Below are 224,374 nucleotides of genomic sequence, written 5' to 3'. Positions count from 1 at the left end.
TGCAGACTAGGAAGGGTCAAACCAACATACGGCTATCGAACCATAAGAATATCCTTTCCCCCGCAAAAGGACGACACGTCACATGGCATGGATAGACTCCAACGGGGCGATCTACAAGACGATGGCCGAAGAAGAGCAACTGGGGTGGATAGACTCCAACGGGGCGATCTACAAGACGATGGCCGAAGAAGAGCAACTGGGGTGGATAGACTCCAACGGGGCGATCTACAGATCGATGTTCAAAGAAGAACAATTGGGGTGGATAGACTCCAACGGAAAGATCTACAAAACGATGGCCGAAGAAACCCCGCTCCAATCCTTCGAGTGACAGACCAACTCAATCGCTCCAAACCAAAGACCGCTCAAACTCGAACGCTGAGACCTACTATCCCCTGTGTCGTAACCGGCTTGATGTGACACTGGCCAAGGGAGTACGCAAGCAATTTAATCGATAACCGTTCCTCAGAAAAGTCACCAGTCTTCGCCCCCTATATAGGGCAGCGAGACACGGTTAAAGATGGATCTTCACGATGCAATGTATACCAGTCTGCAAGAAGGGAAGGATCTCAGAACTGCGGGTCTCAGAAGCCCGAATTGTCAGCGAGGCGAGTCTCAGTCGGAAGCACCGGAACCATTCCATCGGGCGAATCACGACCCAGAGGCCAGGAAACTCCGAGATGGACGGTATCAACGCCACCGCAGCCGAGTTTTCCCCAGCCGATTCGAGCGGCGGCGTTCAATGTGGCAACCCCGATTGTCCCAGGGAGGTAATGTAGATGCATCCAGCACCACCAGGTGACAAAGAACACTGGATCCGAGGTGAGGACGACATATTACACATTCCAGACGCGACCGAAGACCCCTTGTGCGGCCACGAGACCCACAAATCTCCCTTCCACTACACGCAGATCGGGCTGGATGTCGATAGCGTAGAAGACTGGCGACTACAGTACGTTTGTGACGAATGCACGGGCCAGTTAGACGCCTGAGGTCGACGACCGGTCGTTAGACAGTCAGGATGACAGAATACAGTATCGGAACGAACCCCAATAGGTCGAACTATCGACCCACCCTAACGTTGTCGCTGGCCGGAATGGAGATTAAGTACCAACTTCTACATATCGCAGTCGCTCGAATCGCATATCCAAACCGTCGGAAACGAGCGGGTCGCGGTTACGCGGTCGCCGCCTCGATGGCGGCCTCCAGGTCCGCGACGATGTCCGCGGGATCCTCGATGCCGACCGAGAGGCGAACCATGTCGTCGGTGACGCCCGCGGCCTCCTTCTCTTCGTCCGTCAGCTGCTGGTGGGTCGTCGACGCGGGGTGGATGACGAGCGTCTTCGAGTCGCCGACGTTCGCGACCAGCGAGGCGAGGTCCGCCTCCTCGACGGTCGCCCGCGCGGCCTCGTAGCCGGCCTCCAGCCCGAAGGTGAGCATGCCGCCGTAGCCGCCTTCTAAGTACTCGCTCGCCTCCTCGTGGGTCTCGTGGTCCTCGAGGCCGGGGTAGTTCACCCACGCGACCTCGTCGTGGTCTTCGAGGTACTCGGCGACGACGCCCGCGTTCTCGCAGTGGCGGTCCATCCGCAGCGGGAGCGACTCCGTCTGCTGGAGCGTGTTCCACGCGTCGAACGGCGACTGCTGGTCACCGAGGTCGCGGAGCCCGCGGGTGATCGCCGCGAAGGTGAAGGCGGCGTCGCCGAACCGCTCGGCGAAGTTGATCCCGTGGTACGCGGGGTTGTCCTGCGCGATCTCCGGGTACTTCTCGGCGTGGTCGGCCCACGGGAACGAGCCGCCGTCGACGACGACGCCGCCGACCGTGGTGCCGTTGCCGGTGAGCCACTTCGTCGTCGACTCCCAGACGAGGTCGGCGCCGTGTTCGAGCGGGCGACAGAGGTACGGCGTCGCGAACGTGTTGTCGACGAACAGCGGGACGCCGTGGTCGTGCGCGATGTCGGCGATCCGCTGGATGTCGGGCGTGACGAGGGCGGGGTTGCCGATCGTCTCGAGGTGGACGTAGGCGGTGTCCTCGTCGATGGCCTCGGCGTACCCCTCGTAGTCGAGCGGGTCGACGAACCGCGTCGAGACGCCGCGGCGCTCCACGGAGTGGGTGAGGTAGGTGTAGGTGCCGCCGTACAGCGCTGACGACGAGACGATGTTGTCGCCCGCGGACGCGAGCAGGAACGTCGTCACGTCGAGCGCGGCCATGCCCGAGGCGGTCGCGACCGCGCCGACGCCGCCCTCCAGCGAGGCGATCCGCTCTTCGAGGGCGGCGTTGGTCGGGTTCATCAGCCGGGAGTAGACGTTGCCGGCCTCCTCTAAGGCGAAGAGGTCCGCGGCGTGGTCGGCGTCGTCGAACTGGTAGGCGGTCGTCTGGTAGATTGGCGTCGCGCGGGCGCCCGTCGTCGGGTCCGGGTCCTCCCCGGCGTGAACGCTTCGCGTGCTGAACTTCGGGGCGTCGTCTCCTTCGTCGGATGGCATAGATCCTCGTTCCGCAGCTGCGTAGTTAAATCCGGCCGGCCCGTGCCGACGTTTCCGGTATCTCGGAGACCGGCGCTGCGGATGACGAATCGGCCGGCGGGGCGCGGGTCGACCCGTAAACTCGTGCCAACCGTTAACAGCGTCGGGCCGTAACTTCACCTATGGGAACACAAGGTCCGCGCGGCGAGTCCGCCGAGCTGGAGGAGGTGCTGGGAGAGATCCCGGACGGGGTCTGGCAGTACCTCGCGCTCGGCGTCGCCCTCCTCGTCGGCGTCGCCCTCCTCGGACAGAGCCTCGTCTTCGGCGTCGCGGCGCTCGCGGTGCTTTTGGCGGCCGTCACGGTCGTCAGCGCCGTGGAGATCGTCGACGCCTACGACAAGGAGGCGCTCACCGTCTTCGGGGAGTACCGGAAGCTGCTCGAACCGGGCGTCCACGTCATCCCGCCGTTCGTCTCGCGGACGTACGCGTTCGACATGCGGACGCAGACGATCGACGTGCCGAGCCAGTCGGCGATCACGCGGGACAACTCTCCCGTGACGGCCGACGCGGTCGTCTACATCAAGGTGATGGACGCCAAGAAGGCGTTCCTAGAGGTCGACGACTACAAGAACGCCGTCTCCAACCTCGCGCAGACGACCCTCCGCGCCGTCATCGGCGACATGGAGCTCGACGACACGCTCTCCCAGCGGGAGCTGATCAACGACCGGATCAACGAGGAGCTCGACGAGCCCACCGACGAGTGGGGGATCCGCGTCGAGGCCGTCGAGGTCCGCGAGGTGAGCCCCTCACAGGAGGTCCAGCGCGCGATGGAGCAGCAGACCGGCGCGGAGCGCCGCCGCCGCGCGATGATCCTCGAAGCGCAGGGGGAACGCCGCTCCGCCGTCGAGCAGGCCGAGGGTGACAAGCAGTCCAACATCATCCGCGCACAGGGGGAAAAGCAGAGCCAGATCCTCGAAGCGCAGGGGGACGCGATTTCGACCGTGCTGCGGGCACGGTCCGCCGAGTCGATGGGCGAGCGCGCCATCATCGAGCGCGGCATGGAGACCTTAGAAGAGATCGGCAAAGGCGAGTCGACGACGTTCGTCCTCCCGCAGGAGCTCACCAGCCTCATCGGCCGCTACGGGAAGGCGCTCTCCGGCTCCGACGTCCAGCAGATGGAAGGACTGGATAGCAAGGAGTTCGACGAGGAGACGGAGAAGCTGCTCGGCTTGGAGGACATCGAGAGCGCGCTCGAACAGCTCGACACCGTGGCCGACAGCGACCTCCGGACCGACGAGACGCGGGACGCGGACACGGCCCGCGACGTCGACCTCGGCAAGCAGGAGGCGGCGACCCGCGAGGCCGACCGCGACATCGAGCTAGAGAGCGAAAGCGAGCGGCCGGGGACGTGAGCCCGACTACGGGTTAGCGGTCAGCTCTCACAGGCCCGACACTCGAGAATATCTCGACTGAATTTCTGTGCGGCGTTCACGCTGTGCTGGTAGTAGAGGCTCTTGACTCCTTTCTTCCAGGCTTCTATGTAGAGCTGATTGATCTCCTTGACGCTCACTTCGCTCGGGTCGATGGAGACGTTCACGCTCTGTGCCTGGTCGATGTGTTTCTGTCGCTGTGCCGCCTGGTTGATGATCGCCATCTGCGGTATCTCGGCGAACGTCTTGAACACCTCCTTCTCTTTGTCCGTCAGACAGTCGAGGTGTTGGACGCTCCCGTCCTTATTCGCGATGCTGTCCCAGACCTCGCGGGTGTCTTTACCCCGCTCCGCCAGCAGCGCCTGTAGGAATCTGTTCTTCTGCGTCGACTTCAGCTTCGCACCGTCGCGCACGAAGTAGTTCGACTTCAGCGGCTCGATGCTCGGACTGACCTGCCCCAGAATGACGCTGCTCGATTTCGTCGGCGCCACGCTCATCGTCGTCGTGTTCCGCCTGCCGTACCCCTCGAGAACCGCCGGCTCCCCGAACTCGTCGGCGAGCGCCTCGCTCGCCTCGTAGCTCCGCTCTCTGATCGTCCGGAATATCTCCTCGTTCTTCTCCATCGCCTCCATGCTGTCGAAGGGGATCATGTTACTCTGGAGGTAGCTGTGCCACCCGAGGACGCCGATCCCGATCGCCCTGTGTCGCTTCGCGAACCGCACGGCCCGCTCCATGAACCGGACTCCCTCCGTGCGCTGGATGAACTCCTCCATCACCGCGTCGAGGAACCGGGTCAGCGTCTCCACCGCGTCGGTGTCCTTCCACTCGTCGTAGTGGAGCGCGTTCATGCTCGAGAGACAGCAGACGAAGCTCTCGTCGGCGGTGGCCGGCAGCGCGATCTCGGTACAGAGGTTGGACGCGTTTATCTGGTAGTCCTTGTCCTTGTACACCTGCGGCTTCCCCTCGTTCATGTTCCCCCGGAAGATGATGTACGGAACGCCGACGTTGATCCGGGTCTCGATGATGTCCGCCCAGGTCTCCCGCTTCTCCTCGTCGCCGTCGATCATCGCCCGAAACCAGTCGTCGCCGACGATGACGCCGTAGTAGATGTCCTGTACCGGGTCCCCCTCGGTTTTGATGTTGAGCCACTCCTCCAGGTCGTCGTGTTCGACGTCGATGTAGCCGGCGAACTGCCCGCGCCGGGTTTCGCCCTGGCTGATGACGTTAATGATCGTGTCGAACAGCTCCGTGAAGCTGTAACTCCCGTTGCTCTTGCCGTTGTTCGTTATCTGACTGCCCCGCGGCCGCAGCTCGCCGAAGTACCCGCTCGTGCCGCCGCCCTGCTTGGTCATCTCACCCACCTCGGCTTGGGTGTAGAGGATACTCTCGATGTTGTCCTCCATGTAGCTGCCGAAACAGCTGATAGGGAGGCCTCTGTCCAGTCCGAAGTTGGCCCACACCGGGCTGGCGAGGCTGTAGAAGCCGCGGCTCATGTACTCGTAGAACCTGTCCGCGAAGCCCTCCTCGCCGAGGATCTCTTCGGCGCGCTCCGCTATCTGTCTGACTCGCTCTTCCGCTTCGACACCCTCGATCAGGTATCCCTCTCTGAGGAACTCCCTGCTGTCCTCGTTCAGCCAGTAAAACGGTTCATTATGCTGTTCCGCAACGCCGTCGAGTGCTGTTTGTGCCATCGTTAGAACATGTCCTCCGCGGTAACGCTCTGCGTGTGTTTGTTGTACGTGGTCGACCGCTTGCTGAAGAAGTCGTTATCCTTCGTCATCATGATGTCCTCGTCGAACCAGCGCGTCTCCTCGAGCAGGTCGTCGTCCGTCTCGAATATCGGTTCCACGCCGACGTTTGCGAGGCTCTGATTGAACCGGTCTCGCAGGAACACGTCGACGTGCGCCCGGGGGAGGAACTCCAGTTCGCCGTCGGCGAATATCCAGTCCAGAATCTCCGTCTCCGCCTCGTAGGCCTGCCGACAGGCCTCCTGGACGTCCTCCTCGAAGTCGTCGTCGAAGAGGTCCGGGTTCTCCGCTCTGATCGTCTCCACCAGCTCGACCCCGAACAGCCCGTGAATCTGCTCCTCCTTGCTGGTCGCTTCGACGGCGTTCGCTATCCCCGTGAACTTCTTTTCGTGCTTGTCGAAGCTCGTCATGATGAGAAACTGGCTGAACAGCGACACGTGCTCGACGAACGCGCTGAACAGCAGGATGCTCATCACGTACTCCCGCTCGTCGTCGCTCTCGCTCTTCTCCAGATACTGGTCGAGGTACTCGATCCGCTCTTTGATCGCCGGCTCCTCGGTCACCTGCTCGAAGTCGTCCGTGATCCCTAAGACGTCCAGTAGGTGACTGTACGCGTCCATGTGCCGCACCTCGCTTTCCGCGAAGGTCATGCCCACGTTCCCGACCTCGGCTTTGGGCATCTCCTCGTAGATGTCCGACCAGAACGTCTTCACCTGCACCTCGATCTGCGCGATAGCCAACATCGTCCGCTTGATAACCGTCTGCTCGGCGGGCGTCGTGTTGACCTTGAAATCCTGGACGTCCCCGTCGAAGTTGAACTCCGTGTGCACCCAGTAGCTGTTCCGGATCGCCTCGACGTAGTCGAGGAACTCGCCGTACTCGTAGGGCTTCAGCTGTGTTCGCTCCGAGAAGATGTCCGTCTCTCTCTCTGTGTCTGTACTCGCGTCGGTGTTCGCGTTGGTGTTCGCGTTTTCGCTTTCACTCATTTGGCCGTCTCGAACGTGACCGATCGCGTTGAATTGCCGCTGCCACTGTCTGTCGTCAGTCCGGTGGGTCCGACCGCAGTCGTGTCGCTCGGGAGACGGTCTCACAGCGTACCGTGTGTGTAGCCGTGTGAACCGTATCGGACCACACAGACTCCACTGGGATAAGTATTACCAACAGAGTTGTAATATAACAATCTAACTTTCATAACGGGAGATCGAGGTCGGTCCCCCGATCCGCGAACGGGCGGTGCCGAGACGGGGACTGCGCGGTGATCTCCGGAGACGGGCGATCGCGACAGCACCCAACTGGCGGCGTCGAACCCCCGCGCTGGTCCGATTGCGAGGGCTCCGACGAGCGGTTCGGCGAGAAGCGCGAACTCAGAGCCAGCCGCGAGCGAGCGGCCGGGAAGCTGATCGGCGGCGAGCGAGCGGGGCCGGCAATCAGGGCCGCCGGCGCTCAGGGCCGCCAGCGCTCGGGGTCGACCGCCCAGAGGAGGGCGACGGCGACGGCGCCGCCGACGCCGCCGGCGACCAGCGAGAGGGGGTCGGACGCGCCCGCCGCGATCGCCACCAGTAACAGGACCGCGCCGGCGAGGAGCGCGCCGGTGTCCTCCGTGATCGTCGCCTGAACCACCGGCGCTAGGGCCGCACCGACGACGGCGCCGGCGGCGATCCCGCTGCCCCGCCCGATGAGGGCCGCGTGCGCCGCCGGATTTGTCGCCGTCTCGGGGACCGACGCGGGGGCGAGTACGAGACCGACGCCGAACGCGAACGCGGCGGCGGCGCCGAGCGCGGGCGCGACCAGCGCGGCGCGCGCGGAGCGCTCGGTGCCGCCCGCGGCGGCCGCGCCGCCGACGAGCAGGACCGACCCGGCCGCGAGGAGTGCGGGGGCGGCGAGGAACGAGACGGGCGAAGGGGTGACGAAGGCGATTCCCTCTGCCGACGACGGCGAGGGGACGAAGCCGGGCGCGACCGTTCCGGCCAGCCCGAGCGCGGCGGCGGCGGCGACGAGGAGGGCCGATCCGAGGAGCCGACTGCGGAGTGACATGGAGGGTCGGACGCGTTCCGATCACAAAACGATCGCGGGACCGAGTCGAGGAAGGGGCGCCTCGGGCCGAGCGCACTCACACCGTGATTCCGGCGCGCCCGTCACCGATGGCAACGATCACGCGCTCCGGCGGCCCGCGCTCGTCGGTGAGCCGCAACAGGAGCGTCTTCACGACCGGCTCGTCGGTCTCGATCTCGCCGCGGACGCCGCTCCGGTCGACGGCGATCCGGAGCGAGCGGTCGCCCGTGCGGCTGATCCCGCCGAGTCGGAGTTTGACCTCCGGCGCCGTGAGCCGCTGAGCGATCACGAGGACCGCGTCGCCGCCGTCGTCGACGAAGTCGGTGCGCTCGACGAACTCGCGGGACTCGGTCGCGTCGGGCTTGAGCGCGCCCCGGGCCGCGTCGGCGGAGCGGAAGGAGGCCGCGTGCGTCACCAGCTCCTCGGGCCGGGCGAGGACGCTGCGTTCGTCGACCATCGGGTTGCCGTCGACGTAGCGGCTCCGCACGCCGAGGTCGCCGGGCGTCGAGGCGGCGACGTCGTGGAGGCGATCGACGCACCCGCCGGTGGCGACGGCGAGCGCGCCGGCGACGACCGCGCGACGGTACACGTGCCCGACTGCGACGCAGCGAGGTAAAAACCCCGTCGTCACGGTGACGCGGACTGAGAATCGGAGCGGCGGGGGCGGCGCGGGCGCCGTCGACGGTCGCGGCGGGGACGACGGCGCCGGGAGGCAACGCGCGCCGACGGCGACCGTTACTCGTCCATGGCCGGCGCGGGGACGCCCTCGTCGCCCGCGTCGAGCTCGAAGGCGCGCCGCAGCTCCGCGATCCGGTCGCGGATGTCGGCCGCCAGCTCGAACTCCAGGTTGCTCGCGGCCTCGTCCATCCGGTCTTCGAGCGCCTCGATCTGCGCTTTCGCCTCGTCTTCGCTCTCCACGTCGCCGACGCTGACCGACGAGGTGTCCGTCTTCGAGCCGGGGAGGTTCGTCTCGCTCACCGGCTTGTCGATGGTGGTCGCCTCGTAGCCGTGTTCGGCGTTGTACTCCAGCTGGATCTCGCGGCGGCGCTGGGTCTCCTCGATGGCTTCCTCCATCGAGTCGGTCACCTCGTCGGCGTAGAGGACGACCTCGCCGTTGACGTTGCGGGCGGCCCGCCCCATCGTCTGGACGAGGGTGGTGGTGGAGCGTAAGAATCCCTCCTGGTCGGCGTCGAGGATGGCGACGAGGCTCACCTCCGGGATGTCGAGCCCCTCGCGGAGCAGGTTGATGCCGACGAGCACGTCGATGTTTCCGAGGCGGAGGTCGCGGATGATCTCGTGGCGTTCGAGGGTGTCCGTCTCGTCGTGCATGTACGCCACGTCGACGCCGGCCTCTTCCAGGTACTCCGTGAGGTCCTCCGCCATCCGCTTGGTGAGCGTGGTGACGAGCACGCGCTCGTCGCGCTCGATCCGCTCGTCGACGCGTTCGAGGAGGTCGTCGACCTGCCCCGTCGCCTCCGTCACCTCCACCTTCGGGTCGACGAGGTGGGTCGGGCGGACGATCTGCTCGACGATCCGGTCGGAGGTCTCGCGCTCGTAGTCGCCGGGCGTCGCCGACACGTAGAGCGTGCGGTCCGTCTTCTCCTCGAACTCCTCGAAGGTGAGGGGTCGGTTGTCGTAGGCGGTCGGGAGCCGGAACCCGTTCTCGACGAGCGAGTCTTTGCGGGATTTATCGCCCTCGTACTGGCCTTTGATCTGGGGGATCGTCTGGTGGGACTCGTCGACGACGGTGAGGAAGTCGTCGGGGAAGTAGTCCAGCAGGGTGTAGGGGGCGTCGCCCGACTCGCGGTCGTCCATGTGGACGGAGTAGTTCTCGATTCCGGAGCAGTAGCCCGCCTCGCGGAGCATCTCCAGGTCGAAGGTGGTGCGTTCCTCGATGCGCTGGGCCGCCACGAGGTCCCCCTGCCGCTCGAAGTAGCTGACGCGTTTCTCCATCAGATCCTCGATCTCCGCGATCGCCTGTTCGAGCTTGTCGTCGGGGATCGAGTAGTGCTCCGCCGGGTGGAGCATGACGGCGGGCTCCTCGCTCACGACCTCACCGTGCATCGGATCGACCTTGATCATGCGGTCGATCTCGTCGCCCCACAGCTCGACGCGAACCGCGTACCGGCCGTACATCGGGTAGATCTCGACGGTGTCGCCCCGGACGCGGAAGGTGCCCTGCGTGAAGTCCACGTCGTTGCGCTCGTAGTTCAGGTCGACGAGGTCGGCGAGCAGCTCCTCGCGGCCGATCTGCTCGCCGACTTCGAGGCGCAGCGCCATGTCCCGGTAGTTCTGCGGGTCGCCGAGGCCGTAGATGGCAGAGACCGAGGCGACGACGATCACGTCGTCTCTGGTGAGGAGGGAGCGCGTCGCCGAGTGGCGCAGGCGGTCGATCTCCTCGTTTATCGACATCTCCTTGTCGATGAACGTGTCCGTCTGCTCGACGTACGCCTCCGGCTGGTAGTAGTCGTAGTACGAGACGAAGTACTCGACCGCGTTGTCCGGGAACAGCTCGCGGAACTCCTCGTACAGCTGGGCCGCCAGCGTCTTGTTGTGTGCTAACACGAGGGTGGGTTGATCGAGTTCCTCGGCGACCCACGAGACGGTGTTCGTCTTCCCGGACCCGGTCACGCCGAGGAGGGTCTGCTTGTCGGCGCCCGACTCGAACCCCTCGACCAACCCTTCGATCGCCTCCGGCTGGTCGCCCGCGGGCTCGAACGGGGCGTCGACGCGGAGGGGGCGGTCGACGGTCGGGCGGTCCTCGGAGAGGGGGGAGTCGGCGTCGCTCACGATACGCGTCGTTGGGCGGCGAGACACTTGAGCGGCGCGGCTACGTCGGTGACTGCGACGAAACCGGTCTCGCGCGGACGTTTCCGCGTGGGGGAAGACCGATTACCGATCGGGCTGAACGCACATCCGTGTCCCTCCTCACACCGGCCGCCGCGTTCGGCGCGGCTCTCGTCCTGTTCGTCTGGCTCGCGTCCGGCGTCTGGGTCAACTTTGACGCCCACGCTCGCGGGAGCGACTATCCGGCCGTTTGGGGGGTTCTCGCACCGCTTTCGGGCGTCGTGTTGTTCTACTACCTGCTGTGGTGGCGTCGCAGTCGGTCTCGGGAGTGGTCGCCGTCCCAACTGGAGCGAGCCACCGCCACCGTTGTTATCGCCGGTCTCGGTGGATTGATCGTCGGGAGTCTCGTGTCGCCGCCCGATCCGACCTCGCAGTTGACCACGTGGCCGATCGCGTTCGCCGGCTGTCTCCCAGTCGCGTACTGGCTGGTCAGAAGGAGATTCGACACGACCGGCGGCTCGCTTATAAATAGTTGAGAATAGATCGGCGACGAACACCGGCAAAGCCCCAGCCGCGAGGACTCGCGCGGCTTGCTGTGCTCCTCGCTCAGTCGCTTGCGCTCCTTCGCTGCGGTGCTTACTGCGCCGTGCTTCGTCCTCGCGGCTGCCCCTTTGAGTCCCGCCCCGCACCGCAACCGCACCTCACGCCTCCCCAGCCTCGTCGCTGACGGCGTCAGCCGCCAGCGACTCCCTCGCACGCGCTCCTCGCGCCCTGTGGTCGCTCGGAGGCGCGCGCCACCGCAATCGATTTCTCCGTCCTACACGTCTCAATTGTCGGCCGCACGCGACGCGAACACCCATGTCCAATCCTCACTCACTGTCCTCGTCTCGGTCGATCATCTCCGTAACCTCCTCCCGCGAGACGAGCTCGGAACTCTCGGTCCGGAGCTCGTGCTCGCTCGTCGCGATCTGTCGCCATCCCTCCCGCGAGAAGTCGGGGTGTTTGACGGCGTCTCGGACGGCGTACCGGAGGAACTCGCTCCGGGAGTTGAACCCCTGCTCCTTCCACGTCGCGTCGATGTCGTCGAGGAACGGCTTCCCGAGACGGAGGTTGATCTGCACCGTCTCCGGGCCGCCGTCGTCGGACCCCGTATCGGCGTTTGACATATATGCTTGCTTTACGCACGTATAGACATAGCTGTTTTGCCGAAGAGGCCGCGCAATCGGACGAAAACGTTTCCCCCTGTCCCCGCGACGCGTTCCGTATGCGCATCGCCGTCCCCAACAAGGGTCGCCTGCACGAGCCGACGCTCTCGCTGTTGGAGCGCGCGGGGCTCCACGTCGAGGAGACCGCCGACCGCCAGCTGTACGCCGACACCGTCGACGAGGACGTGACGGTGCTTTTCGCGCGGGCGGCCGACATCCCCGAGTACGTCCGCGACGGCGCCGCGGATCTCGGCGTCACCGGCCTCGACCAAGCGGCCGAGTCGGGCGGCGTCGCAGAGTCCGCAGACGAGGCGGGCGACGACGACCTCGTCGACCTGCTCGATTTAGGCTACGGCTCCTGTAAGCTCGTCCTCGCGGCACCGGAGGACGGCGACGTGGCGGCCGTCGAGGATCTGGCCGGCAAGACCGTCGCCACCGAGTTCCCGAACGTCACCCGCGACTACCTCGACCGCGTGGCCGTCGACGCCGACGTGGTCACCGTGACGGGCGCGACGGAACTGACCCCGCACGTCGACATGGCCGACGCCATCGTCGACATCACCTCGACGGGGACGACGCTGAAGGTGAATCGGCTGGCGGTGATCGACGACGTGCTCGACTCCTCGGTGCGGCTGTTCGCCCGCCCGGACGTGGTCGACGACCCGAAGGTCGAGCAGGTGGTGACCGCCTTCGAGTCCGTCCTCGCGGCGGACGGCCGCCGCTACCTGATGATGAACGCTCCGAAGGCGCGACTCGACGAGGTGAAAGAGGTGATCCCCGGGCTCGGCGGCCCGACCGTGATGGACGTCGAGGCCGACGAGAACGGGAACGGGATGGTGGCGGTCCACGCCGTCGTCGACGAGCGCGACGTGTTCGAGACCATCTCGGAGCTGCGCTCCGTCGGCGCGACGGGCATCCTCGTCACCGAGATCGAGCGGCTGGTGGAGTGAGAACGGGGCTCAGGCCCCGTTAGCGCTCTCCTCGCCGGGCTCGCCGATCAGCCGCACCTTCTCGGCGCGCGACAGCGACTTGATCGCGTGCTCTCGCGACATCGCCGCCGACTTCGAGTCGAACGACTCGACGTGGCGCAGGGTGACTGGGGTCCGCCCGCGCGTGTACTTGGCGCCCTCCCCGGCGTCGTGTTCGGCGACGCGGCGCTCGACGTCCGTCGTGTACCCGGTGTAGAGGGTACCGTCGGCGCACTCGATCACGTACACGTGGTGGTCGGCCACGGCCGGTCGTCCGGGCGCGAGCGCAAAATGGGTGCGGATATGCCCGAGTCGGATTGAGGGAGTGACCGGGTCGGATCGGGGGGTGCCCGAACCGAGGACGAGACGGAGCCGCCGCTCTCCGTGCGCTCGGTCTCCGATCGGCGTTTCGCCGGTCAGTCCCCGGTTCGCGTCCGCTCGCGAGACACCTCGGCGATGCCCGCGTTCGCGGAGCACTTCGGGCACGCGTTCAGGTCGCCGCGCTCGTCCGCGAAGACGCGCGCGAAGCGGTCCGAGACGTGCGACCCGCAGTGGTCACAGCGTGGCATGTGATGCCGACGTACGTCGGCAGTTACCGTACGGACTCGACGAACAAATACCCTTTCTCGGGCCCGCCGACTGCCGGTATTCGCCCGTTTAATCCCACCCGGAACGCGCCGAGACTCGCGGGAGTCCGCGAGGGGTGATCGCGGCGGTCGCGTCGGCGGTCGGCCGGTGCGGACGGGACCGCTCACTCGGCCCGCGCCGCGTCGACCGCGCGGGCGATCAGGCCGGCCTGCGCGCCGGCGACGAAGCCGGCGTCGACGTTGACGGTCGTGAGCACGGAACACGACTGGAGCGCGCCCGAAAGCGCCGCGATCCCCTCGCCGCCGACGCCGTAGCCGGTCGAGACGGGAAGCGCGATCACGGGGGCGTCGACGAGGCCGGCGACGACGGTCGGCAGGGCGCCCTCGCGGCCGGCCGCGACGACGACGACGTCGGCCTCGCGGATCCGGTCGACCTGGTCTAAGATTCGGTCGAGGTTGGCGACGCCGACGTCGTCGACCCGGTCGACCGCGGCCCCGACCTCGCGGGCGACGACCGCCGCCTCGCCGGCGACGGGCGCGTCCGCGGTCCCGGCGGCCACGACCGCGACCGCGGCGTCGAGCGACGGGGGCTCGAAGTCGGCGGCGTGCGCGACGACGGTCCCGGTCCGGTCGTCGCGGTCGACCGTCGCGCCCGGGTCGCCGTCGCCGACAGCCGACGCGACCGCCGCCGCCGTCGCCTCGTCCGCGCGCGTCACCAGCGCCCGCCCCGTCGTTTCGACCGCCGTCGTTGCCAGCGCGGCGACCTCCGCGGGCGTCTTCCCCTCCGCGAGGATCGCCTCGGGGATCCCGCGCCGCCGCTCGCGGGCGGCGTCGAACCGCCCCGCGTCCGTGGTCGCGTAGCCCGCGAGCCGCGACTCCGCCTCCTCGACGCCGATCTCGCCCGCTTCGAGCGCCGCAAGCGTCTCTCGCATGCCGGACCGTCGGCGGGGGAGCCGGTCGAACCTGTCGGTTCGCCGCGGGAGAGCGCCGCGCGCGAAGCGATCAGGGGTCGAAACGCACTCGCGAGCGTCACGCGACGGGGATCCGGCCCGGTCGAGGCGAGTCCGAGGCGGTGTCGAGAGGGGTTCGGAGCGCGTTCGAGCCGGAACGGAGACGAGAATCTCACAAGATTTATAAGTGACTGTGTTCGCAGCCCCCCGCGAACCGGCTTCACGGCGCCCCTCGCGGGCGAATTCAGGAACTCTTATTAACCATCACCGGGAAGGACCGATCGCATGGCAGACCTCATTGTCAAAGCGGCCGTCAAGGAAGCCCTGGACGACAAGAACGTCGCTTCGGACTTCTACGACGCGCTGGACGACGAAGTGGACGAGCTGCTCGAAGACGCCGCGCGCCGCGCCGAGGCCAACGACCGGAAGACGGTCCAGCCGCGCGACCTCTAAGACGGAACTCGTTTCCGTTCCATTTTATTTGAACGCTACGTGACGAGCGGCCGCGCTGTCGGCCGTGGCGCCGTGATTCGCCGGTTTCAGAGCTCGTCGACCCGGACGCCCGACTCCGTCCCGACGTGGACCTCGTCCGCGAACCCGACGAAGAGGCCGTGTTCGACGACGCCCGGAGTCGACGACAGCGTCGCGGACAGGGCGGCCGGATCGGCGATCTCGCCGAACGCGCAGTCGGCCACGAGGTTCCCGTTATCGGTCACCACGGGGCCGTCCTTCCGCTCCGCGCACCGCAGCGTCGGCTCGCCGCCCGCCTCCCGGACCGCCGCGGCGACCGCGGTCCGCCCCGCGGGGAGCACCTCGACCGGGACCGATCGGTCCAGCCGCGGCGACTCCTTCGAAGGGTCGGCGACGACGAGAAAGTGGTCGGCCGCGGCGTCGACGAGCTTCTCGCGGGCGTGCGCCGCGCCGCCGCCCTTTATTAGCGCGCCGCCGGGGACGGGGTCGTCGCCGTCCGCCTCGCCTCCGGCGTCGGCCCCCTCCCCGGTTCCCGTCGCCACCTGGTCCGCCCCGTCGATGGCGACGTCGATCCCAGGTCCCTTCGGACCGACCGCCTCCGGGAGGTCGAGGCAGGGAATCTCCTCCTCGCCCGCGAGTTCGCGGCTCGCGAAGGAGGTGGGAACGCCCCGAATGTCGAGGCCCGCGTCGACCCGGTCGCCGAGCCGTCGGATCGCGTGGGCCGCCGTCGACCCCGTTCCGAGGCCGACCACGTCGCCGTCGGTCACCCTCTCGGCCGCCGACTCGCCGGCGCGTCGCTTCATCGCGTCGCTCCCGCCGCTCGTCTTCATGGCGTCGACTGCGTTCGGGGGCGTTGAAAAGGCGTCGGGGCTGAAAGCGGTCGGTCCTGTTGAAATCGTTAGCGGTTGATACTTTATGTGTTCAATCGCTCAGTACAGACGTAGCGACGAGCGATTTCGGGAGTGAGTATCGCAGATCGGCGGTAGCAGGAGCATATTTAAAAGGCGATGAGCGATGGCGACGATCGCTTATAAAAGAACACCGCGATGCGGTGGCGCGCCTGCGAGCGGCCGCCACCGGCGGCCGCGAGCCAGCCCGCGAGGGAGTCAGTCGCCGGAGCGAAGCGGAGGCGACTGACGAGGTTGGGGAGGCGTGAGGTGCTGTGCGGTTGCGGCTGGGTGGGACTCAAAGGGGCAGTCGTGAGGACGGCGCAGGCGACGCAAGCACCGCAGGGAGCGAGCATCGCGAGCGACTGAGGAGCGCAGCGAGCGTGCGCCGTCCTTACGGCTGGGGCTTTGAGAGTGTCCACCGTAGCACCGCCCTACGCTTATAAACAACCGATACCGACACCGTGATCCGATTTATAAACGACTGACCAACTGTATCGATACACGTACTTCCGCTACCGATCGAGAAGCACTCTTCAGTGACCGGCGGTTACGAACAAAATATATTTAAAAATGATATTCAACAGAGCAAGCGGCCGACTTCGCCGTCACTCCAGCCGGTCCAGCACCGCCTCGGCGTCGTACGCGAGCGAGAGCTCCCGCGAGCGGCCGCGGCCGTCGACGTCGGCGTACTCCGCGTCGATGACGCCGAGCTGGTCGAGCTTGTTGATGATCTCCGAATAGCGGGTGTAGCCGAGGTCGGTCTCGTCGTTGAAGGCGTCGTACACCGCGCCGGCGCGCTCGCCGTCGTGTTCGGCGAGGACGCGGACGAGGTCGCGCTCGGACTCCGAGAGCCCGCGGAGCGACCGCGAGAGGTGGACGTGCTTCGACTTGTCGTAGGCGTCTTCGACGTCCTCCTCGGAGATCGTCTTCGACGCGCGCATCTCGGCGTTGAGCCCGGCGCGGCGCAGCAGGTCGATCCCGACCCGGAGGTCCCCGCTGTCGGCGGTGAGGTCCGCGACCCGCTCTAACTCGGCGTCGCCGATGACCCCCTCGTGGAAGCCGCGCTTGGCGCGCTCGGCGAGGATGTCGTAGATCTCGGTCGCGTCGTAGACGGGGAAGTACACCTCCTCGGGGCGGAAGACGGACTGGACCCGAGTGTCGAGGTCGTCGATCACGTCGAGACCGAGGTCCGAGGAGACGACGATGACGCCGATCTTCGCGCCGGAGTGGGCCTCGTGGGCGCGCAGGAGGGAGTACAGCGTGTCTGACGCCTCGTTCTCGTAGAAGAGGTAGTTCACGTCGTCGAGGGCGACCACCAGGACCTCGTCCTCCTCGACGAGCCGGTCGGTGATCTGCCCGAACAGCTTCTTGAAGGAGATGCCGGAGGAGGGGGGTTCGTACTCGAAGATGCCCTCGAACAGCCGGGAGAACACCGCGTAGCGCGTGGAGTCGACCTGGCAGTTGACGCGCACCGTCCGCACCTCGGTCCGGGCGCCGAGCTCGCCGAACAGCTTCTGGACCGCGGTGGTCTTCCCCGTCCCCGGCGGCCCGCGGACCATCGTGTTGAGCGGGCGGGAGCCGCGGACGGCGGGGCGGAGCGCGTACTTGAGGTTCTCCAGCTGGCTCTCCCGGTGGCGGAACGTCTCGGGGACGTGGTCGATCTCGAACACCGACTCGTCGCGGAACACGGACTCGTCCCACGAGAGCATGTCCCCGGCGTCCCCGGTCATGCGAGTACCACGAGAGGCCGCGCACTTAACCGTTGCCCGGCGCCGGAGCGAAACTGAAACTTGTCGCGCGAGCCCCGAAGGGAAGCGATTCCGCCGATCGGTCGTTCACTCTCGGTCCGCCGAGAGACCGGCCGCGACCCCTCCGCTCCCCGCCGCGTCGCCGCGACGCAACACAAGCACGTGACGCGTCAGCGACCGGTGGACGCGGCGCTCGAACGCCGCGTCGACGGTCCACCCGGCGTCGCGGGCGGGGGCGCGCCAGTCGCGGTCGGCGACCAGCACCGCGCGGGGCGCGACCCGAGCGGCCTCGTCGAGCGCGCCCGCGACGAGATCGGCGAGCTCGTGGCGCGCGATCTTCGACTGCCGACCGTACGGGGCGTCGAACGCGACGCCGTCGACGGCGTCGTCAGAGAGGGGCAGCGCGGTCGCGTCGCCGCGCGCGACGTGCCACTCCGGGAATCCGTCAGTGTCGGGAGTACCGAGGTACTCGCGGAAGTTCTCTCGCGCGCCGCGGACCATCTTCGCCTGCGCGTCGCAGGCGACGGCGTCGGCGCCCACGAGCCCGGCCTCCAGCGGGAGCCCGCCGGTGCCGCACATCGGATCGAGCAGGGTCCGCCCGGGTGCGGCGCCCGCGAGGTTGGCGTAGGCGCGGGCGTCCGCGGGGGCCATGCTCCCCGGCTGGAAGAAGGGGCGGTCGGTGGGGTTCGGGGCGAAGTCGCGGGCCGCCTCGGCCGCGACCCAGCCGAGCGCGCAGCAGTCCGCGTCGCCGCCGTCGGCGCCGGCCACCGCGTCGTGTTCGGCGCGCGGGCCGGCCGAAAAGAGCGCGCGGAGGACGTGGTCGGGGTCGTCGAGGTCGACATCGAACCCGCGGTCGACGAGGACGCCGCCGAGCGCGCGCTCGGCCGCCTCGGTGGAGACCTCGGACGTGCCCCGGACGTTCCGGGCGCGGACCGCGACGCTCCCGGATCGGTCGAGCGACGCGGCCCGGAGCGCGGCGGCCGCGGCGTCGACGTCGGCGTCGGTCCGCGCGACCGCCTCGTGGGCGGCGCGGGTGTACGCGAGCCGGCGGACGCGGACGCGGTCGATCCCGCCGGCCCGCGCGATCCCCGGCGCGAGGAGGTCGACGCCGGCCGCGGCGGTCGCGGCCTCGCGGGCCGCGAACGCGTCGGTCTCGCCGGCGAGTTCGAGCCAGTACACGCCGCCTGCTCCGCGCGGCGGCGCCAATAGCGTGGCGGTTCCGACCAGCCACCTTTTTACGGCGTTCGGGCGAGAGTGGAGGTAATGACGGCCGACCCGAAGGAGACGATCACCGTAGAGAACGTCGTCGCTTCCACGGGGATCGGACAGGAGCTCGATCTCCAGAGCGTCGCGATGGACCTCGAGGGGGCCGACTACGACCCCGAGCAGTTCCCCGGGCTCGTCTACCGCACCACGGACCCGAAGTCGGCCGCCCTGATCTTCCGCTCCGGGAAGATCGTCTGCACCGGCGCGAACTCGATCGAGGCGGTCCACGAGAGCCTCGACATCGTCTTCGAGGAGCTCCGGGCGCTCCAGATCCCGATCGAGGACCCGGAGGTCACGGTCCAGAACATCGTCACCTCGGCCGACCTCGGCGAGAGCCTGAACCTGAACGCCATCGCGATCGGCCTCGGCTTGGAACACATCGAGTACGAGCCGGAGCAGTTCCCCGGCCTCGTCTACCGCCTCGACGAGCCGGAGGTCGTCGCGCTGCTGTTCGGGAGCGGCAAGGTGGTCGTCACCGGCGGGACGACCCCCGACGACGCCGCGGCCGCCGTCGACGTGATCGTCGAGGAGCTGAACGGCCTCGGACTGCTGGAGTGACGACGCGGACCGAAGCGGCCGGCGGCGGACGGGGGAGCGCCGCGCCCGCGACGCGGATGCGACGGCGCCGACCCGTTCCGCGGCCACTTTTACCCCTCGTCCCGTAGCCCGACCATGCTCTTACAGACGGTGACGCCGGTCTCCGTGCTCGGGACGACCGTCCTGCTGGCGCTGTTCCTCTCCGTCACCGCGCACATCGCGGCCCGGAACGTCCTCGGCGACGTCGACCCGCGACGCGCCCTTTACATCGGCCCGCTGCCCGCGGTGATAAGCGTCGTCGGGAACGCGTTCGAACTCTCCGGGGCGCTCATTCTCCTCGCCGCGCTCCTCGTCGACGGGACGATGTTCCGGTGGAGCTACGAACAGCCGCGGCGGGCGGTGGTCGTGATGACGCTGATCCACGCCGTGGTCACGACGCTGCTCAGCGGGCTCCTGCTCGTGGCCTCGATCCTGCTCGCGTCGATGCCGGGGTGATCGGCAGAGACGCCCGCCGCGCGCGACCGCCTCACGGCGACGGCGGCGGCCCGTCGTACGCGTCGTGATCCTGATAGAAGTTCAGCATCGCGAACTTCAGCTTCTCGGGGTCGACGTCGAGCAGTTCCTCGCGCTCCTCGGGCGGGAAGGCGGAGCGGACCGAGTACTTCCCCATGTCGGCGGTCGTGTAGCGGCGGTCGGCGAGGATCCGGACGCCGAAGTCGTCGGGGCCGCGGATCACCCGGCCGAGCGCCTGCCGCGTCTTGCGGATCGTCGGGATCTCGACGGCGTAGGTCCACCCCGGGTCGCGGGAGCGGTCGCGGTCCGCGAAGGCGCGGTCGTAGGCGTCCTGAACCGCCTCGGTGCGGTCCGAGAGGTGCGGGTACGGGACGCCGACCACGACGACCGTGCGGGCGTCGTCGCCGTCGAAGCTCACCCCCTCCCCGAGCGTCCCCCACAGTGAGGTGAACAGCGCGGCGCCGTCGCTCTCGACGAACTCGCTGCGGAGCGCCTCCTCGTCGACGCCCGGACCGTCGAGGTGGATCGGGCCGAGGTCGGCGGCGGCGGTCTCAGGGGAGCCGTCCGTGAGCCGCTCGTGGTACCGTTCGGCCTCGGCGTACGAGGGGAAAAAGGCGAGCGTGTTGCCGGGCGTGAACCGGATCGCGTCGCGGAGCAGCGACGACACCGCCGCCTGCGTCTCCGGGTCGTTTCGGTCGGAGGCGAAGAGCGGCGGCACGTCGGCGGCGAACGTCCGGCGGTTCGCCTCGGGGTAGCCCATCTCGTAGGCCATCGACGCGACGTCTTCCAGCCCCAGCACGTCCTCGGTCACGTCGAACGGGCGCAGCGTCGCGCTCATCAGGACGGAGGCGGCCACCTCGTCGAACAGCTCGCTGGTGACGTTCCGCGGGATACAGGTGTACAGCTCCGCCCGCCCGTACACCTCGTCGGTGCCCGCGTCGCGCCGGACGGAGACCACCGGGTACTGGCCGAACTCGACCCCCTCGTCCATCCACGTCGCGACGAACCGGGCGGCCGCGAGCGTCTGCGACTCCGACCGAGTCGTCGCCTCCCCGTCGCGGTAGCGGCGCTCGTACTCCTCGTCTATCGCCTGTCCGAGCTGCACGGCGAGCTCGGCCTCGGTGTCTATCCCCCGGCCCTCGTAATTGCGGAGGAACGCCAGCGTGAGGTCGTCGCGACGGTCGTCGTTGGCGATCGAAACGTCCTCCCAGCTCTCGTCGACCCCGCCGAACCCGAGCGCGTCCTCGTACGTCTCGACGAGGGCCTCGCGGAAGGCGCGGAGGACGTTCTCGGCGGGTTCCGCGCGGGAGTCGTCGCTGTCGGCCAGCTCGTCGAGCGCGGCGTCTAAGGTGTTCTCGGTCAGCGTCCGCGTGGCGTGGTCGCGGGCGGCGTCCTCGATGTTGTGCGCCTCGTCGAAGACGGTGATTATCTCGCTCGGGTCGCGGTCGATCCAGCGGAAGAACTGCTCGCGGATGTTCGGGTCGAGCAGGTGGTGGTAGTTACAGACGACGAGGTCGACCCCCTCCATCCCCTCCTTTAACAGCTCGTAGCCGCACAGCTCGCGCTCGTCGGCGTACTCGTACACGTCGTCGGGGGTCCGGACGTCATCGAAGAGCCACGAGAAGAACTCGTCGGTGTCGCGGGTGAGGTTGTTGCGGTAGTGTTCGCAGACGTTGGCGGTCTCGTACTCGTCGACTTCGGCCTCCAGCTCGTCGAGCTCCTCCATGATCGCCTCGCGAGCCTCCGCGGCGCCCGCGTCGCCCTCGCGGCTCTCGGCCAGCAGCTCGCGCTGGCGCGACTCCAGCTCGCGCACCTCGCTCTCCGTCTCCACCATCTCGCGGGTGGTGTCCCGGAGGGTCTGACACTCTTGGTAGTCGACGTCGATGTGGCACATCGACGACTTTCCTTTAAATACGACCGCGCGAATGGGCTCCTCGCGGGTGATCGCGCGGGCGTCCTCGACGAACTGCCGCATCTGCTGGTGGACGTTGGTCGTGATGACGACCGTGCGGTCGTGCTCGCGGGCGTGTTCGAGCGCGGGAACGAGCGCGGAGAGGGTCTTCCCCGTCCCGGGCGCGCCCTCGAACAGCACGTCCTGCCCGCGGTCCAGCGCGTTGGCGACCCTGTCCATCGCCTCGCGCTGGTTCGGGTAGGGTTCCTCGTACGGGAAGAACCGCAGGTGCGGCGACTCTGACACGGGGTGGGGTTCGGCGCCACCGGCCAAAAGGAGTCGGGTGCCGGAGCGGAAGTGGTCCGGCGCCGAGGGGGTTCTCCGGTCGGATCTCTGAATTTCGTTTCAGGAATCATATATAACTACCGGGCGAGTGCGTCGCGACCGCATTATTCCGGCATATTTTACCGCTTCTGACGCCGTCGACCGAACGACATGGCGACCGAAACGGCGACGACGGACGTGGTATCGACCGAATCCGGGAACTGGAAGGCGGGCGTGGCCGGCGGCCTCGCCGGCAGCGCCGTCTTCGGACTGCTGATGACGTACATGATCCGCGCCCCGCTGTTGGAGGTGGTGATCCCGTCGATGTACGGGCTCGCACCGCCGGCGGCGCCGTTCACGGGGTGGGTGATCCACATGGCCCACGGCGCCGTCCTCGGCGTCGGGTTCGCCGCGCTCGTCGGGCTCGCACCCTCGCTCGGCGGGAGCGTCGGGCGGTCGGTCGGCGCCGGCGCGGTCTACGGAATCGCTGTCTGGGTCGCGCTCGCGGTGATCGTGATGCCGATCTGGCTCTCCGCGGTCGGCTCGCCGGCGAACCCGCCGCTGCCCAACGTCAGCGCCATGAGCGCGGTCGGTCACCTCGCGTACGGGGCCGTGCTCGGCGGGGCGTACGCGGGCCTGTCAGGTTGATCGCGGGGCGGGACCGCCCGCGCGTCGGCGGCCGCGACGCACCCTGATTTATCACGCCGCGCCGACACCACCCCTAGTAACGAATGTTCGACGAGATCCTCGAGAAGTTCGAGGGGTCACCCAGCCAGCAGGCCGTCATTCGACTGTTCTTGGAGCGCGGCTTCTCCGTCAACGAGGAGGGGCGGGTCGTCTCCGGCGGAATCGAGATCCCGTACACCGGCATCGCGCGCGAGCTCGACGTCGACCGCCGCGTCGTGGACTCGACGACGGACGCGATCCTGGCCGACCCCGAGCTGAAGCGCATCTTCACCAACATCTCGTCGGTCCCGAGCCTGATGGACCTCGCGCCGGTCTTGGACCTCACGGTGCTCACAATCGAGGTCGCGGCCGCCGACGAGGCCGGGATCGTCGCCGAGGTCACCTCCATCCTCGCCGACCGCGGCGTCTCGATCCGGCAGGTGCTGAGCGAGGACCCGGAGTTCACCGACGACCCGAAGCTCTACGTGATCACCGACGCCGACCTGTCCGGCGACCTGCTCGTGGAGATCCGCGACCTCGACTACGTCCGCCGCGTCGGCTTCTGAGGGACTGAAATCCGGAGTTTTCCGGACCGCCGGACCAGTTTCACCGCCCGGTCCGACGGGCAATTCCGGCGAGGCGTTACGAGAGATGACGAGCCACGACCGAGCGACGCCGCCGCGCGCATTTCACTTTCACTAGGGTGTAAACCAGTCTTTATACCCGATGGCGAACAAGGGTCGTGTACATGCCTGAAGACGAACTCGAGGACCTCCCCGGCGTCGGCCCGGCGACCGCGGACAAGCTCGTTGACAACGGATTCGAGAGCTACCAGTCGATCGCGGTCGCGAGCCCCGGCGAGATGTCCAACACCGCCGACATCGGCGAGTCGTCCGCCAGCGACATCATCAACGCCGCCCGCGAGGCCGCCGACGTCGGCGGCTTCGAGACGGGCGCGACCGTACTCGAACGCCGCCAGGAGATCGGCAAGCTCTCCTGGCAGATCGACGAGGTCGACGACCTGCTCGGCGGCGGCATCGAGACCCAGTCGATCACGGAAGTGTACGGCGAGTTCGGCTCCGGGAAGTCGCAGGTCACCCACCAGATGGCCGTCAACGTCCAGCTCTCGAAGGAGAACGGCGGGCTTGAGGGCGGCTGCATCTTCGTCGACTCCGAGGACACGTTTCGGCCGGAGCGGATCGACGACATGGTCCGCGGGCTCGACGACGAGATCCTCGCCGACGAGATGGAGCGCCGCGAGATTGAGGGCACCCCGAGCGACGAGGAGGCGCTGGAGGACCTGGTCGACGCGTTCTTAGACCAGATCCACGTCGCGAAGGCGTTCAACTCCAACCACCAGATCCTCCTCGCCGAGAAGGCGAAGGAGCTGGCGGGCGAACACGAGGAGACGGAGTGGCCGATCCGGATCGTCTGCGTCGACTCGCTCACCGCGCACTTCCGCGCGGAGTACGTCGGTCGGGGCGAGCTCGCCGAGCGGCAGCAGAAGCTCAACAAACACCTCCACGACCTGATGCGGCTCGGCGACCTGTACAACACCGCCATCCTCGTCACCAACCAGGTCGCGTCGAACCCGGACTCCTACTTCGGCGACCCGACCCAGGCGATCGGCGGCAACATCCTCGGCCACGCCTCCACCTTCCGGATCTACCTCCGGAAGTCGAAGGGCGACAAGCGGATCGTCCGCCTCGTCGACGCGCCGAACCTGGCCGACGGCGAGGCCGTGATGCGCGTCCAGAACGAGGGACTGAAGCCGGAGTAAGCGAGGTTTCGACGCTGTCAGCCGCTCGGCGATCACGTCGAACCGCCACCGATCGGTCGAATCGGCCGTCGAATTCGAGATCCGGTTGACGAACGTCAATTTTCATTGAGAGGCCTCTAGCCGTTCGAATTCGCGGATGAGGGCCCGTACGACGGCGAATCGCGAGACAGCGGCGTGGCAATACTCGCCAGAACCGGCCGCGTACGGGCACAGAGCGGCCCTCGACGGCGGATCGGGGCGGAATAGATAGAAATATTACACAACGTCCGTCCGCTTCGAGCGCAACGATTGCCGCGAAATCACCGAGGAAACGCCCTTATATTCCATAGACATCTCCTTATATCGGACGACCGCCGTATTATCAACCCTCTTTTTTGTGAAACTCAACTCTAACGTTTATGTGTAGCCGTTCCCGGGAGTCGAAACGTGATTCAGCACATGAACACGAGCGAAACGAAGCGTGAACCGGACAGTCGTTCAGTAGAGGTGGTTGAGTCGTGACGGCGAACGTTCTCGCCACGATCGATCCGAGCACGTTCGCGTCCGCGATGAACGGGACGTGGATCCTCGTCGTGACGTTCCTCATCTTCTTCATGCACGCCGGCTTCGCGATGCTCGAGGCCGGGCAGGTGCGGTCGAAGAACGTCGCCAACCAGCTGACGAAGAACCTCCTGACGTGGAGCGTCGGCGTGACGGTGTTCTTCCTGATCGGCACGGCGTTCACGAGCCTCGTGAACGGGTCGCCGGGGATCGCCTCCGCGGCGGGCTCGCTGTTCTCCGGCGGTGAACTGGCCGTCGAGGAGGGCGTCATCGGCCCGTACGTCAACTGGCTCTACGGCGCGGTGTTCGCGATGACCGCCGCGACGATCGTCTCCGGCGCGGTCGCCGGTCGCGCGAAGCTCCGCGCGTACGTCACGTACACGTTCCTCCTCGCCGCGGTGATCTACCCGATGGTCATCGCGTTCACCTGGTCGGCCTCGGGCGACGGGCTCGTCGCGCAGCTGACCGGAACCGCGTTCCACGACTTCGCGGGCGGCATGATCGTCCACGGCATGGGCGGGATCGCTGGCCTCACGGCCGCCGCGGTCCTCGGCCCGCGGATGGACCGCTACGCGGAGGACGGCTCGACGAACGTCATCCCCGGCCACTCGCTGACGTTCGCCGTGCTGGGGACGCTCGTCCTCGCGTTCGGCTGGTACGGCTTCAACGTCGGCACGGCCTCCGTCGTCAGCGGCGGCGTGTTCAACACGCTGACGCTCAACCTCGTCGCGATGGGGACGACGATCGCGATGGCGGCCGGCGGGATCGGCGCCGCGACCGTCGTGTGGCTCCGCACCGGGAAGGTCGACACGCTCTACGTCGCAAACGGGCTGCTCGCGGGGCTCGTCGGCATCACCGCCATTCCCGACACCACGGCGTGGTGGGGCGCGCTGGTCGTCGGCCTCCTCGCCGGCGGACAGCTCCCGCTCGTCTTCGAGTTCGTCTCGGACACGCTCAAGATCGACGACGTCTGCGCGGTGTTCCCGGTCCACGGGAGCGCCGGCGTCCTCGGCACGCTCCTCTTCCCCTTCGTCGCCGCGCCGGGCGAGCTCAGCGCGGGCATCGGTGCCCACTTCGTCGCCCAGCTGACCGGCGTCGTCATCATCGGCGGCTGGACGCTCACCGCGACCGCCGCCGTCTGGTACGTCCTCAAGGTGAGCGGCGAGGCGCGCGTCACCGCGGAACACGAGCAGGAGGGCCTCGACATCTCCGAACACGGCGTCGAGACCTACCCCGAGTTCGGCGGCGACCGCGTCGCGACCGACGGCGGTCCGTCGGTGGTCGACACGACCGAGTCCGACAGCGAGTCCCCCCGCGCCGACGGCGGCGCGGAGGCGGGCACGCAGATCAAGATGGTCACCGCGGTGGTCCGCCCCGACAAGCTCGGGGCGATCAAGCAGTCGCTCGCGGAGATCAACGCGCCCTCGCTGACGGTGACGAACGTCTCCGGCCGCGGCAGCCAGCCCGCGAAGAAGGGCCAGTGGCGCGGCGAGGAGTTCACCGTCGACCTCCACCAGAAGGTGAAGGTCGACGTCGTCGTCGCCGACATCCCGGCCGACGAGGTCGCGGAGGCGATCGCCGACGCCGCCGAGACCGGCGAGCCCGGCGACGGCAAGGTGTTCATCATGCCCGTCGAGGACGCGCTCCAGGTCCGCACGGGCGCGACCGGACCGGAGGCGGTGTAGGCGGCGCGCCGACACCGGCTCCGTAGCGGCACCGCACTTCCGACGAACCCTTTTGTTTTCTGCGCCGCGACGTGAAGCATGACGACCGAGACGCGGCTGTACGGCGCGGCGATCGCGTTCGCCTCGGGCGGTTACTCTCTCGCGAGCGCCGCGGGCGCGGCGCGGATGACCGCGAGCGCGTGGCTCATGCTGGGCCTCGGCCTCGTCGTCGTCGCGCACGGCGGCGCGCTGCTCGCCTCGGTCGACTTCCTCTCCGGACGGGCGAGCGGGGGACTGATGGTCGCGTACGCCGTCGTCATGCTCGCCAATCAGACGGCCCTGCTGACCGGTGCGATGGGCGATGGCGCGATGGGCGCTAGCGCGATGGACGGCGGAATGACGGGTACGGACGGCACGGGGATGGCGGGCGGTGACGCGGCGATGACCGCGGCGATGTCGTGGGACCTCGGAATGGTGACGCTCGCGCTCCTCATGTTCGTCAGCGGCGCGATCATGCTGCGAGACGACGGGATGTAGGCCGCGACGGCCGACTCAACAAGGTCTTTCCACGGGGCGTTCGAACCGATGCGTATGAACCACGAGCGCTCGCGCGGGCTGTACGACCGCGCGCTGTCGGTGACGCCGGGCGGGGTCAACTCCTCGGTCCGGGCGACGATGCCGCACCCGTTCTTCGTCGAGCGCGGCGACGGCGGCCACGTGATCGACGCCGACGGCAACCGGTACGTCGACTGGGTGATGGGGTACGGCCCGCTCCTCTACGGCCACGACCTGCCCGACCCGGTCGAGGCCGCGGTCCAGTCGCACGTCGCGGAGGGGCCGATGTACGGCGCGCCGACGGAGATCGAGGTCGAACACGCCGAGTTCGTCGCCCGCCACGTCCCGAGCGTGGAGTCGATCCGGTTCGTCAACTCCGGCACGGAGGCGACCGTCTCGGCGGTGCGGCTGGCGCGGGGCCACACCGATCGCGACAAGATCGTCGTGATGCGGGGCGGCTATCACGGCGCGCAGGAGTCGACGCTCGTCGAGGGGTCGCCGGGGGACGCCCATCCCTCGACGAAGGGGATCCCCGAGGAGTTCGCCGAACACACCCTGCCGATCCCGTTCAACGACGAGGCGGCCGCGAAGGAGGTGTTCGCGGAGCACGGCGACGAGATCGCGGCGGTCCTCGTCGAGCCGATCCTCGCCAACAAGGGGATCGTCATGCCGATAGAGGGATACCACGAGACCCTGCGGGACCTCTGTGACGACCACGGCTCGCTCCTCGTCTTCGACGAGGTGATCACCGGGTTCCGGGTCGGCGGCCTCGGCTGCGCGCAGTCGAAGTTCGGCGTCACCCCCGACGTGACGACGTTCGGCAAGATCATCGGCGGCGGCTTCCCGGTCGGCGCGATCGGCGGGCGGGCGGATATCATCGAGGGGTTCACCCCCGCGGGCGAGGTGTTCCAGTCCGGTACCTTCTCCGGGCACCCGGTGACGATGGCCGCCGGGAAGGCCGGGCTGGAGTACGCGGCCGAGAACGACGTGTACGAGCACGTCAACCGCCTCGGCCGGCAGCTCCGCGAGGGGATCGCCGAGATCTGCGCCGAGCGCGCGCCCGAGTACACCGTCGTCGGCACCGACTCGATGTTCAAGACGATCTTCACCCGCGAGGCGCCCGACGACGTCGACGCCTGCTGTCCGGGCGGCTGCCGGCAGGACCCCGACTGCGCCCGCTACGACAGCTGTCCGAAGACGGGCGCCGACGTCGCCGCGGCCGCGACGGACCGCTGGGAGCGCGTGTTCTGGCAGGAGATGAAAGACCGGGGGGTGTTCCTCACCGCGAACCAGTTCGAGTGCCAGTTCACCTCCTACGCGCACACCGAGGAGGACGTCGAGCGGACCCTCGAAGCGTACCGGGAAGCGATCTGACGCCGGCGAGAGCCGTTATTTGAGGCTGCTGTCGTCGCGGCGGTTTTTAAATAAATGAAGTCGTAGCGACGATTACTCATAAAAGCGGTGCGGTGGCGCGTGCCTGCGAGCGGCCGCCCTCGGCGGCCGCGAGGAGCACCGCGCGAGGGACGCGGTGAGCGCTCGAAGAGCGCGAACCGCGAGGCTGGGGAGGTGTGAGGCCGTGCGGTGCTGTGCGGGGTGGGACTCAAAGGGGCAGCCGCGAGGCCGGCGCAGACGACGTAAGCACCGGAACGAGTGAGCGGAGCGAACGAGTGAGGAGCGCAGCGAGTGTGCGCCGGCCTCGCGGCTGGGGCTTTGGTGGCGTTCTCCATCGATCCGCCATGAGCCATTTATAAGCAAGCGGCTGGGGCTTTGGAGGTGTTCGCCGTCGATTCGCACTCAACCATTTATAAGCAAGCGGCTGGGGCTTCAGCGGTGTTCACCGCCGATCCGTCAGCAACTATTTATAAGCGAGCGGCTGCGGCTTCGGAGGAGTCCGTCGCCGATCCGCTGTCAGTCACGGATTGCGGAACAGTTTTATATCGGAGATCGGTACGTACACCCGATGACCGCAGCGGCTCGTCTCGACGCCGCCCTTCTCCGAGGCCGACGAGCCCTGCGACCGCGACGAGACGTCCGACCGCCGCGACCGGATTCCGGCGCGGCGCGACGACGAGGCCCCTCGGGCCGATAACTTTCACCTCTCGTCGCGTTCGCGCCGTTCCGTTCCGAAGAGTCTCGACTCCGCGTTCCGCGAGCGACCGCTCTCCGATTTTCTTACAAAATTAAAACCGCTGAATTTAAAGGTGTAGGCCGGGTGTACTCTGGTAATGACGAGCGTTGCACTCGCGTTCAGCGGGGGACTCGACACGACAGTGTGCGTACCGCTACTGAAAGAGGAGTACGGCTACGACGAGGTCATCGGCGTCAACGTCGACGTCGGCCAGCCCACAGAGGAGTTCGACGAGGCGGAGGAGACCGCGGAGGCGTTGGGGCTCGACATCCACGTCGTCGACGCGAAAGAAGAGTTCGCGGACCTCTGTTTCGACGCCGTGAAATCCAACGCCAGCTATCAGGGCTACCCGCTCGGCACCGCCCTCGCGCGCCCGGTCATCGCCGAGGCCATTCTGGGCGTCGCCGAGGAGCAGGGCTGTGACGCCATCGCGCACGGCTGTACGGGGAAGGGCAACGACCAGCTCCGGTTCGAGGCCGTCTGGCGCGGCTCCGACCTCGAAGTGATCGCCCCCGTGCGCGAGCTCGGCCTCACCCGGGAGTGGGAGATCGACTACGCCGCGGAGAAGGACCTGCCCGTCGAGGCCGGCGACGGCGGCGTCTGGTCCATCGACGAGAACATCTGGTCGCGCGCGGTCGAGGGCGGCAAGCTGGAGAACCCGGACTACGAGCCGCCGGAGGACATCTACGAGTGGACCGCCGAGCCCGAGGGCGAGACCACCATCGAGATCGCCTTCGAGGAGGGCGTCCCGGTCGCCGTCGACGGCGAGGCGATGGATCCGGTCCCCCTCATCCAGCACCTCAACGAGTACGCCGGCGGCTACGGCGTCGGCCGCACCGACGTGATGGAGGACCGCATGCTCGGGCTGAAGGTGCGCGAGAACTACGAGCACCCGGCCGCGACCGTCCTGCTCACCGCCCACCAAGCCCTAGAGGATCTCGTCCTCACCAAGAACGAGCGCTCGTTCAAGAAGGGGATCGAGCAGGAGTGGTCCGAGAAGGCGTACGAGGGGCTCGTGTTCGCTCCCGTCGTCGACGCGCTGAACGCGTTCATCGACGAGACGCAGGACGTGGTGACCGGCACGGCGACGGTGAAGGTGTCCGGCGGCGACTGCCGCGTCGTCGCGCGCGACTCCGAGTACGCCGTCTACTCCGAGGAGATGGCCTCGTTCAACACCGAGGACGTGGCGGGCATCGCCCAGTCGGACGCCACCGGCGTCGCGAAGTACCACGGGCTCCAGGAGCGCCTCGCGAACGACGTGAAGGCGAGCGTCTCGAAGCCGGAACTCGCGACGGACGGAAGCGGTGAGACGGCCGAAACCGACGAGACTGAGAACTGAATGACCGACGACGATCCCGACGCCGCGACGGACGCCGACGCTCGAGAGAGCGGCGCCGACGAGGGCGGCGCCGACGAGGGCGGCGACACCGCCGTCCGCCGCGACCGCTTCAGCGGCGGCCCCGCCCGCGAGTTCTTATCGAGCCTCGCGGCCGACGAGGCCATCTTCGAGGCCGACCTCGCGGTCGACCGCGCGCACGTCGTGATGCTCGCGGAGCAGGGGATCGTCGACGAGGCGGTCGCCGGCGAGATCCTCGGGGCGCTCGGCGACGTCGAGGCCGCCGGCCACGCCGAACTGCCGGACGGCGAGGACGTCCACGAGGCGATAGAGACCGCCGTCATCGACCGGATCGGCCCCGACGGCGGGCGGATGCACACCGCCCGCTCGCGCAACGACGAGGTGGCGACGTGCATCCGCTACCGCCTGCGCGAGGACCTGCTGGCGGCGGTCGAGGCGACCCTCACTGCCCGCGGGGCGCTCGTCGAGGTCGCGGGCGAGCACGCGGAGACGGTGATGCCGGGGTACACCCACCTCCAGCCGGCCCAGCCGACGACGGTCGGCCACTACCTGCTGTCGTACGAGGGCGGGCTCGCGCGCGACACCGAGCGGCTGCTCGACGCGTACGGCCGGACCAACCGCTCGCCGCTCGGCGCGGCCGCGTTCACGGGGACGCCGTTCGACGTCGATCGCGACCGCACCGCCGAGCTGCTCGGCTTCGGCGGGACCGTCCGCAACTCGATGGACGCGGCCTCGACGCGCGATTTCCTCGCAGAGGCGGCGAGCGCGCTCGCGACGCTCGCGACGACGCTGTCGGGGCTCGCGGAGGACCTGATCGGCTTCTCGAAGGACGGGGTCGTCGAGCTGACGGACGCGTACTCGTCGACCTCCTCGATCATGCCCCAGAAGAAGAACCCCGACACGCTGGAGCTGACCCGCGGCGTCGCGGGCGACGCGATCGGCGAGGCGACCGGCACGCTGAGCCTGCTCAAGGGGCTCCCGCGCGCCTACAACCGCGACCTCCAGCGCGCCCACGCGAGCGTGTTCGAGATCGCCGGCGACGTGCGGGAGGCGACCGAGGTTGCCGCGGGCGCGGTCGCGACCGCCGACTGGGACGAGGCCGCGCTCGCGGCGGCCGCGGGCGAGGGGTTCTCGACGGCGACGGGCGTCGCCGACCTGCTCGCGATGGGGGGGATGCCGTTCCGGACGGCCCACGAGATCGTCGCGGCGGCCGCGGAGGCGGTCGCGGACGGCGACTCGCCGGAGGCGGCGGCCGCAAAAGTTGACGAGGCCGCGCGAAAGGTGACCGGCGAGCCCCTCTCCGCGTACGTGAGCCGCGAGGACGTGGAGTCGGCGCTCGATCCGGCCGAAAGCGTCGCGAGCCGCGACTCCGCCGGCGGACCGGCCCCCGAGGCGGTCGCCGACGAACTCGCCGCCGCCGAGGCGGGGATCGACGCGGACGACGAGGCGCTGACGGCCGAGCGCGACGCGCTCGCCGCCGCGAGCGAGGCGCTGGACGCGGAGGTCGATCGCTATGTCTGAGCCGCGACCGCGCGGCGGTCGCCCGCGCGGCCGACACCGGGCGAGCCGCCGGCGGCCCGGGCGGGGCCGACCCGATCGACGCCGACGACCGTCCCCGTAGGGGGACATATTTACTACCGAGATCTGACATCCGATCTCGATACGGCGCTATTTCGTCGAACTGGTTCCGTTAGCGACCGATCTGTTTTATGTAAAGTATCCAATAAGTTCGAAGCCTTTATGCCTATTCGAGGACGAGTGTCTGCCACGATGACGAGCGACACCGACACGCTGACCGCGGAGGACCCGATCACAGGCGAGGAGATCGAGATCCCGGCCGACGTCGAGGTCGGCGAGATCATCGACAGTCCGGTCACCGGGACCGAGCTGGAGGTCATCTCGCTCGACCCGGTCGTCTTAGAGGAGGCGCCCGAGCTCGAGGAGGACTGGGGCGAGTAGATGGCGACGACCGCCACGGCCGCGACACGCGAGTGGTCGACATGCGCATGAGCGCCGACGCGAACGGAGGGGGGTCGACGTGCGCGTAGGGATCCTCTACTCCCGGATCCGGAAGGACGAGAAGCTGCTGCTCAACGAGCTCCGCGAGCGGGGCCACGAGGTCGAGAAGATCGACGTCCGCAAGGAGCGGTTCGGGCTGGAGTCGACGACGGCGAACGTCGCCGACCTCGACATCGCCGTCGACCGCTGCCTCTCCACGAGCCGGTCGCTGTACGCGACGCGGTTCCTCGACAGCTACGGCGTTCCCGTGGTGAACTCACCCGAGACGGGCGACGTCTGCGCCGACAAGGCGAAGAACTCGCTCGCGCTCGCCGAGGCCGACGTGCCGACCCCGGCGACGGAGGTCGCGTTCACGAAGGACGCCGCCTTGGAGGCGATCGAGTCGTTCGGCTACCCGTGCGTCCTCAAGCCGGTCACCGGCTCGTGGGGGCGGCTGATGGCGAAGATCGACTCGCGAAACGCCGCCGAGGCCATCCTCGAACACAAGGAGACGCTCGGCCACTACGAACACAAGGTGTTCTACGTCCAGGAGTTCGTCGACAAGCCCGGCCGCGACGTCCGCGTCCTCGCGGTTGACGGCGAGCCGATTGCGGCGATGACGCGGTCGTCCGACCACTGGCTCACCAACGCCGCGAAGGGCGGCGAGACGAAGTCGTTCGACCTCGACGAGCGCGCGACCGAGCTGGTCGAGCGCGCCTCCGAGGCGGTCGGCGGCGGCATGCTCGGCGTCGACCTGATGGAGGTGGGAGTCGACCCGGACGCCGACCCCGCCGAGGGCGGCGTCGATGCGGAAGGCGACGGCGCGGCCGACGACTACACCGTCCACGAGGTGAACCACACCGTCGAGTTCAAGGCGCTCGACTCGGCCACCGACGTCGACGTCCCCGCGCGGGTCGTCGACTGGCTGGAGGCGAAGGCGGCCGAGCTGGCGGACGAAGAGACCGAGGAGGCGAGCGCATGAGCGCCGACACCGAGGCCGACGGGGTGACCGCCGACACCTACACCGCGAGCGTCGTCGGCGGCACCGGCTTCACCGGCGGCGAACTGCTGCGGATCCTCGCCGGCCACCCGAGCTTCGAGGTCGTTCAGGCCACCTCGCGGTCGGCCGACAACATGACCGTCGGGCGCTCGCACCCGAACCTGCGCGGGCTCGACCTGCGCTTCTCCGACCCCGACGACCTCGAATCGGTCGACGTGCTGTTCGCGGCGACCCCGCACGGCGTCTCGATGGAGCGGATCGACGAGTTCTTCGAGGCCGCGGACACCGTCGTCGACCTCTCGGCGGACTTCCGGCTCCCCGAGGCCGACGCCTACGACGAGTGGTACGACGGCCACGAGTCGCCGGAGTACCTCGAACGCGCCGAGTACGCGCTCCCGGAGCTGAACCGCGAGAACCTCCCCGGCGCCGACCTGATCGCGGGCGGCGGCTGTAACGCGACCGCGACGATCCTCGGCCTCAAACCGCTCGTGGACGCCGGAGCGCTCGGTCCCGAGACCGGCGAGGTCGTCGTCGACGTGAAGGTGGGCTCCTCGGAGGGGGGCGCCGGCGGCGGCGCGGCCTCCTCGCACCCGGAGCGCTCGGGCGTCGTGCGCCCGTACGCGCCGACCGGCCACCGCCACGAGGCGGAGATCGAGGCGTACCTCGGGCTCTCCGTCTCCTTCACCGTCCACGCGGTCGACATGGTCCGCGGCGCGAGCGCGACCTGCCACGCCTTCCCCGACGAGCCGGTCTCGAAGGGGGACCTGTGGGGCGCGTACCGCGACGCCTACGCCGACGAGCCGTTCGTGCGGATCGTCTCCGGCGGGGGCGGCGTCTACCGCTACCCCGAGCCGAAGTCGGTCGCGGGGACGAACCACGGCGAGGTCGGCTTCGAGCTCGACCCCGGGAACCGGCGCGTCGTCGTCTTCTCGGCCATCGACAACATGACCAAGGGCTCGGCGGGGCAGGCGGTCCACGCGGCGAACGTCGCGCTCGGGCTCCCCGAGACCGCCGGCCTCGAGTTCGACGGGCTCCACCCGGTGGGATCGCCATGAGCGGTGAGGAAAAGGGAACGGCCGCCGAGCCCCCGGTCGTCGTCAAGGTCGGCGGCGCGAAGGCGGTCGACCCGGCCGGCGCGGTCGGCGACGTCGCGCACCTGACGGCCAACGGGCGCGCGGTCGTCGTCGTCCACGGCGGCTCGACGGTCGTCGACGAGACGCTCGAACGGCTCGGTATCGAGCCCGAGTACGTCGAGTCCGCCTCCGGCGTCACCGGCCGCTTCACCGACGCGGAGACGATGGAGGCGTTCGCGATGGCGATGGCGGGCAAGCTCAACACCGAGCTGACGGTGGAGTTCCGCTCGGCCGGCGTCGACGCGGTCGGCCTCTCGGGCGTCGACGGCGGGCTCCTCGCGGGCCCGCGCAAGTCGGCGGTCCGCGTCGTCGAGGACGGGAAGCGGAAGATCCGCCGCGGCGACCACTCGGGGAAGATCGAGTCGGTGAACGCCGACCTCCTCGACGACCTCCTCGACGACGGCTACACGCCGGTCGTCTCGCCCCCGATGGCTGGCGACGAGGGGGACGGCGAGGTCACCCCGGTCAACGCGGACGCCGACCGCGCCGCGGCCGCGATAGCGGGCGCGCTCGGCGCCGACCTCGTCCTCCTGACCGACGTCTCCGGCGTGTACGCCGACCCGGACGACCCCGAGACGCGCATCGACGCGGCCGCGACGCCCGACGGGCTAGCGGCCGTCGAGGACGCCGCCGAGGGGTTCATGGGCAAGAAGGTGATGGCCGCGAAAGAGGCGCTCGAAGGCGGGTCCGGCCGCGTCGTGATCGCGGACGCCAACGTCCGCGACCCGGTCGTCGCCGCGCTCGGCGGCGAGGGAACGACGGTCGAGCGGTCGGCGCTCGGGGACGGGTCCGAGGACGCGGATGAACCGGAAGGGGTCGAGACCGACGGGGGTGAGACCGCGTGAGCGGCTTCGTCTTCTCGGAGAAGCCGATCGAGATCGCCTCGGGCGACGGAGTCCACGTGACCGACACGAACGGTACCGAGTACCTCGACTTCGGCGCCAGCTACGCGTGTACGCCCGTCGGCCACTGCCACCCCGAAGTCGTCGACGCGGCGACGGGCCAGCTGGAGGAGCTGCTGTACGTCCAGGCGTCGTACCCGCACGCGGCGCGGACGGCGTTATACGAGCGGCTGGCCGAGGTCGCGCCCGGCGACGTCGACAACGTCTGGCTCTGTAACTCCGGCACGGAGGCGAACGAGGCCGCGCTGAAGTTCGCCCGCCACGCGACCGGCCGCGAGAAGATCGTCGCGACGACGCAGGGGTTCCACGGCCGGACGATGGGGACGCTCGCGACCACGTGGAAGGAGAAGTACAAGGAGGGGTTCGGCCCGCTCGCCGGCGGCGTCGAGTTCGTCGAGTACGGCGACGCGGCGGCGATGCGCGAGGCGGTCGACGAGGACACCGCGGCGGTCATCTTAGAACCGCTCCAAGGCGAGGGCGGGATCAACCCGGTCTCGACCGAGTACCTCCAGGCCGTCCGGGTCGCGACCGCGACGAACGGGGCCGCGATGATCCTCGACGAGATCCAGACCGGGCTCGGCCGGACGGGGTCGATGTGGGCGGCCGAGGAGCACGACGTGGTGCCCGACGTCCTCACGACCGCGAAGGGGCTCGGCAGCGGGCTCCCGATCGGCGCGACGCTGTGCCGCGACTGGGTCGCCGCGGACGCAGGCGACCACGGCTCGACGTTCTCCGGCGGGCCGGTCGTCTCGGCGGCCGCGGGCGCCACCCTCGACGTGATCGAGCGCGAGGGGTTGGCCGAGCACGCCGAGGAGATCGGCGCGTACCTCCGCGGCGAACTCCGCGACCGCCTCGGCGACGACGTGCGCGACGTGCGCGGCGACGGGCTGATGGTCGGGATCGAGGTCCGCCGCGGGTCGAACCGCCTGCTGCGCGACCTCGCGATCGAGCATCAGATCCTCGCGCTCCCGGCGGGGCGGACGGTGCTGCGCCTGCTCCCGCCGCTGACGATCGAACGCGAGCACGCCGACGCCGTCGTCGACGCGATCGAGGAGGTGGTCGGCTGATGGCGACCGGGCAGGAGCGGGACGCGGAACGCGACGGGGAAGAGAGCGAGGGCTCCGAGGACGGGTCCGCGGCCGGCACCGACGTCGTCGCCGGCGGCGGCTACCCCGCGGCCTGCGACACGCCCGCCCGGAAGCTGCTGTACGACATGGTCTCGATCCCCTCGCCGTCGGGCGAGGAGGAGCGGGCGGCCGAGCGCCTCGTCGACTTCTTCGAGGCGAACGGTCGCGAGGCGTGGATCGACGAGGTCGGGAACGTCCGCGCGCCGGCGGACGACGCCGTCCTCCTCACCTCCCACGTCGACACCGTTCCCGGCGACATCCCGGTCGAGGTGCGGCCGGCGCCGCCCGAGGGCGAGCTGCCCGAGCCCTCGGACGTCCGCGTCGGCGAGCCCGGCGACCCGGTGCTGTGGGGGCGCGGCGCGGTCGACGCGACCGGCCCGCTCGTCGCGATGGCGGTCGCGGCGGTGAAGACGGGGGTCTCGTTCGCCGGCGTCGTCCGCGAGGAGGTCGACTCCGCCGGCGCGCGCGCCCTCATCGACGACCGCGACGCGCCCGAGGCGGTGGTGAACGGCGAGCCGTCGGGCTGGCGGGGGATCACCCTCGGCTACCGCGGCCTGCTGGAGGGCACCTACGTGAACACGAGCGAGTCGGGCCACTCCTCGCGGCCGGAGCCGAACGCGATCCAACACGCGATCGACTGGTGGCACGGCGTCGAGGAGGCGTTCACGCCGGACGACGCCGAGACCGCCGTCTTCGATCAGGTGACGACCAAGCCCATCTCGGTCGACGGCGGGCTGAGCGACGACGGGCTCGCCGTGGAGGCGACGATGGACGTCCAGCTCCGGATCCCGCCGTCGCGCCCGGTCGACGAGGTCCACGAGCTGGCGGAGGCGGAGCTGACCACCGGCTCCGTCCACTGGGGCGAGCCGATGCCGCCGGTGATGGAGAGCCCGCGGACGGAGCTGGCGCGGGCGTTCCGCGTCGCGATCCGGGGCGCCGGCGGCGACGTGCGCCTGCTCCGGAAGACCGGCACGAGCGACATGAACCTCTTCGCGGCCGCGTGGGACTGCCCGATGGTCACCTACGGCCCCGGGAACTCCGATCTCGACCACGCACCCGACGAGCGGCTGCCGCTGCCGGACCTCGACCGCGCCGTGGACGTGCTGACCGACGTCTGCCGGAAGCGACCCTAACGCGCCTCGTCGCCCTCGCCGACGCTCGTTTTTAAACGACACCACGACACACACTCACACTACACACGATGCCACTCGCCACCGACGACTTCCTCGACATCGACGACGTGACGCCCGCCGAACTGGACGCCCTGCTCGACCGCGCCGCCGCGATGAAGGCGGGCGAGACGGACCCCCGACTGGCGGACGCGACGCTCGGGATGATCTTCGAGAAGCCCTCGACGCGCACCCGCGTCTCCTTCGAGACGGGGATGACGCGGCTGGGCGGCCACGCGATGTTCCTCGGGCCCGACGACATCCAGCTCGGGCACGGCGAGCCGCTGCGCGACACCGCGCGCGTCCTCGGCCGGTACGTGGACGGCGTGATGGCCCGGCTGTTCGACCACGCGGACGTCGAGACCCTCGCCGAGTACGCCGACTGCCCCGTGATCAACGGGCTCACCGACGAGGCGCACCCCTGCCAGACGCTCGCGGACCTGCTCACGATCCGGGAGACGGTCGGCGAGGACGCCACCGTCGCGTGGGTCGGCGACGGCAACAACGTCGGGCAGTCGTTCGTCGTCGGCGCGGCGATGGCCGGCCTCGACGTCGAGGTCGCCACGCCCGCCGACTACGGGATGAACCCCGCCGTCTTCGACCGCGCCGCGGAGTTCGGGCTGGACGTGGCGCCGACGACCGACCCCACGGCGGCGGTTGAGGGCGCGGACGTGGTGTACACCGACGTGTGGATCTCGATGGGACAGGAGGACCAGCGCGAGGAGAAGCTCGCCGCCTTCGACGGGTTCCAGGTGAATCAGGAGCTGCTCGCCGGCACCGACGCGACGGTGATGCACTGCCTCCCCGCGCACCGCGGCGAGGAGATCACCGACGACGTGCTCGAATCCGACCGCGCCCTCGTCTGGGACCAGGCGGAGAACCGGATGCACGCGCAGAACGCGCTGCTCGTCGAACTGCTCGGCGGGGAGTGACGGGCGACGTGCCGCAGGCGTCGTCACCTCACTGACGCCGCGGCGGGTCGCGGTCGTCCATGAGGAAGACGCTGTCCTGATTCGGGTCGAAGTAAACCTCCAGCGCGCGGAGGGCGCCCACGTACGCCGCGATCGCGGCGAACACGAACGAGACGGCGGCCGGAACGACGAGACCGAGGACCATACTGAGCCGTTCGCTCCGCAGCGAACAAATGCGTATCGACGGAGCGGCGGCGCGTGCCGGCGAGCGTCCGACGGACGCGAGCCGCACGCGCGAGGGAGTCGGCGGTCCGGAGCGAAGCGGAGGACCGCCGACGAGGCTGGGGAGGTATGAGGTGCTGTGCGGGGTGGGGCTCAAAGGGGCAGCCGAGAGGCGGGCGCAGGCGACGTAAGCACTGGAAGGAGCGAACGAAGTGAGCGACTGAAGCGCGTGGTTCGAGAGAGCGGAGCTCTCTCGTCATCACGAAAGGCGCTCCGCGCCTTTCGAACGACAGCGAGCGTGCGCCCGCCTCTCGGCTGGGGCTTTGGAGGGATCCGTCGTGGAGTTACTAGCACCAGTTTATAAACGAGCAGCTGGGGCTTTGGAAGCGTTCACCGGTAATCCACGAGCGCTCACTTAGAAACAACCGACAACGACCGGATCTAGTTTCCGGTCCAGCGCAGTATCGCGAGCGTCCCCTCGAAGAGGGCGATCATCGTGAGCGTCACGATGATCGGCGCCATCCCGGTCGGGTCGGGGCTGAACAGGAACGCGATCCCGAGGAACGACCCCCAGAAGATCAGCCGCTTCGCCTCCAGCCACTGCCGGGTGACGAGGTTCATCATGATCGCGAGCATGATGAAAAGCGGGATCTGGAAGACGATCGCCATGAACGCGAGCATGATGACGATCAGGTTGAACGTCTCCGCGAGCCCGAAGGCGATCGTCGCGGCGTCGGCGGTGTAGGTGGTGAAGTACGAGAAGATCGCGGGCAACACGAGGAAGTGCGCGAACGCGATCCCGATCCCGCCTAAGATGAGGCTGGTCGGGACCGCCGCGAGGTAGTAGCGCCGCTCGGTCTGGTAGAGCCCCGGTTTCATGAACCGGTAGGTCTCGTAGACGAACGCCGGGAGCCCGACCACGACGCCCGCGAGGCCGGCGACCTTCAGTCGGGTGAGCGGGAGTTCCAGCGGCCCGTACAGCCGCGGCCGGTTCTCCATCGGCGCCGGGATGTGGTAGCTCCAGAAGTAGTTGATGAGCTCCGTCGACTCGGTGACGACGACGAGCGTCGCGAGCCCGCCGAAGAGGAACACGACCGCCAGCCGGCGCATCATCTCCTCGATGTGGGCCGCCAGCGGCATCTCCTCGTCCGTCTCGGGGCCCTCGATCCCGTCGAACGGCTCGTCGTCCTCGGTCGCCGGCACGCCGGCGGTCGCGGGGTCCGCGGCGTCGGCGGTCGTTGCCGGGGTACCGCCGTCGCCGGCGGCCTCGGTGTCCGCGGTCGCGGCGTCTTCGTCCGCCGAAGCGTCATCGCCCGCCGAAGCGTCATCGCCCGCCGAAGTCTCACCGTCTCCCGGATCCCCGTCGGCCTCGCCCCCGTCGTCGAGCGCGGCCGACCGACCGGCGTCCTCGGCCTCGACCACCTCGTCCGGGTCCGAGAACGTGTCCGGCGACCCGTCTTCGGCCCCGTCCGCGTCCCCCTCGGCCGAACCGACCTCGGGCTCGACCTCGGCGGTCACCTCGGACTCGACGCCCTCGGAGGCGTCCGAGTCGGCGGACTCGTCGGCCTCGGACCCCTCGTCGACGGCGCCGTCGCTCGCGGGTTCGCCCTCGTCGGTCGACCCGTCAGCGGCGGCCGAGTCGTCGTCGCGCGACCGGTCCGAGTCGTCCATTCAGTTTCCCTACGCGACCGGGCGGTTATCAACCTTTTCGGATAGCGGCGCCGCGCGGGGTCGATCGGTCCCGTTCGCCGGCGCGTCAAGGAGCGTCGTCGGCCGGACCGACGTGGAGCGTCGCCGGCGGGAGCGCCCGCGGTCGAAAAGGTTGATAACGGCGACGGCCTTCGCCCTCCGTATGGCGAGCGCCCTCGACGAGGACACCCAACAGTCGATCGCGGAGGGCCAGGAGACGGTGAAGGCGTTCCTTCGGTCGATCCAGAAGGACCTCCAGAAGGTGTTCGTCGTCTTCCTGATCGGCTTCCTCGCGACGTTCTGGGCGCTCCGCACGTACATCTGGGACCGGCTCCGGGAGGTCACGGAGTCGAACATGAGCGCCGCGGTCGCCGAGGAGACGGACATCATCGCGACGACCCCGTTCGAGGTGATCCTCCTCCAGGCGAAGATCGGGCTGGTCGTCGGCGCGATCGTCGCGATCCCGCCGCTGATCTACGTCACCCGCGACGAGCTCCGCGCCCGAGGGATGTGGCCGCGATCCCCGATCGCTCGGTGGAAGCTCGCGCTGCTCGGGCTGCTCGCCGCCGGCCTCTTCTCCGCCGGGGTCGCCTACGGCGTGTTGGCCTTCTTCCCGCTGATGTTCGGCTTCCTCGCGGAGTTCGGCCTGGAGGCCGACATCCAGCCCACCTACGGGATCGTGATGTGGACGGAGTTCATCGTCTTCCTCTCGCTTTCCTTCGGGCTCGCCGGGCAGATGCCGATGGTGATCACCGGCCTCTCGTACGCCGAGATCGTCCCGTACGAGACGTTCCGCGACAAGTGGCGCCACGCGGTCGTCCTCATCTTCGTGTTCGGCGCCGTCTTCTCCCCGCCGGACCCGTTCACCCAGCTGCTGTGGGCGTTCCCGCTGGTCGCGCTGTACGGCTTCAGCCTCTACCTCGCGAAGCTCGTCGTCACGGCGAAGCGGAGCTCCGACCGGATCGACGTGCTCGGCGCTGTCCGGAACCACTGGAACGTCGTCGGGGGCGCGACCGTCCTCGGCGGCGCGCTCGTGTACGGCTTCTACGAGTACGGCGGCCGGACCGCGGTCAACGACCTCCTGCGGCTCGCGGGGAGCACCCGACGCTTCCTCGAACCGGGCGCCGGCCTCGGACTCGACCCCGCGACGGCCCTCGGGGTCTACGCCGCCGTCTGGGCGCTGGCGTTCACCGCGGTCGCGACGCTGTGGGCGGTGTACACCGACCTCGACACGACGAGCGCGGGCCGCCAGTACGGCGACCCGACCGCCATCGACGTGAGCGAGCTCGACGCCGCGGGCGTCCGGGCGGCCCCCGCGGACGCGTTCGCCCAGATGGAAGAAGAGGAGTCGCTCGCGCTCGCGCAGGCCGCGATCGACGACGACGATCCGGAGAAGGCGCAGGCGATCCTCGACCGCTACGACGAGGTGAACGAGGGGAGCGACGGCGAGGGCGGTGACGCGGACGGCGACGCGAGCGACGGCGGGGACGCGGGCGATTCCGGAAGCGGCGGCGTCGACGCCGGCGGGGACGGGCTGGTCGGCTCCGTCCAGAACCGGACCTCGCGCGCGAGCTCGACGTTCCTCGCCGAGCTCACGGACGGCGAGGAGGAAGCGGCCGAAGACGACATCGGCGGCTACTACAAGGACCTCAAGTTCATCTTCGACTCGCTGCGCACGCGGTCGTTCCGGATCGTCGCCGTCTTCGGGATCGTGATGGCGGCCGCGTTCACGTGGCTGTACCTCGGCGGGCTCGGCACGGTGCGGCGCGACCTCGAACGCCGCGTGCCCGCGGAGATCGAAGGCGGGATCAACATCATCACGCTCCACCCGGTCGAGGCGCTGATCTTCATGGTGAAGTTCTCGGTGATGCTCGGGATCCTCGCGGCGTTTCCCGTGGTGCTCTACTACGCGTGGCCCGCGCTCCGCGAGCGTGGCTTCGTCGCCGGGCGCATCTATCAGGTGTACCTGTGGACGGGCGCGTTGGCCGCCGGGATGATCGGCGGGTTCGCGCTGGGTTACGCGTACATCGCGCCCGCGCTCATCGGCTGGCTCGTCACCGACGCCCGGCTCGCGGACATGATCATCACCTACCAGGTGAGCGACTTCTTCTGGCTCGTCATCTACACCACGATCGGGATCGGCTTCCTCGCGGACATCCCGATCGCGATGATCTTGCTGAACAACTCGGGCGTCCCCTACCGCGTGTTCCGCGAGCGCTGGCGCGAGGTGACGATCGGGATCATGCTCGTCGCGGCCGTGTTCACCCCCGCCGACGTGATCACGATGTTCCTCGCGACGGTCCCGCTAATGCTAGCGTACGGGATCGGCGTCGGCGTCCTCTTCCTCGTCACCTTCGGCGGACGCCGCGACCTCTCGCCGCCCGCGGAGTTCATCGCGGAGTGAGTTCCGGGCTCGGCGCGGAGTGAGTTCCGGGCTCGGCGGGGTCGGCGGCGGAAACGACCGCCGGCGGTCCCCGCGACCGACGACTATTCCCGCGCGCGCCCGCAACGGAGGAGTGAAATGAGCAAGGAGTACATCGAGGTCCGCGGCGCCGAGGAACACAACCTCAAGGACCTCGACGTCCGGATCCCGCGGGAGGAGTTCACCGTCGTCACCGGGCTCTCCGGCTCGGGGAAGTCGTCGCTCGCGTTCGACACCGTCTACGCCGAGGGGCAGCGCCGCTACATCGAGTCGCTGTCCGCGTACGCCCGCAACTTCCTCGGGCAGATGGACAAGCCGCAGGTGGAGTCGGTCGAGGGGCTCTCGCCGGCGATCTCCATCGACCAGAAGAACGCCGCGAACAACCCCCGCTCCACCGTGGGGACCGTCACGGAGCTCCACGACTACCTCCGCCTGCTGTACGCCCGGATCGGCACCCAGTACGACCCCGTCACCGGCGAGGAGGTCGGCGAGCAGTCCGCACAGGACATGGTGAACCAGATCCTCGACCTCCCCGAGGACACCCGCGCGAAGGTCGCGGCGCCCGTCGTCCGCGATCAGAAGGGCGCCTTCGAGGAGCTGTTCGAGGAGCTGGTCTCGGACGGGTACAGCCGCGTCGAGGTCGACGGCGAGCCGGTCGATCTCACCCTCGATTCCCCCGACCTCGACGAGAACTACGACCACACGATCGACGTGATCGTCGACCGCGTGACCGTCTCGCCGGACGCGCGCTCGCGGATCACCGACTCCGTCGAGACCGCGCTGGAGGAGGCCGACGGCGCCCTCAAGCTGATCGTCCCCGACCCGCCCGAAGACGTCCCGTTCGCGTCGAACGCGCGCTCGACGGGGTCGCTCGCGGCCGACGCCGACGGCGACGACCGCCTCGTCGTGGAGTTCTCCGAGGAGCTCGGCAACCCCAACTCCGACGTCCAGTTCTCCGAGATCGAGACGCGCTCGTTCTCCTTCAACAGCCCGTACGGCGCCTGCCCCGAGTGCGAGGGGATCGGCTCGACGAAGGAGGTCGACGAGGACCTCGTGATCGAGGACCCCTCGAAGCCGCTGAAGCACGTGTTCGAGCCGTGGAGCTACGACCGCACCTACTACTCCAGGCAGCTCGACAACGTCGCGGAGCACTTCGGCGTCGACCTCGACGCGCCCTTCGAGGAGCTCGACGAGGAGATTCAGCGGCAGTTCCTCTACGGCACCGACGACGTCGTCCACTTCGAGTGGACCACGAAGAACGGCACCCGCGAGAAGACGGAGCGGTTCGAGGGCGTGATTCCCAACCTGGAGCGGCGCCACGTCGAGACCGACTCCGAGCGCGCCCGCGACCACATCGAGGAGTACATGGCCGTGACGACCTGTCCCGAGTGCGAGGGGACGCGCCTGAAGGAGCAGTCGCGGCACGTCCTCGTCGCGGACACCGCGATCACCGAGGTGAACGAGCTGTCGATCGCCGAGGCGCGCGAGCACTTCGAGGGGCTGGAGGACGAGCTGAACGAGCGCGAGACGACGATCGCCGAGGAGATCTTAAAGGAGATCCGCGCGCGGCTCGGGTTCATGGAGGAGGTCGGTTTAGAGTACCTCACGCTCGACCGCGAGGCCTCGACGCTGTCGGGCGGCGAGAGCCAACGCATCCGGCTCGCGACGCAGGTCGGCTCCGGGCTGGTGGGCGTGCTGTACGTCCTCGACGAGCCCTCCATCGGGCTCCACCAGCGCGACAACGACCGCCTGCTCGACACGCTGGAGGGGCTCCGCGACCTCGGTAACACCCTCCTCGTCGTCGAGCACGACGAGGAGACGATGCGGCGCGCCGACGAAATCATCGACATGGGGCCCGGCCCCGGCAAGCGCGGCGGCGAGGTCGTCGCGCAGGGCGACTTCGAGGAGGTGGTCGCGACCGACGAGTCGGTGACGGCCGACTACCTCGCGGGCCGGAAGTCGATTCCGGTGCCCGAGGAGCGCCGCGAGCCCAACGGCGAGCTCGTCGTGCGCGGCGCCCGCCAGCACAACCTGAAGGACCTCGACGTGCCGATCCCGCTCGGCACGCTGACGACCGTCACCGGCGTCTCCGGCTCCGGGAAGTCGACGCTCGTCAACGACATCCTCTACAAGGGGCTCGCCCGCGAGATGAACGACAACACCTCCGTCGACCCCGGCGAGCACGACGCGATCGAGGGGCTCGACGAGGTGGAGACGGTCCGGCTCATCGACCAGTCGCCGATCGGGCGGACGCCGCGCTCGAACCCCGCCACGTACACGGACGTGTTCGACCACGTCCGCGAGCTGTTCGCGGAGACGAAGCTCTCGAAGCGTCGGGGCTACGAGAAGGGCCGCTTCTCGTTCAACGTGAAGGGCGGGCGCTGCGAGGAGTGCGGCGGGCAGGGGACCGTCAAGATCGAGATGAACTTCCTCTCGGACGTGTACGTCCCCTGCGAGGAGTGCGGCGGCGCCCGCTACAACGACGAGACGCTCGACGTGGAGTACAAGGGGAAGACCATCGCCGACGTGCTCGACATGAGCGTCGCGGAGGCGCACGAGTTCTTCGAGAGCCACCGCGGGTTGGAGCGCCGCCTCAAGCTCCTGAAGGACGTGGGGCTCGGTTACATGGAGCTGGGCCAGCCCTCGACGACGCTCTCGGGCGGCGAGGCCCAGCGCGTGAAGCTCGCCGAGGAGCTCGGCAAGCGCGCGACCGGCGACACCCTCTATCTCCTCGACGAGCCGACGACGGGGCTCCACAAGGAGGACGAGCGCAAGCTGATCGACGTGCTCCACCGGCTCGTCGACGCCGGCAACACCGTGGTCGTCATCGAACACGAGCTCGACCTCGTGAAGAACGCCGACCGCGTGATCGACCTCGGCCCCGAGGGCGGCGACGGCGGCGGCGAACTCGTCGCGAGCGGCACCCCCGAGGAGATCGCCCGGGAGGACGCCTCCCACACCGGGCGCTACCTCCGAGATATGCTCCCGAAGGTCGACCTCGAAGGGCCCCGCGACGACCGCCGGAAGCCCGCGGTGGCGGACGACGACTGAGGCAGGAGCGCTTCGGCGGGGTTCCGCGCCTCGGATCGAACGGAGACACAACTGATATTTCCGGTCGTCGAGCGATAGCGAGAGGAAGTATCGCGGATCGGCGGCCGCAATGTAGTATTTAAATAGCCGTGAGCGACGGCGACGAGCGCTTATAAAAAGAAAGTGCGGTGGCGCGCCTGCGAGCGGCCGCCACCGGCGGCCGCGAGCCAGCCCGCGAGGGACGCCGCGAACGCGAGCGGCGCAGCCGCGAAGCGTGAGCGGCGAGGCTGGGGAGGAGTGAGGTGCGGAGCGGTGCGGGTGGGACTCAAAGGGGCAGCCGCGAGGCCGACATAGGCGACGCAAGTACCGCAGGGAGGGAGCGGCAGCGACCGACGAGGACCGCAGCGACCGCACCGAGCCCTCGCGGCTGGGGCTTTGGAGGCGTCGTCCGTGGGCTTGCTAGCAGCTATTTATAAACGAGCGACTGGGCTTTGGATATCGGCACCCTAGCAGCGTCGGTCGTTTATAAATAGCCGACAGCGACACCACGGTCTACCTTATAAAGGTCACCCCGCAGTCGGGCGACGACCGGACGATCCGATGACGCTCGCAACGACGAGGAGCGCGACCAGATCGACGGCGACCGTCGCGATGACGCCGAAGCGGAACAGGACCAGCAGTCCGAGCACCGCCACGGCGAGCCCGACCGCGGCGCGACGAGCGCGGCCGGTGGTCGAAAGCGAGCGAGACACCTGAGCGCCGACGCCGACCTGCGCCGCGAAGAGGAGGACGCCGAACGGGGACACGGCTGGCATACGGCTCGATTCCGACCGAGCCTGTATGAATATGTCGGCGGGGCGAAGAGCGTCCGGAGCGGTCGGGGTGACCCCCGCGACCCGCATCTTGATACCGCGGCGCGTCGTCCTCCGAGCAATGCGAGAAATCACGACGGACGACGTGCCGGAGGCCCTCGGTCCGTACTCGCAGGGGATCGTCTCCGGCGACACGGTCCGCGTCTCGGGGAAGACGGGCGTGGACCCCGACACCGGCGAGGCCCCCGAGTCGGTCGCCGAACAGACGACGCAGACGCTCGAAAACGTCGCCGCGATCCTGGAGGCGGCCGGGACGACCCCGGACGCGATCGTGTCGGCGACCGTCTACCTCACGGACATGGACGACTACGACGCGGTCAACGAGGCGTACCGGGCGTTCCTCTCGGAGCCGTACCCGGCGAGAACCTGCGTCGAGGTGTCTCGGCTCCCCGCGCCGCTCGACGTCGAGATCACGGTCACCGCGGAGCTCGACGGCGACTGAGCCGACCGATCCGAGGGCGACTGAGCCGACCGAACCGACGACGACGGCGAGTAGGGTCGGCGCCGACGAGCCACCCCTCAGAACTTCTCCAACAGGTCGCCGTAGAACTCGCCGCCGCGGTCGTCCGCGAGCTTCTCGACGATGAGTTCCGGCGTCGACCGCGCGAGGTGCCCTTTCTTCGGCGAGCGGTTCACCCGGAGCTCGCCGTCGACGAGCCCCGCGGCCTCGATCCCGTCGACCGCGACCGCGAAGTCCGCGGCGTCACGGATCTCGCGGGCCAAATGGGAGACGAAGACGGCGGTGGCGTCCTGGTCGTCGAGCGCCTCCAGGATGCCCGCGATGATCTTCGCGGAGGCGCCCGGCTCGGTGATCGACTCCAGCTCGTCGACGAGGACGAGCCGGCCGTCCGCGCCGTCGACGAGGTCGCCGAAGTCCCGGAGCGTCGCCTCGAACGCGCCCGCGTCGAGGGTCCCCTGCGACTTCGCGTAGTAGTGGACCTCCTCGAACCGCTCGACGGTCGCCGACTCGGCGGGCACGGGCATGCCCATCTGCGCGAGGACGACGACCAGGGCGACCAGGTCGAGCGTGGAGGTCTTGCCGCCGGAGTTGACCCCCGACAGCAGCGTCGCGCCCGAGACGGCGTAGTCGACCGGCTCGACGGCCGCGAAGTCGACGTCGAGCAGCGGGGAGCGGCCGCCCTCGATGCGGAAGCCCGCGACCGCGTCGCCGCCGGCCTCGGCGTCGGCCTCCTCCGGCCCGACCACCTCGGGCATGACGCAGTCGAAGTCGCGTGCGAACCGCGAAATCGCGAGTTCGACGTCGAGTTCGAGCGCGTCGCGCACGAGGTCCTCGACCGGCTCGCGGAGGTCGCCGAGGTCGCTCGCGAGGTCGGCCTTCAGCTTCGCCGCGCGGCGGTCGCGGGCCGCGGAGAGCTCGGTGCGGAGCCGGGAGACGGCGCTCTCGTCGTGGTCGACCGGGAAGGAGGGGTCGCCGCCGAAGACGCGCTCGGCCAGCTCCGCCTCCTCGGGCTTCAAGCGGAGCGCGTCGGCGAGGTGTTCGCGGGCGGCGTCGATCGCCTCGTCGTACTCGTCGGCCAGCTCGCGGTCCAAGAGGGAGTCGACGCGAGCGCCCTGCTCGACGAGGGAGAGGAAGTCGGTCCCCTCGATGGTGACGTCGCGCTCGCGGATCGCCTCGCGCAGGCGGTCGTCGGCGACCGAGGCCGCCGTCGACACCGCGGCGTCGAGGTCGTCGACCGCGGCCGTCAGCCGGTCGAGCTCCGCGTCGCCCGCGATGGTGCCGTCGTCGTCGAGCCGCGAGAGCGCGTCGCGGAGCCGGTCGAGGTCGACCGGGGGGGCGGGGTCAGAGCCCCCGCCCGAGACCGGGTCGCCGGCCGCCGCGGCCGCCTCGTGGACCGCCGCGGCCGCCTCCAGCCGCTCGCGGTTCTCGGCGAAGAACGCGAGCAGCCGTTCGGGGACGGTTTCGGCGGGATTTTCGAGCGCGTCCGGCCGCACGCTCACGTCGCCCTCGACGTCGAGCCCGGCGAACGACTCGTCTAAGACGATGACGGAGGCGTACGACCGGCCGAGCTCGGAGACGTCGCGCGCGTCCTCGACGGTCTCGACGGAGAGTTCGGGCACCTCGGCCTCGGCGCGCGCGAGCGTCTCGGCGTCGGCGGTCGCGAGGCAGCGGTCGCGGACGCGGACGGTCGGGGGGTCCGACAGGGGCGCGCAGTCCGCGAGCGCCTCGCGGACGGCCGGGTCGGGGTCGCGCGCCGTCGCGTCGGCCGCGAACGCCTGCGCCTCCTCGATCCGCGAGGCGGACGCGCTCGGGTAGAACGTCTCCAGCCGCTTCGCCGCGTAGTCGGTGACCGTGCGCTCGCGCAGCAGGTCGATCGCCTCGCGGTACAGCTCGCGGGCGCGGTCGGTGGCCAGCACGCGCCCGTCGTCGTCGTGGCGGCGGCGGATCGCCCCGCGCGCGATGCGGGCCGCGCGTGCCTCGTTGACGCCCGGCGCGCGGGCGATGGCGGCCACGTCGCCGGACTCGACGGTCGCGGCCGGGTCGTCGAGCTCGCGTAAGGCCGCGGCCGTCTTGGCGCCGACGCCGGGGATCGCCTCCAGCTCCATCTACCCGCCGGTATCGCGGCAACGGTCTAAAGCGTGCGGGTCGATGGCGCGGGACGGGGGTGACGGTCCGAGGGCGGGCCGAGACCGGTTCCGCGTGCGACGGGCTTTTTCGCGCTCGCCGCGAACGCCGGCCATGAGCCGGAACGCGCGAGCGGCCGACGACGGGTCGCTCGCACCCGAGACGGCGGCGAAGGCGGCGAGCGCCCGCGACGCGCTCGGCGAGCGCGACGGGGTTCTCGTCGCGTTCTCGGGCGGCGTCGACTCCGCGGTGGTGGCCGCGCTGGCGCGGGACGCGCTCGGCGACGACGCCGTGGCGTGCACCGCCCGCAGCGAGACGCTCCCCGCGGCGGAGCTCGACGACGCGAAGCGCGTCGCCGACGAGATCGGAATCGACCACGAGACGGTGACGTTCTCCGAGCTGGACGACCCGAACTTCGTCGCCAACGACGGCGACCGCTGTTACCACTGCCGGACGATGCGGCTCGGAGAGATGTACGAGACGGCCACGGAGCTCGGCATCGACACCGTCTGCGACGGGACGAACGCGGACGACCCGGGCGAGGGACACCGGCCCGGGCTCCGCGCGGTCGAGGAGCTCGACGTGTTCTCGCCGCTGCTCGACGCCGGGATCTCGAAGGAGGAGGTCCGCGCGATCGCCGACTCGTACGACCTCTCCGTGGCCGACAAGCCCTCGATGGCGTGTCTCTCCTCACGGATCCCGACCGGCCTGGAGGTGACCGAGGAGCGGTTGACCCGCGTCGAGAAGGCCGAACGGGTGCTCCGCGAGTGGGGATTCGAGGGGTTCCGCGTGCGCGACCACGACGGCCTCGCCCGCGTCGAGATCGCGCCGGACGAGTTAGAGCGCGCGCTCGACCCCGACTTCGCCGACGCCGTCCACGAGCACCTCACCGACCTCGGCTTCGAGTACGTCACCCTCGACATGGCGGGCTACCGGACCGGGAGCGTGAGCCCGGGCGGCGGCGAGGAAGGCGGCTCCGACGGGACGGGCGGCGGCGAGGAAGGCGGCTCCGACGAGGCGGACGACGACGTCGACGGCGCGGACGACGACGATTCCGGCGGCGTCGACCTCGGCCGGAGCTATCCGCGCTGAAACGGGGCCGGACGGATTCGGCCGGCGCTCGCGGCGTTATCACCGGAGAGAACCCGGCGGGAACGCTTATAAACCGTGTTACTGAAGCGACACCTATGCGCGAGGCACAGACCCTGGCGGTGATCGCCGGCGGCGTCGGCGGGGCCGTCGGGGCGTTCGTCGGCGTCGCGATCGGCGGGTCCGCGGTCTCGGTGACGCTGACCACCCTCGGAGTCGCGACCGTCGTCGGGGTCGGGGTCATCGCGAGCGCGGTGATCGCCGGCGACGTGGAGTTCCTCGCCGACGCGGACGGCGAGTGACGGAAGCGGCGTGAGAAAGGGTCGCAACGGGGGAGAGCGGGCCGATTCGGGAGAAACGTTCAAATACGAGTTTCTCGTGATCGCACGTGATGGCCGCCGCGGCGTCGTTCTGGGAGGAGTGTGACCGCTACCACGAGCTCGCGGAGCGGTTCCAGCGCGGTATCGAGATCACCCACCCCGACCGGCTCACCGGGCGGAGCGGCTACTATAGCGAGTGCGGCTGTTCCTGGTGTGCCGAGGAAGTCACCTACTTCGAGTACCGCGGCGAGCGGCTGTAAGCGGGGGCGTCCGGTCGGCAGTAGCGCTCGCGGTCGACCGCGCGCTTCAAGGCCCCGCCGCGACGAACGGACGCCATGAGCCTCATCGCGTTCGACTTCGACGGGACGCTCTCCGACTCCGAGATGACGGTGCTGCTCGCGGAGCGGGCCGGCGTCACCGACGAGGTCGCCGAGATCACCGAGCGGGCGATGAACGACGAGATCGGCTACGCCGAGAGCCTCTACCGGCGCGCGGCGCTGCTAGAGGAGCTCGGGGCGACGGAAGTCGAGGACGCGTTCGACGCGGTCCGGATCCGGCCCGGCGCCGCGCGCCTCATCGAGCGCCTGCGGGAGGAGGGCCACCACGTCGCCGTGCTCACCGGCGGGTTCGAGCGCGGCGTCGAGGCGGCGCTCGCCCGCGAGGGGGTCTCGGTCGACACGATCGTCGCGAACCGGCTGCCGACCGACGCGGACGGCGCGCTCACCGGCGAGGCCGAGGGGCCGCTCATCGAGGGGACGAAGGACGACGCGCTGGCCGACCTCGCGGCCGAGGTGGGCGTGCCGATGGCGGAGACGGTGGCGGTCGGCGACGGCGCGAACGACCTGCCGATGCTGGAGGTCGCGGGGCTCGCCGTCGGGTTCGTCCCCAAGTCCGCGGTGCGGCCGGTCTGCGACTCGGTCGTCGCCTCCATGTACCGGCTCGGGAAGGTGTTGGAGTCGCACGGCGTGCTCGCGGCCGAAGCGTGACCCCCGAACCGGTTCGGGCCGGGGATACCTGACCACGTTCGGCTGAAGGGTTAAACAGAAATAGGGAGTACACATGGGCATGAGCGTCCTCGTTGGGGTGGTCCGATGCTACCGACGCTGACGTATCTCCAGTTTCATCTCGTCTTCAGTCTCCCCGTCCTGGCGCTGCTGTGGTACGTCGCCCCGCGGTACGAGCCGAAGCGCCAGCGCCGGGCGGTCGGCGGGATCGCGATCCTCGTCGCTATCGCGTACGCCTACACCACGCCGTGGATCAGCTACATGATCCGACGGGGGGCGTGGGGGTACGCCGACGGCGCCGTCGTCGCGCGGGCGCTGTCGATCCCGCTGGGGGAGTACCTCTTTTTCACGGTACAGACGGTCGTCGTCGCGCTCGCGCTCCACCGGATCGGCTTCGACCCGACGTTCCGGGAGGGAGACTTCGACCGCGCGCCGCGGGCCGCCGGGGTCCTCGTCGGCCTCGCGATGGTGCCGGTCGGGCTGGGACTCGTTCGGCTCGACCCCTCGTTCCTGTACCTCGGCGGGCTGATCGCGTGGGTCGGGCCGGTCCTCGCGCTCCAGTGGAGCGTGGGCGGGGGGTACCTCGCGCGCACGCCTCGGCTGTGGGTCACGGCGACGCTGGTCCCGGCAGCGTACTTCTGGGTCGCCGACCGGATCGCGATCGGGATGGGGACCTGGTACCTGTCGCCGGAGCTGACGAGCGGGATCACGGTCCTCGGACTTCCGATAGAGGAGATGCTGTTCTTCGTCGCCGCGGGAGTGATGACGATCAACGGCCTCGTCTTGTTCGAGTGGGTGCTCGACTGGAACGACCGCCGGGGGTCGGTCGCTGGGCCGTCGCCGTCGGGCGGGACCGAGCGCGACGTCCCCGGCCCGGAGCCGCCGGCCGACCCGGACCCAGACGTGGTCGATGACTGAGGCGTCATCGGCGTCGACGGGCGCGGCCGACGCCCCTCCGGCCGAGGCTCGCGAGCGCGACGCCGGGGTGACGTCACCGAGCGAGCGAGCCGGGACCGGAACCGACGCCGCGGCCGAGCGCGTCGACCGCTGGTTCGCGCGGCGCCCGGCGTTGGCGCTGGCCGCGCTACTGCCGGTGGGCGCCGTGACCCCCCTGTTTCCGGTCGAACTCGGCGTCGCGACGTTCGCGCTCGGCACCCTCGCCGTCGGGATGGCCCACGGCGCGGTGGACCATCTCGTTCCCCTCCGGGGCGCGCCGGGCGTGTCGCTCCGGCGGTCGATCGCGGTCGTCTCGGTCGTCTACGCGGTCCTCGGCGGCGCGGTCGCCGCCGCGTTCTTCGCCGCGCCCGTCGCCGCGTTCGTCGGGTTCATCGCGCTCACGTGGCTCCACTGGGGACAGGGCGACGTGGCGACGCTCGCGATCGCCGGCGTCGACCACCTGCCAACCTCCGGGGAGCGGTGGCTGGCGCTCGTCGTCCGCGGCGGCCTCCCGATGGGCGTTCCCCTCCTCGCGCACCCCGAGGAGTACCGGCTGGTCGCCGAGTGGGTCGTCGGGCTGTTCCTCGTCGACGCCGGCGCGGCCGCGACCGCGGTCGACCCCCTGTTCGCGCCTTCGGTCCGGATCGGCGTCGGCGTCGGGATGGCGACGGCGACGCTGGCGTCGGTCGTCTTGGGCTACCGCCGGGTCCGGGACGGGCGCGACGCGGACGGCTCGCGGCGTGACCCGGGCGGCTGGCGCCGCGACGTCGGCGAGCTCGCGGTGCTGTGGGCGTGGTTCCTGCTCGCGGCGCCGGTGTTCGCGATCGGCGTGTACTTCGCGCTGTGGCACGCGCTCCGGCACGTCGGGCGGCTCGTCCTCGTCGACCCCGAGGCCGCGAGCGCGGCGTCGGCCGGCGACGCCGTCGGGGCGCTCGCCCGCTTCGGCCGCGACGCCGCGCCGCTCACGCTCGGCGGGTTCCTCGTGGTGGGCGCGGTCGGCCTCTCGGTGCCCGCCGGCGTGGCGGCGCCGGGCGACCTGCTCGCCGTGTCGCTGGTCGCCATCGCTGCCATGACGCTCCCGCACGTCGTCGTTGTCGCGTGGCTCGACCGGCGGCAAGGGGTCTGGCGGCCGGGCGTCCGGCGGCCGCGCGGCGGGAACTAGGGGGCGAGAGGCTCACTCCCCCCAACCCGGCGTGCCGGGCGCGCCCGCGTCGTCTTCGAGGTCGCGGACGAGTCGGTCGCGGGCGTCGGCGTCGAGCGCGACGCGGTCACCGTTCTCGCCGGCGCGCTCGGTCCACGCCGCGATCGCTTCGCCGACCCACGAGTCGGCCTCGCGGGCGCGTTCTCGGGCTTCGGCCATGCGCTCGCGGGTCACCGACAGCGACCCCGGGCGAGAGCCGACGGCGGCGCCGGCGAAGCGCGCGCGGTCGTCGGCGGTCCCCTCCCCGTCGCGGAGTCGGGCGACGACGCCGTCGAGGTCGTCCGGGTCCGGGTAGGCGAACACGGTCGCGCCGAGCGCCTGCGGGCCGAACGGCGGCGCCGGGAGGTCGTCCGGCGGCTCGTCGTCGAGGAGGCGGTCGCCGCCGCCGGCGGCCTCGACGCGCTCGCACTCCGTCTCGGCGCCGAGGTCGAGGTTGTGCCCCGGGTACGTCGAGCAGGTGCGCGGGTAGCGGTCGGCCCCGTGGATCCGGCACTGGAGCGTCGTCGGGTCGAGGAAGGCGCAGGCGTCGAGCCAGCGCGGCTCGTCGGTCCCGATCGGCGCGACCGGCTTCGGCGGTTTCCGGAGGCCGACGACGAAGACGGGCCGGCCGTCGACCGCGGCGAGGTCGGTCCCGTCGATCCGGACGCTGTCGTCGCGCTCGGCGGGCTCGAAGAGGCGGGGGACCAAGGCGTCGCCGAGGCCGTCGTCGACGAACCGGGCGACCTCGTCGCGGGTGAGGGGAACGAGGTCGTAGGCGTCGTCGAGCGGGGGGCGCGGGCCGGTGCGGTCCGAGCCCGCCGCGGCCGGATCGAGCGGGCGCCAGTCGACACAGCAGCCGGCGCAGCCCTCGCAGTCGAGTTCCATACGAGCGTGCGAACGGTTCGCAGTGGGATAAGTGGTCGGCGGAGCCCGGGGTGCGAGCGGGCCCGGACCGTTTTGCCGGGGGCGGCCGAACGGCGTCACGAGATGGACTCGGAGACGGAGGAACTCAGGCGGCTTGCCGTCCGGATCGTCGAGGAACACGAGGCCGCGGCGGTGACGCCGGGGGTCGTCGTCCAGCGGCTCGCGGTCGAGTACGACCGCGACCGGGAGTACAGCGAGGTGTTCGACCTCCTCCACGCGCTGGAAGACGAGGGCGAACTCGTCTACCACCACGGGGAGTACAACGAGTTCGCCGCGCCCGAGTGACGGGACGGGGAGAGCGCGCACCGCGGGCGCGGCCGTCGCCTCAGAGCTCCCCCTTCGTGCTGGGCGTGTCGCTGCGGCGCTCGTCGAGGCGGGTGGCGTCGTCGAGCGCGCGGGCCAGGGCCTTGAACAGCGCCTCGACCTCGTGGTGGGCGTTGTCGCCCGTCTCGACGGTCGCGTGGAGCGTCAGCCCGGCGTTGTGCGCCAGCGAGAGCGCGAAGTGGTCGGCCATGGCGCTGGTGAACTCCCCGACCGACTCCTGCGAGAACTCGCCGGAGAAGTCGTAGTACGGGCGCCCGGCGACGTCGACGACGACGCTCGCGACCGCCTCGTCGAGCGGGACGCGCCGGTCGGCGTACCGCCGAATTCCGCGCTTGTCGCCGAGCGCCTCGTCGAACGCCTCGCCGAGGCAGATCGCAACGTCCTCGACCGTGTGGTGGTCGTCGATCGCGAGGTCGCCGTCACAGCGGACCGTCAGGTCGAAGAGGCCGTGCTTGGCGAACGATTCGAGCATGTGGTCGTAGAAGCCGATCCCCGTCGAGACCTCGCTCTCCCCGTCGCCGTCGACCGCGAGGGTGAGTTCGATCGTCGTCTCGCTCGTCTCGCGGGTGACGGCCGCGGTCCGGTCGTGCTCGCTCATACGGGCCCGTCGCGGGGGATTCGTAAGTCGGTTGCGGGTGGGGCGGGGTTCGGTTCCGCAAGAGAGGAGCAGTCGTGATTGGGGAGTCGAGAGAATGCTTATAAATGGAGTGCGGTGGCGCGTGCCTGCGAGGCCGCTTTGCGGCCGAGCAGCACCGCGCGAGGGACGCCGCGAGCGACGCGGGCGACCGAAGGGAGCCCCGAGCGAGCGGCGAGGCTGGGGAGGCGTGAGGTGCGGTTGCGGTGCGGGGTGGGACTCAAAGGGGCAGCCGGGAGGGCGCCGCAGGCGACGCAAGCACCGCAACGAGGGAGCGAACGCAGTGAGCGACCGAGTGAGGAGCGCAGCGAGCGTGCGGCGCCCTCCCGGCTGGGGCTTTGGAGGTGTTCGCCGGCGATCCACAGTCAGTCATTTATTAACAAGCGACTGGAGTTTTGGAGGTGTTCTCCGGCGATCCGAGTGTCACTTATAAATAAGCAGCAACAGATCCGGAGTTCAGTATTTAAATCTCATCGGCCGCGTTCTGCGCCTCTCGGAGCGTGAACTCGCCCTCGTACAGCGCGGTGCCGACGACGACCGCGGCCGCGCCGGCCTCTTTTAAATCGACAACGTCCTCGACGCTCGCCACGCCGCCGGAGGCGATGACGGGTATGTCCACGGCCTCGACGACGCTCGCGACCGCCTCGCGGTCGATCCCCTCTAACTGCCCTTCCACGTCGACGTTCGTAAAGAGGATCGCGCCGGCGCCCAGCTCTTCGTAGCGCGCCGCGGCCTCGGCCGGGTCGAGCCCGGTCCCCTCGGTCCACCCCGACACCACGACCTCGCCGTCCTTCGCGTCGAGGCTGACGACGACGCTCCCGGGGTGCGTCTCGTCGATCTCGGCGACGATCTCGGGCGTCTCGACCGCCGCGGTACCGAGGATGACGCGGTCGAGGCCCAACTCGAGGAGGTCGCGCGCGCCCTCTGCCGTGCGGATGCCGCCCCCCAGTTGGAGGCCGACCGCGTCCGGAACGCTCTCGACGACCGACTCGATCGCCGCCGCGTTGACGCGCTCGCCCTCGAACGCGCCGTCGAGGTCGACGAGGTGGAGCGTGCCGGCGCCCGCCTCGATCCACCGCTCGGCGGCCGCGACCGGGTCGCCGTAGCGCTTGCCCGTCCCGCGCTCGCCGCCGACCAACTGGACGACCTCGCCGTCCTGCACGTCGACGGCGGGGATCACCTCGAACTCGGGGAAGTCGCTCATACGGAACGAGAGTCGGGGACGCCGATTAAACAGGTCGGTTCGAGACGAAACGGAGGGTTGCGCGGCGAACGTCTCCGAAGGCTCAGTCGCTCGTTTATAAATAGCTGAGACTTGATCGACGGCGACCACCGCCAAAGCCCCATCGCTCGGCTGTACGTGGGTGGCCGCTGATCAACGGCGACCACCGCCAAAGCCCCAGTCGCGAGGACGCCGTACGCTCGCTGCGCTCCTCGCTCAGTCGCTACCGCTCCTTCGCTGCGGTGCTTACGTCGCCTACGGCGTCCTCGCGACTGCCCCTTTGAGTCCCACCCGACCGCGACCGCACCGCCGGAAGACGGTCCTGCTCGCTCGCTTCGCTCGCTGCGCGGGCTGCGACCTCCGTGCTCCCGCTCGCTCCCTCCGGTCGCTCGCGGGACCGCAGCCTCACGCCTCCCCAGCCTCGTCGGCCTCCCTCCGGTCGGCCGACTCCCTCGCGCGTGCTCCTCGCGGCCGCCTTCGGCGGCCACTCGGAGGCACGCGCCACCACACCGTATTTATAAATGATAGAGTTTCGACGGAACTCGGTGATTCCGGAGCCTCGACCCGCTTACTCCACCGATATGAGCAGCTGCGAGACGTCCTCGTCGTAGACGGCGGGGTCGGTCGCGAGCGCCTCGGCGGTCTCGGCGTCGGCGAGCCGCGTCACCGCGCTCTCGGCGTCGATCGAGTCGGGTAGCGCGTCGTCGAAGACCTCGAGGAGCGGCTCGGTCGGGTACGCGCCGCCGGCGACGATGACGTCGGTCCCGTCGTGCCAGACGCCGAGCCGGGCCTCGATCTCGAGCGGGCGGTCGATCTCCGCGGTCGACCCGGTCGGGAGCGGAATCTCACCGTCGAGCGCGTACTCGCCCGTCAGTCGCCACGCGGTCGCGGTGTGGCCGGAGCGCACGGTAGTGGTCATCTCCTCGGCGACCTCGACGTTCTCGATGCCGGCGTTCCGGAGCTGCGCGCGGAAGGCGTCGACCGCCGCCGTCTCCACCTCGCTCATCACCCGATCCCGGCCGACGCCGGCCGGGAGCCCGTCGATCGCGGGCCGGAGGTCGATCCGCGTCGCGAAGAAGACGACGGGCGACCCCGACGCGTCGACCGTCTCGGCGAGCGCGTCCGCGACGGGCGCGTACTCGAAGATCCGCGTGCGTTCGAGCGCCCGAACCGTGACGGGGCCGTACGACCGCTCGAACACGGTACCCTCGGACTCGTCGGTCTGCCGCCAGTCCTCGATCCGGTCGCTCGTCACCTCGGGGGCCGGCACCGGCCCGTCGCGCCCGCCGAGACAGCCCGCGAGGCCGACGACCCCGACCGCCGCGCCGCCGGCGAGCAGCCGCCGCCGCGTCGTCCGCGTCGACCGCGCTCCGGTGTGCTCGTCCATGGATCGGGGTGGTCGCCTCCGGATAAATGGATGTCGCCGGTCCGAGCGGCGACGCCCCTCGTCCCCGCCGCCCGGAGGTGAAGCGGACGGCGCGGACGGATCCCTTATGTAACCACCGGGTACAACAACCGAGTGATGACTACCGACGAGAGCGAGACGCGGCGGCGACGCGCCCGGTCACGCACCCGACGACGGTTCCTGACGGCGGCCGGGGCGGCGGGGGCCGCCGCGCTCGCCGGCTGTAGCGCCGAGCGCGTCGGCGACGGGGGCGACGGCTCCGGGAGCGACGGCTCCGAGAGCGAGGGGGACGGTGCGGCCGACGGAAACGACACCGACGACGGTGAGGACGGAAGCGACGGCGAGACGCCGACGCTGACGGTCGCGACGTACACGAGCTTCATCGACGCGCCCTCCGTGAGCCCCGGCGAGTGGCTCAAAGAGGAGTTCGAGAGCCGCGTCGACGCCGAGCTGGAGTGGGCGACCCCGAGCAACGAGGTGAACTACTACATCGAGCGCGCCGCGTCCGGCGCGTCGATCGACGCCGACCTCTACGTGGGGCTCACCACGGAGGACCTCGTGCGCGTCGACGACGAGCTCGACGGCGACCTCTTCGTCGAGGCGGGCGACGTCGACGGGCGCGACGCGGTGAAGGAGGGGCTCCGGTTCGACCCGTTCGACCGCGCGGTCCCGTACGACACCGGGTACATCAGCCTCGTGTACGACGGCACCGCGACGGAGGCCCCGGAGACGTTCGAGGGGCTGCTCGACGAGGAGCACAGGGGCGCGCTCATCGCGCAGAACCCCGGCGCCTCCTCGACCGGGCGCGCGTTCCTCCTCCACACGGTCAACCGCTTCGGCGACGGCGGCGTCGCGAGCGACGGCGACGGCGAGGCGATCGCGGGCGAGGACGGCGACCCCGACTACGACTACCTCGACTACTGGGCGGACCTCCAGGAGAACGAGGTGCGCGTCCTCGGCTCGTGGGACGACGCGTACGCGGCGTGGAGCGAGGGAGAGGCGCCGATGGTCGTCTCCTACTCCACCGACCAGGTGTTCGCCGACATGGAGGGGCAGGACCTCGACAAACACCAGATCCGCTTCCTGAACGACCAGGCGTACGCGAACCCCGAGGGGATGGCGGTCTTCGCCGAGGCGGACGAACCCGACCTCGCCCGGGAGTTCATGTCGTTCATGCTGGAGCCGGCGGTTCAGGGCCAGATCGCCCGGCGCAACGTCGCGTTCCCGGCGACGAACGGCGCCGAGCTGCCGAGCGACTACGCCGAGCTGGCGAAGGAGCCGGCCGACCCGGTGACGTTCACCTACGACGAGCTTCAGGGCTCGGTCGACGCGTGGGTCGAGGCCTGGGAGCGGCAGTTCGCCGGGAACTAACCGCGTGGCCGACGAGGAACCGAGCGCGTGACGGGAGTCGACGGCGGGCGTGCGACCGGTGACGACGACCGGGCGACCGACGACGGCCGGCGTGCGGACCGGCTGACCCGCCTCCGCGAGGGCGTCGAGTCGCACGCGCTGACCGCGCTCGCGGTCCTCACCAGCGCCGCGCTCGTCGTCGCCTTCTACTACCCGACCGCGACCGTCCTGATCGAGGCGGTCGTCGTCGACGGCGCCGTCACCCTCGCGGTCTTCGCCGAGGTCCTCACCGACCCGTTCTACTTCGGCGAACTCGCGCGGCTGCTGTCGGGCGAATCGCCGGCCGCGGTCGCGCGCTCGCTGCTCTCTCCGGACCGCCGGCTGGGGATCGTCGGCTTCACCGCGTACCAGGCGGTCCTCTCGACGCTCGCGAGCGTCGCCCTCGGGCTCCCCGCCGCCTACCTGCTCGCGCGCTTCGAGTTCCCCGGCCGGCGGACGCTGCGTTCGCTCACCATCGTCCCGTTCGTCCTCCCGTCGATCATGGTCGCGGTCGGGTTCGTCGCCACGTTCGGCGACAACGGCACCCTGAACGCCGCGCTGACCGCGATCGGGCTCCCGCCGGTCGACCTGCTCTTCACCCTCGAAGCGGTGGTGATCGCCCACGCGTTCTACAACGCGCCGCTCGTGGCGCGCGTGACGGCCGCGGCGTGGGAGTCGGTGGACGCGAGCGCGGTCGAGACGGCCCGGAGCCTCGGCGCCGGCCCGGTCCGCGCGTTCGTCGACGTGGTCGCGCCGCAGGTGTACCCCGCGGTGCTGACGGGCGCGGCCCTCACCTTCGTGTTCACCTTCGGCACGTTCCCCATCGTCTTAGCGCTCGGCGGGTTCCAGCTCGCGACCGTGGAGGTGTTCATTTATCGGCTGGTGCGCGACCTGAGCTACGCCGAGGCCGCCGCGCTGGCGATCGTCGAGCTCGCGATCTCGCTCGGGGTCCTCCTCGCGTACCTCCGGTACGAGGCCCGCAGCTCGACGAACACGCGGGGCGCGCGCCCGCTGCCGCGGCGACCGCTGTTCCCGCCGGCCCCCACCCTCCGAGAGCTGCTGCCGCGGGCGGGGCTCGCCGCCTACGTCGCCGTCGCGGGGATCATCTTCCTCGCGCCGATCGCGTCGATGGTCCTCGCGAGCGTCACGGGCGGTGACGGCGCGCTCACGCTCGACCACTACCGGTTCCTCGTCGAGCGCCAGCAGACGGGGGCGGCGTTCCAGGTGCGGCCGTGGCCCGCCATCCGGAACTCGCTGGTCTTCGCGACGGGGGCGACCCTGCTCGCGCTGCCGATGGGCGTCGTCGTCGCGGTGCTGACCACGCGGCGGTACCGCGGGCGGACGCTGGTCGACGCGGCCGTGATGGCGCCGCTGGCGGTGTCCGGGATCATCGTCGGCCTCGGCCTGCTTCGGGGGCTCGTCTTCGGCGTCGAGATCGCGGGGTGGCGGATCGCCGCGAGCGGCGCGGTCGCGATCGTCGTCGCGCACGCGGTCTCGGGCTACCCGTTCGTCGTGCGCACCGTGTCGCCCGGGCTCGCCGGGCTGGACCGCTCGCTCGTCGAGTCCGCGCGGGCGCTCGGCGCCTCGCGGGCGCGGGTGGTCCGCGACGTGGAGCTCCCCCTCGTCTGGCCCGCCGTCGTCGCGGGCGCGGCGTTCGCGTTCGCGGTGTCGATCGGCGAGTTCACCTCGACCGTCGTGCTGGCGACCGGCGCCGACGCGTACACGATGCCCGTCGCGATCGAACGCTTCATCGGGCGGCGGCTCGGACCGGCGACCGCCATGGGCGTCGTCCTGCTGGTCGTCACCGGCCTCAGCTTCGTCGTCATCGAGCGGCTGGGAGGTGAGCACCGTGGGCTCTGAGCGGGCTACGGGTTCGGAAAACGGCCACTCAGTCGCCGTCGAACTCGACGGCGTGACGAAGCGCTACGGCGAGACGGCCGCCGTCGACGACGTGACGCTCCGGGTGCGCGAGGGGGAGTTCTTCACGCTCGTCGGGCCCTCGGGCTGCGGGAAGACGACCACGCTCCGGCTGATCGCGGGGTTCGAGGAGCCGACGAGCGGGGCGGTCCGGTTCGGCGGCGAGTCGATGGCCGGCGTCCCGCCCGAGGACCGCGACGTGGGCGTCGTCTTCCAGAGCTACGCGCTGTTCCCGCATATGACCGTCGGCGAGAACGTCGCGTACGGGCTCAACTTCGCCGAGCCGCCCGAGGGGACGACGCGCGACGAGCGCGTCGCGGAGCTGCTCGAACTGGTCGACCTCCCCGACGCGGCCGACCGCGACCCCGAGAGCCTCTCGGGCGGGCAACAGCAGCGGATCGCGATGGCGCGGGCGCTCGCGCCCGGGCCCGACGTGCTCCTCTTGGACGAGCCGATGAGCGCGCTCGACGCGCGGCTCCGCGAGCGGCTTCGCGCGCAGGTGAAGGAGATCCAGTCGGAACTCGGGATCACCACGATATACGTCACCCACGACCAGGAGGAGGCGCTGGCCGTCTCCGACCGCGTCGCGGTGATGAACGACGGGACGCCCGAGCAGGTGGCGCCCCCACGAACCGTCTACCGCGAGCCCGCGACCCGGTTCGTCGCCGAGTTCGTCGGCGACAACAACGTGTTCACCGGGGAGGTGGTCGACGCCACCGCCGACGGGGAGCTCGCGGTCGATGTCGACGGCGGGGACGCGACCCTGCGCGTGGGGGTCGGCGACGGGCGCGACGTCGACTCGCCGACCGCCGGCGACCGGATCGCGTTCTGCGTCCGGCCGGAGAACCTCCGCGTCGCGGGCGCGGACGGGAATTCAGGGGACGCCGCGCCCTCCGCGCGCGGGAACGCGCTGCGCGCGACCGTCGCCAGCGCGGAGTTCCTCGGCGAGACGACGCGCGTCACGCTGGACTGGGAGGACCGCGACCTCGTCGTCCGCGTCGTCGACCCGATCGACGGCGCGGTCGCGGTCGGGTTCGACCCCGAAGACGCGCACGTGATCGAAGTAGAATCACGGTGACCGACGAACGCTTATAAATAGATCCGCGGTGGCGCGTGCCTGCGAGCGGCCGCCATCGGCGGCCGCGAGGAGCACGCGCGAGGGACGCCGCGAGCGACGCGGGCGACCGAAGGGAGCCCCGAGCGAGCGGCGAGGCTGGGGAGGCGTGAGGTGCGGTATCGGAGCTGTCGGGCGGGACTCAAAGTGGCAGCCGGCGAGGCGGGCGCAGGCGACGTAAGCACCGAACGAGGGAGCGATAGCGACCGAGTGAGGCGCACAGCGAGCGTGCGCCCGCCTCGCCGGCTGGGGCTTTGGAGGTATCGTCCGTCGATCTATAGACAGTCATTTATAAGCGAACGATTGGGACTTTGGCGGCGTTCACCGAGGGACGACGGACGTACCAGTAAACGTATCGAGGCGACACGCCTTACCCCGCGGACCCAGTAGGACGCACATATGGCCTCCGAGGCGTGCGACGTCTGCGAGCGGTCCGTCCGGATCGCCGGCGGGATCGGCGACCTGTGGAACTTCGCGTTCGAGTCGACGCAGGGACTCACGCTCGAACTCACCGACGGCTCGGAGTTCTTCCTCTGTTTCGACTGCATGGAGAAGCTGCCCGACGACCACGAGCCGACCGCCGAGGACGTGGCCGACCTCCGGGAGCGAACCGATCCGGTCGAGGACGACGGGAACCACTTCTGGCACTGGGACTAGCGCGGAACGGTTCGGCCGGCTTCCGCGCCGCTGCGCTCCCGACCGTTTAAAAAGAGCGCCGCCGCGTCAGTCGGACTTCGGCGCTTCGCCAGCGCTCGACTCCGAACTCTCGTCGATTTCGGGCGTCGACGGCTCCGGCTCGACGCCGGTGTCGGCGGGCGTCTCGGTCGTATCGGTGACGTCGTTCGACCGCGCGCCGCTGCCGAACAAGCGGTCGAGGAGGCCGCGGTCGCTCTTCGGCTCGGCGAGCAGCACGGAGCACTCCACCTCGCCCAGCACGTCCAACACGAGCGAGCCGCGGACCAGCCGCGAGAGCAGGCCCTTCTGCGTCGCGCCGATGATGAGCATCGTCGCGTCGCGGGCGGCGCGCTCGATGCTGGCCTCGACGTCTCCGGTCTCGATCCGCAGCGTGGCGTCCGAGAGGTCGTGGTCCGCGGCCCACTCGGAGAGGAACGCGCGGCCCGCCTCCTCGCCGTCCTCGGCGACGTGGAGCAGGGTCACCTCGCCGTCGAACTCCGCCTGGAGCATCTTCGCGACGGCGCCGGAGAGGTCCGATGCCGGACCGCCCGCGGTCGGCACGAGAATCCGCGAGGCGTCGAAGCCGCGGTCGCGGAACACGAGGAAATCGGAGGGGAGCGAGTACGCCAGCTCGTCGACGGCGGACTCGGCGCGCCCGGGCGCTCCGTGGGAGTCCTCGCCCCAGCCCATCACGGTCATGTCGGCGCCGTAGGTGCGCGCGGCGTCGAACACCTCCTCGAACACGCGGTGCGACAAGACGACGTGCGTCTCCACGTCGACGCCGAACGTCTCGGCGTCCTCGCGGGCCTGATCGAGGAGGCCGTGGGCCGCCTCGTGGGCGCCGCGGTCGCGCGCCGCTTCAAGCGAGGTCTGGTCGGGGACGTTCGCGATGTTGACCGCGACGACGGTCCCGTCCCGCTGCTTGGCGATGGCCGAGGCGAGCGTGATCAGGTGCTCCTCGGTCTTGGGGTTCGCGAGCGGCACCATCACCCGGTAGTCGTCGCCGCTCGGCTGGACGGCGGTCGCCGCCGAGACGGCCGGCTCGGGCAGGTCCTCGGAGCGGTCGAGGATCCACGTCCCGAGCACGCCGCGCGCCTCAACCTTCCCGCGGGCGTACAGCAGGTACCAGAGCAGCGCGAAGACGACGAGCCCGGCGGACAGCAGGATGATCGTCGGGTCGATGTAGTAGATCAGCGCGAACGACGACACGGTGCCGATGATCGGGACGGCCGGGTAGAACGGCACCTCGAAGTCCGGGTCGTACCCCTCGACCTCCGACTCGCGCATCACGATGAGCGCGAGGTTGAGGAGGCCGTACACCACCAGGTGTAACACCGAGCCCATCGTCGACAGCGACTCGACGCTCCCGGCGAGGAGGAACACGACGATGAGCGCGCCGGTGAGCGCGATCGACTTGTACGGCGTGCCGAACCGCTCGTGGATCTGGTTGAGCGACGGGGTGACGATCTTCTCGCGGCCCATCGCGAAGTTGATCCGCGACGAGGAGAGGATCGACGCGTTCGCGGAGGAGGCGGTCGCGAGCAGTCCGCCGATCAGGAGCATGCCGGCGCCGACGGCGCCCAGCGAGTAGCCGAACACCTCGTACTGCCCGAACAGGAGCCTGGCGGCGTCGACGACCGCGGTCTCGTTGTTCGCGACGAGGTCGTTCGGCACGGCGGCGAGGAGGACGAGGAGGAACAGCGCGTACACGACCGTGACGATGATCACCGAGCCGAGCACCGCGAGCGGGAGGTTCCGCCCGGGGTCTTTGATCTCCTCGGCGACGGAGGTGATCTGGACGAACCCGAGATACGAGACGAAGATGATCCCCGTCACCGGCAGCACCTGACTCGTCGTGCCCGGCGGCGCGAGCGGGCGCAGCGACGACATCTCGGCGTTCAGCAGGCCGACGACGGTGAAGACGGCGAGGATGCCCAGAAGCGACATCACGATGACGATCTGGAGCCCCCCCGTCTCCTTGGCGCCGAAGTAGTTGACCGCGATAAAGAGGAGCGCGCCCGCGAGGCCGATCACCTGTGCGGCCTCCAGCGTCACCGGACCGAGCCCGACCGGGCCGAGCCCGACGAGCGCGTTCACGTACTCGCCGAAGCCGTACATGTAGAAGGCGGACGCGAACGCGAGTCCGAGCCAGTTCGCCCAGCCCGCGACGGAGCCGAACATGGGGCCGAGCGCGCGGTTGACGTAGAAGTACGCCCCGCCGGACTTCGGCATCGCCGTCCCGAGCTCGGAGGCCGACAGCGCCGTGAACAGGGCGATCACGCCGCCGAGGACGAACGTGAACGCCGCGAGCGGGCCGGCGCGGGCGACCGCGGTGCCGGGGAGGACGAAGATGCCCGCGCCGATCATCGTCCCGATCCCGATGGTGAGGGCCGCGAGCGGGCCGAGGTCCTTCGCCAGCTCCTCGTCGCCGCTCACGGCGGCCCACCTCGGACGGTTGTAACTCTTCGGACGTGTATCATACGTCCTTTCGCGCCTCCGTTCGTATAAACCCGGTTGATCCGGCCGAGGGCGCCGTTTCCGACGGGCGAAAGCGGTCGCGCGCCGCGCCCTCCGAACGGAACGCGATCGCGCCTTTTGAACGGAACACAAGGTCCATACCCTCACGCGTCCCGGTACGATCCAACAGGTGGATCCCGTGACGAAGAAACGCGAATACCGCGACGACTACGACGACAAGACGCTGTACATCCCCGGGCCGACCGAGGTCCGCGACGACGTCATCGAGGCGATGACGGAGTCGACGTTCGGTCACCGGATGGACCGGATGACCGACCTGTACACCACCATCGTCGAGGACACGAAGGAGTTCCTCGGCACCGACAACGAGGTCGTAATCTTAACCGGCTCCGGCACCGAGTTCTGGGAGGCGACGACGCTCAACCTCGTCGACGAGCGCGTCCTCGTCCCGACCTGCGGCGCGTTCAGCGAGCGCTACGCCAACGTCGCCGAGCGCCTCGGCAAGGACGTCGACCGCCTGGAGTACGAGTGGGGCGAGGCGGTCAAGCCCGAGGACGTCCGCGAGGCGGTCGAGGCCGCCGACGCCGAGTACGACATGGTCGCGGGCGTGATGAACGAGTCCTCGACCGGCGTCCGCAACCCGATCGAGGAGATCGGCGACGTGTTGAAGGAGTACCCGGACACCTACTTCGCCGTCGACGCCGTCTCCTCGCTCGGCGGCGACTACGTCGACATCGACGCCCACGGGATCGACGCGATCTTCGCGTCCACCCAGAAGGCGTTCGCGATGCCGCCCGGGCTCGCCGTCTGCGTCGTCAGCGACGACGCCTACGACCGCGAGGTCGAGAAGGGCGACTCCTCGTGGTACGGCGGCTTCCGCCGCACCATCGACTACTACGACCGGAAGGGACAGACCCACTCGACGCCCGCCATTCCGATCATGTTAGCGTACCGCAAGCAGATGAAACACATGCTGGAGGAGGGCCACCGCGCCCGCGACGAGCGCCACCGCGAGATGATGACGTACGTCCACGACTGGGCCGACGAGCACTTCGCGATGTTCCCCGAGGCGGGGTACGAGTCGCAGACCGTCGCCTGTATCGAGAACACGCGGGGGATCGACGTTGCCGCGACCATCGAGGAAGTGAACGAGACGTACGACATGGCCTTCTCGAACGGCTACGGCGACCTCGGCGAGGAGACGTTCCGGATCGGCCACATGGGCGAACACACCGTCGAGAGCGTGACGGAGCTCACCGACGCCATCGAGGACGTCGCGGGCCTGTAATCCGGCCCTCCACCGACCGAATTCGAGCCGCTTCAGCCCTCGTCGCGGTCGGCGACGAGTTCGATCCGATAGATCCGGCCGCCGCTCTCCGTCCGGTCGGCGCCGACGACGACGAAGGCGTGGTCGCCGACGTCGACGATGTCGCCCGTGTCGAGCGGTCCGGCCGGCTCGTCTGTTTCCCCCTCCCCTCCGCCCCCGACCGCGTCCGCGCCGACGGCGAGCGCGGCCGCTCCCCGGTCGATCGCGCGCCGCCAGAAGGCGTCCGAGGGCGGCCGCGGCCCCACCCGCGACGCCAGTTCGCTCCGCGTGAGTCGTCTCATCGGATTCGCCTCGTCGCGCGCGCCCTTAGCCGGTTCGGAATCCGGCGAAATCGGAGGCGCCGCCGCGACGGGCTCACAGCCAGAGCAGCTGCGCGTGCCGCGTCCCCTCGAACTCCAAAACGGTCTCCTCGTCGACGAGTCCCGCCTCGACGGCGACGCCGACCGCCTCGGTGCCGACGATGTTCGCGACCTGCGCGCGCTGGAGCCCCGCGACCACCTCCTCGGCGGTCGCCTCGACGGCGTCGTCGCCGCCGTAGAACTCCTCGCTCACGGTGAGCGTCGCGCGCCCGTTGTCGTACGTCTCGCCGAGGCAGTCGGGGTCGCAGACGGAGACGAGCCGGCCCTCGGCGGTCTCTCGCTCGCGCAGCAGCATTCAGAAGCCCTCGGGCCCCTCGCCCTGAAGCTCCCGCTCCGGGCCCTCCGCCTCGCCGTCCTGCCCGGTGCGGCCGCCCTGCCCGCCGCGACCGCCGGGCTGGCCGCCGGGGCCGCCGCCCTGCCCACCGCGACCGCCGCCCTGCCCACCGCGACCGCCCTGCGGAGCCTGTCCGCCGGGACCGGGGGCCTGTCCGGTCTGCTCTTCGACCATCTGCTCTTCCGCCTCGCGGCGGAGCTCCTCGGCGCGGTCGGCGACCTCCTCGGCCTGCTCGTGGTCGCCCGCCTCTTCGAGGGCCCGCGCCTTCTCCTCTAAGACGCCCGCGTCGCGGTAGCCGAGGCGGATCGCGTTGTCGAAGCACTTGACCGCGTCCTCGGCGAGCCCGCGCTCGACCAGGAGGAACCCCCGGTTGTACCACGCCTCGGCGAAGCGCGGGTCGGTCTCGACGGCGCGCTCGGCGTGTTCGAGCGCCTGCTCGCCCTGACCGGACTCCCAGAGCGCGTACGCGAGGTTGGTCTCGGCGGTCGCGGCGTGCTCGGACTCCTCGTCGATGCGCAGCGCCTCCTGGTACGCGCCGATCGCCTGGTCGAACTCCTCCAGTTGCGCGTGGGCGGCCCCCTTGTTCACCCACGCCTCTTGGGCCTCCAGCGAGTCCTCCTCGGCGAAGTTGGCGGCGCGCTCGAACGTCTCCGTCGCCTCCTCGAAGCGGTTGATCCCCATGTACGAGAGGCCGACGTCGATCAGCTGCTCGACGTCGACATCCTCGCTGCCGATGTTCCGGCGGTCCAGCTCCTCGGTCAACACGCGGGAGTCGACGGGGTCGACGCGGCTCGGGTCCTCGCCCAGCTCGGGCGGGTCCAGCGTGAACGCGTCGTAGTCGGCGTCGACGCCCTGCCCCGAGGAGAACTCGTGGCCGTCGTCGTCGCGTTCGTCGGTCATGCGCCGTGATTGGCGGTCACGACGCGTAAGGGTTGCGTCGCACCGCGTCCCGCGGGGGAGACTCCCACGGGTGAACCTTTTCCTCGCTGCGGACCGTGTTCCCGCCCGCATGCCCTCCGAACTCCGACTCTCAACGCGGCTCCGGTTCGGCGTCGCGGCCCTCCTCGTCGCCGTCGGCGCCGCGGCCAGCCTCGCGGTCGCACCGGACCTCCCCGAGCGGATGGTGACGCGCTGGAACGGCGCCGGCGAGCCGACCGGCACGCTCTCCCGCGCGCTCGGGATGTGGCTCGTCCCCGGGCTCGCGGCCGGGCTGATCGGCCTGTTCGCGCTGCTCCCGCGGATCGACCCCCTCGGAGAAAATATCGCCGCGTTCCGCGTCCACTACGACCGGTTCGTCGTCGTGTTCACGGCGTTCCTCGTCGCCGTCCACCTCGCCGTGCTCGCCGTCAACCTCGGCTACGCGGTCGACGTGACGACGCTCGCGGTCGCGGGCGGCGCCGCGCTGTTCTACTACCTCGGGACGCTGTTACCCCACGTCGAGCCGAACTGGTTCGTCGGGATCCGGACGCCGTGGACGCTCAGCGACGACGCGGTGTGGGAGAAGACCCACGCGCTCGGCGCCCGCCTGTTCAAGCTCTCGGCGCTGATCGCGGTCGCCGGCCTCTTCGCCGGCGAGTACGCGGTGTACTTCCTCGTCGGGCCGGCGCTCGCGACCGCCGCGGTCACCGTCGCGTACTCGTACCTCCGCTACGCGCGAGGGACGGACGAGGGAGACGACGGCGACGCGGCGCCCCGGACCGCGAGGTAGGAGAGAGCGCCGACGGCCGGCGAGGCGCCGATGGTCGGCGAGGCACGAACGGCCGGCGAGGAGCGTCCGTCGCTCGGGCGAATTCCGCCCCGGTGCCCGGCGTTTATATCCGCGGCCCCGAAGAGGAGTGTATGACCGAGGAGTCACGCGCCGACCGAGAGTCCCCAGTCGGCGAGCCGGTGGTCCGGGCGGACCCGGCGGTGACGGGCGACCGGGCCGCGGACGCGGTGGGGTTCGACCCGAACGACCCCGACAGCGTCGCCGAGGCCGCGGAGACGGTGGGCCGGTTCGCGGCCGGCGACGTCGGCGACGGCGACAACGTCCTGATGCTGCGCGGCGCCGCCGCCTGCGCCGCGCTCGTCCGCGGTGTCGGGTCGTACAAGGAAGCGGCCGAGCGGGCGGGAGAGGACGTGTCCGTCGCGTTCATCCGCAAGTGGGCGCGGGTCCACGACCTCCCGCAGGCGATCCGCAGGCAGGTCGCCAACGGGCGGATCGCGCCGAGCGCCGCCAAACACGTCGCGCGGCTCGGCGGGCGGGACCGCTACCTGCTCGCGTGGGCGGCGATCGACGGCGAGCTCACCGTGCGGGAGGTGCGAGCGATCGCCTCCGCCGTCAACGACGGGGAGGACATCGAGGCCGCCGTCCGCGAGGCGGGCGTCGAGCTCGGTCGGCTTCAGCTCCGGCTCCCGGCCGACACCTACGTGGAACTGCGCCGCCGGGCCTCGATGGAGAACGTCGAGCCGGGCGAGATCGTCGCCGACGCGGTCGACGAGTACCTCGACGACGACGGAGAGGACTGAGCGCCGCCGACCGGCTACGCCGCGTAGTCGCGCGCGAACCGCGCCGCGGCGGCCGCGATCGCCTCTCTCGCCCGGACGACCTGCCTCCACGCGATCGTCTCGTCGGGGTAGTGCGCCTCGTCGATGGTACCCGGACCGAACAGCACCGCCGGGATCCCGGCCGCGACGAAGTGTCGCGAGTCCGCGCCGTACGTCGCGCCCCGCGGCTCGACGTCCGGGAGCCCGGTCGCGGCGAGACCGGCACGGACCGCCTCGACGACCGGCTCGTCGACGGCGATCTCCGCGGGCTCGAACTGGACCGAGAACCGCTCGAACCGGGGCGGGTGCTCGCGCAGCCAGGGGTCCTCGGCCGCGACCCGCTCCAGCCGCTCGCGGAACGCCGCTTCCACCTCGGCGACGGTCTCGCCGGGCGCGACGCCGATCCGGAACTCCGCGTCGAGCGTCGCCGGGACCGTCGACGCCCACGAGCCGGCCTCGACCCGGCCGCAGACGACGGGCCAGGGGACCGAGAACCGCTCGTACAGGGGATGGTCGACCGCCTCGCCGCGCTCCGCCTCCAGCTCCATGAACGCCTCCCGGATCGCCTCGAACCGCGGGAGCACGTCCTCGCCGCGCCACCGGGTGGCAGCGTGCGCGCTCCGCCCGCCGATCTCCAGCCGGGCCATGAGCGACCCCTCGCAGGCGACGACCGGGCGCAGCTCGGTGGGCTCGGCGACGATCGCCGCGTCGCGCTCGAAGGGGTAGGGACTCGCGAGCGCGGCGGTCGCCGCGCCGTAGCCGCCGTCCTCCTCGCCCGCGACGGCCTCGACGACGAGTCGGAGGCCGGACGGCGGGAGGTCGATCGACCCGTCAGCGACCCCCTCGCGGACGTCTACCGCGGCGCCGACGCAGGCCGCGAGCCCGCACTTCATGTCGGCCGCGCCGCGGGCGGTGAGCGTCTCGCCGGACGCGTCGCCGTCGGCTCCCGTTCTCCCGTCCGAACCTCCGCCCCCGGCGTCGCGCCAGACCGGCTCGAAGGGGTCGCTCGACCACTCGGACGGCTCGGCCGGGACGACGTCGAGGTGGCCGTTCAGGACGAGGGTGGGGACCGGATCGTCGTCGTCTTCGCCGACCGCGCCGCCCGCGTCGTCACTGTCGCCTGCGTCGGCCGCGTCGGCCGCGTCGCCCGCGTCGCCCAGTTCGAGGACGCCGGCGACGCTGCGCCGCCCCTCGACGGCCGCCGCGTCGAGGTCGTCCGGGAAGGAGGGGTGGTCGGCGAGGACGGCGGGGTCGGCGTCCCAGGCGTACGTCTCGAAGCCGAGGTCGGCGAGGCGCTCCGCGACGAACGCCGCCGCGGCCGCCTCCTCGCCGGCGGTCGAGCGGTGCCGGCAGCAGTCGGCGGCGAACGCGCGCATGTCGAACTCCATGCTCGCGGCGACGGCGGGGGCCGGGAAACCGTTTCGGGTGCCGACCCCGACCCCTGCCGCGGTTCTAAACGTTTATCCCTCGGCTGACCCTATCCGGAGTCGTCTGGGCCGGTAGCTCAGTTAGGGAGAGCGTCCGGCTTTTAACCGGACGGTCGGGGGTTCGAATCCCTCCCGGCCCGCTGTACCGCCGCGAGCAATATCGCGAGCGGCGGTGCTGTGCTGAGGGAGGGTTCGAACCCCGCCAGAGGCAGCCCGCGCAGCGGAGCGAGCAGGAACCTCTGGCTTTGGTTCGAATCCCTCCCGGCCCGTACTCCTCGCGGCGAGCACTCCGCGAGCCGCGAGGCCGTCGAAAAGGGAGGGATTCGAAGAGGCCAGTCGCGCGCAGTGAGCGAAGCGAACGAGCACGTCTGGGCGTGGTTCGAATCTCGTCGCACCCGACGGGTGCGACTGACCCACGCTCGCTTCGCTCGCGTGGATCCCTCCCGGCCCGCTGTCACCGGCGAGCGGCGTCGCTATATGATGAGCAGTTAAACGACGGTCACTCCTCCCGACCGACCCACTCCAGCGCCGCCGCCCGACGGTCGAGCAGCGTTCCGAGGTGGTCGGCCTCGGCGGTCTCCAGCGTTCCGTCGACCGCGTCAACGAGCGTCCGGGCGGGCGAAAGCGGCGTGTTCTCGTCGCTCGTCCCGTGCCAGACGCGAACCGGGACACTGACCGAATCGGTGTCGAGCGACCCGCTCGCGAACGCTCGGTTCTCGCGTTCGACCGCCCGGGCGCCGGGGGCGAGGGCCTCGTGGAAGTCGGCCGCCACCGCCTCGGCGACCGGGTCGGAGACGGACCGGTCCGTGTACTGCGAGACGACCGCGCTCGGGCCGGAGACCGACGCGACCACGTTCGAGATTCGGAACAGCGCGCGCAGCGCGAACGGGACCGACGCGAGCGTCGCGAGGGCGTTCTCGGCCGGGGGAACGACGCTGCTCACCAGCCCGACCCGAGCCACCCGGTCGTCGCTCGCGGCGGCGAGCGCGAACGGGCCGCCGCCGGAGAAGCCGAGGGGGCCGGCCCGGTCGACGGACTCCGCGTCGAGGAGTTCGCCGAGGTCGGCCGGCCAGTCCTCCCACGACCAGTCACCCGGGGGCGGCGAGGAACGGCCGTATCCCGGGCGGTCGGGAACGAGGAGCCGAACGCCAGCCTCGCTCGCGGGGTCCGACAGCAGCGCTCCGAACAGCCGCGATCCGGGCGTGCCGTGCTGGACGACGACCGGGACCCCGTCCGGGTCGCCGCCGGTCGCGTACGAGAGGGTGCGTCCGTCGGGGAGGGTACACGCGTCCGTCGAGAGATCCGCTGGGTCGGGCGTCATGGTGGGACCTACGCGGCGGTTCTCGGAGGACCGGAAAACGGATTTCGGTATCGCGGTCCCGGAACCGCGAGCGGCGTCGCTCGCGATCGTCGGAAGGGGGAAGAAAGTGTGTGAAGCGTCGACGTGTGACACGTCATGTGTGACGCGTCTGCGCGTGATGCGAACCGCTCAGTAGCCGAGCTGCTCGCGCACGAGGACGACCGTCGTCCGGCCCTCCTCGGTCTCGCGCCGGTAGATCAGCTGCTTCGCGATCGCGGACTCGACGCCGTACGCCTCCTGCGCGCGCTCGTTCTCCAGCGGGTACGCGACCGACTCCAGCCGGTCGAGGGCGTCGTCGAGCGTCGGGACGATCTTGTTGATCCCGGTGACGATGACGACGTTGCCCGCGGCGAACGGGTACGCGCCGATGCGGCTGCCGGAGAGGTCGGCGGCGACGAGCTCGCCCGTCTGCGCGACCGCGTTGATCCCGCCGAGGAAGTAGTCCGCCGTCTGCGACTCGCGGCGCGCGGCCTGTCGCTCCGCGTCGTCGTCGATGCCCCAGATCTGGTCGGGGAGGCTCTCCCACTCGTGGTCGCCCCCGCTCAGGAACTCGTCGAACCCGATCTCTTCGAGCGTCGTCGAGTGCCCGTTCATCACCGAGACCCCCGCGGGGATCTGGGACTTCACGGCCTCCAGCGCCTCGTCGGCGTCGTCGACGACGACGGCGTCGAAGCCGCGCTCCTCCAGGCTCGCGACGGTCTCCTCCACGGTCTCGTCGTCAGGGAGTTCGTCCAGTTCCGCGTCGATCTCCGTCTCGTCTGCGTAGTCGGCTTTCTGCTGTGGCATAGTGAACGTGAGAACCTCGTCGACGGATCGGAGGGTCGGGAGTCACTTAACCGCTCGCGGACGCCGTTGTCCGGTGGTTACGCCGGTGTTACCCTCGTGTCGTCGCCGATGAATATGCGGCTCGGTACCGATAAACGCGGCCGGTCGACGAGCCCGAGGCTCAGCGGTCACGCCGTCGATAAAAGTTGCGTGTCGTCGAGGCCCGAAGGGGCTCGCGACGGTCGGTCTGCGGACGGTTCGGCGAAGGGGCTGTGGTCGGCGTGGGTGGTGTAGTTGTCCTATCGGACGCTTACATCGCGCCGCCCATACCGCCCATGCCGCCCATGCCGCCGCCCATGCCGCCGGGCGCGCCGCCGGGGCCGCCGTCGTCGCCGCCGTCGTCCGTGCCGCCGCCCTTGAGGTCGCCGGCCGCGATGACGTCGTCGATGCGGAGGATCATGACGGCCGCCTCGGTGGCGGACTCGATGGCCTGGGTCTTGACGCGGAGCGGCTCCACGACGCCCTCGGCCTCCATGTCGATCACGTCGCCCGTGTAGGCGTCGAGACCGGCGCCGAACTCGCCGCCGTCGTGGCGGGAGCGGAGGTCGACCAGCGAGTCGATGGGGTCGAGACCCGCGTTCTCGGCGAGGGTGCGCGGGACGACTTCCAGCGCGTCGGCGAACGCCTCGACGGCGAGCTGCTCGCGGCCGCCGACGGAGTCGGCGAAGTCGCGGAGCTGCAGGGCCAGCTCGGCCTCGGGGGCGCCGCCGCCGGGCAGGACCTGGCCGTCGAGCAGCGTCGTGCGGACGACGCCGAGCGAGTCGTCGATGGCGCGCTCGACCTCGTCGACGACGTGCTCGGTGCCGCCGCGGAGGATGAGGGTGACGGACTTCGCCTCCTCGACGTCCTCGACGAAGATGCGCTCGTCGCCGCCGATGTCCTTCTGGGCGACGGAGCCGGCGAAGCCGAGGTCGTCCGTCTCGATGTCGTCGAGGTTGGAGACGACGCGGCCGCCGGTCGCGCGGGCGAGGCGTTTGAGGTCGCCGGACTTCGCGCGGCGGACGGCGAGGATGCCCTCCTGCGCGAGGTAGTGCTGCGCCATGTCGTCGATGCCGTCACCGACGAAGACGACGTCGGCGCCGATGTCGGTGAGGTGGTCGACCATCTCGCGGAGCTGCTCCTCCTCCTGGTCGAGGAACTGCTGGAGCTGGTCGGGGTCCGTGACGTTGACCTCGGCGTCGATCTCCGTCTCCTTCACTTCGATGGCGCCGTCGAACAGCGCGACGTCGGCGTCCTCGACCGCGAAGGGCATGTTCTCGTCGACGCGCTCCTTGTCGACGATGACGCCCTCGACGAGCTCGGACTGGTCGATCGAGCTGCCGACGACCTTCTCGACGGAGACGTTCTCCGTGTCGATGCCGTCGTCGTCCTGGACCGCGAGGACGGCGTCGACGACGAGCTCGGCGAGGAGGTCCTTGGAGTTCTCCGCGCCCTTGCCCGTCATCGCCGTCTCGGCGATTTCGACGAGCGTGTCGCGGTCGTCCGCGGAGACGTCGATGGCCTCCTCGTCGAGGATCTCCTTGGCCTTCTCGGCGGCCTGTCGGTACCCCTGCGCGAGGGTCGTCGCGTGGATGTCCTGGTCGAGGAGCTCCTCGGCCTGATCGAGGAGCTCACCGGCGACCACGACCGCGGAGGTGGTGCCGTCGCCGACCTCCTCCTCCTGCGTCTCGGAGACCTCGACGATCATGTTGGCCGCCGGGTGGTCGATGTCCATCTCCTTCAGGATGGTGACGCCGTCGTTCGTGACGACGACGGACCCGCCGGAGTCGACGAGCATCTTGTCCATCCCTTTCGGGCCGAGCGTGGTGCGGACGGACTCCGCGACCGCCTTCCCGGCCGTGATGTTCATGTTCTGCGCGTCCTTTCCGGAGGTACGCTGCGACTCTTCAGAAAGTACGATCATGGGCTGATTGCCCATCCGCTGACGCTGTGACATTACAGCCATTGATTGATTGTGATTCTATATAAACCCTTTGCTCGGGTCGTGCGAAACCGCAACACGGTGCGGGAGTATCGGCCGGTATGCGGTGCGTTCACACGGGCCTTTATATAGAACTCTAGATCAACTGCTGGACGCAAATCGCTTATAAACGGACCGCGGCGGCGCGTACCGGTGAGCGCCGCAACGCGGCGCGAACCGCACCGCGCGAGGGAGTCGCTGGCTCCCGGAGCGAAGCGGAGGGTGCCAGCGACGAGGCTGGGGAGGCGTGAGGTGCTGTGCGGGGTGGGACTCAAAGGGGCAGCCGTGAGGCAGGCGCACGCTCGCTGCGTTCCTCGGTCGCTCACTTCGTTCGCTCCCTGCGGTACTTGCGTCGCCTGCGCCTGCCTCACGGCTGGGGCTTTGGAGGTGTTCACCGTCAATCAGGGGGTGTCAGCGTATAGCCGAGCGGCTGGGGCTTTGGAGATGTTTGCCGTCGATCTGTGGTCAGTTGTTTATAAGCAAACGGCTGGAGATGTAACAGTAGTCACGACACCGCTAGTAACAACGATTTATAAACGAACGACAGCGGCGACGCCAGCACAGAACTCCACTTATTGCGGCGCGTTGAAGCTCACGTCGTCGTCGAGCTCGTTGGACATGCGCTCCAAGTAGGAGTACACCGCGCCGTGGGGCGCCCCGTCGAGCAACATTCCGACCGCCCGCCGGACCACTTCGAGCTCCTCGGGCTGGCCCACGGCGCCCACGGTCGAGCCGTAGACGACGACGTTGGCGCCCGACAGCTCCTCGATGAGTTCGCGCGTGCGGCCGTTCTCGCCGATGATCCGGCCCTTCTTGCGCTGGAGGTCGTTGTCGTTGCGGGTGTGCTCCGACAGGTCGATTAAATCGAGCGTCCGGAGGTCGTGGTCGAGGATCGACAGCGCCGTCTCCGGCTTGAAGCCCCGCCCGATCGCCTTGATGATGTCCGGGGCCACCATCGCCGCCACGGGGTCGTCGCGCTCCTCGATGGCGACGCTCCCCGACTCCGAGTCGATGTCGAGCCGCACGTTCGCCCGCTCTTCGATCTCCCGCATCGTCTCGCCGCCGGCGCCGATGACGACGCCGATACGGTCCTGCGGAACCGTCACGTGTTGCATATCACGGAGTACCCGGCGGAGCCTTTTAAGCGTGTTCCGCCGCGGACGGTGTGTGGCCGCGTGACGGTGTCCTCCGGCCGCTTTCGGGCGACGCGGCTCCGATCTACTCGTCAGACGGCCCGTCAGATTCGCGCTCCGGCTCGCCCGACTTCCCCTCCGGCTCCCCCGTCGGGTCCGGCTCCGGCTCCGTCACGTACGCGCGGAGGTCGTCGGGGTCGACGTCGATCCCCTGCCGGGTGAAAAAGGCCGACACGTTCTCGCAGTCGCGCTTCAGGAACTCGCCCGCGTTCGGGTGGTGGACCGTCACGGCCTGCCCGAGGTCGATGACAACCAGTTCGCCCTCGTGGATGATCATGTTGTACTCCGAGAGGTCGCCGTGGATCAGCCCGGCGCGGTAGAGCCGGCGCATGTACTCGCGGACGACCTCGTAGGCGGTCTCGGGGTTCTCCACGTCGACCTCGCTCAGCCGCCGGGCGCGGTCCTCGGCGTGCCCGACCAGCTCCATCACGAGGACGTTGCGCTGGACCGCGATCGGTTCGGGCACCCGGACGCCGGCCTTCCGCGCGCGTTCGAGGTTCGCGAACTCCTTGCGGGTCCACGCCAGCACGACCGCCTTCTTGTCGCTCGCGATCCCCTCGAACCGCGGGTCGCCCTCCAGGTAATCGCGCATCTGCCGGAAGTTCGAGGAGTTGATCCGGTACACCTTCACCGCGACCTCGCGCTCGGGCGTGACGCCCTCGGGGCCGCCGCGGGCCGCCTCCGACCCCGGCTCCGGCCGCTCGCCCGCCTGCCCGCCGAGCGCCTCGAAGACGCTCGCCTCCTTGCCCGTCGACACCGGCCCGCCGAAGGCGTCGACGTAGCCGTCCTGGACCAGCTTGTAGACGGCCGCGAGCGTGGCGTCGTCGAACACCGACTCCTGGAGCTTGAACTGCTCGGTGTCCTTGATCCGCTTGCGGAACTCGTCGAACTCCCGGTCCTGCCGCCGGGCGATCCGGTCGGCCTCGGTGTCGGAGACGTCGAGCTGCTCCCACTCGTCGCCCGGCTGGTCCGCGGGTTCGAGCAGGCCGAAGTCCTCGCTCATTCGTCGGGTCGTTCGCCGCCGCGAGGGATAAGCGAGGGGGTCGGCGGCGACGAGCCCGTCGCGCGGGCGGAGCGAGAGCGCGTGTGGACCCCGCTACAGCACGTCGAGCGCGTCCTCGACCGGCATGTGGCCGTCGCGGACGGCCTCTAAGATCGTCCGTCGTTCCTCGGTTTCCGGGTCGATCCCGTCCGCGTCGTCACCGGTTCCGTCGCCCTCGCCGACCTCCGCGAGCGTCACCTTCTCCGTCTCGCCGACGAACTCCGGGAAGTCGGTGCCGTCCGCGAGGGCCTTCTCCTTTTTAACGCGGTAGGAGCCCGCGTCGGTGGTGTAGAGGTCGCCCGGGTGGAAGAAGAACCAGTCCTCGCGGTCGAACCGCACCGCGATCCGGGCCTTCGCGCCGAAGTTCCGCGCGAAGAAGAGGAGGGCCTCCACCTCCTCGCCGGTGAGGTAGATGGGGTCGCCCGCGCTCGACTTCGCCTCGATGGCGTAGAACGTCTCGCCGTCGCCCGCGAGCACGTCGGGCAGCTCCCGCTCCGTCGCGGAGCCGCTGGCCGGCGCGCGCATCACGGCGAACCCCGCCTCGTCGAGGGCGTTCACCAGCTCGCGCTCGCGGCGGTCCCCCTTCCGGTTAGCGGACACGGTCGTCGTCACCCGGTTCGGTCATGGGGGCCGTAGACGGGAGCCGGGCAAAAGCCCGGCGGGTTTCGGTTTCCGGATGACGCGACCGCACGCGGTCACCCTCGCAGCCGCCACCACAGCGACCGGAGCTTGTAGCCGAGCGACCCGCGCTCGTACCCGTTCCAGCCGCTCATTCCGCCGGCGAGCGTCGACGCCTCGTATCCCGCCTCGTCGAGCACCCGCGTCGCGCGCTTGGCGACGATCCCCATCTTGCAGACGGTGACGACCTCGCGGTCGTCGGGGACCTCGTCGAGACGGCGGCGGAGCGCGGCGTCGTCGCCGCTCCGGAGGTCGTCGTACACCGGCACGTTCCGGCTCCCGTCGATCGCGCCGCTCACGTAGTCCGACTCGGGCCGGATGTCCAGCAGGAACGGCTCGCCGTCGGTCCCGAGGCGCTCGTCCAACTCGTCCGGACGGATTCGACTCATCGGCGGAACGTCGGGCCCGCGGCGGAAACCCCTGCCGCCTGCGGCGCGTCGCGGGCGGCAGTCACGCGTCCGTCGCCGGTCGTCACGCGTCCGTCGCCGGTCGTCCCCGCATCCGCTCGGCGTGTTCGAGGACGACTCGCCCGAGTCGCTCGGTGCGCCGGCGGAGGTCCTCGTCGGTGATCCGCGGCTCGCCGTCGGGACTGGCCGCGCCCGTCTCGATCTTCGAGGAGGCGCCCTGGATCCCGACCTCGTGAGGCACGGTCCACGCGTGGACGTTCCGGAACGTCGACCGGAGGTGTTCTAAGGTTCCGCCGTAGGAGCCGCCGCCCGCGGTCGCGAGCAGGCCCACGGCCGTGTTCGCGTACTCGTCGGAGCCGCAGAAGTCGTGGAAGTTCTTGAACGTCGACGAGTAGGAGCCGCGGTAGACGGGCGTGCCCGCGAGGACGCCGTCGGCCTCGCGGACGCGGCGCTTCAGCGCCTCGCTGTCGCCCTGCGCGCCCTGGTCGGGGTGGTACAGCGGGAGGTCGACGGCGGCCAGATCGATCAGATCGGTCTCCGCGCCGGCGTCGGCCGCGGCGTCGAGCGCGACGCGGAGCGCGGCCCGCGTGGTGCTGTCCGCGCTCCGACTGCCGGAGATCGCGACGATTCGGGTCATACGCCGGGTTCGGGAGCGAATAATAAAAACGGAGGCGATCGGAACGGTCCGGAGACGAAATGACGGTTGCCGACGGCTCGTCAACGGCCCTGGGGAGCGTTTCGGTCTTTTAAATCCCAGCTGATCGTTTATAAGTAACCGACCACGGACCCGCGGCGAACACCTCCAAAGCCCCAGCCGGGAGGCTGTACGTGGTCCACTGTGGATCGACCGCGAACACCTCCAAAGCCCCAGCCGGGAGGCGGGCGCACGCTCGCTGTGCTCCTCGCTCAGTCGCTACCGCTCCTTCGCTGCGGTGCTTGCGTCGCCTGCGCCCGCCTCCCGGCTGCCCCTTTGAGTCCCGCCCCACAGCACCGCAACCGCACCTCTCACCTCCCCAGCCTCGTCGGCCTCCCTGCGGTCGGCCGACTCCCTCGCGCGTGCGGTTCGCGGCCTGCCGGCCGCTCACCGGCACGCGCCACCGCGGTTCGTTTATAAATGTCCGCTGTCGGCTTGCCCGCGCAAACCTCGCGACCGGCACGGGGCATTATTGTCCCGGCCGGTGACGTGGTCGACATGGATCAGATTGCCTTCGGCACGGACGGCTGGCGTGCGACGCTCGACACGTTCACCGACGAGCGGGTGCGAATCGTCGGGCAGGCGGTCGCGGACCACCTCAACGCGGCGGGCCGCGACGGGACGGTCGCGGTCGGCTACGACGCCCGCGAGACCTCGAAGGGGTTCGCCGAGAGCCTCGCCGAGGTGCTCTCGGGGAACGGTTTCGACGTGATCCTCCCCGAGCGCGACGCGCCGACGCCGGTGATCGCCCACGCCATCGTCTCCCGCGGGCTGGCCGGTGCCTGTATGGTCACCGCCTCCCACAACCCGCCCGAGTACAACGGCGTGAAGTTCATCCCGCACGACGGCGCCCCCGCGCTCCCCGAGGTGACCGAGGACATCGAGGACCGCCTCGCGGAGCCGGACCTCCTGCCCGAGGCCGAGCGCGGCACGGTCGAACGGGTCGACCTCGTGCGCGACCACGCCGACGCGGCCCGCGACCTCGTGGGGCGCGTCGCCGCCCCCGGTACCGGCGACGCGGTCGACCTCTCCGGGCTCACGGTCGCGTACGACGCGATGCACGGGAGCGGGCGCGGCGTCACCGACGCGCTCCTCGAGTCGGCCGGCGCGGAGGTCGTCCGCCTGCGCTGCGAGCGCGACGTGACCTTCGGCGGCGGCTCCCCGGAGCCGTCCGCGGAGCACCTCGAAGCGCTGGCGGAGCGCGTCACCGACCCCGACAGCGACGTCGACCTCGGGGTCGCCAACGACGGCGACGCCGACCGGATCGCCGTCGTCACCCCCGAGCGCGGCGTCCTCGACGCCAACCTCTTCTATTCCGCCTGTTACGACCGGCTCCTAGAGACCGACTCGGGGCCCGCGGTCCGCACCGTCTCGACGACGTTCCTCGTCGACCGCATCGCGGAGGCGCACGGCGAGGACGTGTACGAGACGCCGGTCGGGTTCAAGTGGGTCGCCGAGGCGATGGGCGAGCACGACGCGCTGTTCGGCGGCGAGGAGTCGGGCGGGTTCACCCTCCGCGGCCACGTTCGCGAGAAGGACGGCGTGCTGATGGCGCTGCTCGCGGCCGCGACCCACGCCGCCGAGCCGTTCGACGCGCGCGTCGACCGCCTGCTCGACGAACACGGGCGCATCGCGGCCGGGAAGGTGTCCCTCGACTGCCCGGACGACCGGAAGGAAGGCGTCCTCAACGAGCTCGAAGACCACATCCCGGAGTCCGTCTGCGGCTCCCCCGTCGCGAAGGTCGTCACCCTCGACGGATTCAAGCTCCTCTTGGAGAACGGCTCGTGGCTGCTCGTCCGCCCCTCTGGCACCGAGCCGAAGCTGCGCGTGTACGCCGAGGCCGACTCCGAGGGCGCCGTCGACGACCTGCTCGCCGAGGGGCGCGACCTCGTCGAACCGCTCATCTGAGGCCGGACCCGAACGGCGGGCGGTGACCGGTCGGGAGCGTCCGCCCGGACGAGTTTCAGTTTCGCCTTGCGTTCGGCTCGTTTATTTATAAATTAACCTCGTATCGTCGCGTACGGCCTACCCCGGCCGAGAGCCCACATGATCGACGAGCCACTGCCAGCGACCGAGGGCATCGACGCGGAATCGAACTCAGCCGACGAGACCGCGAGCGGTGACGCGGGCGGTCACGACGCGACCGATCGAAAGGAACCCGACCGCGACGCGTCCCACCGGTCCCGCGAGCCGGCGACGCCCGACCGGGACCCGCGGGAGGAACCGGACCGAGCCACCGACCCGCCGCCCGACCGGCTCGACGGCGACGCGACCTGCGAACGCGACCGCGGACCGGACGGCGAGGGAGACGAGACGGACGAATCCGACGCGCGCGAATACCGGCTCGAACGGCTCCGACTGTGGCGGACCGTCGTCACGCTCGCGGTCGTCGTCGCCCGGCTCCTCCGGTCGCTGTGAGCGGCCGGTCGCCGCTCCGATCGGGTGCCTTTTTAGGTGATACCGCCCAAGCTGAACGTATATGTTCAAGGCCATCGTGGGCGCGTCGACGTTTCAGGACGCGCTCGATTCGGTGAGCGTGTTGGTCGACGAGTGTAAGATCCGCCTCAACGAGGAGGAGCTCTCCATCCGGGCCGTCGACCCCGCCAACGTCGGCATGGTCGACCTCACCCTCGAAGCCGCCGCGTTCGAGTCCTACGACGCCGACGGCGGCGTCATCGGCGTCAACCTCGCCCGCTTAGAGGACATCGCCGGCATGGCCAACTCCGGCGACCTGATCCACCTCGAACTCGACGAGGAGACCCGCAAGCTCCACATCGAGATCGACGGCCTGTCCTACACCCTCGCGCTCATCGACCCCGACTCGATCCGCCAGGAGCCGGACATCCCGGACCTCGACCTCGCCTCCGAGATCGTCGTCGAGGGCGCCCAGCTCGACCGCGGGATCAAGGCCGCCGACATGGTCTCCGACCACATCCGCCTCCGCGTCGACGAGACCGACGAGGCGTTCTTCATCGAGGCCGAGGGCGACACCGACGACGTGAACCTCAAGCTCGACCGCGAGGACCTCATCGCGCTCACCGCCGGCCCCGCCGACTCGCTGTTCAGCCTCGACTACCTGAAGGACATGAACAAGGCGATCCCCTCCGACGCAGAGGTCACCGTCGAGCTCGGCGAGGAGTTCCCCGTCAAGCTCCACTACGGGTTCGCGGAGGGGCTCGGACAGGCAACGTATATGCTTGCACCGAGGATTCAGAGCGAGTAAATTGCCCAGGGAAACGTGTCCAGGATGCGGAAAATCGTTCAAGCGGGTCGGTAGTCACTGGGCACGCGGAAGCTGTTACTACCCCGAAATACCCACGTACCTTCGCGAGATTCTCATCGGCTGTTTCATGGGTGACGGGTCCGTCCCAAAGACGAACGACGGGGCTCACGGCCTGTTCCGTCTCCCTATGGTTAACAAGCAATTCTTGGAGTGGTTCGACCACGAGATGGGTATATTGAGTACCGGTGTCTCGCTTAAAAAGACGGCAGCGGAGCTGGCACGCAATAACCGTGAATCGGGGTTCAGTCCAAATGCGAGGGCTGAGAACTATCACGATATGTATACCGTCATATCGCGATCCCACCCGTTCATGCGGTCACTTCGCCGATGGTACCAGTCGGGTGAGAAGCGGTTCCCAGAGAGCCTATCGCTAACCCCACGGATCGCAAAGATGTGGTACGTCTGTGACGGGTATCTCGATGTTCAGGAGTACGGCGAACCGAGAGCAGCAATACGGATACGACACCGAGACGACCGTCAGGAGTTCCTTTTAAATCTATTCGAGGAGGTCGGCCTCTCACCGTCGTACGGCCGCGAAACGATCCGCTTCGGGGTCGAAGAGACTCGCTCGTTCCTCGACTGGATGAGCACCCCACCGCCCGGGTTCGAGTACAAGTGGGTGCTCGACTCGCGAGAGCGCTACAAGCGCCTGAAGGCACAGGCGTACGGCGAGGCACACGCCTTATAAATCGTCCACGACCGGAATCGACACCGTCACCCGCGTCCCTCGCGGCTCCCGGTCGGCGTACTCGACGTCCGCGCCGACCGCGGCGGCGCCCCACGCGACGACCCACAGCCCCAGCCCCGACCCGTGTTCGAGGGCCGTCTCGCGGCCCGACTCGACCGCCTCGACCTCGTGGTCCGGGATTCCGGGGCCGTCGTCCTCGACCGAGAGGCGGAAGCGGTCGCCGCCGTCGCCGCGTCCGGATTCCTCTCCGTCCCGATTAGCTTCTCTGCGGAGCGAGACCCGCACCCACGCCCCGCCCTCCTCGCGCTCGGTCCCCTCACCGTCGTGGTGGTCGATCGCGTTCTCCACGGTGTTCTCGACGACCGCGCGGAGCGCGTCGGGCCTGACGCGCGTGGTCCAGTTGGCGTCGTCGGCGCCGTCGACGGCCGTCTCGACGACGGCGTCCGGGTCGCGCTCGCGGGCGTCCGCGGCGACCGAATCGAGGAGCTCGCGGACGTCCGTCGCCTCGGGGTCGGTCTCGGCGAGGAGGCGCTCGACGGTGCCGGCCTTCTCGCCGAGCGCGGCCAGCGCGCCCGCGCGGCGCTCGATGGCGTCGGCCATTCGGACGAGCTCCGGGTCCTCCAGGCGGTCGCGGAGGATCTCGCCGTAGCCGTGGACGACGCCGGCGTCGTTGCGGAGGTTGTGGCGGAGGATGCGGTTGAGCACCTCCAGCTGCTGGCGGCGGCGCTCGCGCTCGGTGACGTCCGAGAGGACGACCGTGTAGCCGACATGGGTCCCGTTCGGGTCGGTCAGCCGGGAAACGGACACCGCGTACGTGCGGCGGCCGGCGCCGTCGGCGGCGTCGATCCGGACCGTCTCCCGGGAGATGCTCTGGTCAGGGTCGGCTGTGTCGTGGGAGTCGGCGTCGGCGGACTGGCCGCCGTCAGGCTCCGCCGTATCTTCCTCCCCGAGTCCGACGGGCAGGTCGAGAAAGTCGGCGAGCGGGCGGTCGCGGGCGGTCTCGGCGTCGACGCCCAACACCGCCTCGGCGGCGGGGTTGAGCCGGACGACCCGCCGGTCGAGCGCGAGCGCGACGATGGGGTCCCGGAGGTCGTCGATCGCGGTGCGCTCGGCGGCGCGGCTGGTGGTCGGGTTCCGGTCGAACATCTCCGCGCGGTCGAACGCGTACGCGTCGAGCAGGACGTGCGGGACGAACATGAGCGGCGCGAGCTGTAGCTGCGGGACCGGCCCGATCTGGAGCGCCCACGCGACCAAGGCGAACCCGGGCGGCAGCGAACTCAGCGCGACCGCAGCGCTCTCCCGGCGGTAGAGGGGGCCGTAGCTGAGCAGCGTGTCGACGAGGAGGAAGACGGCGCTGGCGACGAGGACCGTCTCCGCGGCGACGGTGAGGTACGCCCACGGGCCGAACGCGTAGGAGACGGTCTCGACGCCGAATGCGGGGTCGACGCCGAAGTCGGTCCAGAAGGCGCCGTGGAGCGGGTTCGTGGCGACGAGCGCGGACGAGAGGAGGCCGAACCCGACGATCGACCCGAACAGGCGGCTCCGGACCACGTCGCTCCGACCCGTGTACTCCAGGGCGAAGCCGAGGAAGGCGATCCCGGTCCAGATCACGCCGAGCCACATCGTCGCCTCCAGCGCGGCCCGGAACGTCGGGTCCGAGACGAGCAGTCCGACCCCGTACGAGAGACACCACGTCGCCTGCGCGGCGAACACCCCGAGGAACCAGTCGACGCCGGGCCGGCCGCGGTGTTCCCGGATCGCCCACGCGAGCGCGAGCGCCCCCGCCCCGCCCGCGAGCGAGCCGACGGCGGGCCACGCCGGGACGAGGTCGAGTGCCATGTGCGAGATACGACGGCGACGGAGGGCGTAAAACTGTCGTGCGGGGACGGGGCGGCCGCTCGCCGCCGACTCGGCGGGACGTCACCCGGTCCGGCGTCCGAACGCGACCGCCACGGGGACGAGGAGCAGCGCGCCGATCAGGAACGGCGACGCGACGGCGACGGTGTACAGCACCGCCATCAGCGGCGGGCCGACGGTCCGGCCGAGGCTCGACGCGCCCTGCGTCACGCCGAAGGCGGCCCCCTGGTCGGCGTCGTCGGCCGACGCGGAGACGAGCGTCGCCAGCGAGACGTTGACGAGGGCGTTGCCGAGCGAGAGCGCGGCGAGCGCGGCGAGCAGCGCGACCAGCGGGAGCGTGAACCACCCCGGACCGCCGAGGGCGGCGTCGCCGGCGACGCGGTCGACGAGCCCGGTGGCAGGGATCGCCGCGAGCGCGACCCCGAGGACGACCGACCCGGCGGCGACGAGCGTCCGGGAGGAGACGACCCGGGAGAGCCGCCCGACGAGGACGCCCTGGTTGATCGCGCCGAGCACGCCGACGTACGTGAGTAAAAAGGCCGCGGCCGTCGCGTCGTAGCCGAACGCGTCCGCGACGTACGGGATGAACATCACCTGGACGCCCGCGAACGCGACGGCGACGACGAAGTACGCGACCGTCAGCGGCCGGAGCGACGCGGAGGCGAGCGCGTCGCGGAACTGGCCGATCGCGGTGGTGCGGCCGCCGCGAATCCCCTCGGTCTCCGCCGCCGGGCGCGTCCGCGTCGGCTCTTCGAGGAGGGCGAACCCGACGAGGACCGCGAGGAAGCTCATCCCCGCCGCCGCGAAGCTCGGGAGGGAGTAGGCGGTGGCGGGGACGAACGCCGGGAGGAGCGCGTCGGCGCGGGCGACGACGGCGTCGGCGGCGAGGAGGCCGCCGATCGCCGGCCCGAAGACGAACCCGAGCGCGAACGAGGCGCCGACGAGGCCGAGCGCGCCCGCCCGCCGGTCGCGGGGCGTGATGTCGGCGACGTACGCCTGCGCGGCGGCGATGTTCCCGCCCATCGCGCCCGCGAGCGTCCGGGAGGCGAACAGCGTCGCCAGCGCCGCCACGGGCCCGAACCGCGTCCCCGCGGCCCCGGCGTAGCCGAACGTCGTCCACGCGACGCCGGCGGCCGCGAGCGACGCCAGCAGGACGGGGCGGCGCCCGATCCGGTCGGAGAGCCGGCCGAGCGTCGGCGCCGCGAGGAACTGCGCGAGCGAGTACGACGCCGCCAGCAGCCCGATGAAGGCGTCGCTGACGCCGAAGGACCTGACGTAGAAGGGGAGGATGGGGATCACGATCCCGAAGCCGACGAGGTCGATGAACACGACGCCGATCACCACCGCGAGCGCCCGGCGCGGGTTGGCGACGGCCGGGGTCCGGTCGCGGTCCCCCTCGGTTCCGGGGGTGTCGGCACCCGCGGGATCGGCGTCCGCGGCGTCGGCGACCTCGTCGGGGCCGTCTCCAGTCGACGCCGCGCCGGCTTCCGGGTGTGTCACGGTGGCGAGAGGTCGCGCTGGAACTTAAGCGGGCGGCCGCGAGGAGCCCTCAGATATGGCGTTCGATGACCCGCTTGGCGGCCTGTCCCTTCTCCTTCCAGCCGTACCCCTCGTCGTACACGTGACGCTTGGCGTCGACGAGCTCCTCGGGCGTCGACTCCTCGAAGCCGCCGCGGTCCCACGCGCCCGACTGATGGAGCCACTCGATCACGTTCTCGCGCGTCTCGGGCCACGAGAGGCCGACCATCTCGTACCACGCGACCATCGCGAAGACGGCGTTGTCGTGGCAGCCGGGGACGGAGCCGTGCTCGTAGACGGTGCGCATCGGCTCGCGGGTCGGCTCGGAGACGCGCTCCTTGAACTCCGCGGCGGTGAGCAGCCGGAGTCGGTCGCCGTCCTCGACGACGCGCTGATCGCGTTGGAGCGCGCCCAGCGCCGCCTTGTGGAGCCCGCCCCACTCCGCCGGAATCGCGTCCCGAAGCGCCGACTCCGAGAGGCCGTCGGGCTCGGCGGACAGCACCGAGAGGAGGTCCGTGTACGCCTTCTCGACGGTCGGCCAGCTCACGCCCTCGAACTCGCAGTCGGCGTCGTGAAGGCTGTTGGTCGTCCGGCAGCCGGGACACGGGTAGCGGAACGTCGGCACGAGGCGACGCTTCGACGCCGCGGGAGTTAGGGGTTTCGCGACGCGACCGTCACGAACGTTACTGCGGTTCCGAAACGTTTACTCGCCGTCCGGTCGCGGGTACAGACGGTATGACAAAGGTCAGCGTTATCGGTGCGGCGGGGACCGTCGGGGCCGCGGCCGGCTACAACCTCGCGTTACGCGACGTGGTCGACGAGCTCGTCTTCGTCGACATCCCGGACCAGCGCGAGACGACGATCGGGCAGGCGGCCGACGCGAACCACGGCGTCGCCTACGACTCGAACACGACCGTCCGGCAGGGCGAGTACGCGGACACCGCCGGCTCGGACGTCGTCGTCATCACGGCGGGCATCCCGCGCAAGGAGGGCCAGACCCGCATCGATCTGGCCGGCGACAACGCCCCCATCATGGAGGACATCGGCTCGTCGCTCGCCGAGCACAACGACGATTTCGTCACGGTCACCACTTCCAACCCGGTCGACCTGCTCAACCGCCACCTCTACGAGGCGGGCGACCGCGACCGGCACAAGGTGGTCGGCTTCGGCGGGCGGCTCGACTCCGCGCGCTTCCGCTACGTCCTCTCCGAACGCTTCGACGCGCCCGTGAAGAACGTCGAGGCGACGATCCTCGGCGAGCACGGCGACGCGCAGGCGCCCGTCTTCTCGAAGGTGCGCGTGAACGGCCGCGACCCGTCGTTCGACGCCGACGAGAAAGAGGAGATCCTCGCGGACCTCCAGGAGTCCGCGATGGACGTGATCAGCCGGAAGGGCGCCACGCAGTGGGGGCCCGCCACGGGCGTCGCCCACACCGTCGAGGCGATCCTCAACGACACCGGCGAGGTGCTCCCCTGTTCGGTCGTGCTCGACGGCGAGTACGGCTACGACGACACCGCGCTCGGCGTGCCCGCGAAGCTGGGCTCGGACGGCGTCGAGGAGGTCGTCGAGTGGGACCTCGACGAGTACGAGTCGGAGCTGCTCGACGAGGCCGCCGAGAAGCTCTCCGAGCAGTACGAGAAGATCGCGTAGGTCGCCACGGAGTGGGCCGACCGCTCGGACTCGGTCGCCGCCAGTCACCGGATTTTTACCGCTGCCGCGCGCTCTCTGGAGCATGAACCGCGCCGAGATCGACACCGACGACCTCCTGAAGGTCGTGCTGCTGCTCGTCGTCGTGTGGCTTCTCCTGGAGATCGTCGGGGCCGTCCTCGAGGTCGCCTCCTGGCTGTTCGACGCCCTCGCGCCGCTGATCGGGCTCGCGCTCGTCGTCGTGATCGCCTTACACCTCACGGATCGGATCTGAGACGAACGGCGACGTGTTCAGCCTCAACGTCCCGCTGCCGTCCGCGGTCGAGCGGCTCGCGAGCGATCTCCACCCGAAACTAACGGGGTTCGACCGCGTGCGCGACCGGCGCACCCTCGTCTGTAAGCGGTTCGGCGTCGACGACGTGCGGGACGAGGAGGGCGGGCGAGCGGAGGGGCCAGAGGTACCGGGCAAAGAGGCCGCCCTCGACCGCCTCCGTGAGCGCCTCCGCCGGCCGCTCGCTGGGGTCGATCCCTTCGAGGTCGCCGTCACCGGCGTCGACGTCTTCGACGCGCCGCGGTCGGGGTCGCGGCCGGTGGTATACCTGACTGTCGAGAGCGAGGGGCTGGTTGGGGTTCACCGCCGGCTCTGTGACGCGTTCGGCGCGGTCGAGGGCATCGAGGGCGACGAGTACGTACCCCACATCACGCTGGCTCGCGGCGGGAATCCCGAGCCGGGCGCGGTCGCCGGCCTCGTCGACAGCGAGTTCGACCCGGTCCGGTGGCGGGTCCACGCGCTCGACGTGTGGGACCCGGAGTTCCGAGAGGTCGCAGCGAGCGTCGAATTATAACTGATCGATTGCGGGGTGTCGGTGACCACCTCCAAAGCCCCAGTCGCGAGGACAGCACACGCTCGCTGCGCTCCTCAGTCGTTCGCTCCGCTCACTCCTTGCGGTGTCGCCGGCGGCTCCGCCGCCGGCTTTCCGTGGCGCGTCGCGCCACGCTACTTACGTCGCCTGCGCCCGCCTCCCGGCTGCCCCTTTGAGTCCCACCCGACCGCGACCGCACCGCCGGAAGACGGTCCTGCTCGCTCGCTTCGCTCGCTGCGCGGGCTGCGACTTCCGTGCTCCCGCTCGCTCCCACCGGTCGCTCGCGGGACCGCAGCCTCACACCTCCCCAGCCTCGTCGGCCTCCCTCCGGTCGGCCGACTCCCTCGCGCGTGCTCCTCGCGCCCGCTGAGCGCTCGGAGGCACGCGCCGACCGCAGGAGCACTTATTTATAAATGAAGGACACCGCGGCTGACGGTCGAGACCGCCTACGCGTCGTCGACCGCGTTCGGCTCCTCGACCGCGTGGTGCGGCCCCACCGGCCCGTGGGTCGGGCAGACGCCGGCGATGGGGGTCCCGTTGAGACAACACGCGCGCTGTTCGCTCGCGACGAGGCCCCGCGAGAGGGGTTCGCCGCAGCGGGCGCAGTACGACGCCGTCTCGTCACCGGGCATCCCTCAGCGCTCGCGGATCCGCATCGGCACCGGGTGGTTCGGGTGCATCGTCAGCGAGCCGCGCAGGGCGAGGCTCGGCCCCTCGTAGTCGAGGTCGAACCGCGAGCAGACGGTCGCGAGGATGATCTTCGCCTCCAACAGCGAGAACGCCTTCCCGATGCAGTGGCGCGGGCCGCCGCCGAACGGGAAGAAGGCGAATCGGGGGCGTTGACTGCGGCGCTCTGGCGTCCAGCGGTCCGGGTCGAACGCCTCGGGGTCGTCGTACCAGCGCTCGGACCGGTGGATCACCCACTGGGAGACCATCAGCGCGGACCCCTCGGGGATCCGGTAGCCCCCCAGTTTCACGTCGAGCTTCGGCTCGCGGAACAGCGTGTAGACGGGCGGGTAGAGCCGCATCGACTCGTTGAGCACGTTCTCGGTGTACGCCATCTCGCGGACCGCGTCCGCGGTCAGGGGGCCGCTACTCACGGCCTCCCGGGCCTCGCTCGCGACCCGGTCGCGGGCATCCGGGTGGTTCGAGAGGAGGTAGAACGCGTAGGTGAGCGCGAGCGCGGTGGTGTCGTGGCCGGCCAAGAGCATCGTCACCAGCTCGTCGCGGAGGTTCTCGTCGGTCTGCTCGCCGCGGTCGCGGGCGCGGAGCAGGACGGAGAGGAGGTCCATCGGGAGGTCCGCGTCGGGGTCGCCGGGCGGCCCGCGGACCCCGGTCCCGTCGGGGCCGGCCGGGTCGACGCTCGGGTCGCGCTCCGTGCCGCGGCGGCGGGCGACGATGTCGTCGATGACGGATTCGAGCGTGTCGATCGCGGCGTCGAACTCGCGGTTCTCGCGGGTCGGCAGCCAGTCCGGGATCAGGTACCGGCGGGGGTCGGGCTCGAAGCGCGCGCCGAGGGGTTCGAGGTTCTCCTGGACCGTCTTCACCTCCTCGTCGCTGATGTCGGCGCCGAACATCGCCGTGACGATGATCTTGACCGTGAGCCGCGCCAGCTCCAGCTGGATGTCGACGACGTCGCCGTCGTCCCAGTCGGCGACGTGCGACTCGGCGTGGTCGGCCATCACGCCCGCGAGGGCGCCGATACGGCGGTTGTGGAAGGCGGGGTTCGCCAGCTTCCGCTGGCGCTGCCACGTCTCCCCTTCGCTCATCAGGAGGCCGTCGCCGAGCAGCGTGTCCATCGCGTCGTCGAACTGCGGCTTGCGGTAGCGTTCGGCGTCCGCGACGAGCACGCGCTCCACGTCGGCGGGGTTCGTGAGCAGGTACGTCTCGCGGGGGCCGAGGTTCAGCCGCACCACGTCGCCGTAGCTGTCGGCGCAGGCGCGCAGGAAGCCGAACGGGTCGTCCGCGAACTGGCGACCGTTGCCGAACAGGGGGTCGCCCAGCGGTCCGGGCGGCGTAACGGACATACGATTTCTGGGGGTTGAGCGGGGTTAAACGTTCGGCGGGACGAGAGCTGGGGGAGAAAACCGAAGGGGCGCTAGCGGAGTCGGAGCGTTACCGCGCGTCGAGCTGCTCGACGCGAGCGATCAGCTCGTCGACGGCCGCCTCCTGGTCGTCGGTGGCGTCGACGATGCGCTCGGTCGCGTCCTCCGTGCGGTCGGAGCGCTCGCGAACCGCCTCCAGCGACGAGGTCAGCTCCTCGACGGTCGCGGCCTGGTCGTCGGTAGTGCGGGCGACCTCCGCGACGCCCGCGGCCGCCTCGTCGACCGCGTCGGCGATCTCCTCTAAGGAGTCGAGTACCGTCTCGATCTCGGTGCCCGCGTCCTCGATGCGCTCGTGGGAGCGCTCGACCGCGGTGGTGGTCTCCGCGGACTGCGCCTGCAGCTTGTCGAGGCTCTCCGTGATCTCCTCGGTGTAGCCGCGGGTCTCGTCGGCGAGCTTCTTCACCTCCTCGGCGACGACCGCGAAGCCGTCGCCGCCCTCGCCGGCGCGGGCGGCCTCGATGTTGGCGTTGAGCGCGAGCAGGTTCGTCTGCTCGGCCACGTCGGAGATCACCTCGATGACCTCCTCGATGTCGTCCATGCGCTCGGAGAGCGCGCCGACGCTCTCGACGAGCTCGTCGCCGATCTCGACGACGTCCTCGGTCGCCTCGCGGGCGTCCTCGCTGGCGTCGAGCCCCTCGTCGGCGGCGTCGGCCGCCGCGACCGCGGCGGAGTCGACCTGGTCGGCCGTCGCCGCGACCTCCTCCATCCCCGCGGAAAAGGACTGCATCTCGGAGACGCTCTCTTCGAGGAGCTCGTTCTGCTCGTCGACGTTCTCGGCGATGTCGGCGGCCGCGGCGCTCGCCTCCTCGACCGTCTCGTCGAGGTCGCGCGCCTTCTCGTGGACGCCCGAGGAGAGCTGGTCTAAGTTCTCGGCCATCTGGTTGACGACGTCGACGACGCGGACCAGGTCGGCGCCGAGGTGATCGAACGAGTCGCGGCGGCTCGCGCGGGCGTCGAGGTTCCCCTCGCCGATCGCCTCCGCGGTCTCCCGGACCTCGGCGACCAGCTCGCCCGTGGCGTCGCGCTCGTTGACGTTCTCGGTCCGGTCGATGACGACCTCGGTCACACCCACGAGCTCGGCGGTTTCGTCGTCGTACATCGGCGTCGCGGTGAACTCGATGTGCTTCTCGTCGCCGTGGCGGTCGACCATCGTGCTCGTGTCGCGGTAGCGGGTCCGGGCGCTTCCGCATCGCTCGAGGTCGTACACCTCGTCGGCGTTTTCGGGCGCTTCGAGCACCTTGTCCGCGAGCGTGTCCGCGCGCCGGCCGTCGGGGTAGAACAGCTCCGAGGCGTAGCCGTGGCCGAGGGCGTCTCCGCGGTCGACGCCCGTGAGCGCCGCGAGCGACTCGTTCCACTCGGCGACGTTCCCCTCCTCGTCGAGGATGAACGTCGGGACCCCCGTGGCGTTGAACACCTCGGCGAAGCCGGCGCCGGCCAGGGCTCCGGCCCGGTCCGCGCCGTCCGTCTCCGCGACGCTGTACGCTCCGCCGTCCGGGTCGCCGGACTCGTCGACCGCGGCCGTGTCGGCGTCGGCCCCCGGCGCGTCCTCGACGACGACGCCCCCGTCGGGGACCGATCGGGAGTCGCCGCCTCGCCCGAAGACGTTCCGCAGGCGCTCGCGAAGTCCAGTCATGTCTACGTCACCGTCTCCCAACCGCCATGATAAACCGCACGTTCCGGTGTTCATTTTTGATAACCGGCGGGTGACGAACGAGAGGGTCGCCCGCGGGCCCGCAGCGTTCAATGGCGTCGGGCGGCTACGGCGATCCGAGACCGATGGACGCCGACGCGGTGCGCGAGCGGGCCCGCGACCTCCCGACGGAGCCGGGGGTCTACCAGTTCCGCGCGGGCGAGACGACGCTGTACGTCGGGAAGGCGCTCGACCTGCGCGACCGGGTGCGGTCGTACGCGGACCCGCGTTCGGGCCGCATCCGCGGGATGGTCGAGCGCGCCGACCGGATCGAGTTCGCGGTCACCGACACGGAGACGCAGGCGCTCCTCTTGGAGGCGAACCTCATCAAGCGGCTCCGGCCGCGGTACAACGTCCGGCTGAAGGACGACAAGTCGTACCCCTTGGTCGCCTTCTCCGACCACGAGGTCCCCCGGATCGAGGTGACGCGCGACCCCGAGGCGGGCGCGGCCGCGTACGGCCCGTTCACCGACGTGGGGCGCGTCGAGACCGTGGTGAAGGCGGTGCGGGAGGTGTACGGCCTCCGCGGCTGCTCGGACCACAAGTACGAGGGGCGCGACCGGCCCTGCCTCGACTACGAGATGGGCATCTGCTCGGCGCCGTGTACCGGCGAGATCTCGCCGGAAGAGTACGCCGAGGACGTGGCCGCCGCGCGGCGCTTCTTCGAGGGCGAGACCGGCGTCCTCGCGGACCCCCTCCGCCGCCGGATGGAGGCCGCCGCCGAGGCGAACGAGTTCGAGCGCGCCGCGAACCTCCGCGACCGGCTCGAAGCGGTCGAGGCGTTCCACGGCGAGGGCGGCGAAGCCGTCAGCGACCGGAGCGACGACCGCACCGTCGACGTGCTGGCGGCCGCGGTCGAGGGCGACACCGCCCGCGTGGCCCGACTCCACAGCGAGCGGGGCCAGCTCGTCGACCGGAGCCGGCACCGACTGGACGCGGCGGCGGTGGAGGAAGGGTCGACGGGCGACGGAGATGCGGGCGACACGGGAGACGCCGACGCCAACACCCCCGCCGCCGTCCTCGCGGCGTTCCTCGCGCAGTACTACGCCGAGCGGGAGTTCCCGGACGCGGTCCTCCTCGCCGAGCGCCCCGCCGACCCGGACGTGGTCGACTGGCTGGAGGGCGAGGGGGTCGCGGTCCGGGTCCCCGGCGCCGGCCGCGAGGCGAAGCTCGTCGAACTCGCGCTGAAGAACGCCCGGAAGCGCGGCGGCCGCGACGACCCCGTCGGCGCGCTCGGCGACCGGCTCGGAATCTCACGCCCCGACCGGATCGAGGGGTTCGACGTGAGCCACGCGCAGGGGACCGCCGTCGTCGGCTCCGACGTGTGCTTCGTCGACGGGAGCGCCGAGACGGCCGACTACCGCCGGAAGAATCTCACCGACCGCAACGACGACTACGCGAACATGCGCGAACTGATCCGCTGGCGCGCCGAGCGCGCGGTCGAGGGCCGCGACGACCGCCCCGACCCCGACCTCCTCCTGATCGACGGCGGCGAGGGCCAGCTCGGGGCCGCCCGCGACGCGCTCGCGGAGACGGGGTGGGACGTGCCCGTCGTCGCGCTCGCGAAGGCCGAGGAGCTGGTCGTCACCCCGACGGGTACCCGGCGGTGGGACGACGACGCCCCGGAGCTCCACCTCCTCCAGCGCGTGCGCGACGAGGCGCACCGCTTCGCCGTCTCCTACCACCAGACCGTCCGCGACGAGGTGAAGACCGTCCTCGACGACGTGCCCGGCGTCGGCCCCGAGACGCGCCGCCGACTCCTGCGCAGATTCGGCTCGGTCGAAAACGTCCGCGACGCCTCCCGCGCGGACCTCACCGACGTCGACGGCGTCGGCGACGCGACGGCCGACACGATCCGGGAGCGTTTATAAACGGAACTGTGGACGGCAACGATATCTTATAAATGGACGCGGCGGTGGCGGTCGGCGCGTGCCCGTGAGCGGCCGCCCCGGCGGCCGCGAACGGCACCGCGCGAGGGAGTCGCCCGGCCGGAGCGAAGCGGAGGCCGGGCGACGAGGCTGGGGAGGGGTGAGGTTTCGGTGCCGTGCGGTGCGGGGCGGGACTCAAAGGGGCAGCCGTGAGGCCGGCGGAGGCGATGTAAGCACCGCAGGGAGCGAACGGAGTGAGCGACCGAGGAGCACAGCGAGCGTCCGCCGGCCTCACGGCTGGGGCTTTGGAGGCGTTCTCTGTAGGTCTATTATCAGGCGTATATAGCCGGACGGCTGGGACTTTGGAGGTGTCCGTCTCGCTGAGAGTAGTTTATAAATCAACGAGCGACACTACGCCAGACACTTATAAACAAACTCGATCAAAAACTCACACGTAATGCGAGCGTTCTTCGCCGTCGACCTCCCCGACTCCCTCGCGCCTGCCATCGCAGACGCGCAGGCCCCATTCGCGGACGCACCCGGCGTCAACCCCGTCGACCCCGAACAGGCGCACGTGACGATGAAGTTTCTCGGCGAGGTCGACGAGAACGACGACGGGACCGAACCCTCCCTCAGCGACGTCATCGAGGCCGGCGAGCGCGCGGTCGACCGCGCCACCGTCGTCCCATTTAAATGCGCAGTCGCCGGCCTCGGCGTCTTCCCGAACCGCGAGTACGTCTCGGTCGTTTGGGCGGGGATCGACCGCGGCGGCGACGACCTCGCCGCGCTCCACGAGGCCCTCGAAGTCGAGACGACCGCGCTCGGCGTCGACCCGGCCGACCACGACTTCACGCCGCACGTGACGCTGGGCCGCGTCGAGAACGCGACCGGCGCCGAGGCGGTCCGGGACGCGCTCGACGCGACGGACCCGGAGGTCGGATCGTTCTCGGTCGACGAGATCCGGCTGGTCGAGTCGACGCTGACCGCGTCGGGACCGGAGTACGACACCGTCCGAGAGTTCGGGCTCGGACCGTGAGGTCCCGCTCGCCGACCGGCGTCGATTCTCACCGGTGATAGCCGCGGGCGTACGTTTAACGTACCGGATCGGTGAGGGGTTCACAGATGGACGACAGGCCGCGATCGGAGGGCGCCACGGGATCGGCGGAGAGCGGCGGCGCCGGGCGGAGCGGCCGACCGACCGACGGTGACCCCCCGGCGCTGGCGCGGCTCGACCGGCGGTTCGACGCGTCGGCGCGGCGCGAGGCGGCCGAGGCGCTCGGCAACCCCTCCAGCTCGATGAGCGCCGCCGCCGAGCGGATCGTCGAGGCGCTGTTCGAGACCGCGCTCGACGACCCCGACGAGGCCGTCCGCGCGGCGGCGATCGAGTCGCTGTACTTCCACGGCGACGACCACGTCGACCGGCTGGCGCGGCGGATCGCGAAGCGGCGGGGCGACGGCGAAGACGGGGCGAACGGCGCGGGCAGCGGATCCCGGGCGGCGGGACGCGATGCCGCGGAGACGTTCGCCCGGTGGCTGGAACACGATCGGGCCGCGTATCGGATGGTCGCGGCGACCGGGCTGGCGGCGGTCGGCGGGAGGGGTGCCGCACCCCGGCTCCGCGAGGCGTTCGACGACGACGACGCCCGAGTCCGCGCCCGGGCCGTCAGGGGATACGCGCGGGTCGGCGGCGAGGCGGTCGAGGCGGTCCGACCGCTGGTGAACGCGCCGAACGACCTCGTGCGCGGCGCCGCGGCCGACGCGCTCGTCGCGATGGACAGCGACGACGCGGTCGAACTGCTCGCGCTCGCGGCGCGGCGCGGGAACGAGCGGCTCCGCCTCGTCGTCGTCGAACGACTGGGAGCGCTCGACCGACGGGACGCGACCGGGGTGCTGATCGGGTCGCTACGGGACCCCTCCGAGGCGGTCCGCCGGGCGGCCGCGAGGTCCGTCGCCGCGGTGGTCGCCGGGGCGGACGCGGTCCCCGCGGGCGACGTTCGCGACCGCCTCCTCACCGAGCGACCGTTCGAGACCGACGGCCCGCTCGCGGTGTTCCGGGCGGTCGCCGCGGAGCGAACCGCGGCCGACCGGGCGGGAGAAAGCGGGAGCGCGGTCTCCGGATCGCGAGAGCGCGTCGACGCCGAGACCAAGCGGTACGCGGCGTGGCTGTACTGTGAGCTCCTCGAAGCGGCGGACCCGGCCGCCGCCGACCGGTCGACCGCGGTCGAGTGGCTGATCGACGCGCTCGACCACCGGGACCGACTGGTTGCGGACCTCGCCGCCGCGTACCTGCCGCGGATAGCCTCGGCGGACGGGTCCGCGGAGGGGCCGGACCGCGGGAGCGAACCGCCGCTCGGCGTCGACGTCGAGCGAAAGCTCCGGGCGCTCGCGAGCGACGGGACCGCCTCCGAGGCGGCGCGGGAGCGCGCCAGAGCGGTGTTGCGACGGTTCAAGCGGGCGGTCGTCGAGGCGGCCGCGGACCGGCACGTGGAGTACGTCTACGTCCGCTGGCCCGCGGACTACACGGAGAGCTACGAGGGCTAGACGGGCGAAGAGTCGGAGAGACGGCGCCTACGGCCGGCGAACGAACCGGCCGTCGTCGACCGCGACCGTCAGGTCGATCGTCTCGTCGAGGAAGTTCAGGACGGTGGCGACGTTTCGGTCCGCGTCGGCGTCCACGTACAGCTGTAACACTCCCTCTGCGTCCGCGAGGCGGGCAGCGAGCATGCGAACGAACGCGACCGCGCGCTCGACGTCGAAGGCGGCGACGATCTGGCCGAAGACGCTCACCTCCAGCGAGACGCGCTCGCCGGACTCGTGGTTGGCGTCGAGGATCCGCGAGACGGTCTCGCCGACCTCGTCGGGGGAGAGGCGCGGGTCGAGCTCGACGAGCTCGACGTCGAGCCCCTCGAAGTCGACGTCGGGGGTCGCCTCGAAGTCGTACTCGCCGGTGGTGACGAGCACCGTCCGGCGGGGCCACGACGCGAGGCGCTCGTCGAGCGTGCGGACCAGTCGCTCCGGCGTCGGCGTCACGGCGACGACGAGCCCCGCGGCGCCGTGAAAGTGCGTCCGGAGCGCGTCGGCCTCGCCGCCGGTGGGCGAGGCGTCGACGCGGACGACGCCGTCCCATCCCAGCCGGTCGGCCACGTGGACCCCGTCGGCGATCCGGTCGACCACGTGGTCGTGGAGGTGCGCCTTGAACTCGGCGACCGCGCCGTCCGTGTCGTAGGCGGTCTTGGCGGTGGCGCAGTACGGGCAGTCCCAGCTCACGCGGAAGTCCGACTTCGAGAGCGCGTCCGAGTGGTGGGCGAGCAGGTGCGACCCCGTCACGTCGGCCATCTCCGAGCGGTCCCGCGTCCACGCGACGAACCCGCACCGGTCACACGCCCAGCGGCTCACCATGATCGAGAACGTGTGTTCCGGGACCCGCCGGACGCAGATGTATGTTGTGTTATGTGTGTGGCGCCGCGGGGGCGACGGCGACGGTCACGCGGAGCCCGCCGGCTCGTCGCCGCTCCCGCGAGCCGCGGCGAACCCGTTCTCGTCGGCGTGTTCGACCCGGACGCGGGTGACCCGCGTCGTGGTCGCGCCGGTGACGGCGAGCGTGACGTCGCCGACCGCGACGCGGTCGCCCTCCCGGGGCAGTCGGCCGAGCTGTCGGGTTATCAGGCCCGCGACCGTCTCGGCGCCCGCGCCCGCGGGCAGCGAGAGCCCGAGCGTCTCGTTGAGGTGCGTCACGGTCGTCCAGCCGCGGACGACGGCGGCGTCGGGCGCGACCACGTCGACGGCGTCCGTCTCCCAGCGCCCGACCAGCTCGCCGACGACCTCCTCGAAGAGGTCCTCCAAGGTCGCGATCCCGACGACCGCGCCGTGCTCGTCGACGACGATCACCATCCGCGCCTCGCTCGCGCGCATCTCGGCGAACAGCTCGTCGAGCGGCTTCGTCTCGGGGACGAACGCCGGCTCGCTGAGCGCGCTCGCGAGGTCGGCGCCCGACTCGTCCGCGCGGATCGCGTCCCGGACGTCGACGATCCCGACCACGTCGTCGCGGTTCTCGCCGTAGACGGGCATCCGGGTGACGCCCTCGCTCGCCGCCCGCGAGAGCGCGTCCGCCGGCGTCGCGGTGTCGGGGAGCGCGACGACGTCGGTCCGCGGGACCATCACCGCGGCGACGGTCGTGGTCTCCAAGTCGAGAACGCCGCGGATCATCGCGCCCTCGTCGGGGTCGAGCGCGCCCGCGGCCTCGCCCGACCGGACGAGCGTCGCGATCTCCTCGCGGGAGAGGTACGACTCGATGTCGGACTCCCCGCCGGTGAAGCGGTTGACGACGCCCGACAGCGCCTCGAACACGTACAGGACGGGGCGGAGGACGCGCTGGATCGCGACGACGACCCGCGAGACGCGGAGCGCGTGCTTCTCGGCGTTCGCGACCGCGTACGACTTCGGCGCGATCTCGCCGAAGACGATGACGAAGAGCGAGGTGACGAGCGTCGACCCCGTGGCCGCCTCGCCGCCGGAGAACCCGAAGCGGACGAACACCGCGGTCGCGACCGAGGCGGCGGCGATGTTGGCGACGTTGTTGCTCACTAAGGCCGTGACGAGGAAGCGGTGCGAGTCGTCGCGCAGCGCCGACAGCGCCCGGGCGCCCGGGGCGTCGGTCGCGACGAGCGAGTCGATCCGGTGGGTCGGCACGGAGAACACCGCGAGTTCCGAGCTGGAGAAGAAGGCGCTCACGGCGGTCAGCGCGAGGATGGCGCCGACGCCGACGAACGCGATCGTGAGGTCCATACGACCACATGCGCCCGGGTATAAAAGGGAGTACCGACGGCGAGGATACCCACGAACGCGCATTCTCCACCGGAAACGGAGGGGTCGATACCCACGAGCGCGGATCCGTCCGGGCGGCAAAACGGCGCGATTCGGAAAGCGTTAACCCCGCGCCGCGGGTGCGTTTCGGCATGAAGGTACTCGTGACCGACCCCATCGCGGACGCGGGGTTGGACCGACTCCGAGACGCCGGCCACGAGGTCGTCACCGACTACGAGAGCGAGGGCGACGCGCTGCTCGACGCCGTCGCCGACGCGAACGCGCTGATCGTTCGGTCCGGGACCGACGTGAACGAGGCCGTCTTCGAGGCCGCGACCGACCTCGTCATCGTCGGCCGCGCCGGCATCGGCGTCGACAACATCGACATCGAGGCCGCCACCGACCACGGCGTCATCGTCGCCAACGCGCCCGAGGGCAACGTCCGCGCCGCCGCCGAACACACGGTCGCGATGACGTTCGCCGTCGCGCGCTCGATCCCGCAGGCGCACGGGCGCCTCGTCGGCGGCGAGTGGGCGAAAGGCGAGTTCCTCGGCACCGAGGTGAACAACAAGACGCTCACCATCGTCGGCCTCGGCCGCGTCGGCCAGGAGGTCGCCAAGCGGCTCGACTCGCTCGGGATGGACCTCGTCGTCTACGACCCGTACATCTCCGAGGAGCGCGCCGAGCGGATGGGCGCCGAGCTCGTCGAGGACCTCCACGACGCGCTCGCCGCGGGCGACTTCGCGACGATCCACACCCCGCTCCTCCCCGAGACGGAGGGGATGATCGGCGAGGCCGAGCTGGCCCAGCTGGAGGGCGGCTACCTCATCAACTGCGCCCGCGGCGGCATCGTCGACGAGGACGCGCTCGCCGAGGCGGTCGACGACGGCGTCCTCGCGGGCGCCGCGCTCGACTCCTTCGCCGAGGAGCCGCTCCCCGCGGACTCGCCGCTGCTCGACGTCGAGGATATCGTCCTCACGCCGCACCTCGGCGCCTCGACCGAGGCCGCACAGGAGAACGTCGCGGTCGACACCGCGGAGGCCGTCCTCGCGGCGTTCGACGACGAGCCGGTCTTGACCGCGCTCAACGCGCCCTCGGTCGACGAGAGCGCCTTCCCGCGGATCGAGCCGTACATCGACGTGGCCGAGACCGCCGGGAAGGTCGCCGCCCAGCTGCTCGACGGCCGGATCACCGAGGTGGAGGCGACCTACGAGGGCGACATCGCCGCCGAGGAGGTCGACCTCGTCACCGCGAGCGCCCTGAAGGGCGTCTTCGAGCCGCTGGAGTGGCAGGTGAACGCGGTGAACGCGCCCCGGCTCGCCGAGGAGCGCGGCATCGAGGTGACGGAGTCGAAGACCCGGCAGACCGACGACTTCCAGAGCCTCGTCCGCGTCACCGTGCGCAACGGCGACGACGAGATCGCGGTCGAGGGGACGCTGTTCGCGGGCGAGGACGCCCGCATCGTCCGGATCGACGGGTTCCGCGTCGACGCGGTCCCGTACGGTCACATGCTCGTCGCGCGCAACACCGACGAGCCGGGCGTCATCGGGCTCATCGGCACCGTCCTCGGCGACCACGACGTGAACATCGCCGGGATGTTCAACGGCCGCGAGACGCAGGGCGGCGAGGCGCTCACCGTCTACAACCTCGACTCGGCCGTCCCCGACGCCGCGATCGATGAGCTGCTCGCGGACGACCGGATCGTCGAGATCACCGAGATCACGCTGGACGGCGCCGACGGGCGCGCCGACGAGTAGGCGTCTCGCACCCTCTCGAACGCAACCGGCAGTTTCCGGGCGGGTTTCCTAGTGGGCGTTTCGATTTATAAGCGAAAGTGTCGAATGTCCGAATAGTCCGGTCACTCATCGTCCGACTCGTCGCCTCGGTCGGGTTCGGTCTGATCGAGTAACCGTTTGAGAACCGCGTCAACGGGCTCCTCCCCCAGCTTCCGCCGATGGAGCCGATCGTACGTCTCCTCGCTGATCTCGATCCGTTCGCTGGTCACGCCGTTGGCTGTTTGTGAGACGAACAATTAAAATTCGATGCTGACGCCCCTCTGGTCGATTTTACTCGTGTAGGTGCTCGACGACCGCGTCCACGTCGTTCGGGACCGGTTCGGGGTCGCCGCCGGCCTCGTAGGCGGCGTCGGGGTCCTTGAGGAGGTGGCCGGTCGTCAGGCAGACCACTTGCTCGTCGTCCGCGACGACGCCCTCGCGGCGGAGCTTCCTCAGGCCCGCGAGGCTCGCGGCGGAGGCGGGCTCGACGCCGACCCCCTCCTCGGCGAGGTCGCGCTGGGCGTCGGTGATCGCCTCGTCGCTCACGGCGACCGCGGTGCCGCCGGTGTTGCGGATTCCGGGGATCGCCTTCGGCGCGTTGACGGGGTTGCCGATGCGGATCGCGGTCGCGCGCGTCTCGACCTCCTCCCAGCGCCGGATCTCGTCGTTCCCCTCTTCGATCGCCTCGACCATCGGGGCGGCCCCCTCGGCCTGGACGCCGGTGAGCTTGGGGACCTCGTCGACGGCGAGCGCGCCCGACTGGACGAGCTCGCGGAATCCCTTATAAAGCGCCGAGGTGTTGCCCGCGTTGCCGACGGGGAGGACGATCCGGTCCGGGAACGCGCCATAATCGGCGTAGAACGCCTCTAAGATCTCGAAGCCGATCGTCTTCTGCCCCTCTAAGCGGAACGGGTTCAGCGAGTTGAGCAGGTACGCCTCGCCCCGGGCGGCCAGCTCCTGAACGATGTCGAGGCAGGCGTCGAAGTTGCCGTCGACCTCCAGGATTCGGGCGCCGTGGAGGCTCGCCTGCGCGACCTTCCCGGCGGCGACCTTCCCCTGGGGGAGCAACACGAGCGTCTCCATGTCGCCGCGGCCGCCGTAGGCGGCGAGCGCGGCAGAGGTGTTGCCCGTCGAGGCGCACGCGAGCGCGCCGACGCCCAGCTCCTGCGCGACGCGGACGCCGACGGTCATCCCGCGGTCCTTGAACGAGCCGGTGGGGTTCATCCCCTCGTGTTTGATCCGGAGCGCGTCGACGCCCACCGACTCCTCGATGCGCGGGACGCGGTGGAGCGGGGTGTCGCCCTCGGGGAGGGTGACCCCGAGGTCGAAGGGGAGCGCCTCGCGGTAGCGCCAGACGCCGCGGTCGGGGCCGTCGGAGGGCGCGCCCGCGCCGAACTCGTCGAACGTCGGCGGGTCGGCGTACCGGACTTCCAGCAGGCCGCCGCAGTCGTCGCAGGTGTACCGGACGTCGTCGAACGGGGCGAACGTCTCGTCGCACTCGATACACGCGAGCCACGTCCCGTCGGCGGCGCAGTCGGGCGCCGCCGGGGCCGGGGCGTCGATGGCGAGATCCATTACGTCAAGGTCCGTTCCGCCGCGGCTTAAGACGGGCGGTCGGAACGGACGTTGCCGGCCGGAACGAAGGTGTTCGGTCGTCGGCCGGAACGAAAGTGTTTGGTCTCAGTCGACGATGATCTCGGAGGTGTCGTCGCCCTCATCGCCGCCGGAGCCGAGGCGGTCTTGGTAGCGCTGGATCCAGTCGGCGAAGCAGTCGGGGCAGAGCCGCTGGGTGTCGATGTTCGCCCGGTCGACGCTCAGCCGGACGGTGCGCGAGAGCGCATCCGTCGTCGGCTCGCCGCAGGCGTCGCAGGGCTCGGTCGTCGGCGCGTCGCTCATGTCGTACCGGTCGCGGCGGCGGCTCTTAAAAGTACGTCGACGGGTCGGGGACGGCGACGAGGGGACGGGGGACGGCGCCGGGAACGCCGGAGGATGGCACCGGAACTGTCGGACTGAGCCTCACACCGTCCGGAACGCGCGGTCGCCGGCGTCGCCGAGGCCGGGGACGATGAACCCGTCGTCGTCGAGGCGGTCGTCGATGGCGACCGTCAGCAGGTCCGCCTCAGGGACGGCCTCGCTCACGCGGACGAGGCCGGCCGGTGCGGAGACCGCGGAGAGCACGAACAGGTCCTCGAAGTCGTCGGCCTCGTCGAGGACGTGGTCGAGGACGGCGACCATCGTCGATCCCGTCGCGAGCATCGGGTCCGCGACGATGACGGTGTCCTCCGGGCGGATCTCGGGGAGCTTCACGTAGTCGATGGTGATCGGGAACTCGCCGTCCGCGGTCATCCCGGCCTCCTCGTCGCGGCCGGCGGAGATGACGCCCTGCTTCGCGCGCGGGAACGCTTTTAAAAGCCCCTCGACGAACGGCGTCGCGGCGCGGAGGACGTTGATGATCACCACGTCGTCGAGCCCCTTCACGCGCTCGCCGGTCGTCTCCGCGAGGGGGGTCTCGACGGGGACGTACTCCGTCTCCATCGCGCCGTCGATGATCTCGTAGCCGCAGATGCGGCCGAGCTTCACCAGCCCCTTTCGGAACGCGACCTGCTCCGTCTCGACGTCGCGCAGCCGCGAGAGGGTGTCCGTCGCCAGCGCGTGCGTGATGAGGTGTGCGTCGTCTCGGTCTTCGATCGTCATTGTCGGGAGAGGGGCCGCGTCCGGCTTAAAATATGGCGGACCGGGCGTGACGGCGCCGCTCGGCCGCGCCTCGGCGGCGGACCCGACGCGTCCGGCCGGCTCGGAAAACGCAGCCGGCTCCTCGAACCCCGCCGACTCACCGCAACACCGCGAGGTACGTGATCCCGAAGATGAGCAGCGAGAGCCCGACGACGTTCACCGCGTTCAGCTCGGTCACGCCGAGGCGGTCGAGCCCCCAGACGACGGTCCAGCCGAACCAGGCGGACAGCACCGCGTTCAAAAGCAGGATCAGCCGCAGGTCCCCCTTCGACTCCTCGACGCCGTCGCGGATCCCCTTCGGCTCCTCGCTCATACGAACTCCCGCGGGAGACCGACACTTAGCTCTTTGTCCGTGCGGCCCGTAGAACACCCATGAGCGGCCACGTGCGCGTACGCAACCGGCACGGCGATCGGATCGACCCGGTCCCGTTCCTCGTCACCGTCGGGATCGCGTTCACGTTCGCGCTCTCGTTCGGGCCGATCTACGGGCTGTCGTACGGGCTCACGCTTCAGGCGTCGCTGACGCTGTCGACGCTGGCGTTCGCCGTCGCGACCGCCGTCGCGTACCGACAGCTCGTCCGCCACGCGCCGCCGATCGACGCCGGCCCGCTCCCGCCGGGACCGCGGGTCGAGCGCCTGCTGTACGCCGGCATGGGCCTCGGCGTCCTGATCGTCGCGCTCACCGTTCCGCTGTTGTGACCGTTCGACTCCCCTCGACTCCCGCCGGAGCCGCGCCTGTGCGTCACGTTCACACATCACCGGAGAAATAAGGTGGCGGATTTCGTACGATCGTTCATGGGAATCTTCGACACGGTGACGGACGTGATGGAGGGGTCGACGCAGCGCGCGCCCGGCAACGCCGGCGACGACGGCTCGGAGGGCTCGTACTGGTGCGACGACTGCGGGGTCCGGGTCCGAGACGTCGACGTCGAGGAAGAGGGGCTCGACCGCGACGGCGACGGGACGCCCGCATGTCCCGACTGCGGCGAGTCGATGCGGTTCGAGCGCGCGAGCGGGACCGGCTGCGCCTGCTGAGATCGGCTCCCGCGGCGCGGCGGCCGACGCTCTTTTTCACGGCTCGCGGAGCGCCAGCTCCTCGCCCTGCTCCGTCGGGAAGGGGAGCTCCCCGCCGATCTCGTCGTCGTCCGCCTCGGCCGCCGCCCACTCCTCGTCCGTGACGAGCGCGTCGTCGAGGCGCTCGCGGATCGCCGCCTCGTCGATGTCGGTGCCGATGACGACGTACTCCGTCAGTCGGTCGCCGTGTTCGTCGTCCCAGTCGAGGTTCGGCCGGTTCGAGCGCAGCATGTCGCGCTCGACCGACGGGAGGCTCGCGATCCAGGGGCCGAGCGCCTCGACCCGCACCGACGCGCCGGCCTGCCCGACCTGCTGGCGCTGGTCGGTGCCCGCGATCCACAGCGTCCCCTTCGAGCGGACGACCTCGGGGGGGAGGTCCCGGAGGACGGCGGCGATCCGCTCCGGCTGGAACGGTCGGCGGCGGCGGTACGTGAACGAGGAAACCCCGTACACCTCGTCGGGGTGGCGGTGGCCGTGGTCGTCGCTCTCCCCGTGGCCGTCGCCCTCCCCGTGGCCGTCGCCCTCCCCGTGGCCGTCTTCCTCTCCGTGCCCGTGAGCCCCGCCCTCGGCCAGCGCGCGCTTCCACCCCGGCAGGTCCCCGAGCTCGCTCGCGTCGAACAGGCCCACGTCGAGGATCCGGTCAGGGTCGACCGCGGAGAACTCCGCGACGACCGTCTCAGCGTCGGGCTGGAGCGCGCCCACGAGTTCGATCGCCTCGTCCATCTCCGCGTCGGTACAGAGGTCGGCCTTGTTACACACCACCAGGTTCGACACCTCGACCTGCTCGACGAGGAGGTCAGAGAGGGGACGCTCGGCGTCGCCGTCGCCCGCGCCGGCCTCCGCGTCGGGGTCGACGCGCCGCTCCGGCGCCTGCTCGCCCGCGAAGGCGTCGAGGAACTGCCGCGTGTCGATCACGGTCACCAGCGCGTCGACCCGGTACCGGGCCGCCGCGCGCGACTCGGTCGTGAACAGCCGGGCGACCGGCGCGGGCTCGGAGATCCCCGACGACTCGACGACCAGGGCGTCGAAGGAGCGCTCGTTCGCGAGCCGCACCACGGCGGTCTCTAAGTCGTCCTGAAGCTCGCAGCAGATACAGCCGTTCGACAGCTCCGTGACGCCCTCGACGCCGACCTCCGACTCCTCGGCGATCAGCTCGGCGTCGACGTTCACGTCGCCCATGTCGTTGACCAGCACCGCGAGGTCGCGGTCGCCGGCGTTCCGCAGCAGGTGGTTCAGAAGGGTCGTCTTACCGGCGCCGAGGCTCCCCGAGAGCACGGTCACCGGGATGCGGTCGTCCATACGGTCGGATCGGCCACGACGCTCTTGAACCCCCGGGCGGCGCGCGGGAGCGGTCGGACGCGGGCCCCCGCCGCAGGCCGATCCGAGCCGATACGTTGATAGGCTGCGGTCGTCGAACTCGGGACATGGTTCTGTCCGCCGCCACCGTGTCGCTGGTCAGCGTCGCGGTGACAGTGCTGATGGTCGCCGCGATGCTGTACCTCGTCTGGGGAGCGCTCGGCAGCGATATCCACACCCCGAGCCCCGGTAACGAGGATCAACCGGAACTGGACGACGACGACGCCGACTCCGACGAGGCGTCGGGCGAACTCGCAGAAGGGAACACCGCCTGACGCCTCGCGCTCCGAGGGCGATCCGCACCGGAGACCGCGATCGCGGCGCCCCGGCCGCGACAGGTTTTAACGCCGGAAGAGTATCATGAGAGATGATGACAGTAGCCGACCGGATCGAAACGTTCCGAGCCGCGCTGGAGGAGTGGCTCCGCGGCCTGTATCACGGGATGTTCACCCATCCGGCCTACGAGAAGATTGAGAAGGAGGCCGAGGACGTAGAAGACGAGTTCATGCTCGCGTGCTTCCCGGACGCGTTCGGGGTCCCGTCGCCGGTGTCGTACTACACCGCCGAGCTGCTCCCCTACCTCGAAGACGAGTTCGAGGCGTGGGAGCGGCGGCTGTGGGACCGGGAGAGCCTCATGGAGCGCAAGGGCCAGCAGTACCACTTCTGATGGAGCAGTTCGTCTTCTTCGGCGGGAAGGGCGGGGTCGGCAAGACGACCGTCTCCTGCGCCTACGCGTACCGTTGCGCCGACGCCGGGCTGCGCACGCTGGTCGTCTCGACCGACCCCGCGCACTCCGTGTCCGACGTGTTCGACCAGGGGTTCGGCGACGAGCCGGAGTCCGTCGACGGCGTCGGCGGCCTCGACGCATTGGAGCTCGATCCCGAAGACGAGATGCAGCGACACCTCCAAGAGATCCGCGAGGCGCTCTCCGAGCAGGTGTCGGCGGCGATGGTCTCGGAGATCAACCGGCAGCTGGAGATGTCCCACGGCACGCCCGGCGCGTACGAGTCCGCCCTCTTCGACGCGTTCGTGGACGTGATGCGCGAGGAGAGCGAGCCGTACGACCGCGTCGTCTTCGACACCGCGCCGACCGGGTCGACGCTGCGGCTGCTCGGGCTCCCGGAGTTCCTCGGCGACTGGATCGACCGCCTGCTGTACAAGCGCAAGCAGTCGATCGACCTGTTCGAGAAGGCCGCGATCGGCGATATGGAGCCGCGGCGACTGATGGACGGCGACCCCGTCTTAGAGCGCCTCCAGCGCCGCAAGGAGTTCTTCGAGTTCGCCGGCGACACGATGCGGAACGACGCCGCCTTCTTCCTCGTGTTGAACCCCGACCAGCTGTCCGTCAACGAGACGGGCCGGGCGATCGAGGAGTTCACCGAGCGCGACCTGCGGGTCCGCGGGCTCGTCGCGAACAAGCTCACGCCGTCGCCCGAGGAACACGAGGAGGGGCGCGGCGCCACCTACCTCCGCGACAAGGTCGCGACCGAACGGGAGCGGCTCGACCAGGTCCGCGAGGAGTTCGACCCGCCGCTGGTCGCCGAGATCGAGTCGCGGACGCGGGAGGTCCGCGGCGACGTGCTCTCGGAGGTCGCGGCCGCGCTCGACGTCGAAACGGGAGAGCCGGCCGCCGCTCGCGAGTAGCCCTCTTCCCCTCTTCGAGGGGGCGCGCGCGAATAAGGACTGGCAGTTTAAATACAAAATTAATTTTCACAGAGCCGGAACGAATTGCGGTGCGGCCTCTGACCCAGTCATTCGATCGGATCTGGCGAAAACTATCACGGTCGAAGCCAATATTTAATACGTTCTTTCCAAACCGAGTTCGTGAGGCAGGGGAACTCATGACAAACGTAATATGGATAATGGTCGCGGTTCTCGGAACGTTCACCGTCGGATACATGGGGTACTCGCGGTACCTCTCCCGCTTCGTCGACCTCGACGACGAACGAGAGACGCCGGCGCACAAGTACGAGGACGGACAGGAGTACGTACCGTCGAAGAAGCCGGTACTACTGGGGCATCACTTCTCGAGCATCGCGGGGGGCGCACCGATCGTCGGCCCGATCACTGCGGGCGCCATCTGGGGATGGGTTCCCGCGATGCTGTGGATCGCGCTCGGTAACCCGCTGATGGGCGCGGTCCACGACTTCATCTCGCTGTCGAGCTCGATCCGCCACGAGGGGCGCTCGATCGGGTATATCGTGGGGCAGTACGTCGGGGAACGAGGGAAGAACCTGCTGCTGTGGTTCGCGTTCCTCACGATCATCCTCGTCGTCGCGGTGTTCGCCCTCGTCGTCGGGATCGTGTTCAACGCGTTCCCGCAGGTGACCACCGCGAGTACGGTGTACGTGGTCTTAGCGCTCGCGTTCGGCGTCTACCTCTACCAGCTCAACGGTCCGTTCGTCCCGGGGACGATCCTGTTCGTCGCCGGCGTCTTCGCCGGCGTCTGGGTCGGCATCCAGTACCCGTTCGCGCTGTTCGCGCTCGCCGAGGGGAGCCACCCCGCGGGGACGTTCGTCCTGTTCAGCGGGAGTACCGGAAGTTGGGTTCCCGGCGCGGCGGCGCTCGGCGGGAACACCGCCGCCTGGATCCCGGTCGTGATGGTGTACGCCGGCGTCGCGAGCGCGCTCCCAGTGTGGGTGCTGCTCCAGCCGCGCGACTACCTCTCGTCGTTCCTGCTGTACACCGGCGTCGGCGGGGGCGTGCTGGCGATCATCGTCGGCACGCTCATCACGACCCCGGCACAGCCGCTCGTCATCGACTCCTCGATCGGCGTCTTCGAGGGGTTCTGGGGGATCGAGGCGGCGGGGCTGTTCCCGCTGTTCCCGTTGCTGTTCATCACCATCGCCTGCGGGACGATCAGCGGATTCCACTCGCTCGTCTCCTCGGGGACCACTTCGAAGCAGCTCAACAAGGAGAGCGACGCCCGCCTGATCGGCTACGGCGGGATGCTCGGCGAGGGGCTGCTCGGCGCCCTCGCGCTGTCGACGCTCGCGGTCGCCGGCTTCGCCGGTGACGCCGCCGCCGGCGGTATCGGCGGCGCGCTACCGAACTTCGCGACCGGCGGCGGGATCATCCTCACCAGCTTCGGGATCCCGCAGGCCATCGGGAGCGTGTTCATGGCGCTCGTCTTAGTGAGCTTCCTGCTCACCTCCACCGACACCGCGGTCCGCCTGGGTCGGTACATGATGGAAGAGATCGTCGGCATGGACGACGGGATGACCGTCTCCGGGCTCTCCGGCGGCATCGGGGCCGCAGCCCGCGGCCGATACACGAACCCGGCCATCCAGATCGGCATCGCGTACGTGCTCGTCATCTCGGGCCAGTGGCAGACGCTCTGGGGGCTGTTCGGCGGCGCGAACCAGCTGCTTGCGGCGCTCGCGCTGCTGACGGCGACGGTGTGGCTCGCCAACTGGGACGAGTCCAAGCAGCTCGTCTCCACCGGCGTTCCGATGGCGATCATGGTGACGATCACCGTCCTCGGACTGACGTGGGTCGCGCTGTACAACAACCTCTACATCAACCTCATCCAAGGGGGCGCCGGGACCCTCGGCGCGCAGCTCTCGTCCGTGGCGCAGATGGTCCTCGGGCTGGTGCTGATCTACATCGCCCTGTCGCTCGTCCGGATCGGGATCGGAAATCTCAGAACGGTCCGCGGCGGCGACGCGCCCGCGGCCGAACCGAGCGACGACTGACGGCGTCGCCGCTCCGCGACACGAATTCTATTTTAAAGCCGCTCTCGTGACGCCCTAGCGCCAGAACCGCTTCGCGAACTTCGAGAAGATCCCGTCGTCCGGCTTCTCGACCCGTTCCCACAGCCGGAGCGCCTCGGCGCTGCTCGCGGCCTCGCTGGCGACGAGTCGCTCCTCGTCGGGCGCGACCACGACGAGGTTCACCTCGTAGTGGCCGTAGTAGCCGAACTTCAGGAGCGTCCGGTCGCGGAACCCGTCGACGAACTCGTCGACCGCGTCGGGGATTCGGTCGGCGACGAGCACGACCGTGACGTCGGTCCCGTAGTGCTGTTCGTTCCCGTCGACCCGCTCGTCGGCGACGCCGTGAGCGAACTCCACGAGTCGCTCTAACTCGCCGACAGACGGGGTCGCGACGCGACGAGCGAACAGGTGTTCCATCACGTCGTGGTCCGCGTAGCTCAGCGCGGGGTGGAGGAACTGCTTCTGGTTTCGCATCCGCATCTCCGCGGTCAGCTCGAACCGCTCGCCGTCGACGACCACGTCGCGGTCGAGGTCGTAGCTGTACATCAGCCGGTCGGAGACCCGGTCGAGGTACTCGTCGTCGTAGTCGGGAACGGCCTCGCGGATCTCGGCCGGCAGCTCCTCGGGATCGCGGCGCCCGTCTCCCTCCGCCGGGGTCGCCGCGTCGTCGCGAGTCTCGTCGTCGCTCCCCTCGGCCGCGTCACTCATCGTCCGGGTCGTAAGCGACCGCGTCGCCGTCGGCCGGCGGCGCGCCGATCGCCAGCACGGTCACGGAACCGTCGGCGTCCGCCGGGTTATACGCGCGCTGCGGGCTCTCGGGGTCGACGACGAACAGGTCGTCCGCGGGCACCTCGTAGGTCCGCTCGGGCGTCTCCACCGAGAGCGTCCCGTCGAGCACGTAGAACGCCTCCTGTTGGGTCTCGTGGTAGTGGTACGCGAGCGGGAGCTGCTCGCCCGGCTCGGCGCGGAAGCGGTTGATCGCCGCGGCATCGAGACCGCCCGGCTCGGAGAGCTTCCGGCACTCGCAGGGTCGGTCGGGCTTCGGCTCCACCGAGTCCGTGTCGACGACGCGGTATCCCATGGGAACCAATTCCACGGAGCGATTGAAAAGGTCATCGGGCCGGCGGTCGAGTCGGCACCGATGCCTGCATCAAGTCGGCGCCGATGCCGACGTCGAGCCGGCGGCGATACCGACGTCGAGCCGGCGTTAACCGGTCCCGATTTTAAACGCGGTGGCGGAGAAGCCGCCGTAGCGACGCCGCCGACGGGTTTTAAGTCCGTCAAACACGATCGTTCGGTAGAGATACCCATGTCCGACGAAGAGATCCAAGCGGAGGCGTGCGGACGGTGTTCGATGTCGACCGTCGTGGGCGCCGTGAGCGGGGACCAGGACTCGGAGGAGCTCGCCGAGCGCGACCCGTTCGCCGGCGAGCGAATCGAGGTCGACGAGTCGTCGTTCCGGCAGGTCTCGCCGGGCGGGTTCCTCAGCGACCTCAAGGACCGGGTCGACGAGTTCGGCCGCCGGCTCTCCTACGGCAAGTAGCTCACACGGACTCGCGAATATCCCGTTCTCGTTCGCTCGACCGACGCTCGCGCTCACGCGCGGTCGGGGAGACTTATACGCGTTCGTGTCGTAACGGGGGCAAGCGATGGAAGAGAGCATCTCCGGCTTCAAGGTGCGCGGCGACTGGGGCGACGTCGTCGAACACGGCGAGCGGATCGCCCTCGCGCTCCGGGAGGTCGGCGTCGACGGCGACGCCTACTACGAGTTCGACGAGTGGCGTCCCAAGACCCACGAGCGCATCGACGAGGACGTCTCGGAGAAGACCGCGGCGCAGGCCTCCGTCGACGAGGGGAAAGGCGAGCGCGCGGGGAAGTCGCCGGGAGACGACCTCCAGACGGCCGGGGAGAAGCTCACGGAGTCCTACGAGAAGGTCGAGGAGAACGACACGGAGAGCGCCCGCGAGAGCTGGGGGGAGTCGATCGAACACGTCGCCCGCGCGGCCGACTCGGCCAGCCGGAAGGCGCTCCGGAAGGTGGAAGACGCCGTCTACCGGAACGTGATGACCCAGATGGCGCCGTACTACTTCGACAACGAGCTCGTCAGCGCGAACATCCAGGAGGTCGCCCGCGCCGAGGACGGCGAGACGTTCGTCTTCGAGGTGAACGTCAACGACGACGAGCTGAAAGGCGAGGTGTCCGAGGTCCTCGGCGAGTACGAGTCCGAGATCGACCGCTGGCACGTCGAGACCGAGAAGCGGACCGACGACGTCGCGGCCGCCGAGGGCGTCGAGCCGCCCGCCGAGGAGGGGGGCCCGGACTCGACGACGACGTGAGAGCGGTTAGCGACTCGGTCCCAAAAACGCCGAGACGCATCGGTCGCTTTTAACTCGCCGACCGCCGAATCACACCCATGAGCGAGGTACTCCGAGTCGAGGCGGGCGAGCTGTCCGCGGACGAACTCATCGACGCGCTCAACGACGGCCGGCGGATCCTCGTCGACGTCGAGGTCGCCGGGGCCAGCCACGAGGTCGCCCTCCGCTACGACGGGGAGACGTACCACTGCGACACGCCGACGAACCTCCATCGGCACGCGGACGAGTCGGGGATGCGGGGCTGCATCGACCAGATGGGGTACGCCGCCGAGGAGTGACGCCGTCGACCAGAAACCGACATTTAACCTCGCCGCGCGCGAACCGGGTCGCATGAGCGATCCCGAGATCGAGGACCTCGTCGGCGACACCTCCCCTTCCTTCGAGCACGTCCTCTCCTGCGTCTTCGGCGTGCGCGACCACGAGAGCCGCGCGTACCTCGAACTGCTCGAGTACCCGGGCAGCACCGTCTCGGAGCTGGCCGACGCGCTCGACCGGGACCGGTCGAACGTGAACCGGTCGCTGTCGACGCTCCGCGAGAAGGGGCTCGTCGAGCGCCGGCGGCGGCTGCTCGACTCCGGCGGCTACGTCTACCAGTACACCGCGATTCCGGTCCCGGAGGCCAAGCGCCGGCTCCACGACGCCCTCGACGAGTGGGTCGGCGACGTCCACGACGCCATCGACGGGTTCGACCCGGACGAGCGCTGAGTTCGCTTTCCCCTACTCTTCCGCCTCCTCTCCGTCCGCGCCCGCGGTCAGCCCGTCGTCGTCGGGGCGGTCGAGCGCGCGCTCGGCGTCGTGGTGGTCGGAGTAGCCGTCGAACCAGCGGGCGATGCGCTCGATGCGGTCGACGACGTGCCCGGGCTCGCCAGACCGAGAGAGTTCGTGGCCCTCGCGGGGGTACCTGACGAACCGCGTGTCGACGCCGTTCTTCCGGAGGATCCGGTGGTACAGCTCCGCCGTACAGATCGGCGTCCGCGTGTCGTCCTCGGAGTGGACGAGGAGCGTGGGCGTGTCGACCGCGTCGGCGTGGCCGGTCGGCGACTGCTCCCAGAGCCACCCGGGCTCCTCGGAGGGGACCGTGTCGAAGTCGCCCTCGACGAGCTTGTAGGCGGCGTCGGTCGAGCCGTAGAAGCCGGTGAGGTCGTAGACGCCGCGCTGGGCGACCGCCGCCCGGAAGTAGTCGGTCTGCCCGACCGCCCACGAGGCCATGAACCCGCCGAAGGAGCCCCCGGTGACGAAGGCGTTGTCGGCGTCGACCTCCGGGCGGTCGGCGACGGTCTCGACGCCCGCCATCACGTCGTCGAGGGTGACCGCGCCCCAGTCGCGCTCGATGGCCTGCGTGAACGCCTCGCCGTAGCCGGTCGAGCCGCGGGGGTTCGACCAGAAGACCGCGTAGCCGCGGGCCGCGAGCGTCTGGAACTCGTGCCACATCGTCCCCGCAGTCGACCACATCGCGTGCGGGCCGCCGTGGATCTCGACCGCGAGCGGGTACGGCTCGTCGGCGCCGTCGCCGGCGGCCGCGTCCCCGTCGCCCGAACCTGCCGGCGGCGTCAACAGCCACCCCTGGATCTCCACCCCGTCCGACTCGAACCGGAGTTCCTCGGGCTCGCCGACCGCCCGCTCGGCGAGGTAGTCGGCGTTCAGCTCGGTCAGGCGGGTCGTCTCGTCGGCCGCGGCGTCGTAGGCGAACGCGTCGCCCGGGTGGTCCCACTCGCTCGCGGCGTACGCGACGGTGACCGACTCGGGGCCGGCGCCGGCCTCGCCGCCGACGGTCGCGCCCGAGACGGTTCCGGGTCGGAGCAGGCGCTCCGGATCTCGGCTCCCGTCGGCGGGGACGTGCCACAGCGCCGTCTTCCCCTCGTCGGGCGTCGCGAAGTAGATCGTCTCCTCGTCGGGCCCCCACCCCGGCGTCACGTCGCGGCCGAGCCCGCGGTCGATGCCGCCGGTGAGGTCGGTGACCGCGCCCGAGTCGGCGTCGAGGACGCGGAGGTCCGTCGGCTGCATCGACACCTGCTCCGGCTCCGCGTGCGTGAACGCGACCCGGCCGTCCGCGGTCGCCGCGAGGTCCGCGCCCCAGCCGGTCGTGGTGTGGACGCGCTCGGCCTCGTCGGCCGCCAAGTCGTGGGCCCAGATCGCGATCTCCACGGAGTCGTCGGGGTCGTCGCCGACCGCCTCGGTGTAGTACAGCGTGTCGGCGTCGCCCCACGACGGGCCGGCGAAGTCGGCGTCGCGGTCGGTGACGCGCTCGACCGCCCCCGACTCGGCCGGGTCAGGGTCGGTGACGCCGCCGACGCTCGCGTCCGCGTCGACGACGTACACGCCGGGGCGCCGGCCGTCGAAGTACCGCTCGGCGGAGCGGTAGACGGTTCGGTCGACGACGCGCGGGTCGGGGTGCTCCTCGGGCTCGTAGTCGTCCGGGACGGCGAGGTCGCGGTCGGCCTCGCGGTCGTCCGCGGTCACGGACTGGACGAACGCGATCCGTTCGCCGTCCGGAGACCACGCGATCCGCGAGACGCCGCCGACGACGTCGGTGACGCGGCGGGCCTCGCCGCCGGCGACCGGGAGGACCCACAGCTGCTGACGGTCGTCGGCCGCGCCGCGGGTGGAGGTGAACGCGAGCCGGTCGCCGGAGGGGCTCCAGCGCGGCTCGGCGTCGGACCCCTCCGGGATGGTGAGTCGGCGCGGGTCGCCCTCACCGTCGGCGTCGACGAGGTAGACGGTCGTCTCGTACTCCTCGTCGTCGGTCGGCTGTCGGCGCACGAAGGCGACGCGGTCGCCGTCCGGCGAGATCCGGGGGTCGGACGGGACCGCGATGTCGTGGTAGTCGGCGGCGGTGATCGGTTCCATAGGACTCACTCGGACGGGGGAGGCAAAAGGCGTCGGGAGCCGGAAAGGCGGGGGGCGGTCCCGCCTCCGCGGTCGCCGAGTCGGACCGGTCGCCCGCGGGAGCGCGGCCGGTCAGTCGTCGCCGTTGTCGAACGCCAGCGAGACGCCGCCGTCGTCGACGGTCGCGCCCGCGGCGCAGACCGGGTGTTCGAGGTCGGCGCCGAGCAGTTCCGTCGCGACCGACGGTGCGTCGGTCGCCGTCAGGTCGTACGGCTCGGGCGCGTCCGTCTCGTAGGTGGCGACGACGGTTGGCTCGTCGACGGTCCTGACGAGCAGCGCGTCGCGGCGGACGGTGCCGATCGCCGCCGCGTCGACGCCGACGACGCCGGCGACGCGGGGCGTGTCGTAGTCGTCCTTCTCGAAGTCGAGCGCGAGTAGCGCCGACGCGAGCGCGTCGCGGGCGGGGTAGCCGCGCTCCAGCTTCTCCGCGATCGGGTCGACGTGCGAGCCGTTGCCGAGGGCCGCCAGCGGCTCCTCGGTCGGCGTCTCGACCGCCCGCGCGCAGTTGTAGGAGACGTAGGGGTTGTCGGTCCCGGGCGCGTCCGGCGTCGGGCCGACGGTGAGCGTCTCGCCGCGGTCGCGGACGCGGCGGTTCGGGAACGAGCGCGAGGAGACGCGGTAGCCGCCGATCCCGGGCGCGACGACGACGAATCGTCCGACGTACATACAGCTTCGTGCGGATTGGGTCGTGTAAAACGCGTCGATATACCCACGAACGCGATCCGCAGGCGGCGCGAGGCGAACGGCGACCCCGCGACGGGGAGACCGTCGCACGCGGGAGCGTCAACCGATCGCACGGCGGCCGCAACGCGCAACGCTTACAAAGACGTACTGGCTACCGATAAGTGCGCAGTCCATTGGGGTAGTGGCCAATCCTGTTGCCTTCTGGGGGCAACGACCCTGGTTCGAATCCAGGATGGACTACTTCTCTCGTTTTCGCTTCGCTTGGAACCGAGCGGCGACCCCGTCTCGCGGTCTCCAGTCGAAACGAAGGGGTGGCAGACATCGGTCCCGAACCCGCGGTCACTTCTCGACGTCGAGCAGCGCGACGCGCTCGCGGACGACGTCGATGAGGTCGCCGTTCGTGGCGGCGAGTTCGCGGTCGGTGACGCCGTAGAACTCCCGGACGCGGTCCTCGTCGAACGCGGTCCCGAGGTCGGCTCCGTCGGTGATTTCGGTCGAGCCGGCGGCGAGTTCCCGAACCGCCTCGACCGCGCCGTCGAGGTCCGCGGTCGGTCGGTCGGCGCCGGGGACCTCGCCGAAGTCCGCGACGAGGACGACCGCGGCGCGCTCGCCCTCCGAGACGCCGAGTTCGAGCGCCCGGTCGATCTGGCGGCGACCGGCGGCGTACAGGAGGACCTCGACGCCGGGGTCGCGCGCGACCGCCTCGCCGCGGGCGATCGACCGCGCGGCGAGCCGCGCCGCCTCGCGGAGCTGCGTCGCGGAGACGACGAGGCCGGCGTCGAACGCCTGGACGATCGCGCCGGTCTCCACGGCGATTTCGTCGAGATCGGCGAGGAACGCGTCGAGGTCGGCGATCGCGAACGTTCCGTCGACGAGGCGGACCGCGGGGTCGGGCGCCGGCTCGCCGTCGGCGCCGACAGCCGGGTCAGTCATCCGAAATCACCCAGACTCGCCTGCCCGTCGCCGTCGCCGTCGGCGTCAGCGCCCGCGGTCGCCGCCGCGCTCGCCGAGCGGTCCGGATCGACGCCGTCGAGCGACGGGTCCTCGCGGCCGGCGTTCTCCAAGATGCGCTCGGCGGTGCGCTCGCGGCCGCGGAGCGCGCCCAGCACCACCGCCTTGTCCGCCTCCCGGAGGTCGGCGCGGCTCTCGATGCCGGCCTCGAAGAGGCGGCGGGCGCGTTTGCGGCCGACGTTGCGGACGCCGGCGAGGTCGAGCAGCTCCTCGCGGACGCCGTACTCCAGCCGCTTGCGAGCCTCGCGGACCTGAACGACGACGTCGCCGTCGATCCCCTCGACGTCGCGGGCGAGCGTCTCGGCGGCGCGGAGGAGCCACTCGGCGGTGTCGACCTTCCCGCGGATGTCGCCCGGTCCGACGCCGTAGCGCTCCGCGATCCGGTCTTCGTCGACCTCGTTCGCCCAGTCCTCCAAGAGGCGGCCCGTCTTCAGCGCGGCGAGCCAGTCCTCGAAGCGCACGTCCTCGTACTCGGAGGGCACGTCGCCGAGGAACTCCGCCTCGCGCTCGTAGCAGACCTCGGTGTACTCCTCGCGGTCGCCGGACTTCAGGTACAGCTCGTAGGTGTCGGGGGTCCGGCTGACGAGGTGATAGAGGCCGAGCGGGGTGACCGCGGGGGCGTCGGCGCCGTCGTTCGAAGCCGCCGTCTCGGCGTCCGCGTTGCCGTCCGCCTCGTCGTCCGCCCGCGTGTACGTCGTGAACCCGGCTTCGTCGGCGCCCGCGTCGGGGTCGGCGTCCGCGCCGGCGCCGTCGGCGGGGACGAAGTCGCCGGCGGCGTCCTCGTCGTCGCCGTCCGCCACGGTCCGCAGGCCGTCGAGGATCTCGGCCGCGCTCATCGGGTCGAGGTAGAGCCGCGAGACGGTGTGGCCGATGCCGGTCGCGGCGAGGCCCTCGCTCCCGCCGTCGCGGTCGCGGTCGACGAAGCCGTTGACTTCGAGGTAGTCGAGGACGGTGTCGGTGACCGCGGCGAGGCGCCCCTCGTCGTCGGTCTGGGTCGCGTAGAGGGTGTTATCGAGGAAGGAGAGCAGCCCGTCTCGGGTGGCCGCGAACCCCGAGGCGACCGTCGCGAGGACGTGCGTCCGGAGCGCGGGCTCGGCCGCCAGCTTCGAGCGGACCGGCTCGGGGTCGGCCCAGACGTACCGGTCGAACAGCTCCTCGCGGGTGTCGGCGCTGTTCGCGAGCAGCACCGCCTCGCCGTAGGGGTCGAGCCCGGGGCGGCCCGCGCGCCCGCACATCTGGTGGACTTCGAGGACGTCGAGGGGTTGCATCCCGCCGAACTCGCCGTCGTAGCGGCGCCAGTCGCGGACGATCACCCGGCGGGCGGGGGTGTTGACGCCGGCCGCGAGCGTCGGCGTCGCGGAGACGCACTTGATCAGGCGGTCGCGGAACGCGTCCTCGATCAGGCTCCGGTGTTCGCTCGCGAGGCCGGCGTGGTGGAACGCCGACCCCTGCTCGACGGCGTCCGCGAGGTCCTCCGAGGTGTCGGTGTCGGAGACGCCGCGGATCTCCTCGGCCAGCTCGCGGAGGCGGTCGCGCTCGTCGCCGGTGAGGCGGGGCGCCGTGACCTCGCCCAGCTTGCGGGCCGACGACTCCGCGTTGCGCCGGGAGTTGACGAAGACGAGCGAGGAGCCGCCCTGCCCGTCCTCCTCGGTGTCGAGGGCGTCCGCGACGAGCCGCGCGGTCTGGTCCTCGCCGCGTTCGACGGGCACCTCGCGCCGGCTCCCGTCGTCGAACTCGATCGCGTTGCCGAAGTGGACGCCCGTCCGGAGCTCGATGGGGCGCCAGTCGGACTCGACGAGCTCGGCGTCGAGCCAGTCGGCGATGACGTCCGCGTTGCCGACGGTCGCGGAGAGCGCGACCGTCTGGAGGCCGGGGTTCACCTTCCGGAGCTTCGCGAGGGTGACTTCGAGGGTGGGCCCGCGGTGGGAGTCGTCGACGAGGTGGACCTCGTCGCTGACGACGCAGGTGAGGTCGTCGATCCACGGCGCGCCGTTGCGGATCAGCGAGTCCACCTTCTCCGAGGTGGCGACGATGATATCGCGGCTCGCGAGCCACTCGCCGTCGGAGTCGTAGTTGCCCGTCGAGACGCCGACCGTGACGCCGAACTCCTCCCAGCGCTCGAACTCGGCCTTCTTCTCGCTGGCGAGCGCGCGCAGCGGAACGATATATAAGGCCTTCCCGCCGCGCTCGATCGAGGAGAGCATCGCCAGCTCCGCGATCAGCGTCTTCCCCGACGCGGTCGGCACGGCCGCGACGATGCTCTCGCCGTCGACGACGCCAGCCTCGACCGCCGCCTGCTGGGGCGGGTACAGCTCCGCGACGCCCTCCGCTTCGAGCGCCTCGCCGACGCCCGCGGGGAGCCCGGAGAGCGAACTCGGTTCCATTACCGGAGTCTGGACCCCCACGCGATTTAAACCGTCGGAACCGCGCGATGATGGGCGACGGGAGGCACGACCGCGACCGCCGACGGCGACGCTTATTTATAAATAGATCCGCGGTGGCGCGTGCCTGCGAGGCCGCCCCGCGGCCGAGCAGCACCGCGCGAGGGAGTCAGTCGCCGGAGCGAAGCGGAGGCGACTGACGAGGCTGGGGAGGCGTGAGGTGCTGTGCGGAGCGGTGGAGGTGGGACTCAAAGGGGCAGTCACCGGCGGCTTCGCCGCCGGTTGCCCGTGGCGCGTAGCGCCACGCTGCCGTGAGGAGGGCGCAGGCGACGTAAGCACTGGAAGGAGCGAACGAAGTGAGCGACTGAAGCGCGCAACGAGCGTGCGCCCTCCTCACGGCTGGGGCTTTGGAGGCACTCTCCAGCGATCCGCGGTCAACTATTTATAAGTAAACGGCCGGGGCTTTGGAGGTGATCGCCGCCGAACTGCGATCGGCTATTTATAAATAGACTACGCAGTTTTTGGAGGCAATTACCGCGCCGCCGCCGCCCATTTATAAACCCGGATCAAGGTGCCACGCCGACCGTCAACAGCGTCCCCCACGTGCGGTAGCGGTCGACCATCGCCTCGCGCGTCTCGTACCCCTCGGTCGGAAACTCCGAAGCCTCCGGAATCTCGGTCTCGCGGTCCGGGATCGCGTCCTGCTCGGCGACGTACAGCCCGGCCTCGCGGAACGCCTCGCGGTACTCGTCGCGCGACCACAGCGTCATCTCGACCGAGATGTTCTCCTGCCACGCGTGGGACGTCTCGCTCTCCTCGAAGTAGTTGACGGCGCAGTAGAACGTCCCGCCCGGCTTCAGCACCCGACGAACCTCTTCGAGCGTGTGGACAGGATCGCTCGCATAATAAAAGGCCTCCATCGAGAAGACGTGGTCGAGGGCGTCGTCGGCGAAGGGAAGTTCGTCGAAGTCGCCGACCAGGAACCCGACCGCGCCGTCGTCAGTGTACCCGCGGGCGTTGTTCGCCATCTCGGGCGCGCCGTCGAGGCCGTAGCCGCGGCCGATGCCGCGCTCGCGGAGCGCGCGGAGCGCGTAGCCCGAGCCGGTGCCTAAATCGAGGACCGCGTCGCCGTCCTCGACCGGCATCCGCGCCAAGACGTGTTTCGCGGTGTGCCAGTGTCGGTCCTCCATCCCGCGGTCCTTCCCGCTCGCCGCCCACTCGTCGAACTCCTCGCGAACGCTCATACCGGCCGAACGGGGAGAGCGGTGAAAAGCGGCGGTGTTTTACCGGCTCCCGTTCCGCTAGGGGGTATGAAGCGACCGCGAGCGCTCCGCCGCCCGAATTTCCGGGTGGCCGACATGGCCCAGCAGTCGGTCGGCGGCTTCCTGCTCGCGGGCCCGTTCGTCGTCACCGCGGAGGTGTGGGAGCTCGCCGCGGGGATGAACTGGATCCAGGCCGCCGTGACCGCCGGGCTCGTGGCGCTGATCGGGTACGCCGCGCTGTACCGGGCCGACACCGGCCGCGACGTCGACGAGGAGCCGGACCTCGTCGGGATCCCGACGCGGTTCGTCTCGCTGATGACGGTCGCGTTCGGCTCCGTACTCCTGCTCGCGCTGATCTTCGACGCGCCCCACACGTTCCTCGTCGAGGGCGGGATCGGCGACGGCGAAGTCGTGGCGACGACCGCGAAGGCCGTCGCCGTCGGCGCGGTGTTCAGCGTCGTCGGCGCCGCGACCGCCGACAGCGTGTTCTGATCGGCCCGCGGTTCGACCGGGACCCGACTCACAGCACGACCGAGACCACCGCGAAGAGGATCAACACCCCGGCGACGTCACAGAGGTTCGTCACCACGGGGATCGTCGTGTCGTCGGGGTTGAGCCCGACGCGGTAGGAGACCTCGACGGCGGCGACGCTGGCGACGACGACGAGGACCGCGAGCGCCAGCCCGGAGGCCAGCGAGATCAGCAGCACTCGGCCGAGTGCGAGCGACCCGCCGAGCGCGAGCCCGATCGCCCACGCGGCGACGCCGACGGCGCCGAAGACGGTCGCGGCGAGCGCGAACACCGCGCCCGCGTTCGCCCGGAGCGCGGGGTTCGACGGGCTGAGCTCGTAGGTCCCGAGGTACAGCTGGGTCGTGAGCCGCGAGCAGGTGATCGACGCGAGGTTGCCGGCCGTCCCGATCTGGACCGGCACGAGGACCAGGAGGGCTGGATACCGCAGCAGGACCGCCTCGTAGGTCTCTAACACGGTGCCGGAGACGAGCTGGAGCACCGACAGCGCGGCCAAGAGCGGGATCATCGTCCGGACGATCCGCCGTATCGACCACTCGTCGACGGGGGTCGACCGGGGCTCGGTCACGAGACGGCCCCCACGACGGCCACTCCGACGAGGAGGAAGAACACCCCGAACACGTCGCCGAGGGTCGTGACGACCGGCCCGATGACGTTATCGGGGTCGAGCCCGCGGCGGTAGCCGACGAAGATGACCGAGATGAGCACGGAGATCATCAGCACCGCCGAGAGGAAGCCGGCGACGACCATCACGCCGACCAGCTGGAAGAGGCTCCCGCCGTCGCCGAAGAGGACGAGCGTGAGGTAGGTGACGACCGCGATGAACACGGAGACGGTCATCCCGTTGAGGAAGGAGGCGACGACCGCGTTCGTGAGCCGGCGGTCCGGGCGGAACCGCGGCTCGATGAGCCCCTGGTGGAGCCCGGTCGAGAGCCGGGCGCCGAGCGAGCCGTACACCCCGCCGCGGGTGGCGAGGAACGCGGGCAGCAGCAGGAGGAGGCCGGGGACCTCCGCGATGTTCGCGCGCATCGTCTCGGAGGCGAGTATCGTCCCCGCGAACAGCCCGGCGATCAGGCTGACGGCGATAACCGGGAGCGCCTGCCGATAGACGTCGCGCGCGGTGTCGTGCCCGGGCATCGAACGCACCGACGGCGGGCGGGGCAAAAAAACCGACCGCCGCGTCGGAGCCGGCGTCGAGGGAGCGGTCCCGTGCGTGTCGGAATCTCCAAACGAAACGGTGGGGTGTGAGTGGCTGGCGCACACGACACCGGCCGACCGCGACGCGGGCGGCCCGGCCGCGTCCGACGGTCTCGGACGGCTCCGGCCCGCACCGTTAAGTCGGTCCGGCGAGTTCCGATCCCATGGACTACTCCCTCGCCGTCGAGAACGGGCCGGAGACGATACCGGGCGGGACCGGACTCCTCCTCGTCCACCCGAGCATCGGCGAGACGGACCGGATCGACACCGACTTCTTAAAAACCGACACCGACGCCTTCCTCGTCGTCTCGACGCGGACCACCGCGCGCGAGGTCGAGCAGAAGCTGGAGTACTACGACGTCGACGAGACGAAGGCGACCATCCTCGACACGCTCTCCGTCGAGCGCGGCTACTCGCGGCGCACGTCCGACGAGGTCTACTACGTCTCCGCGCCGGACGACCTCGACGGCGTCGTCGACCGCGTGGAGCGGTTCCTCACCGAGAACGAGGGGAAGCGCCGCGTCTCCGTCGACTCGCTCACCGAGATGGCGTACTACGCCGACGACGACGCGGTGTACGAGGCCGCCGCCGAGATCCTCGACCTCCTCGACGAGCACGACGCGGTCGGGATCTTCCACCTCTCCGAGGAGGTCCACGAGGTCGCGACGCTCGACCGGTTCCGCGAGCTGTTCGACGGCGTCATCGACCTCGACGGCGAAGGCAACGTCGTCGTCGACGTCTGAGCGGCGGCTTCGCCGCGGGCGCCCCGCTTTCGCTCCGGGGGGCTCGTCACTCCTCCTCGTCGACGAGCGCCGCGAACGTCTTCTCCGCCCACGCCACCGCGTAGTCCGCCCCGCGCTCCCGGTAGGCGGTCGTGTCGAGCGCGCCGTACGGCGCCGGGAGGTCGAGGTCGTGTTTCACCGCCGAGCAGGCGTACTCCGTCGCGCTCGGGAAGTCGGTCCCTCCGCGCGCGACCTCGCCCGAGAGGTCGCCCAGCCGGCCGGAGAGCCGCTCGCCGGCGTCGACCCACGCGTCGTAGAGGCGGGGGTACTCCCCCTCCCACGAGGTGAACTCGTCGCGCGTGTGGAGCCCGACCCACGCGTCGAACAGCGCGTTCGCGACCTGGAAGACGTCGGTCGGGCCGAACCCGGTGGTCGACTCGCCCGTCTCCGGGTCGGGACGGCGGATCGCGGCGTCGAGGTCGCGGTAGCGCTCGCCGAAGAAGGGGAGGAACGACTCGGGGAGGTCGGAAGAATTACTGCCGTTGACGGCCCCCGAAGCCGGCTCGCAGTCGATCTGGACCAGCCGCTCGGCGATCAGGAACGCGAGGAAGTCGTCGGGGGTCCCCTCCGCGCGCCGCTTGACGAGGACGGCCTGGGGGTCGGTCTGGGTCGTCCGGACGACCGTCCCGTCGCCGGGGAGCCCGACGGTGAACGGCGTCCCGGCGTGCTTCCGGAGCAGGTCGGGTACCGCTTCGGGAAGCCAGTCGGCGGGGTACGACGCGGGGTCGAGCGCGTCGACGAAGAGGCCGAGGTCCTCCGCGGCGGCCGGCGGGAGCGTCTCGAAGTCGGACTCGACGTCGAGGACGGGCGACCCCGGCGCGTAGCGGTCGCGGACCGCCGCGAGGTCGTCGTCGAGCGACCGGGACGAGAACATCAGGCGAGGACGTACGAGAGGACGATGAGCACCGAGAGGACGGCCGAGACGCCGACCGTTCCGACCACGATCTTCGTTGATTTGGACATGCGCGTTCCTGCGTCCGCCGGTCGTTAAAATCATCCGGTCGCGGCGAGCGTGCGGCGATTTTATGTCGCCCGGCGAGAGTGCGGAGGTATGCGAGTTCGTGACGCGGTCGAGGCCGACGCCGCGGCCCTGGGATCGATGACCGGCCGACCCGAAGGCGTCGTCCGGAACATGATCCACGACCGGTCGGTCCGGGTCGCGGTGACGGCCGAGTCGACCGGGCGCGACCCCGCGGGCGACGGGGCGAAACCGGCTGGTCGGAGCGCCGACGACGAGGCCGACACCCCGGTCGACGCGGTCGCGGGGTTCGTCGCGTTCGACGTGCGCGACGGGACCGTCCACGTGACGAACGTCGAGGGCGACCCCGACGCGGTCGAGCGCCTGTTCGAGGAGCCGGTGCGGTTCGCGACCCGGGAGGGGATGACGGTCGAGGCCGTCCTCCCGACCGACGGGACCGCGATCGACGCGGCCGAGGCCGTCGGGTTCGCGGGGGTCGGCTCGGGACCGCGGATCGAGGGCGCGCCGACGACGCGGTACCGGTTCGACCCCGAAGAAGGCGGCTGAGGGCCGGAGACGGATAAAATCCGGATTCAAGGGTCTGCTGAATAGAGCGCGTGAGTCTCGCACGGAACCGCGTAAGGATTCAACTGTTCCGGATCGGTCAACACAGAGAGTGTATACAACACTTTCGTGGTTATATAAAAAGAAAGTTGTGGAGAGTGGATGTGGAAGGAATATCTAACCGCGCTCAGAAGTATAAAGTATTGGACCATTCATAGAAATAACATTATCTCAAAGCCAATTTACCACCCAGATTTATATATGTGGAAGGGCCAGAATCAAAGGAAACATCTTAGAAAGGCAGTTTCAAAGAGAATGATTGAATGAATCAGAACGTGACAAAACAGTACTGCGTCGTGCTCGCGGATGTAGTAGATTCACAGAAAATAGAGGACAGAGAAGCGTTCAGAGAGAGGTTGGATACCGCAATTTCAGAGGCTAATCAGAGATATCAAGACAGTATGCGGGCCGAGTTTGACGTACTCAAAGGAATTGATGAGTTTGGAGCTGTTCTCAACTCGGTCAAACCAATTGCGGATATCCAGAAGATCTTCTCAAGAACTCTCTATCCAGAACAGTTCAGAATGGCGGCGGTCACTGATAAAATCGATGTGAACAAAGGAGCATCGGACATTTCTCAGATGGACGGGCCAGCCTTTGCAAGAGCCGATATAGTTCTTTTTGAGCTTGAAAATAATGAATTAAAGTTTCAATTAAGCGGAAACTCAGAATATATTGACACTCTGGTGTCTGACCAAATAAACCTACTTGAAATCATACGTTCTGAATGGGGAGATACGACGATGGATGTTGTCCGTCAATACGATAAATCGAAGAGTCAGTCGGAAATAGCAGAGGAAGCCAACATTTCGGCACAAACAGTATCTTACCATTTGAATAAATCAAATGTTGAACAGGTTTTGGGTGTAGAACGTAGACTCTCAAAAATCTTGGAAAATTATGACCAGATAAATTGATAATGCCTTTCCAGAAAATAATACTATGAACAGTTCGATATCATTCCAGGAGGCCGGCAACGGTGGTTCAATACTCATCCATGCTCTGAATCACCAAATTTCACTTATAATATTTATACTATTATGGTATATTTTATTACATTTTTCTAGCACTTGGGTAGTAAACTACGTATTCCGGTACGCGGGTGTTGAAATAGATGATGATCAGAAGGATACTGGAACTGCAATTGGCAAACTTGAGAATATTCTTATCCTCACACTCATGCTAATACAAGCATATACAGCTCTAGGAGTGATATTTGCGGCTAAATCAATTGTCAGGGCTGATGATATTGATACTGGGGACACCAGTTATTATTTAACAGGAACTATTGCAAACTTCACCTACTCAATTGTTATGGGCGTTTTGTTACATATATTGCTGTTGTATCTCACAAAGACAGATATAGCATCTTTCATCCCAACTTAAGAATAGTGGGGACACTGTCATAATACATTCACACGCGTATTCTATCGGCTGATTCAAGATCAAAATAGAGTAAATAACCTAGTTCCCGCGATGACTACACCCGCTGTATTCGGCAGCCGTTTCCTATCTGGTATGAAGGATTTCGACAGAGTCGAACTCGGCCGTCTAAGCGTCGAACAGGGACGTTTGACTCAGTCGAACCGGTCTTGGACGATTTCGAGCGCCTCCTCGCGGTCGTCCCAGTCGACGAACACCGCGACGGAGGTCGCGCTCGTGATCAGGTCGATGATGTTGATGCCGGCGTCCGCGATGGGGGCGATGATGTCCTGGATGACGCCGGACTGGTTGGGGAGCTCGCCGCCCGTGACGCGGATCACGGCGATGGGGTCGGCGACGGTGACCGAGGAGAGCGCCTCGTCGGTGACGACCGCCTCGTGGAGCAGCGCCTCCGCGGTCTCGGCGACGTCGACGTCGACGTAGAAGGTGACCGAGTCCATCCCGGAGGCGACCGCGTCGATGTTGATCTCCTCGGCGCGCAGCGCGTTCGCCAGCTCGGAGAGGATCCCCGGCCGGTTGCGGATCGCCCGGCCCGCGATGGTGAGACACGCCAGCGGCTCCTCGCGCATGTCGATCAGGCTCTCGAACTCGCCCTCGATCCGGGTGCCGCCGCGGAGCAGGTCCCCGTGCTGGTAGTGGACGACGCGGACGTCGAGGTCCTCGTCCTTGTACGAGAGCGCGGAGGGCGCGACCACCTCGGCGCCGCGGAAGGAGAGGTTGCGGAGCTCGTCGACGGTGATCTGGCCGACGTTGCGCGCGCCCTCGACCACCCGCGGGTCGCCGGTCATCACGCCCTCCACGTCGGTGACGATGACGACCTCGTCGGCGTCCATGTAGTTGCCGAGCATGACCGCGGTCGTGTCCGACCCGCCGCGACCGAGCGTGGTGACGTTGCCGTCGTGGTCCTCCGCGAGGAACCCGGTGATGATCGGGACGACGCCGTCCATTTCGGCGGCGATCTGCCGCGCGCGCTTCTTCGTCTCCGCGACGTCGACCTCGCCGCGCTCGTCCGTGATCACCGGCCAGTCGGGGTGCCCGGGTTCGAGGAAGACGGCCTCGACGTCGCGGACCGACAGCGCGGCCTTCAGCATGCGGACGCTGGTGCGCTCGCCCATCGAGACGATCTCGGCGCGGTCGGCGTCGTCCGTCTCGAAGGTGATGTCGTCGAGGAGGTCGTCCGTGGTCGACCCCATCGCGCTCGCGACGACCGCTATCTCGTGGCCGGCCGCGACCGCGCTCGCCACGGAGTCGGCCGCGCGCTCGATCCGGTCGCCGCTCCCGAGGCTCGTGCCGCCGAACTTGGCGATTACGCGCATGCGGCTACCTCGTCCGGAGTCCGAGACGCTCGGCGTCCGGGGTGCGGTCGGCGGCGGGCGAGCGGGACGGCGCGGCCCGGACCGCGGCCGGAGTCCCGGCCCGGTCGGCGGAATCGATCGGTAAACATGCGACTCCGTAGCGGAGGAAGCCGGATAACAGTATCCTCTTCGACAAGGGTCGCCCGAATCGACGGATCGACCGGATCGACGCCGCACAGACGGGAGAAACGAAACGCGCGATCAACGAGGCCGGTGTCGGGAACGAGTGGACGCGGGGCGTCGAGCCAGGAGGTGTCGGTCGGTCGTCACTCGTCCTGAATGCCCCACGCGTCGGGCATCTCGATGACGTAGCGGCCGTCCTCCTGGAGGGAGATGATGTACTCCTGTCTGTCGTACAGCTCCATCAGGTTGAGCTCGTACTGGCCGGGGCTGACGATGCGGATGCTCTCGAACTGGTCGTTGAGCTCGTCGCGGAGCGCGTCGATGCCCGGCTCCGGCCCCTCCTCGGCCGGCGGGGTCTCGGCGGGCTCGACGTCGCGGCTCGCTCGGTCGAGCTCGTCCGGCGACACCACCTCGGAGCGGGCGCTCGCCTGCGCGGTGTCCTCGTCGCTCCGGTCCGCGATCTGCTCCGTGCCGTCGGATTCGGCCGGGGCGTCGGCGCTCGCGGCGGCGTCGCTCGGCGTCGCGTCCGAGGGGTCGCTCGGCGTCGGATCGGCGGCGCCGTCGTCCGGCGTCGGCGCCGGCCGGTCCTCGGGAGTCGGCGGGGAGGGGTCGGCCGCGTCGGCGGGGGACCCGGACGCCCGGCCGCCCTCGTCGGCTCCGGCCTCCCCCGTCGCGCCCGCGGGCTTGAACTGGAACTTGTTCCCGCCGCAGTCGGGACAGCCCGACAGCATCTCCTTGGAGCCGTCGGGGAACGTCCGGCCGCAGGAGGTACACTGGTGGGGCATCTACTTGCGGGAGACGAGCGTGCTGATGAGGTTCTCGTCCTTGTGGAGGGTCTCGATGCGGTTCGCCGGGCCGATGACGGTGAGCTTCTGGGTCGACTCGCGGCCCATCAGCTTGTCGAGGAAGCTCTGATCGCCCGCCTCGGCCTTCGGGTACGTCTCGATCTCGATGCCCGTGAAGTCGTCGGGACTGATCTCGGTCATCGTCACCTCGATGAGCTTCGACTCCTCGTCCGGGGAGAGCCCCTCTTCGAGAATGACGATGTTGCCGTCGCGGACGCCGTCGAGGATGAGCCGGATCTTCTCCATGCTCGTGAGCCCCTCCATCCGCGCGCCGCTTATCATGTCGATCCGGACGCCGTCACCGGAGTCGTCGCCGTCGTCGGGGTCGTCCGCGGCGTCGACGTTGGCTTTCGGGCCGGCCATTAGCCGAAGTACTCCGCGATCTTGGTGTACACTTCGTCCATGTTGTCGCCCTCCAGCGCCGACAGCGGGATCGTCTCGTGCTGCGGGAAGGCGTTCGCGATCTGCTGGACGTCCGACCCCTCTAAGTCCGTCTTGTTCGCGAGGATGAGCGCCGGAAGGTCCTGCGACTCGATGATCCCGATCAGCATCGTGTTCACCTGCGTGAACGGGTCGGTGGTGGAGTCGAGCACGTAGATGACGCCGTCGACGTCCTCGCGGAGCCAGTGCATCGCCTCCGCGACGCCCTCGGTCGCCTCGCGCGACCGGCGGACGGCGTCGTCCTTCTCCATGTCGTGGTCGAGGAACTCCTTGTAGTCGACCTTCGTCGTCACCCCGGGGGTGTCGACGATGTCGATGGTGACCGTCCGCCCGTTGCGTTCGATCTCCACGTTCTCCTTCCGGCGGGCCCGGCGAGTCTCGTGGGGGATGTGGCTCTCTGGGCCGACGGCGTCACCCGTCCAGTCGCGTGCGATCCGGTTGGCGAGGGTCGTTTTACCGGCGTTCGGCGGTCCGTAGATCCCGATCCGCTTGGGCTCGTCGGCCGCGAACAGGCCGTCCGTGACCCGCGATATGCTGTCTCTGAGATTCGTGAGCAGTCCCATCCTGACCTCCAGTCCGTGTGGGTTACCCGAACACCGCGTTCGTTTCCGCGACGCCGTTCGATCCGACGCTCGACGCCCGTTCGGGGAATTACGGTAGGCTCCACGCCCCTCTCACTTAAGAACTGCGTCAGACATCCCGATCCGGGGGCTCGGCGGCGGACGAGGTCGAAATCGACGGAGGACGAAGGAAGTTACACAAATATTAAACGAAACCGCGGGCGGCCCGCGCCCGAGCGTTCCGGGACGTCGAGGCCGCGCTACTCCTCGTTGTCCTCGCTCGCGGCGTCGAGGAAGACGAGGGCGCCGCCGAGCAGCGCGAGGTTCTTCAGGAAGTTGATCTTGTTTCCGTGTCGCTCCTTCCCCTCCATCGTCCAGAAGTCGTGGATCGCGGGCGTCGTCCCGAGGAAGAAGACGACGAGCGCGCCCGCGGCCGCCCGCGGGAGCCGCCAGAGGACGATCCCGAGGTTGGCGACCAGCAGCATTCCGGTGACGAACGGGACGAGCACGTCGGGCATCGGGACGCCCTTCTCCTCGGCGACGGCGACCCGTTTGTCGTTGTTCCTGAACCCGTCGACGGCCATGTACGCGAGGACGCCGCCGTACAGCGAGCGGCCGAGCAGCGACGGCGCGTCGCGACCCCGGTCCGCATCCGACTCGTCGGGAGAACCGGTCTCGTCCGCCATTCAGACCACCTCGATCCGGCTGACGTTCGCGTCGACGCGGCCGACCGTCTCGTAGGTCGGGCCCTCGTCCCCCTCGCCGGGGAGGCGGCGCATGATCCGGCCCGTCACGTCGTCGCGCTCGTCGGGCACGTCGAAGAGGCCGGAGCCGCAGACCGCGTCGCCGTCGTGGACAGCCCACGTCTCGATTATCTCGTGGGGCTCGCCGGGGAACTCGACGCGCTCGAAGTCGCGCCCGAAGTTCGTCGACTCGAATAAGGCCACCTCGTGGTCGTCGTTCACCCACGCCGGGGGCGCCTCCTCGCCGCCGCAGAAGATCACCCGGCCGTCGTGGACGAACACCCGGCGGATGTACGAGAAGTCGTTGCCGACGTCGAGCCGCTCGAACGACTCGCCGGCGTCGGTCGTCCGCCACAGGCCGCCTTCGCCGACCGCGTGGCCGAGTCCGAGGTTCTCCAGATTGTGGTCGAGGTAGCCGGTGGTGACCAGCCAGACGTCCTCCGAGATGGGGAGGATCTGGTGGACGTCGTCGACGATGGCGTCCCGGTGGTCGGACCACGTGCGGCCGCCGTCGCGGCTGACGTGGATCCCGCCGGCCTCGACGCCCGCGATGAGGTGGTCGGGTCGACCGGGGACCGCTTCGAGCGCTCGCAATCGGGCGTAGTGGGGGTCGATCGGCGACTCCCAGTGGCCGCGGGAAGGCAGCTCGCGGAACCCCTTCTGCTCGGTCCACGTCTCGCCGCCGTCGACCGAGCGGAAGACGTAGGGGTCGTTCGTGCCGGCGTACAGCGCGCCGTCCGCGGTCGCGAGGATCGACCACACCTCGCTGGTCCCGGCGTGCCAGAATCGGTCGCCGAGGGGGACCTCGAGGTCGGTCCACGTCTCGCCGCCGTCGAGCGAGCGGTACGCGCCCGTCGAGGCGGCGACGAAGACGCCCTCGGTGTGGTCCCACGACTTCACGGCCGTGACGACCCCGCAGTCGAGGACGGGGTCGAGCTCGTCGCGCTCGAAGGGGACGTCGTCGGCTCGGTACAGCCCGGAGTCTGTCCCGATCAACAGTGTCATATCCGAGAGTGAGTCGGAGGGGCAATAAAGTTTTACCAATCTGTAAAACGCTAAGTGGCCGGGGGACGACGGTGGAGGCATGACCGCGCCCCAGGCCACCGCGCGCCCGACGGACGCCGCGTACCTCGACGAGTCCGAGTCCGAACCCGACCTCCCGACCGAGCTGCTGAACCTGCCGTGGATCGACCCGCACAACCACGCGCACACGCTCTCGTGGGAGGACCGCGAGCGGTACGCGCTGTCGGGGTGCCGGTCGATGGTGATGGTGTCGTCGGGGTATCACTGGACCCCCTACAAGCCCGTCGAGGCGAGCGACATCCGCTTCCTCTGGGACGACGCGATCAACCGCCGGCGGGCGATCGAGCGCAACCACTTCTTCGAGGCGAAGCTGAGCCTCGGCGTCCACACCGGCGTCCGGATCGAGGACCCGGACGAGCTGCTGGCCGCGATGGACGACTACTGCGCGCTCGACGAGGTGGTCGCGGTCGGCGAGACGGGCGTCGTCCCGAGCCAGCACGTCGAGCGCTGGGACGTCGACGAACAGCAGGCGGTCGTCGGGGCGCAGATGGAGCTGGCCGCCGACCACGACCTCCCCGTCCTGCTCCACACGCCGAACACGACGCCCGACGCGAAGCGGGAGTACCGCGACGACCTCGGCGTGACCCCCGGGTACGAGAAGAACGCGGGCCTCGGCACCGACCCGGTCCTCGACGGCGAGAACCCGGCGCTGGAGGCCGTGAAGCGCGACGTGGGGGCGGCCGCCGACGCCGGCCTCGACGAGGAGCGCGTGGTCGCCTCGCACGCGGACGCGAACAACACCGAGTACCTGATGACCGAGACGGACTGCTACCTGAGCTACACCATCGGCCACTCGTGGCTTGTCGGCGTCGACGCCGCCGACGTGGCGAACGCCATCGACGAGTACGGCCCGGAGCGGATCATGATCGACACCGACACCGCGAACGTGCTGCGCACGGACCCGTACGCGGTGAAGCGCGCGATATTCGAGCTGTACCGCTACGGCATCGACGTCGACGACATCCGGACCGTCGTGTACGAGAACCCGCGGGACGTGTTCGGGCTGGCGGAGTCGGATATTTAAATGAGTTCGCGGTACGGTGGCATCGCCGGCGGCTCTGAGTCGTCTTTAAGAGGCGCGACACGCCTCGGTGTGTGCCCGGGAGCCGGCCGTGAGACGACCGTGCGAGCGGGTCGCGAACGAAGAGAGCGACGAGGACTGCGGTTCGAGGGAGCTACCCCCGACAGGGACACTCGTGTGACACCCGAGTCACGTCGACGAGGTGTCGGTGGATACCCCCGGCCAGCCCGGACATTGTCTCGGCCTGTTCCTTCGTCGCGATGCCGAGCCTGTAGTAGGTCTCCGTTCGGTTCCGGTTCCACAGCTCGGCGAGGTCGTCCCCGAAGGCGTCGTCGTAGAGACCGATCTCGGCCCCGCGTTGGTAGAGCCGTCGGTGGCTGCTGATGACCTCCGAGGGCGACATCGCTCCGTCGTAGATCAGCCGGAACTGAATCGTGCGCTCGATGGCGACGAACGCCGACTCGATTACGACCGTGTAGTACCCCCGGTCGAGGAGGTTCGATCCGACCTCCAACAGCCGGCAGGCACGGCGAAGTTGGACCAGCTCCGCGTCGTCGACGTCCAGACCCTCCTCGATCGTTCCGGGACTGCCCTCGAAGCTCCGCTCGGCCTCCGCCAATCGATCCCGGATATCGTCATTCATCGCTGTACACCTCAGTTCGGAGCTCTGAGAGGCGGTCGGAATCGACCAACGTGATGCCGTCGTCGAACTGGGGACGGAGCTCGTCGCCGATTCGGCGGACGCTGTCCGTCGATTCGACGAGCGGCTGGTAGGTGTAGCGGTTCCCTTCGAACCGTCGGTCCTCGAGGTCGCTGACGATCGACTGGACGGTCCGACGAGCGGCCGTTCGGTCCCCGTCGACGACCACCAGTAGGTCGATGTCGCTGGTCCTATCCGCTTCCCCCCGAGCGACGCTGCCGAATAGGACGACACCGACTACCCCGTCCAGCTCCTCTTGGGCTCGTTGGAGGAAGGCCCGGACCGGGTGGTGGAACTCGCTCTGCGGGATCGAGAGAATCGGATCCGGTTTCGTGAGCCGCTCGCGGTTGATCCGGACCTGCCGGGTCCGACCGTCCCGTGCCGTTTCGACGACATCAAGCTCGGAAAGCAGCTTCACCGCCTTCGAGATCGTCCCCTGATTCGCTCCCGTGAGACCCGCGAGTTCGCTCATCGAGTACGCCGCGTATGGCTGATCGATGAGAACCGCAAGAACGTCCTCCATCGCTTGGTATCGAAACACCCGATCCTCCGGAAATGGATATCGCAGCTCTATCGAGATCGACTCTTTCTTATTAGGCATACAATTCCCATTACGAAACAGTGTCAAAACTCTGCCGATGAACTGGGTCGAGTAGGACGGACTGCCGCGGTTAGAATTCGATGTTTCAGGCACGTTGTCCTCAAAAAGTGGCGTATTCCGAGTGGTTCCGATCTGTACGAACATAGCGACGAGCGAGAACGGGAGTGAGTATCGCAGATCGGTAGCAGCGATTCAGTATTTAAATAGTCGCCAGCGGTTCCGACGGTCGCTTATAAACAGCCGGCGGTGGCGTCGCCGGCGGCTGCCAGAGGCGCGTCGCGCCTCGCTGCGCCTGCGAGCGGCCGGAGCGAAGCGGAGGCCGCGAGCCAGTCCGCGAGGGACGCGGTGAGCGAGGGGCGACCGCAGGGAGCCCTGAGCGAACCGCGAGGCTGGGGAGGTGTGAGGCTGCGGTGCTGTGCGGTACGGGGTGGGACTCAAAGGGGCAGTCGCGAGGGCGACGTAGGCGTTCACGAGAGCTTTGCTCTCGTGAGCCAATCAGAACGCGAAGCGTTCTGATGACGACGCAAGCACTGGAACGAGGGAGCGAACGCAGTGAGCGACCGAGTGAAGCGCGTGGTTCGAGAGAGCGGAGCTCTCTCGTCATCACGAAAGGCGCACTGCGCCTTTCGAACGACAGCGAGCGTACGGCACCCTCGCGACTGGGGCTTTGGAGGAACTCACCGCCGATCTGTGATCAACTATTTATAAATGAACGGCCGGAGCTGTAGAGGAATTCGCTATACGGGCTCCGTTGAAATTCTCGGCAGAGAAGCTGTTCCGATTTCGGTCAATCGAGGCCACTTAAAAATCAGTCACCACAGGGAGTACTGTTCCGAGAAGAGTCAAACAGGCAGCACCGACCAACGCCAGAAGGACGATAGGAGAGGCAGTGAACTCTTCTGGGTCGGTTTGAAGCGATTCGTAGCCGGCGACGGCGAGCATTCCAACCCCACCGATCGCCATGAGCAGTATCGGGATGCTGCGATCGCCAGCGGCGACCGACGCTACCGCTGGCCCTCCCATCGAGGTTCCGATTACGGCGAATGAGCCGGTGTAGAGATACAGATCTTCCATTGGCGGTGTAACAGCACGAGGACACTTGTAGCTTGGTTAGGATGTACGAACGCGTCCGAAGAACCCAGCTTCAACGGGGCCGCCACGCCGGCGATCATTTATAAACTCCGACGAGCCGAGAAGTCTACTCCGTCTCGAACTCGGTCGTGAGTTCGCCGACGCCCTCGACGCCGATAGTAACGGAATCGCCGTCGCCGAGCAGCACGGGGGGCTCGCGGTAGACACCGACGCCGGGCGGCGTGCCCGTAAAGACGAGGTCGCCGGGTTCGAGCGTGAACGCCCGACTACAGAAGGATATCAGCTCGTCGACGCCGAAGATCAGGTTCTCGGTCGACGACTCCTGGAGGCGTTCGCCGTTGATCTCGGCGAAGATCTCGAGGTCGTGGGGGTCGTCGATCTCGTCGGTCGTGACGAGGTCGGGACCGGTCGGGGCGAAGGTGTCGAGGCTCTTCCCGCGGACCCACTGACCGTCGCCGTGCTGGAGGTCGCGCGCGGAGACGTCGTTGCCGACGGTGAAGCCGGCGACGTGGTCGAGGGCGTCCTCGGGGTCGACGCGGCGGGCGCGCTCGCCGATCACGGCGACCAGTTCGGCCTCGTAGTCGACTTTCTCCGTGTACTCGGGGTCCCACCGGACCGCGTCGTCGGGGCCGACGACCGAGGTGGGGAACTTCGAGAAGAGGACGGGTTCGTCCGGGATCTCGTTGTCGCCCTCCTCGGCGTGGTCGCGGTAGTTCAGCCCGACGCAGACGACCTTCTGCGGGTCGTCGACGGGGGCGGCGCGGTGGAGGTCGGCGGGGTCGCGGACGCCGACCCCCGTCTCCGCGGCGTGTTCGACCGCGAGGTCGGCCTTCCGGCGCCACTCCCAGTCGGCGAGGAGGTCGCTGGTTCGGTCGGGCACGTGGATTCCGGCGGCGGCGCCGGCCTCGGCGAGGTCGACCACGCCGTCGTCGGTCGCGACGCCGGGCCACGGTGTCTGTTCGTCCGTCGTTCGGTATTGTCCGATTCGCATGTGAAGTGTGGGTGTCGTCGGTCAGTGACGTTACAGGTCGATCCCGGCCTCGTCGAGGAGGCGCTCGCCGGAAGCGACGAAGCGGTCGAACTCCTCGTCGACCTTCGGGTTCGTCAGCTCGCCGTCGCGCTTGACGACCTCGCCGTCGACGAGGACGGTGTCGATGTGCGAGGGGTCGGTCTGGAACACGACGGTCTGGACCGGGTTGTGGCTGGGGGCGGTCATGAAGTCGTCGGCGTCGAACAGGACGAGGTCGGCGCGCTTGCCGGGCGTGATCGTTCCGATCTCGTCGTCGAGCCCGAGCGCCTTCGCGCCCTCGATCGTGGCCATCTCTAAGGTGTCGCGCGCGGAGATGCTCACCTCGGTGACCTCCTCGTCGCCCTCCAAGACCGCCTGGTTGTCGAACATGCGCTGGAGCTGCAGCCCGATCCGCATCTGGCTCCCCATGTCGCCGCTGACGTTCGAGCAGACGTCGACGCCCCACGCCGGGCGGCCGCCCGCTTCGAGCACCTTCCCGGTGACTGGGATGCCGTGCCCCATCTGCATCTCGACCTCCGGCGTCGAGGAGAAGGAGACCCCCTGCTCGACGGCGTGGTCGATGTCCTCCTGCGTGAAGTGGTTCCCGTGGGCGACGTTGACGTCGGGGCCGAGCATGTCCTCGATGGCGCCGAAGCCCTGGTAGTCGTCGCCGTACTCCGAGGACGGCCACAGCGCCGCGCCCATGTGGATCGTCGAGAGGACGCCGAGGTCGCGGGCGAGTTCGAGGTCTTCCCGGGCGGTCTCGGGGGTGCAGAAGTCCGGGCCGCGGAGCCCGAGCGCGAGGCTGAGCAGGTCGTCGTCGCGGATCTTCTCCTCGTGGAGGCTCCGGATCTTCGCCTCGGGGAGGCCGACGTCGCTCTCGTACCACCACTTCGCCGCGTCGTCGCCCGGCGGGCCGTAGGTGTAGACGGCACGCAGGCCGGTGTCCTGCAGCGCGTCGACAGCGCGTTCGCCGTGTTCGAGCGTGTTGGGGTACGACCAGTCGAGCGCCGTCGTCGTCCCGGTGTAGAGCTTCTCGAAGGCGCCGTAGAGGCCGCCGAGATACATGTCCTCGGGCTGATAGAGCCCGGTGATGTTGCCGAGCATGTGGTCGAAGTACTCGCCCATGAGTGACCAGTCGCCGGCGATCCCGCGTACCTGCGTCTGCGCGAGGTGGATGTGCGAGTCGACGAAGCCGGGGACGACGATCTTCCCGGACGCGTCGATCTCCTCCGCGTTCGACGCCGCAAGCCCGGTTCCGACCTCTACGATTTCCCCGTCCTCGATCAGGACGTCGGCCTCCTCGAACTCACCCACGTCCGGGTCGAGCGAGACCACGGTCCCGTTTCGCACGATCGTCTGTGTCATGTTCGATAATAGGGTTTGACCAAGAGGTTAAAACTTTACCGGACGGTAAATGACTGGGCAACGTAGGTCGAGAGAGGCAATCGTATTATGTACCTCACACGTAGAGTGTCAGTATGAGCGAATCACAGGGCGGATCGGCGAAAGAGTCCGCCGAGTCCCCGAGCGAAAACGTCGACGGCGGCGACGAGACGGTGTCCTCCAAGGACACGAAGGAGGTGATCATGGAGGCGACGTTCCGCGCGCTGAGCAAGCACGGCTACAAGGACCTCCGGATGCGCGACATCGGCGAGGAGATGGACCTCACGCGGCAGGTGATCCACTACCACTTCGACGGGAAGTACGACCTCATGTCCTCGTTCCTCGAACACATCATCGACCAGTACGAGGGGAGCGTCGTCGTCGACGGGGACGCGGACCCGCGGACCGAACTGCGCGCCCGCGTCGATCAGTGCCTGTTCGGGCCCGAGTTCGAGGAGTTCAGCCACTGGGACCGGATGAAGGTGTACCACGAGCTGTACACGCAGGCGCAAAACGACGGCGACCACCGCGAGGTGTTCAACGAGCACTACGACCGCCTCCGCGGCAGCATCGTCGAAGTCGTCGAGGAGGGGATAGAAGAGGGCGTCTTCCGCGATGTCGACGCCGAGCGGATGGGTCAGCTGGTGACCGATGTCATCCACGCCGCGCGCGGGCGCCGGATCTCGCTCGGTCACGAGGACGCGCCCGAGGAGGCCCGGAAGGCGATGGACGAGTTCATCTTCGAGTCGCTGGAACGGACGGAGTAGCCGGGCAGTCGCCTTTTTCGGCCGGTGTTTCCCGTCGAGATCGATTTTAGGTCGAGACCAGTTTCAAGCCGAAATCGGTTTCCAGTCGAAATCGGTCCCCGTCGTCAGGAGTTGTCGACCGCGACGAGCCGCGGGTCGGTCCGCTCGCGTTCGTCGCGAAGCCGGTGAGAACCGTCGAATCGAACGCGATCACCGGGAGACAGGTCGCCGTCGGCGGCCTGCGCGATCAGTTGGACCTCGTCAAACCGGACCAGCGCGAGGTGGTTCGGCGCGCGGACGTCCGGTGGCGTGGTCTCGACCGTCGTCGTCGCGACGACCGCCCCCGTTTCGAGTCGAACCGTCGCGGCGTCGCCCGCCGAGCGGTCGCACTCCGGACAGCGGCGTCGGTCGTAGTACCAGCGTCGCCCGCAGTCAGCGCAGGCGAAAGCGTGGTCCGCGGGAAGGTCGCGGTCGGTGGCTATGCCGGGTTCTTCCGGAGGAGTGTCGTTCGAATCCGTCACGCGCGCAACACCGTACAGACGCTGTTGTTCCCGAACCCGGCGACGTTGATCGCGAACGCCGTCTCCGCGCCGTCGACGCGGCGGCCCGCGGGGAGGTCCCCCCGCAGCTGCCACACGAGTTCGACGATCTGCGAGAGGCCGGTCGCGCCGAGGGGGTGGCCGCGGGCCTTGAGCCCGCCGCCGGGGTTGACCGGGAGGTCGCCGTCGAGCGCGGTGTCGCCGTCGAGCGTCGCCTCCCACGCGGTCCCGGGCTCGTAGAAGCCGAGCTCTTCGAATTCGATCAGTTCGAGGACCGTGAACGCGTCGTGGATACAGGCGACGTCGACGTCGTCCGGGGCGATTCCGGCGCGGTCGAAGACGCGCTCGCCGGCGGTCCGGACGGAGTCGATAGAGAGGGGATCCGGGCGTTCGGCGACGGCGTGAGTCCCTGTCGCGCTCGCGATTCCGGCGACGGCGGGGGAGACGCGGTCGGCGTCTCTCTCGGAGGCCGAGGAAGGGCGGTCGGCGTCGGCCCGAGTCAGCAGGACCGCGGCGGCGCCGTCGGACATCGGACAGCAGTCGTACAGTCGAAGCGGCGCGGCGACGACCGGGGAGTCGAGCGCGTCCGCGACGTCGATCGACTTCCGGAACTGCGCGACTGGGTTGTCGACCGCGTTAGCGTGGTTCTTGGCGGCGACCGCGGCGAACGCCTCGCGGGGCGCGTCGTGACGTTCGAGGTAGGCGCCGGCGGCGAGGCCGCCGAAGGAGGGGAGCGTGACCCCCTGCGCGTACTCGCGGCGGTGGACGAGGCGGCTGATCGCCTCGGTGACGTCCCGCGTGTCGCCCGCGGACATCTTCTCGGCGCCGACGACGAGCGCGGCGTCTGCGTCGCCGCTCCGAAGGGAGGCCACGCCGCGGTGGAAGGCGCTCGCGCCGGTCGCGCTCGTGTTCTCGATCCGGTCCGCCGAGGCCCCGTCGAGCCCGAGCGCGGCCGCGAGCGCGTTCGCGAGCCCCGTGCTCTCGTCCAACGCCTCGGCGAGGGCGTTGCCGAAGTGGAGCGCGTCGACATCGGCCGGGTCGACCGCGGCGTCCGCGAGGGCGCGCTCGGCGGCGGTGGCGGCCAGGTCCGTGAGCGAGCGCCCCGAGTCGCTCTCGAACGGCGTCATACCGACGCCGCTGACGCGGACCTCGGTGGAGTCGGTCGCAGACGACGCCATCAGTCGTCAGCGTCCGCGTCGTCGCCGAACACGCCCAGCTCCGCGAGGCGGTCGATCTCGGCCTCCGAGTAGCCGTGCTCACGGAACACCTCGCGGTTGTGTTCGCCGAGCAGCGGCGGCGGAAGCTCGAAGCCGCTCTCGGCGTTGCGGAACTTGAGCGGGTGTTCGATCACGGGCACCTCGCCGAGTTCGGGGTGTTCGATCTCGGAGACGGTGCCGCGGGCCTCGATCTGCGGACTGTTGAGCGCCTCCTCGACGCTGTACACCGGACCCGCGGGGACGCCGGCGTCCTCGGCGATGACCTCGATCCACTCGTCGGTCGTCTTCTCGGCGAGGGTGGCCTCGATTTCGGCTTCGAGCTCGTCTAAGTGTTCCACGCGGTCCGCGTTCTGCTCGAACCGGTCGTCCTCGGGGAGGTCCGGGCGGTCGAGCGCCTCGCAGAGCTCGCCCCAGAGCTTCTCGTTGAGGATACAGATGTTGATGAACCCGTCCTTCGTCTCGAACGTCTGGTAGGGGGCGAGGACGGGGTCTTTCGTCCCCATGCGCTTCGTCTCCTCGCCCGCGAACACCATCCCGGCCTGCTTGGTGAGCCACGGGAGGGTGGCCTCTAACATTCCGAGGTCGATGTACTCGCCCTCGCCGGTCTGCTCGCGGCGGTAGAGCGCGGTCGTCGCGCCGAAGGCGGCCCACATCGCGGTGATGAGGTCGGTCATCGGGAGGCCCACTTTCACGGGCTGCCGGTCCGCCTCGCCGGTGACGCTCATGATCCCGCTCATCCCCTGGATGAGGAGGTCGTAGCCGGATCGCTCGCGCCACGGACCGGTCTGTCCGAACGCCGAGATCGCGAGGTAGATCAGGTCCTCGTTGTGGTCGGTGAGCGTGTCGTAGTCGACATCGAGCCGCTCGGCGGTGCCCGGGCGGAAGTTCTGGATGAAGATGTCCGCCTCCTCGACGAGCTCGTACAGCGCCTCCTTCGCGTCCTCGTTCTTCAGGTCGAGTTCGAGGCTCTTCTTCCCGTAGCTCAGCGTCCAGTAGTACGGCGACTCCCCCTTGATGAACGGCGGGCCGGAGTGGCGGACCGCGTCGCCGTAGCCGGGCTGTTCGATCTTGACGACCTCCGCGCCCTGGTTCGCGAGCATCGCCGAGCAGAAGCCGCCGGTGACGAACGTCGAGAGGTCAAGGACGGTGACGCCGTCCAAGATTCGTCCGGTACTCGCGGGACCCTCGGTTCCGGTGTCGTCAGTTCTGGTGTCGTCAGTTCCGGTGTCGTCAGTTCCGGTGTCTCCGGTATCGGTCATCGGACCACCTCGCTCGGCGTGCGGAATCGCTTCATAGGTGAGTATACAGTTCGTTTACCGGATGGTAAAACTATCGGCGTCGACCGTGATATTCGGTGGCTGGGCGCTGTCGGTCGGAACGGTCCGGCGGTGGAGTGCCGACTGGCAGGACGTGACGTCGGTCTATCGAATATCGTTCGGGAGCCTCCCGCGCCTTTGTGGAGCCCCCCACCCCTTTGTTTCGGGTGGAACCCACAATCTGCCGGGGGGTGAGGTCGGTGCTGGAGGTCGATCTAGGTCCACCAAGATAATTCCTACTCGATCTACAAATAAAACAACTACACCAACACAAATATATTCTAGAGAGGATTGTCGAGGGTACTGTTGTATGGTTTGTATTATAAAACTACCGCTATTATAATCCGGCCTCCAACCCCCACCACCCTGTTTCGACGTTCCACCCGAAACAAAGGGGTGTGGGGGTCTCCCCGATCGAGTCGACACGACGGAACGGGAAATCGGGTGTCGAAGTCGATGGATCGAAACTGTCCAACGGAACTGCCGGTCTGAGTACGGGTAGTCACGGGCGATAACGAGCCTAAGAGGTCAGCCGCTGATACGGCTGAAGCCCGCCACACCGTAGGAACCCCTTCAAAAGCCAACGATATCTCCACGCTTGCCGTTCCTCTTCTCTCGACTGTTCGACCGGTTCGACCGTCCCACCGATCAACCCGAACCGCCTCGCGATCGCCCCGACATCTCGTGCGAGGGGGACGTTTCAACTCCAGAGAGGAACACTTTTGTACCATCTCTTCATCTGGTTCGACTGTATCAACTGGACGTGGTCGGTCTCGATTTCGACCGCGAATGCGTATTTCCGACGGGAGACGGCGTCTCAAGCGACATATCTGGCCGTCTCCACCTGAAACAGAGGGGTTCACATGGACGAAGGCGATCACACACCGCGGACCGACGGCGGCATCGACCCGGACGACGACGACGAATCGGACCACAGCAGCGACTCCGAGGACTCGTCGCCAAGTCACTCTTCGACTTCGGACCCCGACAGCTTCGGCGTCGAGGGCTCCGGAACCGACGAGTTCGAGGACGGCGCTTCAGCGGCTGAGGACACCGATATCGAGGATTTCGATCCCGACGCTCCAACCGAAACAGTGCCCGACAGTCCGACCGAAGTCGACTCCGACGACCCAATCGAAACCGACCCCGATACCGACCCCGACGTCGACGACGGATCCGATCTCGATACGCCGGACGTCGACTCGATCGAATCGGACGCCGACACGGCTTCCCTCTCGACCGACGCTCGACCCGAAACGGCGGGGCTCGACAACGGCGGTCGCGACCGCTCGTCGCCCGACGTCGACTTCGACGGCGTCGTCCTCGACGACGACGAAGACAACCAGGGCCTGTTCGACGACCTCCTCTCGGGCGAACCGATCTTCGAGAACAAGGAGGTCCTCCGCCCTTCGTACACCCCGCACGAGCTCCCGCACCGCAACGACCAGATCAACCGGATGGCGACGATCCTCGTCTCCGCGCTCCGCGGCGAGACCCCCTCGAACATCCTGATCTACGGGAAGACGGGGACCGGGAAGACCGCCTCGGCGAAGTTCGTCTCCCAGGAGCTCGAGTCCACCTCCCAGAAGTACGACGTCCCCTGCGAGGTCGAGTACATCAACTGCGAGGTGACCGATACACAGTACCGCGTCCTCGCCCAGCTCGCGAACACGTTCATCGAGGAGAACCAGGCGGTGATCGCCGACCGGCTGGAGCGCCTCGAAGAGCTCCGCGCGGACGCGGCGAACGCCGACGAGACGGCCGGCCAAGACGCGGCAGCCGCCCTCGCAGACACCGAGTTCGACTCTGTCGACGAGCTCGACGAGCGCATCGAAACCCTCGAAGACGACGCCGACGAGATGGAGGAGGTCCCGATGACGGGGTGGCCAACCGACCGCGTCTACTCGACGTTCTTCGAGGCGGTCGACTACCACGAGCGCGTGGTCGTGATCATGCTCGACGAGATCGACAAGCTCGTCGAGAAGAGCGGCGACGACACCCTCTACAATCTCTCGCGGATGAACTCCGAGCTCGACCGCTCGCGGATCTCGATCATGGGGATCTCGAACGACCTGAAGTTCACCGACTTCCTCGACCCCCGCGTCAAGTCGAGCCTCGGCGAGGAGGAGATCGTCTTCCCGCCGTACGACGCCAACCAGCTCCGCGACATCCTCCAGCACCGCGCCGACACCGCGTTCAAGCCCGACGCGCTCACCGACGACGTGATCCCCCTCTGCGCCGCCTTCGCCGCGCAGGAACACGGCGACGCGCGCCGTGCGCTCGATCTCCTCCGCACCGCCGGCGAACTCGCCGAGCGCTCGCAGGCCGAGATCGTCGCCGAGAAACACGTCCGACAGGCCCAAGACAAGATCGAGCTCGACCGCGTCGTCGAGGTCGTCCGCACCCTCCCCACCCAGAGCAAGATCGTCTTATTCGCCGTCATCCTCCTCGAAAAGAACGGTGTTCACAACATCAACACCGGCGAGGTGTTCAACATCTACAAGCGGCTCTGCGAGGAGATCGACGCCGACGTCCTGACCCAGCGGCGGGTCACCGACCTCATCAGCGAGCTCGACATGCTCGGGATCGTCAACGCCGTCGTCGTCTCGAAGGGCCGCTACGGCCGGACGAAGGAGATGGGCCTCTCCGTGCCCGTCGAGGAGACCGAGGCGGTCCTCCTGTCGGACTCGCGGCTCGGCGACATCGAGAACGCGCAGCCGTTCGTCCAGGCGCGGTTCGACAACTGAGCCAGCTCGGGGTTGTCACGCCGCCGCTGTCCCGGCGAGCGTCACGCCGCCGGGGCGGACGAGACGAGTGCCGACTCCACCGCCGGGAGGGCGCTCCCGACCGTCCGCGTTATCGCCTCGTTCAGCTCTACCTGTCCCGTCGCGATCAGCCGGATGTAGCCGAGATACGGGACCCGGAGGCGGGCCACGCCGTTCACCCATTCGGCCCTGACGGGCGGCGAGAGGCCGCTGGCCTGGTCGTAGGCGCCGTTGTTGTCGCCGAGGGTGATGTACCCGTCGTGCGGCGCCGGACAGTTGGCGAGCGATCCGCAGTCGACGGCGTTGTGATACTCCGGGTTTGCGCGGTCGTACCAGTTCTCGCCCTCGGTAACGTGGAACATGGCCCGGTGGATGATCGGCGACCCGGTCCGCCCCGGGGGCGTGTATATCATCACCGACCCGTAGGACCCGAACGTCCGGTAATCGACCTCTTGGCCCACCTCGTGGGTGACGACCCCGACGCCGTTTTCGGCCGCGTCCGGCGCGAGCCGCCCGGGCTCGGTGACGAACACGAGGTCGCCGACCTGCATGTTCGGCTCCATGCTCCCCGACTCGACGGCGACCATGGGCGGCCACACGCCGCTGACGCCGAACAGCAACAGTCCGATCAGGAGGACGACGCCGACGCTCGCCAACATCTCCCGGATCCACATCAGCGCGCCCTCCCGGTCGTGACGGAACCGGTGTAGAAGCGACTCGTCGGCGGTCGTCGTCTCTTCCGTCTCGAACGCGGGACCTCCCACCGATTCCGGTGCGCCCTGCGCTTCGCTCCCGATGTCGGATTCGCCGGAAACAACGGCTTCCCCGGATGATTCGGGCTCGTCCCCGAGGTCGACTTCGCGCCCGGTCTCGGGACCGTCGCCCGAGCTACCGGAGACCGCGCGGTCGGATTCGTCGGGAACCCCGTCATCCGTCCCGTCGTCCGCCCCGTCGGGACCCCCGTCATCCGACCCGTCGGATGTCGCCCCTGAGTGATCTTCGGTTCGCTCGTCTCGACCGGCCGACCCGTCGGTGTCCGTCGGCCGATCCCCTTCGTCCATTACGTCGCCTTTGGAGGGTTCCGTTCATAAGCTTCCGGGTCGCGCGGATTCCGCCCTCGCTCGCGGCCCCACACGCTCGCCCCTCCGACGTCTCCGGAACGGTTTTGCCCGCGACCCTCCTTTCGGGTATCGTGCCGCTGGAGTCGAACGCCCGGATCGCGAAAGCCCTCGCCGAGCGCGGCTACAACGCCGAGCGCGAGGCGGTCACCCTCCTCGCGGGCGCGACCGATCCGACCGCCGCCGTCGCGGCCGCCGTCGACCGCGCCCCCGACGACGCCCTCCGGATCACCGCCGACCACGTCCGCGAGGCGATCGGCGACGCCGACAGATCGGCCGCCTCCCCGGACGAACCCGGACAATCTCCAGTCGAAACGGAGGGGTCTATAGGCTCCGAATCTGCGGCGACCGAGACCGCGTCCGGGGCCGCAACGAACGACGCCACCGACTCCACGACCGTCGACGCCGCTTCTGACCCCGAAACCGCCGCGAACGACGGTTCCGAACGGTCCCGGGACCCCGACCTGCGCGACTTAGAGGTCGGTAACGACATGACCGGCCGCAGCACCGGGACCGGCGAGTACGCCGACTTCGTCACGACGTTCCGCGACCGCTACGAACGGCTCTCGAAGATCCTCCGCGGCCGCGTCAACCACCGCCCGGCGGAGGCGATCGCGGACATGCCGGGCGGCAGCGACGCCGCGATGATCGGCCTCGTCAACGACGTCCGCTCCACGAAGTCCGGCCACTGGCTGATCGAGCTGGAGGACACGACCGGGACCTTCCCCGCCCTCGTGATGAAGGACAAGGGCCTCGCCGACGTCGTCGACGAGATCCTCTTAGACGAGTGCGTCGCGGTCGAGGGGACGCTCGCCGACGACGCCGGCATCCTCTTCGCCGACTCGCTCCACTTCCCCGACGTCCCCCGGACCCACCGCCCCGGCGGGGTCGACCGCCACGTCCAGGCCGCGCTGATCTCCGACGTCCACGTCGGCAGCGACGAGTTCATGGCCGACGCGTGGCACAGCTTCACCGACTGGCTCCACACCCCCGAGGCCGACCCCGTGGAGTACCTGCTGCTCGCGGGCGACATGGTCGAGGGCGTCGGGGTCTACCCGAACCAAGACGAGGAGCTGGACATCGTCGACATCTACGAGCAGTACGAGGTCTTCGCGGAACACCTCAAGGAGGTGCCCGCCGACACCGAGGTCGTGATGATCCCGGGCAACCACGACGCGGTCCGCCTCGCCGAGCCGCAGCCCGGGTTCGACGACGAGATCCGGGAGATTTTGGACGTCCACGACGCGCGGATCGTCTCGAACCCGGCCACCGTCTCGGTCGAGGGCGTCGAGGTGCTGATGTACCACGGCGTCTCGCTCGACGAGGTGATCGCGGAGCTGCCCGAGGAGAAGGCGAGCTACGACGAGCCGCACAAGGCGATGTACCAGCTGCTGAAGAAGCGCCACGTCGCGCCGCAGTTCGGCGGTCACACCCGCGTCGCGCCGGAGGAGCGCGACTACCTCGTGATGGAGGACGTGCCCGACGTGTTCCACACCGGCCACGTCCACAAGCTCGGGTGGGGGAAGTACCACAACGTGCTCGCGGTCAACTCCGGCTGCTGGCAGGCCCAGACCGACTTCCAGAAGTCCGTCAACATCGACCCAGACGCCGGCTACGCGCCGATCCTCGACCTCGACACCCTCGAAATGACGGTCCGGAAGTTCTCGTAGGCGGGCCGTCGAGCCGGCCGCCGTGCGGTCCGAGCGCGTCAGCGCTCGATGTCGACCCGCCCGCTCGTCGCGTCGTTGAGCCGCTCGCGGAGCTCCTCGACCTCCGCGACCGGCACCCGGAGGTCGAATCGGACCCGCTCACCGTAGTCGGCGTCGAACTCGACGCCCGTCGACTCGATGACGCCCCGGACCGTCCCCGAGTCGTCGTACTCCGTCTCGACGACGAGCGACCGGTGCGGGCGCTCCTCCACCACGCCGGCCGCGTCGACGCCCTCCTTCACCGCGCGTGAGTAGGCGCGCGCGAGCCCGCCGACCCCGAGGTTCGTCCCGCCGTAGTACCGCGTCACCACCGCGGCGACGTTCCGGACCTCGCGCTGCTGGAGGACGTTCAGCGCCGGCTTCCCCGCGGAACCGGTCGGCTCGCCGTCGTCCGACGAGTACTCCCGGAGCATCGGCTCCGAGCCCGGCGTGCGCTCGGACGGCTCGCCCGCGGGGACCCGGTACGCGGGCACGTTGTGGGTCGCGTCCGCGTACTCCTCCCCGACCGCCTCGACGAACGACTCCGCCGCCTCGACCGTGTCGACGGGCGCGACGTGCCCGAGGAACTCCGACCCCTGGACCTCGAACCGCGCGGTCGCGCGCTCTGCCACCGTTCGGTACGCGTCGGTCACGGCGACTCCTCCTCCGCCGCGTCCTCGCGTTCGACGTCCCCTCCGCCCCGCCGCCGCTCGACGACGACGCTCGTCGGCGGCGCGAGACGGTAGAGCGCGAGGTAGGCGCCGACGCCGACGACCTCGACGATCACCGCGACGACCGCCAGCGGCTCCGCGGCGAGCGCCGCGGCCGCGTCGCCCCCGTGCCACGCGAGGAACCCGCCGAGGAACGCCCCGAGCGTCCCCGCCCCGAGCGCGTACAGCCGCCGGTACTCCCCGCCCCGGAGCGTCGCGACGGCGACCGCGGCCGCGAGCGCGCTCCCGGCGAGGAAGAAGTAGGGGCGCGCGTCCGGCGGCGATCCGAGCCGCGGCCACGCCCACAGCAGGTGGACCGCCGCGGCGACGGCCGCCGTCTGGACGGCGATTCCGCGGAGCAGGCGCTTCCTCGGGGTGTTCCGCCCGGCAATACCCGCGTCCGAGCCGTCGTTCATATCGTCACCCGCGCTCACTCCCACGGGTGGTTCCCGGGCGCGTCGGGCCACAGCGGATACCAGTACGACTCGTCGTCCTCTAAGCCGAGCTCGCCGTCGAGGACCGACTGGAGCTTGAACTCGACCCGCTGGTTCCGGTCGCTCGTCCCCCGCGGCGCGAACGGGTAGTAGGCGCCGCGCCGGAACGAGTAGATCCAGTAGGCCGGACCGTCGTCGTTCTCGAAGCCGAACACGGCCGCGAGCAGCCGCGATCCGAACCCCTCCTCGATGAACTGGTCGGCCGCGAAGTGGACGCTCGTCACCAGGTCCTCGGGGTCGTCGTCCTCCAGCACGAACCACTGGTAGCCGTGGTCGTCCTCGTGGCGGTGGAAGCCGGTGCCGGTGTCGATCTCGCCGGCCTCTAAGATGGCCTCGACGGTCTCGACCGCCTCGTCGAACCGGGTGCTGTCCATCCCGGAGAAGCAGAGCGCGGCCTCCCCGCAGTGGTCGTAGCGGAGGTCCGCCTCCATCGTCATGTACGCGGTCGACATCCCGAAGAGGTCCTCGGGGTCCGCCTCGCGGGTCGCGTCGGTCTCGGCGCTCGTCCCGAGCACGGCCCGGATCGTGTCGAAGATGCCCATCTGGTCGGGCCTACGGGCGGCGGGGTTTAGGGCGTTTCTCTCGGCGGTCCGCGTCGGGGATCACGATCGTCGCTCCTCTTCGTCGTCGACGCGGTCGAGATACGTCAACACGCCGCGCGCGTTCAGGCTCGTGTTCGCCTTGGCGCGCTCGGGGTTCCAGTAGTCGATGTCGCGGCTCGCCGCCTCGAAGTGCTCGACGACCGCCTCGTCGTCGTCGAGCTCGGCGCGCTTCTCGCGGACCCGCTCGACCCACTCGACGTACGCCCGCTTCGCCTCGCCGAGCAGGTCCGCGTCGCAGTCGCGAGGCCCGAAGTGGCCGAAACAGAGCGTGTCGGGGTCGAGCTCCTCGATCAGCCGGATATCGTCGAGACACTGCTCGAAGTCGAACTGCGGCGGCGGCGTCGTCGGGGTCACCGCGTCGACTTCGGGGACGTAGATGCCGGCGGCGTCGGCGGCGAACACCACGTCCGCGTCGGGGTCGTGGTACACCGCGTGGTGGGGTGCGTGGCCGGGCGCCTCGCGGACGACGAGCTCGCGGTCGCCCAGATCGATCCGGTCGCCCTCGCTCACCCCCTCGATCCGGTCTTCGGGGACCGGCTTCGGCTCCGCGTAGTACTCCCACTGGTCCTCGACCGCCGACTTGGTGCCCGCGACGAGCGCCTCGGGATCGACGAGGTGCCGGACGCCCTTCTCGGGCACCCGAACCTCCGCGTTCGGGTAGCGCTCGGCGAGGTAGCCCGCCCCGCCGGCGTGGTCGAGGTGGGCGTGGGTCGGCAGGATCCACGCGAGCTCGTCGCGGCCGATCCCGATCTCCTCGATCGTCTCGAAGAGGGCCTCCCGGTTCGCCCCCGTTCCGGTGTCTATTACGATCGGCCGCTCGGCGTCGTACACGTAGACGGCGCCGTACTCGTCGGTGTCGAACATGCCGGTGTCGTGGACGTACAGGTCCTCGACGCCGCGGACCGGTTCGAACTCGCCAGCGCGCATACCGGAGGAGGGACCCGGGGGCACTTCTAGCGATCGGTCCCGACATCGCCCGCGACGCGTCCGGGGTCCCGCTCCCGGGCCTCCGCCCGCCGTCCGCCCGCCGAACGGGACGGGGCTTATGGTCGCCCCGCCCGAGAGGACGGTATGCGAGTGCTCGTCACCGGCGCGACCGGGTTCGTCGGGAGCCGGCTCGTCCCGACGCTCCGCGCGCGCGGCCACGACGTGGTCGCGCTCGTTCGCGACGCCGACGGCTACGACGCGCCCGAGGGCGTCTCGGTCGTCGAGGGCGACCTCCTGGAACCGGAGACGCTCCCGCCCGCCTTCGAACTCGACGGCGAGACGGTCGACGCCGCGTACTACCTCGTCCACTCGATGGACGGCGGCCCGGGGTACGAGGAGCGCGACCGGAACTGCGCGTCCAACTTCGCCGCGGCCGCGTCCGACGCGGGGATCGACCGGATCGTCTACCTCGGCGGGCTCGGCGAGGACCGCGAGGAGCTCTCCGAACACCTCCGGTCGCGCCGCGAGGTGGAGCGGATCCTCGCCGAGGGCGACCCGGCGCTCACGACGCTCCGGGCCGCGATCATCATCGGCGCGGGCAGCGCCAGCTTCGAGGTGATCGCCGGGCTCGCGCGGCGGCTCCCGGTGATGGTCACGCCGAAGTGGGTCGACACGCTGTGTCAGCCGATCGCGATCGCCGACGTGGTCGCGTACCTCGCCGGCGTGCTCGACGTCCCCGAGACCGCGGCCGAGACCTTCGAGATCGGCGGGCCGGAGGTGTTGACCTACGGGGAGATCCTGCGGCGGACCAGGCGCCAGCTCGGGGGCGGGCTCCGGATCGTCAGGGTGCCGGTGTTGAGCCCGGAGCTGTCGGCCCGGTGGCTCCGGCTCGTCACGGACGTGAACCCGTACCTCGCGCGGTCGCTGGTCGAGGGACTGCGGAACACCGTGATCGTCGAGGACGACCGCATCTGCGACCTCGTCCCGGTCGAGCGAACGCCGTTCGAGCTCGCGGTCGCGCGCGCCCTGACCGACTCGTCGAACGCGCAGCGCCCGTGGCTGACGACGCTCCGGGGGCTCCGGTCGTGAGCCGCGAGTACGGCGAGACGTGGGTGTACGAGAGCCTCGTCGGCGGGATCCCCGGGTTAGGGATCTCGCGGACGCTGGCGGTCGCGCTCCAGTTCGCGATCTTCGAGGTCGGCGTGGTCGCGCTCGGCTGGTACCACGGGGTCTGGAACGCCGTGGCCGCCGGGACGGTCGCGGTCGCTGTCGCGGCGGTCGGCAGCGTCGAAATGCACCGGTTGGGCGCGAAGAACCGGCTGCTCGGGACCCCGCCGGAGCACAAGCGGCTGCTGTTCGGGTCGAGCATCGAGATCGTGTTGGGCGTGTTAGCGTTCATCGCCCTCGTGACGTACCTGTTCGCGTGGGAGAACACCCTCCTCGACCGGCTCTTCGGTTCGCAGCCGCCGATCCCCGTCGTCTACCTCACGCTGCTCGTCCTCTGGGACCTCACCTACCGCATCGGCACCTCTTGGTGGAGCGCCGTCGTCGCGCTGTGGCGCGCGGTCCACGTCGACCTCTCGCCCGACGAGCGGGCGACCGTCCGGCGGCTCGACGCCGAGAACATCGGCTTCTCCGCGGTCCAACTGGCGCTCGTGCCGTTCCTGCTCACGGAACCCGTGCTGCTCGGCGCGGTGGTCGGTCACGTCCTCGCGGTCGCGATCGTCTGTTCGCTGGCGATCCTACTCACCTGAGTTCTCGGTTCCGTTCGGACCGTCGCTCTCCGCTGTCGCGACCGTTACCCGTCGCTACCGGTGTCGAGAACGGAATTAGAAGCCGCGGCGTCGCCGCGGCCGCGTCACTTGCCCTGAAGCTCTTCGAACTTGTCGAGGAGTGCCTCCGTGGAGTCGCCCGAGTCGTAGGTCAGCGATCCGGAGTACTCGGGGCGCTCCGCGTCGAAGTCGGCGTCGACTTCGCTGGTCTTCTTCTCCCGACGCTCGTGTTCGGCCTCGTCATAGGCACCCATTGACATGGTACACCAACACTTGGCCGTTTCCTGTTATATACCTGTCGGCAAAGGTATCATAAACCGTGAACGATCGGGTCGGTCCACCGGAATCGATTAACCCCGCGGCGTGATACCGAACGCCCGTGGCACAACCGCTCCGCTTCAGGCGCTCGCCCGGTCGGTGGACCGCCGACCGCGTCCGGTCGCAGATCGGTCGCCCCCTCGACGAGAACCTCGGAGCGACGGCCGGCGACCCGTGGTTCGCGCCGCCGCCGGCGTACGAGGCGCGCCGGTTCGACATGGACGACGGTTCGTTCGCGCTGTTCTGCTGGACCGACGACGACGCGGACCCCCCGCCGGGCGCCGGCGGCGGCCCCGCCGGGTACTGGCTGGGCAACACGGAGACGCCGAGCGAGCTCTGGCGGACGGACAAGTACGGGTTCGACGAGGCGCCGTACCCGGTCTCGCGGTGGGCGCAGCGCGAGCTGCTCGCCGGGCTCCACGACGACGAGCCGTGGCTGGCCGACTACCCGCACGTCTCGTGGTACTTCCTGCCGGTGTTCTGCTCGAAGGACGGCGCGGCGACGAGCCGGGCGTTCTTCCGCGACCACGCGGCCGGGTTCCCGGACGCGACCCGCGAGGCGGGCACCGGCTTCGTCGAGGAGACGCTCCGGCCGGGCACGCTCGACGACTACCGCGAGGTCATGGCAGGGAAGCTCGGCACCTCCGCCTCGCGGGACCTCGTCCGCATGAGCGCGGCGATAGCCGAGTTCACCGCGGCCCGGATCCTCACGGACGCGGGGTACGAGGTCACCCCGGAGATCGAGGTGACGACGGGCCACTCGCTCGACTTCCGCGCGACGGACCCGGAGACTGGCGCCGGACACCTCGTTGAGGTGACGCGCCCGCAGCCGACCGCCGGGCGCTCCGCGAACGACCCCGTCGCGGCCGTCCGCGACACCGCCGAGACGAAGACGAGCGGCCAGCTCGCGGCCCACGCCGGCGGCGTCACGCTGTTCGTCGACTGCTCGTCGTTCCCCGCCGACGAGTGGGCCGCCGTGCGCGAGGCCGAACCCGCGGTCCGTCACAAGCCCGCGGTCGTGTACCGCGCCGAGCCCGACGGCTCGATCGAGGGGTATCGGAAGGGTTCGGTCCCGCTCGACCTCTCCGGAGTCGTCGACGGCGTGTCGTAGCCGCGTCGCTCGCACGGGAGTCCGTCCGCGCGGCGCCGCCGCTCCGCGGTCGGAGTTCGAAGAAGGGTATGGACCTCGGTCGGTTCGGCGCGTCAGAAGGAGACCGGCGAGGGCCCCTCCTCCGCGTCGGTGGTCGGGTCGCGGTCCGAGTAGAACCGGCGACCGACGCCGCGGTGGCAGACGCCGGCGCGGAGCGTGGTGAACACGTCCTCCGCGTCCTCGAACGTCTGGTCGCCGAACCGCTCTAAGACGTCGCCGAGCCGCTCGGACCCGTTCGCGAGCTCTACCGTCGCGTTGCCGTGAGCCGCGATGAGCTCCTCAGAGGTGGTCGGGTACTGGTGCCGTTCGAGTCGGTCGTCGACGCCGTTCAAGCGCATCAACGGATAGAAACTGCCGATAGTTCTTAATGATTGTCCATGTACGACCTTAGTCGGAGGGGATACCTTATATCTCCTTATATTCGTCTTCCCCCGCCGCGTCTCGGACCGCCGCCGCTTAGTGTCGGGCGCGGCTATTCGCCACTATGCCCGCTGAATCCGCCGATTCCGCCGAATCTTCTGACTCCCCCGCCCCCGACGATCCCCGCGACTCCAGCGATCCCGTCGTCGCCGACCTCCACGCGCACACGACCGTCTCCGACGGGACCCTGAGGCTCGACGAGGTGCCCGCGGCCGCCCGCGACGCGGGCGTCGACTGGGTGGCCGTCACCGACCACGACCGGATCCACCCCGGCCTCGACGCGCCGGTCGTCGAGCGCGACGGCGTTCGGGTCGTCCGCGGGATCGAACTCCGCGTCGACGCCGGCTTCGAACGGCTCGACCTCCTCGGCTACGGCGTCGAGCACACCGCCGCGCTCGACGCGGAGATCGACCGGCTCCAGCGCGACCGCCGCGAGCGCGGCGCCGCCATCCTCGACGCGGTCGAGGAGCGGCTCGGGGTCGACCTCGACCTCGAACCTCGCGCCGGGCTCGGGCGGCCGCACATCGCGCGGGCGATCGACGAGTCGGACGCTCCCTACGACTACGCCGGGGCGTTCGACGAGCTGATCGGAAACGACGGCCCCTGCTACGTCGCGCGCGACGTGACGCCGCTCGACGAGGGGCTCGACCTGCTCGCCGACGCCTGCGCGCTCGTCGGGCTCGCGCATCCGTTCCGGTACGAGCGCGTGGACGAGGCGCTCGACGTCGCCCGCGACCGCGACGCGATCGGGGCGATCGAACGCTTCTACCCGTACGGCCGCGCCGTCGACGACGACCGGATCGACCGCCTCGCCGCCGAGAGCGACCTGCTCAGGACCGGCGGGACGGACGCGCACGAGCGGACGCTCGGCGTCGCCGGCCTGACGGAATCGGCGTTCGAGCCGGTCCGCGAGCGGCTGCCCGCGCCGGTCTCGATCGACGAGTTCGCGGCCGGGGACGCCCCCGGTGCGGCGCCCGACGAACAGGATTAAGCACACGCCGGACGGAGTGGCGCGTATGCGGTGTCACTACTGCGACCGGGAGGCCACGTACGAGGCGGAGCAGGGCGGCGTGGTCGTCGGCCTCTGCGAGTCCCACTTCAAACAGCGCGTCGAGGAGCTCGCCGAGTCGGACGAGCTCGCGGCGCTCCGCGACCGGATCGACATCGAGTCCTCGGAGTAGCCGCGGCGTCCCTTATCGGCGGGAGAGCCGCGACCGAGACGAACGGTAAAAGGCCGCGCGGGGCCAACCCGTCGGCATGGACCTCACGGACCGGCCCCGCCGCCTCCGGACCGACGGCGTTCGCCCGCTCGTCGCCGAGACCGACCTCTCGGCGTCCGACCTCGTCGCGCCCGTCTTCGTCGACGCGACGACCAACGAGCGCGTGCCGATCGAGACGATGCCCGGCCACGAGCGCGTCCCGGTCGACGAGGCGGTCGACCGCGTCGCGGAGATCCGCGAGACCGGCGTCGAGGCCGTCATCCTCTTCGGCGTCCCCGAGTCGAAGGACGCGTCCGGGAGCCGGGCGTACGCCGACGACGGCGTCGTCCAGCGCGCGATCCGGCGCATCGACGCCGAGACGGACGCGACGGTGATCGGCGACGTCTGCCTCTGCGAGTACACCGACCACGGCCACTGCGGCGTGATCGAGGAGTCCGCCGAGTCGGACCCGACGCTCACCGTGAAGAACGACGAGACGCTCGACCTGCTCGCGCGCACCGCGGTCTCGCAGGCCGACGCGGGCGCCGACGTGGTCGCCCCCTCCGCGATGACCGACGGACAGGTGGGCGCGATCCGCGAGGCGCTCGACGACGCGGGCCACGAGGAGGTCGCCATCCTGAGCTACGCCGCGAAGTACGAGTCCGCCTTCTACGGCCCGTTCCGCGACGCGGCCGACGGCGCGCCCGCGTTCGGCGACCGCCGGCACTACCAGATGGACCCCGCGAACCGCCGCGAGGCGCTCCGGGAGGCGCGGCTCGACGCCGAGCAGGGCGCAGACGTGCTGATGGTGAAGCCCGGGCTGCCGTACCTCGACGTCGTCGGCGACCTGCGACGGGAGTTCGACCGTCCCATCGCCGCGTACAACGTCTCCGGCGAGTACGCGATGCTCCACGCCGCCGCGGAGAAGGGGTGGCTCGACCTGGAGGCGACCGCGCTGGAGTCGCTCACCGCGCTCAAGCGCGCGGGCGCGGACCTCATCGTCACGTACTTCGCCGAGGACGTGGCCGATCATTTATAAGTAGAACTGGACCGGAACCGACGTGCTTGGTGAATTATCCTGCACGGCGCGCGCCTGCGAGCGGCCGGAGCGAAGCGGAGGCCGCGAAGCAGCGCGTGCGAGGGAGTCAGTCGCCCGAAGCGAAGCGAGGGCGACTGACGAGGCTGGGGAGGCGTGAGGTGCGGTGTGGGGCGGGACTCAAAGGGGCAGCCGTGAGGGCGAAGCCCGACGACGCAAGCACCGCAGTGAAGGAGCGTTAGCGACTGAACGAGGCGCGCAGCGAGGCGCGCGAGCCCTCACGGCTGGGGCTTTGATGGCGTTCTCGTTCGGCCCGCAGACGGCTATTTATAAACGGAACCCCAATCGTCACGATCCGTCTACACCACCTGTTCGCCGTCGTCGTCGTACACTTCGATGGCGTCGACCGGGCAGACGCGCGCCGCGAACTTCGCGTCGAACTCCTCGCCGTCGGGCACCTCGACGACGAACAGGTCGTCTTCTTCCTCCTCGCTCCCTTTTAAATCGGCCTTCCCGTCGTTCAGGTTCTTCTCGAAGGCGTCCCACTCGGCGACGCACTGGTACATCCCGACGCAGGTGTCGCGGTCGAACTCGACGTACATGACCACCGGTTCGGCGAGCCGATACAAAGCCGTGGCGACGAGAGGTGTGAGAGTCTGGTCGATTTAGACTCGCCGACAGACCACCGGAGAACCGCCCCAAAGCCCCGGCCGGGAGGCGGGCACACGCTCGCTGCGCTCCTCAGTCGCTCGCGCTGCTCGCTCCCTGCGGTGCTTGCGTCGTCATCAGAACGCAAAGCGTTCTGATTGGCTCACGAGAGCTTTGCTCTCGTGAACGCCTGTGCCCGCCTCCCGACCGCCCCTTTGAGTCCCGCCCCACACCGCACCTCACGCCTCCCCAGCCTCGCGGCTCGCTCGGGGCTCCCTCCGGTCGCCCCTCACTCACCGCGTCCCTCGCGCGTGCGACTCACGGCCTCCGCTTCGCTCCGGCCGCTCGCAGGCACGCGCCACCGCATTCGGTTTGTCAGTCAATCGCGAGACGTACTACCGGTCTCGCACGCGTCGACCGCCCTTTTTAAATCTCGCAGGGACCGATCCTCGCCCATGCCCACCGTCTGGCTCGTCGACCGGCAGTTCGACTCGAAGGGGCTCGTGCGGCTCACCTACGCCACGGAGGACGGCGAGCGGATGCACACGAAGGAGCTGGCCGAGCAGCGGCTCGTCACGGGCGACGGGATCACCGCGGGCCGCGAGGTCGACGAGAGCGCGCTGGGCGAGAGCCCGGCGGACGAGGTCGAGCGGTTCGCGTCCGAGGCGTCGAAGATGGCGGCCGAACACGACCTCGACGACACGGTCTGACCGCGCGGCTGCGCTCATTCGCGCACGCCTCCGCGCTCGACCGCGCAAAGCCGCCCCACACAACCGAGTCCGTTAAGGGGGAACCGGCGGAACGTGTGACCGAAATGCCCAGTGGTGAGTACGACCCCGACGCCGTCGAGCCGCGCTGGCAGCGGCGCTGGGTCGACGAGGAGACGTACGCCTACTCCGCCGACGACCCGGTCGATCCGAACACCGTCTTCTCCATCGACACGCCCCCGCCGACGGTATCGGGGAGCCTCCACATGGGCCACCTGTACGGGTTCACCCTCCAGGACTTCGTCGCGCGCTTCGAGCGCATGAACGGCGGGGAGACGTTCTTCCCGTTCGGCTACGACGACAACGGCATCGCCTCCGAGCGCCTGACGGAGGACGAGCTCGGGGTCCGCCATCAGGAATTCGAGCGGCGCGAGTTCCAACGGAAGTGCCGGGAGGTGTGCGCGAACTACGAGGAGCAGTTCACCGAGAACGTCCAGTCGCTCGGGGTGTCCGTCGACTGGGACCACACCTACCAGACGATCGAGCCGCGCGTCCAGCGCGTCTCCCAGCTCTCCTTCGTCGACCTCTACGACCAGGGCCGCGAGTACCGCGAGAAGGCGCCCGCGATCTGGTGCCCCGAGTGCGAGACCGCCATCTCGCAGGTCGAGACCGAGGACGACGAGCAGGGCAGCCACTTCAACGACATCGCCTTCACCGTCGCCGGGAGCGGCGACGACGGCGACGGCGACGACCCCGAGGAGTTCGTCATCTCGACGACGCGCCCGGAACTTCTCCCGGCCTGCGTCGCCGTCTTCGTCCACCCGGACGACGACGAGAACCAGGACCTCGTCGGGGAGTCCGCCGAGGTCCCGCTGTTCGGCCACGAGGTGCCCATCATCGCGGACGAGCGCGTCGACAGGGAGACGGGCTCGGGCATCGTGATGTGCTGTACGTTCGGCGACAAAAACGACATCGAGTGGTACCAGGTCCACGACCTCGACCTCCGGGTCGCCATCGACGAGTCCGGCCACATGACCGACGTCGCCGAGGGGTACGAGGGGCTCCACGCCGACGAGGCCGGCGAGGCCATCGTCGAGGACCTCGACGAGGCGGGCGCGCTCTTAGACCGCCGCGACATCACCCACACCGTCAACGTCCACGAGCGCTGCGGGACGAGCGTCGAGTTCCTCGTCACCGAGCAGTGGTACGTCGAGATGCTCGACAAGACGGACGAGTACCTCGAGATCGGCCGGAAGATGGAGTGGTCCCCCGAGAAGATGTTCACCCGGTACGAGCACTGGGTCGAGGGGCTCCAGTGGGACTGGCTCATCTCCCGCCAGCGCTCCTCGGGCATCCCGTTCCCTGTGTGGTACTGCGACGACTGCGGCGAGGAGGTCATCGCCGAGAAGGCCGACCTGCCCGTCGACCCGCTCTCGGACGACCCGCCGGTCGACGCGTGTCCCGAGTGCGGGCACGACGGGTTCGAGCCCGAGGACGACGTGCTCGACACGTGGGCCACCTCCAGCCTCACCCCGCTGATCAACGCCGGCTGGGACTGGGACGAGGAGGCCGAGGAGTTCACGATGGAGCGCCCGGAGCTGTACCGGTTCGACCTCCGACCGCAGGGCCACGACATCATCAGCTTCTGGCTGTTCCACACCCTCGTCAAGTGTTACGAGCACACCGGGGAGGTCCCGTTCGAGGAGACGATGATCAACGGGCACGTCCTCGACGAGAACCGCGAGAAGATGTCGAAGTCCGTCGGCAACGTCGTCGAGCCGGAGGAAGTCCTCGAGGAGTTCCCGGTCGACGCCACGCGCTACTGGGCGGCCGGCACCGCCGTCGGCGACGACTTCCCGTTCAAGGAGAAGGACCTCCGCGCGGGCGAGAAGCTGATCCGGAAGCTGTGGAACGCCTCGAAGCTCGTCGAGTCGCTCGCGCCGGAACCGTTCCCGGCCGAGCCCGAGGGGGGACTCCGCGAGCTCGACCGGTGGCTGCTCGCCGAGCTCGACGCCGAGGTCGAGCGGCTCACAGAGCTGCTCGACGACCGCGCGTTCTCGAAGGCGCGCGACGAGCTCCGGAGCTTCTTCTGGAACACGTTCTGCGACGACTACCTCGAGATCGCCAAACAGCGCGAGGACGACCCGGCCGCGTACACGCTCCGGACCGCGCACCGCCGGTTCCTGAAGCTGTTCGCGCCCCTCCTCGCGCACGTCACCGAGGAGCTGTGGCACGACATGTACGCGGACGCCGTCGCGGACGTGGCCGCCGCGGGTTCCGATGCGACCGCCGCGGACGCCGACGCGACCGCCGGGACCGCCCTCGCAGACGGCGCGGGCGACTCGATCCACCTCGCGGACTGGCCCGAGCCGCTGGGCGTCGAGGCCGACCGCGACGCCGGGACCGCCGCCACGGCCGTCGTCGGCGCCCTCCGGAAGTACAAGAGCGAGAACCAGCTCCCGCTCACCGCCGCGCTCGACGCGGTGGAGGTGTACGCCGACGTGCGCGGGTTCGAGGACGACATCACCGGCGTGATGCACGTCGACGACCTCGCGGTCCACCCCGACGGCGACGCGCCCGTCGAGACGGTGGTCACGGGGATCGACCTCGACTACGCCACGGTCGGCCCGAAGTACGGCGACCAGGTCGGCGACATCGAGGCCGCCCTCGCGCAGGGGGAGTACGAGATCGACGGCGACGAGCTTCACGTCGCGGGCGTCACGCTCGTCGGCGACGAGTTCGCGGTCGAGGAGGAGCGGCAGTATCGGGGCGAGGGCGAGCTGCTTCAGGCGGACGACGTCGTCGTCATCGTCCGAAACGACGCGTAGACTCCGATTTTCCGCTTTCTGACTCGGTCACAGGTCCGCGCCGACGGCCTCGTCGACCGAGTCGAAGCCGTCCCGTTCGAGCAGTTCGAGGAGCCCCTCGTTGATGTCGCGCGCGAGTCCCGGCCCCTCGTAGACGAGCCCCGTGTACAGCTGGACGAGCGAGGCGCCCGCCCGTATCTTCTCGTAGGCGCCCGCCGCGTCGGTGACCCCGCCCACGCCGATCACCGGCACGTCCGTTCGCGCCGCGACGAACCGGACTCGCTCCGTGGCGAGCGACTCGATCGGCTTCCCCGAGAGGCCGCCGCGCTCGGCCCGGCTGTGGCTCCGCAGCGAGTCCGGTCGGGAGGTCGTCGTGTTGGTCGCGATGACCCCGTCGAGGTCGAGGTCGTCGACGACGCCGAGCGCGTCCTCGACCGCCGGCTCCGGGAGGTCCGGCGAGAGCTTCACGAGCAGCGGATCCGCGCCGGCGTCGGCGAGCGTCCCGAGGATGCGCTCTAAGGCCTCGCGGTTCTGGAGCTCGCGGAGGCCCGGGGTGTTCGGGCTGGAGACGTTGACGACGAAGTAGTCGCCCGCGTCCGCGACGCGCTCGTACGTGTACAGGTAGTCGTCGGGGGCCTCGGCCAGCGGCGTCGACTTCGACTTCCCGATGTTGATCCCCACCGGCACCTCGGGGAGTGGGTCGCGGTCGAGCCGTTCGCCCACCCGGTCGGCGCCCTCGTTGTTGAACCCCATCCGGTTGACGAGCGCCTTGTCCTCCTTCAGTCGGAACAGTCGCGGACGCGGGTTTCCGGGCTGTCGCTCGGCGGTGACGCCGCCCACTTCGACGTGCCCGAACCCGAGCGACGCCAGCGCCCGCGGCACGTGCGCGTTCTTGTCGAACCCGGCCGCGACGCCCACGGGGTTCGGGAACGCCGACTCGAACGCCTCGACCGCGAGCCGCTCGTCGTCGACCGCGTACCGCTCGGCGAGCGCGTCAGCGACGGGCGTCCCCTGGACGCCGCCGAGCAGTCGGTGGATCAGTCGGTGCGCGGTCTCCGGCGGCAGCCGGAACAGTGCTGGTTTCAACAGGTCGTACGCGCCCATCGTGTGGGACTCGTCACGAGCGACAATCAATCCGCCGACCGCGGCCCGCGCGGCGGTCGCTCGGCGTCGAAAATACGTGGGACTCCCGCGGTCCGCGTCAGAAGTCGTGTTCGAGCTGCTCCGGGTTGGCGTCCGCCTTCTGGATGATTATCTTCCCGTCTCGGACTCGAACGAACACCTCGTCGCCGATCTCCATGCCGGCGACGGCGAGTTCGTCTTCGTGGAGGTTCACGTGGACGTTGTGGTACTCCCCGTCGTCGTCCTTGGCGCCACTGGGGCTGAGCTTCTTTTTGCGGACCATCGCGGGTGTGCTTGTCGCCCTTCGCCATAGCAGACACATAAGTGTTGTTTACGCGTACTCGGGCTCCGGCTGATCGCGCGTGCGTACGAAAACCGAGAATACGAGTCCGATCCGCCGGTGGCTCGGGGGTCGGAATCGACACGCGAACTTCGAATCGACGTGTCGCGCGCGCTGAACGCTCCGCGAATCGCCGCAGATCGACCGTTTTGCTCCCGCTTTGATGGCCTAAATCGCCAGCCGCTACCGAGGTGATATATAAAAGTTGTGGCGCACAGCTTTCATTTCCCCGATATATTTATTACACACTGTGTGCTGGAGTCACACGGAGGCAAAACCATGGTACGTGAAGACGGTAAGCGAAACTTTGCCCTGCGAGAGGAAGACGGATCGGAACCGAGCGAGTTCTCGGGAAACATGCCGCGTCAGGCGGCGCTCAAAGCGGCTCGAACCCTCGAGCCGGCACCCTCCGAGGAGGAGGCGGAGCGAACGACGCTCCGTCTTCGGGAGAAGGGGACCCAGAAGGTCCACGAGTACGAGGGGTGGGCCTGGAAGGACGGCGCTCCTGAGGTCGACGACGCGGACGACGACTTCTGGCTCAACGACCTCGACGACATCACCAAGGCGAACGTCTCGAAGCAGGGCATCGAGTATCTCGACGACGAGTAGTCCTCGGGCGCCCCGGTCCCGATCTCTTGTTTTCGCTGTCGACCGACCGGAACGTCACGGAGTTGATCACCCTGTCCCGACAGAGATACCATCCCGGGTAGGCTCGTCTCCGGTTCGACTCGATCCGGTCAGTTGTCCCGTTTCTCCCGGCATGAAATCGCATGACGTGGCGCCGGTAGTTCGACGGGGTTAAGTACAACCCGGGCATTCGAAGAAATGCGAAGAACGCATCGCGGACTCGGGCCGTTCAACCCGGCCCGGTTTCGCTGGACCCGTACCGTTCCGATGGGTTTATGACCCGTCGCCCGGTACGTTCAGGTCCGCGAAGGATGAGGATCACGCCCCCTGCGCTCCGGCGTAAGCGGTGATCTGATGTGAGCCGTGGTCGTTCGGTGTCATCCAAGCCGTTGGGTGGCCCGGACACCACACAGACCAATGCAATGGTGTGTCAACCCTCGTCTTCGACGAGATTGACACCCGCCAACACCCCCTTCGAGCCGGGAATCAGGCTCGAAGGAATTACATTCCGGTTGATCCTGCCGGAGGCCATTGCTATTGGGATCCGATTTAGCCATGCTAGTCGCACGAGTTCAGACTCGTGGCGAATAGCTCAGTAACACGTGGCCAAACTACCCTTCGGAACACGATACCCTCGGGAAACTGAGGCTAATAGTGTATCTCATACCACCACTGGAATGAGTGGTATGTCAAACGCTCCGGCGCCGAAGGATGTGGCTGCGGCCGATTAGGTAGACGGTGGGGTAACGGCCCACCGTGCCAATAATCGGTACGGGTCATGAGAGTGAGAACCCGGAGACGGAATCTGAGACAAGATTCCGGGCCCTACGGGGCGCAGCAGGCGCGAAACCTTTACACTGCACGACAGTGCGATAGGGGGATCCCAAGTGCACAGGCATAGCGCCTGTGCTTTTCGGTACCGTAAGGTGGTACCAGAATAAGGGCTGGGCAAGACCGGTGCCAGCCGCCGCGGTAATACCGGCAGCCCAAGTGATGGCCGATCTTATTGGGCCTAAAGCGTCCGTAGCTGGCCGCGCAAGTCCATCGGGAAATCCACCTGCTCAACAGGTGGGCGCCCGGTAGAAACTGCGTGGCTTGGGACCGGAAGGCGCGACGGGTACGTCCGGGGTAGGAGTGAAATCCCGTAATCCTGGACGGACCGCCGATGGCGAAAGCACGTCGCGAGAACGGATCCGACAGTGAGGGACGAAAGCCAGGGTCTCGAACCGGATTAGATACCCGGGTAGTCCTGGCCGTAAACAATGTCTGCTAGGTGTGGCTCCCACTACGAGTGGGTGCTGTGCCGTAGGGAAGCCGCTAAGCAGACCGCCTGGGAAGTACGTCCGCAAGGATGAAACTTAAAGGAATTGGCGGGGGAGCACTACAACCGGAGGAGCCTGCGGTTTAATTGGACTCAACGCCGGACATCTCACCAGCATCGACTGTGGTAATGACGATCAGGTTGATGACCTTATCCGAGCCTCAGAGAGGAGGTGCATGGCCGCCGTCAGCTCGTACCGTGAGGCGTCCTGTTAAGTCAGGCAACGAGCGAGACCCGCACCCTTACTTGCCAGCAGTACCGCGAGGTAGCTGGGGACAGTAGGGGGACCGCCGTGGCTAACACGGAGGAAGGAACGGGCAACGGTAGGTCAGTATGCCCCGAATGTGCTGGGCAACACGCGGGCTACAATGGTCGAGACAAAGGGTTCCAACTCCGAAAGGAGACGGTAATCTCAGAAACTCGATCGTAGTTCGGATTGTGGGCTGCAACTCGCCCACATGAAGCTGGATTCGGTAGTAATCGCGTGTCACAAGCGCGCGGTGAATACGTCCCTGCTCCTTGCACACACCGCCCGTCAAAGCACCCGAGTGAGGTCCGGATGAGGCGTTCCACGAACGTCGAATCTGGGCTTCGCAAGGGGGCTTAAGTCGTAACAAGGTAGCCGTAGGGGAATCTGCGGCTGGATCACCTCCACCGACCCGAGACTCGCCCCCTGGGCGAGCTCACCTTACGACCGTCACCACGACGGTCACTACTCATTCGCATTGGACTGTGTCCCGTCCGCCCACCCACCGGCTTGGACACTTTAGAACGACCACGGCTCACACAACACGCGAGAACCTTCCCGAGAGGGAAGGTGGGCTCATAGCTCAGCGGTAGAGTGCCTCCCTTGCAAGGAGGATGCCCTGGGTTCGAATCCCAGTGAGTCCATGTCCGTCCGAAGCGAATCCGTCCCCTTAAGTGGGAGACGCGACTCGGTTCGGACACGACGACCGATGCACCATCCCGGGAAACCGCGGATGGGAAGGGTTCGACGAACGCCCCGTCACACCCGGGGCGATTCAATGACAACCGTGTATACGTGCGATCCAGACGTCCACTGAACTCATCCGAGTTCGTGGAACGTCAGTGAACCATATACAGTCGGGTGACACTATGTCACTTGACACCGTCAGCACTCTCTTCTGGAGAGTTGGCTGACACACTACTGGCTACTGTGCCAGCTGGTGAATGGCTCGGCTCGAGAGCCGACGACGGACGTGCCAAGCTGCGAAAAGCTCGTGGGACCCGCATGGAGGGAAAGAACACGAGATCTCCCAATCGGAATCCGTTCAACAATTGCCACGCGCAATAGGGAACGCCCTGAATTGAAACATCTCAGTAAGGGCAGGAAAAGAACGCAACAGCGATGTCGTCAGTAACCGCGAGTGAACGCGACACAGCCCAAACCGAAGGTCTTCGGACCAATGTGGTGTTCGGGTTGACAACCAAATCTCGACAACTCATCTGAAGTCTCCTGGAACGGAGCGTGAAACAGGGTGACAACCCCGTAAGATGAGTCAGTACAGATGGCGTCAAATCCAGAGTAGCAGGGGTCGGATATCCTCTGTGAACATCTCAGGCATCCCCTGAGAAGGCTAAACACTCCTCGAGACCGATAGCGAACAAGTAGCGTGAGCGAACGCTGAAAAGCACCCCGAGAAGGGCGGTGCAATAGGGCCTGAAATCAGCTGGCGATCGAGCGACAGGGCGTACAAGGCGATTCTCAAAACGACCGAGGAGCGATCCTCCAGTAGGAAGAGAATCGAGCCGGCGTCGTGTCGTGCGTTTTGAAAAACGACCCAGGGAGTGCACTTGATTGGCGAGTCTAACCCGTGAACCGGGGAAGGCGCAGGGAAACCGATACGGCCGCAGCACATTCGTGCGAGGGCCACCGTGTTCAAGCGCGGGGAGTCAATCGGGTGCGACCCGAAACCAGGCGATCTACGCGCGAGCAAGGTGAAGCGTGGCGAAAGCCACGTGGAGGCCTGTTAGAGTTGGTGTTCTACAATACCCTCTCGTGACTCGTGTGTAGGGGTGAAAGGCCCATCGAGCCTGGCAACAGCTGGTTCCAACCGAAACATGTCGAAGCATGACCTCTTCTGAGGTAGCCCGCGGGGTAGAGCTACCGATTGGATGACCCGCCTCCGAGAGGAGTCGGCCATCCTGTCGAACTCCAAACCCGCAGGCGCCGTAGACGAAGGGAGTCCGGTGCGCGGGGTAAGCCTGTGTACCGTGAGGGGAACAACCCAGAGCCGGGTTAAGGTCCCAAAGTGTAGATTAAGTGCGATTCGAAGGTGGTCTCAAGCCCTAAACAGCCGGGAGGTGAGCTTAGAAGCAGCTACCCGCTAAGAAAAGCGTAACAGCTTACCGGCCGAGGTTTGAGGCGCCCAAAATGATCGGGGCTCAAATCTACCACCGAGACCTGGCCGTGCCCTTGACAGGGGCAACCGCGTAGGTTGGCGTACTGGTCGGACGGAAGCCCGGGCGAGAGCTCGTGTGGACCGTCCAGTAACGACAATCCTGGTCACAGTAGCAGCGATAGTCGGGTGAGAACCTCGACGGCCTGAAGAGCAAGGGTTCCTCGGCACTGCCGTTCAGCCGAGGGTTAGCCGGTCCTAAGGTGTACCACAACTTGACTACACCGACGGGAAGCTGGTTAATATTCCAGCGCCATCGTGCAGTAAACGCCGACGCCGTGTGGAACGCTGAGCCGGGCACTCGCCCGGTCGAATCGTGGAAACTCGTGGACGCCGTCACGGCACGAAGCGAGCGAAACGCGAAATAGCGAAAGTCAGCCGTACATAGGGCCCGTGAAAAGGCAAGCATGATGTCCGTACCGAGATCCGACACAGGTGCTCTGCCAGCGCAAGGCAAGGCCTGTCGGGAGAACCGACGTTAGGGAATTCGGCAAGTTAGTCCCGTACCTTCGGAAGAAGGGATGCCTGCTCTCGACGGAGCAGGTCGCAGTGACTCGGGCGCTCCGACTGTCTAGTAACAACACAGGTGACCGCAAATCCGCAAGGACTCGTACGGTCACTGAATCCTGCCCAGTGCGGGTATCTGAACACCTCGTACAAGAGGACGAAGGACCCGTCAACGGCGGGGGTAACTATGACCCTCTTAAGGTAGCGTAGTACCTTGCCGCTTCAGTAGCGGCTTGCATGAATGGATAAACGAGAGCGCCACTGTCCCAACGTTGGACCCGGTGAACTGTACGTTCCAGTGCGGAGTCTGGAGACCCCCAAGGGGAAGCGAAGACCCTATAGAGCTTTACTGCAGGCTGTCGCTGAGACGTGGTCGCCGATGTGCAGCATAGGTAGGAGTCGTTACACAGGTACGTGCGCTAGCACGCCACCGAGACAGCATTGAAATACTACCCGTCGGTGACTGCGACTCTCACTCCGGGAGGAGTACACCGGTAGCCGGGCAGTTTGACTGGGGCGGTACGCGCTCGAAAAGATATCGAGCGCGCCCGAAGATCATCTCAGCCGGGTCGGGAATCCGGCGAAGAGCGCAAGAGCACAAGATGGTCTGACAGTGTTCTTCCCAACGAGGAACGCTGACGCGAAAGCGTGGTCTAGCGAACCTACGAGGTTCCGGAATGGGACCCGTAGATGACAGAAAAGCTACCTTAGGGATAACAGAGTCGTCACTCGCAAGAGCACATATCGACCGAGTGGCTTGCTACCTCGATGTCGGTTCCCTCCATCCTGCCCGTGCAGACGCGGGCAAGGGTGAGGTTGTTCGCCTATTAAAGGAGGTCGTGAGCTGGGTTTAGACCGTCGTGAGACAGGTCGGCTGCTATCTATTGGGGGTGTGAGGTACCTGACGTGAACGAACGTATAGTACGAGAGGAACTACGTTTGGTCGCCACTGGTGTATCGGTTGTCCGGAAGGGCAGATGCCGAGTAGCCACGCGACACGGGGTAAGAGCTGAACGCATCTAAGCTCGAAACCCACATGGAAAAGAGGTACCACAGAGGTCACTCGTAGAAGACGAGTTCGATAGACTCGGGGTGTACGCACCGAGGCAACGAGGTGTTAAGCCCACGAGAACTAACAGACCGAGCCACATTCATTGGCGCTGACGCGCCACGACTCGCATGAGTTCAGGCGGTATCTGGATCGCACGATTTACACGGTTGGTATCGAACCAGACCGACACAGGGGTCTTGCTGTAGCGGATACAGCGAGTCTCGGTTCGACTCCGAGAGTCGGCATGAAGGCGGCCAGAGCGGTGGAGACACACCCGTACCCATTCCGAACACGGAAGTTAAGCCCACCAGCGTACCGTGAAGTACTGGAGTGAGCGATCCTCTGGGAACCACGGGTCGCCGCCTACCCACTCATACGGGATACTTCCCACCAAGCCCACGGACAGCGCGTCCGTGGGCTTTTTTCATACACGGAGAGCTGCCGCGCTCGCATCCGACCGCTAAACTTAAACGCTCGACAGCGGTACGTTCGGCTGGCGCCAAGGTGGCAGAGTCTGGTCAGACGCAGCGGCCTGCAGAGCCGCCCAACGCCGGTTCAAATCCGGCCCTTGGCTTCGGTTCTCTTCGATACGGACCGGTCGGTCGGTCCCACGAACTGGCCCGCTTAGTAACCGTTAAACACCGGGTGACCCATGCGTGAACTATGCAACGACGCGCTGTGGCCGTGTTTGTCGCGCTGTTCCTCGCCGTCGCGGGCGTGGCGGGCGCGCTGACCGCGACGGCCGAGAGTCCGGAGATAGCGCTCGAAAACCCGGAAGTCGACGCCTCAGTGAACGAGTCGATCGATGTCGGCGGCGAGACGTACGTCGTGGCCGCCATCTCTGAAAGCGAGAACGACGATGGCCAGACGGTCATCTCGGGGACGCTCGAACGCGAGTTCACGGCGGAGACCTCCGAAACCTGGGCGAACGGGTCGACCGTCTCGGTCGACGACAGCGAGTGGCGCGTCGAGATCCCCGGGGAGAACGCCACCGAGTTCACGCTCGTCGAGGTGCTCGACCGGCAGGCGATCCTCGAGGCCGACGACGCGGCCGAAAACGAGACGGTCACTCTTGAGGACGGCGAGTACGTCGCAGTGACCGACGAGAACGGCGACCGGACGCTGGTGCCCGTCGACGAGTACTTCCCCGCGCCCGAAGAGCGGTCGTACGCGACGGGCGAGACGCTCGGGTACGACGGGCAGACGGTCACGGTCGACGACGTGACGGCCGACGGGGCCGTCCTCGTGTGGGAGACCACCGAGACGGAGACGGTCGAGCTCGCCCAGCAGTCGACGGTGACGATCGGCGACACGGAGTACGTCGCGCACTTCCCCGACGCGTCGACGCTTCGGATGTCGACCGACATCGAGGCGTACGAGGCGCAGGTCTCCGAGATAGAGCGGTACAACCAGTACAACAGCGGTCTCTCGCGCGTTCTCGTCCTCTCGGTCCTGTCGTCGATCATGCTCGCCGGGATGGCGTTCATCCCGTCGCGATACTGACCGCCGACCGGCGTTTTCGTTCGGTTCCGCTCCGCTACCCGAGTTCTACCGACAGTCACTACCCGTCGGGACCGCTATCGCGACCATGAGTTCGGCAACGGAGAAGGTGCGACAGCTCGCGCCCCACTGGGCGGTGATGTTCGTCGCCATGTTCGCCGCGCTGGCGGTCGTCGAGCGCGTCCTCGGCGGACTCGGGCTCGCGGCGTCGCTGCTGATCGTCTTGGCCATCGCCGTCGCGTATCCCGTCGTCGTTCGGACGCTCGGCGTCGCGCCACCCGTCTGGCAGCGGTGACGGTGCTGCCGAGCGGAGTCCGACGGCAACCTCCTCGGTGGAGGTCGGCCAGATAACACCGGTGTCAGCCGGTCACCGTCCTGTCCCTCTCGTTTTTATACGGCTCGGTCGCCTTTCGGTCGGTATGAGCGACGAGAAGCCGGCTCCGGTCACGTCGGAGCTCCCGGACGCACCGTTCCACACCAGCGGCACCGACCACATCACGGTCTGGGGGAGCAACGAGGAGGACACGCTCGCCTTTTACCGCGACCTGCTCGGGATGCCGCTCGTGTTGCGGCAGCCGAACCTCGACGACCCCTCGCAGACGCACCTCTTCTTCGACACCGGCGACGGCCGGATCCTCACGGTGTTCGTGAGCGACGAGCGGGCGTCCGCGCGCGGACAGCGCGTCAACACGGGCGCCGTCCACCACCTGTGTTTCAGCGTCGAACCCGACGAGTACGAGGATATCATGGCGGCGCTCGAAGACGCCGGCAAGGGGTACAACGTGTTCGACCGCGGCATCTTCCACTCGATTTACACGCAGGACAACAACGGGCTCGTCATCGAGCTGTCGGCGGACAAGTACGAGATCCCCGACGACCGCAAGGGAGAGGTGCTCGCGACCGCGCAGCGGCTCCGCGAGGAGGACGGCGCCGACTTCGCGCAGGACCGCCACATGGAGGGGGCCCTCGAAGAGCTCGGCCTCCCCGTGAACAAACACGACCTGCCCGACGCCGACGCCGGCGTGGGGGTCTGAGATGGCCGACCGCGCTCCGGGACCGCACACGGGCGAGGACCCGCACGGCGACGAGCCGCTGGTCACGGCCGGGACGCCGCTCGACGACGCCGACGCGGCGCTCGTGCTCGTCCACGGCCGCGGCGCGACCGCTCGGAGCGTCGTCGACCTCGGCGAGCAGCTGGCCGGCGACCGCGACGTCGCGCTCTCGCCGGCGGCTTCACCGCCGGCTGTCGGAGAGACCTCCGGTCTCTCACTACTCGCGCCCGCGGCGGCCGGCAACACCTGGTATCCGAACTCCTTCCTCGCCCCGGTCGAAGACAACGAGCCGGGTCGGAGTTCCGGGCTCCGGGCGGTCGGCGCCGCGGTCGACCGCGCGGTCGACGCCGGGATCGCACGCGACCGCGTCCTCGTCGGCGGCTTCTCGCAGGGCGCCTGCCTCGCGAGCGAGTTCGTCGCCCGCAACCCGACCCGCTACGGCGGGCTCGCCGTCTTCAGCGGCGGGCTGATCGGCGAGTCGGTCGACGTCGACGACTACCTCGCGGGCGGCGACGCGGCGGATGAGTCGGCTGACGGCGACGGCCCGCTCGCCGGCACGCCCGCGTTCGTCGGCTGTAGCGACGTCGACCCGCACATTCCCGAGGAACGGGTCCACGAGACGACCGCGGTGCTGGAGGCGCTCGGCGCCGATGTCGACGAGCGGATCTACGAGGGGATGGGCCACGGGATCAACGACGAGGAGGTCGCGGCCGTGTCGGAGCTGGTCGCCGCGCTCGCGTAGCCGCCTCCCGGCCCCGGCCGCCGGTCGCCGCTCACGCCGCCGCGACCGACAGCCACAGCGTCGTTACCGCCGTGGCGAACAGCACGGTCCCGATCGCGGTCGCCGCGGCCGTGAGTCCCCCCGTCAGCGTCGCCAGCATCGCCGGGACGCCGACCGCGAGGACGAACAGGGCGACCGACGCGCTCCCCGCAGCCATTGGGTCGGCGCCACGCACGAACCGCCCGAGTCCGGCCGTGCTGTCTAGCGCCGCGGCCCGTCCGTCCGGCGGGCTCTCGGCCTCTCGGTTGCCCTCCGCGCCGCTCTCGACGGTGGCGTCTCTCCCCGCTCCCGAGCCTCGCCCGGTCACGATCCGCCAGCGGCCGTTCTCGTTCCGCGCCCGGGCGTACTCCCCCGCGACGAGGTCGGCGGCGCCCGGTGGATAGCCGAGTCCGCGGACCAGCGCGAGGAAGTCGCTCTCGTCGTACCGGCCCGCGGTCGGCCAGCGGTACCGGTCGCACAGGCGCTCGCCCGTCGGGAGCGCGTACGCGACGCGGACCGCGTCGCCGTCGCGTTCCCAGCCGATCAGTTGGATCCGGACGGTGCCGTCCCCGGCGGCGTGCCGGTCCAGGAGGTACAGCTCAGTCGCGTCGTCGAGCGCCGTCGGATCCCGGTCCGCGAAGGCGAGCGACGTCCCGTCCGGCAGCGACCTCGACCGGTCGGCCTCGGGCTCGGCCGCCTCCGTCTCCGGAGCGTCCATGTCGGTCGTTGTCGCCGGACGGGGATAAGTGCGGGTCCGACGGGCGGAGGCCGTCGAAGCCGTCGGCGGTCCCGTCCGGCTCACGCCAGCCAGTCGTCGGGCTTCGTGTCGTAGTCGACGTCGTCGGCCGCGATCCGGGCTTCGGTCTCGGCGTCGAGGTCGTGTTCCGTCACCTCGCCGCCGTCGTACTGGAACCGCACGCCGACCTCGGTGCCCTCGGGTTCCTCGCCGCGCCGCTTGGCGCGCCGGATCTCGCCGTCGTCGTACTCGACGCGGATCGTCGCGAGGTTCACCGGGCGCCCCCACAGCTCGAAGACGCGCTTCAGGGTCGCCTTCGCGCGCTCCTCGTCGAGTTCGACGCCGTTGTACCGGTGGCCCAGGAGGAGCTCGCCGCGGTTCCGGAAGTTCCCGTCCAACACGACGATTGTCGGCTTCCCGAAGTTCGTGAACCGGAGGAGCAGCTTCTTCCGGACGTCGTCGGCGTCGACGCTGGCGACGCGGTGCTCCTCGGTGGCCCGGCTGTACTCGTAGGTGAAGTAGTTCCCCTCGCGGACGAACTCGTCCGTGAGGAACGCGTCGATGAACGTCACGTCGTTGTGGCTCTCGCGGGCCTCGAACATGCGGTCCCAGCCGGCCGCGCGGTCGACGTCGTCGATCGCCGCCGCGACCGTCTCGTACCGGTCCACGTCGAACAGGTACCGCGCCTGCTCTTCGAGCGCCTCGCGGGAGACGTTCCGGAGGGCACCCCGGTGTTCCGGCCGCGAGAGGACGTAGTGGCGCTCGGCGAGCCCCTCGCGCGTGAGCAGCTTCCACGGGTAGCGCTCGATGTCGATCTTGTCGCCGCCCGTCTCGCCCTCGCCGGGACCGCCGCTGGCGGAGTCCTCCCGAGCGGACAGCGCCCGGTCGACCGCCTCGGCGTCGACGCGCGGGTCGCCGTCGGCGGCCATGTCGGCGAGCTCGTCCAGCGTCGCCGGGCCGGCGCCCGCGATTGCGGGGTGGGGTTCGAGCAGGTCGGCGACCTCGTCGAGGTCGACCCGTGAGTGGAAGTTCTCGGGGGTCACCCCCTCGACGCGGAGCAGCTTGTCGGTCACCTCCCGGCGGGCGGCCCGCAGCTCCACGTGCGTCCACAGCTCGAAGCCGAGCTTGTACGGGTTGAGCCCGGGCGAGCCGAGCACCCGGGACATGTGGTCGGCGTACGTGAGGAACTCGTCGGGGCCGGCGAACCCCTCGCCGCCCATCATCATCGACTCCCAGTACGAGTTGTGATTGATGAATCCGGCACCCACGTATCGGTGAGTTTCCTCCACGGAGATGTCGTATACGTCTCCGGTTCCCTCTTCGACGCTTACGACCTCGTCAGTCCACTCTTCGGTTTCGAACCACGCGAGTTCGTCGACATACCTCTCGAGTGCTTCGTCCTTAGAGGAGTAGCCGAACCCAATCTCCGTATGGAATCGATCGGCGGACTTGCCGGTCAGATGTACGTGGAAACAGCCGTCGGACTGCTCTCGACGGCGTGAGATAATATCGAAGTTTGTCAGCAGTAACTGTACGACCTTCGAGACCGATTCGCTCTTGCTGCTGAGTATCACCCCCTGGTCCCCGGCGTATCCGTCAGCATCGAACAACCCTCTAAGGAATTCGCTCACGACCGTTTTCGGCGAGCGAAGGACTGGCTTCGGGACGACCTTGTCGGCGGCACCCGTTCGCAGATCGAACCACTCCGTGAGCAGTCGAACCAGATTCGCGGAGTAAATGTACGTCCGCCATCGAGCCCCGTCTTCGGAGACGGTCGGAGAGATACCGAACAGTTCGTCAGCCAATCCGGCGAACTCCTCCGCTTTGGCCTTCGAGCCGGATGTAAATCCGACCTGTCCGGACGCTTCCGAAACGTGTCCGTCTCCGACCAGTAATCCGAGAAACCGTCCGAGTTTCTCGGACACTTGATCGGGAACTGCGATGACATCGCTCTTCGCGACGCTCTGATTCTCCCCATCGTACGACGCAAATGCTCTCTCGATGGCCTCGGACTTTTCCGCACGCCCCGTCTTACGATAGCGCATAACTGTCCAGATCGAGACGCCCGCCTCGGCGGCCACGTCGTTGAGCGTAGTGTGTTCCGGGTTCTGCCAGTCGACGTCGACGTAACTCGTCGGCCAGAGACCGTCTCCACCTGATATCTCGATCTTGTCGCCTTTCGAGATATCTCGTAGCTCGACCCACGAACCGTCTGGTTTCCGGATCCGGTGGTTGTCGGAGCCGCGTAGTTCGAAGCCGCGTCGAGTTTCGATCGAAACGGTGTCGTGATCCGAAATGACGTTGGAGTCGTAGACGGCTTGTGCCCCGTCACCGTCCGATACGGCGGGAAGATCATCAACGACCTCGCGCATCGGGAGGAGTCCCCCCTCGGTGAAGACGGGAGTTTCGGGTGCGACACAGGCCCATCCCTCGTTCATCACCTTCGTTTGTTTCTGTCCCGCAAAATAATATGCCTCCTCGCGGATCGCGTCGATGACGGTGGTCTCCCACGGCTCGCGGTCGACCGCCTTCCCGCTGTCGGAGTCGTACCGCTTCCCGTGGTCGCGCAGGAACGCGAGCACGTCCGGGCGCGGCTCCTCGGGCTCGACGCCCTCGCCGCGCGCCTCCAGCCACTCGTCGTCGAACACGTCGCGGCGCACCTCCTCGGAGAGGTCGAGCTCGTCGATCCGTTCTTCGATCGCCGCGAGCGGGTCGTCGTCACCGTCGCTCACGTCGGCCGCGACGCCGGGCTCCTCGACCGACCGGGCGGCGTCGACCGGGCTGTGCTGGTCGATCGTGTCCTCTAACGCGGTCACGGCGTCGATCAGCCGCTCCACCTCGTCGCGGTCGACGTCCGTCCGCTCGGCGATCGCCGCGATCCGGTCGGCGTTGCGCTCCAGCCGCGCCGCCGCGTTCGGGCCGCCCTCGCCGCGGTCGGCGTACAGCCCGAACCACTCGTTGTTCGCGAAGAAGTCGGCGTGCGCCTCCACGTGGGTGATGACGGCCTTCTGGTCGGCCGTCGAGTTCGACTCCTGGAGGAACGCGTGCGCGGGGTCATCGTTGTTGACGATCTCGAACGCCTTCCCCAGCCCGTGGCGGTCCAACTTCGACTGCCGCTCGTAGTTCATCCCCCACCGCCAGTGGGGGTACCGGCGCTGGAAGCCGCCGTAGGCGATCAGCTCGTTCATCTGGTCGTGGTCGACCACCCAGTAGCGCACCGGGTACGGCGCCAGCCCGAGCCGCTCGGCGAGGTCGCGCGCCTCGCGGGCCGGCTCGTCGAGCGACTCGGCCTCCCGTTTCGCCTCGATCCGGTCGTCTCTCATCGCCGCTCACCCCCGTCCGCGCGTCCCGTCGCACGGCCGTCGGCGGTCCCGGATCCGTCGCCCGACGACTCGGTGCTGAGGATCTCGTAGATGGCGTCCGTCACGTCGTCCGGCTCGGAGACGCGCGCGACCGCCACGTCGTCGGCGTCGCCGAACGCCTCCTCGAGTTCGTCGGCGTGGCGGGCGTTCGCCGCGCCGTCGCCGGGCTGGGTCTCCACGTACGCGTGGAGGTTGGCGTCGATCGACTCCATCTTCGGGATCACGCGCTCGGTGGTGTCGCTGCCGGCGTTCTCGGAGTCGCCAGCGGCGAACACGTACCGGTTCCACTCGCCGTACGGGTACTCCTCGAGGATCTCCTCCACGAGGTCGTACGCGCTGGAGATCCGGGTGCCGCCGCCGGACTGGATCCCGAAGAACTCCTCCCGGTCGACCTCCCACGCCTCCGCGTCGTGGACGACGTACCGGAACTCGGCGGCGTCGTACTTCCCGGTGAGGTACCAGTCCATCGGGGTGAACACGCGCTCGACGAGCTCCCGCTTCGTCTCGCGCATCGAGCCGGAGGCGTCGCGCACGTTGATCACGACGACGTTGCGCTCGCGCTTCTCTATCACCTCCGGGTGGCGGAACCGCTCGTCCTCCCGGCGGAACGGGACGCTGTCGAGCCCCTCCCGGCGGATCCGGTGGGTGACGGGCTCGCGGTCGACCTCGGCGTCGAGCGCGTCGAAGCTCTCCCAGCGGTCGAGCGCCGCCACCGGCTCGCCCCGCTCGCCTTCGAGCGTCGCCGCCGCGTCGGCGACCCACGCGCGGGAGACCGGGATCCCCTGCTCGCGCGCCCACGCGAAGACGTCGTCGACGTCGGCGCCCGCGACGAACAGCCCCTCGCGGACGTACGCCTCGTCAAAGTCGGTCGCGAGGTGGCGCTTCAGCCCGCGCTTGAAGAACTCGTCGACGTCGAGGGCCCCCCGCGGCCCCGCGCGGGCGGTGTCGGTGAAGTCGCCCTCCACCTCCTCGATCACCCGCTTCCCCTTCGGTTCGAGGTCGAGCCCGAGCGCCTCGTCGAGCTCCTTGGCGAACTCCTCGGGGTCCATCTCGTAGTACTCGTGGTCGCCGCCCTCCTCGCCGGGGTCGCCCTCCTCGTCGCCGTCGCCCGGCTCGGGGTCGACCGGCTGGCCGGGCTGCGGCTGGCCGTCGCCGCCCTGTCCCACCCCGCCGGCGGAGCGCTGGTCGTACTCGAACGCGGGGAGGTCGACCACCTTCACCGGAATCTTGACCCGGTCGGCGTCGGAGCCGCCGAGGTCGCCGCGGCTGATGAACTCCGCGAGGTCCTCCCGCCGGCTCTCGCCCACCTCGCGGAACCGCTCGCGGTCCTCGGTCAGTCCCACGGGTCACCACCCCCGTTCCGGTCGGCGCCGCCGTCATCCCCGTCGTCGCCGGCGCGGCCGGCGTCGACGTCGGGCCACTCCTCGCGCACGTCCTCCATCACCGCGCGGCTCGTCAGCTCCGCGGACGCGCGGCTGTACCCCCGCTCGCACAGTCGGTCGATCGTGTCGGCCTTCACCCGTTCCGTCTCGGTATCGGCGGGCGGGTCGGCCCACGCGGCGGGGTCGAGGTCGGGGAATCGCCGCTTCACGTCGGCGAGATCGTTCGCGTCGATCACCGCCTTCAGCTCGGGCACTTCCGCGAGCTCCACGTCGTCGACGCTGAACTCCTCGCCGCGGTTGCGCCACGCGTACCGCGTGAGCCCGCGGATCACCCGCTCGCGCCGGAACCGCTCGACGTCGCGGCCCGGGTCGGTCCCGCGGTAGTCGCTCTCGTCGAACCGCCCGAGCGTCTCCGTCTCGAACACCTTCATCGCGAGCGGGTCCGGCGCCGCGTCCTCGCGCTCGCGGTCGGTCGGGTCGTCCTCGTCCCACGCGTACACGTGTTCGACGTACTCGGCGACCGTCTCCGTCGGGACCGTCTCCTCGGCGAGGATCGCGTCGACCACGTCCTCGCGCTGGCGCTCGCGGATCCGCTCGGCGACCGGGCTGCGCCGCCCCTCGAACTCCGCGGCCTCGGCCCGCGAGAAGAGGGGGGCGTCGGCGAGCCCCTCCGCCATCGCGTCGAGCACGTCCGTCGGGGTGACCACGCGCTCGACGGGGAGGTCGGGGTGGCTCCGGTCCGCCGTCGTCGCGAGCAGGTCGGCGACCGCGTCGCGGGCGTAGGTGACCGGGATCCCGTTGCGGCCGTCCCCCTCGGCGAGGGCGACGTCGTCGACGGTGACCGCGTCGTCGCCGCGCCGGACCTCGCCCGTCTCGTACAGCTCCGCGGTCTCGATCAGGTCGAGGTCGCCCGGCGAGTCCTCGGCGTCGAGGCGCGTGACGACCGCGTACAGCGCCGCGGCCCCGACCGCGTGCGGCGCGAGCTCGCGCTCGACGAGGCTCCCGTCGGACTCTCTGACCTCGATCGACAGCGGCGCGGCGCCGGGGTCCCGGTCCCCCTCTGCGGGCCCGCTTCCCCGACCGACGCCGGTCGGCTCGGCGGGTTCGCCGACCGACTCCTCGACCGCGGTCGCGCCGGCGATCTCGCGCCGGAGCAGCCGCGCCTCCAGCCGGCGGTTCGTGAGGTACCGGAACTCGTGTTTCGAGAGCCGGCGCTTCAGCGCCTTCAGCGGGTCGGCGTCGCCGCGCTCGGCGTGCCGGTCCAGCTCCGCGTCGAGGTCGGGGTTCGAGATGACGATCAGCTGGGTGTCCACGTCCATCCCGATCCCCTTGTCGAGCTTCACGCGGCGCTCGTCGGGGACGTTGAGCAGCCGCCGGAGCAGGTCGGCGTGTTGGCTCGCGTCCTCGACGACCGTGGCGACGCCGTTCCCCTGCGAGAGCACGCCGTCGTAGCTGAACGCCTGCGGGTTCTTCCGCCCGCGCGAGTCGAGTTCGCGGAGCATGCCGCCCATCCACGAGCCGACGAGCCGCTCCTTCGCGGTCCCGTCGTCCTCGGCGTGGAGGACGCCGATCCCGCTGCCCACGTCGACGACGTAGCTCGTCACGCGGAGGTGGTCGCGGTCGGTGATCGCCGAGAAGAGGTCGCGGCGCCCGCGCTCGCGGTAGGTCGACTCCAGGTGGTCGTACGCCTCGCGGCTGAACGGGTCGAGCTCCACGTCGGCGGCGATCGGGTAGGCGTCGCCGTCGACCGCGTCGGCGATCGACTCCCGGACCGCCTCGGGGAAGACGGACAGCGGGTGCGACTGGACCGGGCTGCGGTACCACTCCCCGGCGTCGCCGCCGTCGCCGTACGAGAGCGACGCCGCGCCCGCGCCACCGCCCCCGCCGACGCCGCCCCCGGCGCCCGCGACGTTCCACTCGACGGTGTACCGCCGGCCGGCGTCCGTCTTCGAGAACGCGCGGAGGCCGTTGATCAGGCACCGCTTGAACTCCGATTTCCCCGTCGCGGTCGGCCCGTCGACCCAGACTATCGTCTCGTCGCCGCCCCGCCCGGTCGCGGCCGCGCGGAGGTCGTCGACGAACCCGTTGAGCGCGCGGGTGTTTCCGAGGACGGCGTGTTCGCCGTCGTTCGCGGGGTCGTCGAAGAACCGATAGCGGTCGAGCGTCTCGCCGCGCTCGCGGACCTCGCGGGTGCCGTACGACTCCACGGCCGCGAGGAGGTACCCCGCGCCGGAGGCGGCCGCGGTCGGATTCTCCAGCACGCGGTCGACGTAGGCGGCGAGGCTCATCGGCGGGTCGTACGCCCCGCGGAGCACCTCGTCGGCGGCGTCGAGGAACCCATCGCCGTCGTTTCGGGTTCGATCGCTCATCTCACCCACCGCCGTCTTCGATCTCCGAGCGCGCGACGGCCGCGCCCGCGTACTCCAACACCTCGGCGGCGCCGTCCTCGGAGTAGCCGCGGTCGACCAGGGCCGAGACCCAGTCGCTCCGGTCGTCGTCGTCGAGGTCGGTCGCGGACACCAGCGCGGAGAAGTTGATGTTATGCTTCTTGTCCTCCCACAGCTTCCGTTCGAGGGCGCGGCGGAGCCGGTCGTTCTCCTGCGGGTCGAACCCGCGCCCCTCGCGGGCGCGCCGCGACACCCAGTTCGACACCTCCTGTCGAAAGTCGTCCTTCCGGTCGGAGGGCACGTCGAGCTGCTCTTCGACGGCGCGTAAGAACGTCTCGTCCGGCTCCGTCTCCCGCCCGGTCAGCTCGTCGTCGACGGTGTCGTCGTCGATGTACGCCATCACGTGGTCCATGTACTTTTCGCCCTGTCGGCGGAGCTCGTCCACGTCGTACGCTAACGCGTGGCGCACGTCCTCGATGGCGCGCTCGCGGTACTCCTCGCGGACGCGGTCGAGCAGGCGCTCGTAGCGGTCGAGGTCCTCGGCCGCGATCGAGCCGTGCCCGCCGAGGTTCGCCTCGAAGTGGTCGAAAACGGACAGCGGCGAGAGGTACCCCCGCTCGCGGTGGGTGGCGTCCATGATCGCCTCGGCGATCTCGTCGCCGACGAAGCGCGCGGAGATGCCGTCCATCCCCTCGCCGACGTCGGCGGACTCGGCGGCGTCCTCGCGGAGCTTCCGCCGGTCGATCTCCTCGTCTTCGAGCTCGCCGTTGTACGCCTTCGCCTTCTCCACGAGCGTCACCGTCTCGTCGGTCGGCTCCTCCAAGCGGGTCAAGACGCCGAAGAGCCCGGCCATCTCTAAGGCGTGCGGCTCGACGTGGACGTTGGGCACGTCGGCGTTGTCGAGCATCTTTTCGTAGATCTTCGCCTCGCTCCCGTACTCCAGCACGTAGGGGTAGTCGATCCGCTTGGTGCGGTCGTTGAACGCCTCCATCTTCTCGTCGCCGGTCTTCTCGCGGTACTCCGGCATGTTCGTCCGGCCGACGATCACCTGATCGATGTCGATCCGGGGGTTGTTCTTCGGCTTGATCGTCGACTCTTGGGAGGCGTGGAGGAAGTCGTAGAGGAACTCCCGCTGGAGCTTCAGCAGCTCCTCGCCGGAGAAGAGCCCGCGGTTCGCGTTGCAGAACGCGCCGGCGTAGTCGAACGCGCGCGGGTCGGACTCGCCGTACACCGCGAGCTTCGCGTAGTTGACGTCGCCGGTGAGCTCCGTCTCGTCCTGGTTCTTCTTGTCCTTCGGCTCGAACGTCTCGATGCACTCCCGGCGGTTCTCGTCGGCGACGAGCCGGACGACCTCGACGTGTTCGTCGAGGACGCGCTCCAGGTCGTCGTCGTAGTGCGCGAGCAGCTCGTTCAGGTAGAACTCCGAGGCCGGGTCCGGGTGCTGGTCGTTCCGGAGCGTGTAGGGGGCGTCGAGCCGCTCGTTGAGGTCGTCGATCACCGCCTGCCGCTGCGGCTTCGGGAGGAGGACGAGCGGGTCCTGACTCATCGGCGAGCGGACCGTGTCGTCGTCCGGGTCTTGGTCGTCGATCACCGAACAGAGGTCGACCCAGCGGAAGGTGTACATCCGGCCGGCGTCCTCGCGGGTGTACGCCTCGAAGTAGCGGCGCACGAGCCAGTCGAAGTGGGACTTGCCGGAGCCCACCGGGCCGAGCAGGAGCTTGATCCGCTTCTCGGGGCCGAGCCCGCGGGCCCCGGACTTCACCTTGTTGACGAACTCGTGGATCGCCTCGTGGACCTCGCGGCCGTAGAAGACGTTCTCGCCGTCGTGGAGCGGGTCCTCGGCGGCGAGCGCGTACTCGACGACGCCGCGCTCCTCGTCGTAGCGCGTCCCGTAGTGGTCGAACATGTCCGCGACGCGCTGGTGGGCGTTCCGCGCGATCCGGGGGTCGCCGTACAGCGCGTCGAGGTACCAGTCGAACGAGCGCGCCGCTCTGAGGTCGTCGGGGACCTCCGTCCGGTACTCCTCGCTGAGCCGTTCGAGCGTGTGTCGGTCTGCCATCGTATCACGTTCGCTCGGACGGCGAGGCGACGTCGCCGGCGTCCGACGCGACGGCCGGAGCTGTCGCTCTCCGTGCGCGTGTCGGCAACTCGTCGAGCCGCGAGCGGCGCGTCGTCGGAGGCGCGCGTCGGTGCCGGTGATCGCCTCGCCCGTATCCGAGGCTATATATGTGGGAGGGATTGGCACGGATAAGTATGTCGCCAGTTCACATCCCGCTCGATCCGTTCGGCGCCGTCGCAGTCCCCGGATTCGCCCCGATCGGTGACGGTCCGTCGGCCGGTTTTATCCGGGGTTCGTGAGATCCACGGCGGGCGCGGACCTCGGACCCTCGCGGATCGCTCGCGCGCGCCGTCCGTTTCACCCCCCGCCCGAGAACCGGAAAGCTCGCCCCCGGAACCCACTCTTTTGCGGGCCGCCGCCCCAGTACGCGTGTGACGTTCAGCATCTGCGTTCGCGAGCGGTACACCGACGACGACGGCGGCGACCAGATCCGGTTCGGCGTGGCGGTGACCACCCGCCTGCCCGGCGTCGGCACGCTCTGTCCGTTCGCCTCCTCGGACGGCGCGGTGGCGACCCAGTCGCTCGTCAACGTCGAGCTGGGGCGGAAGGGGATCGAGTACCTCGGCGACGGGCTCGCGGTCGACGACGCGCTGGAAGCGCTCCTGAACGCCGACGAGGGGAGCGCCCAGCGTCAGCTCCACGGCGTCGACGCCGACGGGACGTTCGCGTTCTCCGGCGACGAGTGTAACGGCTGGTACGGCCACCGAGAAGGGCAGAACTACACCGTCGCGGGCAACCTCCTGACGGGCGAGGACGTGATCGAGGACACCGCGGCCGCCTACGAGTCCGACGCCCACGGCGACGCGCCCCTCGCCGAGCGGCTGATCGACGCCCTCGCCGCGGGCCACGCCGCGGGCGGCGACAAGCGGGAGGACCTCGAAGTGCAGTCCGCCGCGCTGCTCGTCCGGAACACGGAGGAAGACGCGGACGACGCCTACTACAACGACCTCCGGGTCGACGCGAGCGAGACGCCGGTCGCAGACCTCCGCGAGACGTACGAGACCGCCAAGCGCGGCTACGAGACGATCTTAGAGAAGTACGCCGAAGAGGAGGCGGAAGAGGAGACTGATGCCGACGCCGCCGACGAGGAAGCGAGCGACGACGCGGGAGCCGCTGACGGCGAGTAGCGTTCGCTCGCTACACCGACAGCCGGGCGAGGATCGGCAGGTGGTCGGACGGGTACCGGCCGCGATCGTCTCGGTCCGCGAGCGTCGCGAACGCCTCGACCGAGAGTTCGGGCGAGACGAGCGCGTGGTCGATCCGGCGCCCGTCGATGAGGCGAGCGAAGTCGGTGAGGCTCGTCTCCGGGCCGTGCCGGAGGTCGGCGGCGGCCGCGGCGTCGCGGAGCGGGCGGGCGTCGTCGTCTACCGGCGTCGCGGAGCCCTTCTCGTCGGGTTCCGAGCCGTCGCCGACGAGGATCCGGTGCGGCTCCGACCCCGGCGTGCAGTTGAGGTCGCCGACGAGGACGACGGGGGGCGTTTCGTCGGGGTCGCCGCCGGTCCCGTCCGACGTCGCTACCGTCGGGAGTCGCTCGCGGAGCAGGCGGGCGGATTCGCGCCTCGCGCGGGCACTCACGTGATCGAAGTGCGTGTTTATAACGCGAACCGCGGTGTCGCCGTCGCGGGCGCGCACCCGTGCCCACGTCGCGATCCGCGGATGAGACGCGTCCCAGCCGGTCGAGGGCTCTCCCGGCGTCTCCGAGAGCCAGAACGTGTCACCCTCGACGACCTCCCAGCGGTCGTTCCGGACCGCGATCGGGCACCCCTCGCCCTCGCCGCCGGCCTCGCGGCCGCGACCGACGAACTCGTACGCCGGGAGCCGCTCGCGGAGGTCCTCGCGCTGCCCGGGGAGCGGCTCCTGGAAGGCGGCGACGTCGGGGCGGTGGAACCGGACGAGCCGCGCGACGGCGTCCCGGCGGTCGTGCCAGGCGTCGTGGTGGTCGCCGCGGTTGGCGTAGCGGACGTTGTAGCTGAGCACCCGGATCCCGGTCATCACGTCGGGACTCGCGGGCGAGGCGATTAAAAGACGCGGAGCGATCGCGAGTTCGTTTGGCTCGTGGTCGGTGGGTGTGATTCCGCTCGTTTATAAATGACTGCGTGCGAATCGGCGGCGAACACCGCCGAAGCCACAGCCGTTTACTTATAAATGGCTGCCGACAGATCGGTGGTAGACACCGCCAAAGCCCCAGCCGCGAGGGCGGCCGCTCGCAGGCACGCGCCACAGCGTCGTTCATTTATAAACAGTCGGCACTGTCGCCGCCCGAGCGCTACACCGAGAACTCGTAGAGGTCGTCGCCGACGTGGTGGATCGACTCGACCACCTTCCCGCTGTCACCGACCATCTCGTCGCCGTCGGCCATCGCTCGGCCCACCGCCAGCACCTTCCCGTGGGTCTCCTCGGCGATCACGACGAGGTCGCCCTCGCGGATCTCCGGGTCGGCCTCGACGATCCCCGGGCGCATTACGTCGGCGCCGTCCGAGACGAAGGATATCGCGCCCGCGTCGACCGTGACGACGCCCGTCTCCGGGTCGTAGTCGTTCGCGCCCCGGACGGTGAGGAACGGCTCGTCGTCGTCGACGTAGAAGACGGCGGGGTCGCCGTCGACCAAGACGAGCTCGTAGCCGGCGTCGACGAACTCGACGAACTCGAAGGCCTCCCCGTCGATGTCGACCCCGAGGTGGTCGGCGACCGCCTCTTGGATCGCCGTGATCTCGTCGCTCCGGAGGTGGTGCCGGGATTTCACTTCCATGGGCGTCCCGTCGGCCGCTCGGCCGATAAATGGACCGCTCCGCGGCGTGAGCTCGGGCGATCCGCCGCGGTTTCGGCCCCGACCCGGTCTCGACTCGTTGGACCGATCAAAACGGCCTTAAACCACCTCTCCATATCCCCTCGTATGCTCAACCCACTGGCGATCGTGCTCGTGGCGATCGTGAATCCCCCCGCGATCGTGCTCGCGGCGGTCGCGACGCTGCTCGTCGTTCTCGTCACTTCGGTGAGGGGGACGGGGTGGGAACCCACGACCGACATCTCGGACGAAGTCCTCGAACACCGCGCGTCCGCGGTCCCCGAGACGGAGTTCCCGGAGCCGGGTAACCGCGCGATCGGCGGCGGTGGCGGCGGCGGCGCCATCCCGGCCGGCGGCGCCGAGGGCGAGGAGGGCGAGCTCGAAGAGGGCGGTACCGGAAGCTCGGGCCCCGGCGACATCCCCGAAGACGAGGTGGAGTACTTCGAGGTCGAGTTCGTCAAGCAGGGCGAGACGGTCGAGCTCTCCAACGATGAGCCCATCCTCGAACAGGGCGAAGACGAGGGGTGGGACCTCCCGTACGCCTGCCGGCAGGGCCAGTGCGTCTCCTGCGCCGGCCGGATCGCGGACGGCCCCTCGGAGGACTTCGTCGAGCACGACAACCAGCAGATGCTCGAGGAGGCCGAGATCGACGACGGCTACACGCTCACCTGCGTCGCCTACCCGCGCGACTCCTTCAGCATCGAGACCGGCGAGGCGCCGTAGCTCCGCGCTCCCCTCCCTTCTCCCTCGCCCTCCGCTCTCTCCGGTCGCGCTCGCTCGCGACACCCTTTTTCGCGTCTCGCCCCAACCCACCGTATGTCCGTCACCACGGCGCTCGTCGCCGGCGGCGGAGGCGTCGCCGTCGCGCTGATCGCCGCGGCCGTCTACCGCGACGCGGTCCGCGTCGGCGTCGACCTCGGGTCGCCGGCGGCCTGGGCCGCGCTCGTCGTCCTCACCGGCGGCGCGAGCCTCGTCACGCTGGTCCTCGTCCCCGACGCGCCCCTGCCCGGCGTCCTCGTGTTGACCGCGCTCGGCCCGCTCCTCTACCTGCTCGAACGCGACGACTCGATGAACGGCGAGGACGCGGCCGACCCGACGCGGCTCCCGAGCCAGTCCGGCGAGTCGGCGGACTCGGGCGACGACCCGGACCGGTAGCGCCCCCGGCGACCGAAATAGACCGGGACGCTTGCGCCGACAGATCGCGGCCCCACCGGGCGCCGTTCCGTCTCATCGACGATGACACAGTTCCTTTCGTCGCGCTCCGAGGCTCCTAAACCGCAACTTTCCATACCGTCGGCGCTGTACTGGAGGTAATGAGCGACGAGAGCGACGAGAGCCTCGCAGACCGGGTGGAGCAGTGGATGGTCGGTCAGATGCCGATCATCCAGATGCACGGCGGCACGAGCGTCGTGCGCGAGGCGGACCCCGAGACCGGCGAGGTCGTCGTCGAGCTCGGCGGCACCTGCTCCGGCTGCGGCATCTCGAACATCACCGCCGACAACATCCGCCGCGACCTCATCATGGACTTCGAGGAGGTCGACAACGTCACCGTGCGGACCGCCTCCTCCGGTGACAACGGGGCCTCCACCGTCGAGGGCGGCCGCGGCGGCGAGCTGAAACACGAGACCGAGTCCGCGAACCACTTCTGAACGCGACGGGGGCTCCCGTCGCGTCTCTTCTCTCTACAGCGGTGTGAACGGTAGCGACGCGAGCGTGTCGGCGTCGTAGGCGAGCGCGTCGGACTGACTCGTTCCCTCCGGCGTCACGAGATCGATGACGCTCGGCGCGTTGCCGACCGCGTCTTCGCGTGCGCCGCCGAAACGGAAGGCGCTGGCGTTGACCCGGACGTCACGGAACGCACCGAAGTCCGCCGACCCGACGACCGGAAGAACCTCCCAGTCGGAGATGTCGGCTCCGCCGAAGACCGTCTTCGGAACTGAGACGATCGCGACGTTCGCGTCGAGCGCGGCAAACAGGCCCGGTGACCCGAACCCGTTCCCGCCGTCGTCGACGATTCTTCCGCCGCCGAACCCGTCTGAACCGACTCGGTACTGCCACGGGTCGGCGAACTCGGCGGTGACGTTCAAGTCACCGAGTTCGGTCGTCCGTCCTCCGCTCGCCTCGGGATCGCGCAGGTAGACGACGAAGTACTGGGGCGAGAACGTCCCGCCGAACCCGGTGTAGAGATTCTCGACCTCGAAGAAGAACCGGTACTGGTCGTCGGTCTCCAAGACGCGGAACGAGCGCAAGTCGAACGCGCCATCTTGGAACGCGCTGGCTTTCGGATAGGTGTACTCACCGGGACCGTTATCGTCCCCTCGCGGGTCGGTGAACTCGGCGACGAGGTCGCCGGGCGCGACCGTGACGCTCCCGGAGCCGAGTTCCGTTCCGCCGTCGGCATCCCTGACGACGACGTCGAACGTACCGATCCCCGAGATGCTGAAGCCGAGATCGACCGTCTCGTCGGTCGCGTTCGGCGGAAGTCTGACGTTGCCGACCTCTTGGAACTCGCCGTCGACAAAGATTTCGACCGGCGTCCCGCCGACGAAGCCCGCGTCGTTGGAGCCGGTCGCGGTGATGAACGGCTCTTCGAGGTCCGCTTCGTCGGCGACCTCGACCGTCGCCACCTCCTGTTCCGGCCGCTCGTACTCGGGAAGCCGATTGATCTCGCGACCCCGCGCGGGACGCAGCCGGACCGCTGTCCCGCCGCTCCGGGCCACCGACGCGAGCAGGGTCGTACTCGGCGTGACGACCGCCTCGTCGACGCGGACGCCGGTCGGATCGAGGTCGACGCCGGCGCCGACCGCGTCCGAGTAGATCTCCGCGACGTACTTCGGTCCGTTCCGGCCGCCGCGACCGTTGCCGTTGCCGCGGCCGTTGCCCCGCCCCTTTCCGTTGCCGTTGCCCCGCCCCTTTCCGCGACCCGGCGCGTCACCCGAGTTACCGGGCGCGTTACCGGAGTTTCCGGGCGCGAGGAAGTCGAGCGGCACGTCGACTGCGCGGCCGTCGCCGTTCGTCATGACGCCGACGTACCACTCGTCGCCGCTGCGGCGGGCGATCGCGAGGTAGTCGCCGATCGCGGCGCCGACGACGCGCGTCTCGTCCCAGCCGGCGGCCGGGACCGACTCGATGAAGCCGAACTCGGGCTCGGCGTCGAAGTTCTCGCCGTCGGGCTCGTACCCCTCGTAGTCGGCCGGAACCGGCGACGGCTCGCCGGGGTCGGTGACGGCGACGGTGTTGAGGTTGAAGCCGCCGACGTCGCCGCTGAACCCGTCGTCGCCCTGCTCGTAGTCGAGCTCGATCGCGACCTCGTTGTCGCCCGCGTCGAGCTCGACCTCGGTCGTGAACAGCTGCCAGTCGTCCCAGTAGTCGGTGAAGTCGGGCTCGATCGTTTCGGTCTCGTCGTTGACGCGCAGCGTCGCCCGCGGGGTGCCGGCGTTTTTCACCCGCTGTGCGTTCTCCTCCGCGTCGCTCGCGTACCGGAGGTGGAGGTCGTACGTCCCGGCGCTCGGCACGTCCTCGACCGTGAACGACACCGACGACCCGCTCGGCGCGCGGTTGGGGTCGACGGCGACGTAGTTGGTCCCGAACGCGTCGCGCCAGCTGTCGCTGGTGACCAGCCCGTCGAGCTCGCCCGCGGCGGCCTGGAGCCCCTCGCCGACCGCGAACGTCTCGTCGATATACCCCTCGATCCGGTCGGCGGCCATCTGGAGGCCGCTGAGGTACGTCGGGTACATCGCGAGCTGCTTCGCCCGCGTCGTCTGGATCTGGTCGCCGCGGTCGTCGTTGAAGGTGATGTCGAAGATGCCGGGCTGGTAGCTCACCGGGCCGGCGAGGTTCCGCGTGAACGGCAGCGTGACGTGGTGGTCGCGGCCCACGTTCGACCCCAGCTGGCCGAACCCGTCGTACTCCTGGGCCTTGACGACCTCGCGGTTCGCCACGTTCGGGTAGGTGCGGATCTCGCCGGTCGGCTTGATTCCCTCGTGGATCTCCAGCAGCTGGCGGTTCGCCGCCGCCTCGCGGATCACCCGCCGATGGTGGTTCACCGCGAGCTGGTTGTGGTGGTTGTGGGTCGCCGCCGTCCCGTCGCCGTCGATGCCGAGCCCCCGGTCGGCGACGTAGCCGTTCTTGATCGAGTTGATGCCGACCGAGTCGTACTCGGCGAATGCGTCCCCGTCGAGGACCGCGTCCTCGTAGTTCGGGATGTTGCCGGCCGTCTCGTTGTGGGCCGTCATCTCGACGGGCTCCGAGAGCGAGGCGCCGAAGTCGGTCACCTCCCGCACGTCGAAGTCGGGGTAGGAGTCGTCCACGCCGAACTCCAGTCCGGAGCCGTCGCCGGGGTAGGTGCTCCAGCCCTCGTTCCACCCCTCGACGAGCACGCTGTCGATGCCGTTCTCGCTCGCGAAGCGCATGTACCGCTTCATCCGCTCGGTGCGTGCGCCGTGGATGTACGCGGCGGGGTTGCCGCCCCCGGCCGCGACCTCGTCGTCGGTCCTGTACTCCCAGTTGGCCGACCCCGCTATCATCGTCCACCAGATGCCGACGTACTTGCGGGGCTCGATCCAGTCGGTGTCGGGCCCGCCCGCCCCGCTCGGCAGGGCGGCCTCGTCGAGCGAGTCCGCGAGCAGCGGGACGAGCTGCGACTCGATCAGCTCGCCCGGACCGTCGACGACCTGTATCGTGCGCCACGGCGTCGCCGCCGGGAGCTCCAGCGAGGCCCTCGACCCGTCGGGCAGCGGCGTGAGCTCGGTCGCGAACGCCGTCCCGCCGTCGTCGCTCCGGGGCGCCAGCGTCGCGGCCGCGTAGTCGTCGAGGTTCGCCTCGTGGACGCTGAGGTACGCGTCGCCCGCGTCGACGGTGAGCGGCGTGTGCGCTCCGTTCCGCATCGGCGTGCCGTTCGGTCGCCGGTCGTCGACCCCGGCCGACACCTCCGACAGCGGCGTGTTCGCGTACTCCTGTTCGAACCGCGGGTTCGTCACCGCGTTCTCGATCCACCACGCGTCGTAGTCGTCGGCGAAGTCGACGCCGGTGTTCTCCGAGTCGATCACCGCCTTCCCCGAGTTGGCCGCGAACCCCTCGCCGAGGACGACCCGAAGGCCGACACCGTCGTCGAAGACGCGGATCTGGAGGTTCGCGGTCCGTGCGTCCTCGGCGGCGCCCCCGTCCGATCCCGCGTCCGCGAGCCCGACGCTGAGAGCGTTGTACTCGGCCGAGACCTCGTCGTAGGCGCCCCACACCGGCTCCCACTCCTCGGTCGAGACCGCCCGGACCGTCCCCGTGACCGCGACGGAACCGTCCGACCCCTCGGCGCTCGCGCCGAACGCCGGCTGGTTCCGGAAGTCGAAGCCGAGCTCCGACGGGCCGACGTACGTCGTCCCGTTCCGCGCGACCTCGTAGGTCGGGACCCCGTCCGAGGCGTCGAGGGTGACCGCGATCGACCCGTCCGGCGACTCGATCCGCTGGACGGGGTCGTCCTCGCGGTTCGCCACCGGCGCGGCGTCGTCGGCCGACACGTCCCGCGAGTAGGCGGCCGCGGCGACCAGCGCCCCCACGCTCCCGAGGAACCCCCGCCGCGTCGATCCGTCTAACGACTGCTGTGATCGTTTTTCACTCATTCCGTCCGCATCGTCTATGCGATGAATAATAATGTTATTGTAACGCAGCAAAGTGATTGAATTTCGAAACGACCGAGTTGACGAGTTACTCCGGGAGGACTGTTCGAGGCGTTGGGCGCCTCACAGCGCGTTCTCAAGCGCCGACGCGACGCTCCGCGCCTTCTCGGCGAGCGGCTCGGGGACCGTTCCGGCCGCGACCGCCTCGTCGAGCTCGTCGTCGTCGACGCGCTCGACCGTTCCGTCGGGGCGCTTCACCACGTCGACGTGGAGGTCCACGTAGCGCGCGGCGTCGGGGAACACCTCCACGGGCGTACAGACGTTGACGTACGTCCCGCGGACGGTCCCGTCGCGGCCGCGGTACGTCGTCGGGTACCACCAGCGTCCCTCCTTCAGGCTCGTCTCGGCGACGTCGCCGGCCACGCGGTCGACCCCGAGCCCGTCGTACGTCCCGCCGCCGGTCATCTCGCGCTCGACGGCCACGGTCCCGTCGGGGTCGACCCCCGTCACCGTCGCCTCGCCGAGGGTGATCAGCCGGCCGTCCGGCTTCCCGTGGTCGATCCGGAGCGCGTCGCCCTCTTGCGGCCCGAACGCGTCGGTCACGACCGCGAACGGGAACTCGGCGTCGGGGGCGGGCTCGCAGAGCGCCTCCGCGAGGTCGACCCCGGCCGAGGCGTCTGCGGCGCCCGCCTTCACGCGGTGGTGGCCGGGCATCGTCGCGGTCGCGGTCCGGCGCGCGTCGTCGAGCCCGAACCGGCTCTCGCGGCCGAACCAGACCCAGACGCCGGCGTTCGGCGCGGCGACCGGCGCCTCGCGGAGGCGGCTTCCGTCGTCGAGTACGCCGAGCCCCGACCCCGTCTCGTCTCTCGAACCCGCCGCCGCGCGTAGCTCCTCGGCGGCGTCGACCGCCGCGTCGAGCCCCGCGGTCAGCGCCTCGGTGTCGGCGTCGACGGCCGGGGGTCGCCACACCGCGCGCCACCCCTCGGGCGGTTCGAGGTCGAGCAGGTCGAGCATCCCGGACAGCTCGCGGGCGGCCTCGTCGTCTCGCACGTTGACCCGCGTCCCGGATCCCGGTTCGAGCGCGACGAGGTCGCCGCCGACCCGGAGTTCCCCGGCGAGCTCCGGTCTCCGGTCGGTCCACGGCGCCGCCGACTCGCGCACCTGAACGCGGACCGGGTCGCCCGTCTCCACCCGGTCGTCGACGGCGCCGTACGGGAGGTACCCCTCGGCGGTATCGTCGTCGGTCCGGAGCCGCACCACCGCGCCGCCGCCGAGCGTCTCCGTCACCTCCCCGTCGAGGACCGCGCCGGGCGGCGTCGTGTCCGCCCACGCGAGCGCGTCGCGGCCGGCGTCGGTCAGGAGGCCCCGAACCGCGTCGACCGCGTCGGCGTCGCCGTGCGCGCCGACGCCCTGCCGATTGCCGCTCGTCTCGATCCGGACGTCCGGCGGGTCGTCTCCGAACGCGGCGTCGAAGCGCCGACGGATCGGCGGCGAGGCGTCGACGACGTCGTGGCCGGCGTCGAGCAGGCGCGCGGTGAGCGCCGTCGCGTAGATGCCGCGGACGCGGGCTCGCGGCATTCTCAGAGCTCCTCGCGCTCGCGCGCGAACCGCACCCGGTCGTTCACCGTGTCGCCGAGCGAGAGCTCGACGACGACGGGGTCGCCGCCGTCGCCCTCGCGGAGGACTCGTCCGCCCTCGACCGGGACGCCCCACCCGTCGAGCGAGAGGTAGCCGCGGAGGTCGCTCCCGTGAGTGAACAGGTCGACGTCGGCGGTCGCGTGTTCCTGCGTCTCGGACGCGCTGTGGGCCATCTCCATGTCGGAGTAGTAGGCTGCGTCCGCGTCGAAGAACGCTCGGAGTCGGTCGGCGTCGCGGGCGACGAGCTCGGCGACGCGGTCCGAGGCGTCGGCGACGGCGTCCGCGTCCAGCCCGGCCTCTCGGAGGGCGCGCTGGACCCGTGGATCGAAGTGCATACCCCGCCTTCGGGCGCCGCCGTTTCAACGCTGTCGGCTGCGCCGCTTCCGCCCGCTCATCGCCGGACGCCGCTCGGGTGCCGCCCAGTAATTAAGTCACCCGGGTGGCAAACGGGAGCCATGCCATCCGACGAGGACCCGATCGCGTCCCGGGCCGACGACGACCGCGACCTCTACGACGTCGCGACCTGGGAGGAACGGACCTCCCTCGACGGGCTGTCGGTCGCGTTACACTGGTTCATTACTCGCTCGGCGAAGGCGCTGGTCGTCTTCGTCGCCTTCGTCGGACTCCTCGCGATCGTCGGCTCGTTCGGGCTGGGGCTCGTCTTCGACCCGGCCATCGCGATCCTCCTCGGGCTCTCCGCCGTCCCCGCGCTCGGCCTCGCCGCCTACGTGTACGTCTCGGACGTCACGACCGCCGAGCCGCTGTCGCTCCTCGTGGCGACGTTCCTGCTTTCGATCCTCACCGCGACGTTCGCGGCGGTCCTGAACAGCGTGCTCCAGCCGTACTTCCGGCCGTTCGGCTTCCTCGGGCTCGTCGTGTTCTTCTTCGTCGTCGTCGGCCCGATAGAGGAGTCGGTGAAGCTGCTCGCGGTGCGGCTGTACGCGTACACCGACGCCCGGTTCGACGCCGTCATCGACGGCGCCGTCTACGGCGCCATCGCGGGGCTCGGATTCGTCGTCATCGAGAACTTCGTGTACATCGCCCAGAACGTCGACATGGCGGAGCTGACGGTCGGGATCGCGGCGCTCGGCGCCGGCGACGGCATCGCCGCGCTCCGGGCGCTCGCGGGCCCCGGCCACGTCGTCTACTCGGCGTTCGCGGGCTACTACCTCGGGCTCGCGAAGTTCAACCCCGGGAACCGCGGCCCCATCATCGTCAAGGGGCTCGTCCTCGCGGCGGCGATCCACGCGCTGTACAACACGCTCGTCGGCCCGGTGACGGGCGTCGCCTCGCAGCTGCTCGGCCTCCCGCAGGTCGTCGCGCTGTTCGGCTTCGTCGTGGTCTTCCAGGGCGCGTTCGGGTACGTCCTCCTCCGGAAGATCTGGCGGTACCGCGACGCGTACCTCGACACGCGCGACGAGGTGGGCGAGGACGTCGAACCGGAGCTCGACGAGTTCGAACAGTAAGGGCGAAACCGGCCTCGTTTCCGCCTTCCGCCGTCAGGGCGCCTTTTCGACCCGCGAGCGGTCGCCGGTGCCGCCAGTCAGCGCGCTCGCGAGGGCGCCTTTCACCACGACGTCGTCGCCGAGGTCGGTGAGCCGCACCTCCGGGACGTTGATGAACACCATCTCCGGGAGCTTCTCGCGGATGGGATCGAGTATCCGGTCGGGGTTGTTGAGCGCGACCGCGCCGCCGACGCTCACGACGAGCGGCGCGTACGCGTGAATGACGTTAGCGATCCCCATGGCGTTCCAGTGGGCGACCTGATCGATCACGTGGTCGGCGAAAGTGTCCTCGCCCGCGGCCTCGAACACGTCGACCGCGGAGAAGTCGGGGTCCTCGATCGGGAGGCTCGTCTCGATCGGGTCCTCCTCGTACAGCTCGCGGGCGTACTTCGGGATGTTGTTGCCGGAGCAGTACCCCTCCCAGTGGCCGTCGAGCCCGCAGCCGCAGGTCATGAACCCGTGCGGGTCGACGGTCATGTGGCCGACCTCGCCGGCGTTGCCGTCCCACCCCGAGAGCACGTTGCCGTCGACGGCGACGCCCGCGCCGATCCCCGAGGAGATGGTGAGGTACACCATGTCGTCGGGGTTGCGTTCGGAGTGGAACCGCTCGCCGATGACGCCCGCGATCGTGTCGTTGTGGAGGTACACCTCGTCGGTGTCGAGCAGTCGCCCGACCGGCCCGACGAGCGGGATGCGCTCGACGGTGTCCGGGAGGTTCGCTGGCCCCTGGACCACTCCCTCCGCGAGGTCGAGCGGGCCGATCGAGCCGATCCCGGCCGCGACCGCCTCGCTCGGCGCGATTCCCGCGTCGGTACAGGCCCCACGAACCACTTCCAGGACGGCCTCCGTGACGGCGATGCCGTTCGGTCCCCGCGGGGTGCCTCGCGACGCGGAGCCGAGGACCGCCGCGGTCTCGTCGCCGACGACCGCCCGGACGTTCGTCGCCCCGAGATCGACGCCCACGTAGTACATCGGGTGTAAGCGCGGACCCGTCTCACTTAAGCGGGACGCTTCGGGCGGTCGAGCGAGGGAAAAGAACCGAGCCGTTTCCGCGAAACCGCGTTACGACGCCGTCTCGCGGACGAACGTCACCGGACACGGCGCCGAGAGCATGACCTCCTGTGCCGCGCTGCCGAAGACGGCCTTCCCGGTCGGCGAGCGCCGCCGGCCGCCGACGACGACGCGGTCGGCCTCGAGCCCCTCTGCGGTCTCGACGACCTCGTCCGCGAGGTCGCCGACCGCGCCGCGGACCGAGTGGCGCACGCCGGCCGCCGACAGCGCCTTCGAGAGGTCTCGGGTGGTCCGGTGTCGCTCCGCGACGTCGTCGGGCGTCGAGTTCTCGCTATCCGGGTCGAAGCCCAGCTTCGTGCGGGTCTCGTCGAACTCCTCCTCGTCGAACACGTGGGTCAACACGACCTCGGCGTCAGCCGGCCCCGCGAGCGCGATGATCTCGTTCGCGAGCCGCTCGGTGCGTTTCTCGTCTTCGCTGCCGACCGCCAGAACAATCGTTTCTATGCTCATACCTCCTCTTCGCGCCCTGTCGGTTTAAGACTGTCGGAGTTTTAACTCAGTTCTGAATTAACTTTTATGCGATCGATCCTGACACTCTCCCGCCAGCGAGACAGTTTCGGCCGCGAGACGACGTCCTCGACCGGTTCCGGTCGGACGAGCGGGGCGCTACGGGCCTCTCGAACGGCTCTCGACCAGAGAATGGCGGCGACGACTGCGGGGGAACCCGATCAGTAGTCGGGCGCGTCGTCTTCGACTTCGCGCTTCAGCGAGTCGCGGCGGGACTTCGCGTCGCGGCCGGTCGCCTCAAGGAGGAACTCGTTTTTCGCGTCGACGGCGTCCGCGGCGGCTTCGGCGTTCCCCTCGGCGATGACGTCCTCGGCGGGCCGCTCCTCGAAGTGGACCGCCAGCTTGTCCTTCTTGCTCCCGTACTCGGCGGCGCCCGCGACGATCCGATCGAACACCGGGTTCTCGGGGTCCTCGACGACGTACAGTTCGTGGCCCTGCCACTCCTCGGTGTCGGTGACCTCGCCGAAGTACTCCTCGATAGAGCCCTTCAGGTCCGGCATGCGATCGTCCAGATGCTCGCCGCGGCGCATCTTGTACTCCTTCATGCCGCGACCGTTCGACAGGCCGGCGTAAACCAGTTTCGTCACGGCCGCTCGGCGGGTTCGACCGCCGACGCGGCGCTCTTTTCCGTCCGTCTACTGAGGCCGCTCGTCGACGTACCCGCGCTTGCACTCCGGACAGATGTCGCCAGCGCGCATCGAACTCCCGTCCGCGGCCCGGACCATCCCGCACTCGGGGCAGTAGTACTCCGTCGGCCCGTCGTCTCCTATCGTCTCCAGCTCGGGGCTCTCGCCGCGGGTGATGCCCGTCTCGCCCCCGTCGCCGGCGTCGAACGCGACGCTCTCCGCGTCGTCGGGGGCCTCGACGTACTCCGTCTCCTCCCCGTCCTCGGCCGCCGGCTCCTCAGCGGCCTCCGGGGTGAGCCCGCCGCCGAACTCGACGCCCGCGTCGCCGCCCTCGCCGACCTCCGCGCTGAACCCCTCGTCCTCGCCGCCGTGGTCGGGCCAGGCGGTCGCGCCGTCGGCGTCGCCGTCGTCCTCGTCGACGGACGGCCACGCGCCCCGCTCCCTGTCGTCGCCCGATTCCTCCTCCTCCTCGTCGAGGATCACGCCGTCGTCGCTCTCCGCGTCGGTCTCGTCGCTCGACACCGATTCCGGCGCGGCGTCCGTCGTGGATGACGCGGCGGAGGCGGACGAAGCCGACGCCGACTCCTCGCCCGCGTCCAACAGCTCCGCGTCCTCGTCCGCCGGGTCCGGACCGCCCGAAGCGTCAGACGCCCCCGCGGCGTCGGGGGGTTCCGACGCGTCCGCCGGCGCGTCGCCCGCTTCCGGGGACGCCTCCCCGTCGGCGGCTTCGGTCCCCTCGTCGTCGGCTCCGTCGTCGAGGATCACGGCGTCGTCGCTCCCCGCCCCGGGCTCTTCGTCGAGCGTCAGTCCGCCGGCGCCGGTCCCCGCGTCGTCCGCGTCGACGGTCCCCGACGCCGCGTCCGGCGTCGTCCCCTCGGCGGGGCTCGGACCGCTGCCGCCTTCCGGCGTCGCGGCCGCGCCCGCGTCGCTCTCGCCGGCCGCGTTCGCGGCGGCCTCGTCTGCGAGCTGCTCCATCGTCGTCACCTCGGTGTTTTCGCTGACGATCTGCGTCTCGCCGCAGCGAGCGCAGGTCTTCACCTCCTTGACGGTCGTGACGACCTCGTCGCCGTCCTCCTCGCGCTCCCGCCGGAGTTCGGGTTCGCCGAAGTCGTGTCCGAGCAGACACCTGAGTCCCATTGTGCCACCCTGCGGTGCCGAGGGTAAAAAACGCCCCGTCGGCGTCCGACGCTCGGCACACGACCGGTATCGCGGGACGACGCCGTCTCCGCGCCCGATTCCGCCGCGCGCGCCGCGGACACAGACTCTTTGTGGATCGCTCGCGTACCGTGTACTCACATGCCTACCGTATCCTACAAGGGCGAGGAAATCGAGTGCGAGGAGGGCGCCAACCTGCGCGACGTGCTCAAGGAGGCCGGTCTCTCCGTCTACAACGGCAAGATGGAGCAGCTCAACTGCCGCGGCGCCGGCTCGTGCGGCTCCTGTGCGGTCCAGGTCGACGGCGAGGTGAGCGAGCCGAGCAAGAAGGAGCGCGCCCGCCTCTGGCTCCCGCCGCACCACCCGAGCCACGACGTCCGCCTCGCCTGTCAGACGAAGGTCGAGGGCGACGTCGAGGTGACGAAGGGCCGCGGGCTCTTCGGCCAGCATATCTGAGCGAGCGCGGTCGCTCGCGTTGACGTTCGAAGCCCGACGGCGCACGCGCGACGAGCGGTGCGCTGGTCGGGAATAAAATACGGCCGCGGCGGACGTGAGCCCGCGACGCGGACGAGAACGCTTGGTACCGTGTGTCAGAGTCGCGTTCGGCGTCAGCCGACCGACCCACCTTCTCGGATCGGCTTACTGCCGAACGACGTTGGTCGCGCGGGGGCCCTTCTCGGAGGACTCGATGTCGAACTCGAGCTCCTGGCCCTCTTCGAGGTCCGGGCCGCCGACGTCTTCCATGTGGAAGAACACGTCGTCGTCCGCGTCGTCAGTCTCGATAAATCCGTAGCCGCCAGTGTCGTTGAAGAAATCAACCTTTCCGGTCGCCATTGCGACTAAAGGCAGAGCCCGGTCGGGCATAAGAATTGCGAGTGTACAGTTACCACGTCTCTCTCCGAACGTTTGTCTTCGAAAACTCGAGTTCTACTGACGATAACTGGCCGTACGACGGACTTGTATCGAGGGCTTGGCCGATCCGTCGAGTTCTCTGCCGCCCAGTCCGACGCCGACGTTTATGTCTCCGGCCGCGAAAGCGAGGCGTGTGTCTCACGCGCATCGAGCGAGCGGCCCCGGCCTGACGCTCCGCGAGAACGGTCCCGCGCTGTTGGTCCCGGCGGCGTGGGCCGTTGCGGCGGGAGCCGTCCTCGGCGTCGTCTCTTCGCACGCGCTGTTCGTCGCCCACGTCGTCATGAGCGCCCTGCTCGTCGCCTTCGTCGCGGCCTCGTGGCGCGACATGGCGACGGGCGTCCTGCGCGCGTGGAAGCTGGCCATCCTCGCGGGCACGCCGGTCACGCTCGCGGGCGTCGCCGGGTTCCTCGCGCGCGACGGGACCGCGCTCGCGGCCGCGCTCCCGGCCGACGCGCTCCTCGCCGTCGCCTTTTACGGCTGGATGCTGCTGCCCGCGCCCGCGTTCGTCTACACGGGCCTGCGCGACCCGGCGGTCCCGCGCTCGGTCGTCCACCACGTCGCCGCCGCGTGTTCGGTCACGGGCGCCGTCGTCGCCGCGCTCGCGGGCTCACCGACCGGAACCGTCGCGGGAATCGCGCTCGTCGGCGCCGGACAGACCGCGGGCATCCTCGCGGCGACCGCGCTGTACTCGCTCGAAGTATGACCGACGCCGACACCTACGACTGCGAGACGTGCGGCGCGAGCGTCGCCGTCGCGGACGCCCGCCGGTCGGAGCCGTTCGGCGACCTCGACCCCGACACGTGGCAGACGCTGAACTGTCCGCACTGCGGCGACCGCCTCGCGACCGTCTTCGTCGGCGACGAGTGAGCCGCGGCCCTCCTCCCGAGCGCCGGCCGATCCGTCGCGGTCCGTGCTGACATCCCACATTATCTACGGCTGCGGCCCGTAGCCGACCCATGCTCGACGTCGGCACGGCCTACCTCGTCGCGGCGGGCGCGCTGCTGCTCGTCGCGCTCGGCGTCGGGGCCCGAGCTCTCGTCCGGATCTTCCGCGAGGCCCGCGAGCGCAGCCGGAAGCGACGCGAGGGCGAGCTCGAACGCTACACCAAGGACCCCGTTTACGACCGCGATCCGGCGGACCCGGAGGCTGACGGAGCGGCGCGGTCGACCTGTCCGCAGTGCGGCGCCGAAAACGCGGCCGGATTTCGCTACTGTCGCGAGTGTGCGGCGCCGCTGGGGCCAAATTAGCGCCCGCTCCGACCGCTGCGTTCGCGGAACCGGTTCCGTCTGAATATCTGAACTATACAAAATTATTCGAGCTCAGCGGTACAACGTCAAGTCGAATGGGCGACTCGGAGTCCGAACCGTGGAGAGAGACCATGAGCGGGCGTGAGCGCGTCCGGCACGTCGCGGAGCTGCTGGACGAGCCGACGCCGGTACAGGAGATCGCGGACCGGGCGGACGTCTCACGCGCGACGGCCGACGACGAACTTCGTCGACTGGAGAGCGACGACTGGGTGACTGAGACGACCGTCGACGGGACGAAAGCCTACGACCTGAACCCCGTGCGGATGCTCTTCGACGAGGTGACGGACCTGATCGAAGCCCACTCGCGTGAGGAACTGGAGCGTCGACTCACGGAACTGAAGGAGGAACAGGAAGAGCTGGCGACGGAGTACGACGTCGATTCGCTCGCTGAGTTCCGGGAACGCCTCGCTGACGAGGCGTTCTCGGCCGCGGAACTCCGTGAGCGTCGCAACGCGATCGCCACGTGGGAGGCGATCAACACGGAACTCGGGCTTGTGAAGCACGCCCTCCAGCTGTACGATGACGTCCTCGAACTCTCCTCGCCGCGGACTGACTCTCCCTCGACGCTCGCCTGATGGTCGTTTTCCTCGCTGACCGGACGAACCTTCAGAGCAAGCGGCTCCACGACCGCATCGGGAACCGGCTCGGCGTCGAGTTCGACACCGTCCGACGGAGACGTGCCGAACCGCGCGAAGCGGGCCCGTACCGCGTCGTCGCCGACGTGAACCCGCGGCAGTTCTTGGACGACGACGAGTACCCGGTGACGGCTGCGCGGATCGAAATCGGGTTTCAACCACAGACTGGTGAGCCGCACGAGTACTACCGGTTCAACTGGATAGAGCCAGACCGGAGGCTGCTGGTGGGTTGGCATCGGGACGACACGCACGATGACCTCAGTACAGTTCATCTACAAGTCAACGACGGTGCGACGCCCGCCGCGCACGAGCCGGCGCAGTTCATCAACTCACATCCGCTGGACGTCGTCGAGCGACACCTTGACTCGCTCCGAGATGTCGTCCTCGCGGTCGAGTGGGACCGGGGACGCCCCGTCGGCCTCGACCTCGCTGCGCCCCCGGGCGAGTAGGTCCGGTGGGGGCCGCACGGCGTCGTTTCTTCACCCGCTCGCTGTCGCTCGCGGGTTCGGAATATGCCGCCTCCCCGATTTGAACTCGCCGAGACGCTCGCCCTCGCTCCGCTCGGGCTCACGACTCGTCTGCTCAAATCGGGTCGGGAGTATTTTCGCTGCGCACAACTCGGTCGCTGCGCTCCCTCGTAGGTTCGCAGGAAAATGCCGCCTCCCCGATTTGAACGGGGGACAGCTCGATCTTCAGTCGAGTGCTCTCCCAGTCTGAGCTAAGGCGGCTCGCACTCGCACCAACGCCGATTCCAGACAAAAGGATTTCGAAAGGCCGCGCGCCGATCGCGCGCAACCCACTCGCGTCGCTCGAATCGGGACGCCGACCATCGTCGCGGTATCGGACGATATCGCCGCCGATCCGCGGCGACGGCGCGGATCGTGGCTTCCGCAACCGCCCCCTTTCTCGCGCCCCTCCGATCCCTTGATGGCATCTCACGACGACCACGACCACGCCGACCACGACACCCACCACGAGAAGCTCGACGCTGCGGTCGACGCCCGCGACGACTGGGCGCGCCGCCGCCGCAAGGGGATCCCGACCGACGAGAACCTCCTCGTCGTCGCCTGTATGGACGAGCGAATCCCCGTAGAGGAGGCGCTCGGCATCGACCTCGGCGACGCGCAGGTGTTCCGCAACGCGGGCGGGAAGGTCACCGACGACGTGATCCGCTCGGCCGCGCTCACGACGAACTTCTTCGACACCGACGAGATCGTCGTGATCAACCACACTGACTGCGGCATGATGAGCGCGCCCGACGAGGCGGTCCGCGAGGGGCTCGAAGCGCAGGCCGGCGACCTCGACGACGCCGACCTCGACCCCTCGCTCCCTGAGCTGAACATCGGTGACGCCGACCTCCTCGACTGGGTGAAGATGACCGACGACATCGACGCGGCCTGTGCCGCGCAGGTCGAGCACCTCCGCGAGTCCGAATTCATTCCCGACGACACGACCGTCTCCGGCTACGTCTACGAGGTCGAGTCCGGCGAGCTCCGCCGCCCCGACGAGCGCATCGCCGAGGAGATCAGCGAGCGGCGGGCCTGAGTGTCGGCGCCCGACGGCGCGAGGGCGACGCCTCGCGCCCCGAGGTGTGACGTTTTTATGCGCCCGCGGCGAACTCGGTCACGAATGGACCGAGCACGCGCGTCCGCGGTCGGGCGGGGTGGTGTCGGTGGACGCTGACGGCGACGCTGGCTCCGGATCGGACGCCGCGAGCGACGCGGACGGCGCGCGCGCCACGAGCGCCGACGCCGACGCGCCGGTCGTCGCCGGCTTCTTCTCCGGCTGCGGCGGCCTCGATCTGGGCTTCGAGCGCGCGGGGTTCGACGTCGCGCTCGGGAGCGACCAGTGGGAGCCGGCCGCCGAGACGTACCGCCGCAACTTCCCCGACACCGAGTTCGTCGAGGAGGACGTCCGCGAATTCGACGCCCCGGCGATCCGCGCCGCCGTCGAGCGGGCCGGCTACGACCACGAGGGGATCGACGTGGTGATCGGCGGGCCCCCCTGTCAGGGGTTCAGCCGGCTCAACAACGAGCAGATCGAGCTCGACGAGATGGAGAAGGACCGCCGGAACACGCTCTTCGAGGAGTTCCTCCGGGTCGTCTCCGTCCTCGAACCGCAGCTGGTGTTGATGGAGAACGTCCGCGACCTGATCAACCGCCAGACCAGCGACGACCGGTACGTGAAGGACCTCATCGTCGAGGAGTTCGCGGCGCAGGGCTACAAGTGCGAGTACCGGGTGCTGGAGGCCGAGCAGTACGGCGTCCCCCAGAAGCGCCGCCGGATCTTCTTCATGGGCACCGACCGCGACGTGCCGATCCGCTTCCCGGAGCCGACGACGCCCGAGGGACAGTGGCGCACCGCCGGCGCGGCGCTCGCGGACGCGACCGACGACCTCCCGAACATGACGTACGCGGACACCGGCGAGAAGACGCTCGAACGCATCCGCCACGTCCCCCCGGGCGGCTACTACCGCGACCTCCCCGACCGCCTGAAGACGAAGAAGTACCAGTGCGACTGCGAGGACACCGACACCTGTCCCCACGAGCCGGAGATCGTCAAGCGCTACGGCACGTACCTCCGCCGGCTCGACCCCGAGGAGCCGTCGCTGACGGTGAGCACGAACGTCTTCATCCACCCGACCGAGGACCGCTACCTCACGCCCCGCGAGATGGCGCGGCTCCAGACGTTCCCCGACGAGTTCGTCTTCGAGGGGACGAAGACCGACGTGATGAAACAGATCGGCAACGCGGTTCCGGTCCGGCTCGGCGAGGAGCTGGCGCGTCAGCTGTTGGAGTACTACCCCGACGTCCGCGACGCGCCCCCCGCCGACCCCGACGTGTACGAGCAGCAGTCGCTGACTGACTTGGCCTGAGATCGGTTTTAAATAGTCCTCGGCGGTTCGGTGAAGGATTCCACTGTTCCAGAGGCTTGTTTATAAATAGTCGCTGGTAGATCGGCGGCGAATACCTCCAAAGCCCCAGCCACGAGGCCGTAGTACGCTCGTTGCGCTCCTCGCTCGCTTCGCTCGCTGCGGTGCTTACGTCGCCTACTACGGCCTCGCGGCTGCCCCTTTGAGTCCCGCCCCGCACAGCACCGCGACAGCACCTCACACCTCCCCAGCCTCGTCAGTCGCCTCCGCTTCGCTCCGGCGACTGACTCCCTCGCGCGGTGCTGCTCGGCCGCAAAGCGGCCTCGCAGGCACGCGCCACCGCTTCGTTCATTTATAAATAATCGTTTCCGTCGCTCGCGGAGTTGCTCGCGCCGCAGAAGTGGGACCGCCCGGATTCGAACCGGGGTCACGAGCACCCAAGGCTCGGAGTATACCACTAACCCACGGTCCCGTGCCTATACGTACCCGCATCGGGCGCTAAAGGGTTTCGTTGCGCTCCGCGCCGCGGTCGGCCGGGAGCGCTCACTCCTCGTCGTCGCGAAGTTCGAGGTCCGCGACGATGTCGTAGGGGTCGGTTCCCTTCCGGACCGCGTCGAGGATGAAAAACGCCTCGTCGGGCGCGAGGAAGTGCCTCGTGACGCCGCGGCCGAGCGGCGTGGGCTCGAAGCCGTCGATGAAGTTCCACTCCAGCAGCTTCCCGAGCGCGTGCTTGGTAGGGACCTCGCCGATCATGCGGTCGTTGAGGCGCTTCGCCTTCTTGCCGGCGACGACGACGTTCGCGAGCGTCTCCTCGGCGGCCGCGGTCTCGTCGTAGTGGGTCGCCACGTCCTCCATCTCGCCTTTTAAGAGGGTGAACGCCACCTCGTCCTCGGTGCGGTCCATCGAGCCGTGGTAGACGCCGTCGGGCTCGACGAGGAGGTAGACGCGGCCGCGGTCGTGGTAGTCGGGGCGCCCGGCGCGGCCGAGCATCTGCGAGAACTCCTGGACCGAGAGCCACTCGATCCCCATCGCCAGCGAGTCGAAGATCACCTGCGAGGCGGGGAAGTCGACGCCGGCCGCCAGCGCCGCGGTGGTGACGACCGCCGAGAGGTCCTGATTGCCGAACATGCGCTCGACCTTCTTCCGGCGCCCGTAGTCGAGGCCGGCGTGGTACGGCGCGGAGTCGTAGCGCAGCTTCCGGCTGATCTCGTGGCAGCGCCGCCGCGAGTTCGTGAAGATGATCGTCTGCCCGCGGTACCCCTTCGACGACTTCGTGTCGAACTCGCGTTTGACGAGCTTGTCCGCGATATCGGCCTTCTCGCGGCCGTCCGCGAAGGTGACGTGTCGCTCGATGGGGACCGGTCGCTCCTCGTACTCGATGAGCGTCGCGCGGAGCTTCTTCGCCAGCCACTCGGGGTTCCCGACGGTCGCTGAGAGGTAGACGAACTGCGTGCCGTCGTATCCCTCGTGGGTCTCCATCCGGTTCTCGCTGTAGTACTTCAGCCGCGAGATGAGCCCGTCGAGGCGGTGGCCGCGCTCGCCCTCCTTCAGCGTGTGGACCTCGTCGATGACGACCGTCCCCACGTCGCCCAGGTCCTTGCCGGTCCGGAGCGCGTGGTCGATCCCCTCGTAGGTGCCCACGATCACGTCCGCGCCCGGGTCGAAGCGGTTGCCGTCGTCGTTCACCCGCGAGGAGCCGACGCGGATGGAGACGTCCAGCAGGTCGCCGTAGCGGTCCTCGAAGTCCTCGTGCTTCTGGTTGGCGAGCGCGACGAGCGGGACCAAGAACAGGAGCTTCCCGTCGCCCTTCAGCGCGCGGTCGATCCCGGTCAGCTCGCCGACGAGCGTCTTCCCGGTCGCCGTGGCGCTCACGACCAGCTGGTCGTCGCCGTCGAGCAGCCCGTTCCGCACGGAGAGGCTCTGGACGGGGAGCAGCTCCTCGAACCGCCCCTGGAGGTGCGAAGAGAGGTCCGGGTGGAGGTCGAGGTCCTCGGTGCGGACGGGGCTCACGTCGTCGACGTTCGCGGACACCTCGTCGTACTTCGTGAGGTCGGGGTCGAGCCCGCCCTGGAGGAGGCTCACGATGCGGTCCAAGTCGCCCGACTCGTACAGCAGCTCTTCGAGGCGCTCCTCGGCCGCGCCCGTGAACTCCCCCTTGTACGACAGCTCCCGCTCTAACTCCCGGCGGGCGCAGTCCCGGCAGATCAGCTCGCCGTTGTGGTCGATGGCGTCCTCCGAGGTGATCGGGCCGTATCGCCCGTCGCTCGCGCAGCGCCGACAGGTCCGGACCGCCGTCGCCTCCAGCTGGTAGCCGTCGAGCATCTCCTTCAGCCGCTTCCGGCTCTCCGGCGAGGTCTGCTCGGAGATCCGGATCCGGCCGGCAGCGCGGGCGAGGTCGACGAACTCGTCCGGCTGGCGGGGGTGGTCCTCGCCGTCGCGGATCACGCGGAACTTCCCCGGGCGCGGGCCCGCGGAGGTCTCCTTGAGTTCGAGCCGCCCGCGGAGCACGCGCTTCCCGTCGCGGTTCGCGACGACGGTGTAGTCGCTCCGCGCCTCGTGGAGGAACAGCGTCTCGACCTCGGCCAGCTGCTGTGACACTGCCGTGCGGTACGCGAGCGAGGTATTTCAGGTGTTCGGCTCGGGGATCGGAACCGGTCCCGAGACGCGCGGCGCCGCGGCTACGTCACGCGAACGCGCGGAAAAGAACCCGCCTCACGGACGGGGTCGAGGGGTCTACGAGACGAGCAGCTTCTCGCCGCGGTCGACCGTGATCCGGCACGGCGGGGAGAGCTTGTTGTACGCGCGGCGGAACGCCTCCTTCACGACGGACGCCTGCTCGACGTCGCAGTACGCCGTGAAGACGACGTCGTCCTTGTCGAGCCGCGCGGCGGTGCCGACGGGCTTGCCGAACGCCTGGCGCATCCCGTCGGAGACACGGTCCGCACCGGCGCCGGTCGCCTGCTTGTTCTCCCGGATGACTTGGTGGGGGAACTTGCGGAGGGTCATCTTGTAGTTGCCCTCGCCGAGCTCCTTGATCAGGTGGCGGTTCGCCGAGAGGCGCGCGCTCTCCAAGGAACCGTGTCGGACTTGGAGCTCCTCCTCGACGCGGAGGCTGATCTGGACGGGGTAGTCGTCCGGCTCCGCGGAGAGGTCGCCCATGTTGTGCTGGGCGATCTTCGAGCCGGGGATGCCCGTGATGTACTCGCGGCGGGTGTAGGACGGCTTGTCGATCGTCCGATACATAGAGGCGGGTTTGTCAGACATGGCTACTTGTCCGATGTAGCCGCCGCTGCGGCGATAAACCCTTCGATAGCGAGGCGGCTTCGTCGGCTCGTCGGGAGGCAGCGCCGGCGTGCCGCCGGATCGCGGGGTGCGTTGACACACCGTCCCGGCCGCGGTCCGAGTCGACACGCCCCCCTCACTCCTCCGCCGTCGGGTCGAGCGCGACGTGGTCGAACCCGCGGTCCGCGAGCCGCTCCGCGGCGCGGTCGGTGACCGACGGCGCGACGAGGACGCCGCGGGCGGCGGGGGCGTCGTCGCTGTCGGCATCGTCGCCTCCCGCGGTGTCATCGATCCCCAGTTCCTCGCGGAGCGCCCGGACGTAGCGCGCCAGCTGCCCGACGGCGTCCGGGCCGACGCGCCGGCGCTTCAGCTCGACGACGACGGGGGTCCCGTTCTTGTCGACGCCGAAGACGTCCATCGGGCCGGCGCTGGAGGGGCGTTCGGTCTCGCGGGGTTCGAACCCGGACTCGACGAGGTCGGGACGCTCCAGGATTCGGGTCCGGAGGTCCTCCTCGCTGCCGTGGAGGGTGAGGTCGCGGCCGCCCGTCACGGCCATCGCGGAGAGCTGGTGGATGTCGGAAAACCGGACCGTCAGGGTCTCGTCGGGGTTGCTTCGGGTCGAGCGCACGCGGAGCCGCCCCTCGCGCACCGCGGCGCGGTGTTCCGACCCCGGCGGCTGCCAGTTGACCGGCTGGCGCCCCTCGTCGGTGTGGACGAGGGCGGCGCCGTCGGGCTTCAACACGAGCAGCCGGTCGCCGGGGCCGAGGTCCGAGGCCGCGCGGCCCTCGTACGAGACCGTACAGGTGCCGAAGGCGCTGACGAGGTCGCCGCGCTCGAAGGCGTCCTCCAGCTCCCAGAGGGCCTCGCGGTGGCTCGGGTCGTGGACGCTCGTGACTGTCACTACGAGTCGTACGTGGTTGTCGCTCAAAAAGGGCGCGAGGAAGCGGTTGGTGGTAGTCGGTCGTAAGTCGCCGTTGTTGTCGACGGTGGTGGAGCGCGTTACGGGATCGACGCTGCTATCGATCGCTTATAAATTGTTCCTGGCGCTGACTCGGTGACGACCTCCAAAGCCCCAGCCGCTCGCCTATAAATAGCTGATAGTGGATCGACGGCGGACATCTCCAAAGCCCCAGCCGCGAGGCCGCCGTACGCTCGCTGCGCTCCTCACTCGGTCGCTCCGCTCCCTCGTTGCGGTGCTTGCGTCGCCTACGGCGGCCTCGCGGCTGCCCCTTTGAGTCCCGCCCGCACCGCAACCGCACCTCACGCCTCCCCAGCCTCGTCGGCCTCCCCGCGGTCGGCCGACTCCCTCGCGCGTGCTGCTCGGCCGCGAGGCGGCCTCGCAGGCACGCGCCACCGCATTTTTCGTTTATAAACAGCGCTGCCCGCCTACGTCCCGTGTTCCCAGCTGCCCATGTACTCGCGCTGCTCGTCGCTGAGCTCGTCGTACTCGACGCCCTCGGCAGCGAGCTTGATGTCCGCGACCTCGCGGTCGAGCTCGTCGGGCACGTCGTGGACGCCGGCGTCGTACGCGTCGCCGTTGGCGGCCAGCTCGCGGACGACGACCGCCTGAACGCCGAAGCTCTGGTCCATCACCTCGACCGGGTGACCGAGGGCGATGGGCGCGGCGAGGTTGACGAGCCGCCCCTCCGCGATGACGTTCAGGACGCGGCCGTCTTCCATCTCGAACCCCTCGACGCCGTCGCGGACCTCGTAGCGGTCGACCGCGAGCTCGTCGAGGTGATCGAGGTTGACCTCCACGTCGAAGTGGCCGGCGTTCGCCAGCAGGACGCCGTCGTTCATCTCCTCGAAGTGTTCGCGGGTGATCACGTCGCGGTTGCCCGTCGTCGTGATGAACACGTCGCCCTTCTTCGCGGCCTCCCTCATCGGGAGCACCTCGTACCCCTCCATGTGGGCCTCTAAGGCCTTCCGGGGGTCGACCTCGCAGACGATGACGTTCGCGTTCTGCCCGGACGCCTTCTTCGCGACGCCCTTCCCGCACTGCCCGTAGCCGCCGACGACGACGTTCTTGCCGGCCCACGAGAGGTTCGTCGTCATCGCGATGGTCGCGAGCGACGACTCGCCCGTGCCGTGGACGTTGTCGAACAGCTGCTTCATCGGCGTGTCGTTCACGGCGAAGACGGGGTAGCCGAGCGCGCCGTCGGCGTCCATCGCGCGCAGCCGGTCGACGCCGGTGGTCGTCTCCTCGGCGCCGCCGACGATGGAGTCGATCAGGTCCGGGTACTCCTCGTGGACGAGCTTCACCATGTCCATCCCGTCGTCGACGGTGATGGTGGGGCCGTGGGCGATACAGGCGTGCATCGCGTCGTAGTACTCGTCGTCGTCGACGCCGCGGACGGCGTAGGAGGTGATCGACTCGTGGGCGTCGAGCGCGGCCGACACGTCGTCGTGCGTCGAGAGCGGGTTACAGCCGGTGATCGCGACCTCGGCGCCCCCCTCGGCGAGCAGCTCGACGAGGTTCGCGGTCTTCGCCTCGACGTGCATCGCCATCGCGATGGTCTCGCCCGCGAGCGGCTGCTCGTCGACGAACTCCTCGCGGAGGGCGTTGAGAATCGGCATGTGCTGGAGCGCCCAGTCCATCTTCCGGCGCCCCTCCTCCCGGGCGGCTTCGACGTCCGAGAGGTGCTGTGACACCGGCGGATACGCGGTTTCGCTCATGTCTCTCGGTTCGCTCACGGCGCACTAAACCCTGCCGACACGGAGTCCGCTCCGGAAAAGAGAAGTCGGTCGTCAGCGACCGAGACTCGGGTTACCGACCCGAACTGCGGTCCGCGTCGTCAGTTACCGCCGGGGCCGCCGGCGTGGTCCGGCGGGCCGCTCTCGCCGTCGTCGTCATCGTCGTCTTCGTCATCGTCGTCTTCCGCGTCGTCCTCTTCAGCTTCGTCATCGTCCGCGTCGTCTGCCTCGGTTTCGGTCTCCTCCGCGTCGTCGTCCGCGTCCTCATCGTCCGCGTCGTCGTCGTCCGCGTCGTCACCGCCCGGACCGGCGTGGGCCGGCGGGCCGCGTTCGCCGTCCTCTTCGCCGTCGGGACCGGCGTGGTCGGGCGCGTTGCCGGGCGCGTCGGTCTCGTTTTCGGCGTCGTCGTCATCGTCGGCCTCGTCGGGACCGCCGGGGCCGCCCGCGTGGTCCGGGGCGTTACCGGGGTTGTTCTCCGTCACGAAGTCGGAGACCGCGCTGCCGATGCCGCCGTCGCGGTTCTCGAGGCTCTCGATGAACTCCTGGACGAGCTGGCCGAACGGCGTTCCCGCTTCGGACTCGTCGTCCTCGCCGCCGACGGTGAGGTCGGCGGTCGTCGAGACGCTCTCGTTCTCGTACGTCGCGGTCACGTCGACCGTGACGTTCTCCTCGGCGGCGGGCAGGCCGACGGTGCCGTTGGCGTCCGTCTCGTACTCGCCCGTGCCCGCGTACGAGGCGTTCTCGCCAGCGTCGTCCGCGAGTTCGACGACGACGGAGGCGTTCTCGACCGCCTCGTCGTCGTCCGTCACCGTGACGACCGGCTCGCCGTCGGTGTCGGCGACGTCGAGTTCGAGGCCGTCGGGCGCCTCGATGTCGACCGTCTCGGAGACGCTCTCGTTCTCGTACTCGGCGGTCACGTCGACGGTCACGTCCTCCTCGGCGGCCGGGAGCTCGACCGTCCCGTTCGCGTCGGTCTCGTACTCGCCGGCGCCCGCGTACGACTCGTTCGCGGGGTCGGCGACCGTGACGTTCACCGTCGCGTTCTCGACGGCGGTGTCGTTGTCAGTGACCGTGACGACCGGTTCGCCGTCGGTGTTTTCGACTTCGAGTTCGAGCCCGTCGGGGGCTTCGAGGTCGACCGTCGTCGCGGCGGTGTCGTTACCCGCGGCGGCCGTGACCTCGACGGTCACGTCCTCCTCGGGCGCTTCGAGGTCGACGGTGCCGTTGGCGTCCGTCTCGTACTCGCCCGTGCCCGGGTACGACTCGTTCTCCGCGTCGACCACGCTCACGACGACCGTGGCGTTCTCGACCGCGGTGTCGTTCTCGGTCACCGTGACCGTCGCTGTCCCGTCCGCGTCCTGCTCGACGCCCACTCCGAGGTGGCCGTCGGCGGCCGCGACGCCGGTCATCGCGCCCAGCGCGACGACCGCGATCAGTAGGATTGCTGTCGTGCGTTCGCTCATGTCCACTCGGGTCCACTCCCTGTTACCCTATAAAAAGCGGACTCGCTTAACGCGGTTTAATTCGGTTTTCATCCGGGTTAACGGCGCTGAGACGTTTGTTTTGGTTGATCGTGGTTCGGTGGCGGTTTCGCCCTCGATCGAACCCGGTTTCGACCCCGGACGCGGGTCGGTCATCGCTCGCGCGCGATACGTCTCTGGGAGTGTCGCGCTCGACCGAGTTGTGTTCTCTCGTTTATAGGCAGGCGACCGTTTCGCGGCGATGACCTCCAAAGCCTCAGCCGTTCGCTTATAAACGGTTGATAGCGGATCGACAGCGAACACCTCCAAAGTCCCAGCCGCGAGGACTCGCGCGGCTCGCTGCGCTCCTCAGTCGCTCGTTTCACTCGCTCCCTGCGGTGCTTGCGTCGCCGAGCTTCGTCCTCGCGACTGCCCCTTTGAGTCCCGCCCCGCACAGCACAGCGCCTCACACCTCCCCAGCCTCGCCGTTCGCTCCGGGCTCCCTTCGGTCGCCCGTCGCTCACGGCGTCCCTCGCGCGGTGCTGTCGCCGGCGCTTCGCGCCGGCTTCCAGAGGGACCTCCGGTCCCTCGCGGCTCGGCCGCGAGGCGGCCTCGCAGGCACGCGCCACCGCGGTTCATTTATAAGAAGTACGTCAGACTCAGCTTCTCTATTTAAATACTGCCTACGTGGGTCGGCTTTGCGCGTCGCGTTCGATCGCGCTCGCGCCGCGCGCTACGCCGATCCGACGCGGTCGACGAGGTCGCTCGCGGCGTTCGCGGCGCGCTCTTGGACCGCCTCGGCGTCGAGCGTCAGCACCTCGCGGTCGCGCATCAGGACCTCGCCGTCGCAGACGGTGTGGCGCACGTCGCTCCCGCGCGCCGCGTACGCGAGGTGCGAGACCGGGTCGTGGACGGGCGTCAGGTGCGGGGCGTCGAGGTCGACGACGGCGAGGTCGGCGGCCGCGCCCTCCTCGATCCGGCCGCCGGGGAGGTTCAGGGCGTCCGCGCCGCCCTGCGTCGCCATCTCCACGACCGCCGCCGCGGGGACCGCGCTCGCGTCGTCCGCGGCCAGCTTGCCGAGCATCGCGGCGTCGCGCATCTCGTCGAAGAGGTCGAGATCGTTGTTCGAGGCCGCGCCGTCGGTGCCGAGCGCGACGGTCACCCCCGCCTCGCGCAGGCGTTGGACGGGCGCCATCCCGCTGGCGAGTTTCATGTTCGACGCCGGACAGTGGACGACCGCGGTCCCGGCGTCGGCGAGCCGGTCGATCTCCGAGCCGTCGAGGTGGACGCCGTGCGCGAAGAAGTCGTCCGGACCGAGCGCGTCGAGGTCGTCCGCGTACGCGATCGGTCGCTCGCCGCGCTCGTCGACGATGGGGTCCACTTCGTCGGTCGTCTCGTTCGCGTGGAGGTGGATCGGGATCCCGGCCTCGCGCGCCTCCGTGACGCCCTCCCGGAGGAACTCCTCGCCGACCGTCGTCAGCGAGTGCGGCATGAACGCGGTGCGGATCCGGCCGTCCGCGGCGCCGTCGAGCTCGCGCGCGACCGCGAGGCTCTCCTCGACGTCCGCGCGGGCGTCCGCGTCGTCCTTCCCCACTGTGACGACGCCGTGCCCGAGCCGCGCGCGCAGCCCCGCGCGGTCGACGGCGTCGGCGACCCGGTCCATCGCGAAGTACATGTCCGCGAACGCGGTCGTCCCCGAGCGGATCATCTCCACGGCGCCGAGCTCGGCGCCCGCCTCGACGTCGTCGGGCGTCAGCTCCGCCTCCGCCGGCCAGATGTCCTCGCGGAGCCACGGGTCGAGCGGCTTGTCGTCGGCGTAGCCGCGGAGCAGCGTCATCGCCACGTGCGTGTGCGCGTTGACGAGCCCCGGGATCACGAGCGACCCCGACGCGTCGAGCGTCTCGGCGGCCGCCTCGTCGACCGCGTCGTCGACCTCGTCCGGCGACCCCACGGCTCGAATCGTCCCCTCGTCGCGGTCGACCGCGACGTCCGCTCGCTCGACCCGGCCGTCGGGCCGGAGCACTCGTCCGCCGCCCACGCGGAGGTGGTTCATGTCCGCCCGTTCCGCCCGCCGCACCAAACGCCTTCGGTTCCTCGTCCCCGCTCGTCGACCCCCACCGACGACCGATCCGCTCGTCGACGCCGCTCTCGCGAACGATACGATTTTATTCGCCGCTCGAAACGAACGGACATGGCTCTGGACCGCATCGTTTCGGCGCTCACCGCGGGGAAGCTCCGGATCGCGCTCGTCGGGCTGGCGGTCGTCGCCGCCGCGGTCGGCGGGGCGTTCGCGCTCGGCGTGTTCGGCGTCCCGAGCGTCGCCGCCGTGAACAACTCCTTCGGCGACGTGACGAACGAGACGACGGTCGTCGAGACCGACCTGGTCGTCTCGAACCCGAACCCGATCGGGATCGGCCTCGACGGCGTCTCGATCAACTACACCGTCTCGATGAACGACGTCGAGATGGCGGCTGGCGGTCGCGAGGGCGTCAGCGTCGCCTCCGGGAACTCCTCGATCGCGTTCGAGACGGACCTGGACAACGACGCGATCCCGCCGTGGTGGACCAGCCACGTCGAGAACGACGAGCGGACGACGGTCACGATCGACGCGCGGGTCACCTCCGAGTTCCTCGGCCGGGGCGCCAACCTCACCCGCACTCGCGAGATCGAGACGGACCTCATCGGCGCGTTCACCTCCGACGAGACCCGCCCGGTGAACGCCGACGCGCCGCTGGTCGACGATCCCGTGCTTTACGTCAACGAGACGCGCGGGCGCTGGGGGACCGTGAGCGAGGCGGAGACCCCGATCGAGATGGAGTTCGACGTGTACAACCCCAACCTCGAACCGTACGTGGTCTCGGAGATCGGCTACGACGTCACGATGAACGGCGTCGAGATGGGGTCCGGATCGACCGACTCGGAGTACGTCATCCCCTCGTACGGCTCCGAGACGGTCGAACTGTCCGCCGCGCTCCGCAACGAGCGCCTCGACGAGTGGTGGGTCACCCACCTCAATGAGTCCGTCAACGGCCACCAGGTGAGCGATCTCCGGATCGAGTTCTACGCGGTGGTCGAGCTCCCCTCCGGCCAGGAGCTCACCGTCCCGCTGGACGCGCTGACCTACGAGGAGACGATCGAGACCGACATCTTCGACGAGGGGCTCCACCAGGAGAACGGCACGAGCGGCGGCGACTCGACCGACTCCGACGGCGGTGACAACACCAGCGACGGTGAAAACACGACCGACGACGGCGGAAACACCAGCGACGGCGACAACACGAGCGACGACGGCTCCGGAGACGACACGGTTGATGGCGACTCGGGAGACGACAACACGACCGACGGCGGCTCCGGTGACGACGACGGCGGGCTGCTCCCCCTCGTCGCCGACCGATAACCGCGGGCCGTCCCGCACCTCGGCACGCACCTCCGCTCGCCGTCCGAACCTTCTTGCCCGCCCGCGGCCGCGTTCCGCCATGGCAACCGACGCCCAGCAGGCGTGTTTCGAGGCGGGGATCAAGTTCGGCTCGCTGTACCACCAGTTCGCCGGCACGCCCGTCAGCCCGTCGAGCGCGCGGAGCCTGGAGGCCGCGATGGCGGAGGCGATCGAGAACCAGCCGCACTGCGAGGCGGTCGCGGTGACGATCCACGACGACCGCGTCGCGGACGCCATCGACCACGAGAACGGCTACACCGAGCTCACCGGCTCGTTGATGGACGTCCGGATGCGGATCGCCTACGAGGGCGTCACGGTCCGCACGCGGATGGGGATGGAGGACGGCTACCCCCTGATGAAGCTCGTCGAAGTGGTCGACGGCGGCCAGTCGGGCTCCGACGACGCCGACTCGTCGCCCGGTGCCGACCCGAACGCTTAGTATCGCGAACCGCCTACGACGAGCCGAACGGCGGCCGAAGCTCCCGATTTCCCGCTTTCAGAGACCCACATGGTCGACAGACGACACGACGGTCGGACGGACCGATCCGGCTTCGACGAGACGAAGAACTACCTCTCCGAGGCCCTCGGCCGCGTCGTGCCGCGGTCGGTGGCGCGGCGAGCGATCGAGGTGACCGTCAGCACGGATGCCGCCGAGTACGCGCCGGACGAGCCGGTCGCGATCACCGTCGCGATCCGAAATCGCCTGCCGGTCCCGATCGAGGTCCCCACGACGACCCGCCGCCTGTGGGGGTGGGCGGTCGACGGCGTCGTCGAGGCCACCGACGAGCGGCGCTACGTGTCCGCCGAGGGGTCCTCGCTGTCGCTCCGGGCCGGCGAGACGAAGCGCGCGACGGTCACGTGGAACGGCCGGTTCCGTCGCTCCGACGCCGACGGGCTCGACCGGTCGGTCCGGGCCGGGCGCGGCGACCACACGATCTCCGTGTTCATCCCGGTCCCCGGCGCCGACGAGCGCCACGAAGACGCCACGCAGATCCGGATCCGGTAGCCGGCGATCGCCGGCCCGCGGTCCGTTTCTCCGACGAACCGAGGGGAAAAGCGAGGGCGGTCAGTCGTCCGCTTCGGGCGCTTCCGCGCCGGGACGGGCCGCGCCCTCGACCGCGGGCTCGTCGACGGCGCTCGCGAGCGCCTCGTCGCGACGCAGGTGACACGCCGCGTAGTGACGACCATCAGTGAGGTCGGACGGCACCTCGTAGGCGGGCGTCGTCGTCGCGCAGACGCTTTCGTCTGCGAACCGCTCGCTGAGGATCCGCTCCGCGTCCTCGAACTCGTCGCGCTCGATGTGCCCGAGCGCCTCGTCGAGCAGGGTGCCGGCCTCGCCGCTCGGCACCGCGTCGTCGAAGTACCGCGACCGGAGGACGTCGGGGTCGGTCTCATCGAACGCCCGACGCTCGACCGCCCGCTGGAACTCCACGACGTTCCGCCAGGCGTCCTCCGTCATCTCGTACTCGTCCGGCTGGATCACCTCCGGGCACCGCGTCCGGAACCGACAGCCGGAGGGCGGATCGATCGGCGAGGGCACGTCGCCGGACAGAAGCGCCGTCCGCCCGCCGCTCCGCGGGTCCGGGACCGGAATCGCGTCGAGCAGCGCCCGGGTGTACGGGTGTTTCGGATTCTCGAACAGCTCCTCTTTGTCGGCCAGCTCGACGATGTTCCCGAGGTACATCACCGCCACGCGGTCGGAGATGTGGCGGATGACGCTCAGGTCGTGCGCGATGAACAGGTACGTGAGGTCGAACTCCGCTTGTAGCTCCTCCATCGTGTTAAGCACCTGCGCCTGGATCGACACGTCGAGCGCCGACACGGGCTCGTCGCAGACGATGAAGTCGGGGTTCACCGACAGCGCCCGCGCGAGGTTCACGCGCTGGCGCTGCCCGCCGGAGAACGCGTGCGGGTACCGGTTGTAGTGTTGCGGGTCGAGCCCGACCTTCTCTAACAGCTCCTTGGCGCGCGCCTCCCGGCCCTCCTCGTCGAGCATCCCGTGGGCCTTCATCGGCTCCTCGACGATGGGGCCGACCTTCATCCGGGGGTCGAGCGACGACTGCGGGTCTTGGAAGATCATCTGCATGTCCTTCCGCATCCGCCGCAGCGGCTCGCCGGAGAGCTCCGCGAGGTCCTCGCCCTGGAAGTAGACGCTCCCGCTGGTCGGTTCGAGCAGCCGGAGGACGGTGCGCGCGAGCGTCGACTTCCCGCAGCCGGACTCGCCGACGAGCCCGAGCGTCTCGCCCTCCTTGATGTCGAAGCTCACGCCGTCGACGGCGCGGACGTCGGAGGTCGACCGGGAGACGTACGGGAACTCGTCGTCGAGCTGGACGCCGGCCAGCAGCCCGCTCTCGTTGTCGAAGTACTTGCAGAGGTCGCGGACCTGTAACAGCGCCTCGGGGTCCGACTCCGGCGGGCCGACCTCGGTCATTCCGCCTCACCCCCGGTCTCGGTGAAGCCGGCGGAGAACCCGCCGGTGGCCTGCGTCTCGATCGGCGGGCTCTCGTCGTACCCGACGTCGAACGCGTCGTGTTTCACGCACGCGGCGGCGTGGGGCGCCTCGCCCTCGTCGCTCAGGTCCCGCGGCTCGGGGTGGACCTCGCGGCACACCTCCCGCGCCTCGGGACACCGCGAGTGGAACCGACAGCCGGCGGGCGGGTCGATCGCCTCCGGCATCACCCCCTGGATCGGCCTGAGCTCGTCGACCGTCCGGTCGGGGCGCGGCATCGAGTCGAGCAGCGCCGACGTGTACGGATGTTTCGTGTCGTAGAACAGGTCGTCCACCTCGGCCTGCTCGATGATCTCGCCGAGGTACATCACGTTGACGCGGTCGCAGATCTCCGCGACGACGCTCATGTCGTGGGTGACCCAGATGAACGACGTGTCGTACTTCTCCTGGAGGTCGGTCACCATCTCCAGTATCTCGCCCTCGACGGTGACGTCGAGCGCGGTCGTCGGCTCGTCGGCGATGATCAGGTCGGGCTGGCAGGCGAGCGCCATCGCGATCAGCACGCGCTGTCGCATCCCGCCGGAGAACTGGTGCGGGTACTCGTCGTACCGCGACTCCGGCGCCGGGATCCCGACCTCCCGGAGCATGTCGATCGCCTCCTCCTTCGCCTCGGCGGCGCCGAGGCCGCGGTTGATCTCGATGAACTCGCGGAGCTGTCCCCCGACGGTGAACACGGGGTTCAGCGACTCCATCGGGTCCTGGAAGATGATCGCGATCTCGCGGCCGCGGATCCGCTCGCGCATCTCCTCCTCGGTGAGCATCTCGTCGCGGGGGCGGAGCTCGCCGTCGTCGCCCTCTTCGAGCCCGAAGATCGTCTCGCCTTTGAACTCGATCTCGCCGCCGACGATCTCGCCGGGGCTGTCGACGAGCCGGAGGATACTGGAGGTCGCGACGGACTTGCCGGCGCCGGACTCGCCGACGAGTCCGACGATCTCTCCCTCGTGGACGTCGAAGGAGATGCCGTCGACGGCGCGGACCGTGCCGTCCTCGGTGAAGAACTGTGTCTTGAGATCGCGTACGCTGAGTAGTGGTTCGCTCATATCAGTTGTTTATCCGCGGATCGAGGGCGTCCTGGAGACCGTCGCCGAGGATGTTGAAGCCGATGACGGTGATCAGAATGGCGATTCCGGGGAAGATGCTGAACGTCGGCGCGGGGAGCATGTACCCCCGCGAGGCGGACAGCATCTGTCCCCACGACGGCGTCGGCGGCTGCGCGCCGAAGCCGAGGAACGAGAGGCCGGCGACGATGAGGATGCTCACGCCGACCTGGAGCGTCGCCTGGACCAACACCGGTGCGAAGCTGTTCGGGATGATGTGCCGGAAGATGATGTTTCGGTCTTTCACCCCGGCCGCCCGCGCGGCCTCGATGTAGTCCTCCTCGCGGATGGAGACCACCCGCGACCGGATGAGGCGGTTGAACACGGGGATCGCCGTGATCCCGACGCCGATCATCGCGAACGTGAGGTCGCGTCCGAACGCGGTCATGAACGCGATGACCAAGACGAGGAACGGGATCGCGTAGATCGTCTCGGTGATCCGCTGGAGCACGTCGTCTATCCAGCCGCCGTAGTAGCCGGAGACCGCGCCGATGACGGTGCCGCCGCCGAGGCCGATGGCGGTCGCGAGGAACCCGACGGTCATCGCGATCCGGGTCCCGTAGATCGTCCGCGAGAGGATGTCGCGCCCCCGGTGGTCGGTTCCGAGCGGATGCTCGATCGTCCCCGTCCCGAACTGATTCTCCATGCCGACCGGCGGGAGCAGGCGCCGGACGGTCTGCGGGTCGGTCTCGGGGTTGTACAGCACCGCCTCCGCGATCGCGTAGTCGAGGACGTAGTAGTCGAACGCGGCGAACACCGCGACGAAGGTCATGAACCCGACGATGTAGGTCCCGATCCGCGCCGTCGTGTCCTGTTTGACCTGCTTCAGGGTGTACCGCAGGCCGACGCGGGCCTCGACCTCGTCGGGCCCGCCGCCGCTCCCGTCGCCGCCGTCCGCCGTGTCGTCGTCCGAAGTTGCGCTGTTGATAGACATTATTCCTCGTCGTAGGTGACCCGCGGGTCGAGGTAGCTGTACGTGATGTCCGTGATGATCACGCCGATCACGTAGACGAACCCGAACACGAGCGTCGTCCCCATGATCAGCTGGTAGTCCTGGTTTTGGATCGCCGTGATGATCAGTCTCCCCATCCCCTGGATTCCGAAGACGGTCTCCGTGAGGACGGCGCCGCCGAGCGCGGTCGAGAGCCCGAGCCCGATGATGGTGATCACCGGGAGCTGTGCCACTTGGAACGCGTGCTTACGGACGATCGTCGACTCGGGCACGCCGTACGCCCGGGCGAGCTTCACGTATTCGCCTTGGAGGGAGTCGACCATCGACGAGCGCTCGATCCGCGTGATCTGTGCCATCTGGAGCGTTCCGAGCCCGATCATCGGGAGGAAGAGGTGATGCATCGACTGGCGTATCACTTGGAACTGCGTCGCCGCGCCGCGGACGTCCGCCGGGTTCGCCCACGGGAGGACGAGCCCCCGCGCGGGGAACCACCCGAGGTGGAACGCGAAGACGATGATCAACACCAGCCCGATCCAGAACGACGGCGTCGAGACGCCGATCAGCGAGACGATCCGGGAGACGTGGTCGGCCGGCTCGTTCCGCCGCTTCGCCGAGATGACGCCCAGCGGGATCGCTGTGATGACCGCGAACGCGAACGCCGACAGCATGAGCAGCAGCGTCACAGGGAGCCGGAGCATGATCATCTCGAGGACGGGGCGGTCGTAGTAGATACTGAGCCCGAGGTCGCCCGTCGCGACGCTGCCGAGGTACGCGAGGTACCGCACGTGTATCGGCCGATCGAGGCCGTACTGGGCGCGGATCGCCTCGACCTGCTCTTGGGCCGGCGTCGGTCCGAGCATGATCTCGACCGGGTCGCCGGGGATCTGGTTTGCCAGGAAGAACGTTATCGTCACGATACCTATCAGTACGGGTATCGCCTGTGCGAACCGCCGGAGTGTGTACCGAAGTAGACTCACTGTCGTGGATTCCTCGTTGCTTCGATTCGGTTTTTGCTGTCGCTTATCCGTTTCGCTCCCGCCGACGCGTCGGTCTGGCGGCCGTGGACGGACGGCGACGACCGTCCGGGAGCGTCCGCGTTCACCGCCGCGCCGAAAACTCCCTGCGTCCGTCGTCACGGACGAGACGCGGAAACCGCGTCCCGCCTGTCGGTCGTGTTACCGGTCGACCGTAACGTCGTCCATCTGGATCTCAGACGAGATCGGGTGTGCGCTGAACCCGTCGACGACGCTGCGAACGCCGTAGGAGTTGTTCAGGTTGTACGCGGGGAGGTGGACGCGGCCTTCGAGCAGCGTCGTCGTCGCGTCGATGTACAGCTGGCGGCGCTCCTCGCGGTCGGCCGACTCGCGGGCCTGCGTCAGCTTCTGGGAGGCCTCGTCGTACTCGTGGAACGTCCCGTTGGTGACGCCGTTCGTCTCCTGGCTCAGCAGGTTGTACGCGAACGTGTCCGGGTCCGGAGAGCCCGACCAGCCGAGCGTGTACATGTTGTAGTCGTCCTCGTTGCCGGTGAGGTACGCGTCGAGGAACGTCCCCCAGTCGAGGCGCTGGACCTCCACGTTCTGGAAGCCGGCGTTCTGGAGGCCGTCTCCGATGGAGATGCCGATCTGTTCGCGCTTGTCGTCCGGCGGCACGATGATCCGCCAGTTGTAGTCCATCGGCACGCCGGCCTCATCGAACAGCGCCTGCGCCTGTTCGAGGTCCTGGTCGTGCTGGATGTCGGACCACTCGTCGACCGGGAAGTTCCACTCCTCGGAGATGGACGCCGGGTACGGGCTGACCTGCCGCACGCCGGCCGGTTCGACGAAGTTCTCGACCGCCTGATCCATCGAGACGCAGTAATCGACCGCCTCTCGGACGAGGGGATCGCTCGTCGGCCCCTCGGCGCAGTTGAACGCCAGGTAGAAGTACCCGATCCCCGGGACCTCGGTGATGCTGGCGTTCTGGTTCGACTCGACCGTCTCGTACAGCTGCGGCGGGATCGTCTCGATGATGTCGACGTTCCCCGTTTCGAGCTCGGTCACGCGGGTGGTCTGCTCTTCGATCGGTTCGAACTCGATCCCACCGATCTCCGGGAGGTTGTCGCCGTCCCAGTAGTCGTCCCACCGCTCGACGGTGGCGTAGGACTCCGGCTCCCACTCGACGAGCTGGAACGGCCCCGAGGTGACCGGGTCCTCGTTGTACGCGTCCGTGTCCTCCTGCCGGACCTCGGCGTTGACGACGTTGCGGATCATCGCGATCTGGAACGCGCCGTAGGGGTACGACAGGTCGAACTGCGCGGTGTGTTCGTCGATCGCCTCCGCCGACTCGACCATGTCGACCTCGGCGGCGTTCGCCGTCTCCTCCGTGACGGGGGCCCGCATCGTGTGGATGACGTCCTCCGCGGTGACGGGGTCGCCGTTCTGGAACTGGGCGTCCTCGCGGATCGGGACGATGTACCGCGTGCCCTCGCGCTCGATGGTGGGCTGTTCGGCGGCGATCTTCGGTTCGATCCCGAGCGCGTCGTCGTACTCGTAGATCCCGTCGAATATCCGCCCGGCGATCTGGGCGGACGGCACGTCGTTCAGGACGACCGGGTCGAGGTCGAGCGGACCCTTCACCTGCGAGAAGTACAGGGTCGGGGCGCTCCCGCCGTCGCCGCCGTCGCTGCCGTCGCCGCCGTCGGAGCCGTCGCCGCCGTCGGAGCCGTCGGAGCCGTCACCGCCGTCTCCCCCGCCGGCACACCCGGCGAGCAGGAGGGAGGAGCCGGCTGCCCCGCTGGCGAGAACCTTCCGTCGCGAAATGCGTTGTGTGTGTTGTCGACGCATACAGCCGACCTCTTGTTTCACTCTAATAAGTATTTTGGGTCACCGTGTCCGTACGGTCACATCTGGTCGCTTCGTTGTCCTTTTGTGCGCACCCTCACCCCGAACGTCGTCCGAATCAGGAAGAAACGACTGCCGCGATCCGAAATTCACCAATCGATCCGCGGCCGAAATCATAAAATAAAATACCTGACGCTCTCGCGCGCCGAGCGGTCGGATCGTCGGGGCGTCCGAGTCACCGGCGAGTCACGAGTCACCGGCGAGTCGCGAAGTAGCGGCGAGTCGCGAGTCAGCGACCGCGCGGCGGCGGGTCCTCGGCCGCGTCTCCGGTGCCCGTCACGGTCCCGACCCCCTTGCTCGACCCCTCGCGGAAGACGAACCGCTGCCCCTCCTCGATCAGGTACTCCCGGAACTTGAACCGAACCCGCGCTTCCCCCGTGTCGCCCGGGAGCAGCCGTCCCTCGGCCGGGAAGAACGCGGCCGCCTCGGAGACGGTCTCCAGGTGGACCACCGGCTCGTACCCCTCCTGGATCCGGGTCGGGTGGTTCAGGACCATCACCTCGGCGTCGAACTCGCGGACCGGATCCGGCTCCGCGTCGCGGGGAACGAGGGCCATCCCGCGTTCGATCTCCGCCTCGTCGACGCCCTTCAGCGCGATGCCGACGATCCGGCCGGCGCTCGCCCTGTCGACCCGGTGGTAGTGCATCTCGATCGACCGCGCCTCCACCTCGCGGAAGGATCCGTCGGGCATGGGGCCGAGCAGGAGTTCGTCGCCCGTCTCCACGGTCCCCGAGTTCACCGTGCCGGACGCGACCGCGCCCACGCCGGTCACCTGGTAGCTGCGGTCGACGTACATCCGGAAGGTCTCGCGGTCGGGCGTCGCGCGCTTGGGGAGGCGCTCGAACAGGCGGTCGAGCGTCCCGATCCCGTCCTTCGTCACCGCGCTGGTCCGCAGGAGCGGGACGACGCCGCCGCCGACCTCCGCGACCGCGGTGTCGACCCCGTGGCGGTCGACGAGGAGGGGGGTCTGCCCGGCGTCGCGGAGCATCGACTCCGTCTCGCGCTCCACCTCGGCGAGCCGCTCGTCGCTCACGGCGTCCGCCTTCGTGACCGCGACGATCGTCGGCAGCTCGGTGGCCAAGAGGATCCCGAGGTGCTCCCGCGTGGTCTTCGTCGGGCCGTCGTCGGCGGCGACGACGAGCAGCCCGTAGTCGAGCTTCTGGCCGACGAGCCCGCGGATCGTCGTCCGCAGCCACGGCTCGTGGCCGACGGTGTCGACGAAGGAGACGAGCCGGTCGGCCGCCTCCACGACGCCCGCGCGGTCGGACTTCCGGTGGGGGTTGTCCATCCGGACCGGCTCCTCGGCGTCGTCCGCGAACCCGTACACCGCGTACGAGAGGTCCGCCGACAGCCCCCGCTCGACCTCGTGGGGCTGAACGTCGAGGAAGCCGCGCGTGCCGCCCTCTCCGTCGTCCGCCCGGCCGGTGACGAGCGTGCCGACCAGCGTCGACTTCCCGTGGTCGACGTGGCCCGCGGTGCCGACCACGAGGTGGTCCTCGTCGGCCTCGAACACGCCGCCGTCGCGGAGCGTCGCGAGCCCCACCAGCCCCGCGTCGTCGCCGTCTCCCCCGGAGCCGGCGCTCCACGTCTCGGCGTCCGCGATGTGGGCGTCCGCCTCGTCGGCCAAAAGCGAGAGCACGTCCATCGTCTCGGAGAACGCCTCCGGGGAGATCCCGGCGAGCCCCCCGTCGTCGGTGACGCCGAGGACGTAGGTCGCCTCGCCGTCGCCGGAGAGGATCCGGTGGCGGAGCTGGGCGACGAGCGACTCCATGCGCCCGTCGGCCAGGTGGACCTCGCGGGTCAGCCGCTCTTTGAACTCGATGGCGCCGCCGTCCCGCTCGCCGCGCTCGATGGCCCGCCTGAGGGCGGACCGGTCAGCGCTCATGCCCGTTCGTAGGCGAGGATTCGGCTTAACGGTTTTCGTGGTACGTGACCCCACAACTCGTGACCGGCCCTAACTCCCCGGGAGCGCTCCGGCGGGCTATTTAACCGACCGCCGCGGACAACGACCGTATGGACACCTCGGTCCCCAGCGTCGCCGAACGCCGCGTCCACGTCGTCCCGCTCGGCTACGAGCGCGACCGGATCGTCGAGCCCCTCCGCCGCCACGGCGCCGACGTCGCCTACCTCCTCGTCGACGCGCCCGACCGCGAGGGGGCCCGCGGGGACGTAGACTTCGAGGCCGCGAGCGCCGCCGACCCCGCGGACACCCGAATCGACCCCGACGGGCTCACCGACTACCAGCGCGACGCGTGGACGGCCGCCGCCGAGTTCGCCGAGGTCCGACCGATCCCCGTCGCGCTCGCGGACGTGTACGACGTGCTCGGCGTGACGACGACGGTCGCCGCCCGCCATCAGGCGAGCGCGGCGGACGGCGACCGCCTCTTCGGGAACGTCTCGACCGGGCCGCGGATCGCCGCCGTCGGCGTCGCGCTGGCGTGTATGATCGTCGGCGCGCGCCCCTACAGCGTCGAGCCCGAGCGCCACCGCCACGACCGACGTGAGGCGCCCCTCACCGAAGGCGTCGAGCGCACCGTCGACCTCCCGATCTACCCGATGGACGCGCCGACGGCGGACCAGGTCGCCGTCCTCGGTCGGCTCCACGAGCGCGCCGAGGAGAACCTGACCACCGACAAGTGGAACCTGATCGAGTGGGCGCGCGAGCGCGACCTCGCGTTCCTGCGCGAGGCGGGCGAGAGCCGGACCGCGAAGTACCGCGCGCTGGAGACGCACGTGCTCTCACCGCTGCGCGACCGCGGCTACGTCGAACTGGAGGACGTCGGCCGCTCCGACACCGTCCGGCTCACCGAGACCGGCCGCCGCGTCTTCTTCGCGTTCAAACACAAGCTCGACAGATAGCCCCGAACCGGCCGGAGGACGGGAACCGGTCGAGACGCGCGCTGCGATTCGTCCGACCGGCTCGTATTGTTCGGTCCGTCCGTACTGTCGACGGCGAACGTAGAACTACCCCCCGCACCTCGATTCAGATGCGTGACGCCCGCCGGGCGGTCGGGGCGCCTTCCCTGCCCTCCATTCCCCCGCCTGCTATCGATCGAGGCGGACCGCTGCCGTCGTGGTCCGCCGCAGATCGGTTCCCGCTGACGCGTTGCGGCCGTCCGGCGGACGTCACGGAGTACGGCCTTCCGTCGTTTCGATGGTGGCTGCGGTCAGTCGCCACGCGCGTTCCCCTCCCGCGTCGCCGCGCGAATCCTCGCCTCTCGCGTCGTCGCGTGCGTTCTCGCCACGCGAGAGTGTCACGTCTTCCCGCGAGGGGAACCGTCTACACCTCGGTCACCGTCGCCCCGTCCGAGGTCTTCGTGACCGCGACGATCCCGTCGGGCTGCTCGATAAGGACCGCCTCGCCGCCGGGCAGCCCGAGGTTGTCCCGGATTACGTTCTCGCAGACCACGTTCCCGGTCCGCGTCGGCCGCTGCTGTCGCGAGTGACCGACGACCTGCGGCGGTGCGTCCGGCTCCATGTGTTTGAAATCCATCCAGAGTAGTCCCGCTGACGGACCTCGCCCGAACTCCCCGCCCACGCCGAAGATCCGCTGGTACTCCGGGAGCACGTCGAGGTGGTTCGTCTCGTACCGTCCGTCGCGCCACATCTCGACCAGCCGTCGACCCGCGTCGCGGGCCCGTCCGTTCACGGCCTTAGTATCGAACGAATCGTTCGCGCCCGCGTGCGAGTACGCGTACTCGTACCCGTCGAACCCGACGGCGATGCGCCCGTCGGCGACGTGTTCGAGGAACGACCGCCGCACGTCATCGTCCATTTCGACGCTATAGACGCCCGGCCACCGGAACCGGTCGGGGAAGAGGGCGGCCATCTCGTGGTTCCCGAGGTGGTAGCGCACGCGTCCGTCCGGTGCCTCCGCCGCGAGACGCTCGACGAGGGCCAGACACTCGCGGTTCCGGTCCCCGCGGTCGATCAGGTCGCCGTTGATGACCAGCATGTAGTCGTTCCCGGCCCAGTGGAGGCGTCCGTCGTCGTCCAAGGTGACGAGCGGCGGAAATGCCTCCGCGTCGCCGACGGCCGTCAGCGCGTTCCGCGCGGCCTTGAGGTATCCGTGGACGTCGCTGACACTGACGATCGCCGGCGCCTCGCCGCGCTCGCGAAACCACTCGATACCGCTCGGCGTCACGTCGACGGCCAGATCCATGTGCCCGGCCAGACGGCCGCGGCTCATCAGCCCT

At 69.2% G+C, this 224,374-nt stretch carries 211 protein-coding genes, 5 tRNA genes and 3 rRNA genes; 105 read left to right on the top strand and 114 right to left on the bottom strand.

Annotated elements, in window-relative coordinates; genetic code table 11:
- The first annotated feature begins 82 nt into the window (after positions 1-82).
- Positions 83-328 (top strand): hypothetical protein, encoded by a 246-nt coding sequence (locus tag CPZ01_RS08610; RefSeq protein ID WP_096394340.1) that lies wholly within the window; start codon positions 83-85, stop codon positions 326-328.
- A gap of 845 nt (positions 329-1,173) precedes the next feature.
- Here the strand turns inward: CPZ01_RS08610 and CPZ01_RS08605 are convergent.
- Positions 1,174-2,478 (bottom strand): O-acetylhomoserine aminocarboxypropyltransferase/cysteine synthase family protein, encoded by a 1,305-nt coding sequence (locus CPZ01_RS08605; RefSeq protein ID WP_096394339.1) that lies wholly within the window; start codon positions 2,476-2,478, stop codon positions 1,174-1,176.
- 161 nt (positions 2,479-2,639) lie between these two features.
- Between CPZ01_RS08605 and CPZ01_RS08600 the strand changes: the two genes are divergently transcribed.
- Complete coding sequence (locus CPZ01_RS08600) at positions 2,640-3,869, top strand: SPFH domain-containing protein (RefSeq protein WP_096394338.1); 1,230 nt, start codon at positions 2,640-2,642, stop codon at positions 3,867-3,869.
- A gap of 20 nt (positions 3,870-3,889) precedes the next feature.
- Here CPZ01_RS08600 and CPZ01_RS08595 read toward each other — a convergent pair whose 3' ends face one another.
- From CPZ01_RS08595 to uvrB, 5 genes are all read right to left on the bottom strand, one after another.
- Positions 3,890-5,578, bottom strand: coding sequence for a ribonucleoside-diphosphate reductase subunit alpha (locus CPZ01_RS08595; RefSeq protein ID WP_096394337.1), 1,689 nt, complete (start codon positions 5,576-5,578; stop codon positions 3,890-3,892).
- Positions 5,579-5,580: 2 nt separating this feature from the next.
- Complete coding sequence (locus CPZ01_RS08590) at positions 5,581-6,621, bottom strand: ribonucleotide-diphosphate reductase subunit beta (protein ID WP_096394336.1); 1,041 nt, start codon at positions 6,619-6,621, stop codon at positions 5,581-5,583.
- Positions 6,622-7,078: 457 nt separating this feature from the next.
- Entirely contained in the window at positions 7,079-7,669 is a 591-nt protein-coding gene (locus CPZ01_RS08585; RefSeq protein WP_096394335.1) for a hypothetical protein, read from the bottom strand.
- Between the two features lie 76 nt (positions 7,670-7,745).
- On the bottom strand, positions 7,746-8,276 hold the full coding sequence (locus tag CPZ01_RS08580) for an SAM-dependent methyltransferase (RefSeq protein WP_096394334.1): 531 nt from the start codon (positions 8,274-8,276) through the stop codon (positions 7,746-7,748).
- Positions 8,277-8,422: 146 nt separating this feature from the next.
- Positions 8,423-10,477, bottom strand: coding sequence for an excinuclease ABC subunit UvrB (gene uvrB / locus CPZ01_RS08575; RefSeq protein WP_096394333.1), 2,055 nt, complete (start codon positions 10,475-10,477; stop codon positions 8,423-8,425).
- 128 nt (positions 10,478-10,605) lie between these two features.
- On the opposite strand from uvrB, the gene CPZ01_RS08570 reads away from it, so the two are divergent.
- The gene (locus CPZ01_RS08570) at positions 10,606-11,010 is read left to right on the top strand and encodes a hypothetical protein (RefSeq protein WP_096394332.1); all 405 of its coding nucleotides are present in this window, start codon (positions 10,606-10,608) and stop codon (positions 11,008-11,010) included.
- 333 nt (positions 11,011-11,343) lie between these two features.
- Here the strand turns inward: CPZ01_RS08570 and CPZ01_RS08565 are convergent, their stop codons facing one another.
- Positions 11,344-11,640, bottom strand: a complete 297-nt coding sequence (locus tag CPZ01_RS08565; protein WP_096394331.1) for a ribbon-helix-helix domain-containing protein — start codon at positions 11,638-11,640, stop codon at positions 11,344-11,346.
- Positions 11,641-11,738: 98 nt separating this feature from the next.
- Between CPZ01_RS08565 and hisG the strand changes: the two genes are divergently transcribed.
- A complete protein-coding gene (gene hisG, locus CPZ01_RS08560; RefSeq protein WP_096394330.1) occupies positions 11,739-12,629 on the top strand; it encodes an ATP phosphoribosyltransferase in 891 nt (296 codons plus the stop codon).
- Positions 12,630-12,638: 9 nt separating this feature from the next.
- On the opposite strand, the gene CPZ01_RS08555 is transcribed toward hisG, so the two are convergent.
- The 3 genes from CPZ01_RS08555 to larB all read right to left on the bottom strand — a co-directional run bounded on the left by CPZ01_RS08555 (position 12,639) and on the right by larB (position 14,166).
- Positions 12,639-12,911, bottom strand: coding sequence for a GIY-YIG nuclease family protein (locus CPZ01_RS08555; RefSeq protein ID WP_096394329.1), 273 nt, complete (start codon positions 12,909-12,911; stop codon positions 12,639-12,641).
- A 152-nt stretch (positions 12,912-13,063) separates the two neighbouring features.
- The gene (locus CPZ01_RS15440; RefSeq protein ID WP_008440770.1) at positions 13,064-13,216 is read right to left on the bottom strand and encodes a DUF7563 family protein; all 153 of its coding nucleotides are present in this window, start codon (positions 13,214-13,216) and stop codon (positions 13,064-13,066) included.
- A gap of 182 nt (positions 13,217-13,398) precedes the next feature.
- On the bottom strand, positions 13,399-14,166 hold the full coding sequence (larB, locus tag CPZ01_RS08550; protein WP_096394328.1) for a nickel pincer cofactor biosynthesis protein LarB: 768 nt from the start codon (positions 14,164-14,166) through the stop codon (positions 13,399-13,401).
- Positions 14,167-14,469: 303 nt separating this feature from the next.
- Here larB and CPZ01_RS08545 point away from each other — a divergent pair, with 303 nt between their 5' ends.
- The gene (locus tag CPZ01_RS08545) at positions 14,470-14,637 is read left to right on the top strand and encodes a DUF1931 family protein (RefSeq protein ID WP_004047560.1); all 168 of its coding nucleotides are present in this window, start codon (positions 14,470-14,472) and stop codon (positions 14,635-14,637) included.
- Between the two features lie 86 nt (positions 14,638-14,723).
- Here the strand turns inward: CPZ01_RS08545 and rpiA are convergent, their stop codons facing one another.
- From rpiA to CPZ01_RS08530, 3 genes are all read right to left on the bottom strand, one after another.
- Positions 14,724-15,485, bottom strand: a complete 762-nt coding sequence (rpiA, locus tag CPZ01_RS08540; protein ID WP_096394327.1) for a ribose-5-phosphate isomerase RpiA — start codon at positions 15,483-15,485, stop codon at positions 14,724-14,726.
- 665 nt (positions 15,486-16,150) lie between these two features.
- Entirely contained in the window at positions 16,151-17,275 is a 1,125-nt protein-coding gene (locus CPZ01_RS08535; protein WP_096394326.1) for an ORC1-type DNA replication protein, read from the bottom strand.
- Between the two features lie 105 nt (positions 17,276-17,380).
- On the bottom strand, positions 17,381-18,472 hold the full coding sequence (locus tag CPZ01_RS08530) for a THUMP domain-containing protein (protein ID WP_096394325.1): 1,092 nt from the start codon (positions 18,470-18,472) through the stop codon (positions 17,381-17,383).
- A gap of 84 nt (positions 18,473-18,556) precedes the next feature.
- On the opposite strand from CPZ01_RS08530, the gene CPZ01_RS08525 reads away from it, so the two are divergent.
- Together CPZ01_RS08525 and CPZ01_RS08520 are read left to right on the top strand one after the other, a co-directional pair.
- Positions 18,557-19,117, top strand: a complete 561-nt coding sequence (locus tag CPZ01_RS08525) for a TATA-box-binding protein (RefSeq protein WP_096394324.1) — start codon at positions 18,557-18,559, stop codon at positions 19,115-19,117.
- A 114-nt stretch (positions 19,118-19,231) separates the two neighbouring features.
- Entirely contained in the window at positions 19,232-19,591 is a 360-nt protein-coding gene (locus tag CPZ01_RS08520) for a DUF7473 family protein (protein ID WP_096394323.1), read from the top strand.
- Between the two features lie 31 nt (positions 19,592-19,622).
- Here CPZ01_RS08520 and CPZ01_RS08515 read toward each other — a convergent pair whose 3' ends face one another.
- The gene (locus CPZ01_RS08515; RefSeq protein WP_096394322.1) at positions 19,623-21,806 is read right to left on the bottom strand and encodes an ATP-dependent DNA helicase; all 2,184 of its coding nucleotides are present in this window, start codon (positions 21,804-21,806) and stop codon (positions 19,623-19,625) included.
- A gap of 189 nt (positions 21,807-21,995) precedes the next feature.
- Here CPZ01_RS08515 and CPZ01_RS08510 point away from each other — a divergent pair, with 189 nt between their 5' ends.
- From CPZ01_RS08510 to argF, 15 genes are all read left to right on the top strand, one after another.
- A complete protein-coding gene (locus CPZ01_RS08510; protein ID WP_096394321.1) occupies positions 21,996-22,472 on the top strand; it encodes a histidine kinase in 477 nt (158 codons plus the stop codon).
- 83 nt (positions 22,473-22,555) lie between these two features.
- Entirely contained in the window at positions 22,556-23,056 is a 501-nt protein-coding gene (locus tag CPZ01_RS08505; RefSeq protein WP_096394320.1) for an ACT domain-containing protein, read from the top strand.
- Between the two features lie 182 nt (positions 23,057-23,238).
- Positions 23,239-24,270 (top strand): DNA repair and recombination protein RadA, encoded by a 1,032-nt coding sequence (gene radA, locus CPZ01_RS08500; protein ID WP_096394319.1) that lies wholly within the window; start codon positions 23,239-23,241, stop codon positions 24,268-24,270.
- A 497-nt stretch (positions 24,271-24,767) separates the two neighbouring features.
- Complete coding sequence (locus CPZ01_RS08495) at positions 24,768-26,495, top strand: ammonium transporter (protein WP_172863945.1); 1,728 nt, start codon at positions 24,768-24,770, stop codon at positions 26,493-26,495.
- A 78-nt stretch (positions 26,496-26,573) separates the two neighbouring features.
- Positions 26,574-27,011, top strand: coding sequence for a hypothetical protein (locus CPZ01_RS08490; protein ID WP_096394318.1), 438 nt, complete (start codon positions 26,574-26,576; stop codon positions 27,009-27,011).
- Positions 27,012-27,065: 54 nt separating this feature from the next.
- On the top strand, positions 27,066-28,403 hold the full coding sequence (gene hemL / locus CPZ01_RS08485) for a glutamate-1-semialdehyde 2,1-aminomutase (RefSeq protein WP_096394317.1): 1,338 nt from the start codon (positions 27,066-27,068) through the stop codon (positions 28,401-28,403).
- An 851-nt stretch (positions 28,404-29,254) separates the two neighbouring features.
- Positions 29,255-30,496, top strand: coding sequence for an argininosuccinate synthase (locus tag CPZ01_RS08475; protein WP_096394315.1), 1,242 nt, complete (start codon positions 29,255-29,257; stop codon positions 30,494-30,496).
- Positions 30,497-32,035 (top strand): argininosuccinate lyase, encoded by a 1,539-nt coding sequence (gene argH, locus CPZ01_RS08470; protein ID WP_096394314.1) that lies wholly within the window; start codon positions 30,497-30,499, stop codon positions 32,033-32,035. It begins immediately after the preceding gene.
- Between the two features lie 249 nt (positions 32,036-32,284).
- Positions 32,285-32,473: a lysine biosynthesis protein LysW gene (gene lysW, locus CPZ01_RS08465; RefSeq protein WP_004599337.1), complete on the top strand. Its 189-nt coding sequence runs from the start codon at positions 32,285-32,287 to the stop codon at positions 32,471-32,473.
- A gap of 79 nt (positions 32,474-32,552) precedes the next feature.
- Complete coding sequence (gene lysX / locus CPZ01_RS08460; RefSeq protein WP_096394313.1) at positions 32,553-33,494, top strand: lysine biosynthesis protein LysX; 942 nt, start codon at positions 32,553-32,555, stop codon at positions 33,492-33,494.
- 23 nt (positions 33,495-33,517) lie between these two features.
- The gene (gene argC, locus CPZ01_RS08455) at positions 33,518-34,567 is read left to right on the top strand and encodes an N-acetyl-gamma-glutamyl-phosphate reductase (RefSeq protein ID WP_096396209.1); all 1,050 of its coding nucleotides are present in this window, start codon (positions 33,518-33,520) and stop codon (positions 34,565-34,567) included.
- The gene (locus CPZ01_RS08450) at positions 34,564-35,490 is read left to right on the top strand and encodes an acetylglutamate/acetylaminoadipate kinase (protein ID WP_096394312.1); all 927 of its coding nucleotides are present in this window, start codon (positions 34,564-34,566) and stop codon (positions 35,488-35,490) included. The genes argC and CPZ01_RS08450 overlap by 4 nt, the downstream gene beginning before the upstream one ends.
- A complete protein-coding gene (locus CPZ01_RS08445; RefSeq protein ID WP_096394311.1) occupies positions 35,487-36,614 on the top strand; it encodes an aspartate aminotransferase family protein in 1,128 nt (375 codons plus the stop codon). The genes CPZ01_RS08450 and CPZ01_RS08445 overlap by 4 nt, the downstream gene beginning before the upstream one ends.
- The gene (locus CPZ01_RS08440) at positions 36,614-37,807 is read left to right on the top strand and encodes a [LysW]-lysine hydrolase (RefSeq protein ID WP_096394310.1); all 1,194 of its coding nucleotides are present in this window, start codon (positions 36,614-36,616) and stop codon (positions 37,805-37,807) included. The genes CPZ01_RS08445 and CPZ01_RS08440 overlap by 1 nt, the downstream gene beginning before the upstream one ends.
- 68 nt (positions 37,808-37,875) lie before the next feature.
- Entirely contained in the window at positions 37,876-38,775 is a 900-nt protein-coding gene (gene argF, locus CPZ01_RS08435; protein ID WP_096394309.1) for an ornithine carbamoyltransferase, read from the top strand.
- A 28-nt stretch (positions 38,776-38,803) separates the two neighbouring features.
- Here the strand turns inward: argF and CPZ01_RS15435 are convergent, their stop codons facing one another.
- Positions 38,804-38,959: a hypothetical protein gene (locus CPZ01_RS15435; protein ID WP_004599330.1), complete on the bottom strand. Its 156-nt coding sequence runs from the start codon at positions 38,957-38,959 to the stop codon at positions 38,804-38,806.
- Between the two features lie 458 nt (positions 38,960-39,417).
- Positions 39,418-40,647: a twin-arginine translocase subunit TatC gene (locus tag CPZ01_RS08430; protein WP_096394308.1), complete on the bottom strand. Its 1,230-nt coding sequence runs from the start codon at positions 40,645-40,647 to the stop codon at positions 39,418-39,420.
- 181 nt (positions 40,648-40,828) lie between these two features.
- Between CPZ01_RS08430 and tatC the strand changes: the two genes are divergently transcribed.
- Positions 40,829-43,069: a twin-arginine translocase subunit TatC gene (gene tatC, locus CPZ01_RS08425; RefSeq protein WP_096394307.1), complete on the top strand. Its 2,241-nt coding sequence runs from the start codon at positions 40,829-40,831 to the stop codon at positions 43,067-43,069.
- A 117-nt stretch (positions 43,070-43,186) separates the two neighbouring features.
- Positions 43,187-46,138 (top strand): excinuclease ABC subunit UvrA, encoded by a 2,952-nt coding sequence (gene uvrA, locus CPZ01_RS08420; RefSeq protein WP_096394306.1) that lies wholly within the window; start codon positions 43,187-43,189, stop codon positions 46,136-46,138.
- A 545-nt stretch (positions 46,139-46,683) separates the two neighbouring features.
- Here uvrA and CPZ01_RS08415 read toward each other — a convergent pair.
- Entirely contained in the window at positions 46,684-46,932 is a 249-nt protein-coding gene (locus CPZ01_RS08415) for a hypothetical protein (protein ID WP_096394305.1), read from the bottom strand.
- Positions 46,933-47,050: 118 nt separating this feature from the next.
- Here CPZ01_RS08415 and CPZ01_RS08410 point away from each other — a divergent pair, with 118 nt between their 5' ends.
- Positions 47,051-47,431, top strand: a complete 381-nt coding sequence (locus CPZ01_RS08410) for a RidA family protein (protein WP_096394304.1) — start codon at positions 47,051-47,053, stop codon at positions 47,429-47,431.
- A 77-nt stretch (positions 47,432-47,508) separates the two neighbouring features.
- On the opposite strand, the gene CPZ01_RS08405 is transcribed toward CPZ01_RS08410, so the two are convergent.
- Positions 47,509-49,554 carry a MutS-related protein gene (locus CPZ01_RS08405; RefSeq protein WP_096394303.1) on the bottom strand — a complete coding sequence of 682 codons (2,046 nt, stop codon included), beginning with the start codon at positions 49,552-49,554 and terminating at the stop codon, positions 47,509-47,511.
- A 133-nt stretch (positions 49,555-49,687) separates the two neighbouring features.
- On the opposite strand from CPZ01_RS08405, the gene larE reads away from it, so the two are divergent.
- The 6 genes from larE to CPZ01_RS08375 all read left to right on the top strand — a co-directional run bounded on the left by larE (position 49,688) and on the right by CPZ01_RS08375 (position 54,084).
- Positions 49,688-50,665, top strand: coding sequence for an ATP-dependent sacrificial sulfur transferase LarE (gene larE, locus CPZ01_RS08400; RefSeq protein WP_096394302.1), 978 nt, complete (start codon positions 49,688-49,690; stop codon positions 50,663-50,665).
- 95 nt (positions 50,666-50,760) lie between these two features.
- On the top strand, positions 50,761-50,964 hold the full coding sequence (locus CPZ01_RS08395) for a hypothetical protein (protein WP_096394301.1): 204 nt from the start codon (positions 50,761-50,763) through the stop codon (positions 50,962-50,964).
- Positions 50,965-51,053: 89 nt separating this feature from the next.
- On the top strand, positions 51,054-51,242 hold the full coding sequence (locus tag CPZ01_RS08390; protein ID WP_096394300.1) for a hypothetical protein: 189 nt from the start codon (positions 51,054-51,056) through the stop codon (positions 51,240-51,242).
- Between the two features lie 75 nt (positions 51,243-51,317).
- On the top strand, positions 51,318-51,968 hold the full coding sequence (gene serB, locus CPZ01_RS08385) for a phosphoserine phosphatase SerB (RefSeq protein WP_096394299.1): 651 nt from the start codon (positions 51,318-51,320) through the stop codon (positions 51,966-51,968).
- A 105-nt stretch (positions 51,969-52,073) separates the two neighbouring features.
- A complete protein-coding gene (locus CPZ01_RS08380; protein ID WP_096394298.1) occupies positions 52,074-52,904 on the top strand; it encodes a lycopene cyclase domain-containing protein in 831 nt (276 codons plus the stop codon).
- Positions 52,897-54,084 (top strand): Brp/Blh family beta-carotene 15,15'-dioxygenase, encoded by a 1,188-nt coding sequence (locus CPZ01_RS08375; RefSeq protein WP_096394297.1) that lies wholly within the window; start codon positions 52,897-52,899, stop codon positions 54,082-54,084. Before CPZ01_RS08380 ends, CPZ01_RS08375 begins: the two co-directional genes overlap by 8 nt.
- Positions 54,085-54,096: 12 nt before the next feature.
- On the opposite strand, the gene CPZ01_RS08370 is transcribed toward CPZ01_RS08375, so the two are convergent.
- Positions 54,097-54,987, bottom strand: a complete 891-nt coding sequence (locus CPZ01_RS08370; protein WP_096394296.1) for a YkgJ family cysteine cluster protein — start codon at positions 54,985-54,987, stop codon at positions 54,097-54,099.
- Between the two features lie 102 nt (positions 54,988-55,089).
- Between CPZ01_RS08370 and CPZ01_RS08365 the strand changes: the two genes are divergently transcribed.
- Entirely contained in the window at positions 55,090-55,311 is a 222-nt protein-coding gene (locus CPZ01_RS08365; RefSeq protein WP_096394295.1) for a hypothetical protein, read from the top strand.
- A gap of 40 nt (positions 55,312-55,351) precedes the next feature.
- Here CPZ01_RS08365 and hisB read toward each other — a convergent pair whose 3' ends face one another.
- The 3 genes from hisB to CPZ01_RS08350 form a co-directional block, all read right to left on the bottom strand.
- Positions 55,352-55,948, bottom strand: coding sequence for an imidazoleglycerol-phosphate dehydratase HisB (hisB, locus tag CPZ01_RS08360; protein WP_096394294.1), 597 nt, complete (start codon positions 55,946-55,948; stop codon positions 55,352-55,354).
- A 499-nt stretch (positions 55,949-56,447) separates the two neighbouring features.
- Positions 56,448-57,188 carry a 1-(5-phosphoribosyl)-5-[(5-phosphoribosylamino)methylideneamino]imidazole-4-carboxamide isomerase gene (gene hisA / locus CPZ01_RS08355; protein ID WP_096394293.1) on the bottom strand — a complete coding sequence of 247 codons (741 nt, stop codon included), beginning with the start codon at positions 57,186-57,188 and terminating at the stop codon, positions 56,448-56,450.
- A gap of 586 nt (positions 57,189-57,774) precedes the next feature.
- Positions 57,775-58,593, bottom strand: a complete 819-nt coding sequence (locus tag CPZ01_RS08350) for a hypothetical protein (RefSeq protein WP_096394292.1) — start codon at positions 58,591-58,593, stop codon at positions 57,775-57,777.
- A gap of 135 nt (positions 58,594-58,728) precedes the next feature.
- Here CPZ01_RS08350 and CPZ01_RS08345 point away from each other — a divergent pair, with 135 nt between their 5' ends.
- The 4 genes from CPZ01_RS08345 (at position 58,729) to CPZ01_RS08330 (ending at position 63,688) form a co-directional block, all read left to right on the top strand.
- Positions 58,729-59,982 (top strand): thiamine ABC transporter substrate-binding protein, encoded by a 1,254-nt coding sequence (locus CPZ01_RS08345; RefSeq protein WP_096394291.1) that lies wholly within the window; start codon positions 58,729-58,731, stop codon positions 59,980-59,982.
- Between the two features lie 27 nt (positions 59,983-60,009).
- The gene (locus tag CPZ01_RS08340; protein ID WP_096394290.1) at positions 60,010-61,860 is read left to right on the top strand and encodes an ABC transporter permease; all 1,851 of its coding nucleotides are present in this window, start codon (positions 60,010-60,012) and stop codon (positions 61,858-61,860) included.
- A complete protein-coding gene (locus CPZ01_RS08335; protein WP_096394289.1) occupies positions 61,850-62,995 on the top strand; it encodes an ABC transporter ATP-binding protein in 1,146 nt (381 codons plus the stop codon). The genes CPZ01_RS08340 and CPZ01_RS08335 overlap by 11 nt, the downstream gene beginning before the upstream one ends.
- Before the next feature lie 435 nt (positions 62,996-63,430).
- Complete coding sequence (locus CPZ01_RS08330) at positions 63,431-63,688, top strand: DUF7561 family protein (RefSeq protein WP_096394288.1); 258 nt, start codon at positions 63,431-63,433, stop codon at positions 63,686-63,688.
- Between the two features lie 66 nt (positions 63,689-63,754).
- Here the strand turns inward: CPZ01_RS08330 and CPZ01_RS08325 are convergent, their stop codons facing one another.
- A complete protein-coding gene (locus CPZ01_RS08325) occupies positions 63,755-66,142 on the bottom strand; it encodes an amino acid permease (RefSeq protein ID WP_096394287.1) in 2,388 nt (795 codons plus the stop codon).
- Between the two features lie 220 nt (positions 66,143-66,362).
- Between CPZ01_RS08325 and CPZ01_RS08320 the strand changes: the two genes are divergently transcribed.
- A complete protein-coding gene (locus CPZ01_RS08320; protein ID WP_096396207.1) occupies positions 66,363-67,472 on the top strand; it encodes a pyridoxal-phosphate-dependent aminotransferase family protein in 1,110 nt (369 codons plus the stop codon).
- A gap of 32 nt (positions 67,473-67,504) precedes the next feature.
- Here CPZ01_RS08320 and CPZ01_RS08315 read toward each other — a convergent pair whose 3' ends face one another.
- The 3 genes from CPZ01_RS08315 to CPZ01_RS08305 form a co-directional block, all read right to left on the bottom strand.
- Positions 67,505-67,792, bottom strand: coding sequence for a hypothetical protein (locus tag CPZ01_RS08315; protein ID WP_096394286.1), 288 nt, complete (start codon positions 67,790-67,792; stop codon positions 67,505-67,507).
- A gap of 73 nt (positions 67,793-67,865) precedes the next feature.
- Positions 67,866-68,165 (bottom strand): DUF424 domain-containing protein, encoded by a 300-nt coding sequence (locus CPZ01_RS08310; protein WP_096394285.1) that lies wholly within the window; start codon positions 68,163-68,165, stop codon positions 67,866-67,868.
- Complete coding sequence (locus tag CPZ01_RS08305; protein ID WP_096394284.1) at positions 68,166-69,104, bottom strand: tetratricopeptide repeat protein; 939 nt, start codon at positions 69,102-69,104, stop codon at positions 68,166-68,168.
- A gap of 109 nt (positions 69,105-69,213) precedes the next feature.
- Between CPZ01_RS08305 and CPZ01_RS08300 the strand changes: the two genes are divergently transcribed.
- Positions 69,214-69,912 carry an SdpI family protein gene (locus tag CPZ01_RS08300; protein ID WP_096394283.1) on the top strand — a complete coding sequence of 233 codons (699 nt, stop codon included), beginning with the start codon at positions 69,214-69,216 and terminating at the stop codon, positions 69,910-69,912.
- A gap of 131 nt (positions 69,913-70,043) precedes the next feature.
- Positions 70,044-70,712 carry a DUF7119 family protein gene (locus tag CPZ01_RS08295; protein WP_096394282.1) on the top strand — a complete coding sequence of 223 codons (669 nt, stop codon included), beginning with the start codon at positions 70,044-70,046 and terminating at the stop codon, positions 70,710-70,712.
- Positions 70,713-70,726: 14 nt separating this feature from the next.
- Here CPZ01_RS08295 and CPZ01_RS08290 read toward each other — a convergent pair whose 3' ends face one another.
- Positions 70,727-72,118: a M20/M25/M40 family metallo-hydrolase gene (locus tag CPZ01_RS08290; RefSeq protein ID WP_096394281.1), complete on the bottom strand. Its 1,392-nt coding sequence runs from the start codon at positions 72,116-72,118 to the stop codon at positions 70,727-70,729.
- A gap of 105 nt (positions 72,119-72,223) precedes the next feature.
- Here CPZ01_RS08290 and CPZ01_RS08285 point away from each other — a divergent pair.
- Positions 72,224-72,297: transfer RNA gene (locus CPZ01_RS08285), tRNA-Lys, on the top strand.
- Positions 72,298-72,656: 359 nt separating this feature from the next.
- Here the strand turns inward: CPZ01_RS08285 and CPZ01_RS08280 are convergent.
- From CPZ01_RS08280 to CPZ01_RS08240, 8 genes are all read right to left on the bottom strand, one after another.
- Positions 72,657-73,478 carry an alpha/beta fold hydrolase gene (locus tag CPZ01_RS08280; protein ID WP_096394280.1) on the bottom strand — a complete coding sequence of 274 codons (822 nt, stop codon included), beginning with the start codon at positions 73,476-73,478 and terminating at the stop codon, positions 72,657-72,659.
- A gap of 168 nt (positions 73,479-73,646) precedes the next feature.
- Positions 73,647-74,303: a lactate utilization protein gene (locus CPZ01_RS08275; RefSeq protein WP_096394279.1), complete on the bottom strand. Its 657-nt coding sequence runs from the start codon at positions 74,301-74,303 to the stop codon at positions 73,647-73,649.
- A gap of 289 nt (positions 74,304-74,592) precedes the next feature.
- Complete coding sequence (thsA, locus tag CPZ01_RS08270) at positions 74,593-76,245, bottom strand: thermosome subunit alpha (protein ID WP_096394278.1); 1,653 nt, start codon at positions 76,243-76,245, stop codon at positions 74,593-74,595.
- A gap of 629 nt (positions 76,246-76,874) precedes the next feature.
- Positions 76,875-77,417 (bottom strand): KH domain-containing protein, encoded by a 543-nt coding sequence (locus CPZ01_RS08260; protein ID WP_017343573.1) that lies wholly within the window; start codon positions 77,415-77,417, stop codon positions 76,875-76,877.
- A gap of 103 nt (positions 77,418-77,520) precedes the next feature.
- Positions 77,521-78,498: a serine/threonine-protein kinase Rio1 gene (gene rio1 / locus CPZ01_RS08255; RefSeq protein ID WP_096394276.1), complete on the bottom strand. Its 978-nt coding sequence runs from the start codon at positions 78,496-78,498 to the stop codon at positions 77,521-77,523.
- A 93-nt stretch (positions 78,499-78,591) separates the two neighbouring features.
- Positions 78,592-79,149: a Holliday junction resolvase Hjc gene (gene hjc, locus CPZ01_RS08250; protein ID WP_096394275.1), complete on the bottom strand. Its 558-nt coding sequence runs from the start codon at positions 79,147-79,149 to the stop codon at positions 78,592-78,594.
- A gap of 83 nt (positions 79,150-79,232) precedes the next feature.
- Positions 79,233-79,604 carry a rhodanese-like domain-containing protein gene (locus CPZ01_RS08245; protein ID WP_096394274.1) on the bottom strand — a complete coding sequence of 124 codons (372 nt, stop codon included), beginning with the start codon at positions 79,602-79,604 and terminating at the stop codon, positions 79,233-79,235.
- An 82-nt stretch (positions 79,605-79,686) separates the two neighbouring features.
- Positions 79,687-80,259 (bottom strand): NADPH-dependent FMN reductase, encoded by a 573-nt coding sequence (locus tag CPZ01_RS08240; RefSeq protein WP_096394273.1) that lies wholly within the window; start codon positions 80,257-80,259, stop codon positions 79,687-79,689.
- A 555-nt stretch (positions 80,260-80,814) separates the two neighbouring features.
- On the opposite strand from CPZ01_RS08240, the gene CPZ01_RS08235 reads away from it, so the two are divergent.
- The 4 genes from CPZ01_RS08235 (at position 80,815) to CPZ01_RS08220 (ending at position 84,287) form a co-directional block, all read left to right on the top strand.
- On the top strand, positions 80,815-82,224 hold the full coding sequence (locus CPZ01_RS08235) for a phosphoglucomutase/phosphomannomutase family protein (RefSeq protein WP_096394272.1): 1,410 nt from the start codon (positions 80,815-80,817) through the stop codon (positions 82,222-82,224).
- Between the two features lie 138 nt (positions 82,225-82,362).
- Positions 82,363-82,734, top strand: a complete 372-nt coding sequence (locus CPZ01_RS08230) for a hypothetical protein (protein WP_096394271.1) — start codon at positions 82,363-82,365, stop codon at positions 82,732-82,734.
- Between the two features lie 61 nt (positions 82,735-82,795).
- The gene (locus CPZ01_RS08225; RefSeq protein WP_049932029.1) at positions 82,796-83,539 is read left to right on the top strand and encodes a DNA polymerase sliding clamp; all 744 of its coding nucleotides are present in this window, start codon (positions 82,796-82,798) and stop codon (positions 83,537-83,539) included.
- A gap of 127 nt (positions 83,540-83,666) precedes the next feature.
- Positions 83,667-84,287 carry a hypothetical protein gene (locus CPZ01_RS08220; protein ID WP_096394270.1) on the top strand — a complete coding sequence of 207 codons (621 nt, stop codon included), beginning with the start codon at positions 83,667-83,669 and terminating at the stop codon, positions 84,285-84,287.
- Here the strand turns inward: CPZ01_RS08220 and CPZ01_RS08215 are convergent.
- From CPZ01_RS08215 to CPZ01_RS08205, 3 genes are all read right to left on the bottom strand, one after another.
- Positions 84,282-86,126, bottom strand: a complete 1,845-nt coding sequence (locus CPZ01_RS08215; protein ID WP_096394269.1) for a sensor histidine kinase — start codon at positions 86,124-86,126, stop codon at positions 84,282-84,284. The genes CPZ01_RS08220 and CPZ01_RS08215 overlap by 6 nt on opposite strands.
- An 81-nt stretch (positions 86,127-86,207) precedes the next feature.
- Entirely contained in the window at positions 86,208-87,644 is a 1,437-nt protein-coding gene (locus CPZ01_RS08210) for an MFS transporter (RefSeq protein ID WP_096394268.1), read from the bottom strand.
- Positions 87,645-87,693: 49 nt separating this feature from the next.
- Positions 87,694-88,287 (bottom strand): DUF7474 family protein, encoded by a 594-nt coding sequence (locus CPZ01_RS08205; RefSeq protein ID WP_096394267.1) that lies wholly within the window; start codon positions 88,285-88,287, stop codon positions 87,694-87,696.
- A gap of 110 nt (positions 88,288-88,397) precedes the next feature.
- Here CPZ01_RS08205 and mdh point away from each other — a divergent pair, with 110 nt between their 5' ends.
- The 3 genes from mdh (at position 88,398) to CPZ01_RS08190 (ending at position 90,154) form a co-directional block, all read left to right on the top strand.
- Complete coding sequence (gene mdh, locus CPZ01_RS08200) at positions 88,398-89,312, top strand: malate dehydrogenase (RefSeq protein ID WP_096394266.1); 915 nt, start codon at positions 88,398-88,400, stop codon at positions 89,310-89,312.
- 82 nt (positions 89,313-89,394) lie between these two features.
- Positions 89,395-89,583, top strand: coding sequence for a DUF7554 family protein (locus CPZ01_RS08195; RefSeq protein ID WP_096394265.1), 189 nt, complete (start codon positions 89,395-89,397; stop codon positions 89,581-89,583).
- 13 nt (positions 89,584-89,596) lie between these two features.
- A complete protein-coding gene (locus CPZ01_RS08190; protein WP_096394264.1) occupies positions 89,597-90,154 on the top strand; it encodes a 2'-5' RNA ligase family protein in 558 nt (185 codons plus the stop codon).
- A 464-nt stretch (positions 90,155-90,618) separates the two neighbouring features.
- Here CPZ01_RS08190 and CPZ01_RS08185 read toward each other — a convergent pair whose 3' ends face one another.
- The 3 genes from CPZ01_RS08185 to CPZ01_RS08175 all read right to left on the bottom strand — a co-directional run bounded on the left by CPZ01_RS08185 (position 90,619) and on the right by CPZ01_RS08175 (position 93,910).
- A complete protein-coding gene (locus tag CPZ01_RS08185; RefSeq protein WP_096394263.1) occupies positions 90,619-90,804 on the bottom strand; it encodes a hypothetical protein in 186 nt (61 codons plus the stop codon).
- A gap of 3 nt (positions 90,805-90,807) precedes the next feature.
- On the bottom strand, positions 90,808-92,199 hold the full coding sequence (locus CPZ01_RS08180) for a cytochrome P450 (RefSeq protein WP_096394262.1): 1,392 nt from the start codon (positions 92,197-92,199) through the stop codon (positions 90,808-90,810).
- A gap of 88 nt (positions 92,200-92,287) precedes the next feature.
- On the bottom strand, positions 92,288-93,910 hold the full coding sequence (locus CPZ01_RS08175) for a methyl-accepting chemotaxis protein (RefSeq protein WP_096394261.1): 1,623 nt from the start codon (positions 93,908-93,910) through the stop codon (positions 92,288-92,290).
- A 143-nt stretch (positions 93,911-94,053) separates the two neighbouring features.
- On the opposite strand from CPZ01_RS08175, the gene CPZ01_RS08170 reads away from it, so the two are divergent.
- The 3 genes from CPZ01_RS08170 (at position 94,054) to CPZ01_RS08160 (ending at position 98,376) form a co-directional block, all read left to right on the top strand.
- On the top strand, positions 94,054-95,838 hold the full coding sequence (locus CPZ01_RS08170) for an excinuclease ABC subunit C (RefSeq protein ID WP_096394260.1): 1,785 nt from the start codon (positions 94,054-94,056) through the stop codon (positions 95,836-95,838).
- 454 nt (positions 95,839-96,292) lie between these two features.
- Positions 96,293-96,871 carry an RNA 2',3'-cyclic phosphodiesterase gene (gene thpR, locus CPZ01_RS08165; protein WP_096394259.1) on the top strand — a complete coding sequence of 193 codons (579 nt, stop codon included), beginning with the start codon at positions 96,293-96,295 and terminating at the stop codon, positions 96,869-96,871.
- A gap of 86 nt (positions 96,872-96,957) precedes the next feature.
- The gene (locus tag CPZ01_RS08160; protein WP_096394258.1) at positions 96,958-98,376 is read left to right on the top strand and encodes a HEAT repeat domain-containing protein; all 1,419 of its coding nucleotides are present in this window, start codon (positions 96,958-96,960) and stop codon (positions 98,374-98,376) included.
- Between the two features lie 27 nt (positions 98,377-98,403).
- On the opposite strand, the gene CPZ01_RS08155 is transcribed toward CPZ01_RS08160, so the two are convergent.
- Positions 98,404-99,234: a DUF7504 family protein gene (locus CPZ01_RS08155; RefSeq protein WP_096394257.1), complete on the bottom strand. Its 831-nt coding sequence runs from the start codon at positions 99,232-99,234 to the stop codon at positions 98,404-98,406.
- 84 nt (positions 99,235-99,318) lie between these two features.
- Positions 99,319-100,620, bottom strand: coding sequence for a hemolysin family protein (locus tag CPZ01_RS08150; RefSeq protein WP_096394256.1), 1,302 nt, complete (start codon positions 100,618-100,620; stop codon positions 99,319-99,321).
- Between the two features lie 170 nt (positions 100,621-100,790).
- Between CPZ01_RS08150 and serA the strand changes: the two genes are divergently transcribed.
- The gene (gene serA / locus CPZ01_RS08145; RefSeq protein ID WP_096394255.1) at positions 100,791-102,395 is read left to right on the top strand and encodes a phosphoglycerate dehydrogenase; all 1,605 of its coding nucleotides are present in this window, start codon (positions 100,791-100,793) and stop codon (positions 102,393-102,395) included.
- Positions 102,396-102,496: 101 nt separating this feature from the next.
- On the opposite strand, the gene CPZ01_RS14995 is transcribed toward serA, so the two are convergent.
- From CPZ01_RS14995 to CPZ01_RS08125, 5 genes are all read right to left on the bottom strand, one after another.
- Positions 102,497-102,643, bottom strand: coding sequence for a hypothetical protein (locus CPZ01_RS14995; RefSeq protein ID WP_157745943.1), 147 nt, complete (start codon positions 102,641-102,643; stop codon positions 102,497-102,499).
- Positions 102,644-102,704: 61 nt separating this feature from the next.
- On the bottom strand, positions 102,705-103,988 hold the full coding sequence (gene thrC / locus CPZ01_RS08140) for a threonine synthase (protein WP_096394254.1): 1,284 nt from the start codon (positions 103,986-103,988) through the stop codon (positions 102,705-102,707).
- Between the two features lie 105 nt (positions 103,989-104,093).
- Positions 104,094-104,309: a DUF7569 family protein gene (locus CPZ01_RS08135; protein ID WP_004599263.1), complete on the bottom strand. Its 216-nt coding sequence runs from the start codon at positions 104,307-104,309 to the stop codon at positions 104,094-104,096.
- Between the two features lie 120 nt (positions 104,310-104,429).
- Entirely contained in the window at positions 104,430-105,107 is a 678-nt protein-coding gene (upp, locus tag CPZ01_RS08130; RefSeq protein ID WP_096394253.1) for a uracil phosphoribosyltransferase, read from the bottom strand.
- A gap of 136 nt (positions 105,108-105,243) precedes the next feature.
- Positions 105,244-105,459, bottom strand: coding sequence for a hypothetical protein (locus CPZ01_RS08125; RefSeq protein WP_096394252.1), 216 nt, complete (start codon positions 105,457-105,459; stop codon positions 105,244-105,246).
- Between the two features lie 71 nt (positions 105,460-105,530).
- Here CPZ01_RS08125 and CPZ01_RS08120 point away from each other — a divergent pair, with 71 nt between their 5' ends.
- Together CPZ01_RS08120 and CPZ01_RS08115 are read left to right on the top strand one after the other, a co-directional pair.
- Positions 105,531-105,845 (top strand): hypothetical protein, encoded by a 315-nt coding sequence (locus tag CPZ01_RS08120; RefSeq protein ID WP_096396205.1) that lies wholly within the window; start codon positions 105,531-105,533, stop codon positions 105,843-105,845.
- A 96-nt stretch (positions 105,846-105,941) separates the two neighbouring features.
- A complete protein-coding gene (locus CPZ01_RS08115; RefSeq protein WP_096394251.1) occupies positions 105,942-106,181 on the top strand; it encodes a hypothetical protein in 240 nt (79 codons plus the stop codon).
- Positions 106,182-106,217: 36 nt separating this feature from the next.
- Here the strand turns inward: CPZ01_RS08115 and CPZ01_RS08110 are convergent, their stop codons facing one another.
- Complete coding sequence (locus CPZ01_RS08110) at positions 106,218-107,519, bottom strand: CobW family GTP-binding protein (protein ID WP_096394250.1); 1,302 nt, start codon at positions 107,517-107,519, stop codon at positions 106,218-106,220.
- Positions 107,520-107,644: 125 nt separating this feature from the next.
- Here CPZ01_RS08110 and CPZ01_RS08105 point away from each other — a divergent pair, with 125 nt between their 5' ends.
- The 4 genes from CPZ01_RS08105 to CPZ01_RS08090 all read left to right on the top strand — a co-directional run bounded on the left by CPZ01_RS08105 (position 107,645) and on the right by CPZ01_RS08090 (position 111,271).
- On the top strand, positions 107,645-107,851 hold the full coding sequence (locus CPZ01_RS08105) for a hypothetical protein (protein ID WP_096394249.1): 207 nt from the start codon (positions 107,645-107,647) through the stop codon (positions 107,849-107,851).
- 95 nt (positions 107,852-107,946) lie between these two features.
- A complete protein-coding gene (locus CPZ01_RS08100) occupies positions 107,947-108,243 on the top strand; it encodes a hypothetical protein (RefSeq protein WP_096396203.1) in 297 nt (98 codons plus the stop codon).
- Entirely contained in the window at positions 108,243-109,220 is a 978-nt protein-coding gene (locus CPZ01_RS08095) for an ArsA family ATPase (RefSeq protein WP_096394248.1), read from the top strand. The genes CPZ01_RS08100 and CPZ01_RS08095 overlap by 1 nt, the downstream gene beginning before the upstream one ends.
- Before the next feature lie 197 nt (positions 109,221-109,417).
- Positions 109,418-111,271 carry a carbon starvation CstA family protein gene (locus tag CPZ01_RS08090; protein WP_096394247.1) on the top strand — a complete coding sequence of 618 codons (1,854 nt, stop codon included), beginning with the start codon at positions 109,418-109,420 and terminating at the stop codon, positions 111,269-111,271.
- Between the two features lie 54 nt (positions 111,272-111,325).
- Here CPZ01_RS08090 and CPZ01_RS08085 read toward each other — a convergent pair whose 3' ends face one another.
- Together CPZ01_RS08085 and CPZ01_RS08080 are read right to left on the bottom strand one after the other, a co-directional pair.
- Entirely contained in the window at positions 111,326-111,997 is a 672-nt protein-coding gene (locus CPZ01_RS08085) for a hypothetical protein (RefSeq protein WP_197702916.1), read from the bottom strand.
- The gene (locus tag CPZ01_RS08080) at positions 111,990-112,370 is read right to left on the bottom strand and encodes a cupin domain-containing protein (protein WP_096394246.1); all 381 of its coding nucleotides are present in this window, start codon (positions 112,368-112,370) and stop codon (positions 111,990-111,992) included. Before CPZ01_RS08080 ends, CPZ01_RS08085 begins: the two co-directional genes overlap by 8 nt.
- A 228-nt stretch (positions 112,371-112,598) precedes the next feature.
- Between CPZ01_RS08080 and CPZ01_RS08075 the strand changes: the two genes are divergently transcribed.
- From CPZ01_RS08075 to CPZ01_RS08060, 4 genes are all read left to right on the top strand, one after another.
- Positions 112,599-112,832 carry a hypothetical protein gene (locus tag CPZ01_RS08075; protein WP_096394245.1) on the top strand — a complete coding sequence of 78 codons (234 nt, stop codon included), beginning with the start codon at positions 112,599-112,601 and terminating at the stop codon, positions 112,830-112,832.
- Between the two features lie 106 nt (positions 112,833-112,938).
- Entirely contained in the window at positions 112,939-113,625 is a 687-nt protein-coding gene (locus tag CPZ01_RS08070) for a DUF5828 family protein (RefSeq protein WP_096394244.1), read from the top strand.
- Positions 113,626-113,702: 77 nt separating this feature from the next.
- Complete coding sequence (locus CPZ01_RS08065; RefSeq protein ID WP_096394243.1) at positions 113,703-113,942, top strand: hypothetical protein; 240 nt, start codon at positions 113,703-113,705, stop codon at positions 113,940-113,942.
- 52 nt (positions 113,943-113,994) lie between these two features.
- The gene (locus CPZ01_RS08060) at positions 113,995-114,369 is read left to right on the top strand and encodes a helix-turn-helix domain-containing protein (RefSeq protein WP_096394242.1); all 375 of its coding nucleotides are present in this window, start codon (positions 113,995-113,997) and stop codon (positions 114,367-114,369) included.
- Positions 114,370-114,381: 12 nt separating this feature from the next.
- On the opposite strand, the gene CPZ01_RS08055 is transcribed toward CPZ01_RS08060, so the two are convergent.
- The 5 genes from CPZ01_RS08055 to CPZ01_RS08030 form a co-directional block, all read right to left on the bottom strand.
- Positions 114,382-116,511, bottom strand: a complete 2,130-nt coding sequence (locus CPZ01_RS08055) for a S9 family peptidase (protein WP_096394241.1) — start codon at positions 116,509-116,511, stop codon at positions 114,382-114,384.
- Between the two features lie 111 nt (positions 116,512-116,622).
- Positions 116,623-117,216: an IMP cyclohydrolase gene (locus CPZ01_RS08050; protein ID WP_096394240.1), complete on the bottom strand. Its 594-nt coding sequence runs from the start codon at positions 117,214-117,216 to the stop codon at positions 116,623-116,625.
- Positions 117,217-117,573: 357 nt separating this feature from the next.
- Complete coding sequence (gene cgi121 / locus CPZ01_RS08040; protein WP_096394239.1) at positions 117,574-118,167, bottom strand: KEOPS complex subunit Cgi121; 594 nt, start codon at positions 118,165-118,167, stop codon at positions 117,574-117,576.
- On the bottom strand, positions 118,164-120,629 hold the full coding sequence (locus tag CPZ01_RS08035; RefSeq protein WP_096394238.1) for an ATP-dependent DNA helicase: 2,466 nt from the start codon (positions 120,627-120,629) through the stop codon (positions 118,164-118,166). The genes cgi121 and CPZ01_RS08035 overlap by 4 nt, the downstream gene beginning before the upstream one ends.
- A 563-nt stretch (positions 120,630-121,192) precedes the next feature.
- Complete coding sequence (locus CPZ01_RS08030; protein ID WP_096394237.1) at positions 121,193-121,870, bottom strand: class I SAM-dependent methyltransferase; 678 nt, start codon at positions 121,868-121,870, stop codon at positions 121,193-121,195.
- A 66-nt stretch (positions 121,871-121,936) separates the two neighbouring features.
- Here CPZ01_RS08030 and CPZ01_RS08025 point away from each other — a divergent pair, with 66 nt between their 5' ends.
- The gene (locus CPZ01_RS08025) at positions 121,937-122,380 is read left to right on the top strand and encodes a DUF2391 domain-containing protein (RefSeq protein ID WP_096394236.1); all 444 of its coding nucleotides are present in this window, start codon (positions 121,937-121,939) and stop codon (positions 122,378-122,380) included.
- Positions 122,381-122,408: 28 nt separating this feature from the next.
- On the opposite strand, the gene CPZ01_RS08020 is transcribed toward CPZ01_RS08025, so the two are convergent.
- The gene (locus CPZ01_RS08020; protein ID WP_096394235.1) at positions 122,409-122,984 is read right to left on the bottom strand and encodes a magnesium transporter; all 576 of its coding nucleotides are present in this window, start codon (positions 122,982-122,984) and stop codon (positions 122,409-122,411) included.
- A complete protein-coding gene (locus CPZ01_RS08015; RefSeq protein WP_096394234.1) occupies positions 122,981-123,553 on the bottom strand; it encodes a magnesium transporter in 573 nt (190 codons plus the stop codon). Before CPZ01_RS08015 ends, CPZ01_RS08020 begins: the two co-directional genes overlap by 4 nt.
- A gap of 224 nt (positions 123,554-123,777) precedes the next feature.
- On the opposite strand from CPZ01_RS08015, the gene CPZ01_RS08010 reads away from it, so the two are divergent.
- Positions 123,778-124,356, top strand: coding sequence for a DUF7090 family protein (locus CPZ01_RS08010; protein ID WP_096394233.1), 579 nt, complete (start codon positions 123,778-123,780; stop codon positions 124,354-124,356).
- Positions 124,357-124,402: 46 nt separating this feature from the next.
- Here CPZ01_RS08010 and CPZ01_RS08005 read toward each other — a convergent pair whose 3' ends face one another.
- A complete protein-coding gene (locus tag CPZ01_RS08005; protein ID WP_096394232.1) occupies positions 124,403-125,269 on the bottom strand; it encodes a DUF7089 family protein in 867 nt (288 codons plus the stop codon).
- A complete protein-coding gene (locus tag CPZ01_RS15790; protein ID WP_463605020.1) occupies positions 125,269-125,358 on the bottom strand; it encodes a hypothetical protein in 90 nt (29 codons plus the stop codon). Before CPZ01_RS15790 ends, CPZ01_RS08005 begins: the two co-directional genes overlap by 1 nt.
- A gap of 88 nt (positions 125,359-125,446) precedes the next feature.
- Between CPZ01_RS15790 and CPZ01_RS08000 the strand changes: the two genes are divergently transcribed.
- From CPZ01_RS08000 to CPZ01_RS14990, 3 genes are all read left to right on the top strand, one after another.
- A complete protein-coding gene (locus tag CPZ01_RS08000; protein WP_096394231.1) occupies positions 125,447-125,920 on the top strand; it encodes a hypothetical protein in 474 nt (157 codons plus the stop codon).
- A 320-nt stretch (positions 125,921-126,240) separates the two neighbouring features.
- The gene (locus CPZ01_RS07995; protein ID WP_096394230.1) at positions 126,241-126,894 is read left to right on the top strand and encodes a SatD family protein; all 654 of its coding nucleotides are present in this window, start codon (positions 126,241-126,243) and stop codon (positions 126,892-126,894) included.
- Positions 126,895-126,919: 25 nt separating this feature from the next.
- A complete protein-coding gene (locus CPZ01_RS14990) occupies positions 126,920-127,363 on the top strand; it encodes a hypothetical protein (RefSeq protein WP_157745941.1) in 444 nt (147 codons plus the stop codon).
- 191 nt (positions 127,364-127,554) lie between these two features.
- Here CPZ01_RS14990 and CPZ01_RS07990 read toward each other — a convergent pair whose 3' ends face one another.
- The 6 genes from CPZ01_RS07990 to CPZ01_RS07965 form a co-directional block, all read right to left on the bottom strand.
- Complete coding sequence (locus CPZ01_RS07990; protein WP_096394229.1) at positions 127,555-128,736, bottom strand: aspartate kinase; 1,182 nt, start codon at positions 128,734-128,736, stop codon at positions 127,555-127,557.
- Positions 128,737-129,041: 305 nt separating this feature from the next.
- Complete coding sequence (locus CPZ01_RS07985) at positions 129,042-129,683, bottom strand: OapC/ArvC family zinc-ribbon domain-containing protein (protein WP_096394228.1); 642 nt, start codon at positions 129,681-129,683, stop codon at positions 129,042-129,044.
- Complete coding sequence (locus CPZ01_RS07980) at positions 129,684-130,106, bottom strand: DUF2073 domain-containing protein (protein ID WP_096394227.1); 423 nt, start codon at positions 130,104-130,106, stop codon at positions 129,684-129,686.
- On the bottom strand, positions 130,106-130,747 hold the full coding sequence (locus CPZ01_RS07975) for an Era-like GTP-binding protein (protein WP_017343511.1): 642 nt from the start codon (positions 130,745-130,747) through the stop codon (positions 130,106-130,108). Before CPZ01_RS07975 ends, CPZ01_RS07980 begins: the two co-directional genes overlap by 1 nt.
- Positions 130,748-131,004: 257 nt before the next feature.
- A complete protein-coding gene (locus tag CPZ01_RS07970) occupies positions 131,005-131,430 on the bottom strand; it encodes a DoxX family protein (RefSeq protein ID WP_096394226.1) in 426 nt (141 codons plus the stop codon).
- The gene (locus tag CPZ01_RS07965) at positions 131,431-132,492 is read right to left on the bottom strand and encodes a beta propeller repeat protein (protein WP_096394225.1); all 1,062 of its coding nucleotides are present in this window, start codon (positions 132,490-132,492) and stop codon (positions 131,431-131,433) included.
- Positions 132,493-132,571: 79 nt separating this feature from the next.
- On the opposite strand from CPZ01_RS07965, the gene CPZ01_RS07960 reads away from it, so the two are divergent.
- Positions 132,572-133,594 carry a TatD family hydrolase gene (locus CPZ01_RS07960; RefSeq protein WP_096394224.1) on the top strand — a complete coding sequence of 341 codons (1,023 nt, stop codon included), beginning with the start codon at positions 132,572-132,574 and terminating at the stop codon, positions 133,592-133,594.
- Positions 133,595-133,745: 151 nt separating this feature from the next.
- Here the strand turns inward: CPZ01_RS07960 and CPZ01_RS07955 are convergent, their stop codons facing one another.
- The 5 genes from CPZ01_RS07955 to CPZ01_RS07935 form a co-directional block, all read right to left on the bottom strand.
- Positions 133,746-134,234: a hypothetical protein gene (locus CPZ01_RS07955; protein ID WP_096394223.1), complete on the bottom strand. Its 489-nt coding sequence runs from the start codon at positions 134,232-134,234 to the stop codon at positions 133,746-133,748.
- Positions 134,227-135,036: a nucleotidyltransferase domain-containing protein gene (locus CPZ01_RS07950; protein ID WP_231899158.1), complete on the bottom strand. Its 810-nt coding sequence runs from the start codon at positions 135,034-135,036 to the stop codon at positions 134,227-134,229. Before CPZ01_RS07950 ends, CPZ01_RS07955 begins: the two co-directional genes overlap by 8 nt.
- A 657-nt stretch (positions 135,037-135,693) precedes the next feature.
- Positions 135,694-135,966: a hypothetical protein gene (locus tag CPZ01_RS07945; RefSeq protein WP_096394221.1), complete on the bottom strand. Its 273-nt coding sequence runs from the start codon at positions 135,964-135,966 to the stop codon at positions 135,694-135,696.
- A gap of 124 nt (positions 135,967-136,090) precedes the next feature.
- Positions 136,091-136,975: a fumarylacetoacetate hydrolase family protein gene (locus CPZ01_RS07940; protein WP_096394220.1), complete on the bottom strand. Its 885-nt coding sequence runs from the start codon at positions 136,973-136,975 to the stop codon at positions 136,091-136,093.
- 30 nt (positions 136,976-137,005) lie between these two features.
- A complete protein-coding gene (locus CPZ01_RS07935) occupies positions 137,006-138,361 on the bottom strand; it encodes an amidohydrolase family protein (RefSeq protein ID WP_096394219.1) in 1,356 nt (451 codons plus the stop codon).
- Positions 138,362-138,474: 113 nt separating this feature from the next.
- On the opposite strand from CPZ01_RS07935, the gene CPZ01_RS07930 reads away from it, so the two are divergent.
- Positions 138,475-139,146 (top strand): TetR/AcrR family transcriptional regulator, encoded by a 672-nt coding sequence (locus CPZ01_RS07930; protein WP_096394218.1) that lies wholly within the window; start codon positions 138,475-138,477, stop codon positions 139,144-139,146.
- Positions 139,147-139,250: 104 nt separating this feature from the next.
- Here CPZ01_RS07930 and CPZ01_RS07925 read toward each other — a convergent pair whose 3' ends face one another.
- Genes CPZ01_RS07925 through CPZ01_RS07915 form a run of 3 tightly spaced genes read right to left on the bottom strand, consistent with a single transcriptional unit; the run spans position 139,251 to position 142,140 of the window.
- A complete protein-coding gene (locus tag CPZ01_RS07925) occupies positions 139,251-139,646 on the bottom strand; it encodes a PhlB family protein (protein ID WP_096394217.1) in 396 nt (131 codons plus the stop codon).
- Positions 139,643-140,842, bottom strand: coding sequence for a thiolase C-terminal domain-containing protein (locus CPZ01_RS07920; protein ID WP_096394216.1), 1,200 nt, complete (start codon positions 140,840-140,842; stop codon positions 139,643-139,645). Before CPZ01_RS07920 ends, CPZ01_RS07925 begins: the two co-directional genes overlap by 4 nt.
- On the bottom strand, positions 140,842-142,140 hold the full coding sequence (locus CPZ01_RS07915) for a CaiB/BaiF CoA transferase family protein (protein WP_096394215.1): 1,299 nt from the start codon (positions 142,138-142,140) through the stop codon (positions 140,842-140,844). Before CPZ01_RS07915 ends, CPZ01_RS07920 begins: the two co-directional genes overlap by 1 nt.
- A gap of 920 nt (positions 142,141-143,060) precedes the next feature.
- Here CPZ01_RS07915 and CPZ01_RS07910 point away from each other — a divergent pair.
- On the top strand, positions 143,061-144,944 hold the full coding sequence (locus CPZ01_RS07910; RefSeq protein WP_096394214.1) for a Cdc6/Cdc18 family protein: 1,884 nt from the start codon (positions 143,061-143,063) through the stop codon (positions 144,942-144,944).
- Between the two features lie 41 nt (positions 144,945-144,985).
- Here CPZ01_RS07910 and CPZ01_RS07905 read toward each other — a convergent pair whose 3' ends face one another.
- Positions 144,986-146,023 (bottom strand): S26 family signal peptidase, encoded by a 1,038-nt coding sequence (locus CPZ01_RS07905; RefSeq protein WP_096394213.1) that lies wholly within the window; start codon positions 146,021-146,023, stop codon positions 144,986-144,988.
- 131 nt (positions 146,024-146,154) lie between these two features.
- On the opposite strand from CPZ01_RS07905, the gene CPZ01_RS07900 reads away from it, so the two are divergent.
- The gene (locus CPZ01_RS07900) at positions 146,155-147,750 is read left to right on the top strand and encodes a DNA-directed DNA polymerase II small subunit (RefSeq protein ID WP_096394212.1); all 1,596 of its coding nucleotides are present in this window, start codon (positions 146,155-146,157) and stop codon (positions 147,748-147,750) included.
- Between the two features lie 38 nt (positions 147,751-147,788).
- On the opposite strand, the gene CPZ01_RS07895 is transcribed toward CPZ01_RS07900, so the two are convergent.
- From CPZ01_RS07895 to CPZ01_RS07880, 4 genes are read right to left on the bottom strand one after another with little or no spacing between them, the layout of a single operon-like run.
- Complete coding sequence (locus tag CPZ01_RS07895) at positions 147,789-148,421, bottom strand: IMPACT family protein (RefSeq protein ID WP_096394211.1); 633 nt, start codon at positions 148,419-148,421, stop codon at positions 147,789-147,791.
- On the bottom strand, positions 148,418-148,894 hold the full coding sequence (locus CPZ01_RS07890; RefSeq protein WP_096396199.1) for a hypothetical protein: 477 nt from the start codon (positions 148,892-148,894) through the stop codon (positions 148,418-148,420). Before CPZ01_RS07890 ends, CPZ01_RS07895 begins: the two co-directional genes overlap by 4 nt.
- Positions 148,895-148,908: 14 nt before the next feature.
- Positions 148,909-149,514: a PspA-associated protein PspAB gene (pspAB, locus tag CPZ01_RS07885; RefSeq protein WP_096394210.1), complete on the bottom strand. Its 606-nt coding sequence runs from the start codon at positions 149,512-149,514 to the stop codon at positions 148,909-148,911.
- 60 nt (positions 149,515-149,574) lie between these two features.
- Positions 149,575-150,501, bottom strand: a complete 927-nt coding sequence (locus CPZ01_RS07880) for an MBL fold metallo-hydrolase (RefSeq protein WP_096394209.1) — start codon at positions 150,499-150,501, stop codon at positions 149,575-149,577.
- Between the two features lie 144 nt (positions 150,502-150,645).
- Here CPZ01_RS07880 and CPZ01_RS07875 point away from each other — a divergent pair, with 144 nt between their 5' ends.
- Entirely contained in the window at positions 150,646-151,590 is a 945-nt protein-coding gene (locus tag CPZ01_RS07875; RefSeq protein ID WP_096394208.1) for an NAD(P)H-binding protein, read from the top strand.
- Positions 151,587-152,255, top strand: a complete 669-nt coding sequence (locus tag CPZ01_RS07870) for a DUF7530 family protein (protein ID WP_096396197.1) — start codon at positions 151,587-151,589, stop codon at positions 152,253-152,255. The genes CPZ01_RS07875 and CPZ01_RS07870 overlap by 4 nt, the downstream gene beginning before the upstream one ends.
- A gap of 104 nt (positions 152,256-152,359) precedes the next feature.
- Here the strand turns inward: CPZ01_RS07870 and CPZ01_RS15430 are convergent, their stop codons facing one another.
- On the bottom strand, positions 152,360-152,527 hold the full coding sequence (locus CPZ01_RS15430) for a DUF5786 family protein (RefSeq protein ID WP_004599209.1): 168 nt from the start codon (positions 152,525-152,527) through the stop codon (positions 152,360-152,362).
- A gap of 125 nt (positions 152,528-152,652) precedes the next feature.
- Here CPZ01_RS15430 and CPZ01_RS07865 point away from each other — a divergent pair, with 125 nt between their 5' ends.
- Positions 152,653-153,702 (top strand): DUF5784 family protein, encoded by a 1,050-nt coding sequence (locus tag CPZ01_RS07865; protein WP_096394207.1) that lies wholly within the window; start codon positions 152,653-152,655, stop codon positions 153,700-153,702.
- 92 nt (positions 153,703-153,794) lie between these two features.
- On the opposite strand, the gene CPZ01_RS07860 is transcribed toward CPZ01_RS07865, so the two are convergent.
- A complete protein-coding gene (locus tag CPZ01_RS07860; RefSeq protein WP_096394206.1) occupies positions 153,795-154,079 on the bottom strand; it encodes a DUF5789 family protein in 285 nt (94 codons plus the stop codon).
- A 146-nt stretch (positions 154,080-154,225) separates the two neighbouring features.
- Between CPZ01_RS07860 and CPZ01_RS07855 the strand changes: the two genes are divergently transcribed.
- From CPZ01_RS07855 to hemB, 3 genes are all read left to right on the top strand, one after another.
- A complete protein-coding gene (locus CPZ01_RS07855) occupies positions 154,226-155,152 on the top strand; it encodes a PHP domain-containing protein (RefSeq protein ID WP_096394205.1) in 927 nt (308 codons plus the stop codon).
- Between the two features lie 25 nt (positions 155,153-155,177).
- Positions 155,178-155,342, top strand: a complete 165-nt coding sequence (locus CPZ01_RS15425; protein ID WP_172863944.1) for a DUF6757 family protein — start codon at positions 155,178-155,180, stop codon at positions 155,340-155,342.
- 76 nt (positions 155,343-155,418) lie between these two features.
- A complete protein-coding gene (gene hemB, locus CPZ01_RS07850) occupies positions 155,419-156,399 on the top strand; it encodes a porphobilinogen synthase (protein WP_096394204.1) in 981 nt (326 codons plus the stop codon).
- Between the two features lie 356 nt (positions 156,400-156,755).
- Here the strand turns inward: hemB and CPZ01_RS07845 are convergent, their stop codons facing one another.
- Positions 156,756-156,998: a ferredoxin gene (locus CPZ01_RS07845; protein ID WP_096394203.1), complete on the bottom strand. Its 243-nt coding sequence runs from the start codon at positions 156,996-156,998 to the stop codon at positions 156,756-156,758.
- A 501-nt stretch (positions 156,999-157,499) separates the two neighbouring features.
- On the opposite strand from CPZ01_RS07845, the gene CPZ01_RS07840 reads away from it, so the two are divergent.
- Entirely contained in the window at positions 157,500-157,754 is a 255-nt protein-coding gene (locus tag CPZ01_RS07840) for a hypothetical protein (RefSeq protein WP_096394202.1), read from the top strand.
- Between the two features lie 104 nt (positions 157,755-157,858).
- Positions 157,859-160,579: a valine--tRNA ligase gene (locus CPZ01_RS07835; RefSeq protein WP_096394201.1), complete on the top strand. Its 2,721-nt coding sequence runs from the start codon at positions 157,859-157,861 to the stop codon at positions 160,577-160,579.
- A 27-nt stretch (positions 160,580-160,606) separates the two neighbouring features.
- On the opposite strand, the gene CPZ01_RS07830 is transcribed toward CPZ01_RS07835, so the two are convergent.
- Both CPZ01_RS07830 and CPZ01_RS07825 read right to left on the bottom strand, forming a co-directional pair.
- On the bottom strand, positions 160,607-161,662 hold the full coding sequence (locus tag CPZ01_RS07830; RefSeq protein WP_096394200.1) for a quinone-dependent dihydroorotate dehydrogenase: 1,056 nt from the start codon (positions 161,660-161,662) through the stop codon (positions 160,607-160,609).
- A gap of 97 nt (positions 161,663-161,759) precedes the next feature.
- Complete coding sequence (locus CPZ01_RS07825) at positions 161,760-161,963, bottom strand: hypothetical protein (protein ID WP_004599199.1); 204 nt, start codon at positions 161,961-161,963, stop codon at positions 161,760-161,762.
- Positions 161,964-162,299: 336 nt separating this feature from the next.
- Here CPZ01_RS07825 and CPZ01_RS07820 point away from each other — a divergent pair, with 336 nt between their 5' ends.
- From CPZ01_RS07820 to CPZ01_RS07770, 10 genes are all read left to right on the top strand, one after another.
- Positions 162,300-162,629 carry a non-histone chromosomal MC1 family protein gene (locus CPZ01_RS07820; protein ID WP_044965795.1) on the top strand — a complete coding sequence of 110 codons (330 nt, stop codon included), beginning with the start codon at positions 162,300-162,302 and terminating at the stop codon, positions 162,627-162,629.
- Positions 162,630-163,152: 523 nt separating this feature from the next.
- Positions 163,153-164,622, top strand: a 16S ribosomal RNA gene (locus CPZ01_RS07810).
- 165 nt (positions 164,623-164,787) lie between these two features.
- Positions 164,788-164,859 (top strand) — tRNA-Ala (locus CPZ01_RS07805).
- A gap of 272 nt (positions 164,860-165,131) precedes the next feature.
- A 23S ribosomal RNA gene (locus CPZ01_RS07800) occupies positions 165,132-168,049 on the top strand.
- Positions 168,050-168,192: 143 nt separating this feature from the next.
- A 5S ribosomal RNA gene (rrf, locus tag CPZ01_RS07795) occupies positions 168,193-168,314 on the top strand.
- The 16S, 23S and 5S rRNA genes sit together here with 2 tRNA genes alongside, the layout of an rRNA operon.
- Positions 168,315-168,444: 130 nt before the next feature.
- Positions 168,445-168,520, top strand: a tRNA-Cys gene (locus tag CPZ01_RS07790).
- 104 nt (positions 168,521-168,624) lie between these two features.
- Positions 168,625-169,449, top strand: coding sequence for a hypothetical protein (locus CPZ01_RS07785; RefSeq protein ID WP_096396195.1), 825 nt, complete (start codon positions 168,625-168,627; stop codon positions 169,447-169,449).
- Between the two features lie 85 nt (positions 169,450-169,534).
- Entirely contained in the window at positions 169,535-169,741 is a 207-nt protein-coding gene (locus CPZ01_RS07780; RefSeq protein ID WP_096394198.1) for a hypothetical protein, read from the top strand.
- Between the two features lie 124 nt (positions 169,742-169,865).
- Positions 169,866-170,480, top strand: coding sequence for a VOC family protein (locus CPZ01_RS07775; RefSeq protein ID WP_096394197.1), 615 nt, complete (start codon positions 169,866-169,868; stop codon positions 170,478-170,480).
- A 1-nt stretch (position 170,481) separates the two neighbouring features.
- On the top strand, positions 170,482-171,240 hold the full coding sequence (locus CPZ01_RS07770) for an alpha/beta hydrolase (protein WP_096394196.1): 759 nt from the start codon (positions 170,482-170,484) through the stop codon (positions 171,238-171,240).
- 31 nt (positions 171,241-171,271) lie between these two features.
- Here the strand turns inward: CPZ01_RS07770 and CPZ01_RS07765 are convergent, their stop codons facing one another.
- The 5 genes from CPZ01_RS07765 to CPZ01_RS07745 all read right to left on the bottom strand — a co-directional run bounded on the left by CPZ01_RS07765 (position 171,272) and on the right by CPZ01_RS07745 (position 181,184).
- The gene (locus tag CPZ01_RS07765) at positions 171,272-171,976 is read right to left on the bottom strand and encodes a hypothetical protein (RefSeq protein ID WP_096394195.1); all 705 of its coding nucleotides are present in this window, start codon (positions 171,974-171,976) and stop codon (positions 171,272-171,274) included.
- 80 nt (positions 171,977-172,056) lie between these two features.
- Positions 172,057-175,317 carry a SpoVR family protein gene (locus CPZ01_RS15615; protein WP_096394194.1) on the bottom strand — a complete coding sequence of 1,087 codons (3,261 nt, stop codon included), beginning with the start codon at positions 175,315-175,317 and terminating at the stop codon, positions 172,057-172,059.
- Entirely contained in the window at positions 175,314-176,699 is a 1,386-nt protein-coding gene (locus tag CPZ01_RS07755) for a DUF444 family protein (RefSeq protein ID WP_096394193.1), read from the bottom strand. Before CPZ01_RS07755 ends, CPZ01_RS15615 begins: the two co-directional genes overlap by 4 nt.
- Positions 176,690-179,107: a kinase anchor protein gene (locus CPZ01_RS07750; RefSeq protein ID WP_096394192.1), complete on the bottom strand. Its 2,418-nt coding sequence runs from the start codon at positions 179,105-179,107 to the stop codon at positions 176,690-176,692. Before CPZ01_RS07750 ends, CPZ01_RS07755 begins: the two co-directional genes overlap by 10 nt.
- 1 nt (position 179,108) lies before the next feature.
- On the bottom strand, positions 179,109-181,184 hold the full coding sequence (locus CPZ01_RS07745) for a PrkA family serine protein kinase (RefSeq protein WP_096394191.1): 2,076 nt from the start codon (positions 181,182-181,184) through the stop codon (positions 179,109-179,111).
- A 431-nt stretch (positions 181,185-181,615) separates the two neighbouring features.
- On the opposite strand from CPZ01_RS07745, the gene CPZ01_RS07740 reads away from it, so the two are divergent.
- On the top strand, positions 181,616-182,371 hold the full coding sequence (locus CPZ01_RS07740; RefSeq protein ID WP_096394190.1) for a DUF1028 domain-containing protein: 756 nt from the start codon (positions 181,616-181,618) through the stop codon (positions 182,369-182,371).
- Positions 182,372-182,381: 10 nt separating this feature from the next.
- On the opposite strand, the gene CPZ01_RS07735 is transcribed toward CPZ01_RS07740, so the two are convergent.
- Positions 182,382-183,236 (bottom strand): endonuclease/exonuclease/phosphatase family protein, encoded by an 855-nt coding sequence (locus CPZ01_RS07735; RefSeq protein WP_096394189.1) that lies wholly within the window; start codon positions 183,234-183,236, stop codon positions 182,382-182,384.
- Between the two features lie 274 nt (positions 183,237-183,510).
- Positions 183,511-183,993, bottom strand: a complete 483-nt coding sequence (locus tag CPZ01_RS07730) for an RNA-binding protein (RefSeq protein WP_096394188.1) — start codon at positions 183,991-183,993, stop codon at positions 183,511-183,513.
- A 144-nt stretch (positions 183,994-184,137) separates the two neighbouring features.
- On the opposite strand from CPZ01_RS07730, the gene CPZ01_RS07725 reads away from it, so the two are divergent.
- The 3 genes from CPZ01_RS07725 to CPZ01_RS07715 all read left to right on the top strand — a co-directional run bounded on the left by CPZ01_RS07725 (position 184,138) and on the right by CPZ01_RS07715 (position 185,678).
- The gene (locus tag CPZ01_RS07725; protein WP_096394187.1) at positions 184,138-184,752 is read left to right on the top strand and encodes a 2Fe-2S iron-sulfur cluster-binding protein; all 615 of its coding nucleotides are present in this window, start codon (positions 184,138-184,140) and stop codon (positions 184,750-184,752) included.
- 93 nt (positions 184,753-184,845) lie between these two features.
- The gene (locus CPZ01_RS07720; protein ID WP_096394186.1) at positions 184,846-185,184 is read left to right on the top strand and encodes a hypothetical protein; all 339 of its coding nucleotides are present in this window, start codon (positions 184,846-184,848) and stop codon (positions 185,182-185,184) included.
- Between the two features lie 158 nt (positions 185,185-185,342).
- Positions 185,343-185,678 carry a NifU family protein gene (locus tag CPZ01_RS07715; RefSeq protein ID WP_004599172.1) on the top strand — a complete coding sequence of 112 codons (336 nt, stop codon included), beginning with the start codon at positions 185,343-185,345 and terminating at the stop codon, positions 185,676-185,678.
- A gap of 33 nt (positions 185,679-185,711) precedes the next feature.
- On the opposite strand, the gene CPZ01_RS07710 is transcribed toward CPZ01_RS07715, so the two are convergent.
- The 3 genes from CPZ01_RS07710 to CPZ01_RS07700 all read right to left on the bottom strand — a co-directional run bounded on the left by CPZ01_RS07710 (position 185,712) and on the right by CPZ01_RS07700 (position 191,614).
- Positions 185,712-189,581, bottom strand: coding sequence for a glycoside hydrolase family 97 catalytic domain-containing protein (locus CPZ01_RS07710; protein WP_096396193.1), 3,870 nt, complete (start codon positions 189,579-189,581; stop codon positions 185,712-185,714).
- Positions 189,582-189,764: 183 nt separating this feature from the next.
- Positions 189,765-191,219, bottom strand: a complete 1,455-nt coding sequence (locus tag CPZ01_RS07705) for a ribonuclease FAU-1 family protein (protein WP_096394185.1) — start codon at positions 191,217-191,219, stop codon at positions 189,765-189,767.
- 2 nt (positions 191,220-191,221) lie between these two features.
- Positions 191,222-191,614 carry a DUF7532 family protein gene (locus CPZ01_RS07700; protein WP_096394184.1) on the bottom strand — a complete coding sequence of 131 codons (393 nt, stop codon included), beginning with the start codon at positions 191,612-191,614 and terminating at the stop codon, positions 191,222-191,224.
- A 120-nt stretch (positions 191,615-191,734) separates the two neighbouring features.
- Between CPZ01_RS07700 and CPZ01_RS07695 the strand changes: the two genes are divergently transcribed.
- Positions 191,735-192,745, top strand: coding sequence for a PrsW family intramembrane metalloprotease (locus tag CPZ01_RS07695; protein WP_017341812.1), 1,011 nt, complete (start codon positions 191,735-191,737; stop codon positions 192,743-192,745).
- Positions 192,746-192,778: 33 nt separating this feature from the next.
- Here the strand turns inward: CPZ01_RS07695 and CPZ01_RS07690 are convergent, their stop codons facing one another.
- The 4 genes from CPZ01_RS07690 to CPZ01_RS07675 all read right to left on the bottom strand — a co-directional run bounded on the left by CPZ01_RS07690 (position 192,779) and on the right by CPZ01_RS07675 (position 196,125).
- Positions 192,779-193,756, bottom strand: coding sequence for an ROK family protein (locus tag CPZ01_RS07690; RefSeq protein WP_017341813.1), 978 nt, complete (start codon positions 193,754-193,756; stop codon positions 192,779-192,781).
- Between the two features lie 90 nt (positions 193,757-193,846).
- A complete protein-coding gene (locus CPZ01_RS07685) occupies positions 193,847-194,305 on the bottom strand; it encodes a universal stress protein (protein ID WP_096394183.1) in 459 nt (152 codons plus the stop codon).
- 218 nt (positions 194,306-194,523) lie between these two features.
- Positions 194,524-194,907 carry a DUF5611 family protein gene (locus CPZ01_RS07680; RefSeq protein ID WP_096394182.1) on the bottom strand — a complete coding sequence of 128 codons (384 nt, stop codon included), beginning with the start codon at positions 194,905-194,907 and terminating at the stop codon, positions 194,524-194,526.
- 90 nt (positions 194,908-194,997) lie between these two features.
- The gene (locus CPZ01_RS07675; protein WP_096394181.1) at positions 194,998-196,125 is read right to left on the bottom strand and encodes a DUF7093 family protein; all 1,128 of its coding nucleotides are present in this window, start codon (positions 196,123-196,125) and stop codon (positions 194,998-195,000) included.
- A 159-nt stretch (positions 196,126-196,284) separates the two neighbouring features.
- On the opposite strand from CPZ01_RS07675, the gene CPZ01_RS07670 reads away from it, so the two are divergent.
- Complete coding sequence (locus CPZ01_RS07670) at positions 196,285-196,599, top strand: 2Fe-2S iron-sulfur cluster-binding protein (RefSeq protein ID WP_096394180.1); 315 nt, start codon at positions 196,285-196,287, stop codon at positions 196,597-196,599.
- Between the two features lie 183 nt (positions 196,600-196,782).
- On the opposite strand, the gene CPZ01_RS07665 is transcribed toward CPZ01_RS07670, so the two are convergent.
- Entirely contained in the window at positions 196,783-196,977 is a 195-nt protein-coding gene (locus CPZ01_RS07665) for a cold-shock protein (RefSeq protein ID WP_004599158.1), read from the bottom strand.
- 184 nt (positions 196,978-197,161) lie between these two features.
- On the opposite strand from CPZ01_RS07665, the gene CPZ01_RS07660 reads away from it, so the two are divergent.
- The 5 genes from CPZ01_RS07660 (at position 197,162) to CPZ01_RS07645 (ending at position 199,446) form a co-directional block, all read left to right on the top strand.
- The gene (locus CPZ01_RS07660; RefSeq protein WP_096394179.1) at positions 197,162-197,758 is read left to right on the top strand and encodes a hypothetical protein; all 597 of its coding nucleotides are present in this window, start codon (positions 197,162-197,164) and stop codon (positions 197,756-197,758) included.
- Positions 197,755-197,922 carry a hypothetical protein gene (locus CPZ01_RS15420; RefSeq protein ID WP_017341819.1) on the top strand — a complete coding sequence of 56 codons (168 nt, stop codon included), beginning with the start codon at positions 197,755-197,757 and terminating at the stop codon, positions 197,920-197,922. Before CPZ01_RS07660 ends, CPZ01_RS15420 begins: the two co-directional genes overlap by 4 nt.
- A gap of 89 nt (positions 197,923-198,011) precedes the next feature.
- A complete protein-coding gene (locus tag CPZ01_RS07655; protein WP_096394178.1) occupies positions 198,012-198,302 on the top strand; it encodes a zinc ribbon domain-containing protein in 291 nt (96 codons plus the stop codon).
- Between the two features lie 131 nt (positions 198,303-198,433).
- Positions 198,434-198,937: a winged helix-turn-helix domain-containing protein gene (locus CPZ01_RS07650; RefSeq protein ID WP_096396191.1), complete on the top strand. Its 504-nt coding sequence runs from the start codon at positions 198,434-198,436 to the stop codon at positions 198,935-198,937.
- Positions 198,937-199,446 (top strand): hypothetical protein, encoded by a 510-nt coding sequence (locus CPZ01_RS07645; RefSeq protein ID WP_096394177.1) that lies wholly within the window; start codon positions 198,937-198,939, stop codon positions 199,444-199,446. The genes CPZ01_RS07650 and CPZ01_RS07645 overlap by 1 nt, the downstream gene beginning before the upstream one ends.
- Before the next feature lie 205 nt (positions 199,447-199,651).
- Here the strand turns inward: CPZ01_RS07645 and CPZ01_RS07640 are convergent.
- A tRNA-Phe gene (locus CPZ01_RS07640) sits at positions 199,652-199,725 on the bottom strand.
- 199 nt (positions 199,726-199,924) lie between these two features.
- On the opposite strand from CPZ01_RS07640, the gene CPZ01_RS07635 reads away from it, so the two are divergent.
- Positions 199,925-200,542, top strand: a complete 618-nt coding sequence (locus CPZ01_RS07635; RefSeq protein ID WP_096394176.1) for a beta-class carbonic anhydrase — start codon at positions 199,925-199,927, stop codon at positions 200,540-200,542.
- Positions 200,543-200,669: 127 nt separating this feature from the next.
- Positions 200,670-201,872, top strand: a complete 1,203-nt coding sequence (locus CPZ01_RS07630; RefSeq protein ID WP_096396189.1) for a DNA cytosine methyltransferase — start codon at positions 200,670-200,672, stop codon at positions 201,870-201,872.
- 398 nt (positions 201,873-202,270) lie between these two features.
- On the opposite strand, the gene CPZ01_RS07625 is transcribed toward CPZ01_RS07630, so the two are convergent.
- The 7 genes from CPZ01_RS07625 to CPZ01_RS07595 form a co-directional block, all read right to left on the bottom strand.
- Positions 202,271-202,341, bottom strand: a tRNA-Pro gene (locus tag CPZ01_RS07625).
- A gap of 71 nt (positions 202,342-202,412) precedes the next feature.
- Positions 202,413-204,467 carry a DEAD/DEAH box helicase gene (locus tag CPZ01_RS07620; protein ID WP_096394175.1) on the bottom strand — a complete coding sequence of 685 codons (2,055 nt, stop codon included), beginning with the start codon at positions 204,465-204,467 and terminating at the stop codon, positions 202,413-202,415.
- 135 nt (positions 204,468-204,602) lie between these two features.
- Positions 204,603-205,133 carry a 50S ribosomal protein L16 gene (locus CPZ01_RS07615; RefSeq protein ID WP_096394174.1) on the bottom strand — a complete coding sequence of 177 codons (531 nt, stop codon included), beginning with the start codon at positions 205,131-205,133 and terminating at the stop codon, positions 204,603-204,605.
- A 154-nt stretch (positions 205,134-205,287) separates the two neighbouring features.
- Positions 205,288-206,052: an endonuclease NucS gene (gene nucS, locus CPZ01_RS07610; protein WP_096394173.1), complete on the bottom strand. Its 765-nt coding sequence runs from the start codon at positions 206,050-206,052 to the stop codon at positions 205,288-205,290.
- 485 nt (positions 206,053-206,537) lie between these two features.
- Positions 206,538-207,827 (bottom strand): adenosylhomocysteinase, encoded by a 1,290-nt coding sequence (locus CPZ01_RS07605; RefSeq protein ID WP_096394172.1) that lies wholly within the window; start codon positions 207,825-207,827, stop codon positions 206,538-206,540.
- Positions 207,828-207,946: 119 nt separating this feature from the next.
- Positions 207,947-209,308, bottom strand: coding sequence for a DNA primase (locus tag CPZ01_RS07600; protein WP_096396187.1), 1,362 nt, complete (start codon positions 209,306-209,308; stop codon positions 207,947-207,949).
- 730 nt (positions 209,309-210,038) lie between these two features.
- The gene (locus tag CPZ01_RS07595) at positions 210,039-211,358 is read right to left on the bottom strand and encodes an amidohydrolase (protein ID WP_096394171.1); all 1,320 of its coding nucleotides are present in this window, start codon (positions 211,356-211,358) and stop codon (positions 210,039-210,041) included.
- 138 nt (positions 211,359-211,496) lie between these two features.
- Here CPZ01_RS07595 and CPZ01_RS07590 point away from each other — a divergent pair, with 138 nt between their 5' ends.
- The 3 genes from CPZ01_RS07590 (at position 211,497) to CPZ01_RS07580 (ending at position 213,747) form a co-directional block, all read left to right on the top strand.
- Positions 211,497-212,702 carry an LEA/WHy family protein gene (locus CPZ01_RS07590; RefSeq protein ID WP_096394170.1) on the top strand — a complete coding sequence of 402 codons (1,206 nt, stop codon included), beginning with the start codon at positions 211,497-211,499 and terminating at the stop codon, positions 212,700-212,702.
- 79 nt (positions 212,703-212,781) lie between these two features.
- On the top strand, positions 212,782-213,180 hold the full coding sequence (locus CPZ01_RS07585) for a dihydroneopterin aldolase family protein (protein WP_096394169.1): 399 nt from the start codon (positions 212,782-212,784) through the stop codon (positions 213,178-213,180).
- 69 nt (positions 213,181-213,249) lie between these two features.
- Positions 213,250-213,747 (top strand): hypothetical protein, encoded by a 498-nt coding sequence (locus tag CPZ01_RS07580; protein WP_096394168.1) that lies wholly within the window; start codon positions 213,250-213,252, stop codon positions 213,745-213,747.
- A 60-nt stretch (positions 213,748-213,807) separates the two neighbouring features.
- On the opposite strand, the gene CPZ01_RS07575 is transcribed toward CPZ01_RS07580, so the two are convergent.
- The 6 genes from CPZ01_RS07575 to CPZ01_RS07550 all read right to left on the bottom strand — a co-directional run bounded on the left by CPZ01_RS07575 (position 213,808) and on the right by CPZ01_RS07550 (position 222,063).
- Positions 213,808-215,172, bottom strand: coding sequence for an ABC transporter ATP-binding protein (locus tag CPZ01_RS07575; protein WP_096394167.1), 1,365 nt, complete (start codon positions 215,170-215,172; stop codon positions 213,808-213,810).
- Positions 215,169-216,290: an ABC transporter ATP-binding protein gene (locus tag CPZ01_RS07570; protein ID WP_096394166.1), complete on the bottom strand. Its 1,122-nt coding sequence runs from the start codon at positions 216,288-216,290 to the stop codon at positions 215,169-215,171. Before CPZ01_RS07570 ends, CPZ01_RS07575 begins: the two co-directional genes overlap by 4 nt.
- 1 nt (position 216,291) lies before the next feature.
- Positions 216,292-217,281 (bottom strand): ABC transporter permease, encoded by a 990-nt coding sequence (locus CPZ01_RS07565; protein WP_096394165.1) that lies wholly within the window; start codon positions 217,279-217,281, stop codon positions 216,292-216,294.
- On the bottom strand, positions 217,281-218,213 hold the full coding sequence (locus tag CPZ01_RS07560; RefSeq protein WP_096394164.1) for an ABC transporter permease: 933 nt from the start codon (positions 218,211-218,213) through the stop codon (positions 217,281-217,283). Before CPZ01_RS07560 ends, CPZ01_RS07565 begins: the two co-directional genes overlap by 1 nt.
- Positions 218,214-218,474: 261 nt before the next feature.
- Positions 218,475-220,121: an ABC transporter substrate-binding protein gene (locus tag CPZ01_RS07555; protein ID WP_096394163.1), complete on the bottom strand. Its 1,647-nt coding sequence runs from the start codon at positions 220,119-220,121 to the stop codon at positions 218,475-218,477.
- Between the two features lie 286 nt (positions 220,122-220,407).
- The gene (locus CPZ01_RS07550) at positions 220,408-222,063 is read right to left on the bottom strand and encodes a GTPBP1 family GTP-binding protein (protein WP_096394162.1); all 1,656 of its coding nucleotides are present in this window, start codon (positions 222,061-222,063) and stop codon (positions 220,408-220,410) included.
- Positions 222,064-222,191: 128 nt separating this feature from the next.
- On the opposite strand from CPZ01_RS07550, the gene CPZ01_RS07545 reads away from it, so the two are divergent.
- Positions 222,192-223,037 (top strand): HFX_2341 family transcriptional regulator domain-containing protein, encoded by an 846-nt coding sequence (locus CPZ01_RS07545; protein ID WP_096394161.1) that lies wholly within the window; start codon positions 222,192-222,194, stop codon positions 223,035-223,037.
- Between the two features lie 421 nt (positions 223,038-223,458).
- Here CPZ01_RS07545 and CPZ01_RS07540 read toward each other — a convergent pair whose 3' ends face one another.
- Complete coding sequence (locus tag CPZ01_RS07540) at positions 223,459-224,340, bottom strand: metallophosphoesterase (protein ID WP_096394160.1); 882 nt, start codon at positions 224,338-224,340, stop codon at positions 223,459-223,461.
- Positions 224,341-224,374 lie beyond the last annotated feature (34 nt).

This window comes from Halorubrum trapanicum (genome assembly GCF_002355655.1).
Classification (GTDB): domain Archaea; phylum Halobacteriota; class Halobacteria; order Halobacteriales; family Haloferacaceae; genus Halorubrum; species Halorubrum trapanicum_A.
Note: the sequence above shows the minus strand (reverse complement) of the source record. Positions and strands in the feature narration are given on the sequence as shown.

Bases quoted from the DNA above. Each gene is read 5' to 3' on its own strand.
- CPZ01_RS08610 (WP_096394340.1), top strand. From the start codon at position 83: ATGGCATGGATAGACTCCAACGGGGCGATCTACAAGACGATGGCCGAA.
- CPZ01_RS08605 (WP_096394339.1), bottom strand. From the start codon at position 2,478: ATGCCATCCGACGAAGGAGACGACGCCCCGAAGTTCAGCACGCGAAGC.
- CPZ01_RS08600 (WP_096394338.1), top strand. From the start codon at position 2,640: ATGGGAACACAAGGTCCGCGCGGCGAGTCCGCCGAGCTGGAGGAGGTG.
- CPZ01_RS08595 (WP_096394337.1), bottom strand. From the start codon at position 5,578: ATGGCACAAACAGCACTCGACGGCGTTGCGGAACAGCATAATGAACCG.
- CPZ01_RS08590 (WP_096394336.1), bottom strand. From the start codon at position 6,621: ATGAGTGAAAGCGAAAACGCGAACACCAACGCGAACACCGACGCGAGT.
- CPZ01_RS08585 (WP_096394335.1), bottom strand. From the start codon at position 7,669: ATGTCACTCCGCAGTCGGCTCCTCGGATCGGCCCTCCTCGTCGCCGCC.
- CPZ01_RS08565 (WP_096394331.1), bottom strand. From the start codon at position 11,640: ATGTCAAACGCCGATACGGGGTCCGACGACGGCGGCCCGGAGACGGTG.
- hisG (WP_096394330.1), top strand. From the start codon at position 11,739: ATGCGCATCGCCGTCCCCAACAAGGGTCGCCTGCACGAGCCGACGCTC.
- CPZ01_RS15440 (WP_008440770.1), bottom strand. From the start codon at position 13,216: ATGCCACGCTGTGACCACTGCGGGTCGCACGTCTCGGACCGCTTCGCG.
- larB (WP_096394328.1), bottom strand. From the start codon at position 14,166: ATGCGAGAGACGCTTGCGGCGCTCGAAGCGGGCGAGATCGGCGTCGAG.
- CPZ01_RS08545 (WP_004047560.1), top strand. From the start codon at position 14,470: ATGGCAGACCTCATTGTCAAAGCGGCCGTCAAGGAAGCCCTGGACGAC.
- rpiA (WP_096394327.1), bottom strand. From the start codon at position 15,485: ATGAAGACGAGCGGCGGGAGCGACGCGATGAAGCGACGCGCCGGCGAG.
- CPZ01_RS08535 (WP_096394326.1), bottom strand. From the start codon at position 17,275: ATGACCGGGGACGCCGGGGACATGCTCTCGTGGGACGAGTCCGTGTTC.
- CPZ01_RS08525 (WP_096394324.1), top strand. From the start codon at position 18,557: ATGACGGCCGACCCGAAGGAGACGATCACCGTAGAGAACGTCGTCGCT.
- CPZ01_RS08520 (WP_096394323.1), top strand. From the start codon at position 19,232: ATGCTCTTACAGACGGTGACGCCGGTCTCCGTGCTCGGGACGACCGTC.
- CPZ01_RS08510 (WP_096394321.1), top strand. From the start codon at position 21,996: ATGGCGACCGAAACGGCGACGACGGACGTGGTATCGACCGAATCCGGG.
- CPZ01_RS08505 (WP_096394320.1), top strand. From the start codon at position 22,556: ATGTTCGACGAGATCCTCGAGAAGTTCGAGGGGTCACCCAGCCAGCAG.
- radA (WP_096394319.1), top strand. From the start codon at position 23,239: ATGCCTGAAGACGAACTCGAGGACCTCCCCGGCGTCGGCCCGGCGACC.
- CPZ01_RS08490 (WP_096394318.1), top strand. From the start codon at position 26,574: ATGACGACCGAGACGCGGCTGTACGGCGCGGCGATCGCGTTCGCCTCG.
- hemL (WP_096394317.1), top strand. From the start codon at position 27,066: ATGAACCACGAGCGCTCGCGCGGGCTGTACGACCGCGCGCTGTCGGTG.
- CPZ01_RS08475 (WP_096394315.1), top strand. From the start codon at position 29,255: ATGACGAGCGTTGCACTCGCGTTCAGCGGGGGACTCGACACGACAGTG.
- argH (WP_096394314.1), top strand. From the start codon at position 30,497: ATGACCGACGACGATCCCGACGCCGCGACGGACGCCGACGCTCGAGAG.
- lysW (WP_004599337.1), top strand. From the start codon at position 32,285: ATGACGAGCGACACCGACACGCTGACCGCGGAGGACCCGATCACAGGC.
- CPZ01_RS08450 (WP_096394312.1), top strand. From the start codon at position 34,564: ATGAGCGGTGAGGAAAAGGGAACGGCCGCCGAGCCCCCGGTCGTCGTC.
- CPZ01_RS08440 (WP_096394310.1), top strand. From the start codon at position 36,614: ATGGCGACCGGGCAGGAGCGGGACGCGGAACGCGACGGGGAAGAGAGC.
- argF (WP_096394309.1), top strand. From the start codon at position 37,876: ATGCCACTCGCCACCGACGACTTCCTCGACATCGACGACGTGACGCCC.
- CPZ01_RS15435 (WP_004599330.1), bottom strand. From the start codon at position 38,959: ATGGTCCTCGGTCTCGTCGTTCCGGCCGCCGTCTCGTTCGTGTTCGCC.
- CPZ01_RS08430 (WP_096394308.1), bottom strand. From the start codon at position 40,647: ATGGACGACTCGGACCGGTCGCGCGACGACGACTCGGCCGCCGCTGAC.
- tatC (WP_096394307.1), top strand. From the start codon at position 40,829: ATGGCGAGCGCCCTCGACGAGGACACCCAACAGTCGATCGCGGAGGGC.
- uvrA (WP_096394306.1), top strand. From the start codon at position 43,187: ATGAGCAAGGAGTACATCGAGGTCCGCGGCGCCGAGGAACACAACCTC.
- CPZ01_RS08415 (WP_096394305.1), bottom strand. From the start codon at position 46,932: ATGCCAGCCGTGTCCCCGTTCGGCGTCCTCCTCTTCGCGGCGCAGGTC.
- CPZ01_RS08410 (WP_096394304.1), top strand. From the start codon at position 47,051: ATGCGAGAAATCACGACGGACGACGTGCCGGAGGCCCTCGGTCCGTAC.
- CPZ01_RS08405 (WP_096394303.1), bottom strand. From the start codon at position 49,554: ATGGAGCTGGAGGCGATCCCCGGCGTCGGCGCCAAGACGGCCGCGGCC.
- larE (WP_096394302.1), top strand. From the start codon at position 49,688: ATGAGCCGGAACGCGCGAGCGGCCGACGACGGGTCGCTCGCACCCGAG.
- CPZ01_RS08395 (WP_096394301.1), top strand. From the start codon at position 50,761: ATGCGCGAGGCACAGACCCTGGCGGTGATCGCCGGCGGCGTCGGCGGG.
- CPZ01_RS08390 (WP_096394300.1), top strand. From the start codon at position 51,054: ATGGCCGCCGCGGCGTCGTTCTGGGAGGAGTGTGACCGCTACCACGAG.
- serB (WP_096394299.1), top strand. From the start codon at position 51,318: ATGAGCCTCATCGCGTTCGACTTCGACGGGACGCTCTCCGACTCCGAG.
- CPZ01_RS08380 (WP_096394298.1), top strand. From the start codon at position 52,074: ATGCTACCGACGCTGACGTATCTCCAGTTTCATCTCGTCTTCAGTCTC.
- CPZ01_RS08375 (WP_096394297.1), top strand. From the start codon at position 52,897: ATGACTGAGGCGTCATCGGCGTCGACGGGCGCGGCCGACGCCCCTCCG.
- CPZ01_RS08370 (WP_096394296.1), bottom strand. From the start codon at position 54,987: ATGGAACTCGACTGCGAGGGCTGCGCCGGCTGCTGTGTCGACTGGCGC.
- CPZ01_RS08365 (WP_096394295.1), top strand. From the start codon at position 55,090: ATGGACTCGGAGACGGAGGAACTCAGGCGGCTTGCCGTCCGGATCGTC.
- hisB (WP_096394294.1), bottom strand. From the start codon at position 55,948: ATGAGCGAGCACGACCGGACCGCGGCCGTCACCCGCGAGACGAGCGAG.
- hisA (WP_096394293.1), bottom strand. From the start codon at position 57,188: ATGAGCGACTTCCCCGAGTTCGAGGTGATCCCCGCCGTCGACGTGCAG.
- CPZ01_RS08350 (WP_096394292.1), bottom strand. From the start codon at position 58,593: ATGGACGAGCACACCGGAGCGCGGTCGACGCGGACGACGCGGCGGCGG.
- CPZ01_RS08345 (WP_096394291.1), top strand. From the start codon at position 58,729: ATGACTACCGACGAGAGCGAGACGCGGCGGCGACGCGCCCGGTCACGC.
- CPZ01_RS08330 (WP_096394288.1), top strand. From the start codon at position 63,431: ATGGCCTCCGAGGCGTGCGACGTCTGCGAGCGGTCCGTCCGGATCGCC.
- CPZ01_RS08315 (WP_096394286.1), bottom strand. From the start codon at position 67,792: ATGAGACGACTCACGCGGAGCGAACTGGCGTCGCGGGTGGGGCCGCGG.
- CPZ01_RS08310 (WP_096394285.1), bottom strand. From the start codon at position 68,165: ATGCTGCTGCGCGAGCGAGAGACCGCCGAGGGCCGGCTCGTCTCCGTC.
- CPZ01_RS08305 (WP_096394284.1), bottom strand. From the start codon at position 69,104: ATGACCGACGAACGCGACGACGACGGCCACGAGTTCTCCTCGGGGCAG.
- CPZ01_RS08300 (WP_096394283.1), top strand. From the start codon at position 69,214: ATGCCCTCCGAACTCCGACTCTCAACGCGGCTCCGGTTCGGCGTCGCG.
- CPZ01_RS08295 (WP_096394282.1), top strand. From the start codon at position 70,044: ATGACCGAGGAGTCACGCGCCGACCGAGAGTCCCCAGTCGGCGAGCCG.
- CPZ01_RS08290 (WP_096394281.1), bottom strand. From the start codon at position 72,118: ATGGAGTTCGACATGCGCGCGTTCGCCGCCGACTGCTGCCGGCACCGC.
- CPZ01_RS08280 (WP_096394280.1), bottom strand. From the start codon at position 73,478: ATGACGCCCGACCCAGCGGATCTCTCGACGGACGCGTGTACCCTCCCC.
- CPZ01_RS08275 (WP_096394279.1), bottom strand. From the start codon at position 74,303: ATGCCACAGCAGAAAGCCGACTACGCAGACGAGACGGAGATCGACGCG.
- thsA (WP_096394278.1), bottom strand. From the start codon at position 76,245: ATGATCGTACTTTCTGAAGAGTCGCAGCGTACCTCCGGAAAGGACGCG.
- CPZ01_RS08260 (WP_017343573.1), bottom strand. From the start codon at position 77,417: ATGCAACACGTGACGGTTCCGCAGGACCGTATCGGCGTCGTCATCGGC.
- rio1 (WP_096394276.1), bottom strand. From the start codon at position 78,498: ATGAGCGAGGACTTCGGCCTGCTCGAACCCGCGGACCAGCCGGGCGAC.
- CPZ01_RS08245 (WP_096394274.1), bottom strand. From the start codon at position 79,604: ATGAGTCGAATCCGTCCGGACGAGTTGGACGAGCGCCTCGGGACCGAC.
- CPZ01_RS08240 (WP_096394273.1), bottom strand. From the start codon at position 80,259: ATGACCCGAATCGTCGCGATCTCCGGCAGTCGGAGCGCGGACAGCACC.
- CPZ01_RS08235 (WP_096394272.1), top strand. From the start codon at position 80,815: ATGGATCAGATTGCCTTCGGCACGGACGGCTGGCGTGCGACGCTCGAC.
- CPZ01_RS08230 (WP_096394271.1), top strand. From the start codon at position 82,363: ATGATCGACGAGCCACTGCCAGCGACCGAGGGCATCGACGCGGAATCG.
- CPZ01_RS08225 (WP_049932029.1), top strand. From the start codon at position 82,796: ATGTTCAAGGCCATCGTGGGCGCGTCGACGTTTCAGGACGCGCTCGAT.
- CPZ01_RS08220 (WP_096394270.1), top strand. From the start codon at position 83,667: ATGGGTGACGGGTCCGTCCCAAAGACGAACGACGGGGCTCACGGCCTG.
- CPZ01_RS08215 (WP_096394269.1), bottom strand. From the start codon at position 86,126: ATGGCACTCGACCTCGTCCCGGCGTGGCCCGCCGTCGGCTCGCTCGCG.
- mdh (WP_096394266.1), top strand. From the start codon at position 88,398: ATGACAAAGGTCAGCGTTATCGGTGCGGCGGGGACCGTCGGGGCCGCG.
- CPZ01_RS08195 (WP_096394265.1), top strand. From the start codon at position 89,395: ATGAACCGCGCCGAGATCGACACCGACGACCTCCTGAAGGTCGTGCTG.
- CPZ01_RS08185 (WP_096394263.1), bottom strand. From the start codon at position 90,804: ATGCCCGGTGACGAGACGGCGTCGTACTGCGCCCGCTGCGGCGAACCC.
- CPZ01_RS08180 (WP_096394262.1), bottom strand. From the start codon at position 92,199: ATGTCCGTTACGCCGCCCGGACCGCTGGGCGACCCCCTGTTCGGCAAC.
- CPZ01_RS08175 (WP_096394261.1), bottom strand. From the start codon at position 93,910: ATGACTGGACTTCGCGAGCGCCTGCGGAACGTCTTCGGGCGAGGCGGC.
- CPZ01_RS08170 (WP_096394260.1), top strand. From the start codon at position 94,054: ATGGACGCCGACGCGGTGCGCGAGCGGGCCCGCGACCTCCCGACGGAG.
- thpR (WP_096394259.1), top strand. From the start codon at position 96,293: ATGCGAGCGTTCTTCGCCGTCGACCTCCCCGACTCCCTCGCGCCTGCC.
- CPZ01_RS08160 (WP_096394258.1), top strand. From the start codon at position 96,958: ATGGACGACAGGCCGCGATCGGAGGGCGCCACGGGATCGGCGGAGAGC.
- CPZ01_RS08155 (WP_096394257.1), bottom strand. From the start codon at position 99,234: ATGGTGAGCCGCTGGGCGTGTGACCGGTGCGGGTTCGTCGCGTGGACG.
- CPZ01_RS08150 (WP_096394256.1), bottom strand. From the start codon at position 100,620: ATGGACCTCACGATCGCGTTCGTCGGCGTCGGCGCCATCCTCGCGCTG.
- serA (WP_096394255.1), top strand. From the start codon at position 100,791: ATGAAGGTACTCGTGACCGACCCCATCGCGGACGCGGGGTTGGACCGA.
- thrC (WP_096394254.1), bottom strand. From the start codon at position 103,988: ATGGATCTCGCCATCGACGCCCCGGCCCCGGCGGCGCCCGACTGCGCC.
- CPZ01_RS08135 (WP_004599263.1), bottom strand. From the start codon at position 104,309: ATGAGCGACGCGCCGACGACCGAGCCCTGCGACGCCTGCGGCGAGCCG.
- upp (WP_096394253.1), bottom strand. From the start codon at position 105,107: ATGACGATCGAAGACCGAGACGACGCACACCTCATCACGCACGCGCTG.
- CPZ01_RS08125 (WP_096394252.1), bottom strand. From the start codon at position 105,459: ATGAGCGAGGAGCCGAAGGGGATCCGCGACGGCGTCGAGGAGTCGAAG.
- CPZ01_RS08115 (WP_096394251.1), top strand. From the start codon at position 105,942: ATGGGAATCTTCGACACGGTGACGGACGTGATGGAGGGGTCGACGCAG.
- CPZ01_RS08110 (WP_096394250.1), bottom strand. From the start codon at position 107,519: ATGGACGACCGCATCCCGGTGACCGTGCTCTCGGGGAGCCTCGGCGCC.
- CPZ01_RS08105 (WP_096394249.1), top strand. From the start codon at position 107,645: ATGGTTCTGTCCGCCGCCACCGTGTCGCTGGTCAGCGTCGCGGTGACA.
- CPZ01_RS08100 (WP_096396203.1), top strand. From the start codon at position 107,947: ATGACAGTAGCCGACCGGATCGAAACGTTCCGAGCCGCGCTGGAGGAG.
- CPZ01_RS08095 (WP_096394248.1), top strand. From the start codon at position 108,243: ATGGAGCAGTTCGTCTTCTTCGGCGGGAAGGGCGGGGTCGGCAAGACG.
- CPZ01_RS08090 (WP_096394247.1), top strand. From the start codon at position 109,418: ATGACAAACGTAATATGGATAATGGTCGCGGTTCTCGGAACGTTCACC.
- CPZ01_RS08085 (WP_197702916.1), bottom strand. From the start codon at position 111,997: ATGAGTGACGCGGCCGAGGGGAGCGACGACGAGACTCGCGACGACGCG.
- CPZ01_RS08080 (WP_096394246.1), bottom strand. From the start codon at position 112,370: ATGGGATACCGCGTCGTCGACACGGACTCGGTGGAGCCGAAGCCCGAC.
- CPZ01_RS08075 (WP_096394245.1), top strand. From the start codon at position 112,599: ATGTCCGACGAAGAGATCCAAGCGGAGGCGTGCGGACGGTGTTCGATG.
- CPZ01_RS08070 (WP_096394244.1), top strand. From the start codon at position 112,939: ATGGAAGAGAGCATCTCCGGCTTCAAGGTGCGCGGCGACTGGGGCGAC.
- CPZ01_RS08065 (WP_096394243.1), top strand. From the start codon at position 113,703: ATGAGCGAGGTACTCCGAGTCGAGGCGGGCGAGCTGTCCGCGGACGAA.
- CPZ01_RS08060 (WP_096394242.1), top strand. From the start codon at position 113,995: ATGAGCGATCCCGAGATCGAGGACCTCGTCGGCGACACCTCCCCTTCC.
- CPZ01_RS08055 (WP_096394241.1), bottom strand. From the start codon at position 116,511: ATGGAACCGATCACCGCCGCCGACTACCACGACATCGCGGTCCCGTCC.
- CPZ01_RS08050 (WP_096394240.1), bottom strand. From the start codon at position 117,216: ATGTACGTCGGACGATTCGTCGTCGTCGCGCCCGGGATCGGCGGCTAC.
- cgi121 (WP_096394239.1), bottom strand. From the start codon at position 118,167: ATGACTGACCCGGCTGTCGGCGCCGACGGCGAGCCGGCGCCCGACCCC.
- CPZ01_RS08035 (WP_096394238.1), bottom strand. From the start codon at position 120,629: ATGGAACCGAGTTCGCTCTCCGGGCTCCCCGCGGGCGTCGGCGAGGCG.
- CPZ01_RS08030 (WP_096394237.1), bottom strand. From the start codon at position 121,870: ATGAGCGTTCGCGAGGAGTTCGACGAGTGGGCGGCGAGCGGGAAGGAC.
- CPZ01_RS08025 (WP_096394236.1), top strand. From the start codon at position 121,937: ATGAAGCGACCGCGAGCGCTCCGCCGCCCGAATTTCCGGGTGGCCGAC.
- CPZ01_RS08015 (WP_096394234.1), bottom strand. From the start codon at position 123,553: ATGCCCGGGCACGACACCGCGCGCGACGTCTATCGGCAGGCGCTCCCG.
- CPZ01_RS08010 (WP_096394233.1), top strand. From the start codon at position 123,778: ATGGACTACTCCCTCGCCGTCGAGAACGGGCCGGAGACGATACCGGGC.
- CPZ01_RS08005 (WP_096394232.1), bottom strand. From the start codon at position 125,269: ATGTTCTCGTCCCGGTCGCTCGACGACGACCTCGCGGCGGTCCGCGAC.
- CPZ01_RS15790 (WP_463605020.1), bottom strand. From the start codon at position 125,358: ATGTCCAAATCAACGAAGATCGTGGTCGGAACGGTCGGCGTCTCGGCC.
- CPZ01_RS08000 (WP_096394231.1), top strand. From the start codon at position 125,447: ATGCGAGTTCGTGACGCGGTCGAGGCCGACGCCGCGGCCCTGGGATCG.
- CPZ01_RS07995 (WP_096394230.1), top strand. From the start codon at position 126,241: ATGAATCAGAACGTGACAAAACAGTACTGCGTCGTGCTCGCGGATGTA.
- CPZ01_RS14990 (WP_157745941.1), top strand. From the start codon at position 126,920: ATGAACAGTTCGATATCATTCCAGGAGGCCGGCAACGGTGGTTCAATA.
- CPZ01_RS07990 (WP_096394229.1), bottom strand. From the start codon at position 128,736: ATGCGCGTAATCGCCAAGTTCGGCGGCACGAGCCTCGGGAGCGGCGAC.
- CPZ01_RS07985 (WP_096394228.1), bottom strand. From the start codon at position 129,683: ATGCCCCACCAGTGTACCTCCTGCGGCCGGACGTTCCCCGACGGCTCC.
- CPZ01_RS07980 (WP_096394227.1), bottom strand. From the start codon at position 130,106: ATGGCCGGCCCGAAAGCCAACGTCGACGCCGCGGACGACCCCGACGAC.
- CPZ01_RS07975 (WP_017343511.1), bottom strand. From the start codon at position 130,747: ATGGGACTGCTCACGAATCTCAGAGACAGCATATCGCGGGTCACGGAC.
- CPZ01_RS07970 (WP_096394226.1), bottom strand. From the start codon at position 131,430: ATGGCGGACGAGACCGGTTCTCCCGACGAGTCGGATGCGGACCGGGGT.
- CPZ01_RS07965 (WP_096394225.1), bottom strand. From the start codon at position 132,492: ATGACACTGTTGATCGGGACAGACTCCGGGCTGTACCGAGCCGACGAC.
- CPZ01_RS07960 (WP_096394224.1), top strand. From the start codon at position 132,572: ATGACCGCGCCCCAGGCCACCGCGCGCCCGACGGACGCCGCGTACCTC.
- CPZ01_RS07955 (WP_096394223.1), bottom strand. From the start codon at position 134,234: ATGAATGACGATATCCGGGATCGATTGGCGGAGGCCGAGCGGAGCTTC.
- CPZ01_RS07950 (WP_231899158.1), bottom strand. From the start codon at position 135,036: ATGTTCGTACAGATCGGAACCACTCGGAATACGCCACTTTTTGAGGAC.
- CPZ01_RS07945 (WP_096394221.1), bottom strand. From the start codon at position 135,966: ATGGAAGATCTGTATCTCTACACCGGCTCATTCGCCGTAATCGGAACC.
- CPZ01_RS07940 (WP_096394220.1), bottom strand. From the start codon at position 136,975: ATGCGAATCGGACAATACCGAACGACGGACGAACAGACACCGTGGCCC.
- CPZ01_RS07935 (WP_096394219.1), bottom strand. From the start codon at position 138,361: ATGACACAGACGATCGTGCGAAACGGGACCGTGGTCTCGCTCGACCCG.
- CPZ01_RS07930 (WP_096394218.1), top strand. From the start codon at position 138,475: ATGAGCGAATCACAGGGCGGATCGGCGAAAGAGTCCGCCGAGTCCCCG.
- CPZ01_RS07920 (WP_096394216.1), bottom strand. From the start codon at position 140,842: ATGGCGTCGTCTGCGACCGACTCCACCGAGGTCCGCGTCAGCGGCGTC.
- CPZ01_RS07915 (WP_096394215.1), bottom strand. From the start codon at position 142,140: ATGACCGATACCGGAGACACCGGAACTGACGACACCGGAACTGACGAC.
- CPZ01_RS07910 (WP_096394214.1), top strand. From the start codon at position 143,061: ATGGACGAAGGCGATCACACACCGCGGACCGACGGCGGCATCGACCCG.
- CPZ01_RS07905 (WP_096394213.1), bottom strand. From the start codon at position 146,023: ATGGACGAAGGGGATCGGCCGACGGACACCGACGGGTCGGCCGGTCGA.
- CPZ01_RS07890 (WP_096396199.1), bottom strand. From the start codon at position 148,894: ATGAACGACGGCTCGGACGCGGGTATTGCCGGGCGGAACACCCCGAGG.
- pspAB (WP_096394210.1), bottom strand. From the start codon at position 149,514: ATGGGCATCTTCGACACGATCCGGGCCGTGCTCGGGACGAGCGCCGAG.
- CPZ01_RS07880 (WP_096394209.1), bottom strand. From the start codon at position 150,501: ATGCGCGCTGGCGAGTTCGAACCGGTCCGCGGCGTCGAGGACCTGTAC.
- CPZ01_RS07875 (WP_096394208.1), top strand. From the start codon at position 150,646: ATGCGAGTGCTCGTCACCGGCGCGACCGGGTTCGTCGGGAGCCGGCTC.
- CPZ01_RS15430 (WP_004599209.1), bottom strand. From the start codon at position 152,527: ATGGGTGCCTATGACGAGGCCGAACACGAGCGTCGGGAGAAGAAGACC.
- CPZ01_RS07860 (WP_096394206.1), bottom strand. From the start codon at position 154,079: ATGCGCTTGAACGGCGTCGACGACCGACTCGAACGGCACCAGTACCCG.
- CPZ01_RS07855 (WP_096394205.1), top strand. From the start codon at position 154,226: ATGCCCGCTGAATCCGCCGATTCCGCCGAATCTTCTGACTCCCCCGCC.
- CPZ01_RS15425 (WP_172863944.1), top strand. From the start codon at position 155,178: ATGCGGTGTCACTACTGCGACCGGGAGGCCACGTACGAGGCGGAGCAG.
- hemB (WP_096394204.1), top strand. From the start codon at position 155,419: ATGGACCTCACGGACCGGCCCCGCCGCCTCCGGACCGACGGCGTTCGC.
- CPZ01_RS07845 (WP_096394203.1), bottom strand. From the start codon at position 156,998: ATGTACGTCGAGTTCGACCGCGACACCTGCGTCGGGATGTACCAGTGC.
- CPZ01_RS07840 (WP_096394202.1), top strand. From the start codon at position 157,500: ATGCCCACCGTCTGGCTCGTCGACCGGCAGTTCGACTCGAAGGGGCTC.
- CPZ01_RS07835 (WP_096394201.1), top strand. From the start codon at position 157,859: ATGCCCAGTGGTGAGTACGACCCCGACGCCGTCGAGCCGCGCTGGCAG.
- CPZ01_RS07830 (WP_096394200.1), bottom strand. From the start codon at position 161,662: ATGGGCGCGTACGACCTGTTGAAACCAGCACTGTTCCGGCTGCCGCCG.
- CPZ01_RS07825 (WP_004599199.1), bottom strand. From the start codon at position 161,963: ATGGTCCGCAAAAAGAAGCTCAGCCCCAGTGGCGCCAAGGACGACGAC.
- CPZ01_RS07820 (WP_044965795.1), top strand. From the start codon at position 162,300: ATGGTACGTGAAGACGGTAAGCGAAACTTTGCCCTGCGAGAGGAAGAC.
- CPZ01_RS07780 (WP_096394198.1), top strand. From the start codon at position 169,535: ATGAGTTCGGCAACGGAGAAGGTGCGACAGCTCGCGCCCCACTGGGCG.
- CPZ01_RS07775 (WP_096394197.1), top strand. From the start codon at position 169,866: ATGAGCGACGAGAAGCCGGCTCCGGTCACGTCGGAGCTCCCGGACGCA.
- CPZ01_RS07770 (WP_096394196.1), top strand. From the start codon at position 170,482: ATGGCCGACCGCGCTCCGGGACCGCACACGGGCGAGGACCCGCACGGC.
- CPZ01_RS07765 (WP_096394195.1), bottom strand. From the start codon at position 171,976: ATGGACGCTCCGGAGACGGAGGCGGCCGAGCCCGAGGCCGACCGGTCG.
- CPZ01_RS15615 (WP_096394194.1), bottom strand. From the start codon at position 175,317: ATGAGAGACGACCGGATCGAGGCGAAACGGGAGGCCGAGTCGCTCGAC.
- CPZ01_RS07750 (WP_096394192.1), bottom strand. From the start codon at position 179,107: ATGAGCGATCGAACCCGAAACGACGGCGATGGGTTCCTCGACGCCGCC.
- CPZ01_RS07745 (WP_096394191.1), bottom strand. From the start codon at position 181,184: ATGGCAGACCGACACACGCTCGAACGGCTCAGCGAGGAGTACCGGACG.
- CPZ01_RS07735 (WP_096394189.1), bottom strand. From the start codon at position 183,236: ATGACCGGGATCCGGGTGCTCAGCTACAACGTCCGCTACGCCAACCGC.
- CPZ01_RS07730 (WP_096394188.1), bottom strand. From the start codon at position 183,993: ATGGAAGTGAAATCCCGGCACCACCTCCGGAGCGACGAGATCACGGCG.
- CPZ01_RS07725 (WP_096394187.1), top strand. From the start codon at position 184,138: ATGCTCAACCCACTGGCGATCGTGCTCGTGGCGATCGTGAATCCCCCC.
- CPZ01_RS07720 (WP_096394186.1), top strand. From the start codon at position 184,846: ATGTCCGTCACCACGGCGCTCGTCGCCGGCGGCGGAGGCGTCGCCGTC.
- CPZ01_RS07715 (WP_004599172.1), top strand. From the start codon at position 185,343: ATGAGCGACGAGAGCGACGAGAGCCTCGCAGACCGGGTGGAGCAGTGG.
- CPZ01_RS07705 (WP_096394185.1), bottom strand. From the start codon at position 191,219: ATGCCGCGAGCCCGCGTCCGCGGCATCTACGCGACGGCGCTCACCGCG.
- CPZ01_RS07700 (WP_096394184.1), bottom strand. From the start codon at position 191,614: ATGCACTTCGATCCACGGGTCCAGCGCGCCCTCCGAGAGGCCGGGCTG.
- CPZ01_RS07695 (WP_017341812.1), top strand. From the start codon at position 191,735: ATGCCATCCGACGAGGACCCGATCGCGTCCCGGGCCGACGACGACCGC.
- CPZ01_RS07690 (WP_017341813.1), bottom strand. From the start codon at position 193,756: ATGTACTACGTGGGCGTCGATCTCGGGGCGACGAACGTCCGGGCGGTC.
- CPZ01_RS07685 (WP_096394183.1), bottom strand. From the start codon at position 194,305: ATGAGCATAGAAACGATTGTTCTGGCGGTCGGCAGCGAAGACGAGAAA.
- CPZ01_RS07680 (WP_096394182.1), bottom strand. From the start codon at position 194,907: ATGAAGGAGTACAAGATGCGCCGCGGCGAGCATCTGGACGATCGCATG.
- CPZ01_RS07675 (WP_096394181.1), bottom strand. From the start codon at position 196,125: ATGGGACTCAGGTGTCTGCTCGGACACGACTTCGGCGAACCCGAACTC.
- CPZ01_RS07670 (WP_096394180.1), top strand. From the start codon at position 196,285: ATGCCTACCGTATCCTACAAGGGCGAGGAAATCGAGTGCGAGGAGGGC.
- CPZ01_RS07665 (WP_004599158.1), bottom strand. From the start codon at position 196,977: ATGGCGACCGGAAAGGTTGATTTCTTCAACGACACTGGCGGCTACGGA.
- CPZ01_RS07660 (WP_096394179.1), top strand. From the start codon at position 197,162: ATGTCTCCGGCCGCGAAAGCGAGGCGTGTGTCTCACGCGCATCGAGCG.
- CPZ01_RS15420 (WP_017341819.1), top strand. From the start codon at position 197,755: ATGACCGACGCCGACACCTACGACTGCGAGACGTGCGGCGCGAGCGTC.
- CPZ01_RS07655 (WP_096394178.1), top strand. From the start codon at position 198,012: ATGCTCGACGTCGGCACGGCCTACCTCGTCGCGGCGGGCGCGCTGCTG.
- CPZ01_RS07650 (WP_096396191.1), top strand. From the start codon at position 198,434: ATGAGCGGGCGTGAGCGCGTCCGGCACGTCGCGGAGCTGCTGGACGAG.
- CPZ01_RS07645 (WP_096394177.1), top strand. From the start codon at position 198,937: ATGGTCGTTTTCCTCGCTGACCGGACGAACCTTCAGAGCAAGCGGCTC.
- CPZ01_RS07635 (WP_096394176.1), top strand. From the start codon at position 199,925: ATGGCATCTCACGACGACCACGACCACGCCGACCACGACACCCACCAC.
- CPZ01_RS07615 (WP_096394174.1), bottom strand. From the start codon at position 205,133: ATGTCTGACAAACCCGCCTCTATGTATCGGACGATCGACAAGCCGTCC.
- CPZ01_RS07605 (WP_096394172.1), bottom strand. From the start codon at position 207,827: ATGAGCGAAACCGCGTATCCGCCGGTGTCACAGCACCTCTCGGACGTC.
- CPZ01_RS07600 (WP_096396187.1), bottom strand. From the start codon at position 209,308: ATGAGCGAACGCACGACAGCAATCCTACTGATCGCGGTCGTCGCGCTG.
- CPZ01_RS07595 (WP_096394171.1), bottom strand. From the start codon at position 211,358: ATGAACCACCTCCGCGTGGGCGGCGGACGAGTGCTCCGGCCCGACGGC.
- CPZ01_RS07590 (WP_096394170.1), top strand. From the start codon at position 211,497: ATGGCTCTGGACCGCATCGTTTCGGCGCTCACCGCGGGGAAGCTCCGG.
- CPZ01_RS07585 (WP_096394169.1), top strand. From the start codon at position 212,782: ATGGCAACCGACGCCCAGCAGGCGTGTTTCGAGGCGGGGATCAAGTTC.
- CPZ01_RS07580 (WP_096394168.1), top strand. From the start codon at position 213,250: ATGGTCGACAGACGACACGACGGTCGGACGGACCGATCCGGCTTCGAC.
- CPZ01_RS07575 (WP_096394167.1), bottom strand. From the start codon at position 215,172: ATGACCGAGGTCGGCCCGCCGGAGTCGGACCCCGAGGCGCTGTTACAG.
- CPZ01_RS07570 (WP_096394166.1), bottom strand. From the start codon at position 216,290: ATGAGCGAACCACTACTCAGCGTACGCGATCTCAAGACACAGTTCTTC.
- CPZ01_RS07565 (WP_096394165.1), bottom strand. From the start codon at position 217,281: ATGTCTATCAACAGCGCAACTTCGGACGACGACACGGCGGACGGCGGC.
- CPZ01_RS07555 (WP_096394163.1), bottom strand. From the start codon at position 220,121: ATGCGTCGACAACACACACAACGCATTTCGCGACGGAAGGTTCTCGCC.
- CPZ01_RS07550 (WP_096394162.1), bottom strand. From the start codon at position 222,063: ATGAGCGCTGACCGGTCCGCCCTCAGGCGGGCCATCGAGCGCGGCGAG.
- CPZ01_RS07545 (WP_096394161.1), top strand. From the start codon at position 222,192: ATGGACACCTCGGTCCCCAGCGTCGCCGAACGCCGCGTCCACGTCGTC.
- CPZ01_RS07540 (WP_096394160.1), bottom strand. From the start codon at position 224,340: ATGGATCTGGCCGTCGACGTGACGCCGAGCGGTATCGAGTGGTTTCGC.